The organism is Herbaspirillum camelliae (assembly GCF_001929405.1).
In the GTDB taxonomy this organism is placed as follows: domain Bacteria; phylum Pseudomonadota; class Gammaproteobacteria; order Burkholderiales; family Burkholderiaceae_D; genus Herbaspirillum; species Herbaspirillum seropedicae.
In genome coordinates this window covers 4,169,404-4,400,089 of record NZ_KV880769.1, presented here as the reverse complement: position 1 = coordinate 4,400,089, position 230,686 = coordinate 4,169,404, and the positions used below count along the sequence as shown (strand labels likewise).

General features: G+C 64.0%; 179 protein-coding genes and 6 pseudogenes (1 of these 185 cut by a window edge). 82 read left to right on the top strand and 103 right to left on the bottom strand.

The annotated features are described in order from the left end of the window. Positions 1-63 precede the first annotated feature (63 nt). A complete protein-coding gene (locus tag BGK68_RS19690) occupies positions 64-648 on the bottom strand; it encodes a hypothetical protein (RefSeq protein WP_075258474.1) in 585 nt (194 codons plus the stop codon). A 134-nt stretch (positions 649-782) separates the two neighbouring features. On the opposite strand from BGK68_RS19690, the gene BGK68_RS19685 reads away from it, so the two are divergent. The 21 genes from BGK68_RS19685 (at position 783) to BGK68_RS19585 (ending at position 28,702) form a co-directional block, all read left to right on the top strand. Continuing rightward, the gene (locus BGK68_RS19685) at positions 783-1,343 is read left to right on the top strand and encodes an RNA polymerase sigma factor (RefSeq protein WP_075258473.1); all 561 of its coding nucleotides are present in this window, start codon (positions 783-785) and stop codon (positions 1,341-1,343) included. A 9-nt stretch (positions 1,344-1,352) separates the two neighbouring features. Further along, positions 1,353-2,015 carry a zf-HC2 domain-containing protein gene (locus BGK68_RS19680; RefSeq protein ID WP_075258472.1) on the top strand — a complete coding sequence of 221 codons (663 nt, stop codon included), beginning with the start codon at positions 1,353-1,355 and terminating at the stop codon, positions 2,013-2,015. Positions 2,016-2,020: 5 nt separating this feature from the next. After that, positions 2,021-3,238: a S8 family peptidase gene (locus BGK68_RS19675; protein ID WP_233149361.1), complete on the top strand. Its 1,218-nt coding sequence runs from the start codon at positions 2,021-2,023 to the stop codon at positions 3,236-3,238. Between the two features lie 24 nt (positions 3,239-3,262). Beyond that, positions 3,263-3,937 carry a TorF family putative porin gene (locus BGK68_RS19670; RefSeq protein ID WP_075258471.1) on the top strand — a complete coding sequence of 225 codons (675 nt, stop codon included), beginning with the start codon at positions 3,263-3,265 and terminating at the stop codon, positions 3,935-3,937. Between the two features lie 469 nt (positions 3,938-4,406). After that, entirely contained in the window at positions 4,407-4,982 is a 576-nt protein-coding gene (locus BGK68_RS19665; protein ID WP_075258470.1) for a DUF4255 domain-containing protein, read from the top strand. Between the two features lie 43 nt (positions 4,983-5,025). Next, on the top strand, positions 5,026-5,871 hold the full coding sequence (locus tag BGK68_RS19660; protein WP_075258469.1) for a hypothetical protein: 846 nt from the start codon (positions 5,026-5,028) through the stop codon (positions 5,869-5,871). 31 nt (positions 5,872-5,902) lie between these two features. Further along, complete coding sequence (locus BGK68_RS19655) at positions 5,903-7,462, top strand: phage tail sheath family protein (RefSeq protein ID WP_075258468.1); 1,560 nt, start codon at positions 5,903-5,905, stop codon at positions 7,460-7,462. A gap of 90 nt (positions 7,463-7,552) precedes the next feature. Further along, on the top strand, positions 7,553-8,011 hold the full coding sequence (locus BGK68_RS19650) for a phage tail protein (protein ID WP_069374007.1): 459 nt from the start codon (positions 7,553-7,555) through the stop codon (positions 8,009-8,011). 17 nt (positions 8,012-8,028) lie between these two features. After that, positions 8,029-8,493, top strand: coding sequence for a phage tail protein (locus BGK68_RS19645; protein WP_069374006.1), 465 nt, complete (start codon positions 8,029-8,031; stop codon positions 8,491-8,493). A 3-nt stretch (positions 8,494-8,496) separates the two neighbouring features. Further along, entirely contained in the window at positions 8,497-8,709 is a 213-nt protein-coding gene (locus BGK68_RS19640; RefSeq protein ID WP_075258467.1) for a DUF5908 family protein, read from the top strand. Next, positions 8,710-9,396 carry a CIS tube protein gene (locus tag BGK68_RS19635; RefSeq protein WP_075258466.1) on the top strand — a complete coding sequence of 229 codons (687 nt, stop codon included), beginning with the start codon at positions 8,710-8,712 and terminating at the stop codon, positions 9,394-9,396. A 4-nt stretch (positions 9,397-9,400) separates the two neighbouring features. Further along, positions 9,401-11,191 (top strand): type VI secretion system tip protein VgrG, encoded by a 1,791-nt coding sequence (gene vgrG / locus BGK68_RS19630; protein WP_075258465.1) that lies wholly within the window; start codon positions 9,401-9,403, stop codon positions 11,189-11,191. Between the two features lie 25 nt (positions 11,192-11,216). After that, a complete protein-coding gene (locus BGK68_RS19625) occupies positions 11,217-11,519 on the top strand; it encodes a PAAR domain-containing protein (RefSeq protein ID WP_069374002.1) in 303 nt (100 codons plus the stop codon). Between the two features lie 8 nt (positions 11,520-11,527). Continuing rightward, positions 11,528-11,953: a GPW/gp25 family protein gene (locus tag BGK68_RS19620; RefSeq protein WP_075258464.1), complete on the top strand. Its 426-nt coding sequence runs from the start codon at positions 11,528-11,530 to the stop codon at positions 11,951-11,953. A 49-nt stretch (positions 11,954-12,002) separates the two neighbouring features. Continuing rightward, the gene (locus BGK68_RS19615; protein WP_075258463.1) at positions 12,003-15,866 is read left to right on the top strand and encodes a baseplate J/gp47 family protein; all 3,864 of its coding nucleotides are present in this window, start codon (positions 12,003-12,005) and stop codon (positions 15,864-15,866) included. Continuing rightward, entirely contained in the window at positions 15,838-16,641 is an 804-nt protein-coding gene (locus BGK68_RS19610; protein WP_143433122.1) for a hypothetical protein, read from the top strand. Before BGK68_RS19615 ends, BGK68_RS19610 begins: the two co-directional genes overlap by 29 nt. Beyond that, positions 16,638-16,979, top strand: coding sequence for a hypothetical protein (locus tag BGK68_RS19605; RefSeq protein WP_143433121.1), 342 nt, complete (start codon positions 16,638-16,640; stop codon positions 16,977-16,979). The genes BGK68_RS19610 and BGK68_RS19605 overlap by 4 nt, the downstream gene beginning before the upstream one ends. Further along, positions 16,976-19,597, top strand: a complete 2,622-nt coding sequence (locus BGK68_RS19600) for a hypothetical protein (RefSeq protein WP_075258460.1) — start codon at positions 16,976-16,978, stop codon at positions 19,595-19,597. Before BGK68_RS19605 ends, BGK68_RS19600 begins: the two co-directional genes overlap by 4 nt. A gap of 3 nt (positions 19,598-19,600) precedes the next feature. After that, the gene (locus BGK68_RS19595; protein ID WP_075258459.1) at positions 19,601-24,181 is read left to right on the top strand and encodes a contractile injection system tape measure protein; all 4,581 of its coding nucleotides are present in this window, start codon (positions 19,601-19,603) and stop codon (positions 24,179-24,181) included. A gap of 8 nt (positions 24,182-24,189) precedes the next feature. Further along, on the top strand, positions 24,190-25,560 hold the full coding sequence (locus BGK68_RS19590) for an ATP-binding protein (protein ID WP_233149359.1): 1,371 nt from the start codon (positions 24,190-24,192) through the stop codon (positions 25,558-25,560). A gap of 1 nt (position 25,561) precedes the next feature. Then, entirely contained in the window at positions 25,562-28,702 is a 3,141-nt protein-coding gene (locus BGK68_RS19585; RefSeq protein ID WP_143433120.1) for a hypothetical protein, read from the top strand. A gap of 140 nt (positions 28,703-28,842) precedes the next feature. Here the strand turns inward: BGK68_RS19585 and BGK68_RS28410 are convergent, their stop codons facing one another. Together BGK68_RS28410 and BGK68_RS19575 are read right to left on the bottom strand one after the other, a co-directional pair. Then, a complete protein-coding gene (locus tag BGK68_RS28410; protein ID WP_233149358.1) occupies positions 28,843-29,529 on the bottom strand; it encodes an eCIS core domain-containing protein in 687 nt (228 codons plus the stop codon). A gap of 272 nt (positions 29,530-29,801) precedes the next feature. Beyond that, positions 29,802-30,554 carry a helix-turn-helix domain-containing protein gene (locus BGK68_RS19575; RefSeq protein ID WP_075258457.1) on the bottom strand — a complete coding sequence of 251 codons (753 nt, stop codon included), beginning with the start codon at positions 30,552-30,554 and terminating at the stop codon, positions 29,802-29,804. Between the two features lie 657 nt (positions 30,555-31,211). Between BGK68_RS19575 and iaaH the strand changes: the two genes are divergently transcribed. Then, positions 31,212-32,627 carry an indoleacetamide hydrolase gene (gene iaaH, locus BGK68_RS19570; protein WP_075258456.1) on the top strand — a complete coding sequence of 472 codons (1,416 nt, stop codon included), beginning with the start codon at positions 31,212-31,214 and terminating at the stop codon, positions 32,625-32,627. Between the two features lie 84 nt (positions 32,628-32,711). Here iaaH and BGK68_RS19565 read toward each other — a convergent pair whose 3' ends face one another. Further along, complete coding sequence (locus BGK68_RS19565; RefSeq protein WP_075258455.1) at positions 32,712-33,515, bottom strand: methyltransferase domain-containing protein; 804 nt, start codon at positions 33,513-33,515, stop codon at positions 32,712-32,714. A gap of 138 nt (positions 33,516-33,653) precedes the next feature. Between BGK68_RS19565 and BGK68_RS19560 the strand changes: the two genes are divergently transcribed. Continuing rightward, the gene (locus BGK68_RS19560) at positions 33,654-34,547 is read left to right on the top strand and encodes a LysR family transcriptional regulator (protein ID WP_075258454.1); all 894 of its coding nucleotides are present in this window, start codon (positions 33,654-33,656) and stop codon (positions 34,545-34,547) included. 30 nt (positions 34,548-34,577) lie between these two features. Then, positions 34,578-34,835: a hypothetical protein gene (locus BGK68_RS27635; protein WP_143433119.1), complete on the top strand. Its 258-nt coding sequence runs from the start codon at positions 34,578-34,580 to the stop codon at positions 34,833-34,835. Positions 34,836-34,925: 90 nt separating this feature from the next. Here the strand turns inward: BGK68_RS27635 and BGK68_RS19555 are convergent, their stop codons facing one another. Genes BGK68_RS19555 through BGK68_RS19540 form a run of 4 tightly spaced genes read right to left on the bottom strand, consistent with a single transcriptional unit; the run spans position 34,926 to position 39,306 of the window. Continuing rightward, on the bottom strand, positions 34,926-36,380 hold the full coding sequence (locus BGK68_RS19555) for a bifunctional enoyl-CoA hydratase/phosphate acetyltransferase (RefSeq protein ID WP_075258453.1): 1,455 nt from the start codon (positions 36,378-36,380) through the stop codon (positions 34,926-34,928). A gap of 55 nt (positions 36,381-36,435) precedes the next feature. Beyond that, positions 36,436-37,203 carry an enoyl-ACP reductase FabI gene (fabI, locus tag BGK68_RS19550; RefSeq protein ID WP_075258452.1) on the bottom strand — a complete coding sequence of 256 codons (768 nt, stop codon included), beginning with the start codon at positions 37,201-37,203 and terminating at the stop codon, positions 36,436-36,438. A gap of 1 nt (position 37,204) precedes the next feature. Further along, on the bottom strand, positions 37,205-38,977 hold the full coding sequence (locus tag BGK68_RS19545; protein ID WP_233149357.1) for a PHA/PHB synthase family protein: 1,773 nt from the start codon (positions 38,975-38,977) through the stop codon (positions 37,205-37,207). Beyond that, on the bottom strand, positions 38,974-39,306 hold the full coding sequence (locus tag BGK68_RS19540; RefSeq protein WP_075258451.1) for a TraR/DksA family transcriptional regulator: 333 nt from the start codon (positions 39,304-39,306) through the stop codon (positions 38,974-38,976). The genes BGK68_RS19545 and BGK68_RS19540 overlap by 4 nt, the downstream gene beginning before the upstream one ends. 227 nt (positions 39,307-39,533) lie before the next feature. On the opposite strand from BGK68_RS19540, the gene BGK68_RS19535 reads away from it, so the two are divergent. Then, positions 39,534-39,941: a bacteriohemerythrin gene (locus BGK68_RS19535; RefSeq protein ID WP_075258450.1), complete on the top strand. Its 408-nt coding sequence runs from the start codon at positions 39,534-39,536 to the stop codon at positions 39,939-39,941. Between the two features lie 73 nt (positions 39,942-40,014). Further along, on the top strand, positions 40,015-40,614 hold the full coding sequence (locus BGK68_RS19530; protein WP_075258449.1) for a hypothetical protein: 600 nt from the start codon (positions 40,015-40,017) through the stop codon (positions 40,612-40,614). A gap of 35 nt (positions 40,615-40,649) precedes the next feature. Here the strand turns inward: BGK68_RS19530 and BGK68_RS19525 are convergent, their stop codons facing one another. Further along, entirely contained in the window at positions 40,650-41,444 is a 795-nt protein-coding gene (locus BGK68_RS19525; RefSeq protein WP_075258448.1) for a L,D-transpeptidase, read from the bottom strand. 222 nt (positions 41,445-41,666) lie between these two features. Between BGK68_RS19525 and BGK68_RS19520 the strand changes: the two genes are divergently transcribed. Both BGK68_RS19520 and BGK68_RS19515 read left to right on the top strand, forming a co-directional pair. Further along, a complete protein-coding gene (locus BGK68_RS19520) occupies positions 41,667-42,107 on the top strand; it encodes a universal stress protein (RefSeq protein ID WP_233149356.1) in 441 nt (146 codons plus the stop codon). A 59-nt stretch (positions 42,108-42,166) separates the two neighbouring features. Continuing rightward, on the top strand, positions 42,167-42,817 hold the full coding sequence (locus BGK68_RS19515; protein WP_075258447.1) for a BON domain-containing protein: 651 nt from the start codon (positions 42,167-42,169) through the stop codon (positions 42,815-42,817). 147 nt (positions 42,818-42,964) lie between these two features. On the opposite strand, the gene BGK68_RS19510 is transcribed toward BGK68_RS19515, so the two are convergent. The 4 genes from BGK68_RS19510 to BGK68_RS27630 form a co-directional block, all read right to left on the bottom strand. After that, a complete protein-coding gene (locus tag BGK68_RS19510; RefSeq protein ID WP_075258446.1) occupies positions 42,965-43,525 on the bottom strand; it encodes a general stress protein in 561 nt (186 codons plus the stop codon). Positions 43,526-43,538: 13 nt separating this feature from the next. Then, the gene (locus BGK68_RS19505) at positions 43,539-43,898 is read right to left on the bottom strand and encodes an SPW repeat domain-containing protein (protein WP_075258445.1); all 360 of its coding nucleotides are present in this window, start codon (positions 43,896-43,898) and stop codon (positions 43,539-43,541) included. Positions 43,899-44,030: 132 nt separating this feature from the next. After that, complete coding sequence (locus tag BGK68_RS19500; protein WP_075258444.1) at positions 44,031-44,378, bottom strand: hemerythrin domain-containing protein; 348 nt, start codon at positions 44,376-44,378, stop codon at positions 44,031-44,033. 54 nt (positions 44,379-44,432) lie between these two features. Then, the gene (locus BGK68_RS27630; RefSeq protein WP_143433118.1) at positions 44,433-45,011 is read right to left on the bottom strand and encodes a BCAM0308 family protein; all 579 of its coding nucleotides are present in this window, start codon (positions 45,009-45,011) and stop codon (positions 44,433-44,435) included. A gap of 285 nt (positions 45,012-45,296) precedes the next feature. Here BGK68_RS27630 and BGK68_RS19490 point away from each other — a divergent pair, with 285 nt between their 5' ends. The 7 genes from BGK68_RS19490 (at position 45,297) to BGK68_RS19465 (ending at position 50,200) form a co-directional block, all read left to right on the top strand. Then, positions 45,297-45,500, top strand: coding sequence for a dodecin family protein (locus BGK68_RS19490; protein WP_075258442.1), 204 nt, complete (start codon positions 45,297-45,299; stop codon positions 45,498-45,500). A gap of 51 nt (positions 45,501-45,551) precedes the next feature. Next, on the top strand, positions 45,552-46,199 hold the full coding sequence (locus BGK68_RS19485) for a BON domain-containing protein (RefSeq protein ID WP_075258441.1): 648 nt from the start codon (positions 45,552-45,554) through the stop codon (positions 46,197-46,199). Positions 46,200-46,301: 102 nt separating this feature from the next. Next, the gene (locus tag BGK68_RS19480) at positions 46,302-46,751 is read left to right on the top strand and encodes an Hsp20/alpha crystallin family protein (protein ID WP_075258440.1); all 450 of its coding nucleotides are present in this window, start codon (positions 46,302-46,304) and stop codon (positions 46,749-46,751) included. Positions 46,752-46,810: 59 nt separating this feature from the next. Further along, positions 46,811-46,972: a hypothetical protein gene (locus tag BGK68_RS27875; RefSeq protein ID WP_158035484.1), complete on the top strand. Its 162-nt coding sequence runs from the start codon at positions 46,811-46,813 to the stop codon at positions 46,970-46,972. A gap of 93 nt (positions 46,973-47,065) precedes the next feature. Then, positions 47,066-47,275 (top strand): dodecin family protein, encoded by a 210-nt coding sequence (locus tag BGK68_RS19475; RefSeq protein ID WP_075258439.1) that lies wholly within the window; start codon positions 47,066-47,068, stop codon positions 47,273-47,275. Positions 47,276-47,297: 22 nt separating this feature from the next. Continuing rightward, positions 47,298-47,777 (top strand): flavodoxin family protein, encoded by a 480-nt coding sequence (locus tag BGK68_RS19470; RefSeq protein WP_233149355.1) that lies wholly within the window; start codon positions 47,298-47,300, stop codon positions 47,775-47,777. A gap of 137 nt (positions 47,778-47,914) precedes the next feature. Then, complete coding sequence (locus tag BGK68_RS19465) at positions 47,915-50,200, top strand: heavy metal translocating P-type ATPase (RefSeq protein ID WP_233149354.1); 2,286 nt, start codon at positions 47,915-47,917, stop codon at positions 50,198-50,200. A gap of 45 nt (positions 50,201-50,245) precedes the next feature. Here BGK68_RS19465 and BGK68_RS19460 read toward each other — a convergent pair whose 3' ends face one another. The 6 genes from BGK68_RS19460 to BGK68_RS19435 form a co-directional block, all read right to left on the bottom strand. Continuing rightward, positions 50,246-51,064: a helix-turn-helix domain-containing protein gene (locus BGK68_RS19460; RefSeq protein WP_075258437.1), complete on the bottom strand. Its 819-nt coding sequence runs from the start codon at positions 51,062-51,064 to the stop codon at positions 50,246-50,248. A 404-nt stretch (positions 51,065-51,468) separates the two neighbouring features. Beyond that, positions 51,469-52,485, bottom strand: coding sequence for a GlxA family transcriptional regulator (locus BGK68_RS19455; protein ID WP_233149353.1), 1,017 nt, complete (start codon positions 52,483-52,485; stop codon positions 51,469-51,471). A 339-nt stretch (positions 52,486-52,824) separates the two neighbouring features. Next, complete coding sequence (locus BGK68_RS28405) at positions 52,825-53,238, bottom strand: hypothetical protein (RefSeq protein ID WP_233149352.1); 414 nt, start codon at positions 53,236-53,238, stop codon at positions 52,825-52,827. A gap of 342 nt (positions 53,239-53,580) precedes the next feature. Then, positions 53,581-54,156 carry a hypothetical protein gene (locus BGK68_RS19445; RefSeq protein WP_075258435.1) on the bottom strand — a complete coding sequence of 192 codons (576 nt, stop codon included), beginning with the start codon at positions 54,154-54,156 and terminating at the stop codon, positions 53,581-53,583. A 400-nt stretch (positions 54,157-54,556) separates the two neighbouring features. Continuing rightward, entirely contained in the window at positions 54,557-57,118 is a 2,562-nt protein-coding gene (locus tag BGK68_RS19440; protein ID WP_075258434.1) for a cation-translocating P-type ATPase, read from the bottom strand. Positions 57,119-57,213: 95 nt separating this feature from the next. Further along, complete coding sequence (locus tag BGK68_RS19435; RefSeq protein WP_075258433.1) at positions 57,214-57,564, bottom strand: hypothetical protein; 351 nt, start codon at positions 57,562-57,564, stop codon at positions 57,214-57,216. Here BGK68_RS19435 and BGK68_RS27625 point away from each other — a divergent pair. Further along, complete coding sequence (locus BGK68_RS27625) at positions 57,563-57,835, top strand: hypothetical protein (RefSeq protein WP_143433117.1); 273 nt, start codon at positions 57,563-57,565, stop codon at positions 57,833-57,835. The genes BGK68_RS19435 and BGK68_RS27625 overlap by 2 nt on opposite strands. On the opposite strand, the gene BGK68_RS19430 is transcribed toward BGK68_RS27625, so the two are convergent. The 5 genes from BGK68_RS19430 to BGK68_RS19410 form a co-directional block, all read right to left on the bottom strand. Then, the gene (locus BGK68_RS19430; protein WP_075258432.1) at positions 57,810-58,169 is read right to left on the bottom strand and encodes a nuclear transport factor 2 family protein; all 360 of its coding nucleotides are present in this window, start codon (positions 58,167-58,169) and stop codon (positions 57,810-57,812) included. The genes BGK68_RS27625 and BGK68_RS19430 overlap by 26 nt on opposite strands. A gap of 280 nt (positions 58,170-58,449) precedes the next feature. After that, the gene (gene pntB / locus BGK68_RS19425; protein ID WP_075258431.1) at positions 58,450-59,868 is read right to left on the bottom strand and encodes a Re/Si-specific NAD(P)(+) transhydrogenase subunit beta; all 1,419 of its coding nucleotides are present in this window, start codon (positions 59,866-59,868) and stop codon (positions 58,450-58,452) included. An 11-nt stretch (positions 59,869-59,879) separates the two neighbouring features. Further along, the gene (locus BGK68_RS19420; protein ID WP_075258430.1) at positions 59,880-61,466 is read right to left on the bottom strand and encodes a Re/Si-specific NAD(P)(+) transhydrogenase subunit alpha; all 1,587 of its coding nucleotides are present in this window, start codon (positions 61,464-61,466) and stop codon (positions 59,880-59,882) included. 80 nt (positions 61,467-61,546) lie between these two features. Next, positions 61,547-63,028 carry an aldehyde dehydrogenase family protein gene (locus BGK68_RS19415; protein ID WP_075258429.1) on the bottom strand — a complete coding sequence of 494 codons (1,482 nt, stop codon included), beginning with the start codon at positions 63,026-63,028 and terminating at the stop codon, positions 61,547-61,549. A 29-nt stretch (positions 63,029-63,057) separates the two neighbouring features. After that, positions 63,058-64,221: an iron-containing alcohol dehydrogenase gene (locus BGK68_RS19410; RefSeq protein WP_198937297.1), complete on the bottom strand. Its 1,164-nt coding sequence runs from the start codon at positions 64,219-64,221 to the stop codon at positions 63,058-63,060. Positions 64,222-64,778: 557 nt separating this feature from the next. Between BGK68_RS19410 and BGK68_RS19405 the strand changes: the two genes are divergently transcribed. Further along, complete coding sequence (locus BGK68_RS19405) at positions 64,779-65,573, top strand: alpha/beta hydrolase (RefSeq protein ID WP_075258427.1); 795 nt, start codon at positions 64,779-64,781, stop codon at positions 65,571-65,573. 223 nt (positions 65,574-65,796) lie between these two features. Here the strand turns inward: BGK68_RS19405 and BGK68_RS19400 are convergent, their stop codons facing one another. The 4 genes from BGK68_RS19400 to BGK68_RS19385 form a co-directional block, all read right to left on the bottom strand. After that, positions 65,797-66,591, bottom strand: coding sequence for a sulfite exporter TauE/SafE family protein (locus BGK68_RS19400; protein WP_075258426.1), 795 nt, complete (start codon positions 66,589-66,591; stop codon positions 65,797-65,799). 10 nt (positions 66,592-66,601) lie between these two features. Next, the gene (locus BGK68_RS19395; RefSeq protein ID WP_075258425.1) at positions 66,602-68,269 is read right to left on the bottom strand and encodes a bifunctional protein tyrosine phosphatase family protein/NAD(P)/FAD-dependent oxidoreductase; all 1,668 of its coding nucleotides are present in this window, start codon (positions 68,267-68,269) and stop codon (positions 66,602-66,604) included. A gap of 67 nt (positions 68,270-68,336) precedes the next feature. Next, complete coding sequence (locus BGK68_RS19390; RefSeq protein ID WP_075258424.1) at positions 68,337-68,531, bottom strand: YgaP family membrane protein; 195 nt, start codon at positions 68,529-68,531, stop codon at positions 68,337-68,339. A 22-nt stretch (positions 68,532-68,553) separates the two neighbouring features. Beyond that, positions 68,554-69,429 (bottom strand): MBL fold metallo-hydrolase, encoded by an 876-nt coding sequence (locus BGK68_RS19385; RefSeq protein WP_075258423.1) that lies wholly within the window; start codon positions 69,427-69,429, stop codon positions 68,554-68,556. 372 nt (positions 69,430-69,801) lie between these two features. Here BGK68_RS19385 and BGK68_RS19380 point away from each other — a divergent pair, with 372 nt between their 5' ends. Further along, the gene (locus tag BGK68_RS19380) at positions 69,802-71,040 is read left to right on the top strand and encodes a sigma-54 interaction domain-containing protein (protein ID WP_233149465.1); all 1,239 of its coding nucleotides are present in this window, start codon (positions 69,802-69,804) and stop codon (positions 71,038-71,040) included. Between the two features lie 636 nt (positions 71,041-71,676). Here BGK68_RS19380 and BGK68_RS19370 read toward each other — a convergent pair. From BGK68_RS19370 to BGK68_RS19355, 4 genes are all read right to left on the bottom strand, one after another. After that, entirely contained in the window at positions 71,677-72,660 is a 984-nt protein-coding gene (locus BGK68_RS19370) for an ATP-binding protein (RefSeq protein ID WP_075258421.1), read from the bottom strand. Positions 72,661-72,894: 234 nt separating this feature from the next. After that, positions 72,895-74,571 (bottom strand): UvrD-helicase domain-containing protein, encoded by a 1,677-nt coding sequence (locus BGK68_RS19365; protein ID WP_075258420.1) that lies wholly within the window; start codon positions 74,569-74,571, stop codon positions 72,895-72,897. Further along, complete coding sequence (locus BGK68_RS19360) at positions 74,568-76,493, bottom strand: AAA family ATPase (protein WP_075258419.1); 1,926 nt, start codon at positions 76,491-76,493, stop codon at positions 74,568-74,570. Before BGK68_RS19360 ends, BGK68_RS19365 begins: the two co-directional genes overlap by 4 nt. A gap of 827 nt (positions 76,494-77,320) precedes the next feature. Continuing rightward, entirely contained in the window at positions 77,321-78,139 is an 819-nt protein-coding gene (locus BGK68_RS19355; RefSeq protein ID WP_083657853.1) for an IclR family transcriptional regulator, read from the bottom strand. Positions 78,140-78,492: 353 nt separating this feature from the next. Between BGK68_RS19355 and BGK68_RS19350 the strand changes: the two genes are divergently transcribed. From BGK68_RS19350 to BGK68_RS28615, 5 genes are all read left to right on the top strand, one after another. Beyond that, positions 78,493-79,827 carry an MFS transporter gene (locus BGK68_RS19350; RefSeq protein WP_075258418.1) on the top strand — a complete coding sequence of 445 codons (1,335 nt, stop codon included), beginning with the start codon at positions 78,493-78,495 and terminating at the stop codon, positions 79,825-79,827. Next, positions 79,827-80,675: an SDR family NAD(P)-dependent oxidoreductase gene (locus BGK68_RS19345; RefSeq protein ID WP_075258417.1), complete on the top strand. Its 849-nt coding sequence runs from the start codon at positions 79,827-79,829 to the stop codon at positions 80,673-80,675. The genes BGK68_RS19350 and BGK68_RS19345 overlap by 1 nt, the downstream gene beginning before the upstream one ends. A 76-nt stretch (positions 80,676-80,751) precedes the next feature. Further along, positions 80,752-82,323 carry a class I adenylate-forming enzyme family protein gene (locus tag BGK68_RS19340; RefSeq protein WP_075258416.1) on the top strand — a complete coding sequence of 524 codons (1,572 nt, stop codon included), beginning with the start codon at positions 80,752-80,754 and terminating at the stop codon, positions 82,321-82,323. 10 nt (positions 82,324-82,333) lie between these two features. After that, positions 82,334-83,104, top strand: a complete 771-nt coding sequence (locus BGK68_RS19335) for a citryl-CoA lyase (RefSeq protein ID WP_075258415.1) — start codon at positions 82,334-82,336, stop codon at positions 83,102-83,104. A gap of 140 nt (positions 83,105-83,244) precedes the next feature. Next, positions 83,245-84,813 carry a methyl-accepting chemotaxis protein gene (locus BGK68_RS28615; RefSeq protein WP_324617639.1) on the top strand — a complete coding sequence of 523 codons (1,569 nt, stop codon included), beginning with the start codon at positions 83,245-83,247 and terminating at the stop codon, positions 84,811-84,813. A gap of 179 nt (positions 84,814-84,992) precedes the next feature. Here BGK68_RS28615 and BGK68_RS19325 read toward each other — a convergent pair whose 3' ends face one another. Then, a complete protein-coding gene (locus BGK68_RS19325) occupies positions 84,993-86,675 on the bottom strand; it encodes a cyclic peptide export ABC transporter (RefSeq protein WP_075258413.1) in 1,683 nt (560 codons plus the stop codon). Between the two features lie 132 nt (positions 86,676-86,807). Between BGK68_RS19325 and fhuF the strand changes: the two genes are divergently transcribed. The 5 genes from fhuF to BGK68_RS19300 all read left to right on the top strand — a co-directional run bounded on the left by fhuF (position 86,808) and on the right by BGK68_RS19300 (position 93,287). Further along, positions 86,808-87,587, top strand: coding sequence for a siderophore-iron reductase FhuF (fhuF, locus tag BGK68_RS19320; RefSeq protein WP_075258412.1), 780 nt, complete (start codon positions 86,808-86,810; stop codon positions 87,585-87,587). A gap of 105 nt (positions 87,588-87,692) precedes the next feature. Continuing rightward, a complete protein-coding gene (locus tag BGK68_RS19315) occupies positions 87,693-88,697 on the top strand; it encodes a GNAT family N-acetyltransferase (protein WP_075258411.1) in 1,005 nt (334 codons plus the stop codon). Between the two features lie 21 nt (positions 88,698-88,718). Then, entirely contained in the window at positions 88,719-90,050 is a 1,332-nt protein-coding gene (locus BGK68_RS19310) for a lysine N(6)-hydroxylase/L-ornithine N(5)-oxygenase family protein (RefSeq protein WP_075258410.1), read from the top strand. A 57-nt stretch (positions 90,051-90,107) separates the two neighbouring features. Beyond that, positions 90,108-92,246 carry a TonB-dependent siderophore receptor gene (locus tag BGK68_RS19305; protein ID WP_233149351.1) on the top strand — a complete coding sequence of 713 codons (2,139 nt, stop codon included), beginning with the start codon at positions 90,108-90,110 and terminating at the stop codon, positions 92,244-92,246. Between the two features lie 87 nt (positions 92,247-92,333). Then, complete coding sequence (locus tag BGK68_RS19300) at positions 92,334-93,287, top strand: alpha/beta hydrolase (protein ID WP_075258408.1); 954 nt, start codon at positions 92,334-92,336, stop codon at positions 93,285-93,287. Between the two features lie 193 nt (positions 93,288-93,480). Here BGK68_RS19300 and BGK68_RS19295 read toward each other — a convergent pair whose 3' ends face one another. From BGK68_RS19295 to BGK68_RS19255, 9 genes are all read right to left on the bottom strand, one after another. Beyond that, positions 93,481-105,399 (bottom strand): amino acid adenylation domain-containing protein, encoded by an 11,919-nt coding sequence (locus tag BGK68_RS19295; protein WP_158035481.1) that lies wholly within the window; start codon positions 105,397-105,399, stop codon positions 93,481-93,483. Between the two features lie 35 nt (positions 105,400-105,434). Next, on the bottom strand, positions 105,435-108,581 hold the full coding sequence (locus tag BGK68_RS19290) for a non-ribosomal peptide synthetase (RefSeq protein ID WP_075258406.1): 3,147 nt from the start codon (positions 108,579-108,581) through the stop codon (positions 105,435-105,437). A 93-nt stretch (positions 108,582-108,674) separates the two neighbouring features. Further along, positions 108,675-120,914, bottom strand: a complete 12,240-nt coding sequence (locus BGK68_RS19285) for a non-ribosomal peptide synthetase (protein WP_075258405.1) — start codon at positions 120,912-120,914, stop codon at positions 108,675-108,677. A 90-nt stretch (positions 120,915-121,004) separates the two neighbouring features. Further along, a complete protein-coding gene (locus BGK68_RS19280; protein ID WP_075258404.1) occupies positions 121,005-122,033 on the bottom strand; it encodes a TauD/TfdA family dioxygenase in 1,029 nt (342 codons plus the stop codon). Between the two features lie 5 nt (positions 122,034-122,038). Further along, positions 122,039-122,731: a 4'-phosphopantetheinyl transferase family protein gene (locus tag BGK68_RS19275; protein ID WP_143433115.1), complete on the bottom strand. Its 693-nt coding sequence runs from the start codon at positions 122,729-122,731 to the stop codon at positions 122,039-122,041. Beyond that, a complete protein-coding gene (locus tag BGK68_RS19270) occupies positions 122,721-123,485 on the bottom strand; it encodes a thioesterase II family protein (RefSeq protein WP_075258403.1) in 765 nt (254 codons plus the stop codon). The genes BGK68_RS19275 and BGK68_RS19270 overlap by 11 nt, the downstream gene beginning before the upstream one ends. A gap of 3 nt (positions 123,486-123,488) precedes the next feature. Then, the gene (locus tag BGK68_RS19265; RefSeq protein WP_075259898.1) at positions 123,489-123,710 is read right to left on the bottom strand and encodes an MbtH family protein; all 222 of its coding nucleotides are present in this window, start codon (positions 123,708-123,710) and stop codon (positions 123,489-123,491) included. Between the two features lie 163 nt (positions 123,711-123,873). Further along, positions 123,874-124,410: an RNA polymerase factor sigma-70 gene (locus BGK68_RS19260; protein WP_075258402.1), complete on the bottom strand. Its 537-nt coding sequence runs from the start codon at positions 124,408-124,410 to the stop codon at positions 123,874-123,876. 80 nt (positions 124,411-124,490) lie between these two features. Further along, positions 124,491-126,968 carry a TonB-dependent siderophore receptor gene (locus tag BGK68_RS19255; protein WP_233149350.1) on the bottom strand — a complete coding sequence of 826 codons (2,478 nt, stop codon included), beginning with the start codon at positions 126,966-126,968 and terminating at the stop codon, positions 124,491-124,493. Positions 126,969-127,465: 497 nt separating this feature from the next. Between BGK68_RS19255 and BGK68_RS27610 the strand changes: the two are divergent. Next, positions 127,466-127,738: pseudogene (locus BGK68_RS27610) on the top strand (rhodanese-like domain-containing protein); the annotation flags it as partial. Positions 127,739-127,812: 74 nt separating this feature from the next. Next, positions 127,813-128,022, top strand: a pseudogene (locus BGK68_RS28715) (hypothetical protein); the annotation flags it as partial. A 353-nt stretch (positions 128,023-128,375) separates the two neighbouring features. Here the strand turns inward: BGK68_RS28715 and BGK68_RS27605 are convergent. Genes BGK68_RS27605 through BGK68_RS19240 form a run of 3 tightly spaced genes read right to left on the bottom strand, consistent with a single transcriptional unit; the run spans position 128,376 to position 129,800 of the window. Further along, positions 128,376-128,861 carry a hypothetical protein gene (locus tag BGK68_RS27605; protein ID WP_143433114.1) on the bottom strand — a complete coding sequence of 162 codons (486 nt, stop codon included), beginning with the start codon at positions 128,859-128,861 and terminating at the stop codon, positions 128,376-128,378. Beyond that, complete coding sequence (locus BGK68_RS19245) at positions 128,849-129,442, bottom strand: DUF5625 family protein (RefSeq protein ID WP_075258400.1); 594 nt, start codon at positions 129,440-129,442, stop codon at positions 128,849-128,851. Before BGK68_RS19245 ends, BGK68_RS27605 begins: the two co-directional genes overlap by 13 nt. Next, positions 129,435-129,800, bottom strand: a complete 366-nt coding sequence (locus BGK68_RS19240; RefSeq protein ID WP_083657942.1) for a hypothetical protein — start codon at positions 129,798-129,800, stop codon at positions 129,435-129,437. Before BGK68_RS19240 ends, BGK68_RS19245 begins: the two co-directional genes overlap by 8 nt. A 256-nt stretch (positions 129,801-130,056) precedes the next feature. Here BGK68_RS19240 and BGK68_RS27600 point away from each other — a divergent pair, with 256 nt between their 5' ends. Next, entirely contained in the window at positions 130,057-130,224 is a 168-nt protein-coding gene (locus tag BGK68_RS27600; RefSeq protein WP_233149349.1) for a hypothetical protein, read from the top strand. Positions 130,225-130,320: 96 nt separating this feature from the next. Here BGK68_RS27600 and BGK68_RS19230 read toward each other — a convergent pair whose 3' ends face one another. The 8 genes from BGK68_RS19230 to BGK68_RS19195 form a co-directional block, all read right to left on the bottom strand. Then, the gene (locus BGK68_RS19230; protein WP_075258397.1) at positions 130,321-130,935 is read right to left on the bottom strand and encodes a pyridoxamine 5'-phosphate oxidase family protein; all 615 of its coding nucleotides are present in this window, start codon (positions 130,933-130,935) and stop codon (positions 130,321-130,323) included. A gap of 104 nt (positions 130,936-131,039) precedes the next feature. Continuing rightward, a complete protein-coding gene (locus BGK68_RS19225; RefSeq protein ID WP_075258396.1) occupies positions 131,040-131,513 on the bottom strand; it encodes a hemerythrin domain-containing protein in 474 nt (157 codons plus the stop codon). Between the two features lie 104 nt (positions 131,514-131,617). Further along, the gene (gene glgB / locus BGK68_RS19220; RefSeq protein WP_075258395.1) at positions 131,618-134,026 is read right to left on the bottom strand and encodes a 1,4-alpha-glucan branching protein GlgB; all 2,409 of its coding nucleotides are present in this window, start codon (positions 134,024-134,026) and stop codon (positions 131,618-131,620) included. A 34-nt stretch (positions 134,027-134,060) separates the two neighbouring features. Next, positions 134,061-137,576, bottom strand: a complete 3,516-nt coding sequence (gene treS, locus BGK68_RS19215) for a maltose alpha-D-glucosyltransferase (RefSeq protein WP_143433112.1) — start codon at positions 137,574-137,576, stop codon at positions 134,061-134,063. 1 nt (position 137,577) lies between these two features. Continuing rightward, a complete protein-coding gene (locus BGK68_RS19210) occupies positions 137,578-140,976 on the bottom strand; it encodes an alpha-1,4-glucan--maltose-1-phosphate maltosyltransferase (protein ID WP_075258394.1) in 3,399 nt (1,132 codons plus the stop codon). A 294-nt stretch (positions 140,977-141,270) separates the two neighbouring features. Then, positions 141,271-141,933 (bottom strand): methionine ABC transporter permease, encoded by a 663-nt coding sequence (locus tag BGK68_RS19205; protein ID WP_075258393.1) that lies wholly within the window; start codon positions 141,931-141,933, stop codon positions 141,271-141,273. Next, the gene (locus BGK68_RS19200; protein WP_075258392.1) at positions 141,905-143,074 is read right to left on the bottom strand and encodes a methionine ABC transporter ATP-binding protein; all 1,170 of its coding nucleotides are present in this window, start codon (positions 143,072-143,074) and stop codon (positions 141,905-141,907) included. The genes BGK68_RS19205 and BGK68_RS19200 overlap by 29 nt, the downstream gene beginning before the upstream one ends. A gap of 31 nt (positions 143,075-143,105) precedes the next feature. After that, positions 143,106-143,912, bottom strand: coding sequence for a MetQ/NlpA family ABC transporter substrate-binding protein (locus BGK68_RS19195; protein ID WP_069373955.1), 807 nt, complete (start codon positions 143,910-143,912; stop codon positions 143,106-143,108). A gap of 329 nt (positions 143,913-144,241) precedes the next feature. Between BGK68_RS19195 and BGK68_RS19190 the strand changes: the two genes are divergently transcribed. Next, entirely contained in the window at positions 144,242-144,862 is a 621-nt protein-coding gene (locus BGK68_RS19190; RefSeq protein WP_069373954.1) for a carboxymuconolactone decarboxylase family protein, read from the top strand. An 88-nt stretch (positions 144,863-144,950) separates the two neighbouring features. Here the strand turns inward: BGK68_RS19190 and BGK68_RS19185 are convergent, their stop codons facing one another. Both BGK68_RS19185 and BGK68_RS19180 read right to left on the bottom strand, forming a co-directional pair. Continuing rightward, a complete protein-coding gene (locus BGK68_RS19185) occupies positions 144,951-147,461 on the bottom strand; it encodes a YbcC family protein (RefSeq protein ID WP_075258391.1) in 2,511 nt (836 codons plus the stop codon). Between the two features lie 21 nt (positions 147,462-147,482). Continuing rightward, positions 147,483-149,051, bottom strand: a complete 1,569-nt coding sequence (locus BGK68_RS19180; RefSeq protein WP_075258390.1) for an NADH-quinone oxidoreductase subunit L — start codon at positions 149,049-149,051, stop codon at positions 147,483-147,485. A gap of 108 nt (positions 149,052-149,159) precedes the next feature. Here BGK68_RS19180 and BGK68_RS19175 point away from each other — a divergent pair, with 108 nt between their 5' ends. From BGK68_RS19175 to BGK68_RS19145, 7 genes are all read left to right on the top strand, one after another. Next, positions 149,160-150,080 (top strand): LysR family transcriptional regulator, encoded by a 921-nt coding sequence (locus BGK68_RS19175; RefSeq protein WP_069373952.1) that lies wholly within the window; start codon positions 149,160-149,162, stop codon positions 150,078-150,080. 141 nt (positions 150,081-150,221) lie between these two features. Continuing rightward, positions 150,222-150,428 carry a hypothetical protein gene (locus BGK68_RS19170; RefSeq protein ID WP_041310707.1) on the top strand — a complete coding sequence of 69 codons (207 nt, stop codon included), beginning with the start codon at positions 150,222-150,224 and terminating at the stop codon, positions 150,426-150,428. A 106-nt stretch (positions 150,429-150,534) separates the two neighbouring features. Next, the gene (locus BGK68_RS19165) at positions 150,535-150,861 is read left to right on the top strand and encodes an ArsR/SmtB family transcription factor (protein WP_075258389.1); all 327 of its coding nucleotides are present in this window, start codon (positions 150,535-150,537) and stop codon (positions 150,859-150,861) included. Between the two features lie 2 nt (positions 150,862-150,863). After that, on the top strand, positions 150,864-151,298 hold the full coding sequence (locus BGK68_RS19160) for a YeeE/YedE family protein (RefSeq protein ID WP_013234293.1): 435 nt from the start codon (positions 150,864-150,866) through the stop codon (positions 151,296-151,298). 15 nt (positions 151,299-151,313) lie between these two features. Further along, complete coding sequence (locus tag BGK68_RS19155; protein ID WP_075258388.1) at positions 151,314-151,733, top strand: YeeE/YedE family protein; 420 nt, start codon at positions 151,314-151,316, stop codon at positions 151,731-151,733. A gap of 41 nt (positions 151,734-151,774) precedes the next feature. Next, positions 151,775-152,650, top strand: coding sequence for an MBL fold metallo-hydrolase (locus BGK68_RS19150; RefSeq protein WP_075259896.1), 876 nt, complete (start codon positions 151,775-151,777; stop codon positions 152,648-152,650). 165 nt (positions 152,651-152,815) lie between these two features. After that, positions 152,816-153,511 carry a VIT1/CCC1 transporter family protein gene (locus BGK68_RS19145; protein WP_075258387.1) on the top strand — a complete coding sequence of 232 codons (696 nt, stop codon included), beginning with the start codon at positions 152,816-152,818 and terminating at the stop codon, positions 153,509-153,511. Between the two features lie 7 nt (positions 153,512-153,518). On the opposite strand, the gene BGK68_RS19140 is transcribed toward BGK68_RS19145, so the two are convergent. The 13 genes and pseudogenes from BGK68_RS19140 to BGK68_RS19080 all read right to left on the bottom strand — a co-directional run bounded on the left by BGK68_RS19140 (position 153,519) and on the right by BGK68_RS19080 (position 168,439). After that, positions 153,519-153,932 (bottom strand): DUF2306 domain-containing protein, encoded by a 414-nt coding sequence (locus tag BGK68_RS19140; RefSeq protein WP_075258386.1) that lies wholly within the window; start codon positions 153,930-153,932, stop codon positions 153,519-153,521. 143 nt (positions 153,933-154,075) lie between these two features. After that, entirely contained in the window at positions 154,076-156,142 is a 2,067-nt protein-coding gene (locus BGK68_RS19135) for a hybrid sensor histidine kinase/response regulator (protein WP_075258385.1), read from the bottom strand. 289 nt (positions 156,143-156,431) lie between these two features. Continuing rightward, positions 156,432-157,492, bottom strand: a pseudogene (locus BGK68_RS19130) (esterase). 41 nt (positions 157,493-157,533) lie between these two features. Beyond that, positions 157,534-159,489: an AsmA family protein gene (locus BGK68_RS19125; RefSeq protein WP_075258384.1), complete on the bottom strand. Its 1,956-nt coding sequence runs from the start codon at positions 159,487-159,489 to the stop codon at positions 157,534-157,536. Between the two features lie 120 nt (positions 159,490-159,609). Next, entirely contained in the window at positions 159,610-161,346 is a 1,737-nt protein-coding gene (locus tag BGK68_RS19120; RefSeq protein ID WP_075258383.1) for a methyl-accepting chemotaxis protein, read from the bottom strand. A gap of 230 nt (positions 161,347-161,576) precedes the next feature. Continuing rightward, complete coding sequence (gene rbsD, locus BGK68_RS19115) at positions 161,577-161,969, bottom strand: D-ribose pyranase (protein ID WP_075258382.1); 393 nt, start codon at positions 161,967-161,969, stop codon at positions 161,577-161,579. A gap of 21 nt (positions 161,970-161,990) precedes the next feature. Continuing rightward, positions 161,991-162,890, bottom strand: coding sequence for a ribokinase (gene rbsK, locus BGK68_RS19110; protein WP_075258381.1), 900 nt, complete (start codon positions 162,888-162,890; stop codon positions 161,991-161,993). A 16-nt stretch (positions 162,891-162,906) separates the two neighbouring features. Beyond that, positions 162,907-163,920 carry a LacI family DNA-binding transcriptional regulator gene (locus tag BGK68_RS19105; RefSeq protein ID WP_075258380.1) on the bottom strand — a complete coding sequence of 338 codons (1,014 nt, stop codon included), beginning with the start codon at positions 163,918-163,920 and terminating at the stop codon, positions 162,907-162,909. An 11-nt stretch (positions 163,921-163,931) separates the two neighbouring features. Next, positions 163,932-164,918, bottom strand: coding sequence for an ABC transporter permease (locus BGK68_RS19100; RefSeq protein ID WP_075258379.1), 987 nt, complete (start codon positions 164,916-164,918; stop codon positions 163,932-163,934). Between the two features lie 50 nt (positions 164,919-164,968). Next, positions 164,969-166,537, bottom strand: a complete 1,569-nt coding sequence (locus BGK68_RS19095) for a sugar ABC transporter ATP-binding protein (RefSeq protein ID WP_075258378.1) — start codon at positions 166,535-166,537, stop codon at positions 164,969-164,971. Between the two features lie 91 nt (positions 166,538-166,628). Further along, entirely contained in the window at positions 166,629-167,573 is a 945-nt protein-coding gene (locus BGK68_RS19090; protein WP_013234271.1) for a sugar ABC transporter substrate-binding protein, read from the bottom strand. Between the two features lie 307 nt (positions 167,574-167,880). Further along, entirely contained in the window at positions 167,881-168,060 is a 180-nt protein-coding gene (locus BGK68_RS19085) for a hypothetical protein (protein WP_041310695.1), read from the bottom strand. Positions 168,061-168,145: 85 nt separating this feature from the next. Further along, positions 168,146-168,439: a hypothetical protein gene (locus BGK68_RS19080; RefSeq protein ID WP_075258377.1), complete on the bottom strand. Its 294-nt coding sequence runs from the start codon at positions 168,437-168,439 to the stop codon at positions 168,146-168,148. Between the two features lie 56 nt (positions 168,440-168,495). Between BGK68_RS19080 and BGK68_RS27595 the strand changes: the two genes are divergently transcribed. After that, complete coding sequence (locus BGK68_RS27595) at positions 168,496-168,699, top strand: hypothetical protein (protein ID WP_143433110.1); 204 nt, start codon at positions 168,496-168,498, stop codon at positions 168,697-168,699. Positions 168,700-168,747: 48 nt separating this feature from the next. Here the strand turns inward: BGK68_RS27595 and nhaA are convergent, their stop codons facing one another. The 7 genes from nhaA to BGK68_RS19045 all read right to left on the bottom strand — a co-directional run bounded on the left by nhaA (position 168,748) and on the right by BGK68_RS19045 (position 175,593). After that, a complete protein-coding gene (gene nhaA, locus BGK68_RS19075; RefSeq protein WP_075258376.1) occupies positions 168,748-169,941 on the bottom strand; it encodes a Na+/H+ antiporter NhaA in 1,194 nt (397 codons plus the stop codon). 242 nt (positions 169,942-170,183) lie between these two features. Continuing rightward, positions 170,184-170,621, bottom strand: a complete 438-nt coding sequence (locus BGK68_RS19070) for a universal stress protein (RefSeq protein WP_075258375.1) — start codon at positions 170,619-170,621, stop codon at positions 170,184-170,186. Between the two features lie 287 nt (positions 170,622-170,908). Then, positions 170,909-172,345, bottom strand: a complete 1,437-nt coding sequence (locus tag BGK68_RS19065; protein WP_075258374.1) for a formimidoylglutamate deiminase — start codon at positions 172,343-172,345, stop codon at positions 170,909-170,911. A gap of 73 nt (positions 172,346-172,418) precedes the next feature. After that, on the bottom strand, positions 172,419-173,192 hold the full coding sequence (locus BGK68_RS19060; RefSeq protein WP_075258373.1) for an amino acid ABC transporter ATP-binding protein: 774 nt from the start codon (positions 173,190-173,192) through the stop codon (positions 172,419-172,421). After that, positions 173,192-173,857: an amino acid ABC transporter permease gene (locus BGK68_RS19055; RefSeq protein ID WP_075258372.1), complete on the bottom strand. Its 666-nt coding sequence runs from the start codon at positions 173,855-173,857 to the stop codon at positions 173,192-173,194. The genes BGK68_RS19060 and BGK68_RS19055 overlap by 1 nt, the downstream gene beginning before the upstream one ends. 97 nt (positions 173,858-173,954) lie before the next feature. Beyond that, entirely contained in the window at positions 173,955-174,710 is a 756-nt protein-coding gene (locus BGK68_RS19050) for a glutamine ABC transporter substrate-binding protein (protein ID WP_075258371.1), read from the bottom strand. A 145-nt stretch (positions 174,711-174,855) separates the two neighbouring features. Then, the gene (locus BGK68_RS19045) at positions 174,856-175,593 is read right to left on the bottom strand and encodes an IclR family transcriptional regulator (RefSeq protein WP_075258370.1); all 738 of its coding nucleotides are present in this window, start codon (positions 175,591-175,593) and stop codon (positions 174,856-174,858) included. A 251-nt stretch (positions 175,594-175,844) separates the two neighbouring features. Here BGK68_RS19045 and BGK68_RS19040 point away from each other — a divergent pair, with 251 nt between their 5' ends. From BGK68_RS19040 to prpF, 3 genes are all read left to right on the top strand, one after another. Then, positions 175,845-176,576, top strand: a complete 732-nt coding sequence (locus tag BGK68_RS19040; protein WP_075258369.1) for a GntR family transcriptional regulator — start codon at positions 175,845-175,847, stop codon at positions 176,574-176,576. A gap of 62 nt (positions 176,577-176,638) precedes the next feature. After that, entirely contained in the window at positions 176,639-179,260 is a 2,622-nt protein-coding gene (acnD, locus tag BGK68_RS19035) for a Fe/S-dependent 2-methylisocitrate dehydratase AcnD (RefSeq protein WP_075258368.1), read from the top strand. Further along, positions 179,257-180,447, top strand: coding sequence for a 2-methylaconitate cis-trans isomerase PrpF (gene prpF / locus BGK68_RS19030; RefSeq protein ID WP_075258367.1), 1,191 nt, complete (start codon positions 179,257-179,259; stop codon positions 180,445-180,447). The genes acnD and prpF overlap by 4 nt, the downstream gene beginning before the upstream one ends. Positions 180,448-180,543: 96 nt before the next feature. On the opposite strand, the gene BGK68_RS19025 is transcribed toward prpF, so the two are convergent. From BGK68_RS19025 to BGK68_RS18990, 9 genes are all read right to left on the bottom strand, one after another. Then, the gene (locus tag BGK68_RS19025; protein WP_075258366.1) at positions 180,544-181,572 is read right to left on the bottom strand and encodes an ABC transporter permease; all 1,029 of its coding nucleotides are present in this window, start codon (positions 181,570-181,572) and stop codon (positions 180,544-180,546) included. Between the two features lie 28 nt (positions 181,573-181,600). After that, positions 181,601-181,831, bottom strand: a complete 231-nt coding sequence (locus BGK68_RS28395; RefSeq protein WP_233149348.1) for a hypothetical protein — start codon at positions 181,829-181,831, stop codon at positions 181,601-181,603. Further along, positions 181,828-183,105, bottom strand: coding sequence for an ATP-binding cassette domain-containing protein (locus BGK68_RS19020; RefSeq protein WP_233149347.1), 1,278 nt, complete (start codon positions 183,103-183,105; stop codon positions 181,828-181,830). Before BGK68_RS19020 ends, BGK68_RS28395 begins: the two co-directional genes overlap by 4 nt. Before the next feature lie 61 nt (positions 183,106-183,166). Continuing rightward, entirely contained in the window at positions 183,167-184,255 is a 1,089-nt protein-coding gene (locus tag BGK68_RS19015) for a sugar ABC transporter substrate-binding protein (protein WP_075258365.1), read from the bottom strand. Between the two features lie 166 nt (positions 184,256-184,421). Continuing rightward, positions 184,422-185,135 carry a ribose-5-phosphate isomerase RpiA gene (rpiA, locus tag BGK68_RS19010; protein ID WP_075258364.1) on the bottom strand — a complete coding sequence of 238 codons (714 nt, stop codon included), beginning with the start codon at positions 185,133-185,135 and terminating at the stop codon, positions 184,422-184,424. A 63-nt stretch (positions 185,136-185,198) separates the two neighbouring features. Further along, positions 185,199-186,038, bottom strand: coding sequence for a MurR/RpiR family transcriptional regulator (locus tag BGK68_RS19005; protein ID WP_075258363.1), 840 nt, complete (start codon positions 186,036-186,038; stop codon positions 185,199-185,201). Between the two features lie 9 nt (positions 186,039-186,047). Continuing rightward, on the bottom strand, positions 186,048-186,749 hold the full coding sequence (locus BGK68_RS19000; RefSeq protein WP_075258362.1) for an HAD hydrolase-like protein: 702 nt from the start codon (positions 186,747-186,749) through the stop codon (positions 186,048-186,050). Continuing rightward, positions 186,746-188,269 carry a xylulokinase gene (xylB, locus tag BGK68_RS18995; RefSeq protein WP_075258361.1) on the bottom strand — a complete coding sequence of 508 codons (1,524 nt, stop codon included), beginning with the start codon at positions 188,267-188,269 and terminating at the stop codon, positions 186,746-186,748. The genes BGK68_RS19000 and xylB overlap by 4 nt, the downstream gene beginning before the upstream one ends. 2 nt (positions 188,270-188,271) lie before the next feature. Beyond that, complete coding sequence (locus BGK68_RS18990; RefSeq protein ID WP_075258360.1) at positions 188,272-189,747, bottom strand: aldehyde dehydrogenase family protein; 1,476 nt, start codon at positions 189,745-189,747, stop codon at positions 188,272-188,274. Between the two features lie 185 nt (positions 189,748-189,932). Here BGK68_RS18990 and BGK68_RS18985 point away from each other — a divergent pair, with 185 nt between their 5' ends. Beyond that, entirely contained in the window at positions 189,933-190,685 is a 753-nt protein-coding gene (locus BGK68_RS18985) for an SDR family NAD(P)-dependent oxidoreductase (protein ID WP_075258359.1), read from the top strand. Positions 190,686-190,789: 104 nt separating this feature from the next. Here the strand turns inward: BGK68_RS18985 and BGK68_RS18980 are convergent, their stop codons facing one another. The 3 genes from BGK68_RS18980 to BGK68_RS18970 form a co-directional block, all read right to left on the bottom strand. Beyond that, a complete protein-coding gene (locus BGK68_RS18980) occupies positions 190,790-190,996 on the bottom strand; it encodes a hypothetical protein (RefSeq protein ID WP_034334193.1) in 207 nt (68 codons plus the stop codon). Positions 190,997-191,113: 117 nt separating this feature from the next. Continuing rightward, positions 191,114-191,854: a transporter gene (locus tag BGK68_RS18975; protein WP_075258358.1), complete on the bottom strand. Its 741-nt coding sequence runs from the start codon at positions 191,852-191,854 to the stop codon at positions 191,114-191,116. 533 nt (positions 191,855-192,387) lie between these two features. Next, positions 192,388-193,320 carry an HDOD domain-containing protein gene (locus tag BGK68_RS18970; protein WP_075259895.1) on the bottom strand — a complete coding sequence of 311 codons (933 nt, stop codon included), beginning with the start codon at positions 193,318-193,320 and terminating at the stop codon, positions 192,388-192,390. Positions 193,321-193,611: 291 nt separating this feature from the next. On the opposite strand from BGK68_RS18970, the gene BGK68_RS18965 reads away from it, so the two are divergent. The 6 genes and pseudogenes from BGK68_RS18965 to BGK68_RS18940 all read left to right on the top strand — a co-directional run bounded on the left by BGK68_RS18965 (position 193,612) and on the right by BGK68_RS18940 (position 201,426). After that, positions 193,612-194,661, top strand: coding sequence for a ligase-associated DNA damage response exonuclease (locus BGK68_RS18965; RefSeq protein WP_075258357.1), 1,050 nt, complete (start codon positions 193,612-193,614; stop codon positions 194,659-194,661). Then, positions 194,654-196,321 carry an ATP-dependent DNA ligase gene (locus BGK68_RS18960; RefSeq protein WP_075258356.1) on the top strand — a complete coding sequence of 556 codons (1,668 nt, stop codon included), beginning with the start codon at positions 194,654-194,656 and terminating at the stop codon, positions 196,319-196,321. Before BGK68_RS18965 ends, BGK68_RS18960 begins: the two co-directional genes overlap by 8 nt. 1 nt (position 196,322) lies before the next feature. Continuing rightward, the gene (locus tag BGK68_RS18955) at positions 196,323-198,884 is read left to right on the top strand and encodes a ligase-associated DNA damage response DEXH box helicase (protein ID WP_075258355.1); all 2,562 of its coding nucleotides are present in this window, start codon (positions 196,323-196,325) and stop codon (positions 198,882-198,884) included. Next, positions 198,881-199,537, top strand: coding sequence for a ligase-associated DNA damage response endonuclease PdeM (gene pdeM / locus BGK68_RS18950; RefSeq protein WP_075258354.1), 657 nt, complete (start codon positions 198,881-198,883; stop codon positions 199,535-199,537). The genes BGK68_RS18955 and pdeM overlap by 4 nt, the downstream gene beginning before the upstream one ends. A 79-nt stretch (positions 199,538-199,616) precedes the next feature. Then, positions 199,617-200,395, top strand: a pseudogene (locus tag BGK68_RS18945) (transporter substrate-binding domain-containing protein). A 41-nt stretch (positions 200,396-200,436) separates the two neighbouring features. Beyond that, the gene (locus BGK68_RS18940; protein ID WP_075258353.1) at positions 200,437-201,426 is read left to right on the top strand and encodes an alpha/beta hydrolase family protein; all 990 of its coding nucleotides are present in this window, start codon (positions 200,437-200,439) and stop codon (positions 201,424-201,426) included. 50 nt (positions 201,427-201,476) lie between these two features. On the opposite strand, the gene BGK68_RS18935 is transcribed toward BGK68_RS18940, so the two are convergent. The 4 genes from BGK68_RS18935 to ku form a co-directional block, all read right to left on the bottom strand. After that, positions 201,477-202,838 carry a hypothetical protein gene (locus BGK68_RS18935; protein WP_233149346.1) on the bottom strand — a complete coding sequence of 454 codons (1,362 nt, stop codon included), beginning with the start codon at positions 202,836-202,838 and terminating at the stop codon, positions 201,477-201,479. Between the two features lie 35 nt (positions 202,839-202,873). Continuing rightward, entirely contained in the window at positions 202,874-203,995 is a 1,122-nt protein-coding gene (locus BGK68_RS18930) for a nucleotide excision repair endonuclease (protein WP_083657848.1), read from the bottom strand. Between the two features lie 168 nt (positions 203,996-204,163). Further along, positions 204,164-206,728 (bottom strand): DNA ligase D, encoded by a 2,565-nt coding sequence (gene ligD, locus BGK68_RS18925; RefSeq protein WP_075258351.1) that lies wholly within the window; start codon positions 206,726-206,728, stop codon positions 204,164-204,166. After that, positions 206,725-207,747 (bottom strand): non-homologous end joining protein Ku, encoded by a 1,023-nt coding sequence (ku, locus tag BGK68_RS18920; RefSeq protein WP_075258350.1) that lies wholly within the window; start codon positions 207,745-207,747, stop codon positions 206,725-206,727. Before ku ends, ligD begins: the two co-directional genes overlap by 4 nt. Before the next feature lie 212 nt (positions 207,748-207,959). Here ku and BGK68_RS18915 point away from each other — a divergent pair, with 212 nt between their 5' ends. The 4 genes and pseudogenes from BGK68_RS18915 to BGK68_RS18900 form a co-directional block, all read left to right on the top strand. After that, the gene (locus tag BGK68_RS18915) at positions 207,960-209,654 is read left to right on the top strand and encodes a thiamine pyrophosphate-binding protein (protein ID WP_075258349.1); all 1,695 of its coding nucleotides are present in this window, start codon (positions 207,960-207,962) and stop codon (positions 209,652-209,654) included. 3 nt (positions 209,655-209,657) lie between these two features. Then, positions 209,658-209,924 carry a hypothetical protein gene (locus BGK68_RS18910; protein WP_233149345.1) on the top strand — a complete coding sequence of 89 codons (267 nt, stop codon included), beginning with the start codon at positions 209,658-209,660 and terminating at the stop codon, positions 209,922-209,924. A gap of 158 nt (positions 209,925-210,082) precedes the next feature. Further along, on the top strand, positions 210,083-210,307 hold the full coding sequence (locus BGK68_RS18905; protein WP_075258348.1) for a hypothetical protein: 225 nt from the start codon (positions 210,083-210,085) through the stop codon (positions 210,305-210,307). Positions 210,308-210,376: 69 nt separating this feature from the next. Further along, positions 210,377-210,919: pseudogene (locus tag BGK68_RS18900) on the top strand (type 1 glutamine amidotransferase domain-containing protein); the annotation flags it as partial. A 400-nt stretch (positions 210,920-211,319) separates the two neighbouring features. Here the strand turns inward: BGK68_RS18900 and BGK68_RS18895 are convergent. The 3 genes from BGK68_RS18895 to BGK68_RS18885 all read right to left on the bottom strand — a co-directional run bounded on the left by BGK68_RS18895 (position 211,320) and on the right by BGK68_RS18885 (position 212,684). Beyond that, positions 211,320-211,562 (bottom strand): hypothetical protein, encoded by a 243-nt coding sequence (locus BGK68_RS18895; protein ID WP_075258347.1) that lies wholly within the window; start codon positions 211,560-211,562, stop codon positions 211,320-211,322. A gap of 118 nt (positions 211,563-211,680) precedes the next feature. Next, positions 211,681-212,253, bottom strand: a complete 573-nt coding sequence (locus BGK68_RS18890; protein ID WP_075258346.1) for a DUF4142 domain-containing protein — start codon at positions 212,251-212,253, stop codon at positions 211,681-211,683. 158 nt (positions 212,254-212,411) lie between these two features. After that, entirely contained in the window at positions 212,412-212,684 is a 273-nt protein-coding gene (locus BGK68_RS18885; RefSeq protein WP_075258345.1) for a SemiSWEET family transporter, read from the bottom strand. Positions 212,685-212,925: 241 nt separating this feature from the next. Here BGK68_RS18885 and BGK68_RS18880 point away from each other — a divergent pair, with 241 nt between their 5' ends. Continuing rightward, a complete protein-coding gene (locus BGK68_RS18880; RefSeq protein WP_075258344.1) occupies positions 212,926-213,438 on the top strand; it encodes a CBS domain-containing protein in 513 nt (170 codons plus the stop codon). A gap of 299 nt (positions 213,439-213,737) precedes the next feature. Here BGK68_RS18880 and BGK68_RS18875 read toward each other — a convergent pair whose 3' ends face one another. Then, positions 213,738-213,974, bottom strand: coding sequence for a hypothetical protein (locus BGK68_RS18875; protein WP_041310677.1), 237 nt, complete (start codon positions 213,972-213,974; stop codon positions 213,738-213,740). A 222-nt stretch (positions 213,975-214,196) separates the two neighbouring features. Between BGK68_RS18875 and BGK68_RS18870 the strand changes: the two genes are divergently transcribed. Next, positions 214,197-214,949, top strand: a complete 753-nt coding sequence (locus BGK68_RS18870) for a YoaK family protein (protein WP_075258343.1) — start codon at positions 214,197-214,199, stop codon at positions 214,947-214,949. Between the two features lie 248 nt (positions 214,950-215,197). Here BGK68_RS18870 and BGK68_RS18865 read toward each other — a convergent pair whose 3' ends face one another. Continuing rightward, the gene (locus tag BGK68_RS18865; protein WP_075258342.1) at positions 215,198-215,536 is read right to left on the bottom strand and encodes a KGG domain-containing protein; all 339 of its coding nucleotides are present in this window, start codon (positions 215,534-215,536) and stop codon (positions 215,198-215,200) included. 333 nt (positions 215,537-215,869) lie between these two features. Here BGK68_RS18865 and imuA point away from each other — a divergent pair, with 333 nt between their 5' ends. From imuA to BGK68_RS18850, 3 genes and pseudogenes are all read left to right on the top strand, one after another. Next, positions 215,870-216,616 carry a translesion DNA synthesis-associated protein ImuA gene (gene imuA / locus BGK68_RS18860; RefSeq protein WP_075259891.1) on the top strand — a complete coding sequence of 249 codons (747 nt, stop codon included), beginning with the start codon at positions 215,870-215,872 and terminating at the stop codon, positions 216,614-216,616. Beyond that, on the top strand, positions 216,543-218,027 hold the full coding sequence (locus BGK68_RS18855; RefSeq protein WP_075258341.1) for a Y-family DNA polymerase: 1,485 nt from the start codon (positions 216,543-216,545) through the stop codon (positions 218,025-218,027). Before imuA ends, BGK68_RS18855 begins: the two co-directional genes overlap by 74 nt. A gap of 9 nt (positions 218,028-218,036) precedes the next feature. Then, positions 218,037-221,246, top strand: a pseudogene (locus tag BGK68_RS18850) (error-prone DNA polymerase). 18 nt (positions 221,247-221,264) lie between these two features. On the opposite strand, the gene BGK68_RS18845 reads toward BGK68_RS18850, so the two are convergent. The 3 genes from BGK68_RS18845 to BGK68_RS18835 form a co-directional block, all read right to left on the bottom strand. Continuing rightward, entirely contained in the window at positions 221,265-222,446 is a 1,182-nt protein-coding gene (locus tag BGK68_RS18845) for a GGDEF domain-containing protein (protein ID WP_075258340.1), read from the bottom strand. 228 nt (positions 222,447-222,674) lie between these two features. Then, the gene (locus tag BGK68_RS18840) at positions 222,675-223,616 is read right to left on the bottom strand and encodes a LysR substrate-binding domain-containing protein (protein ID WP_075258339.1); all 942 of its coding nucleotides are present in this window, start codon (positions 223,614-223,616) and stop codon (positions 222,675-222,677) included. A gap of 81 nt (positions 223,617-223,697) precedes the next feature. Next, positions 223,698-224,474 (bottom strand): FadR/GntR family transcriptional regulator, encoded by a 777-nt coding sequence (locus tag BGK68_RS18835; protein WP_075258338.1) that lies wholly within the window; start codon positions 224,472-224,474, stop codon positions 223,698-223,700. Positions 224,475-224,767: 293 nt separating this feature from the next. Between BGK68_RS18835 and BGK68_RS18830 the strand changes: the two genes are divergently transcribed. From BGK68_RS18830 to BGK68_RS18820, 3 genes are all read left to right on the top strand, one after another. Next, positions 224,768-226,201 (top strand): aldehyde dehydrogenase family protein, encoded by a 1,434-nt coding sequence (locus tag BGK68_RS18830; RefSeq protein WP_075258337.1) that lies wholly within the window; start codon positions 224,768-224,770, stop codon positions 226,199-226,201. A gap of 139 nt (positions 226,202-226,340) precedes the next feature. After that, positions 226,341-227,099 (top strand): SDR family oxidoreductase, encoded by a 759-nt coding sequence (locus BGK68_RS18825; RefSeq protein WP_075258336.1) that lies wholly within the window; start codon positions 226,341-226,343, stop codon positions 227,097-227,099. 158 nt (positions 227,100-227,257) lie between these two features. Then, positions 227,258-228,565, top strand: coding sequence for an MFS transporter (locus BGK68_RS18820; RefSeq protein ID WP_075258335.1), 1,308 nt, complete (start codon positions 227,258-227,260; stop codon positions 228,563-228,565). A gap of 54 nt (positions 228,566-228,619) precedes the next feature. Here BGK68_RS18820 and BGK68_RS18815 read toward each other — a convergent pair whose 3' ends face one another. The 4 genes from BGK68_RS18815 to BGK68_RS18800 all read right to left on the bottom strand — a co-directional run. After that, positions 228,620-228,904 (bottom strand): hypothetical protein, encoded by a 285-nt coding sequence (locus BGK68_RS18815; RefSeq protein WP_075258334.1) that lies wholly within the window; start codon positions 228,902-228,904, stop codon positions 228,620-228,622. A 91-nt stretch (positions 228,905-228,995) separates the two neighbouring features. Continuing rightward, positions 228,996-229,712, bottom strand: a complete 717-nt coding sequence (locus BGK68_RS18810) for an ABC transporter ATP-binding protein (protein WP_075258333.1) — start codon at positions 229,710-229,712, stop codon at positions 228,996-228,998. Further along, a complete protein-coding gene (locus BGK68_RS18805) occupies positions 229,705-230,463 on the bottom strand; it encodes an ABC transporter ATP-binding protein (RefSeq protein ID WP_075258332.1) in 759 nt (252 codons plus the stop codon). Before BGK68_RS18805 ends, BGK68_RS18810 begins: the two co-directional genes overlap by 8 nt. After that, positions 230,460-230,686, bottom strand: the end of a protein-coding gene (locus BGK68_RS18800; RefSeq protein ID WP_075258331.1) for a branched-chain amino acid ABC transporter permease. The gene runs 982 nt beyond the window's last position; the window shows 227 of its 1,209 coding nt (coding positions 983-1,209); the start codon falls outside the window, past its right edge; the stop codon is at positions 230,460-230,462. The genes BGK68_RS18805 and BGK68_RS18800 overlap by 4 nt, the downstream gene beginning before the upstream one ends.

Here is a 230,686-nt window from a genome sequence, read left to right as displayed (position 1 = left end):
TTTTGGAAACTATATTCCTTTTCGTTTTTAAATGGAATATTTATTTCGAATTGATCAGCGTCATCACAATACGGCTGCCTGCGCCTGCTCCAGCCCGCGCGGCCTGAGCAGGCGCGGACGCACGATCAGCACCGCGACCATCCAGGCCAAGGCGATGGCCAGCGCATACAGCGCAATGAATCCGCTGAAGCCGAGGTGGGGAGACAGCGCCTTGGCAATGCCCAGAAACGCCGCATAGCCCCAGCTGACGACACTGACCACGCCAATCGACAAGGTCAGGAGGCCCAGCAGCGAAGTCCTCTGGTCGCCATCGGCCAGCCTCGGCAATACATAGAAATGCACGCCGACGCCATTGATGCTCAGGATCGTCACCACCAGCAGCTTGGCCAGCAACTTGCCGTTCTGGGCGATGACATGCGGGTCGAATCCGGTATCGATGCCAATGACTGTCAGGCCCGTGGCCCATAATGCCAGCAGGGACAGCAGGACAATCGTTGCCAGCCTGTTAATCATTCTCGCCAGGGCAGGACTGCCTTGCCGGTTGAAGGCCAGAAAATCCACCATGACAATGGAGACTGCGGCTGCGATCATGGCAATGATGTGCAGATAGATCATGGTGATGCGGGTGACGTCCAGGAAGAGTTTCATGTTGGGCTCAAAAGAAAAGTTCTTGGCGCGTAAATACCGGGCGGGGCTGGAATGGTTCGAATGGCCCGAAAAAAATAAGATGAACCTTTTGCCGCGAAGTCGGCATCAACGGCATATCCAGAAGAAATACAGAAATGCGCGGCCCTTCAGCAAATTCCATCGAGCAAGAAGACATCGACCTGATCGAACGTATCGCCCAAGGGGACCGGGGGGCGTTCGAGCGTCTCTACCGGAACTATTTTCCGCGGCTGGCGCAGTTCCTCAGGCGGCTGGTCTGGGATGGCCCCCTCAGCGAGGAGATCATCAATGACACCATGTTCGTCGTCTGGACCAAGGCCCAGACCTATAACGGGCAATCCAAGGTCTCGACCTGGATCTTTGCCATCGCCTACAGGCAGGGGCTGAAGGCCTTGTCGAGGGTGGATACGCCGGTGGAGATGGATATGGAGAGCATGGTGTCCGACGAACTGGTGGAGCCGGAGCACCAGTTGAGCGAAACGCAGCTTCGCCGTCATATCGGCGGCGCGCTGGAGCGCTTGTCGTTTGAACACAGGACCGTGATGACCTTGACCTATTTTCACGGCATGAGCTACGAGGAGATCGCCGACACCATGGGCTGTTCGATCAATACCGTAAAAACCAGAATGTTCTATGCGCGGCAGAAGCTCAAGGTCTTCCTGTCGGCGTACGCATAGGGAGATGTCATGACAGAGATTGAAATCCATTCCCACGACGAGATCCAGCGGCTGTTGCCGTGGTTCGTCAATGGCACGCTGGACGAAGCAATGCAGCAGGCCGTGCGCGCGCACCTGCAGTCCTGCCCCTCCTGCCACGCAGCCTACGAGTGGGCCAGCCGGGAGCGGGCCGCGATCTACCTGGAGCAGGTGCCCGTGCCCGATGTCGAGGCCAGCCTGGCCAGGATGCGCGAGCGCATCGCCCCCAGCAAGGCCACCCAGGCCAGCCCGGTTGGCAATCAGCACGCGCCCAAGAAGGGCGCTTCGGCCTTCAGCAGGATTCTGGCCCTGTATGTCGGCAAGCCCTGGGCGCCGGTGGCCTTCGCCATCCAGGCGGCCTTGATCGTGGCGCTGGGCATGGGCGTATTCATGCAGTCGGACGTCAAGCAATACGTGGCGCTGGGCGATGCCGACATCGGCAAGCTCAAGATCGCCCTGGTGTTCAAGCCCGACACCACGGTGCAGAGGATGCAGGAGATCCTGCGCGCCACCAACGCCAACATCGTGGCCGGACCGACAGTGACCTTCGCCTACGTGGTCGAAGTGCCTTCCAGCGAGGAGGCCGGCGCGCTGCGGCATTTCAAGCTGGCGCCAGAGGTGTCGCTGGTGCAGAGCCTGGGGCAGGGGAAGTGAGATTGATGCTGCGATGGCGATGGATACTGGTGCTGTGGATCGGCATGCTCTTCACAGTCGCCGCCCAGGCGCAAGGCGCGCAGGAAGAGGGCGACGAGGCCCGGCAGATCCTGGTGATGCTGCATCTGCCGGCTCCGCATTTCCGGCCGGACGCCAGCTATGGCAGCGGCTACCGCAACGATAGCGCTGGTCACTCGCGGCTCACGATTGCGCAGGAGCTTGCCGACCAGTACCAGCTGAGGCTGGTATCGCGATGGCCCATGTCCACGCTGGGGGTGGATTGCTTTGTGATGACCGTCCCGCCCGGCCTGAACCTGGCCGACACGGTCAAGCTCGTGTCGGCCGACAGCCGCGTCGAATGGGCGCAGGAAATCCAGTCCTTTGTCACCCTGGGCGAGGCAGACCCGCTCTATCCGATACAGCCAAGCGCCAAGTTCTGGCATCTGGACCGCCTCCACACTGTCGCTACCGGCAAGGGCGTGCGCATTGCCGTCATCGATAGCGGCGTCGAGGAGGATCATCCCGATCTGTTGGGCCAGGTCACGGCGCGGGAGAACTTCGTGACCCAACGGGCTTACGCGGCCGAGTTGCACGGCACTGCGGTGGCAGGCATCATCGTCGCCATCCGGGACAACAAGCTGGGCATCACGGGCATCGCGCCCGATGCCAAGATCATGGCGCTGCGCGCCTGCTGGCAAGAGGGCGGCAAGAGCCTGTGCAACAGCTTTACCATCGGACAGGCGCTCAACTTCGCCATCCTCAACGGCGCCAAGATCGTCAACATGAGCTTTGCCGGCCCCCGCGACCAGTTGATCAAGCGCCTCATCGAAGTGGCCCAGCAGCGCGGCATGCTGATCGTGGCGGCGACCACCGCTGATGATCCCGATGGTGGTTTTCCGGCCTCCATGCCGGGCGTGCTGGCCGTGGCCGACAAGATCCAGGTTACTCGTCCCGCTTCCACGCTCTACGCCCCTGGCCAGGGCATCCCCACGACCACCCCGCATCACGCCTGGAGCCTGGTGTCCGGCAGCTCCTTCTCGGCGGCCCATGTGTCAGGGCTGGCGGCCCTGCTGGTCCAGCTCCGCCCCAGGGACAATGCGGAACAGATCAGGAAAATGGTGGTGACCAGAAGCGCTTATATCTCGGGAGAGGGAAGCGGTAATATCGAGGCCTGTGCCACATTCCGGAAGCTGGTGGAGAAATGTATCTGCGAATGCCAATAGGGCCGGGGCGGCGGTCGGGGGCTTATGTCATTGCTTAGGCTCAGCGGCGTCGCTCTTGTTCTGGTAATGGCCAGCCTGGACGCCTCTGCGCAAATGAGCAAGAGCGTGGGCTGGTCATCGGACTATTGGTATCGCGGGATTTCGCTCTCCGCAGGGGTTCCTGTCTTTCAGGGAACGTTGAACTACGATTTTCGCGACGGCTGGTATGCCGGCGCATCGGGCTCCAGCGCCCGCAATGCCAACGGCGCGGGCGTTGCCCAGGCGGTGCTCTTCGGCGGCGTGACCAAGCGCCTGGATGCGACCACCAGCCTCGATCTCGGTGCGCATGCCACGAGCCTGGTCGATTCTCCTTCGCTGGCGTTCACCGAAATCTACGTCGGCGTCATCAAGGAAAAATACTCCTTGCGTCTGTATTACTCCCCGCGCTATCTGGGGGAGAAGAAACAGACCACCTATGTCGATTTCAATACCGCGTATTCCCTCTCTTCGTCGTGGTACCTGATGCTGCACCTTGGCTGGCTGGAAGCCATGTCGGTGGAGCGCACACACTTTTCCAACCGCTATGACGCCCGCCTGGCGATTGGCACCTATGTCGGGTTCTGGAATTACCAGTTGTCCTTCAACAAGGTCCGGTCCTCGGAGCCCTTGACGGTGGATGCGGCCAATCGCTTGACGCTCAATGTCAGCTATTCGTTTTGATGGCTGTCAATGATGGCGGCACCGGCGGCGGGTATTAGAAAATCCGTGCAATCTTGTCATCCCAAAAATGCAAAAATGGCAATTTCTGAAATGTCCGGCCACGGCAAGCCCGTGATTGGCAAAGTGAAAACTTAGTTTTCCCAAGGTGTCGGAAAGCTGATCTGCGCTGCGCGCGCGTCACCTGGATCCAGGAAATCAAGCTGCTGATGAGGGGATGGCCCGCCTCTCGCAAGCCTTTGCGAGCCGTCGAATTTTTTCTTCCGGACTGCGGAAGCTAAAAAAAATCCATATTTACGTTTGATAACTGGTTAAACCATCTGAGGCTTGTGTTAGAGTCTGAACCACTAATCAAAGATCAGAAAAAAATGGATCAGCCGTGGGGTCGGTTGGTCAGGATATGCGTGGGGCATATCTCATCTAATAAATCGCTATAAAAAAGTGTCGTTCCAACGCAGAAGGATTCGGCCGAATGATCAATGCAGCCGTGAGTCATCTTGCGGGACAACTCAATCAGTTCCTCAAGCAGTCTTACGCGCGGACCGAAGATATCGTCGTGATGTCGGGACTGGTTGATGCTGAGGGGCATCCCGCGTCCCAGGTAAAAAACAAGCTGGTGATGTTTCTGGTCAATCTGGAAAAGGACACGATGCCTTACCGCCCGCACGGGCGAGGCGACGTGGGGATGGCGCGCGCGGTGGTCAATCCGGCGCCGCTCTATCTGAACCTGTACGTGATGCTCGCCGCCAACTTCTCGGGCGCCAATTATGGCGAGGCCTTGAAGCTGCTCTCTGGAGCGATCTCGTATTTCCAGCGACACCCGGTGTTTGACCACCAGTCCACGCCAGGGCTGGACGGGCGCATAGAAAAGCTGATCCTGGACATAGAAAACCTGAAGATTCACGAGTTGAGCAATATCTGGACGCTGCTGGGCGGAAAGTACCTGCCCTCGGTGCTGTACAAGGTCAGGATGGTGGCGCTGGAGTCGGACAACGTCGTGGAGATGACGCCGACGGTGCGCGAAGCGAAGCCAGCTGCCCGTAGCTAGGCCGCTAGCCAGGCGCATCCGGTCATGCTCTGGGGAAGAGGGGATGGGGTATTCGCTGCTGTGCAAGATCGTGGCCGAGCATGCCTACCAGGCCGCCGGCGAGGGCTGGCTGGTCTGCGTGCCCAGCGCCCAGAGCGTGGACTGGATGCGGCGGCGCGATGTGCTGGTGCGCGCACTTCCTGATGGTATTGCCTTGTGGTGTGAGACGGATCGCCGAACAATGATCCTGGAAGAGGGCCAAGTCGGTGAAGTCTTGCTGGGTTTTCGCTGGTATGCCCGCGATCCCTGGTTTTCGCTCTATACGCATCCGGTCGAGCCCAGCGCCGACAGTGTGCTGTTCTTGCACGGCCAGGCACAGGAGAGCGACGAGGAAGCGGCAGGCTGGCGGCGCTGGCCGGCGCGCGCTGAGGCCTTCGTCGGGCTCGGGGATGTCGGTCTGGCGCGCCATCTGGACCGCCAGGATCAGTTGCGCAAGCCAGTCATGGTCACCGAGATCGATCTGGCCATGCTCGCTACTGAGGAAGGCGCTGAGCCGGGCTTGCAACTGAAGGTGTCCTTCGCCGCGCGCGCGAGCCGCTGGAAATATTGTTTCTTTTCAACGATGCAGACCGACCCGGGCGATCTGGCCGTGGTCGATCTGGATGGCGAGATGGAGTTCGTCTGTACCGGAACCGAATCGTTTCCGGGCGGGCAGCGGGCGGTGGTGTTCCTGAGCCAGCGCGAGATCGTGATGCAGGCGCAGTACCCGCAGCGCTTTCAGCTGCGCGAACGGAGCAAGACCGGGGAGCGCGTGCTCATGGCGCGCCTGCCCAATGCAGATATCCGCAAGGTGACGCGGAACGCCATCGACGGGGAAACGGCGCTGGTGTCCGAGATCTATATCAATTGATCGTTATTGATCGTTCAGTGAGGATGACTTTATGGCGCAATACAAAACACCGGGTGTTTATGTCGTTGAGAAGAACGCCTTCCCCAATTCCGTGGTCGAGGTCGCGACCGCCGTACCGGCCTTCATCGGCTACACCGAGTACGCCAGCAACAAGGGAACGCCGCTGGCCAACAAGGCCTGGCGCATCTCGTCGATGGCCGAATTCCACGCCTACTTCGGCGGTGCGCCCAGGAGCAGCTTTACGCTCAAGGCCCAGGACGCTCCTACCGACGCCGCCGATTTCTCCGTCACTGCCAAGGACACCAACAAGCGTGTCGATTACCTCATCGAGCGTGACGACAAGGCCTACCTGCTCTACTACAGCATGCTGTTCTTCTTCCAGAATGGCGGCGGGCCCTGCTACATCGTCTCCGTCGGTACCTATGCCGACGGCGATATCGATGCCGGCAAGATCAAGGGCGGTATCGAGGTGCTGCTCAAGGAACAGGAACCGACCATGGTCGTGACACCGGATGCGGTGAGCCTGTCCAGCGCGGATTGCCAGGATGTGCAGCAAGCTGCGCTGATGCATTGCGGCGTGAAGATGCGCAATCGCATTGCGCTGCTGGATGTCTACAACGGCTTCCGCGATCGCCAGGATCCGGCCGGTGACTGCATCACCGATTTCCGCGAAGCCGTTGGCACCAACAGTCTCGATTTCGCGGTGGCCTACTATCCCTGGGTCAACACCTCCATCGTCAAGGAAAAGGACATCAGCTTCACCGCGATCAGCAACCTCGACGTGCTCAAGGGCCTGATCACTGACGAACTGGCGCCGGTGCTCGACGCCAAGGCGGCCAACGCCGCCGCCCAGGCCAAGATCGACCAGCTCAAGAAGTCGCTGGACCAGATCTCGCTGGACTATATCAAGTCCGAGAAAGACCCGGACGTGGCCACGCTCACGGTCAACAAGACCTTGCTGTCGATCAGCGTCCTGTATCCGCGCATCATCACGGCGATCCAGAAGAAGCTCAACCTGCTGCCGCCCAGCGCAGGCATGGCCGGTCTCTACACCATGGTCGACAATACCCGCGGTGTCTGGAAAGCGCCTGCCAACGTCAGCCTCAGCGGCGTGATCTCGCCCACGGTGTCCATCTCCAACGAGGAACAGGAAGACCTCAACGTCACCACGGTGGGCAAGTCCATCAACGCCATCCGCTCCTTCATCGGCGAGGGCGTGCTGGTCTGGGGTGCGCGCACCCTCGACGGCAACAGCCTGGACTGGCGTTACGTGAGCGTACGCCGCACCATGATCATGATCGAGGAATCGATCAAGCAGGCCTGCAAGGCCTATGTCTTCGAACCCAATACGGCCAACACCTGGGTCACCATCAAGAGCATGATCCGCAACTTCCTGACCAGCGTCTGGAAGCGTGGAGGTCTGGCAGGGGCCAGTCCGGATGACGCCTTCAGCGTCTTCGTCGGGCTGGGCGAGACGATGACCGCCGACGACATCCTGGAAGGCCTGATGAAGGTCTCGGTGCTGGTGGCGGTGAGCCGTCCGGCCGAGTTCATCGAGATCACCTTCCAGCAGCAGATGCAGAAGTCCTGATAGCGCCCAAGTCCCGGCGCAGGCGGCATGCGCGCTGTACGCCGCATGCCGGCGTCCCCTTAACAATTCAATGTTCTGACGAGGTTCGTGATGGCAGATGATGGATCGAAGCAATCAACCACCCTGTGGCCGCTCCCCAAGTTCTATTTCCAGGTGAAATGGGATTCCCAGGTCATGTCCTTCCAGGAAGTCAGCGGCCTGGACGTGCAGTCCGAGGAAATCAAGTACCGCCATGGCGACAGCCCCGAATTCTCGGTCATCAAGATGCCGGGCATGAAGAAGGTCGGCAACGTCACCATGAAGAAAGGCATCTTCAAGGGCGATAACAAGTTCTGGGACTGGTTCAGCCAGATCAAGATGAACACCATCAAGCGTGTGCCGGTGACCATCAGCCTGCTCGACGAGGCCGGCAAGCCGACCATGGTGTGGACGCTGGCCAATGCCTGGCCGACCAAGATCACTGGCACCGATCTGAAGGCCGAAGGCAACGAAGTCGCGATCGAAACCATCGAGATCGTCCACGAAGGCCTGACCATCGCCAACAGCTGATCCTGGCGGGCGAACGCATGCCTATCCTGTTTTCGGAGCGGTATCCTCCACCGGCGTTCTATTTCAAGGTGGCGTTCGACCAGCGCAGCGGCATTTCCGATACCTCCTTCCAGGAGGTGTCGGGCATGAACGCGACGGTGAGCACCGAGACCCTGGTCGAGGGCGGCGAAAACAATTTCGTCCATACGCTGCCCACCGGCATCACGCATTCCAACCTGCAGCTCAAGCGCGGCATCGCCTCGACCGATTCACCGCTGGTGGAGTGGTGCCGCGATGTCTTCGAGATGGGCTTCATCAAGCCGGTGATGCCGCAATCGCTGACGGTGCAGTTGCTCGACGAGCAGGGAGCGCCGCTGCGCGGCTGGTTCTTCGGCAATGCCTGGCCGGTCAAGTGGGAGATCGCCAAGCTCGACTCGACCAAGAGCGAGGTCCTCATCGAGACCATCGAGCTCAGTTACACCTATTCGTTCAGGGTGATGTGAATCATGGCTATCGAGATCAAGCAGCTTTCCATCCGTTCCAACGTGGTTCAGCGCGCCGCCTACGCCGACGAGCCGGGCAATCCGGGCAGCCAGGCAGAGGAGGAGGCATTGCCTGGCGCACCCAGCGCCACCCTGGATCGCAGCACCCGCGCCGCCTTGCTGGAGGAGTGTCGCGCCATGGTCATCGAACTGCTGCGCCGCAGGGAGGAACGCTAGATGCCCGTCGATACCGGATTGAGCAAGAAGCTCAGCATCGCAGCCTGCAAGGTGCGCAAGGGCGGCACCATCATCGTGGACAACAGCCAGACGCCATTCGAGGTGATGATCAATCCGTCCAACTTCAAGCGTCAGCTGACCATCGAGTACAGCAAGGAACAGACGCTGGGTCAGTCCGCTGGCGCCCCCAAGTTTGCCGCCATCTGCCCGGAGGGACTGAGCATGAGCAATCTGGTGCTCGATGGCACTGGCGTTGTCGGTCCGGTCACGCGCAGCGTCACCGACATGGTCAATGCCTTGCTGGCGGTGATCTACCAGTACAACGGCGAGCAGCACGAACCCAATTACGTGCGGGTGTTGTGGGGCAGCTTCATCTTCTTCGGGCGGGTGCAGAACATCGGCATCGACTACACCATGTTCAAGCCCAGCGGCGAACCCTTGCGGGCCAAGCTCAGCATCGGCTTCACCGGCTGGATGAGCAATCAGGAACGCGCCCTGCGCGCCAACATGAGCTCACCCGACCTGAGCCATCTGGTGGAGATAAAGGAGGGCGATACCCTGCCGCTGCTGTGCAATCGCATCTACAAGGATCCGTCGTACTACCGCGAAATCGCCCGCATCAACAACCTGAGCAACTTCCGCAAGCTCGAGCCGGGCTCGGTGCTGCGTTTTCCACCTCTGGTCTGAGCCCATGGCAGATTCTCCCAACCTCGACAGCAGTGATGTCCTCAAGGTGACCATCACCAGCAACGGCACGGCCTTGCCGTCGACGGCCGAATTGATTTCGGTGGAAGTGTTCAAGGCCGCCAACCGCATCCCCACCGCCTGGATCACGCTGCTGGATGGCGACATGCCCGATGATGATTTCCCGGTCAGCGACACCGATCTCTTTGCCCCGGGCCAGACCATCGTCATCAGCGCCGGTTATGGCGCGCAGGTCAGCCAGATCTTTTCGGGCGTGGTGGTGCGCCATGGGATTTCGATCCGCACCGGCAACCGGGCCTTCCTCAAGGTCGAATGCCGCAGCCCGGCAGTCAAGCTGACCATCGGGCGCAACAACGCCAACTACGTTGACATGAAGGACAGCGACATCATCAGCCAGCTGATCTCGCCCTGCGGCCTGAGTGCGGACGTGACGGCCACCTCGACCCAGCACAAGGAAATCGTGCAGTTCTACAGCAGCGATTGGGACTTCATCGTGGCGCGCGCCGAGGCCAATGGCATGCTGGTCATCGCCGAGGACGACAGCATCGCCGTGAAAGCCCCGCAGACCAGTGCGGCGGCCGTGCTGACGGTGACCTATGGCACCGACCTGATGGACTTCGAGGCCGATATCGATGCCCGCACCCAGCTTTCCAGCGTCGTCGGCGCCGCCTGGGATCCGGCCACGCAAGCGGTGGTGGAGCAGACGGCCAGCCAGGCCACGCTCTACGCGCAAGGCAACCTCAGCGCCTCGGCACTGGCCAAGGTGGCCAGCCCGGCCAGCTATCGCTTGCAGAGCACGGTAGCGCTGCCCTCGGCCGATATCAAGAGCTGGGCCGATGCGCGCCAGATGAAGGCGGCGCTGGCCAGGATACGGGGACGCATGAAGTTCCAGGGCAGCGCCAGTGCCAAGCCGGGCACGATGATCGAGCTGGTGGGGGTGGGCAAGCGTTTCAGCGGCAGTGTCTATGTCAGCGCCGTGACACACCGGCTGGGCGAGGGCAACTGGATCACCGAAGCCGAGTTCGGCATGGCTCCGCAATGGTTCATGGAAGATCGCGGCGGCGCTGAAGAACTGGCGGCATCGGGTCTGCTGCCCGCTGTGGGTGGCCTGCAGATCGGTGTGGTCAAGAAGCTCGACGCCGATCCCGAGGGCCAGTACAAGATCCAGATTGCCATCCCGGTCCTGCAAGCCAGCACCGAAGGCGTGTGGGCGCGACTGGCCAGCTTCTATGGCTCTTCCGGCGTGGGCGCGTTCTTCATCCCCGAGATCGGCGACGAGGTGATCGTCGGCTATTTCAACAACGATCCTTCCCACCCGGTGGTGCTGGGTAGCCTCTACAGCAGCCAGCACAAGATGCCTTACGAGCTCACGGCGGAAAACTACACCAAGGCGCTCTGGACCAAGGGCTTGCTCAAGGTGGTCTTCGATGACGAGAAAAAGGTCATTACCATCGTCACGCCGGCCAACAATACCATCGTGCTCAGCGACGACGCCAAGTCGATCTGCCTGACCGACCAGAACAGCAACAAGATCGAGATGAATACCAGCGGCATCCTGCTCGACAGCCCCAAGGACATCGTCCTCAACGCCAAGGGCAAGGTCACCATCACGGCAGTGCAGAACATCGAAAGCACCACCCAGGCCACCCTGCAGAACCAGGCGCTGAACATCAAGAACAACGCCAATGCCTCCTTCGTGGCCAACGGCGCGGCCAGCGCCGAGCTGTCGGCCAGCGGCCAGACCACGGTCAAGGGCGCCATGGTGATGATCAATTGATGTTGCTGCCGACAAGGACTCTTCCATGCCTCTAGCCGCCCGCCTGACCGACATGCACACCTGCCCGATGCAGACGCCGGCCTTTCCCGCGCCGATCCCGCACGTCGGCGGTCCCATCATCGGACCCTGCGTGCCCACGGTGCTCATCGGCAAGCTGCCTGCAGCCGTGGTGGGGGACAATTGCGTCTGCGTGGGCCCGCCCGACAGCATCGTGATGGGCTCGACCACCGTGATGATCGGCGGCAAGCCGGCCGCGCGCATGGGTGATACCTGCGCCCATGGCGGCAGCATCGTCATCGGTTGTCCCACCGTGTTGATCGGCGGTTAGGAGCGCACATGGCAGGCAAGAAAAGCTTTCTCGGCGCTGGCTGGGCCTTTCCGCCGTATTTCGGCAGCAGTCCGGGACAGGGCAGGGTGGCCATGGTCGAGGACGACCAGGATATCCACGAGAGCCTGTTGATCATTCTCTCCACCGTGCCGGGCGAACGCATCATGCAGCCGGAGTTCGGCTGCGATCTCAAGATGCATGTCTTCGATGAACTCAACGAGAGCGTCGTGACCGAGCTGCGCGACGCCATCGAGCGCGCCATCCTGTTCTACGAACCACGCGTGAGCGTCAACCAGGTCAGCATGGCGATCTCCGGCGAGCAGGACGGTCGCCTGGACATTCGCATCGATTACACCATCCGTGGAACCAATACGCGCAGCAACATGGTGTATCCGTTCTATTTCCTGGAGGGAACCAATGTGTCGGGCAAGTGAGCGCGCCATCGCGACCGGCTCCAGGCACTGAGGTTCGCGCAGCGCGCCGATGAACAATCTCGTCATCCGGGATGGAACCAGCCAGACGATGCGGGCCTTGCCTGCATTGGCGCAGGGCTATTTCGCCCTCAATGAGATGTCCTTTGCCGAACTGCTGGTCATGGTGGCCGAATTTGGTGCACTGGTGCGCTTCGCTACTTCCGCCAAGGCGGACAATACCCTGGAAGAAGACTGGACGCCTTTCTTCCAGGCCGACGAGACGGTCGTCATGAGCCGCATTCTGGCGCTGGACCTGGAGGACGTTGCCGCGCGCCTGGATGACTGGTGGCAGGACACCCCGGAACAGGTCGGCATCGAGCGCGCGCAGGGCAGCCGCCGCCAGGACCGGATGCAGCTGACGCTGCCGGTGGTCGCGCTGGCCAGCCACATCGACCAGTGGTATGTGGCCCTGGGCCAGGCGCGCAACGACAGCGCCCTGTCGTTGCGCACCCTGATCGAGAACGTCATCGTCGAACTGGGCGCGGACAAGAACGGTGTGCTGGCCTGGCTGTTGCAACATCCGGACATCCTGCCGCTGGCGCCGGTGTGGGGCCAGGCGCTGGCCCGCCATGCGAGCGCATCGCAGCGACCCGAACCAGCAGGTGAGGGGGAAGCTGCTGCCGCCCCGCAGGGAACACCCACGCCCACCAAATCCGCTGTGCGTTCGGCCTTCCACGGTTTTCTCAAGGGCGTGGAGATGATCCGCAAGGAAGCGCAGGCCCGGGTGCCGGCGTCCTTGATCAGCCAGCAGCATGACCCCGCCATGGCCATGCTGATCGCCTTCGTGCAGCAGTTCCAGAAGCTGCAGGGCAAGCTCAACCGCTTCACCCAGCACTATCTCGATTTCTACTATGACCAGATGCTGGGCGCCAGGCCGCTGCCAGCCTTGGCCGACAAGACCTGGCTGGTGCTGACCAAGAATCCGTCCGCGCCACCGGTGCTGGTGCCGGCCGATACCCCCTTCCTGGCCGGGCTGGATGCCGACAGCCGCGACATCGTCTATCGCTCGCGCACTGAATTGCTGGTCACCGATGCCCGCGTGGCTGCCTTGCAGACCCTGTATTTCGATCGCGATCCCTACAGCGCGCCCGAGCAGTTCCTGGGCGAAGACCACACGCCCTTGCGCGCCCCCGGTCCGGGGCAGCGCAGTTGGCCGACCGGCGCCTGGTGGCGCGAAGTGCCCGTGGCCGCAGGCGGCAGTGCGCCTGCCGCCTCGCCCCTGCTCGGCGCACCCAAGGACAGCCGCCAGCGTACGGCGCATGTGGATGCGCGCATCGGTTTTGCCGTCGCCAGCAAGGTACTGCTGCTCAAGGAGGGCCAGCGCCGCATCACGCTGCAGCTGTTGTTGGAGGATGATCTGCTCACGCAGCGCCTGGACCGGCTCTGTGTGGCCATGGGCGGCGATGACGGAACGCCCGATGCCGACCGCGGGCGGACCCAGGCCGATGCCGCCAGGCTGGAAGAGATCCGACGCGCCGACATCTTCCTGAAGGTATTCCGACGCTTGTTCCGCATGAGCATTACGGGCGAACACGGCTGGCTGGCCATCGATGATTACCTGCCGGCCTATGACGAACAGAGCCTGAGCCTGTCGCTGAGCATGGAACTGCCGCCCGAAGCGCCTTGCGTGGTGGCCTATTCGGCGCTGCTGCATGAGGGCGGCTATCGCTGCAGCACGCCCATACTGCGCCTGGAGATCAATCCCGGCGCCTACCTGTATCCCTATGGCCTGCTGCGCGAGCTGTGCATTGCCGCCGCCCGCATCGAGGTGGATGTGCGGGGCTACCGTGACCTGGTGCTGCACAACAACCTGGGACAGTTGAGCGCCTCAGCCCCGTTTGCGCCCTTCGGGCCCTTGCCCAAGATCGGCAGTTTTCTGGTGGTGGGCAGCACCGAAATGGCAGGCAAGTCGATCACCTCCTTCGAGGTGGACGTGCAATGGGCCGACCTGCCGCGCATGCCCGGCGGCTTTGCCACGCTGTACCGCGACTATGGCCTGCGCATCGCCAACCGTGATTTCCAGGTCAGCACCGCCGTGCTGGCCAAGGGCGCCTGGACGCCCGCGCTGGAGGGCGATCGCCCTACGGTGCCGCTGTTTCGCAGCGAGGTCTTGCCGGGACAGGGCGAGCAGCTCGATACGCACATCCGCTGGCGTTGCCAGCCCATCGTCCATCTGTTCGAGCCGGATGCCGGAGTATCGGTCGATCGGCCCTTGAGCTACGGGCCGGGCGCCAAGAACGGCTTCTTCAAGTTTACGCTGGCCGCCCCCGGATCGGCCTTCGGTCACGAGCGCTATGCGCATGCGCTTTCGGAGGCGCTGGTCAACAATGCCCGCAGCGGCCGCTGGCGAACTCAACGTCCGATCCCGGCGCCGCCCTATACGCCGATGATCGAGGCCATCTCCATCAACTACCGCGCCAGCAGCACGCTGCGCATCGATCGCTTGTCCGTAGGCGAAAGTGGTAGCGGCAAGCGTGCCGACGAAGAACAGTTCCTGCACCTCTACCCGAGCGGCTGGGAGGCGCTGGGGCCGGGCAGCTATCCCGCAGCTGCCTTGCTGCCGCGCTTCGAGCGCGCCGGCAACCTGTACATCGGGTTGGAGGCAGCCACGCCGGGATCGACGCTGACGCTGCTGTTCCACCTGCGCGAGGATTCCTTGCCCCTGCCGGCCGACGCAGCCAGCCGGGCCGGCGCGCTGGGCTGGAGCTATCTGAGCCGCAACGAATGGAAGGCCTTGCCGGCCTCACGCCTGCTGGCCGATGGCACCCAGCATTTCATGACCTCGGGCGTGATCAGGCTGGCGCTGCCGCAGGACATCAGCGAAGACAACACCGTCATGCCGGCCGGGCGCTACTGGTTGCGCGTGTGCGCCGACAATGATCTGGAAAAGTATTGCAGCCTCTACCAGATCGACGCCCAGGTCGTCGAAGTCGAGCGCAGCGCGGAGGTCTCGCCGCAGGTTCCGGTGGTGCTGCCGGCAGGCAGTATCACGCGCAGCGGCCAGCCCATGCCGGGTATCCAGGCTCTGCGCCAGCCCTTGCCATCGGTGGGCGGACGCGCCGGCGAGACGCGTGCGCAATTGCGCATCCGCATGGCCGAGCGGCTGCGCCACAAGAACCGCGCCGTATCGGCGGCCGATTACGAGGCGCTGATCCTGCAATATTTTCCCGAGGTGTTCAAGGTCAAGTGTTTCGCCAACATGGCCGTCGAGGGAGGGGCCGGGGACTGCATCCGTCCGGGCCACGTGCTGGTGGTGCCCTTGCCCTACTGGCCGCAAGTGCGCCAGCGCGACCAGATGCCCATGCTCAATGGCAACCTGATGACGCAGATCCGCAGCTTTCTGGAAGCGCTGGCGTCGCCCTGGAGCACCATCGCCGTCGAAAACCCGGTCTATGAGCTCATCCAGGTACGTTGCTCCGTGCGCTTCAACGGCCCCATGGGCAATGGCCATTACATCAACCAGCTCAACGATGCGATTTCCGACTTCCTCACCCCCTGGCAGCACGCCCAGGGCTACCGCACCCATTTCGGCTGGCGTATCCGCCAGCACGACATCGAGGCCTTCATCGGCGAATTGCCCTACGTGCAAGGGGTGTCGGGCTTTTCGATGTTGCGCATCGCCTCGCCGCGCGCCCTCAAGTTCGCCCTGTTCGACACCGCCGCCGCCGAGGCTGCGCCGCAAGAGGACCAGAACGACATCACGCCGCTGTGCCCCTGGAGCATTGCCATTCCGGCGACACGCCACGCCATCGCGGCCATCGACGATCCCCAGCCCCAACCGGTGGTCCGCACGGCCCTGAGCCGCCTGGCGATCGGTTCGAACTTCATTATTTCGAGTGACGACAATGACCAGCAAAATGATGGCGCGGCGTAACCGCGATACGCTCAAGCGCAAGTTCTCCGATGGCGAGATGCCGGCGGCCTCGGCCTTTTCCGAGCTGATCGATTCCATGCTCAACATCGTTGACGAGGGCTTCGACAAGACCGCCGCCGACGGCTTGAAGGTGTCGCAGCTGAACCAGGGCAAGCTGCTCAGTTTCTACCAGAACATCGATATCAAGAGCCCGATCTGGTCGGTGCAGCTCAATACCGCCGATGGCGGCCTGGCGTTCGGCAATGACGCCAATCCGGCCGCGCTGACCCTGCGCCAGCGCACCATCCCGGATGGCGAGGAAGTACCGCCGGACGCCTTCGAGCTGGACCTCAAGGGACGCATGGTGGCCGATGGCCGGCAGGGGCGGCCCGGACTGCTGGAGGTGAAGGCCGACGGCAAATGGCACGATATCACCGGCCCGCTGGAGGGTTGCAATGCCTTCGAGATCGTCGCCGGGGTGGGCAAGCCTGGCAGTGGCAAGTACGCACTCATGCACGCGTTTGCCTTGATGACCTTCAATGGCCGCGGCCAGATCGATGATCGGCAGTCGCATTTCGGCAGCAAGTGCAACCGCCTGCAATTGCAATGGGTCGCCGACACCAGCCGCGCGCGCCATGCCTACATCCTGCAGATGCGGGTGGGCTGCCCTTACGACAACCGCGACGCCACCACGCAGACCTGGGTCAGCTACCACATCAGCATGCTCTGGTCCGACCCGCTGATGCAGGCCAGCGCGATCGATCCGGGCAAGCCAAACCGTCAGGGGGCCGCATGAGCACTCCTGATCAAGCCGGCGTGGCGTCGTCTTTGCCGCTCTCTTTCACCGTGGCCCAGGGGCGTCTGTTGATGAGCGCGCTGGCCGAGTTGCCCTTCAAGCGGGTCTTCGAGCTGATCGGCAAGCTCAACGCCAGCGCCCAGGCTCCGGCGGGCGCCGCCACCGGCCTGCGTGCGAGCTTCACGACAGCCGAACTGGCGCTGGCGCTGGAGGCCCTGGGGCAGTTGCCCTATGTCCAGGTACATGCATTGATCGACGATCTGCAAGCGCAGGTGCGCCAGGCCGGCGCTCCAGCGCAGGCAGGCAAGGGCCGCCGCATCCGGAGCCATACGCCGTGAACGCCCCCGAACACATCGAAAGGAACCAGCCGGACCCGGACGGGCTGGATTTCGATGCCCTGCGCAAGTCGGGGCTGGCGATGCTGCAGGCGCTGGCCGGTGAGAACTGGACCGATTACAACCTGCACGACCCCGGTGTGACGATCCTGGAGCAGTTGAGCTACGGTCTCACCGACCTGGCCTACCGCTCCGAATTCCCTGCCGAGGACTACCTGGCCGGGCCGTTCGGCCAGATCGACTATGCCCGGCATGCGCTGCATCCCGCTGACGAGATCCTGCCCAGCCAGGTGCTGACGGCAGAGGACTATCGCAAGCTGCTCTACGACTGCATTCCCGAGATCGAAGATGTCTGGGTCACGCGCGAAGAACAGGGGGAAAAACCGGGCGAAGGCGAGCCCCCCATCCCAGGCCTCTACCACCTCAGACTGAAGCTGCGCGACAGTGTGCAGGACGATCTGTCCGGCCAGCAGCAGGACGCCCTGGAACAAAGGGTGATCGCGCAAGTCAGCGCCACCTATCACGCCCACCGCAACCTGGGCGAGGACCTTGGCCGGGTCAGCACCATCGCCACGCGTCCGGTCTACCTGCAAGGTGACATCCAGATTCACAGTCTGCGTGATTCGGCACTGATCTTTGCCGACATCTTCTTCCGCTGCGCGCTGCAACTGATGTCGGGACTGCGCATTGAACACTATCGCGAGGCCAGCGAGGCGAGCGCATCCCTGGCCGAGGTCTTCGAGGGACCGCTGACCTTGCACGGCCGCGTCATCGATGTGGATGGCCGAGCTGGTCCGGGCGCGCCGATTTCGCTGGCCAAGCTGATTGCGCTGGTGCAGGGTGTCGATGGGGTGACCCACGTGCAGCGTCTGTCCCTGTGCGACGAAGCGGGCAGGTCGGTGAGCCTGGACGACGGCGACGCTACGGTGCTGCGGCTGCGATTTCCCGAGCAGGCGCAAAGCCATCTGTTGCGCCTGCATTTCGCCAGCGCGGCAGTGGGGCATGATGCGGCCGCGATGGCCGGGCCCACCGGCCAGCAACGCCTGTTGCAGCAGGAAAAGGACCAGGCCATGCTGGCCGAAGCGCGCGAGGCCCTGCGCAAGGTACGCTTCGAGTTCGACACGCTGCGCAACACGCAACAGTCACGCGAGGCCATCGTGCCGGCGCCCGCTGGGGTGCCGCGCGCTCTGGACGACTACTATTCGATCCAGCACCAGTTCCCGGCGATCTACGGGATCAACCGCTTCGGCGTGCCGGCTTCGGCGCCCTTGCAACGCAAGGTCAGCGCCCGCCAGCTCAAGGCCTACCTGTTCCTGGCCGAACAGCTCATGGCCAACTACCTGGCCGACCTGCAAGCAATACCGGCGCTGTTTTCACTGGATGACCTGGAGCGAACCTATTCTTCCCAGGTGCTGGACGAGCAGGCCTTGCCAGGTATCGAGGCGCTCTACGTGGCCGCGCCGGCGCAGATCGGCGACATGCTGGCGCAGATCGTGGCGCGGGCTGACCATCCCGACCATAGGCGCAACCGTTTGCTGGATGTGCTCTTGGCCATGTACGGGGAAGAGTTCTCGCAGAAGTCCTTGCGCCGCTTCAATTTCTACCAGGACCGTCACACGGCCAAGTGGGTGCTGGACAACAAGCTGGCCTTCATGCGCCGCATCGTTGGCTTGAGCCGCGACCGCGCCACTGCCGTGGATGTGACGCGCGCGCACCGGCGTGCCGATGGCAGCCTCAACATCGCCGGCGTGCAGGCCAAGATCTGCATCCTGCTGGACCTGCCGCTGCACGGGCCGGGCGCGGCGCTCAGCGATGCCTTGCTGGCTTACCGGCTGCGCCTGGCGACTGACCAGAAGATCTCGGCCGATCATTACGCCGGTATTGCGCGCCACCTGTTGCACCTGGCCCGGCGCGAGCACGGGCCGTGGCAGCCAGATCCCTCGCCAGGACCAGACGAGCCCGCCTGGCACGCCATGCCGGGCGGCGCGCCATTGCCGCAGTCGTTGCTGACCCAGGGGGTGAGGCTGGACAACTACATCCTCGAGCAGCATGGGCAACAGATCCACGTCCATTTCCAGACGCGCGACGCGCGCCTGGGCATTGTGCGTCTGGCCAGCTATGCGGCTCTGGAGGAAGCGGACGAGCATGTGCAGCAACTGCGCAACTTCATCTGCCGGCTCAACATCGCCTCTGAAGGCGTGCATCTGGTCGAGCACCTGTTGTTGCGTGCGCGCCGCCCGGGTGGGATGAGCGCGCAGGGCGAACCACCAGGCCCCGGGCGGGAAGATGGGGCAGGCGATTTCCATGCCCACCGCATCAGCGTGGTCTTCCCGGCCTGGACGGCGCGCTTCGCCGATCTCGAATTCCGCCAGCTGGCGCAGGAGACGGTGTGCCGCAACCTGCCTGCACATCTTTTCCCTGAATTCCTCTGGCTGGATTTCGTGGCCATGCGCGACTTCGAACAGCGGCAGCGGCTGTGGCGCGATCGACTGCGTGCGCATGTGCCGGGACAGGACAGTGCGGCACTGGACCAGGCCTCGGCCAGCGTGGTCAACTTCCTGTTGCGTCATCGCGCCGCCGCTCGTTCTGCGGACCACGCCCCGGCGCCGTATTGGGTCTGACCAATGCCGCGCCCGCACCGCATCGATGAATTCGTCTTCGACGTGCAACTGGCCAAGCCAGGGATGCCGCTGGCCCAGGCCGAGCGCTTGCGGGAGCTGCTGGTGGACCAGGTATTGCCGATGATCGATGCACTGTTCGACCAGCTCGGCGCAGGCGAGGTCCTCTGGCGTATCGACCGACTTGATCTCGATATCGGCGAGGTGACGGCGGCGCAACTGCCCGACACGCTCATTGCCAGGCTGCGCCAGGCGCTGCTCGACACGATGCAGACCGGTCGCAGCGACGATCCACCCAGCGAGCAATCGGAACTGCTCGCCTTCCTGGCCCATGGCGTACTGCCCGAGACCGTGTCGGGGCGCCTCCCCGGGAGCGGTGACAGGGAGGCGCTGGACCATTTGCTGGAGCGCGTGCTGGCGCGTGATGTCGGCGCTTTTCTGCGCGCAGTGGCAGCCTCTCCCCAGCGGGAAGCCATGCTCACGCGCCTGGCGCACCAATTCGCCTCGACCCGCCAGCAGGCTTTGCTGGCGGCATTGCCACCCAGCGGCATGACGCCCTGGATGAGTGGCATGAACCGCCTGGAGGCTGGGCTCAGACGCGCCGGTCTGCCCAGCGCAGAAGCCGATGGCGCGCGCCGCGCCGCCTGGCGTCTGGTGTTCTCCCGCGGCTTGGCCGCGCACGCACTGGGCGCGGTGAACGAGCAGGACGAGAATGCGGTCCTGCAGGCCTTGCTGGTCGCTGCCATCGAGTGGCTTGCCCAACAACAGCGGCGTACCGTTCCGACGGTAGCGCGCAGCTTGTTGTCCGAGTGGCAGGGTGGCGCATCCCATCCCCGATCGGTGACCAGTGCGCAGGACGCCGCCGATCGCCCCAGCAGCGGCGATGAGGTGCTGGTTGCGCTGGTAGAGCTGCTCTCTGGGGGGAAGGCCTCCTCTGCAGTACAGGCGAATGCATCAAGTACGACGCATGCCCCCGCCGGCGCTGCACCTGAACGCACCGACGCCATAGCCAGCACGACCATCGACGCGGCCCGGGGCGTCACGCTGGACGACGCCGAGCCGGCTCCCTCCGAGGCCGCGCGCAGCGGTGTGCAGGCGCGCATCCGTGCGGCCCTGATGCAGGAGGGCGCAGCCGATGTCTATGCCCACTGGCCGCAGTGGCGTACGCAGCATCCCGATCTGTTGCGCTCGGCCTTGCTGCACTACGGTGCTTATCCGGCGGTGGCCGACAGGTTGGCCGCGACCTATCCTCTGTCACTGTTGCTGGACATGCTCGAGTTGGTCAATCCCGACGCCGCCCGGCTGGCCGCAGCGGCCTGGGACGATGCAAGCCTGGCCACCCTGGTAGCGCCAGAGAGCGGACACCGCGCCTGGCGTCGGCAATGGTGGCGCGCCGCGCTGGCCCGGTGCCTGACGCAGAAGGGTGATGCCGCGCAGCTTGACCGGGAGGCCCAGCATGGCGCGTCCGCGGCAGACGACTGGCCAGGTATCGCCAGCGATCTGCAGTGGCCCGAGTCGGTCCATCGCTATCTGCGCCGGGTCGCCTGGACATCGAAGAGCGCGGCCAGCACAGTTGGCGACCAGGAGCGCTCTTTCACAGGGATGACCACGCTGGCGGCCTCCAGTGTGACACCGACCGCAGCAGGCGTGGCGCTCCTGCCGGCTGCAAGGACTGATTCAACCGACCGCTCGCACGGACAAGCTGATGCCGAAGCGCCGCCTCTGAGCACGGTGTTGGCCGATATCCGCGCCGGCCACAGTCTGGCGCGCAACAGCGGCATCCCCCTGACCTGGCTCGTGAACTGGGTGCAGCAGCTGGCGCCGGAGCTCAGGTTCCGGGACGCGATCGCGCATCATGCGCAACAGCTGACATCGCCCTCCGATCGCGCCGTGTATTACGCCCGGGTATTGGAGGCGCTGGCGCGGCAGCACCCGGTCGATCTCGAAGAATGCGCCACCATCGCCCGGGGTGGGGCGGACCAGGAGGCGAGCGCGACATCCTTACAGGCAGGGGAGCAGAGGGAGCGGCCACCCGGGAGGTCGGCTAGTGCTGCCAGTCCCGCTGATGCCACGACGATGACCGCCGACCACGCCTTGCCCGTCCCCCAGGGCGACGCCGACGGCATCCCAGAGGACGCCGGCCCGGCTGAGCCGTCCAGCAACGGCCACCATGAGGATGCACTGCAGGCGTCGCGCTGGACAGGGCGCTTGGCAGCGGCCTTCATGCGCGCCGATCCCTCGCTGCTCTATGCCGACTGGGATGAACTGGTACGTACCCAGGCAGCACTGGTGCTCGGTGCACTGCGCCACTACGGTGGTCATGAAGCCCTGCTGGAAGCGCTCAGCAAGGCCTTCCCGGAGAGCATGCTGCGCGACATGGCCGTGCTGTTGCTGCCGGCGCTGGCCACGCAATGGGAATGGCTGCATGAAGCTGATGTCGGCGCAGCGCCCGCAGGCCAGGAGACCGCTGCGCCGGATCCGGCGGCGCTGGCTGCCTGGCGCCGTCGGCTTTGGCTTGCGATCTTGCAGCTTGGCCTGTCCTCGGCAACCCTGGACGAACAGGCCGATAGAGACCAGGCCGGTGCGGCGTGGGCCGCGTTCGAACAGGTTCTGCAAGCACAGCAAGGCCTGGTCGGCCTGCCGTGGCAGCGCTTCCGGCTGGCGCAGTGGGCCGCCATGGCCGAGCGCACCGGTGGCGCATCGCCGGTCGGGTCCGGCAAGGCGGTGGCAAGTCATGTTCCCGGTCCCATCACGACAGCCGTCCCGGCCTTGCATGCCGTCGCGCTGGAGACGCTGGCCGAACTGAATGCAATGCGTAGCCCGGCGGCAGGCTCGGCCATTGAACCCAGCGCGCCGGCCACGGGGCATGCGGCGACGCCATCAGCATCGATCCAGGTTGCGGCAGTATCGGCAGCGCTGGCCATCCCGGAAAGTCTGCGCGCCGCCTGGCGAGCGCGTTTTGCGTTGTTGTCGGCAGATATGCGCTGGCTCGACGGAGCCTGGGAGGCAGACGCATTGCAGGCGTTGACGCAAGCGCGCTTGCTGGCGGGCGAGGTCGAGGTAGAGAGCATAGAGGGGGAAGCCAGCGTCCAGCAGGCCGCCACGCCAGCCGATGTACAGAGACGCCACGATTTCTTCGCACTTCTGTTGCGCCAGGCGCCGGGCTCACTTGCCGAGCCAGCCGTGGCGCAGGCCTGGCCGTCGCATGCCGATGTGGCGGCGGCGCCGTTCACGCCAGAGGCCGCCCCACCGGTCTTGCCTACGCAGGAATCGCCACGCGCATCGGCCGGTACACAGGCGGCTCCAGATCCTGCGCGCCAACGGTATTGGCGCGAGGTACTGCACGCCCTGCTGACCGGGCAAGTGCTGGACCTGGAAGACATCCTCGCACGCAGTCATGCATCGACCATCGCCCCAGGCGGTGTCGCCACCATGGTCGAGGGCGCCCCCTTGCGCGAACCGGCCTCCCATACTCCCCCCGCATCTTCTCCCGACAGCGAAGCCGCCATGTCCGATAACATTGCCGCCCATCTTGCCTACCTGCGCCGCGCCGACTTCTCGCCCGCGACCCGACCACCCGCGCGCTGGCTGGCCTGGCTGCAGCGCGCCATCACAGCCCCCGCATCGACGCTGGCTGCCGAACTGACGCCAGCGCTGAGCAGCATGTCGCACCACGGTCCGGCTGTACAGGCCTTGCTGGCGTGGCTGCCCGCCGAGCTGTGGCGGGCGTTGACTGCACTGTCGCCACGGCCTGCGGCGCAGGTGCGGCAACTGCTGGCCGTGGCCACCGATGTCGCCGATCTCTATGCACAGGCAGCCGGCGTGGGGGAAGCAGCCATGAGTGCGAGCGTGCGGCGCTTCCTGCTGCCCTGGCTGTTTCAGGACGAGCGACTGTTCACGCTGGCGGCCTTCTGCGGCGAGCTGGTGGCGGTCCTGGAACAAGACCTCGGCAGCATGCCGCCGACGCTGCCTGAGCGCTTGCAACGCCAGATGGGGGTGTCGCTGGCGGCAACAGCACCTGTGCCGACAGGCGGCGCAAACGCCGCAGGGATGAGCGCAGGGGCCGCAACGGTCGATTTCCCCGCCGAAGGGATGAGCATCGCCAATGCGGGCCTGGTCCTGCTGTGGCCATTCATCGCGCGTGCCTGGGAGCATCTGCAACTGGCCAGGGAAGGGCGCTTCCAGGATGAGCAGGCCATGCAGCGGGCGGCCTGGCTGCTGCAGTACGCCGTGTTCGGCCACGTCGATTTCCCCGAATACCATCTGTCGCTGAACAAGCTGCTCTGCGGGATGCCGCTGGGCGCCACCATCGCCACCACCATCGACGTCACAGCGGCCGAGGACGAACTGATCAACCAGTTGCTGGGGGTGGTGATCAAGCACTGGTCGGCACTGGGCAATACCTCCGTGCCGGGCCTGCGCGAAACCTTCCTGCAACGGCAGGGACGGCTTTTCCGCAAGGAAGACGGCTGGCATCTGCATATCCCCGTCAAGACCTTTGACATGCTGCTGGACCGGCTGCCCTGGAGCATCGGCACGATCCGCCTGCCCTGGATGCAGGACATTGTCTGGGTGAACTGGCGATGAGCGAGGACATGATGGACACCAATCCCGACAGCAGGGCAGCGCTGGCCGCCAATGCACGCTCCCTGGAGCGCGAGATCGCCTGGTTCGGCAAGGTCATGGAGACGCGTTTCCACGCTTATTTCATGCACGAGGGCGGGCCCCACGACATCCATGCCCATGCCCCTCCCGACATTGCCGATGATCCCTCCCTGTTTGCCGCTGCGTTGCGCGAACACGCCCTGGGTTTTGATGCACGCCTGGTACTGATACTGGCCTTGCTGCCGCATGTGCGCCCACAGGCGCTGGACTTGCTGTTCACCCAGAACAAGAACATCGAGCGCTCCTATACCGAATTCGGCGGCTACAAAGGCAAGCAGCATGGCGGCATCCTGCCGACCTGCGAGACGGCCCTGTTCCTGCTGGCCGGGGACGATCTGGCGCGGCGCTTCGAGATCATGCAACTGTTCGACCCCGAGCACCTCTTCACGCGCCAGGCCATCCTCAGCCTGGCCACCGTGGAAGCGGGGGAGCCGGCGGCGTCGGCGCTGCTCCAGGTCGAGAGCGATTTCCTGGATGCCTGCACCTCGGGCCGGATGCACAAGCCGAACTACAGCAGCGGTTTTCCTGCGCGGCGCATCACCACCAGGCTGCAATGGCATGACCTGGTGCTGGCCCCCGAGGTACACGAGGAAATCGACGCCATCAAGCTATGGCTGGCCGAAGGCATTGGAGTCATGCGGCGCTGGGGACTGGAACGCAACGTCAAGCCAGGTTACCGCAGCCTCTTCTACGGACCGCCCGGCACCGGCAAGACGCTCACGGCGACGCTGCTGGGCAAGGAGGCGCAGGTGGATGTCTATCGCATCGATCTGTCCAAGATCGTTTCCAAGTACATCGGCGAAACGGAAAAGAACATGGCCAATGTGTTCGACCAGGCCCAGCACAAGAACTGGATCCTGTTCTTCGACGAAGCCGATGCGCTGTTCGGCAAACGCACTGAAGGCAGCAGCTCCAACGACCGCCATGCCAATCAGGAAGTGGCCTACCTGTTGCAGCGCATCGAGGATTTTCCCGGCGTGGTGATCCTGGCCAGCAACCTGAAGGACAACATCGACGACGCCTTTTCACGGCGCTTCCAGAGCGCCATCTACTTTCCGCTCCCGGACGGACTGCAACGCCGCCGGCTGTGGGAGAACCTCTTCCCGGGCCGGCGTCACCTGGCCGAGGACGTCGATCTAGATCGCCTGGCCGAGGACAACATCCTGGCCGGCGGGGCCTTGCTCAATGTGGCCAGCCACGCGGCCATGCGCGCCGAGCGGGAAGGGCGCAAGACCATTTGCCAGGACGACCTGTTACGCGGCATCCGGAAGGAATTCATCAAGGAAGGACGAGCGATCTGACATGAACACGTCTTCGAGACCCCAGCACAGCAGGAGGGCAGGCTGGCGCATCGCGCTGATGACGCTGTGCCTGGCGGCGAGCGCCACCGCGCCAAGCCTCGCTGCGTCCGCTTCCGGCAGCGCGCCGACAGTGCCCGCTCCGGCGACCACGGTTGCTCCGCCAGAGGCCAATGCCTCTGCGCCGCCATCCCCTCAATCTGCTGTAAAGCCCACTGCCAAGGCATCGGCCACGGCCAGCGCCGTCGCCATGCCCACGCCAGTTGCCCCTGCCAGTAGCGGCGCCAGTGCACCGGTAGCTCAGGCCAAACCGCCAGCCCCCTCCCAGGTGCAAGCCCGGAAGTCCCCGCATTCCTGGGAGGGCGGGGATGCCCCGATGTCGCCCCAGGCGGCCCAGCGCATCGTCAGTGACGTGGTGGTGCAGTCCCCGGATGCCGATCCTGCTGCACGCGTACTGTTGTCGCAGCAGGCGCTCAACAGGTTCAACCCGGCCTTGCGCCGGCGCATCCAGCAGGCGCTGCTGGAAATCTACGCCGATGACCCGGCCTACATGGAAGCCTATCGGGAAGTGACCATGCCCTTGTCGGATAACATCGTCGGGCCGATCACCTTGTCCTGGCTGAACCGGTTCTGGTTCGAATTCAAGATGGCGCCGGTGAGCAACCTGAGCGATGCCTCAGTCGCGGCGCTGCTGCGCTTTGCCGCCATCGTCAAGGCCCATCCGGAGTGGAAGGCCGACCTCATCAGCGCCGAACTGGGGCGCTGGATCGATGGCTTCGAGGCGCAGGACAAGGCGCGTTACTATCAGATCCGCCTGGGTGGCACCGACGAGCAAATCCTGGCGATGCTGCGGCTGTACCATTACGACAGCGACAACAACCGCTACGCGTCGCCCGATCCGGACAGCGCGCTGCTCAACATCTTCAGCTACAGCCTGAGCGCGGACGACTTCAAGCTGCTGGCGGCCAAATCCACGGTGCTGGCCAAGCTCTCGGCCCTGCAGGATGTGGTCTACCTGAACGAACCGTTGTTCGATGCCGCCGTGCTCGACGCGCTCAAGGAGCTCGGCTCGGACGCCCACAACTATCTGCCGATAGCGCGCGTGGCGGCGCTCCAGCAGAGCTACCACCTGACGCTGGACAACCTGCAGCAACTGCGGGAAGGCGGCGTGCCCGAAGACATCCTGGCGGCGCTGGAAGCCTTGACGGCGACCACTTACCCGAACCAGGCGGCGTTTTCGGAAGCGGTGCTCGACGCCACCCCTTCCGTGAAGAGCTCCATCGACCCGCACATGGGCGCCATCATCGATGCCGCCGACACCAGCAATATCTATATCCTCAACGCCCGGGCGCTGGCCGAACTGGGCGCCAACCGCCGCAACGAGGCGGTGCCGCAGGTGATCCTGGACATGCTCAAGGGCCTGCAGGGCCTGGAATACGCCAATCAATGGCTGTTCGACAAGGCGGTCATGGCGCGACTGCGCCAGGGTATCGGCGCCTGCCCGGGCGGCATGGCGGGCAACGCCGCCCTTGGTCGCAAGATTTCCAGCCAACAGATGGAACAGCTTGCGCGCGCCATCGCCGACCCGGCCTTGTTTGCGCAACTGGACAAACTATGGAAAGCCACTTCCTGCAGCAAGATCGATGAGTTGAGCATGCCGCAGCAGATCGAGGCGCTGTACATCCCATTTCGCGCCTCCATCCGCGCCACCGCGCGCAAGCATCCGGCCTACGATCCAGCCAAGCAGGTGCGCTGGAACGGCAATGGTTGCGGTTGCGTGCTCGACGAACTCAATGGCGATGTCTACGGCATCTATCCGTTCTGGCACGCCGGCAAGCCGCAGCAAGTGGATTTCAGCATCTTGTCGCGCATCGGCTATTACGGCGCCACCTTCGATGACAGCGGCACGCTGCGCCAGGCCAACGACAACCGCGACTTCGTACGCGCCATCCAGAACGGCAACGAATTCGTCAAGGTCGCGCGGCGGCACCAGACCGCCATCGACTGGATCATCCAACGCAACGACTGGCGCAGCTGGAGCAGGATGAACAAGGGCGCCAAGGAGACGGTGTTGCGTGAGCTCTCGACGAACATCGTGGAACTGATGTCGACCAAGCTCAATGGCTGGGACACCCGCCTGTCCAGTCAACTGCCGCAGTGGGCAAGCTTCAGGCCGGCCAACGGCGATGGTGTGACGCTGTTCTTCGACGGCTATCCCAGCGACGACGTGTCAGTGGCCGCCTTCTACGGCTTTATCCGGGAGTTGCGCCAACGCCTGCTCGACGCCGACCTGGGGGACAGCATCAACGTGATGATGCGCAACAGCGCCATCGGTCATGGCGTCTACAGCTATGACAAGCTGTCGGAGATGATCCAGTTGGCCGCCAAGGACTACGGCAATTCGTTGTGGGACCGGCTGGAGCGCGGCCATCGACAGGCATTGCCGCGTCTGCTGGTGCTGCTGGAGGAAGAGACTACCGAGAGCAAGAAGCAGTTGCGCCTGCGCGCCGAGAATGCCTTGCACGGGGAAGATCGGGCCCAACTGCTGCGTCGTGTGGTCCCGGTGATCACGTTCGACAACGACAACTGGCAGCAACTGGAAGACGACATCATCTACTTCAAGGACAACTTCGGCGGCATCGGTTTCTGGACCATGCCGATCATCGCGGCGGGCCCACCGCCGCCGGAAGCCTCGGCCAAGAACGAGACGGTTGCCGTGCTGCGCGCCCAGCTGGCGCCGGGCCGGGTGCCGGATTGCGTCCAGACCCAGGACATCAGCACCTGCATCGGCGACTACTACCAGGTCAATCCGGGCGCGTCGACCTCGCCGGTCTGCAAGACGGTGTGCGAGAACCTGTTCGCTTTCCGTGTCGCCACGAGGCTGTCCTTCCTGTTCTTGCTGGGATGCGCGCTGGCCTATTACGGCTCATGCCGTTGGCGGGAGATCATGAAGCGCTACCGCCATATTCCCGCCCTGGTGCTGTTCGGGCTGTGGTTCTTGCTGTCGCTGGCGATGCTGTTCTGCGATCCCTTCCTGCACTGGCTGGCCAGCGGCTACATGATTCCTATCTTCCTGGTGCTGTTGATCGTGGCCTTGATCGTCTGGTATCAGTATCAGTTGAAGCAGAAGGATGAGCAGCCTTGAGCGCTGAGGCTGGCGCGGAGGGCGCGGGTAGCGCGGCTCCTCCCGGGCGCTTGATGTGGATGTACTTGCTGGCGCCCGTTTGGTCTTAGCGTGAACTTCAGATCGGCGACGGGCGCACAGGCATGTCGGTTTGTCTCAGCTCAGGTGAGATCCTGGCCATCGTCGCTGTGCCGCTGCACGGCCTGCCCGGCCGCCTGGGCGCGCGCGCCCATCACATCGGCCTCCTGCTCCAGCGCCCGGTCATCGTTGACCGGCACACCGGTCATCATCTGCATGGTCGGCTGCACGCGGCCCTGGGCTTGCTGCACGACGTGCCAGGCTTCGTGCGGCAGATGGCGCTCCTGGCCTGCAGCGAGGTGGATATCGCTGCCCTGGGCGAAGGCATGGGCATTGAGTTGCGCCGGTTGCGACGAGTTGTAGTGAACGTTCACATGCGCCATGCTCATGCCAGACAGCGATTCGATACCCGCCTGCAACGGCGCGGGCAGGGCATTGCTGCGTGTCGGCTTGGTCGTTTCATGGGCGAAGCGCTGCGTTGGCGCCATCTCTTCTTCCTCCACCCGCTGCACCGTATGGCCGGCGGCGGCGTCCAGGGCCATGCGCTGGCCGACGCTGGCTGGGTGGGCAGGATGCGGGGTGTCGAGCAGTTGTTCCTCGTCCTTGAAGGCGCGCTGGATCGGGTCCTTCTGCGCCAGTTGCATCAGTCGTTGCAGGCGCCCGTGCTCGGGACGGTTGTCTTGCATGGCCTGGACGGTGGGCGAGGCAGAAGTGGCTGGCCGACGGGCTTCCTGGGTGCTGGTCTTCTTGTGGTGGAGCGATGTTTTCATCGTGGGCGACCTCAAGGTGTTGGCAACAGACGGCGTGTGAGTGGGTGGAGATGTGCCGGGTGTGACGGACTTCTTCACGGGAATGGCGCAGAACAGCAATCACCACCGAAATGATAGAGCAAATACGGCCCCAATGAATAACAAAAAATCCCGACGGAATGATGACCGCTGCCTCGCAGGTACATGCAGGGAAGATCAGCAAGACGCAGGGCAGGTGCGGAAGATAAGGATGAGGGCAGAAGCCCGCTTCGGCCTATCGCGTCCTTGCTGGACTAGCGACCATCGATCAGCCGCTTCACCAGCTGGGTGCGGTTGCCGACATTGAGCTTCTTGAAGATCCTGGTGATGTGGGTGCGCACGGTCGAGAATTCGATATGCAGTTCGCGCGCGATTTCCTTGTCGGACAAGCCCCGGCAGATGCACTGCGCCAGATGGCTTTCACGTTCGGAGAGGGACGTGGGCGTCAGCAACGCGCCCGCGTCAGGGCTGGCCGCCGCAGCCGAGCAGCGAGCACGCGCACGCTGCAGCGCCAGCGTGAAGGCGGGCCGGATCAGGGCCAGCAGCCGCAGCGCGTCCTGGTCGAAGTTTTCCCTGCGGGCGCTGCGCCAGATGCGGATGTCACCGATATTGCGGTCGCCATCGTAGGCGAACATGTTCACGCCAAAGCACAAGCCATCGCGCGCCAGGAAATCATTGAAGAACTCGGTGCGCCGCAGTTGCTCCATGGGCATCACCTGGGTGACCAGCGTGGGCACGCTCAGGCGTTGCAGCTCGAAGGTGATGGGATCGCAATACTGGTAGTAACGTTCGTAGTTGGCCAGGTTGGCCGGGTCCATGTTGACCGAGACGGTGTTGCCGAAACGATGGTTGTCGTCATCCCAGGTATAGGAGGCGAAATAATCGGCATCCAGCAATTTCAGCAGCCGCATGGAAACGAAATCACGCACCTCGACGCTGGAGTTGCAGGTATTGAGCCCCCACATGATCTGCTCCAGCAGCTTCAACTTTTCGTCTGAAATGTACATGGGCGGCATCCTCCTCAAAACTCACCGTCCACGCCGGTCCTGCCCCGGCCTGGACTGCTCCGGGCTGCACCGGGAACATCCAGGTAAATACGCTGATGAAACGCTAGGAAGCTGCTGTGTGGCAACAGATGGCGCATAGGCAAGCAAGCTGGTGCAAAAAGGCGTCTGGCGAACGGTTGGTTGTCATGAGAGCAAGATAGATTCCACGTGTTTTCGCTATGCGTGATCGAGAGGGGTGTGCGGCGCGCCACCTTCTGTCCATGTCATCGGCGAGCGGGCTGGGTTTCCTGCGGTGCGGCCTCTCCGGCCTGCAAATTATTTATATCGTTTGAATGGTTCTTCTGCATCGACCTGTCAGCCGTAGCCAACACTGCTGACTGCGACGCCCCCATCGTTTTTGCATGCTACTCATTTTGTTTTTGCCATGCAACATTGATGGACATGGCCGCTCTTATGTCAGCATTTTGTCAGCCTTGTTTGCGACAAATGCGTGGTTTTGGGGAAAAACTTGTCCGCCTTATACGATGCTCGATATTCCACGCCGGTGGATCACGCACCATCCTCATTCTTGTGGATACTCGCATCTTTCAGACTGGCTTATTCTCCATGGCAAACGCGGGCTTGCGGCGCAGCTGCGTCAACTTTCAATGGATGAATATGGATCTGGTAGACATGACCCTGATCGAGGTCCGGCAAGGCCTGTCGGACCGGCGCTTCTCCTGCCTTGAGTATGTCGATGCACTGATCGCCGAGACCGAGGCCCAGTGGGACCTCAATTGTTATCTGCAGCGCGATCCCGACCAGCTGCGCAGCCAGGCCCGGGCGCTGGACGAGCAGGGCGGCGATGGCCCCTTGAGCGGCATTCCCATTGCCATCAAGGACAACATCGATGTCGCCGGCATTGCCTCCACTGCGGGCACGGCGGCGTTGCGCAACAATGTGCCGCAGCGCCATGCCACCGTGGTCGAATATCTCTTCGGCGCCGGCGCCCTGCATGCCGGCAAGGCCAATATGCATGAACTGGCCTTTGGCATCACCAACAACAATGGCGTGTTCGGTCCCTGCCGCAATCCCTACGATGCCGAACTCATCGCCGGCGGCAGCAGTGGCGGCTGCGGCGCGCTGCTGGCGGCCCGGCTGGCCCCGGCTGCGGTGGGCACAGACACGGGAGGTTCGGTGCGCATCCCGGCGGCGCTATGCGGTGTGGTGGGATTGCGTCCGACCAGCCGGCGCTATTCCCGGCACGGTGTCGTGCCGATTTCCCATACCCGCGACACGCCAGGGCCGATGGCGCGCAGCGTGGCCGATGTGGCCCTGCTGGACCAGATCATGGCCGGCAGTCGCGCCAGCGCACCCTTGCTGGCGCTACCGCCCAGCCAGTTGCGGCTGGGCGTATTGCGCAATCCGTCCTGGCAAGGGCTGGAAGAAGAGGTCGAGGCCAATGCCAATGCAGCGCTGATGCAGCTGCGCGAGGCCGGTGTCGAACTGATCGACGTGGACTTGCCGACCTTGGCGCCGCTGAGCAATGCCGCCGGATTTGCCATCGTGCTGCATGAATTCCTGATCGATCTGCCGGCCTACCTGCAGGCCAGCGACGCCCGGGACGTCATCAAGCGCGTGCTGGCCGAGGTCGGTAGCCCCGATGTGGCGCGGATCATCCAGGCCACGCTGGACCAACCGGTACCGGAGCACGCTTATCGCCTGGCGCTGGAACAGCGCCGGACGATGCAGGCCCTGTATCGCGACTGCTTCCGCAGCCAGGGCATTGATGCGCTGATCTTCCCGACTACCGCGCTGACTGCGCGCCCGCTCGGGGAGGACGACACCGTGGCGCTGCGTGGCGAACGCGTGCCGACTTTCCCTGCCTTCGCCCGCAATGCCGATGGCGCCAGCATCGCCGGGCTGCCCAGCATCAGCATTCCGGTGGGCTTGTCGGAATATGGCTTGCCGGTCGGGCTGGAGCTGGATGGCCCGGAGGGCAGCGACCGCCGCCTGCTGCAGGTGGCGGCCAGTCTGGAGACCGTGCTGGGCCGTGGTCCGCGTCCGCCGCGCCTGCCGCGCGCGCACTGCTGAGACAAGCAGCGCTGCAACGGGCGTCATCGGCAGCCTCGGCTCAGGGATCGGCCCTGTTGACCAATCCCTGCCGCCACCAGGACATCAACCCGGCAAGCTCGCCACGATGAACATGCGCTGAAACGGCAGCAGCGTGCTGCCATCGGCGCTGGGCGGGTAAGCCAATTGCATCCGGCGCGCATAATCGGCGCGGAAGGCCTGCAGTGGCTCTCCCTCCAGTTTCTCAAGATAGGGGCGCAGGCTGCTGCCGCTGGCCCATTCCAGTACCGGGTCCGCACCCGTGAGGATGTGCAGGTAGGTGGTCTGCCAGATGTCCAGGGTAGCTACCCGCGGTCGCAGCAGGTCGTAATAGCCGCCCATCTCCAGGACATTGCGCCGTTCCGACACCTCGCCCAGCACGTCAGCATAGGCGGGCGATCGCGCCAGTTCCACCTGCGCCCGTCGCAAGGGCGCGTCATGCATGACCGGCATCTGCACCGCCAGGCAACCGCCAGGATTCAAAAAGGACAGCAGCCGTGGGAACAGTTGCGCGTGATCGGGCAGCCACTGCAAGGTCGCATTGGTATAGATCAGATCCAGCTTGTGCGCGGGCGTCCACTGATTCAGGTCGGCGGCGATGAAGCGGCCCTGCGGCACGTTCATGCGCGCCTTGGCCAGCATGTCTTCGGAGCCATCGACACCGAGCACCTCGGCCGTTGGCCAGCGCTGCTGCAGGATGGCGCTGAGGTTGCCGGCGCCGCAACCCAGGTCGAGGATGCGCGCGGGAGTCTGCGTGGGCAGATGCAACATCAGGTCCAGGGCCGGGCGCAGGCGCTCGCCGCCGAAACGCAGATACTGGGTGACGTCCCACTGGACCTGGGGTTGCATGATGTCTTGAGAGTCTTGCATGGCTTACTCCTGGGTCGTTGTCTGATTCAGGCCGACGTCTGCATGCGCCGGGTCGTTTTCTCTTGGCTGCTTGGTATCTTGAGCGCTTCAGAAGAAACGGTAAAATGAAATTATTTCGAAGATTAATAAGTTTTCCTTATGAAAATCGACATCCTCGGTGTGCAGGCATTTGTCGCGATTGCCGATCACGGCAGCTTCCAGGGGGCTGCGGGCACATTGCATGTGACACAGACGGCAGTGACGCTGCGTTTGCGCAAGCTCGAGGATTTTCTGGGCGTCACGCTGATAGAGCGCACCACACGTTCCATCGCGCTCACGGAGATCGGACAGGACTTCCTTCCCCAGGCGCGACGGCTCCTGGCCGAACTGGCCGGGGCGCTCGTCGAGATCCGGGAGACGGGTATTGCCCGACGCGGTGATGTCTCGATTGCCTGCGTACCCACCGTCGGCGTGCAGTACCTGCCGCGCATCCTGCAGGCTTACTCTGCGCGCTATCCGCACAACCGCATCAAGATCCTCGATCACGCCTCATCGGCCGTGGCGGAGGCAGTGCTGCGCCGAGAGGTGGAATTCGGCATCCATATTGCGGGAGAGCATCATCCCGAGCTCATCAGCGTTGCGCTCACCGAAGACAGGTATGTGCTCATTTGCCCCAAAGACCATCCCCTGGCCAGGCGGCGCCGCATCGCCTGGCGTCAACTGCAGTCCTATCCACTGATCTTTGCCGGCGAGGTGAGCGGCAATCGGGCCTTGCTTGATCCGGCGCTCAAAGCCAATGGCTTCGCCTTGCGCTCCTTCTACGAAGTGCAGCGCAGTTCGACGGCGGTGGGACTGGTGGCCCAAGGTGTGGGCGTGGCTGTCGTGCCCAAGCTGGCCATACAGGAAGGCGCTTATCCCACGGTGCGGGTGATAGAACTGGTGGACCCGGTGGTTTCTCGCAGTCTTGTTCTGATCACGCGCAAGGCAGCGCATCTGTCGCCGGCGGCTCAGGCGCTCTACGACATGATCCGGGAACATGAAGGCGATGACTAAGGCAGGGGTGTTTTCCTTATTCGCGTTGTCTTGTCGAAGAAGAGCTCGATCGAATATCGTCCCGCCACTTTATTGATCTTCGTCAGAAATATATTTTCCGGCAGGCTCAGGATGAGCAGACATACGCGGGCCGACCTGGCGTCAAACGCCACCGGCCTTGCGCTCTCCATCTCTCTATCTCAGGACAGGGAAATGCGCATTCCTCTCATTGCGGGCTTGACTGCCATGGCGCTACTGATCGTCTATGTCGTTTTCTACTTCGTTGTTCAGTACGTCGTCCAGGACTGATGATTGCCGTTCTGGATCAACTGGATCAACTGGATCAACTGCAGCAACTGGCGCAATCGTCGCAGCGCTTTCCGGTCGATTGACCAGCGGTCAAGGCGGCGCACTACGATAATGTTGCGCGAGCATGCGCGCCACGGCGCAGGAGGCCAGCCGGGTCTCTCGCGAATCGGCGCGGCTGGTCAGGATCAGCGGAATCCTTGCGCCGAGCACCAGCCCGGCGCTGATGGCGCCTCCCATGTACTCAAGCTGCTTGGCCAGCAGATTGCCGCTTTCCAGGTCTGGCACGACCAGGATGTCTGCCTGGCCGGCCACTTCCGAGCTGATGCCCTTGACCCTTGCTGAAACGGGCGAGACCGCGTTGTCGAAGGCCAGCGGTCCGTCCAGTATCGCGCCGGTGATCTGACCGCGATCGGCCATCTTGCACAATGCCGCAGCATCCAGCGTGGCCGGCATCCGTGGATTGACGGTTTCCACGGCGGCGAGGATGGCGACTTTCGGTGTCTTCACGCCGATGACATGCGCCAGCTCAATGGCATTGCGGATGATGTCCGCCTTCTCCGCCAGGCTCGGCTCGATGTTGACCGCTGCATCAGTGATGATGAAGGGGCGCGGATAGGAGGGCGTCTGCATCAGATAGCAATGGCTCATCCGCCGCTTGGTATGCAGCCCCGGACAGGCGACCACGGCGCCCATGAATTCCTCCGTGTGCAGGCTTCCCTTCATCAGCATCTCGACCTTGCCATGCATCACCAGTTCGATGGCCCGCGCTGCCGCAGCGTGACTATGTGGCACGTCTTCCAGAGGAAAGGCGGAAATGTCGAGCTTGTGAGACTCGGCCAGCGCCAGCAATCTGCCTCGCGGTGCTACCAGGATGGGTGCGATGAGACCGGCGGCATGGGCGTCGAGCACTGCGGCCAGACTGAGCTCATCGCAGGGATGCACGACCGCCACCGGGGCCGGCCCCGTCTTCCTGGCGTGCTCCAGCAAGAGCTGGAGGTCCGCATCGCCCATCTTCATGCTCACCTCCGGCAGGCTGGTGCGTCTGCGAAGGATAGGTTCAGTGGGCGCGAGGACCTTGGCTTCTCCCTCGATCACCGTTACGCCGTCCTGGTTGATGCAGGCGCATGCCAGCGTCAGCAATTTCCTGGCTTCGTCGCGTTCCTTCACGGTGACCGTGGTGCGTAAGGTGTCGCCGATACGAACGGGCGCGACAAAGCGCAAGGTCTGCCCAAGATAGATCGTGCCGGGTCCGGGCAGGCGGGTGCCCAGCACTGCCGAGATCAGCGCGCCACCGAACATGCCGTGCGCAATCAGCCCGTGGAAGCGCGTTTCCTTGGCGAAGGCCAGGTCGAGGTGCTGCGGGTTGGCGTCGCCCGAGATGACCGCGAAGAGCTGGATGTCAGCCAGGGTGAGGGTGCGGGTGATCGTAGCCGAATCGCCGACGGCAATTTCAGAGAAGATGCGGTTGCGGATCAAGCCGAGCACGTCGTCGGAGGCGTGGGCATCCTTGTCAGCGACAACAGGGGCGGGAAGAGAATCGGCCATCTTGAGCTCCTTGCGTGGGTCTCAGCAAAAAAACGGTCGTCAGCGCAGCCTCCGCCTAAGCGATGATATGGTAGCCAGCGTCCACGTAGAGGGTGTTGCCGGTAATGACGCTGGCCGCATCGCTGACCAGAAAGCTGCACATGTCGCCGACATCGTCGATGTTGGCCAGGCGACGTAATGGGGCGCGTCGCGCGGCATCGGTGAGGAACTGCTCGAAGCAATTCAGGCCGGAGGCGGCGCGGGTCGCCAGTGGGCCGGGCGAGACGGCATTGACCCGGATGCCCGCCGGTCCCAGCTCCATGGCCAGGTAGCGTACGGCGGATTCGAGCGCGGCCTTGACCGGCCCCATCACGCCGTAGTTGACGACGACTTCTTCGGCGCCGATATAACTCATGGTGAGCAGGCTGCCGCCATTTTTCATCAGGGGCTCGGCGAGGCGGGCCATCCTGATGAAGGAATGGCATGAGACGTCCATGGCGAGGGAAAAACCTTGCGAGGAGCAGTTCGTGACGCGGCCATGCAGGTCGGGCGCCGGCGCAAAGGCAATCGAATGAAGCACGAAGTCGAGGCTGCCCCAGTGCGTCCGGATGAGATCGAAGACCTGTTCCATCTCGCCCGGATGAGTGACATCCAATCCACACATGATGCTGGCCTGCAGCTGATCGGCCAGCGGTTCGACATACCGCCGCGCCGACTCGTTGAGCCAGGTCACGGCCAGATCGGCGCCGGCCGCCCGCAAAGCGCGCGCACAGCCCCATGCAATGCTGTGCTTGTCCGCAATGCCCACGATCAAGCCACGTTTTCCCTCCAGCGAACAGATCATCTCATTGCTCCATGATGTAATTGCCCGGCGCGTCGGCCAGGGAGTGCGCCTTGTCATAGCCCATGCCTGCCGCAGGCACGGGCGTTCCCGAACGTTGCGCCAGCCAGTCCACCCAGGCCGGCCACCACGATCCGGTGGTCACGGAAGTGCTCGCCATCCACTCATCGGCGGACCTGTACGATGCGCCGGCGGCGCGCGTACTGATCTGGAATTGACTGCGCGGATGACCGGGAGGACTGACGATGCCCGCATTGTGACCGCCGCTGGCGAGCACGAAGGTGATTTCCGCCGGGCACAGGGAGTGCAGCTTGTAGACCGAATGCCAGGGCGCAACATGGTCCCGGACGGTGCCCACGAGGAAGACCGGCAGGTTGACATCGGCAAGCAGCACCGGCTTGCCATCGACCTCATAGCGGCCTTCACTGAGATCGTCGTCGAGAAACAGGCGGCGCAGGTATTGCGAATGCATGAGGGCCGGCATGCGCGTCGCGTCTGCGTTCCACTCCATGAGGTCGCTGTTGTGCGCCGGAACGCCCATCAGGTACTGCCGTATCACACGCGACCACAGCAGGTCGTACGAGCGCAGCATCTGGAAGGCTGCCGCCATCTGGCTCTGGCTCAGGGTGCCGGCCTGTTGCATCTGGGCTTCGAGCAGGCTGATCTGGCTTTCATCGATGAACAGCCCCAGTTCGCCCGGTTCGGTAAAGTCGGTCTGGGCGGCCAGCAAGGTCAGCGACGCCAGCCGCTGGTCACCGTCGCGCGCCATGGCGGCAGCGGCAATGGCGAGCAGGGTACCGCCCAGGCAATAGCCCACCCCATGCACCTTGCGGTCGGGACAGGCGCTGTTCACCGCATCCAGTGCGGCGTGAAAGCCGCTGTCGAGATAGTCGTCCATGCTGAGGTCGCGGTCGGCAGGGGCGGGATTTTTCCACGACACGCAGAATACCGTATGGCCTCTCTCGACCAGATAGCGGATCAGCGAGTTGGCGGGGGAGAGGTCCAGGATGTAGTACTTCATGATCCAGGCGGGGATGAGCAGCAGGGGTTCCGGATAGACCGTCTCGGTAGCGGGCGCATAGCGGATCAGTTCCATGATGCGGTTTCTCAGCACCACCTTGCCGGGCGAGACCGCCACGTCCCTGCCAGGCATGAAGGTGCGGGCCGCGCTGGCGGGCTTCTCCAGCAAGAGACCGATCATGTCGTTCATGCAATTCTGCATGCCCATCAGCAGGTTGGCGCCGCGTTGTTCCATGGTGATTCGCAGCACCTCTGGATTGGTCAACAGCTGGTTGCTTGGTGAAAAGATATCCAGATACTGGCGCGCAGCGAAAGCAACCAGATCGGCATGGTGCTTTTCCACGCCCCACACATCACGGGTCGCTGCCGCCCACCATTGCTCGGCCAGCAGGAAGCTCTGGTGCCACAGGTTGAAAGGCCATCGCTGCCAGTCCGGGTCGCTGAAACGGCGATCCGCGACAGGCAGCATCGAAGAGCTGCCCTCGTCAGAGGAGCTTGAGCGGCTGATGTAATGCAGCAGGTGGTTGGCCTGCTGCAACGCCAGGCAGAGCAACTCCAGACGTTTGCCCGGAGATACCGCCAGGTGTGCGGCCCAGTCAGTGGCCGCCAGCAGTCCTGAGACCAGCGAAAGGGAACCGCTGGCGCGCGCCAGCGCAGCGTGGATCTGCCTATCCAGCCGCACGGTCGGCGCGACCGGGATGGCGGCTTCCTGCAATCCGGCCACCGCCACCGGCTCCCGGTTCTCTGGCCCGTTCATGAGAACAGATGCGCATGCCGCTGCTCGCGCAGCCGCTGGCAGTCCAGGCAACGCTTGGCGGTCGGATAGGCCAGCAGGCGCTCGACGTCGATGTCGATGCCGCAGTCCACGCAGATACCATAGCTGTTGTCCTGCATGCGCGAACGGGCATTGGTGATATCCAGCAATTCGTGCAGATCCTGATCGGACATGAGATGCCGGACGCCTACCGTATCCTCGCCATCATCGCCGGCGAAGTCCTGGGTCTGGATGCGCTGGCGCAGTGCGGACTCTGCCGTATCCAGCAGAGAGCGCAGCCGTACCAGCTGTTGTGTCGAAAGGTGTCGCATGAAAGCTCCTTGTCTGGCCATGCGCGCCGGGGAGTCGCGTCATGGCATGGACACTTTGCGCCATGCACGGTATCGCGCCACTGATTTAGGTCAAAGTGCGCAGAGCTCACCCTCTCCATCGACGGCCCTGAATTTGACCTGCATCAGTTTTGCCAGCGAGGCCCTTCGTAGAATCCTTTATATACGGTGCAGAAGTGGTCAGCACCTGAGTATCCAGGAGGGCTTCCATGAGTACGTCGACCCAGGAACGGATCTTTGCCGAGATTGAAGAGATGGTGCGAGAGCATCAGCTCATCCTGGAAGAGTTCGCGCGCCTGGCCGTTGTCCCGCCAGCCGAATTTGCGCCGGTCTATGCAGGCCTGCTGGGCCGGATCGAAGCCGATTTCCGCGCCGAGGAGAGCATCATGGAGCAGATCGATTACCCGGACCTGCAGAATCACCTGCGGGACCATGCAGGCCTGCTGGGCATCCTCCACAAGGCCAGGCCCTACATTGACGAAGGCGACATGTCCTTTGCAGAGATGATCCGTTCGAGCATGCCGTTGATGCTGGTGCATCACATGAACAGCATGGACATGCTCCTGGCCGACGCCATCGCGCGCTTCATCACCAGGGACAGCGAGCACGGGCAATGAAAGCCGTTATTGGAGCTCAGCAACAGCCGATCCGACCTGGTCAATTGATGATGCATTTTTGAAAGGAGCAGTCATGTCTCAACCTACTATGGATAAATACGCTGATCTCTGGGTGCTCTGCGCCAGTCAGCAAATCGAATTGGGCGTCGAATTCGGCGCGGCGGCAATGGAATGCATGAGCAAGGTCTACGACCTGGACAGCAACTTCGCGCGGCGCGAAATGGGGAATGCGATTCTGCTGGTCAAGCAATGCGTGGATGCAAGAACACCCATCGAGGCCGCTTCGCTGGTCGCCGAACGTTGGCGGACAGACATGCAGGAAGGCGCGAAATTTACCCAACAGCTTGGAGAATTGCTGGGCAACGCCACGATCAAGCTGAACCATTCCGTGCAACGGCACACCATCGAGGTCAACAAGCAATGTACCAGCTGTTTGCAGGGTGTAGCCTCGCACCGTGCCGCCAGCAATGGCGATCTCACGCATCTGTTAGACAAAAGTATGCACGAACTGCCGGGCATGCTCGGGAAGATGTTCGAAAGTGGAAAGCAGATCAGCGACGCCTGGAGCAATGGCATCCAGCAGGTGGTGCCGCAGATGCTCGCCGCCACGACGCTGCCCAGCGAAAGCACGAGTCGCAAGACGACAGCTAAAGGAAGCAAGGCTGAGTCGTGAATGAACTGACGCCATTGCCTTGTCGCTGACCGGATTCAACGGAGAGGGGACGCCCAGTCGGGACGATCAACCGTCTCCGAGTCCACCACGACGATGTAACGCCCGGGCGTGTCGACATCGCCGACTGGAATGCTCCCCATGATCCGCTCCCCGGCGGCCCGGGCCGCTTGGTAGTCGGCGTCCAGTACGCCATGGATGTCCAGGAGCCGGTTCAGCGACGCCGGAATGCGGATGCAGCCCTTGGATTGGGCCGAGCCCAGCAGCGGCTCCAGCAGGTCTGGATCGGTGGCATGCATCTGCAGGCGCATCGTGCCCGATGCGCCTTTCCCCCATCCACGCTGGGCCGTCTGCCAGCCAAGATCGAAGACCCGCATGCCGCGCACCCCATAGCCCCTGACGCCTTTGGAATTCCGGGTTCCCAGCGCTCGATAGTCTGGGTTGTCCACGGAATGCCGGAATACGCCCGTCGGGGTGAGGAAGTGATCGAATTGTCCAATACGCCCCGTCGAGACGGGCGCCGCGCCAATGAGGCGGAAGTCCGTGCCACCGTCGGTCCAGTACAGTAGCGATACCTGTACCGCAGGCGCACGATCCACGACCAGCACGTATTGGGCCTCGGCCAGCGTAATCTGCGCCTGCAGCAGCATTTGCCGGGTCAGGTCGATGTAGCGCTGCTGCACGTCCGCCGGCGGCTGCCAGCGAGGCTGAACTTCGGCCGCATAGAGGGCGGCCAGCTCGAGGGCGCTCACCTCTGCGCGCGCTGGTGCTGTCGCACTGGCGACCACCACCGAAGCCGCCATGGTGAGGATGAAATCAAGATAAAACGACATGCTTGTCCTTCTGGCCCGTTAGCGCTCGGTCATTTCGTCAGCGGATACATTGCCGAACGGCAGCTACCCGGTACTACCAGCACCGGTGAGCTGCCATTGCCTTTTCCGGATGGTTTTTTTCTAGTGTTGGTGCTGGGCCCCGATCCTGTTTTGATCCACATCAGTTCTCCCATGCAACCGAAGCATAGGATGAAGACATTGTTTCCCTTAGGAGATCAGGCCATGAGCATTTTCAAGAAAATCCTTGTCCCGACGGATGGGTCGGATGCATCGGAGCGGGCGGTCCAGGCGGCAGTCCAGTTTGCAAAAGAGAGCGGGAGCAGTCTTGTCGGCTTGTCGGTGGCCGAAGATATCGTCCAGTGGGCCGTCATTGACGGAACCGCCATCAACTATCTGCAGGTGGAAAACGAGATCCTGGAAAACGCCAAGTCCAACGTGGCGCGATTGGCGGCGCAGGCCAAGTCCGCCAATGTGCCCTGCGAGACCTTCACCGTGAAGGCGGTCCACCCCTACGAAGAGATCCTGGCCCATGCCTCGCACCAGCACTGCGACGCCATTTTCATGGCCTCGCATGGAAGGAAGGGCCTCGAGCGATTCATTCTCGGGAGCCAGACGCAAAAGGTGCTGGCCAACGCCACGATACCAGTCCTGGTATTTCGCTAGAGATCTGCGCGCGGCTTCGGCGCAGGCATTTTTTCGGGCTTACCCTGAGGAGCATCATCATGAAGAGCGACCACCAACTGCGGCAAGAAGTGATGGACGAGCTGGCCTGGGATCCCGCCGTGGACGATAACCGCATCGGCGTGGAAGTGTCGGACGGCATCGTGACCTTGGCCGGGCACCTGTCCAGCTATGCCGAGAAGTATGCCGCGCAGCGGGCGGTGGAACGGATAGGCGGCGTGCGCGGCGTCGCGGTCGAACTGGACGTGCGCCTGCCCGGTTCCAGCGAAAGGCTGGACAGCGAGATCGCAGCCTCGGCCAGGAATGCGCTGGAATGGAATACGGTCCTGCCCAAAGAGGGCATCCAGATCAAGGTGGAGGATGGCTGGATCACCTTGTCCGGTGAAGTCGAATTCGCCTACCAGCGCCTGGCGGCCGAACAATCCCTGAGAAACCTCTTCGGCCTGATCGGCATCAGCAATCAGCTGAAGGTGGAGGCCAAGGCGGCGCCGAAGGATATCAAGACAGGTATCGAGGCGGCGTTGCAGCGGCGCGCACATCTCCAGACCAAGTCCCTGCGCGTGCAAGTGGATAACAAGACCGTGACCCTGAGCGGAAAGGTCGGCTCGCTCGCCGAGCGCCACGAGGCCTGCAAGGCAGCGCTGCACACGCCGGGAGTGGAACAGGTCATCGATGAAATCATCGTCGGGTAGGCACCAAGGACAGTGAGGTAGGTGAGGCAAGTGAGAACACTGAGGAGTCCTGAAGGAAGGAGACAGTGATAGTAGAAGCAAGCAAGAAAGAAGAAGAGCCGCGGCATAGAATCCGCGGCTCTTTCTTGCAAGCTCAACACCAACTGCCTAGCTGTACTGTGTAGTCACTGCGATCTTGCTGGCCCCAGGCACGATATGGTGTTCGAACGAGAGATGGCCGGATGCAGCCAGCAGCGTCTTGGCGCGTACCACCTCCTTCTCATCACCGTGGACCACCAGCAGGAATTCCCCCGCCTGAAGGCAGTTCTGATAGCGCAACACCGAGTCCTTGGGAATCCCGATGGCGGTCAGCGCGCCCGCCAAGGCGCTCACGCCGCCCACCACCACAGCGCCTTCCAGGCCGCTGAAGATCAGCGCAGCAATGGGTCCGAGCGCAACCACTGGCCCCAGCGCCGGAAAGGAGAACAGTGCTGAACCGAACAAGACGCCTAGCAGCCCACCCCAGAATGCACCGAGCTTGCCGTAGATCTTGGCGCGGGTGCCGGCGTTGAGGAAGCCCACCACGTGTTCCTCCAGACGATAATCGCGGCCGACAATGGAGATCTTCTTCATATCGAAGCCCAGCCTTTGCAACTCCTTGATGGCCGTTTCAGCCTGGACATGCGTACTGTAGGTGGCCACCGCCAGCTGGCTATCTGCAACGTTCATCGTGATTCTCCCGTCAGGATGCAAAGCGGTTTTCTTCCTGAATGACCCAGGAAGCGCAGATCAGGGTGATGACCGCAACGCCGATGGTCAGGCTGGTGATGTTGTGCATCATCGAGAAATCGAGCACCCAAGGCGAAGCCAGCAGCCACAGGCCCAGCAACAGAACGATGACTTCTTCCCAGATCGCCGGCATGAACAGGGCCGCCAGTGCAGCGGCTACCAGCGCACCGCCTACCAGGTAGCAGTTCAGGGAAACGGCAGCGCTCTCCATCTCCAGGACGAAGGTGGCGGCGACCAGGATGACGCCTGCCAGCAGGGTGATCCAGTCCTGCCAATGCGGCGATTTTTCGGCTTGCGGTAGCAATACAGTCATTTTCAACTCCTTGAAAGGGAAGGGGAGTTGTCAGTATCAGTTGCTGGGGAAGCGTTCTCCTGATGCAAGTCAAGAAAATCACGGCCGTCATCTTCGTCAGGCCAGTGCATGTCAGAAAGCCCTTCCAGACAATCAAAGCGAACTGGAGTAAGCCATCGTCTGCTGCAAGGGAAGATCTATTTTCACCATATGTTCCAGCAGGCATTGAGGCAGCAGATCCGCCATCTCGCGGGCCGCTTCAATTTCGTGATAGTGGAGGCGGGCGGAGATGCGCCATAGCAGCTGCAGCAGCTTCTGGTGTTCCGCCATATGGATATCGCGCTGATCATAGCGAAGTTGGACCATGTCCTCTTCTTCTTGGCGAAAAACGAGGATGAGTGCGTCCTGGAAATGATGGAAAGCCGATTGGAAAGCGGCGTCGGAGCTGGCCAGGAGGTCTTCCAGACGGCGCACCACAAACTTCTGTTCGATCAATTGCATGGGAATGTCTCGGAGGGGAATGAATCGATTTGCGGGCAGGCGTCGGTCAGTCGGTCAATCGATATGGCTATTGCTCAGGCTTGCACGCCGCCGCAACAGTCCGCAGCAGTCGCGCCATTTCGTCCAATGCATGTTCAGGCAGTCCGCCTGCGCATCGTAGTAAATCTGCAGGGTCCCCTTGTAGGTCGTCGCAACGGCCACGTAGAGTCCACGCGCCAGCATGGCGCTGGTGGTAGTGACGACGATCCTGCCGGGTTGATCTCTGACTTCCATGATCCGTTCCATCGGGTGAATCTGTAGTTCCCGGTCAGCGCGGCGCTGCAGCAGTGCGTCGATGGTGTGCTGCTGTCCGGATGTCATCGGTCCTTCCAGGATCAGACGGCCGGCAGGCCGTTTTTCCGTCAAGCGACGGCACGCCGGGCAAGTGTTCTGAATCGCATAGGAAGTGGGCAGGGACCATGTCCATGCAAGCCCGTCAAAGAACGCGCCGCATGTCGGGCAGACGGTATGTTGATCGTGCCATCCATCAACAACCGCACCCTGACACAGTAAGGGAAGCCCTCTGGCTTCATGAATAATGACTGCAGGCGCGGGCGCCGCGCTGTTGGGCAATAACTGTTGTGAAGCCTTCATCTCCCATCCTTACCTGTCAGGTCTATTGGCCGCTTGACTGAAGCTGTCTTGAGCGCTAGCGGAGTTGCCGATCTCTGAGCGCTCACTGTGCCCGGTGACGACGCGGCGATCCTGCTCCAGATCAAAAAAACCGGCATGTTCTGCGTCCTCCGACAACGATGTGGCGCGGATGTGTTGCCTGGCGCAACAGAATGCAATCGGCAGACGGGGCGAAATTCTTGACTTATATCAGCGAGACACGAGCGCCCGGGCGTAAGGTCTCCATGACGTTTTCAGGAGAGCCCTATGGACACAATCGAGGTGATCGAAGTATTGGCCGAATCGGACAGCAGCTGGCGCCAGGCGGCGCAGAATGCCGTGCACGGTGCTACGGGGAAGATCCACAATCTCCGGTCGCTGTACGTCAGCGACATGGAGGCCGTGGTGGCGGACAACAAGATAACGCGCTATCGCATCAACGCCAAGATCACCTTCCTGGTAGATAACTGAGCAGCCTGAAGATGTCGTAACCATTTTCGTTTTTCATTCATGGAGAAAGAAATGTCCATCGCTAGTGAACTGCAGCAGAAGATTATTGATGAACTGGAATGGGAGCCCTCGGTGGACGCGCGTCACATCCATGTGGCCGTCAAGGATGGCATTGCGACCCTGTCGGGGTATGTGTCCCGCTTCGCGGACAAGAAGAATGCCGAGCAGGCGACCAAGCGGGTGGCCAATGTGAGGGCGGTGGTCGACGAGCTCCTGGTCAACCTGGACGGCGCCAGCAAGCGAAGCGATCTTGAGATCGCCGAGGTCGCCCTGACCGCATTGCGGTCCAACGCCAATCTGCCGCGCGACAAGGTCACCGTCACAGTGGCAGATGGGTGGGTCACGCTCGATGGCGAAGTGGAATGGCACTACCAGCATGACTCGGCCGAAAACTCGGTGCGGCATCTGCTGGGCGTCAAGGGTGTGCTCAACAAGATTCAGGTCAAATCGAACCTGCGGGTCACGGATGTGAAGTCCAAGATCCACGACGCCCTGGTGCGCAATGCGCAGATTGACGCCAGCAAGATCGATGTGGCCATCGATCATGGCGTGGCGACGCTCAGCGGAAAGGTGAAATCGTGGGCAGAAAAGGAGCAGGCCGGTTTTGCCGCATGGTCCGCCCCCGGCGTGACTATCGTCAAGAACAACATTTCTGTCTAGCGTAGCTAGTCTGGTGCATGGAAAGCGGACGCTCTTCGCGCTGTTGATCAGCGTCCTGTCACACCAATCCTATTGAACTATCGGAATCCAGAAGGAGCAATCATGAATCGCGATCTTCCCAGCCTCGCGCCGCTGAGCGACGTGGCCCGCTTCGACCCCATCGGCAGCTTCGAGGACTTGTTGAGAGAAATCCGCCAGGCGCCCCTGGGCAGATGGATGGAGGCACGGCAGATGATGAAGATGGACGTCTCGGAAAACGAATCCAGCTATACCGTCAAGGCCGAATTGCCGGGGATGAAGAAGGAGAACATCAAGGTCGATGTCGATGGCAACAAGGTTTCCATCGCTGCCGAAGCCAGCGAAAACCAGGAGGAAAAGAACGGCGATACCTGGATCCGTTGCGAGCGCTCGTCGGAACGGCTGCACCGGGTGTTTTCCCTGGCCCACGAAGTCGATGGCGAAAAATCGGTCGCCAGGTACGAGGATGGTGTGCTGACCCTGGTCTTGCCCAAGAAGAATGGCAAGCAATCCCGTCAGATCAACGTCCAATAGCCAGCCGGATCGCCTGCCGTCAGCGGCGCGATGAATCAAAGCCTAATAAGGAGCATGACATGCAGTTCGTCAAATGGGTGGTCGTGATAACCGGTTTCTTTCTGTTTTCTGGATGCGATCGTATTGACTCTATGGTGCCGAAAACAGGAGATCAGGCGGCTGCGCAAGGTTCGCGCGAGCCAGCATCGCCGGATGATGCGGGCGCGTCTGCACGGAAATAGGGCGCATTGCCGCCAGGGACGGCGCCCTGCCCAGAACGGGGCAGCCGTATCGTCAAGCAGGTCTCAACATCATCAGTGCAAGGGAGTGTAGCCATGGATATCTTGAAGGTCATTGAAGTGCTGGCGGAATCGGACACCAGCTGGGAGGATGCCGCACAGAATGCAGTAAAGAAGGTGGCCAAATCGGTCACACATATCAAGTCGATCTACGTCAACGAGATGTCAGCCTGTGTCGATGGCGACAAGATCGTGAAGTACCGGATCAACGCCAAGATTTCCTTCGTCGTCAATCGCGGTTCGTGATGAATCCTGAAGGAGGTGGATGATGCACAATTGCCTTGTCGTCTGTTACTCGCGCTCTGGTCACACGGCCAAGGTCGGCCGGGAATTCGCCGACCTGTGCGGCGCCGATTTCGAAGCCATCGACGATCTCGACAGCCGCTCCGGCCCGCTGGGCTACCTGCGCTCTCTCTATGAGAGTCTGTTTCACAAGGAGCCCAGAATCAGCACCTCGGGCAAGGATCCGGGCGAGTATGCGCTGGTGGTGTTGGGAACGCCGGTCTGGGCGGGCAACATGGCCGCGCCGATGCGCAGCTATCTGGCGCGCCACCGCCTGCGGTTTCATCGTGTGGCGCTGTTCTGCACCATGGGCGGCAGAGGTGGGGAACACACCCTCGCCGAGATGGCCGACCTGTGTGGCAAGATCCCTATGGCGCGCGTGGCCATCACTGAGGCAGAGATCCGGCGCGGCAGCTATCGTGGCAAGCTGGAGCGTCTTCAGAACAATGCACTCGAATCCAGCTGAAGCGATAGACAGTCCGTCTGACATCTTCAATTTGCCTTTGACCTGGATCAGAGGGAAGGGCCCGCAGGACATCTAATCTGGAAAGATGTCGCTCTTCGTTGCGTTCCCTATCCATTTCCCTCGCGAGAGGCTTGCCTATGAGTGTCAGCAATCGACTTTATCAGGCCATCCTCGTCTTCTGCGCAGTGACCTTGGCGGTGGGCGTCCTGGGACAATGGATGGGCCTGCAAGCGCTGGCGCAATGGGCCTGGCTGGCGGGGCCGCTTGTCGTGCTGCTGGCGGTGCTGGCCGATACCGCGATGGCGATGCGGCGCGGAAACATGAAGCTCGACCTCATCGCGCTGGTCTCGATCGCGGGCGCCGTCCTGTTGCGCGAAGACTTGGTGGCGGCGGTCATCGCATTGATGTTTGCCGGTGGCCGCGCGTTGGAAGGTTTTGCGCAGAGGCGCGCGCAGGAGGAAATGTCCGCCTTGCTCGGCAAGGCGCCCCGTGTCGCCAATCGCTACGAGGGGGAGAGCATTGTAACGATTGCGCTCAGCCTGGTCCGGCCGGGGGATCGCCTGCTGGTCCGCCCCGGCGAGCCCGTCCCCGTGGATGGCAGGCTGCTTGGCCCCGCCGTGGTGGACGAATCTATGCTCACTGGCGAGTCCCTGCCGGTCTCCCATCCACAGGGAGCGACGCTGGCCAGTGGCTGCGTCAACGCGGGCAACGCCTTTGATCTGCTAGCCACCAGCACCGACCAGTCCAGCACATTTTCCCAGGTACTGCGGCTGGTCCAGGCCGCCCAGGCCTCCCAGGCGCCGGCGGCGAGGATGGCGGACCGCTATGCCTTGCTGTTCATCCCGCTGGTGCTGGCAATGGCCGCTCTCTCGTGGCTGCTGACTGGCGATCCCCGGCGTGCATTGGCGGTGGTGGTGGTCGCTACGCCTTGCCCGCTCATTCTGGCGGTGCCGGTGGCGATCGTCTGCGCCATGTCGCGTTGCGCCCAGCGCGGTGTGCTGATCAAGCACGGCGGCGCCCTGGAAAAGCTGGCGCAGGTCCACACCCTGTTCTTCGACAAGACAGGCACCCTGACCGCGGGAAAGGCGCGCCTGATGAACATGGTGACCACCCCGTCGATACACGCCGACGAGCTGCTCAGGCTGGCGGCCTCGCTGGAGCAGATGTCCAATCACGTCATTGCCCAGGCAGTGGTCAGCGCGGCGATAGAGCGCGCATTGGTCTTGTCGATTCCGGATCAAGTACAGGAGCAGCCGGGGGCGGGATTGTCGGGCCGCGTAGAGGGAAAGCTGATCCGTGTTGGCGCCATGCAATATGTCATCGGCCCCAACACTGCGCCGCCCTGGACGAGTGGACTAAGGGACCGTCTCAAATACGAAGGGGGCGCTGGCGTCTGCGTCGCGGTGGATGGGCAGCTCTGCGGCGTGCTCTATCTGGCTGACGACATCCGCCTCGACACGCCGCGCGCCCTGCGCCAGTTACGCGCATTGGGGGCCAAACGGATCGTCATGCTGACCGGGGATCGCCGGGACGTCGCCATGACGATCGGCAGCTCACTCGGTTTTGATGACGTCATGCCGGAGCAGAGCCCGGCGTCGAAACTGGCGGCCATCAAGCAGGCCAGCCGCGAGGGCGTGACGATGATGGTGGGTGACGGCATCAACGACGCACCAGCACTGGCTGCTGCCGATATCGGTGTGGCCATGGGCGCCCGAGGGGCGGCCGCAGCGGCCGAATCCGCACAGGTGGTGCTGCTGGTGGATCGCCTGGACCGCCTGGCATTTGGGGTGCGAATGGCGCAACAGGCCCGGAAGATCGCGCTGCAAAGCGTGGTGGCGGGCATGGGGTTGTCCGGATGCGCCATGCTGGCCGCTGCCTTCGGCTATCTGCCTCCGGTCGCCGGGGCGATCCTGCAGGAGTTCATCGACGTTGCGGTCATCCTGAACGCCCTGCGCGTGCTCTACGTGGAAAGGGGAAACCTCAGCGACCGCCTCTCGGCGGAAGATTGCCAGGCGCTTCGCGATGAACACCTTCGCCTGCAGCCCATCATCGATCGTCTCGTATGGCTGGCTGACCGTGTGGAAGATCTCTCCAGCGCGGCGATGCGGGAGGAACTGGTTCTTCTCAGCGCCCAGCTTCAAGGCAGTCTCCTGCAGCACGAGGCCCAGGACGATGGCGTCTTGTATCCCCGCCTCGCGCAGCTCATAGGTGGGGATGACCCGATGGGTTCCATGAGCAGCATGCACCGCGAAATCTATCGCCTAAGTCGTACTGTGGACAGACTGGCCACCCAGGCGCCAGACGCTGGGCAGCAGGATGATGCTTTCATGCTGGAAGTGCGGCGCACGCTCTATGCGCTTCATGCCGTTCTGCGTCTGCATTTTGCGCAAGAGGAAGAAATCTTTCACGGCCTTTCGGCCTGACGGGGCTTGTCTGGTTGATTGCGCGCTTGGCGAAGGACGGGGGCATCAGCCGCAGTTGAATATGCATTTATCCAGATCCACGTTTCTCGGGCGCGGCAAGTTCATTTGCTCCTGTTCCAATTGTTCCCATGAAATTGCGCCGCTTGCCAACTCTTCGAGCGTGCAGGGGGAGAGCACCCGCACCTTGCGCACGCTCACGTCGATCAGCCGCGCCTTCCTGAACTTGCTGATGAGGCGACTCATGCTTTCATTGGTCAGACCCAGGAACAGGCCGATGTCGGTCCGGCTCATCCGCAGCGAGAATTCAGTCGAGGCATTGCCGCAGCGTGATGAGATGCGCGACAGGTCCAGCAAGAAGGACGCAAATCGCTGTTCCGACCTGGCCTTCAGCAGGAGGCTTTGCTGTTGCATCAGCGTGACTTCATTGCTCAGTCGCCGCCATACCTGCTGATGCAGCCTCGGTATCTTTCTCGACAATTCCTCCAGGCCCACGAATGACAACTCACATATCTGGCTATCTTCCAGGGCGATGGTGTCCACTTCGTAGGCAGAATGCGAGGCGCCTTCAATCCCCAGCAGGTCCCCGGTATGGTGGAAGGCGATCACGTCCATTCCACCATACCGGGACACCCGCACGGTTTTGAAGCTGCCGAGACGAACGATGAAGATCTTGGAGCATTCGTCATGCGCCCGGTAAGCGAACTCGCCACGCAGCACGCGCCGCCGCCTGACCACCAGCTGCTCGAACTGTGCCGTTTCCTCGGGGCTGAGGTCATGAGGAAAGCAGTGTTTCTTGACGATGCAGTTTCGGCACGTCAAGACGGGAAACAAACGCTTACTCAGGTCATTGTCGGACTTGCTCATAGCGGCTCCAGGCCCCCGAGGTGTTAGCACAGCGCGAAGTTCGTGTCATTGCCTGCCGGCAAGGGCAGGGCTTCAAGAAAGCATCGGGCACGTTTTTTTGTGCGAACCGCAGGGCCTTCTTTAAAGATAGTGAAAGCATGCAGGCCCTGGGAAACCGGGCAGGCAACCGAACTGATCTAGGTCAATTGTGGAACATGGCAGTGAATGCACACTTGCTCTCACCGCCTGGATGAGCTTGCGTAAAGGACCGTGGCGGGACAGCGTCGGACTGAAAAGCGGACTGCTTTTCCTAACAATTCAGTAATAGCTGCTGAGGATCTTGTTCCATGCCAGGCGCGCGGACAGGCGCATGGAATTGCCACTGCGCCGGTAGAAATGATAGAAGCGGAAGAACGGTGCTATTTTCATGATCTTTGGACCTGAAGATGAGAGCCAACCGAAGCGATCGGAGCGGGACGGGGAGGGTTCTCCTTCTTGCGATATTCCCCCGGGGAGATGCCATGATGCTTGCGAAACAGTCGCGCCAGATGTTCACCGCTGACGAGACCACATCTGCGGGCGATCTTTTCAATCGGCAGATCGGATTCCTTTAGATAGAGGCACGCCGCTTCAAGACGGATCTTGGTAAGGAAGCAGTGAGGCGTCTCGCCCGTCTCTCGCTTGAATTCCCTCTGGAAGTTACGTTCGCTCATGGAGACATGATCGGCCGCATCGGTCATATTGATGGAGGCGGACATATGCTCGTCCAGCCAGATCAGCGCTTTTTGAATGCGCTCACTTCGATGCCGTTTTTCCCCAGGCCTGATCTCGCTACCTCTGGAGAGGGAGTGCTTGAATTGATGGTGTTGCCGGACGGTGAGGGACTGCTCGATGCGATGTGCGAAATTGCTGCCGAGATCATCCTCAATGAGCGCCAGTGCTACTTCGGCGCCAGTGCCGGAGTCAGCGGAGGTAAAGACGTTCTGGTCCTGAACGAGGGTATCGCCTGGCTCGACATTGATATCAGGAAATTCCCGCAGGAGCCTGTCACGCAATGCCCAATGCGCGGCCACCTTCTTTCCGTCGAGCAAGCCCGCTTCGGCGAGGACGAGTACTCCGGTGCACAGCGCTGCAATCCGTGGAGCATGCAAGGCCGCCGTTGCCAGCCAGTTGAGCAGTTGCGGGTCGTTGCAGTCCGAGAAGTTGCCTCGACCGTCTGCAATGATGATGCTGTCGAATGTACGGATATCGTGGTGTTGCAAGGACAATGTCCCGATCTGTACTGAACTGGAGGTGGTGATCATTCCTCCCCTGAGCGAGAGCAATGAAAAGTGATAACCGTTGCCTTGCAAAAACATGGAAGAGAGCATCTTGTCGGCCACGAAAAATACTTCCGCGATTTCCGCCAGGTCGGCCAGGATGACTCCCTCTGATACGATCACGCCTATATGCTTAACTGAACTGCAATCTTCGTTTAATTCTTTTGATTGACAAGAATGCATTTGCAAGTACCTCCATTGCTTGCAGCAAGAGCTGGGTTTCCCCAGCGCCATAGCCCCCAGGCCTGCTCTGGTCCGGGTTCGTGGCGCTCCGGCTCCATCTTGCTTTGTTCATCATAGCGATACCTTGTGCGGCGCAAAATGATGATTTTTGATGGGTATCAAAAATCTCCGAGCAATGTCCGGGTGCGTCGTCGATATCCGAAGCCGTAACACTGCCGAACAAGACCTGGTCTCACGAAATGAGTTTTCCATCCATCGCGCGTCCACACTAGAACAGGATCATTTGCTCAGGGTCGATGCCGACGCGTTGACTGGCAGCTTCGCACTGTCATTGGAGATAGGCGCCAAGCCCAAACGTCGTCGCACGATCGGATCGGAGTATTCTTCGGCAGCCGGAGCGGCGCCAGGCGAGCTGGGGAGGGCGGTCACCCTGCCAGGGCAGCTACGACCGGTGGCCTCGACAGCCTTCTGATTGGCGGCGCTCTGGCATAACAATGCCAGCGCGACATCTTCCATCCCCATGGCGCGGAATTCCCGCGAATCGAGACGTCGCACGCAAGCGTCATCGACCATCGTCGTGCCACCGGTGGCGCCGAAGCCGACGATACTCAGACCGAACGAGGACGATCCCATGCAAGTGTCGGAGAAGGTCGAGGTCAGAGAGGGCGCGGCAATGGCCGGGTTGGTGCGCACCGTATAGCTGCCGCCATAGTTGATGGTAGTGGGAGTGCCCCCACTGGCCGGGTCTGTTGCGCTCGCGGCGGCGCCCAAAGCGCCACCGGCGCCACTGCCGACCACCACCGAGACGTTGGAAGTATTGCCGCTTGCCGATCCGCCGGCGGCGTTCCCGCCCGTGGCAACACCACCCGCCCCCCCCCGAGCCACCGTTTGCCGTTGCCGTTGTATCGGCCCAGGCCGATGGTGCCATCAGTGCTGTCCATATCAGCACCGCAAGAATCCTGTTCACGCTAGCCCCCTTTCTAGTGAGTGGGGGAGCATGGCTCCCCCGCCTACCGCTAAAGTTGTGCTGCTCAGTCAGTGGACGATTGCCGTTGCTGTCGCGCCGCCACCATTGCCGCCATTGCCAGCAACGGCCTGGCCACCTTGGGCGCTTCCACCGATCGTGGTGGACACGCCAGCGCCGCCGGCATTGTAGTTACCGCCGGCAGAGGCGTTGGCCGAACCGGTGGAGGAGGTCGTGGCGCCGCCGACTGCCACCGCATTGCCATTGGCGGTCTGGGCGTTGCTCGGGGTGGAATGGTACGGCACCCGGTTCCAGGTGCTGGCCAGGGCGCCGGAGGTCGTCACGCCACCGATTGCCGTGGTCCCGCCAGTGGAAGTCAGATTGCCACCGGTATTGGCGACACCGCCGGTGTTGGATTGGCTGGCACCACCACCAGTGGCATTGCCGCCGGTAGTGGCGCCAGCGCTGGCGCCGCCGGCCAGAGCGCTGCCACCGGCACCGCCGTTACCGCCGTTGGCGACCACGACAGGGTTGGTGATGCGCGTGGTGGACGCAGCCGGAGGAGTGGGGCGGCCCGGCAGCTGGAATGCCATGGCCGATGCGGTAAAGGTAGAGACGATCATTGCAGCCAGATAAATCTTCTTCATTGCGTGCTCCTATTCAGACGATTGAGTTTCGACGCCAACTGCGGCCACCAGCCACTGCGAGGCATGCATGGCAGCGCAGTCAATATCGGCCGTGATCTGAAAGGGGGCATGCGATAAATGCTGTCAGGACGGACTCCCCCAGCGCGCTGCTCCGATCTGTGTGATCTCCGGCAAGACAAATAGTAGAGAGACTGATGGCGTCGATTACGCCAAAATCATGGTTGCCATTGCCGCCATCAATGGCGCTTTTTGCAAGAAATTGGCGGAGATGTCGTCGCGGAGATTAAGGAAGAGGGCGCACGACATGGCCGCGCGTGGAGTCCTAGTTTTCCGCACCAAGTTGGGGCTGAGACGCTTGGCAAGACCAGAGGGTCACGACCGGTGGAGGATGGCAATCCTGTCACACCTTCGTGGCAGCAGATGGAGTCTGCGTCCGGTTGATCAGCAATTTGGCGCATTCGTAGGCAAGCAATGCAAGCGCGCCCCAGGCAAGCGCCATTGCAAGGTCGAGGGCGGGCGGAGGAGAAAAATGGAAGATATTGGCCAGTGTCGGCAGGTACACCGTGGCCAGCAACATGATCACGGCGATAATCGAGATGATGAGCGCTGCATAATTACCGGGGCAGAATGCCCGGACGAAATAGCGATCAGGAACAAGGGCAGAAAACATCATCCCGAGATTGACCAAGACCAGCACGATGAACTCTGCTGCGCGGGCCTGGCTGTGAGTGAGCCGTTCGAGAAACCAGAGATATGCCGAAACGGCGAAGAGCAGGGCGACGCTGCCCTGAACCAGAACCAGGATGATGATTCGCGCGTCGAGCAGCGGGGCGGCGCCGTGGCGGCGTGGTGCCTCACGCTCCCGGTAGTCCGATTCTGTATTTTCAAAAGCCAGCGTACAGGCAGGATCGACGATCAGTTCCAGGAACGCGATCTGCATCGGATAGAGGATCAAAGGCCAGCCGAAAACCACGGGCAATAAAGCCATGCCAGCAATAGGCACGTGCATCGCCAGGACATAGGTCATTGCGCCGCGCATTCTGGAAAAAATGCGCTGCCCCATCAGGATGCCTTCCACAATGGAAGCAAAGTTGTCATCCAGCAGGATGAGCGAACCGGCTTCCCGTGCGACATCGGTACCGCGCGCACCCATGGCAATCCCAACATGTGCGGCCTTGAGCGCGGGCGCGTCGTTGACGCCGTCGCCGGTCATGGCGACGATCTCGCCGTCGTCCTTCAGCGCGGCCACGATGCGCAGCTTCTGCAAGGGAGTAATGCGCGCGCAGACGTTGGTCGTGCGCAGCCGTCGAGCCAGCTCGTGTTCGGCCATGGCTTGCACTTCATCGCCCAGTAATACCTGATCTGCGCTTATCCCTGCCTGTCTTGCAATGTTCTGCGCAGTGCTGGGATGGTCGCCAGTGATCATGATGACTCTGATATCGGCCTGATGACATCTCTGGATGGCGGCCGGCACACCCGGACGCAGCGGATCAGCCAGTGCCAGCAGCCCGAGGTAGCGCAGTCCGAATTGCGCCTGCGAAGCCGGCAGCGCGCCGCTCCAGTTGCAGGTGGCGACCGCGATCACACGCAAACCATGGCTGCCCAGGTGCATGACATCGTTCTGCATCTGCTGTACCTCGGCCGGTGTCAGTCCGCACAAGGACGCAATGGCCTCCGGGGCGCCCTTGGTCGCTACCAGCAAGGGAGCATCGTCGTCACCTTTCCAGACCAACGTCATGGCCCGCAAGGCGGGAGTGAAAGGATACTCTTGTAAGAACTGGGTAAGAGCTGGCGGCGCAAAGCGCTTGGCGTTTTCCCCGGCTAGCTGGTGAAAGGCTTTCTCCATGGGATCGGTCGGACGCGGACTACTCGCCAGGGCGGCTGTTTCCAATAGCGTGCGCCATTCCGGAGCGGTGATTCCGATGTCGCTTTCATCGAAATATATGTGGCGGCCGGCGATCATCCCTTGCACGACCCGCATCCGGTTCTCCGTCAGCGTGCCGGTCTTGTCGGTGCATAGCACCGAAATCGAGCCGAGCGTCTCGATGGCTGACAGGCGCCGCGTGAGCACATTGGCGCGCGCCATGCGCCATGCTCCGATCGCCGGAAAGACTGTCAGGATAATGGGAAGCTCTTCCGGCAGCAGCGACATTGACAAGGCGATTCCCATCAACAGTGCCTCGGTCCAGCGACCATGCGAATAGCCTTCGAGAACGACGAGAAGGGCGCTCAGCATCAGACCGGTGACCGCCAAGACCGTGACTATACGAGCGATGTGCCGTTGCATCGGGCTCGGTTCCTCGACCAGTTCATGCAAAAGACTGCTGATCTTTCCTAGTTCGGTCCTGGCTCCGGTAGCGGTCACCTTGGCGATGCCGCTACCACGTACGACCAGCGTGCCTGATCGTACCAGCGTCCTGCTGTCCGTCTGCCCAGAGGGCAACGCATGCGGTTCAGGCTTCGTAGACGGGGCGCACTTTTCAACGGCACAGGCCTCTCCAGTCAGCAATGATTCATCGAGCTGCAAATTGCTGGCTTCGAGCACGCCCGCATCCGCAGGCACCCGCGCGCCTTCTTCCAGCAGGATCAGGTCGCCGCGAACCAGTTCCGCGGCAGCTATGCGCATCGTCCGGCCGTCGCGGATCACCCGAGCGGTGGGGCTGTTCAGTACACGCAGTGCCGCCAGCGCGCGCTCTGTCTTTCCGCCCTGATAGAGCGTCAGCCCAACCGTAAGCGCAACCATGAACAACAATAACAAGCCTTCGCGCAGTTCTCCCAAGGTGAGATAAATTGCGGCAGCCGACAGCAGGAGCATGAACATCGGTTCCCTGATCACCTTCATCAGGACCCGCCCCATTCGACGTTGGTCTGAATGGAGCACATTGGGACCGTCCTCGGCAAGCAGGCGCGTCACCTCGGAATGAGAAAGGCCGTGGTGATCATCGTTTGAATCCTGCATCATGCCCCTCTCAGGTGGTGCCTTGTTCCTGCCAGACCAAGCGTGCGCGAGCGCGAAACACTTCAAAGCTGCTCATTAGCCTTTTAGTCAGAGGGCGGCTACTTGTTGAACTGACCGGACGCCTTCATCTGATCGCAGACATCGGACGGGGCTGCGGGAAGAGATTTTCCTTGTTCTGCCGCACGTTCTTGCATTTGCTGATGATGCTCAGCCATATATGCCTTGCAGTCGATATAACTGGTGATGGCCATCAGCTTTTTCCGGTGCTCGATGCGCTCCCTTTGGCTCATCATGGCCCAGCCGAACGTATTGTCGCGGTCAAAGCGGAATCCGTGGGGCCTGCCGCGCCAGGAATTCGGATCATCGCCGAATCCCACGCCAGGCTGCGCGGCGGCCGATAATGCGCTGAGCGAGAAAGCCAACGTTAATAGCCTAAGAGCAAGTTTCATGACGCATCATCCCTATAAAGTCGATAACGTAGAGAAGGAAGAACTCGGCAGTACAAGCTACGGTAATGCTCTCGGGATGAAGCCGTCTGATTTATATCAAGTTCACCAGGACAAGAATGAACTTGTCACCGCAATGAAGTTGGTGTCAGCACAGGGGAGGGAACACCATGCGTATTGCGGGCAGGCATGGCAGCTGCCGGAAATAAGCCCGCTGAAGCGAGCTTATTATTCTGCGGGAGAGGATTTCAGTTTGATCTTTCGCTGTCCTTGATAACGAAAGCTCTTAGCTGAGCCAAACGGCCATTTTTTACGCTCCAAACGTCACAGTAGGAATTTGCGATCTTCGCGCCGTTTTCTTCAGTGGCAATCGTTCCGATTGCCACTACGAAATCCCCGTCTTCGATCATCTCCTGGACGTCGAATTCAGGCGGCTTGGTATATTCCCGAGCCATCCAGGAGCGCACGGCTTCTTTCCCGCGTAGGGTCTCGCCACCAACGGTGGACCACACGATATCGTCTGCGCAAAAAGAAAGGAATCCTTCGTGGTCGCCTGCGCTGATGGCTGCATTCGCCTTGCGCAAAATCTCTTTGTTCAGTCCAGCCATGCTGCCTCCGTGGTTGAGTGATAAAAGGGCAATGTGAGCAACAGGCTAATTGGACTGGGGCCAAGGCGGCCGGTTCAAGCTGTTCGATGACATTCCCCTTCTCCATCTACACGATCAGATCGGCATTGCGGATGGTGGACAGACAATGGGCGATGACGAGGCTCGTGCGGCCGGCGCGCAGGCGTGCGGTTGCATTCTGCAAGATCAACCGAACTGCTCGCCGACGCCATCAGTGCGCCAAGACGCATCACCTCGCCCTGATTGCCAGCAAGGATGGGTTCTATTTCTTCAGCGCAAGCAATACCTCATCAAGCATCTTCTTGGCATCGCCAAACAGCATCCTGGTGTTATCCCGGTAGAACAGCGGATTGTCCACGCCAGCATAGCCGGACGCCATGGAGCGCTTCATGACGATGGCGCACCTGGCTTTCCATACCTGCAGCACCGGCATCCCAGCGATGGGGCTGGTGGGATCGTCTTCGGCAGCCGGATTGACGATATCGTTGGCGCCGATCACGATGGCCACATCGGTGTCCGGAAAGTCATGGTTGATCTCATCCATCTCCATCACGATGTCGTAAGGCACCTTTGCCTCGGCCAGCAGCACGTTCATGTGGCCGGGCATGCGGCCTGCGACCGGGTGGATGCCGAAGCGCACCTTGACGCCACGCTCGCGCAGCATGGCCGTGATTTCCCACACGGTATGCTGGGCCTGAGCCACCGCCATGCCGTAGCCCGGCACGATGATGACGCTCTTGGCCTCCTTGAGCAAACCGGCCGTGTCCTCAGCGCTGATGGCTGTGACTTCGCCCGCGATGGCTGCATGCTCTCCCTGGACTGCAACGCCGCCTGTACCGAAGCCGCCGGCAATGACGCTCAGGAAGTTGCGGTTCATGGCCTTGCACATGATGGAGGACAGGATGGCGCCTGACGATCCCACCAACGCGCCGGTGACGATGAGCAAGTCATTGGAGAGGGTGAAGCCGGTGGCCGTCGCGGCCCAGCCGGAATAGGAGTTGAGCATCGACACCACCACCGGCATGTCGGCGCCGCCGATGGCCATCACCATGTGGACGCCTAAGAGCAGGGCCAGAGCGGTCATGATGAGCAGGGGAATCAGGCCTTGTGCGGCGCCATCGGCTTGCACGAAATCGACAGCCAGCCAGATCACCAGCAGCAGGCAGGCCAGGTTGATCCAGTGGCGGGCGGGCAACAGCAAAGGTTTTCCGCCGATCTTGCCGGCCAGTTTGCCAAAGGCGATCAAGGAGCCGGAGAAGGTGACGGCGCCGATCAGCACGCCGATGTAGATTTCCACCTTCAGGATGGTGCTGCCGGCGCCCACGGCGGTGGACGCAGACTCGGCATGGCTGAAATAGGACACGAAACCGATCAGGCAGGCTGCCAGCCCCACTAGGCTATGCATCAAGGCCACCAGCTCGGGCATCTGGGTCATCTTGATGCGCCGGGCGGCGACCAAGCCGATACTGCCACCGACCAGGACAGCGCAGATCAGGTAGGGCAGGCCGCGCATCGTCACCTGCGGCCCCAAGACCGTCGCCGCGATGGCCACGGCCATGCCGATGATTCCGTAGACGTTGCCGCGCCGTGCCGTTTCCGGGCTGGACAGACCGCCCAGGCTCAAGATGAACAGGACGATGGCGCCGAGATAACTGGTGGTCACAAGAGAAGCAGGGTTCATGATTATCCTCGTTATCCTTGTTTGCGGAACATCGCCAACATGCGACCCGTCACGGCAAAGCCACCGAACATGTTCACCGCGGTCAGTACGATGGCCGCAACCGCCAGGGCGAACATCAGGGAGGACGCGGGCGCCGCTGACGAGCCCAGGGCCGGGCTTATCTGGGTCATGGCGCCGATGGCAATGATGCTGGAGATGGCATTGGTCACGCTCATCAATGGGGTATGCAGGGAAGCCGTCACGTTCCACACCACCATGTAACCGACGAAGCAGGCGAGAATGAAAACGGTAAAGTGCTCAAGGAGCTCGGTCGGTGCAAAGCTCCCCACCAGCCACAGCAGCAAGGCGGCGACGCCACCGAAGATGACGGGCCCCCTGCGCGAGGCGGGCTTCTTCGCCGCAGCAGCCTTGGCCTGCGGGGCGGTGGCGGCAGCGTCGGGCGTGGGCTTGGCGGGAACTGGTGCGGGCTTGATGGCTGGCGGTGGCCAGGTTACCGTACCCTCCTTGAGCACGGTGGCGCCACGGATCATCTCGTCGTCCATGTTAACCAGCAGGGCGCCGTCCTTGGCCTTGCAAAGTTCTTCGGTCAGGCGCAGCAGGTTGGTCGCGTACAGCGTACTGGACTGCCTGGCCAGGCGCGAGGGCAGATCGGTATAGCCGATGATGGTGACGTCGTGACGCACCACGACTTCGCCTGGCACCGTCAGTTCGCAATTGCCGCCCTGTTCGGCGGCCAGGTCCACGATCACGCTACCGGGGCGCATACTCTGCACCATCTCGGTGGTAATCAGCCTGGGGGCGGGCTTTCCCGGAATCAGCGCAGTGGTGATGATGATGTCCACATCGGCGGCCTGCTCGGCAAAGACCTGGCGCTGGGCTTGTTGGTAGCCCTCGCTCATCACCTTGGCATAACCGCCGCCACCGGAACCTTCTTCCTCGTAATTAACGCCGACGAACTCGGCGCCCATGGACTTGATCTGGTCGGCCACCTCCTGGCGAGTATCGCTGGCGCGCACAACCGCGCCCAGCGATACCGCCGTCCCCAGCGCAGCCAGACCCGCCACGCCGGCGCCGATGACGAACACCTTGGTGGGCGGCACCTTGCCGGCCGCTGTGATCTGGCCGGTAAAGAAGCGACCGAACTGATTGGCGGCCTCGATGACGGCGCGATAGCCGGCGATGTTGGCCATGGAGGAGAGGGCGTCGCACTTTTGCGCGCGCGAAATGCGGGGGATGCAATCCATGGCCAGCACCGTAGCCCGCTTGGCGGACAGGGCGGCCATCAGGTCGGCATTTTGCGCCGGCCAGATGAAACTGATGAGGGTCGCCCCCTCCTTCATCAAGGCGACTTCCGCCTGGGAAGGGGCGCGCACTTTGAAAATGAGGTCGGCTTCTTGCCAGACCTGTTGCGGGGAAGCGGCGATGCGCGCGCCTGCTGCGCGGAAGACTTCATCGGGCATATTGGCCAGGGCGCCGGCCTGGGTTTCCATCAGCACCGGGAAACCCAGTGCGATCAATTTGGCGACCATCTCGGGCGACGCCGCCACTCTTTTTTCGTCAGGAAAGATCTCTTTGGGTATTCCAACCGTGAGGGCCATATTCATTTCCTTAGTGAGACTTGCGCAAGAGCACCTGCGTGCAGGCGGCTCTTGCGAGGGTGATGCTTGCTACGTGCTAGTTAGTAAAGCCCCAGCTTGGCCTCATCCATGCTGATGAAGATGTTCTTGCACTGGGAATAGTGCTCCAGCATCATCTTGTGGTTCTCGCGACCGATGCCGGACTTCTTGTAGCCGCCAAACGGTGCGTGGGCCGGCAACTGGTTGTAGGTATTGACCCACATGCGCCCAGTCTCCACGCCTGAGGCCACCCGCAGGGCGGTATTGAGGGTCTTGGTCCACACCGCGCCACCCAGGCCGAAATCGCTGTCATTGGCCATGGCGATGACTTCCTCTTCATCCTCGAAGGCAATGACGGCGCCGACCGGGCCAAAGATTTCTTCTCGCGCCACGCGTGAGTTGTTGGTGGTCGCAATCAGCGTAGGTTCCATGAAATTGCCGTCCTGCAGTTCAGCTCGATCCATGCGATGGCCGCCCACCAGAACTTCGCCTTCCTTGCGGCCGATATCGACATAACCCAGCACCGTCTTCAACTGGTGCGCATTGACCAGCGGTCCCATCTGGGTATTGGCCAGCCAGGGCAGGTTGACGTTGACCTGTGAGAAGGCCTTGCCGGCTTCCTCGACGAAGCGGTTGTAGATGCTCTTGTGCACGAAGATACGCGAGCCAGCGCAGCAGACTTGCCCCTGATTGAAGAGGATGCCCAACTGCACGCCTTCGATCATCTTTTCCCAAGGCGCATCGGCGAAGATGATGTTGGCCGACTTGCCGCCCAGCTCCAGGGTGGAGGGGATGAGTTTCTTGGCGGCGGCTTCGGCGACCGTATAGCCGATGTCGGTCGAGCCGGTGAAGGCCAGCTTGCGGAAACCTTCGTGCTCCAGCATGTAGTTGCCGGTGGTGGAACCCTTGCCGGTGACGATGTTGACCACGCCCTTGGGCAGGATGTCCTTGAGCACCTTGCCCAGTTCCAGCAGGCTCAACGAGGTATCCGAAGATGGCTTGATCACCACGCAGTTGCCGGCGGCCAGTGCGGGAGCCAGTTTCCAGGCTGCCATCAGGAAGGGGAAGTTCCAGGGGATGATCTGCCCGACCACGCCGATCGGTTCGCGCAGGATCAGGCTCAAGGTGTTCTTGTCCAGGCGCGTGGCGCTGCCTTCATCGGTACGAATGGCCGCGGCGAAGTAACGGAAGTGATCGATGCCCGAAGGGATGTCCACGGCCAGGGTTTCGCGGATGGGCTTGCCGTTGTCCAGCGTTTCGACCATCGCGAAATGCTGCGCCCTGGCCTCGATGGCGTCGGCGATACGATTGAGGAAGCCGGCGCGTTCGGCCGGGCTGGTGTTCTTCCAGGTCTTGAAAGCCGACCAGGCGGCCTGCACGGCAGCATCCACGTCTTCGCGATCGGCATTGGCGCAGTGCGCCAGCAGCTCGCCGGACGCCGGGTTGCTGGAAGTGAATTGATTGCCGGAGCGAGAGGGGACCCACTCGCCATTGATAAGCAACTTGTACTGCGTGTCGATATGCTCGGTATGCAATTGGTTCATGATGACGACCTTTCGAAAAACAAACGGGTTCAGCCCTGATAGGCCTGACGGAAGATGCCGACCACCTGCTCCAGCGTCGCCGTGCGCGGGTTGGTGAGCTGGCAGGCGTCTTTCTTGGCATTGGCGGCCATCAGTTCGAAGTCACTTTCCTTGACGCCGAGCACGGCCAGATTGGGTGGAATGGCGACATCGCGGGCCAGTTGCCGGATGGCCTTGATGGCCTTGTCAGCCGCATCCATCACCGACAGATGGGTGATCTTTTCACCCATGGCTTCGGCGATATCGGCGTAGCGTTGCGGACAGGCGATGAGATTGAAGCTGCAGACTTCGGGCAGCAGCACTGCGTTGCACACGCCATGCGGCAGGTTGTAGAAACCACCCAACTGGTGTGCCATCGCGTGGACGTAGCCGAGCGAGGCGTTGTTGAATGCCATGCCGGCCAGATATTCGGCATAGGCCATCTTGTCGCGCGCTTCCATCTGCTGGCCGTTGGCCACCGCCGGACGCAGCCATTGCGAGATCAGGCGGATCGCCTGCAGGGCGCAGGCATCGGTAATAGGCGTGGCTGCCGTGGAGACATAGGCTTCGATGGCGTGGGTGAGGGCATCCATACCGGTGGCGGCGGTGAGGGAGGCCGGCATGTCCTTCATGAGCAAGGGATCATTGATGGCCACGTCCGGCGTGCAACGCCAGTCCACCAGGGCCATCTTTACGTGGGTTTCGGTATTGGTGATGATGCAGAAGCGCGTCATCTCGCTAGCCGTACCGGCCGTGGTATTGATGGCCAGGAAGGGCGGCATGGGCTTGCTGGTCTTGTTCAGGCCCTCGTAGTCACGGATATTGCCGCCGTTGCTGACGACCATACCGATGCCCTTGGCACAGTCATGGGCGCTGCCGCCGCCGAGGGAAACGATCGCATCGCAATCGGACGCGCGGTACAGCTGCACGCCCCGTTCTACGTTCTTGTCGGTCGGATTCGGGTCGGAACCATCGTAGACGGTGACCGCCAGGGCGGCGCTCTCCAGAATGTTCTTGATCTTCCCGGCCGTGCCAAGCTTGACCATGCCCACGTCGGTACACAGGAACACGCGTCCCGCTCCCAATGCCTTGGCTTGCAGGCCGACTTCCTCGGCGCAACCCACACCCATCAACGATACGTTTGGCATGTAGAAGCCAAAGGTCTGATTTGCCATTGCCATAGTGTTCTCCAGATTGCAAAACAACGGCTACGGCCCGATACGGGTCGTGTCTGTTCGCGTGAGGAAATACTAGGCTCTCCCATGGTTGCCACATTGACCGATCGCAAAAGAAAATCGTAAATCCTCGTAATCTTCTTGTGAGGGGCTTGCAACTTGTTGTGCTCAACATTGCGTCGGCAAGGGTGGCTCTATGGTCGTCAAGAGCAGCGTCATCGGCGAACAGATCGGGCCGTCCTCAGTAACTGGGCACGCTGGTAATGCTTTTGCACTAAGCAATTCCAAATGATTCAAGGAACCCGGCACAAATGTAACAATTTGTAATTACTCGTCACTTTGGCCGTTTAGTTGCACATGCATAGTAGAGCGTCGCTTGTCGCGACTGTGTTGCAAGGAGGAGCACTTACTATGCCAATGCCCTGTTTCTTTCATTTTTCGAGTGCATGTCAAATGCGGCTATTTACTAGCGCTCTTGCTCCTATTACCCCGCAATTTGACTCTTACGCGCTCTTACACGAGTCGCCAAGTGCTTGCGGCTTCAACAATTCAAAGCCATGACTAGTCCTTCTGAAATTGTTCTGTTGATACACGGCCTGGGTGGGACGGGACAGGACTTTGGATTGATGAGATCCAAATTGGAAGAGAGCGGCTTCCAATGTATAGACATCCTGCTGCCGGGCCACGGTGGCCAGCCTGCAGATTTGCTCAGCACCTCAGCCGATCAGTGGGTTGAGGCGGTGAGGAAGAAAATCGAGGCTCTCCGACAGGAATATGGGACTGTGCATGTCATCGGCATGTGCATGGGGGCGTTACTCGCCGCACAGGCCGCGAAAATGACGGATCTGGGAAAAAACGGTCGCGATAGGCTTATCCTGTTGGCGCCGCCATTGTTCCTTGATGGATGGTCAGTACCTTGGTACAGAGCATTGAGGTATGTGCTGTATCAATTTCCGCTCATTACCAGGCTACTGCGCTATCGAGAACGTGCCCCTTATGGCGTGAAGAATCCGCGACTACGCGCAGTCCTGCAAAGGAAATTTGGTCGAGGCGATCGATTTCACTATGGATGGGTCCCTTTCCGCACTATCCAGGAATTGGATTCCTTGAGAAAGCAGGTACGCGAGGGGCTAGAGCAAATTTGCTGTTCTACTCTCCTTGTCCATGCTGTCGACGATGAGCTGACGAGTCTGAAATCTGCCCAATTCATCCGGGACAGAATCAACAGCGAGCCCAGTAAAAAACATGCCCGCTTGATGGTATTGAGCGACAGCTATCACATGATTTGCATAGACAATGAGCGAGAGGAGGTATTCTTGAACGTATCAAAATTCCTGGGTACCCCGGCGTGAATTAACTGATCGAATAAAGTCATGTCCGTGATGGGAGGGCGCAGGGGTGATAAATCACCGCTGAGGCATGCTGGCCAGCCGGCCGACAGGGCTATGCGCGCATCATCAACCAAGCTACCCACGGCGACACCAGCGCTTCGATGCCGGCGGTCGCGTTGTGGTCCAAATTATATGTGGGTGTGTAGAAAAGCCAATTTGAACTGAAAGCATGGATGCCAAATGATCAGTGAATGGATTTCATGATCAGGCCAGCAGACACTACCATGCACACTATCGAAAACGACAGTTTCAGATGGGCAGGGTGCCAACGTACTGCGAGCCTACCGCCAAGCAACATACCTGCCATTGCTCCCGCAGAAAAGGGTAATCCGATTCCCAGATCGAAGTGACCACTGACCACGCTGGTGCCGACACTGACCAGCGAAATCAACGCGATGACCGCCAGCGAAGTCGAGACGACAGACTGCATGGCCAGGTCGGTTACGCGCTGCAAGGCCGGCACGATGACGAACCCGCCCCCCACGCCGAGCAGACCTGAGAGCACGCCCGCCACGCCCCCCATGACGGCCAGGCGACTGGCACACCGGGGTGTCCAGACGAACCGCCCGCTCTTGTCACGCAGGCAGGGGCAGTCATCCGATACGGTAGGCGCGGTCGTCTTGCTGCGCCGCGCATCCCGCATGCCCTTGATGGCCACCCACACCATGACAATGGCAAACAGCAGCGTCAGGTAGCGGGTATCGAGCTGATGGGCCAGCCACGTTCCCAGCGGGGTAAGGACAATGCCGACGGCGGCGATCAACGCCGCGGCCCGATAGCGCACGATGCCGGCCCGCAAACCGATCATCGCCCCCATCGCCGAAGCCATGCCTACGGCGAGCAAACCGATGGGGCCGGCCTGCGGTACGCTCAGATGCAGGCCGAACACCAGCAACGGAATGGCCAGGATACCGCCACCGGCGCCGGTGAGCCCCATGATGCAGCCCACCAAGGCGCCCAGTAACAGGCTCATGCTCATCGCTGCCTCCTCAACCAACCATTTCGGGTTGCGCCAGCCATTCGTGCCCCTTGAGCATGCCTTCCCAGTACAGCGGCGGCAGAATGCGCTCCTTGAGCAGCCAGGCCAGGCGCGATGGACGCGTGCCATCCAGCATCCATTCCGGGAAACTGGGCGCCAGCTTGCCGCCATAGTTGAATTCGGCCAGAACGATCTTGCCGCGCTCCACGGTCAAGGGGCAGGAGCCATAGCCGTTGTAGCGGGCCTGAACGGATTGCCGGCCCAGATTGTGGAGCACATTGTGGGCAACCACCGGCGCCTGTTTGCGGGCCGCGGCGGCAGTCTTGGCGTTGGGCGAGTTGGCCGCATCGCCCAGCCCGAAGATGTTGGCAAAGCGCTTGTGCTGCAAGGTCGACTGATCAACATCGATCCACCCAGCCGGATCGGCCAGAGGGCTGCTGCGGATGAAGTCCGGCGCCGTCTGCGGCGGCACCACGTGGATCATGTCAAAGGGGACTTCCACTTTCTGCGCGCTGCCGTCGGGGGAGTTGACTGCAAAGGTGGCGATCTTGCGTCCACCATCGATGGCGGTAAGGGTATGTCCGAAGTTGAGATCGATGCCGTAGGCCTGCACATACTCCATCAAGGCTGGCACATACTCGGCCACGCCGAAGAGCACGGCGCCTGCGGAGCGGAACTGCACATTCGACTTCTTGAGCACACCGGCGTGCCGCCACGCATCACAAGAGAGATACATGGCCTTTTGCGGGGCGCCGGCGCATTTGATGGGCATAGGCGGCTGGGTGAAAACGGCATCGCCCCCTTTGAAGCGCTCCACCAGCTCCCAGGTGTAGGGCGCTAGATCATAACGATAATTGGAAGTCACGCCGTTGCGGCCCAGGGTATCGGTGAGGCCTTCGATGCCGTCCCAGTTCAGTTTCAGGCCGGGACAGACTACCAGCTGTTCGTACTTCACCACACGGCATCCTTCCAGCAGCACCGCATTGCGCTCGGGCTCGAAACCTGCCACGGCCGATTTGATCCAGCGTACCCCGCGCGGGATGAGCGATCCCATCACCCGGGCCGTCTGCGCGGGCTTGAATACACCGCCGCCAACCAGGGTCCAGCCGGGTTGGTAATAGTGGACATCGGCCGGGTCGATGATGGCGATATCCAGTCCAGGCTGGCGCGCCAGCAGGCTCGACGCCACCGAGATCCCTGCCGCGCCACCACCGACGATGACCACCTTGTGCGTCGAGTCGGCTACATCGAATGGGGTGGCATTGCTCTGGTTGATTCTGCGCACCAGCGCGCTCAGGTCGTAACCCGCCTGTTCGGCGCGGGTCAATATCTCTTCCGTGGGCATACGGCCGGCACGCGAGAGCCCCCACAGCGTGGTGCTGCGCATGCCGCTGCGGCAATAGGCCAGCACAGGCTTGGGCAAATCTTCGAGAAGACGGTCGAATTCGTCAGCTTGGGCATCGGCCACCTGGCCAGGAATCACCGGCAGATGGCGAGCCACGATGCCCGCAGCCTGTGCTTGTTGTTCGACCTCTCTGAAACTGGGTTGGTCGCCGGCTTCCCCGTCCGGACGATTGCAGATGATGGATTTGAAGCCGGCCGCGGCAATCTCTGCCATATCGGCAGGCATGACTTGGGCCGAGACGGACAAGTTGGCCGTCAGTTGCTTGATGTTCATGGAATGTCTCCTTGATTGATGCCCCCTGGCGGCGACGCCCCGGCGTCGGCCAGCAAGGGGAGGGGGATCAGCGCTCCCGGGTAGCGCAGCTGCTGATACCCAGCAGCGGATACAGCGGACAGAAGCGGATCAAGCCGGTTCCTATCGGGATCAGGCCCAGCCAGCCCCACCATCCCACGGTGCCGGTAGCCGCAAGGATGACCAGGACGACGCCAATGACGATTCTCAAGATGCGGTCGATACCGCCTACATTGCATTTCATGATGACTCCTCAGGGTTGGGGATCAGACTGCGTCCAGCGGGATCTTCAGATAGCGCATGCCGTTGGCCTCGGCCGGTGGCAACTGACCCGCGCGCATGTTCACTTGCACCGACGGCAGCAGCAGTACCGGCATGGCCAGGGTGGCGTCACGGGCACTGCGCATGGCCACGAACTCCTCCTCGCTGATGCCATCGCGGACGTGGATGTTATTGCTACGCTCTTCAGCCACGGTGGTGATGAACTGAAGCAGCCGGCCGTTGGGCTGGTAGTCGTGACACAAGTAGATACGGGTATGCGGCGGCAGGCTCAGGACCTTGTTGATGGAATGGAAGAGCGTGCGGGCGTTCCCGCCGGGAAAATCGCAGCGCGCCGTCCCGTAGTCGGGCATGAACAGGGTATCGCCGACGAAGGCGGCGATCTGGTCCCCTTCCTCCACGACATAGGTGATACAGGCAGGGGTGTGGCCGGGCGTGTGCATGACACGCGCCTGCAGGGCGCCGATCTGGAAACGCTCGCCATCGGCGAAGAGATGATCGAACTGGCTGCCATCGTGGACAAATTCACTGCCGGCATTGAAAAGCACCCCAAATACGTCTTGCACCTGGCGGATGTGCTCACCGATGGCGATACGTCCGCCCAGCTTGCGCTTGAGATAGGGAGCCGCAGACAGATGGTCGGCATGGGCATGGGTTTCCAGGATCCATTGCACCGAGGCATCAAGCTCCTGCACACGCCTGATCAGGTGATCGGCGCTACTGGTGGAGGTGCGACCGGATTTGGGATCGTAGTCCAGTACGCTGTCTAGCAGCGCGCATTGGCGGGTTGCGCGATCCAGTATGAGATAGCTCACAGTACTGGTGGCAGGGTCGAAGTGACCTTCGATATGCAGGTTGTCCATGGTGTTCTCCTCTGATTGTCAGATATTTTGTTCATATCAAAACTTGTGCCAGATCGAGAAACAACTCAACCAATTGATTTATAAGGAATATTTCCTAAAGATAGTTCATGTGCAGACCGAAGGACTGCCAGTGACACTGCCAAGTGGCAGTGTCATACTGCCACTTGGCAGCGCTTGTGCGCAGACCCAAATGGGAGGATGGTTCCCGCCTGGACTGGTCGCCGAGGTCCATTTGCCAGAACCATCCAGAGGCAGCAATTGCCTGAATTTGTCTTGAAGAAAGCGAGAGATTTCGTGGAATCGCTACCCGATGTTTTGCAGTCGTTCCAGGTACAGGCGCTGATTTCCTATCTGGACCATGAGCCCGCGCCGATGATCGTGATGAATACGGAGTACGAGATTCTGGCTGCCAATACCGCCTACAAGCGCCAGTTCGCCACAGCTGGCAGGGCGCCCATTGGCCACAAGTGCTATGCCATGTCGCACCATTACCAGGTTCCTTGCGATCAGGCCGGAGAACATTGTCCTTTGCAACGTGCGCTGACCACCAAGGGGCCGGATCGAGTGCTGCACATCCATCACACGCCGCGCGGACCAGAACATGTGGATGTTGAGCTGCGGCCCATCATCGATCACCAGCATCGTGTGGTGGGGTTCGTCGAGCGTCTGCAGACTGTGCGCCATGCCTCGGTGCAGGCCAGTCGTCAGGGGCTGGTCGGCAAGTCACCCACCTTCAATCGTGCCCTGGGCGAATTGCAGCGGGTGGCGATGTCGGATCTACCGGTTTTGCTGCTTGGAGAGTCAGGCAGTGGCAAGGAACTGTTTGCGCGCGCAGTGCATGAGGCCAGTCCTCGGGTGCATGGGCCGTTCGTGGTGGTGGACTGCTCGGGATTGACCGAGAGCCTGTTCGAGAGCGAGTTATTTGGATACGAAAAGGGCGCCTTTACCGGCGCCCATGTTCGCAAGGCGGGCCTGGTTGAAACAGCCAAGGGTGGCACCTTGTTCCTGGACGAAATCGGCGACGTGCCATTGGCGATGCAAGTGAAGCTGTTAAGGTTGATTGAATCTGGCACTTTTAGGCGCGTTGGTGCAGTGGATACGCAGCAGGCCGAATTTCGCCTCGTGGCAGCAACCCATAAGCCGCTGCAGGAAATGGTAGCCAGAGGCGATTTCCGTCAGGATCTTTACTACCGCATCAGTGCCTTCCCGCTCCATTTGCCGCCGTTACGCGAGAGGCGCGATGACATCCCTTTGCTGGTCGAGTCATTACTTCAGCGGGGGGCAGGGGGCGGAGGTAAGTCGCTGCAAATCTCTACGGAAGCGATGGCGCAACTGATGCAACACGACTGGCCTGGAAATATCCGTGAACTTCGCAACGTGATCGAGCGAGCGCGCCTGTTTGCGGACGATGGAGTGATCAAGAAAGAGCATCTGGCGTTGGATCGTTGCTATCCGCCTCGAACGCCTGGGTTGGATAAGCTTGCACCTGAAGTGCATGATCTTGTACAGATAGCACGCGAATTCAACGGCAGCCGCAAAGAGCTGGCGGCAAGCTTGGGTATGAGCGAACGTACGTTATATAGACGAATGAAGGAGGCTGGATCTGATTAGTGCTGGGCAAGGTGATTCTCAGACCGTGCACGGAACGGATCGGTTTTTTACCGAACATGCCGACGAACGAGTTGCTTGGAAGCCAGTTAGGGGCGACAAACCGCAAACTTTATTTTACATAATACAAATTATGCGAAGGACAGATAGTTTACGGGGGTGTTGCGCTTCTGAGGTGGTTTGCCTTTAAATACCGCAACGTGACTCACTGCCTGACTGGCTACAAATTACCGACACAGGTCAATCCGTCGATTAACGGAGCTGCTTTTTTATCCAAATAATGTTAGCGGCCGAGAGCATCTCGGCCCATGAAGAAAATGATGATTCGGAGGAAATATATTTATCCCACGCATCATCTGGGATACTTTTAAAATCCTCAACCGAATCAATTTTGAAGCCACTCGAATTGAACATTTCCTCGACCGAAGAAAAACGGGTGTGCTCAGAGATAAAGTCAGGCGTGAGTAATTCAGGAAGAGGAACATTTTTTTTCCATCTAGTTTCTGCAATTTCTTCTTTAAATCCTCTATCGCTTTGAATGTCATAACTTCCCCCACTAACAAAGAAATGAAGTAAATGAGATCAATAGCATTTCAACGCTTCGCCAAAATCTACTGAAATCTGTGTTACTTTATTTTTCTAACTAATTCGAGATTGACCAGAGGCCCGTACCTTGATGCCTTCCACCTTAGCCGAGTCTTCTCCGCTTTCAATAATGTCGTTTAGAACTGAGGAAAAATCTCTCGGAGTATGGTTGAATCGCATTCCAAAAAATGTTCCCTTAAACGAGCAGGCATGATCAAACCTGTCTCGCTGAGCGCCGACCAACATAGCTCTGCCACTTCCTAACGCAAACCAGCCGAAGCTTGCCGCAAGCTCGCTTAAGACGTAAAGCCCGAACCCGGAATTTCCATATATGTTCCGATCCTCGTCCAATCCTGATGTACGCGATATTCCAGGACGAATAGCCATTCTTAATGCCTCTTCATCTAATTGAAATTTATGAGCTTGAGAAAGCGATGAGCTAATGCCCACCCCCTCATCGACAATCGCTATTTCTACTGCTCCATCATGCCATCTTTGACCCACGACGTAACATTCGTGCGCTTGCGAATGCTCAAAGACATTGCGTATCACTTCGCGAATTGAATAGCTATAGGTACGCAGAGCCTGCGAGTCATCATATGATCCCGCCAAAACACCAGCTAATCTTCGCGCCTGCTCATTTATGGCAGCATACCAATTCTCAACACCGTCCTGACCAATATCTACATCTGGCCTCGAGATGCGGCAGATTGGGAGATATGTTGTCGATCCAGCGGCTTGCCCAACCCGCTTCCCATGGTTCATACCTATGAAATCAAAAAATCCAAGATGCATCAAGTAAGAATGCACTTGGTTACCTGAATTGATACCTTTTTGGAAGGTATCAAGTGCTGCAGAAGATCGGAATTCAACCCACTCCCTCATCTTCGAACCAGCGACAAGCATTGCTAACGGGAACGAAAATCTGAGCTGAGAAAAATCAACTGTGACTTCATCAATATTACGGGAGTTATCGAGATCCGCAAACAATGCACCTAATGTCTCGCGGCTGAACATCCTTGGAATTGAAATTTCCATAATCGATATGCCCCTCCCCTTCCCCTCGTGGCGAATAACATTCCCGTGTTAATGAATGGACCAATTGTAAGCAGCCGTTATTTGGGATTTGATGGACTGCATTTATTTTTTTGCCGAAAATAACGTTTCGTCAACTTAGTGACCTATGTTACACGAAGCATGAGTCGGATTTATGAATTCTAAGGGTGCCGACTCACCAGCTAGCCGGCACGAATTAACTCAATGTCTTGTTTCTCATGATTCTCGCCTGACGAACGGCGCTGCATAGCCGAAGTATTCATTTTGAGCTGTGCGTTGCACATCCCAGCGCTTTGCATATCCAGCCGGGCGCTCCCGTTGATCGGCGTGCGTAAGGACCAAGCGTTTTTTGGCACGAGAAACCCCAACAAAATAGGCGCAGCGGTTTTCATCCTGATCGCCAAAGAAGGCCTCTTTTTCAATGGCCATCATAACAACCGAATCAAACTCAAGCCCCTTGCTCTTATGAATAGTCAGTATCCGTACCGCTTGGTCGTCTGAGAATCGCTCAAGAGCTTTGGGCAAGTCAGGCTCCAGCTTCAGCAATTCTTCGATCTTGGCCTTGGTATCGCGGACCACTTCTTTCAACCGATCGTGCGACTCGTAGTCTGGCGAAAGTGATACCAGTGTTTCGATACTGACTTGTTTCAGGAATGCTCGAACAAACTCCCACCAGCCGGAGAAGGATGCGTCGACCAGCTCGACACTGGATATCTCTTTTCGTTGTTGCCTGACAAGTCGGTCGAGGTCTTTACGCGCGTTTGACTGAATTTCTTCATCGGCAAACGGGATCAGCTGGTTCATTAGTCGAATCCATGCTTTGGGCTCGCGCTGACCGTAGAGACAGGAAAGATAGTCCACGATCAAACGTGCAGCCGGCTCGACCGTGATGTCCTGCAGTTGCTGCTCGTTACGGAAGGAGATGCTACGAGCCTCCAATGCTGCCATGAGATGATCGGCGTACAGATCAAGCTGATTACGAATCAAAACTGCAATTTCCGCAGGAGGAATCTGCTCGGTCTTTATCCAGCCTGCAATCAAATCGGCTAGGTATTCAGCTTCCTTACGGCTGTCTTCGAAGCGCCAGGAAAATATCTCGCCCTCGTCGCCGACAAGCTGCTCATCCTGCATGACGGAAGATGGGTCAAGCTTGCGAATAATCTCGTTCTGCAGGCGCAGCAGTCGCGGCTTTGAGCGAAAGTTGCGATACATATTGAGTGGGACGGCAGCAAAGTCGATAACGAACGCCTGAAAAATGCCGTCCATGGCCCCCGCCCAGCCCATGATCTTCTGTTTGGTGTCGCCCACGGCGGTCATGCGAATGCTCGTACCTTGGAAAGCGAGCTTAAGGAGCTGGTACTGCAGGTTGGTACAGTCCTGGAATTCGTCGAGAAAGACGTCACTATAGGTTTGACGGATGGCATTTCGTGCGACCGCAGATTGCCGCAGAATCTGGATCGCAAACGGCACCAGGTCGGAAAACTCTATCAAGGCCCTTGATGGACCAGGCTTCCGCTCCACAATTCTGTACCCGACATCAAGCGCGTACACACCTGTTAGAACCGGGCGGAAACGATCAATGATACGCTTAGCAAAAGCGTGAAACGTATAGCTGTCGAATCGCGTTGCAAGCTCGACCCCACAGCGCCTCCTGACCCGCTCCTTCAGGTTGCTACTGGCGTCAACCTTGAACGAAATGGCCAGAATTCGTTTTGGATAACGGCAAGTCCCTGTACGTAGCAGAAAGTCTGCCCGCTGTGCGAGCATTTCGGTCTTACCAGCTCCTGGGCCTGCTGTCAGTGCAAGGCTGCGCTCACGCTCCCTGGCTGCCAGCAATGCATTCGGTTCAAGAGTCAACCCATCTGCAGGTTGCCATACCTTGACCGCGATCACTCTGGCAACTCCGCGAGTTTGGTGATGACAGCATCAGCTAATCTGCCTAGGGATGATGGCATATCAGCCAGCAACTCTGCATCAGTCAGCTGAGCCAGCGCATCAATATGGGCCGCGGGTTTACTACCAAGTTTGAATCGCTGATGATAAGTGCTGAATAGCTTCTGTTCGTCTTTGCTGTACTGGCTTGCATCGTGGTGGCTTTTCCCGAGAACGGCCTTGATCGTCGCTTCATCTGGCTCATCCATTTCAACACGGTAGGCTTTTGGAAAAGCGCGTAACATTGCGAAGTCCAGATCCAGAGGCTCAGAGAAGTAAACTCCGCGACTTTCCAATTCGTGGAAGACACTCTGCTTCTCGTTCCCAAAACAATAATGAGTTCGAACAGAGGCTTCGTCGGAGTTCCATTTGGGCAAGCTCCAGCCCGCAGGAAGAACTTTTGTCGGCTCAAACTTGGCCAACTGTTCATTGACGACTTTTATTCGTCCCCATCCTGCAGCATAGCGAGCAACATCAAGATCAAGCACCGTTAAATACGGAATCTGCAAGTCCGACAATAGCCGCCAGAAGTGATTAACGTGCCGCCCACCCAAAGGTGCAATCGAAACTGCAGACTCATCAACTGGCGCACCTTTGGCTTGAAGCAGGCGTGGCAACACAATTTCTTCACTATCGCCTTCCCCAAGCACGACAAGTCGCGAAAAATAGACCTCCGGAAAGGCTTGTACTGCCTCGCGCACAAACTTGTGGGCTTCATCAGTGGCGTCCGGCAGCCGAATATGCGTGATGCGTGAGGTTCGCTCCTTGGTCAGCCGTAGATAGCGGATACGTTCCGGAGCAACGCGCCGAAGCATCGACGGCGCATGGGTTGCAATCAGTGCTTGCGCGTCACCATCACCGGTCATCTCGTTGAGCGCATTGACAATCCGTCCTAGGTAGTGCGGCGAAAGGCTGTTTTCTGGTTCTTCGACTGCCACCACGGTAAACACGGGCGGGCGCAGCTTGTCTAGACCGAAAGAATCGTCATCTCCAGCCAAGACCGTGCGACCAATGGCCTGCGAGGACAGCACAAGCGAGAGATACAGCATCGACTTCTGTCCATCGCTCAGTCGTGAGAAATCAACCAACTGCTCATCATGGCCCGGAGTGAATGACACCGACATGTGCCGCAGCAAGGCTTCAATCTCAGATGCAACAAATGTGAGCTTGGGGTCGGCAAAGAAGCTGCCCTTGTGCAAAGCACTCCATGCTAATTTCAGGCTCGTGCTGAACGCATTGATTGATGGATTGGCCGCCAAGCTGTCGCTGATTTGGTCCGTGAGGCCCTTGATGATAGTTCGCTCTGCATCCCAGTTCACTGCACGTAGCATGCGTCCCAGCAATGCATTAGCGCCATAGGCAATGTGATCTGCGGGATCACGGCGTGCGGGCAGGTAGTGAACGTGGATGTGGTTGCGTTCAGATCGGGGAACTTGAGAAGTGGTCAGTGGCGAACCATCTGCATTAATGTCCAGCACATAGACCAAGCTTTCTTCTATGTCCCCATCCAAGCCCATGGTGGCGGTGAGGCGGAAACGCACTCGCGGCGTGCCTTCGGCGTCATCAAGGCGCATGTGGCCGAAATGAGGGGCTACCGTGCTGTTGTATCCGTCGTCGCCAAGCTCCGGAAACAGGAAGTCGGCCTCGATCCATAGCTGGCGCTCAGTAGGTGGTGCTGTCTCATTGAATGGGACATGAAAGTCCGAGCGCAAGATTCGGCGCAGTGATGGATCAAAGGCAAACAGACGACATAGGGCTTGGAGTGCTGCTGTCTTGCCTGAACCGTTAGGGCCGATGAGATAAGTGATCTCCTCCAGCCGAAGCTCGGTGGGCGCCGGTCCGAATGATTGAAAGTTCGAGAATCGGATTGTTTGAAGTTTCATTGGATATCCTCAGCCTTGAAAAGGCCATCGAGCGTTTCCACCAATGTGGTTATCTGTAGGCAAAATGCACGCGCTTCGGTTTTCCGTTTGTCCCAAGCAAAGCGCAGTCATACAACTTCGCCATCTCCGGCATTATTGACGGCTGATGCGATGCCCGCTTGCAGAATACCCATTATTGCTACGACGATCGCCCCACGATCAAGAAAAGCATTGATAGTTATTTGTGAACTTATTGATTATTAGTAACGTTGAATTACTTTACCATTTTTTATAATAATCAACTCATCAATAAGTCAAGTGTCACCGCTTTTTCTGGCATTTGATTCGTTTGCTAGCTTTGACCTGCTCCCTAAAGTTTGACGGTTGATTGTCGATGAAGGCATTGAGGGCTGAGCTCTGTACACAGGCGGCTATCTCCCGTAAAAGACGGATTCAATGTAAAAATGCCTCCCATTCAGGGAGGCATTTATTTTTTGCGAAAAAGAAAACGCAACACCAATCGTAAATAACTACGTAAATGGAATGCGCGGTGTTGCATTGACTGTAGAAAACTGCGCAACAGAACTCGTCTTTTCTCAGGCAACACTATCAACATGTGAAAAATTGGCGTAATGCTCGATGTAGTCCGGGATACAACAGAAAATAGGCGCGCAACAGCTCTAAAAACTACCAAGATACGAAATTTGGCACGAACAACGGCAGCACGAAACCTGACAGCGCGAGGAAGTAAAAATACCGTCTCTTAACTAAAAATAGGCTGTTTTAAACCAACCCCCAAAAGTAAAGTTAGCGCTCTCTCAACAGCACAGAGCCTACGGACCCGCCTCTTACAGTTGCGCGAACAGCAACGACAATTCGCGCTCCATCAAGGCCGCCTCCACTTTCAGGCGCGCGGCCACCTGCTGGCGCCGGGGTAACTCCAGGCGCTTGCTGATGGCCGCCACGCTCAGCGACGCCACGGCGATGCCGTGGCTATTGCGGATCGGCACGCCGACACCGGTCATGCCCTCGATGAAATAACCCTCGGTCAATGAAAAACCCTCTTCGCGCGCGCGCCTGACATCGTCCCTGATCAGTGCGTCGGCACGCTGGAATCTGGCACGCGCCGCGCTGTATTCGCGGATCAGCCGCTCTACCTCGGCGTCATCCTGATAGGCCGCAATGGCCAGGCTGCCGCTGCCGATTCCCAGCGGGCGGCGGTCGCCGACATTGAGCGTCAGCGTCTTGATCGGAAAACTGCCCTCGGCGCGGCCATAGCAGACCGATTCATCGCCGCGCCGGATGGCGAAATAAATCGTGTCTTCCAGTTCTTCGGCCAGTTTGAGCAGATAGGGCTTGGCCCGCTCCGCCAGTTCAAAGCGCTCGCCGGCCCGGCCGACCCAGGCAAACAGGCGGTCGCCCAGAAAAAACCGCGCGCTCTCGTTTTCATACGTGGCCATGCCATGCGCCACCAGACCAGCCAAGCCGCGATGCGCCACGGTCTTGTTAAGACCGGTGATGCGGCTCACGTCGGTCAACCGCAAGCCTTGCCGGGCGCAACCGGCGAGCGCCTCCAGGATCAGGGCGGCACGCGCAATGTTTTGATGCTGGGCGCCGGATTCGCCGCTCATTTCGGCGGCTTCGTTGCTGGAAATCGATTCGTTCATAGATATTTTCTGTCCGCTCGCACTGACTCATCCGGTTGCGCCCACTGCGGGCGCAACCGGATCTGGCGGGAATTGTAACCCAGCTAATGGCTGGCCTCTCTCAGACTTGCCCGGACTCGCCCGCTATCCCCAGTGGCATCAACAAGCCTCTCGCATTCCTTGACATTCCATGATCAGGATGATTTAATTCCGTTAAAAGAAATATTGGTTTCGATTAACGGAACAAAATCGAGGCCTAATAACAAAGCAAAGCACGCGCAGAAATCTGCTGTTGCGGACCGGACGCTACAGGACCGGTAGCAGATCAACACGTGCGCATCCGAGAATAAAAAACAACTTTTTGGAGACAGGCAATGAGTTCAGTACTGACGGCTGTCGTCGCTCGCACCGAGCTGGATCGCGAAATGACGATGAAAAAAGTGGCCTTGCGCATCATGCCATTTGTGTTTTTATGCTATCTGGTCAACTTCCTCGACCGCACCAACATTGGTTACGCCGCGTTAACCATGAACCAGGACCTGAATATCGGTCCGGTCATGTTCGGCTGGATCGTCGGCATTTTCTTCGTCGGCTATTGCGGCTCGGAAGTACCGAGCAATCTGGCTTACCATCGTTTCGGCGCGCGCATCTGGATCGCCCGCATCATGGTGACCTGGGGCCTGATCACGATCTTCTGCGCCTTTGTGCAGTCGCCCACCCAACTGCTGGTGGCGCGCTTTCTGCTTGGGGTGGCCGAAGGTGGTTTCTCGCCGGGCATGTTCATGTACCTGAGCGGCTGGTTTCCGGCCCGCTGGCGCGCCAAGGCCATGGCGATCTTCCTGATCGGCTCGCCGATTTCATCGGTGATCGGCGGCCCGCTCTCCAGCGCCATCCTGAGTCTGCATCAGGTCGGCGGCCTCAAGCAATGGCAATGGCTGTTCCTGCTGGAAGGCATTCCGGCCATTGTGCTCGGCATCTACTGCTTCTTCACCCTGATCGACAAGCCGGCCAAGGCGGCCTGGCTGAACGAGGACGAGCGCATCTGGCTCACCGCCGAGTTGCAGCAGGAACAGGCCAAGATCGAGCAGCACTATCGCATGACGCTGTTCCAGACCTTGACCAACAGCCGCGTGCTGATGCTGGCGCTGACCTATCTGGCCGGACTGATCGGTCTCAACGGCGTGGTCTACTGGATGCCGCAGATCGTCAAGTCCTACGGTCTCACCAATGTCGAAGTGGGCCTGGTCACCGCCATTCCGAATCTCTGCGGCGCCATCGCCATGCTGATCTGGGCACGACGCTCCGACCGCACCGGCAAGCGCATCTGGCATGTCATCACGGCCAGCCTGTTCGGCGCCGCCGGCATGATCGTGGCCAGCCTGATGCAGGAGACCACCTACATTATCATGGGCCTGAGCTTTGCCCTGATCGGCGCGTTTGCCTTCCTGGCCACCTTCTGGGCGCTGCCGCCGGCCTTCCTGACCGGGCGCTCGGCGGCAGCCGGCTTTGCCCTGATCCTCACGGTTGGCAACATGTCCGGCTTTGTCGGTCCGTTGCTGGTTGGCTGGATCAAGGAAGCCACCCACAGCTATAGCGGCTCGTTCCTGATGCTGTCCACCTTCCTGCTCGGCGCGGCGCTGCTGACGGCATTGTTCGGTCGCCGCACCCGCCTGCTGGAAGACATGGACAAACAGACCGGGAAACCATAATGACCAGCGCGCGCACACCCGGCGACAACTGCCTGCAAGGCAAGACCTGCGTGGTGCTGGGCGGCGGTTCCAGCGCACCCGGCTGGTCTATCGGCAAGGCCATCTGCATGGCCTATGCACGGGCCGGCGCCAAGGTGGCGGTGATCGATATCGCCGCTGACGCCGCCACCGCCACGGTGGAGTTGATCCGCGCCGAAGGCGGCAGCGCCATCGCGCTCAGCGGCGACGTCACCAGCATGACCGAGATGCAGGCCATGCTCGACAGCGCGGTGGCCGCCTTCGGCAGTCTCGATGTTTTGCACAACAACATCGGCATCGGCAAGTCCGGTGCATCGGCATTGACCAGCAGCGACGACTGGCGCCGTATCGTCGATGCCAACCTGCTGTCCCTGCATGTAGCAACGCAATGCGCGCTGCCCGCCATGCAGGCCGCCCACGGCGGCGTCATCCTGAGCACTTCCTCGGTGGCATCGCAACGCTACGTCGGCGTGCCGCACCTGGCCTATGCCGCGAGCAAGGCCGCGGGCAATCATTTTTGCCGGATGGCGGCAGTGGAATATGCCCGCTTCAACATCCGTTTCAATGCCATTGTGGTCGGCCTGATGGATACCCCGCGCATCCGTCACACCATGCAGCATGCCTATGGCAGCGATGAGACACAGATGATCGCCCAACGCAATGCCCAGGTGCCGCTGGGCTTCATGGGCGATGCCTGGGACGTGGCCAATGCCGCCGTGTTCCTGGCCTCGGACCGGGCCCGTTACATCACCGGCATCGAACTGCCGGTCGATGGCGGCTTTTGCGCCACCAGCAGCGCCTATCTGGCTGCCGACACGCATCCAGGGTAAGCCATTACCGTTTCATCGCAGCAATCGTCAACCCCTTGCCTGTGCCCGTTGCAGGTGCTTTTTTGTAGAGTCGACCATGTATCCAATTGATTTCTTTTGGCGCGCCGCCCAGCGCTGGCCGCAGCGTATCGCCATCGACGCGCCCGCCGGCAGCGTCACTTATGCCGTGCTGGCCAAGCAAGTGGCGGCATTCGCGGCTGCCTTGCAGACGCTCGATCCGGCACCGCAAAGCCGGGTTGCCATCTGCGCCGGCAACGGCGTCGAGCACATTACCGCGCTGCTGGCGGTGCTGGCCAGCGGCAAGATCTGGGTGCCGCTCAATCCACGCAGCACGCAGCCGGAAATCAAACGTATCGTGGATGCCACCGAACCGTCGATTCTGGTGGTGGAAGATCACTACAGCCACATGGCCGAGTTTGCCCCTGCGCATCGCATCGGTTTCAGCAACCACGCCGATCAGATGGACCATGCGGATCATGCAAGCGCATCCGAACCGCCGCAGATCGCTGCCCAATTCCGCATGTACGATCTGATTGCCGCGCGCATGGGTGCCGCACCGGCGCCATTCGACCTCCCCCCCGATGCCACCCAGGCCATCAAGTTCACCGGCGGCACCACCGGCATGCCCAAGGGCGTGATGCAAACCTATCGCGCCTGGATGACCACCATCATCAACCAGATTCAAGCCTGGGAATTCGATGAAAACGACCGTTACGTGGTGGCCGCACCGATTACCCACGGTACCGGCACCTACCTGCTGCCGATCCTGGCACAGGGCGGCTGCCATCTGATTCTCGACGGCAGCGGCGCGGCCGCAGTGCGCACTGCGTTTCGCGAGCGTGGTGGCACCGTCTGCTTCGCGCCGCCGACGCTGATCTATATGATGATGGCCCTGCCACAGGCGACGCCGGCAGATTTCCCCAAACTGCGCCGCTTGATCTACGGTGGCGCCCCCATGCCTTTGCACAAGATCGATGAAGTGCGCAACTTCTTCGGGCCGGTGCTGGGCACCACTTACGGTCAGACCGAGGCGCCGCAGATTCTGACCGTGATGCGTCCGGAAGATTTCGACATCCCCGAACAGCGCGCCTCGGTCGGCCGCACCACCTGGCTCAGCGATGTCGCCATCATGGCGCCGGATGGCACGTTGCTGGCGCCGGGCGAAGTCGGCGAAGTGGTGGCGCGCGGCGATCTGCTGATGACCGGTTATTGGCGGCTGCCCGAGAAGACGGCTGAAACCATGATCGACGGCTGGCTGCATACCGGTGATCGCGGCTATATCGATGCCGCCGGCTTTCTGTATCTGAAGGACCGTCTGCGCGATCTGGTCATCACCGGCGGCTTCAATGTCTATCCGGGCGATGTCGAAAACGCTATCCAGCAGCATCCGGCAGTGCACGAATCCTCGGTCTTCGGCGTCAGCGATGACAAATGGGGCGAAGCCGTACACGCCGCAGTGCAATTGCGCGCCAACGCCACGGTCACCGAAGCGGAACTGGCCAGCTTTGTGCGCGACCTGCTGGGACCGGTGCATACGCCCAAACGGATTCACTTCCTGGCCGACCTGCCGCGTTCATCGGTTGGCAAGGTACTCAAGACGGCCGTGCGCGAACTCGCGCTCAAGAATACCTCCACCACTCAACTCTGAAGACATCGCCATGACCAGCTCCAACAAATCCTCCGCTGCGCCCGTGCCCAGCAGCAAGCTGTGCTCGCACAACCTGACCAGCCTGCACTATCGCGACGCCAATCTGGTCGATGACCTGATTGGCCAGAAAAGCTTCACCGAAGTCATGCTGATGCAAATTCTCGGCCGCCCTATCCGCCCGGTCGATATCCGCATTACCGATGCGGTCCTGATCGTGCTGATGGAACACGGGCTGACACCTAGTTCGATTTCCAGCCGACTGGTCTACATGAGCGCGCCGGAAAATCTGCAAGGCGCGGTAGCGGCCGGCCTGCTGGCGGTCGGCAGCCAATTCGTCGGCACCACCGAAAACTGCTCACGCCTGCTGGACCGGATTGAAGCCGCTGCCGATGCCCGTAGCGAAGCGCTGGCGATCGCCCGTGAATATCGCCAGCGCGGCGGCGCCATTCCGGGTTTCGGCCACCACCTGCACAAGCCGGTCGACCCGCGTGCCTACAAACTGCTGGATCTGGCCAAGGCCGAAGCCGATCTGGCCGGCCACAAGATCGCCGCGCTGGAGCTGCTCTCCGAAGCCATCGATGAAGTGTATGGACGCCAGATCACGCTCAATGCCACCGGCGCCATCGCCGCCCTGCTCGGTGAAATCGGCGTCGCCACCAATGGCATGCGCGGCTTTGCGGTGATCTCGCGTGCTGCCGGACTGGTCTCGCACATCGTCGAAGAACAGCAATGCCCGACCGGCCGCTTCATCTGGGAAACCGTGGAAAACGCCATCAAGTGAACGACCTGCCTAGATCATCCCGACAAACTATCCGCTGAAATTCCACTCGCTGCACCGCCGGCTCCGCCGATAGTGCAGCGACAATGCGATATTCTGAACCTGCGGAGCGAATCTCACCCTGCCCCTGGAAAGGAATTGCAGTGCTCGATGCCTTGAGTTTTCGTAACAAGATGCGCCTGCTGGTGGCGCTGGCCCTGCTGACCATCATTGCGCTGGCGCTGGTCTCTACACTACAGAAGCGGCATGCCATGATCGCCGCGCGCATCGACAATCTCTCCACTGCGGTCAAATCCGCGCGCCTGATTGCGCTCGGCTATCAAGCCAGGGCCGCCGCCGGCGCCTTGTCTGTCGAAGACGCTCAGCGCCAGGCACTGGCCGCGATCGGCATGATCCGCTTCGGTGACGAAGGCAGTGATTATCTGGCGGTGTTCAAGCTGGACGGCACCGCCATCATGCATCCGATCAAACCGGATTACAACGGCAAGAATCTGCTCGGAAAAATCCGCGACAGCAATGGCCGCGACATCATCGCAGCCCAGCTTGAAGCACTGGCCGCCAGCCAGGACGGGGCGGCCTACACATCGATTCAATTGCCTCATCCCGGCCAGAAAAATGCCGTGGAAAAACGCATGCATATGGTGCGCATCAATGGCTGGGACTGGATGCTGACATCCGGCCTCTATATGGATGAAATCGACCAGGCGATACGCCGCCAGTTCCTGCATGATGGCCTCGCCTTCCTGCTGGTGCTGGTACTGCTGGGCGGCTGCGGCATGCTGATTTCCCGCAGCGTGCTGCGCCAGATCGGCGGCGATCCGCGCCTGGCCTGCGACATGGCGGCGCTGGTGGCGCGCGGCAATCTGGCGCTGACATTGCCGACGGCACCGGCCGGCAGCGTGCTCGATGGCCTGGCAGGCATGGTGGAGGCCTTGCGCGCCACGGCGGCCCAGGTCAGCCGCTCGGCAGCGGCGATCCGCAGTGCCGCTGCCGGCGTCGTGAGCGGCAATCTGGATTTTTCCTCGCGCACGGAAGCGCAGGCCAGTTCGCTGGAACAAACCGCTTCGGCGCTGGAGCAACTGACCTCGGCGGTGCGCCAGAATGCCGACAACTCGCGCCTGGCGACCAGCATGGCGGTCACCGCCTCGGACGTGGCCAACCGTGGCAATCAGGTGGTGGGCAAAGTCATCGATACCATGGCGCTGATCAATCTATCCTCCGGCAAGATCGCCGACATCACCAGCGTCATCGACGGCATTGCCTTTCAAACCAATATCCTGGCGCTCAACGCCGCCGTCGAAGCCGCCCGTGCCGGCGAACAGGGACGCGGTTTTGCCGTGGTGGCCAGCGAAGTGCGCAGCCTGGCGCAACGCAGCGCGGCGGCCGCCAAGGAGATCAAGATATTGATTGACGATTCGGTCAGCCAGGCCGATGCCGGCAGCGCGCTGGTGCGGCAGGCCGGAAAAACCATGGAAGAAGTGGTCGGCCAGGTCAACCGGGTCACGCAAATCGTGCGCGATATTGCCAATGCCACCGATGAGCAAGGCAAAGGCATCGAAGAAATCAATATCGCCATCAACCAGATGGACAAGAACACCCAGCAAAATACCGGCATGGTAGAAGCCGCTACCGCTGCCGCGCAATCCTTGCAGGATCAGGCGGCACTGCTGCTCGATACGGTGCGGGTAAATCTGCAGTCTGATATTACATGAATGCTGACGGTGTTTGCCTTCAAGTTGCGCGGATGCCCGCACACACCATTGCGATATAGGTGTCGAGGCGTGGATCGCGGTTCCAGTTATTCTCGAATTGTTTTTTTTGGAACCGCAGTGAATTGCAATTCAAAGCCCGCTTCGGTTTGCACAAAGAATCAGCAAGGACCGAGCAAGGACTAGCCTTCCCACCGCCCATCAAACACCACCCGCCCGTTATCCATCCGCACCATCCGGTCAGCCAGATGGAAATACTGGTCATCATGCGAAATCACCAGCACCGTCTTGCCCGCCGCGCGCAGCTGCCCCAGCACCTCGTGATAGAAGACCTTCTTGAACACCGGGTCCTGGTCCGCTGCCCATTCATCGAAGATGAAGAAGGGCCTATCCTCCAGCACCGCCACCACCAGCGCCAGCCGCTTGCGCTGGCCCATCGACAGTGCGCGCGTGGTGAATGCGCCGTCGCGGATCTGCACCTTGTGATGCAGGTAGAGCTTTGCCAGGAGCTCGTTGCCGCGCGCGTCCAGTTCCGCTCCACCCGTCTCCAGCAGGCTCTCGAACAGATGGAAGTCCGAAAACACCGTGGCAAACAGCTGCCGGTATTGTTCATCCGGCACCCTCGCCTCCCCCTCGCCCTCGACGTCCTGCTGCCATGACACGGGTCGGCCATTGAGCAGGATATTGCCTTCGCCGGGGCGATACAGCCCCGCCAGCAGCTTGGCCAGCGTGGTCTTGCCGCTGCCGTTGCCGCCCACCAGGAAGACCACCTCGCCCGGCGCGAAGGCCAGGTCGATCGGGCCCATGGTAAAGAATTCGTCGTGCTGTTCGTGGTAGTAGCGATGCAGCACGCCGGAAAGCTGCAGGCGCTGCAGCTCGGGGGCTGGCTGATGTGGCTGATGCTGCTGCGGCAGTGCTGCCGCGGACGCGCGCGGGCGGCCATTGTCCAGGGCCTGGACCACTTCGTCGATACGGCGGGCCGAGACCTTGGCCAGGTTGGCGCGCGGGGCGTTCATCAGCAGGATTTCCAGCGGGGTGATCATGTAGATGAACAGCACGGCGTAACCGGTCAGGATGCGGTTGCGGTCGGGTACGTCGCCCACCAGCACGAACAACACCAGCCCGATAAAGGCATAGATCAGGAAATTGCCCCAGCTGGTGGCAGCCACGAAGATGGCCATCCCCAGCGATCGTTCATGGCGCACCCGGTCGATCGACTGGCCCAGCACCTCGCGTCCGAACAGACGGCGCTTTTTGCCGTTCAGGCGCAGTTCCTTGGCGCCGTCCAGCATGGAGCGGAAATGGCTGAACAGGCGGTCCTGTTCGCCGGACGCCTGGCGCAGGTGCCTGATGGCGCGCAGGTGGGCCAGATGGTAGCCGGCCGCGCCCAGGCCGATCACCAGCACCGCGCAGGCAAACACCTGCGCCGACAGGGTGGCCATGTAGATCATGCAGCCGCTCACCACGATGGCATTGGTCAGGATCGCGGGGAAACTGACGAAGAAGGTCGATACATTGGTGCTGTGCTCGGTCAGCGCGGCCTGGATGGCCGGTGCGCCGACCTGCTCCAGACGCGCATAGTCGGCGTGCAGCACGCGTTCGCAGATGAAACTGCGCGACTGCGCATGCACGCCGTGGGCGAGCCGCTCGAAGAGGATGTTGCACGTCATGTGCGCCAGCCACAGGGCCAGCACGGTCAGCGCAAAATGCAGGGCCGCCGTGGATTGCCAACCCGGCGCCTGCGTGGCCGCCAGCGTAGCCGTGATCTGCGTCACCATCAAGATGCTGCATACGCCGCGCGCCACGCTGGCCGCGGTTGCGGCTGCCAGCAAGCCGCGGGATTGCCTGATCAGTTCTTTGAACACCGTCACTCCAGGGAACGGCCGCCAAGGGCCGGTATCAATGTGACGAACCGCGTCGGCAAATATTTAGCGTGCCCGCTGCCCTGCCCTGGCTTGAACACGCTGAACAAATTCCCGCGCCATTCGTCACCATCAATGACAGCGCCGGCGCTTGAGCCGGCGCAACTTGCGCCCTCTGCCGTGCTGCCCATCCTTGCTCCCCTGTTCGACCAGCGCACCGCCGCCTACGCCGCCCGGCTGGTCTGCGATGCATCTTTTTACACGCAGGCCTTGCCGCTGCCGACGCTGCTGGAGGGGCCAGCGCTGGACGACGCCGTGCACCGCCATGCGGCCCATTGGCGCAGCGATGACCTGCGCGCGGTGGCGTCGGCCTGGTGCCTGGATTACTTCGCGGCGATGCTGGTGCCGGCCATGGCGGCCACGGCTGTGCTGCGGCATCACCTGCCACTGGGGGCCGCCCAGGTGCGGGTCGTGCTGGCTCCCCACGGCGGCATGGCGCAGGTCTGCCTGCCACATGCCGGGCAACCCTGGTCGCAGTCCAGCCCGCAAGATCGCTATGAAGAACTGGTCTGGCAACATCTGGCGCCGGTGATCGCGGCGCTCAACAAGCGCTTCCGGCTGCCCTCGGCCGTTCTCTGGGGCAATGCGGTGCGCTATATCCATGCGGTCCTGCAGCGCGGCGTGCTGCTGGCCCTGCCCTCGCAGGATGGGCTGGCCGAGGATCGCCGGCTGTTGCTGGACAGCCCTCTCTGGCCCGATGGCCGCACCAATCCGCTCTATCACCGCCGCGCGGTGCCGCCAGCGGGCGTGGACTACCTGCATCGCAATTGCTGCATGTATTACCGCCTGCCGGGCGAGGACTATTGCGCGGCCTGCCCGCTGCGTTCCAGGCACGACAAACGAGCTTGTGATTAGCTGGGTAACAATCTCAATCTAAACAAAAGCGATTTCCATTCGTCTTTCTGTTGACGGCCTGCGCATCCTGTTGCGACAGCGCGGCCGACCAGGAGCTGATGACAGATGGAACAAGCAGGCCTTACTACCGCCCTACCCGCTGCGCCCTATCTCGCCCATGTCGATGGCCATCCTTATGCGGTGGAAATCGACGGCGATGTGGTGCGCGTGCGTCTGCCCTCCGGGGAGCACCACGCCTGGCGGCTGCAGCCCCTGGCCACATTGAACTCCGCGTCGCCGGCCCCGACGCCTCGCTACGATGCGCATCCGGCTGAGCTGGCCGCGCTGGAGGCGCTGTGGTCGCAACAGCACGGCTTGGCGCAGCAGCTGATCCTGCCAGATGGCGGCACGCCGGCCTGGGCTTGTCCCGGCATGTTCTGGCAACAGCACCGCAACTGGCTGGTGCAGCCGCAAGCGCCGTTGCCGCTGCGCCACTGCATCAGCGCGGGCAAGCGTCATCCGCAGCGTCCGGCCAAGCCGGCGGGCACGGTGTATCGCCGTCATATCCCCTGGCTGGGCCAGACGCTGTCGCTGCGCGCCTTCGAGGGGCAAGACGACCTGGTGCGGCTGAACCGCTGGATGAATGATCCGGACGTGGCGTATTTCTGGGAAGAACAGGGCGACCTCGACCATCACCGCCACTATCTCGCCAGGCTGGCCGACGACCCGCACGCCTACCCGCTCATCGCCTGCCTGGATGAGCTTCCCTTTGCCTACTTCGAGATCTACTGGGCGCGCGAAGACCGCATCGCGCCCTTCGCCGATCCGGGTGAGCACGACCGTGGCTGGCATGTGCTGGTAGGCGAGCCGGCCTATCGCGGGCGCGAATTTGTCAGCGCCTGGATGCCCTCGGTGTCGCATTACCTGCTGCTGGAGGACGTACGTACCGAACGCCTCTGGATCGAGCCGCGCGCGGACAACCGCAAGATGCTGCGCAGCCTGCAGCGCAGCGGTTATGCGCTGCTCAAAGAATTCGATTTCCCCCACAAGCGAGCCATGCTCGGCATGCTTTCGCGCGAGCGTTTCTTCGGCGAACGACTCTGGATGCCGGGCGCCGCCAGCGCCAACTGACCAGGACCACAGGACCACGACATGCAAACCTATGAGCTGATCGGGATCGGCTTCGGCCCCTCCAACATCGCCCTCGCCATCGCCCTGCAAGAGCAACAGCACCATGCCGGCGCTGCCGACATGTTCTTCATCGAGAAACAGGACAGCTTCGCCTGGCACGGCGACATGCTGCTGGACAACTCGCACATGCAGATTTCCTTCCTCAAGGACCTGGCCACGCTGCGCAATCCTGCCAGCCGGTTCACCTTCCTCAACTATCTGCACCAGAAAGAGCGGCTGAGCGACTTCATCAACCTCAAGACCTTCTACCCCAGCCGTCACGAGTTCAGCGACTACCTGCGCTGGGCCGCCGACCAGTTCAGCGCCTGCTGCAGCTATGGCGAAGAGGTCATCGAGGTACAGCCCGAGCTGCAGGATGGCAAGGTGCGGCTGCTGCGCGTCCGTTCGCGCCACCGCGATGGTCGCATCACCGAGCGCCTGGCGCGCAACCTGGTGATCGGCGTGGGTGGCTCGGCCAATATCCCCGAGACCTTCCGGGGGCTGCGCGAGGATGCCCGGGTGTTCCATTCCAGCAGCTACCTGCGCCATATCGCCGCGTTCGACAAGCCCGCCCGCATCGCCGTCATCGGCGCCGGCCAGAGCGCCACCGAGATCTTCCTCGACCTGCATGGGCGCAACGCCGGTCACGAGGTCGACTTCATCATGCGCAGCCGCAACATCAAGCCGTCCGACGACAGTCCCTTCGTCAATGAAGTCTTCAACCCCGAATACACCGACTACGTCTACCGCCAGGACGAGCAGACCCGCGACGCGCTGATGCAGGAGTTCATGCAGACCAACTACTCGGCGCCGGACCTGGCGCTGATCGAGCAGGTCTATCAGGTCTTCTACAAGCAGAAGGTGACTGGCCAGCAGCGCCACCGCCTGCTGCGCTGCCATAACGTCGAGCGCGCCCGCGCCGAGGCTGACGGCGTCTGGCTGGACCTGCACGACCTCGACGGCGGCAGCGCCCAGACGCGCCGCTACGACGCCGTCGTGCTGGGCACCGGCTATACCCGCGAGCTGCACAAGGACCTGCTGGCGCCGCTGGCGTCCTACCTGCCGCAGTTCGCGGTGGGCCGCGACTACCGCCTGCAGAGCACGCCCGAGTTCGAGCCGGCGGTGTTCCTGCAGGGCAGCTGCGAGCCCTCCCACGGCATCAGCGACACCCTGCTCTCGGTGATCGCCATCCGCACCGCCGAGATCGGCCAGGCCCTGCGCGAGCGCGACGAGAACGCCCCCTTCGCGGCGCGGCGCGCCATGGTCGCCAGCATCGCCGCGGCCAGCCGCAGCAGTCCACAGTTTTCGCTTTAAGCGATATACCCTTGCCGGCGCTGCCGGCGCTCTTCAATCGACCACCACCTCCACATCATGAAACAACAATATAAGGGGATGCCTGCCAACAGGCCAACGCTGACTTTCCTGGCCGTGCAATGCGCGCTGCTGACCCTGGCCGCACCGGCCTGGGCGCAACAGCAATCGCTGCCACAAGTCGAAATCAAGGCCGACGCCGAGACCGCCAACGGTCCCGTCAACGGCTACGTCGCCAAGCGGACCGCCAGCGCCACCAAGACCGACACGCCCGTGCTGGAAGTGCCGCAATCGGTGTCGGTAGTCACCCGCGACGAGATGGATGCGCGCGGCGTGACTTCGCTGCTGGACGTGCTGCGCTACATGCCCGGCGCCAACTCGGAAACCCACGGCGTGGATCCGCGCGGCTATGAATACTTCAACCTGCGCGGCTTCATCAATGCCCAGGTCACCAGCAACTTCCTCAACGGCCTGCGCCAGATTCCCGGCGGCTTCGGCCAGTTCCGCACCGAAACCTATGGCATGGAACGCATCGAAGTGCTGCGCGGCCCCGGCTCGGTGACCTTCGGCCAGGCCGATCCGGGCGGCGTGATCAACCGGGTCAGCAAGCTGCCGGGCATGGATATCCCCAACGAGCTGGGCGTGGACATCGGTTCCTTCAACCGCAAGCAGGTCGTGGCCGATCTCAATGGCCATAGCCAGGACGGCGAGTATCTGTGGCGCGTGGTCGGGCTGGGCCTGGACAGCAACAACCAGTACAAATTCAACAATGGCCAGTCGGGCGACAACAACCGCTTCTATCTCGCGCCCTCGCTGACCTGGCGTCCCTCGGCCAGCACCTCGCTGACGCTGATGGCTGACTACATGAACGACCGCTCCGGCAGCAGCCGCTGGACTGCCGTGCGGCCCGGCAATGTGCTCACCCACACCCTGATCGGCGACCCCAACTTCGACCGCCAGAGCAACGACCAGTGGTCCTTCGGCTACCAGTTCGAGCACAAATTCGACAATGCCTGGACCTTCCGCCAGAACTTCCGCCAGGCCAACCTGAAGTCGGTCTATGCGGCGCTCAACCCTGGCACGCTGACCGGCTCCGTGCTCACTCGCGGCACCACGGTCTACAACAGCCAGGTCGACAATACCCTGGTCGACAACCAGCTGGAAGGCCGCCTCAAGTGGGGCTCGACGGAGCACACGGTGCTGTTCGGCCTGGATTGGTCGCGCATGTATGACCGTGAGGTGCGCTATCGCGGCGCCGCGCCCAGCCTGAACATCGACAATCCGGTCTATGGCGTCACCATCCCGGCGGCCACCACCTTGTTCGGCAACCTCGAAGAGAATATGAACCAGACTGGCCTGTATGCGCAGGACCAGATCAAGTTCGATCAGCGCCTGACCCTGACCCTGGGCGGACGCTGGGACAAGGTCAAGGATGAGACCCGCAACTATCTGACCAGGACCACCGCCCGCAGCGACGACAGCGCCCTGAGCGGTCGCATCGGCCTGTCCTATCTGGTCACCCGCGACATCGCCCCCTACGTCAGCTACGCCACGTCCTTCCTGCCGCAGACCGGCTCGGACTTCAACGGCAAGCCCTTCGACCCGACCAAGGCGCGCCAGGCCGAAGTGGGTGTCAAGTATCAGCCGGCTGATGGCAAGACATTGTTCACCGCGGCCCTGTTCGAGCTGACCAAGACCAATGTGCAGACGCCGGATCCGGCCCATACCAACTTCAACGTGCTCAGCGGCGAGATCAAGTCGCGCGGCCTGGAGCTGGAAGCCAAGGGTGAAATCGTCAAGGGCCTGAACCTGTTGGCCTCCTACACCTACACCGACGTCAAGAACACCCAGAACAACACGGCTTCCCTGCTGGGCAAGCAGCCCATCCTGGTGCCGCGCCAGGCGGCCTCGGTCTGGGCTGACTACACGGTGCAAGGCGGCCCGCTGGCCGGCGCTGGCATCGGCGGCGGTGCGCGCTACACCGGCAGCAACTATGCCGACGCCGCCAACACCGTGAAGAATGGTGGCGTGACCGTCTTCGACGCGGTGTTCCACTACAACCTGAACCGCTGGCGCTACGCCCTCAACATCAGCAACATCACCAACAAGGAATACACCTCCTGCCTGGCCGAACCGACCACGACCTGCTTCTGGGCCGCCGAGCGCACGGCCATCCTAAGCGCGCGCTATCGCTGGTAAGACCCGAGGCATGACAGGCAAGCCGAACAGCTTTCCCTCTCCCACCTGACAGCCGGCCTCGCGCCGGCTTTTTTCCCTGAGGACCCCATGCAACTGCACCCTGATCTGGACGCCTTCCTGGCCCTGGTAGAAGCCGGCATCCAAAGCGGCCGCCAGCAGCCCATGCACCGCAAGAGCGTGCACCAGGCGCGCGCCGACTATGAAGCCGCCGCGCCCATGCTGGACCTGCCACCGGACGACCTGGCCGAACGCCGCGCTCTGGAGATACCCACCCGCGACGGCGCGCGCATCGGCGCACGTCTGTATGCCCCGGCCCCGCTGGACGCCGCCGCGCCGCAGCCGGTGCTGCTGTATTTCCATGGCGGCGGCTACTGCGTCGGCAGCCTCGATTCGCACGACACCCTGTGCAGCGCACTGGCGGCGCGCACGCCCTGCTGCGTGCTGGCGGTGGACTACCGGCTGGCCCCGGAACACCGCTTCCCGACCGCCTTCGAGGATGCCGCCGATGCCTACGACTGGTTGCTGCAACACGGCTCCGCGCTGGGCCTGGCGACCAACCGCCTGGCCGTAGGCGGCGACAGCGCCGGCGGCACCCTGGCCGCAGCCTTGGCGCTGCGCGCCCGCGAGGCCGCCCGCTCGCCCTGCCTGCAATTGCTGCTCTATCCCTGCACCAGCGCCCATCAGGACGGCGACTCCCATCGCCGCTTCGCCACCGGCTACCTGCTGGAAGGGGAAACCCTGCAATGGATGTTCGGCCACACCCTCAACGGCGACCATGAGCGCCAGGACTGGCGCTTTGCCCCCCTGCAGGCTGCCGACGTGTCCGGTGCGGCGCCGGCGCTGGTGGTCATCGGCGACCACGATCCGCTGCTCGATGAAGGCATGGCCTATGCCGAGAAGCTGCGCCAGGCGGGCGTGCCGGTCCAGCTCGACATTCACCCCGGCATGGTGCATGACTTCCTGCGCCTGGGGATGGTCGTTGCCGAAGCCGACCAGGCGCGCACCGCCATTGCCGCCCGGCTGGCTGCGGCGATGCGCTGAACAAGGGCCTTGCGGCCCGCCCCTGCCCCGTTCACCGAATCGCTGAAGGAAGAATCGCCGCCCTGGATGGCCCAGGAGCGGCGATTATTTTTGTTCCTCTACCAATGACAAACCGTTCGGACTGAGTAGGCCCGCCAGGGCCGTATCGAAGGCGCGCCTGAGCCGCACCTTCGATACGCGCCTACGCCGCTGTTCAGGAAGAACGGCCCATCGCCGCACCAGCAACACCGGCGCAATCCGCCGCCAGCACCTCAAGCGCCTGCACCACCTCGTCCAGCAAGCGCGCTTGCCTCATGATGCTGAAGTGGTCCGTCTCCAGCTGCACCTCGGCGCAACCCGTCTGCCCCAGTTGGCGCTTGAGCTCGGCCCGGTGCGCCGGTTTGCGGCGCGCAATCCACCAGTAGTGCGGTCTGGCCGCGACCGCCTGCAGCGCCGGCGCCTGCGCCGATATCTCCCTGAGATGCCGCGCCACCACGAAGATGCGCGCCAGCTCCCCGGCCGCAGGCAGCGATGCCGGCAGTTCACCGGCCTGTTCCAGCATCGCCGACAGCATCGCCAGCGCCGCTGCTTCCGAAGGCAAGGCCCCGGATTGACGCGCCTGCAGCGCCTGCAAGGCCAGCCAGCGCTTGCTGCCGGCGGCGCCGTCCCAGCTTGCGGGCAGCATCACGCTCACGAAGTCCTGCAGGTCATCCAGCCAGTCACGGGCATCGGCCGCTTCGCTCTGCGGAACATAGCCATCGACCAGGCCCAGGAAAGCCACCTGCGCTCCCTGTGCCTCCAGCCGTTGCGCCACCTGCGCCGCCAGCGTCGCGCCCAGCGACCAGCCCAGCAGGTGATACGGCCCCTGCGGCTGCACCGAGCGCAGCTGCGCCGTGTAATGGTCGGCCAGTTGCGCCAGGGTTGGCGCAGCTTGCGCAGGGTCCTGCAGCATCGCGCACGGCAGTCCATAGACGCGGCGGCGGCCCTGCAGCGCCTGCGCCAGCGGGCGGTAGTCGAATACCGTTCCCATGCCCGCATGCAGGCAGAACAGCGGCGCGACTTCTTCCGGACCGGCGTTCATGGCCACCAGCGCGGGGCCGTCCGCCGGCCTGCTCTCCAGGCCCAGCAAGGCGGCGATGGTGGGACGTTGCATCAGGTCGGCCAGCTTGAAGTTGAAGTTCCACTGGCGCTGGCCGCGCGCACGGGCGATCACCTGCAGGCACAGCAGCGAGTCGCCGCCCAGTTCGAAGAAGTTGTCTTCCTGGCCGACGCGCTCGCGCTTGAGCACGGTCTGCCAGATCTCGGCCAGCGCTTGCGCAGCGGGCGTCGCCGGCGCCACGTAGCTGCGCGCGGGCGCAGCCTGCGGGGCTGGCAGGGCCTTGCGGTCCAGCTTGCCGTTATGGGTCACCGGCAGCGCCGCCAGCAGCACGAAGTGCGCGGGCACCATGTACTCCGGCAAGCCCGCCCGAAGCGCGGCGCGCAGGCTGTCGCCGAAGGCGCGCTGCGCGGTCTCGGGCGCAGCGACTGCCTGCGGCGCTCCCACGTAGGCCACCAGCTGGCGCACCACCTCCTCGCCCTGGCCGTCGCTGCGCACCACCACTGCTGCCTCGGCCACGCCGGGCTGGCGGCGCAGCAGCGCCTCGATCTCGCCCAGTTCGATGCGGAAGCCGCGGATCTTCACCTGGTGGTCGAGACGTCCCAGGTATTCCACATTGCCGTCCGGCAGCCAGCGCGCCAGGTCGCCCGTGCGGTACATGCGCGCACCCGGCTGCCCGAACGGATCGGCCACGAAACGCTCGGCCGATTGCGCCGGCCGCTCCAGGTAGCCGCGCGCCAGACCTTCACCGCCGATGTAGAGCTCGCCCGCCTCACCCGGAGCGACCGGCTGCAGGGAAGCGTCGAGGATATAGGCGTTGCGCCGCCCCACCGGCTTGCCGATCGGCACGAACGGCCCGTCGAAATCGACGCCAGCCGCGCTCGCGCCCTTCCAGATCAGCGGCGTCACCACCGTCTCGGTCGGACCATAGCCGTTGATCAGCAGGCGCGGCGCCAGATGGCGGCGCACCCGCTCGAACGAGGCGCGCGGCATGGCCTCGCCGCCGAAGACATACAGTTCCAGCGGCGGTGCATCGCCATGCTGCTCGCCCCACTGGGCCAACTGGCCCAGATAGGCGGGCGGGAACACCGCATTGCTCACGCGCTGCTGGTGCAGGGCCTGCCAGCTCTGCTCGATGCTCCACATCTCCGGGCCGCGCAGCACCAGCGCGGCGCCGCTGATGAGCGTGGTGATCCAGCGTTCGTGGGCGCCATCGAAGGAGAAGGACATGAACTGCAGCTCGCGCCAGTCCGGCGTCATCTCGTAGAGCGCGGCGGTGGCCTGGCAATGCATGACCAGCGGCCCATGGCTGACCGCCACGCCCTTGGGCTGGCCGGTCGAACCCGAGGTGTAGATCACATAGGCCATCTGTTGCGGGGCCACGGCCACCACCGGATCGTGCGCCGGCAAGCCGGCCAGTTGCGCAGCCAGGCCGGCGTCGTCCAGCGCCAGGCAGCGCAGACCTGCTTGCGCCTCTGCGGCCAGCAGCCGGCGTCCGCGCGCATGCGTCAACAGTACCCGGATACGGCTGTCGGCCACCATGTAGGCCAGTCGCTCGGGCGGATAGTCCAGGTCCAGCGGCACGTAGGCGGCACCGGCCTTCATCACCGCCAGCAGGCCGACGACCATGTCGAAGGAACGCTCTACCGCCACCCCCACGCGCTGCTCCGCGCCCACGCCCAGGGACATCAGGTGATGCGCCAGGCGGTTGGCGCGACCATTGAGTTCGCCATAGGACAGGTTCTGGTCGTCCAGCACCAGGGCGATGGCGTCGGGTGTCTGCGCGGCGCGGCGTGCGATCAGCAGGTGCGCCGGCAGGTCGGCGGGATAGTCGTGCGTACCGCGTCCCAGTTCCAGCACTGCCGCCAGCGCCTGCGGCGACAGCCGCGCCAGCTCGCCCAGGGCGCGCTCGCCACCGGCGCTCAGTTCTTCGAGGTTGAGCATGACCTGCTCGCGCAGGGCTTCCACCTCGGCATCGCCGAACAGGCTGCGGTCGTAGCAGAACTCGATGTCCAGCGTCTCGCGGGCCACCACCTGCAGATCCATGGCAAAGCCGGTCAAGCCCTCGCCCTCGGCCTGGCCAAAGCGCAGGCCGGCCTGCTCGCGCGCTTCCAGCGAACGGCTGATGGGGAAGTTCTCGAACACGATGATGCTGTCGAACAGCGCCCGGCCAGCCATGCCGCTCCAGCGCTGGATGTCGTAGAGCGGCGTGTGTTCGTGTTCGCGGCTGTCGATGTTGGTCTGCTGCAGCGTGCGCAGCCAGTCACCCACGCGGCGCTGGCCATCCACCTCGACCACGATGGGGATGGTATTGATGAACAGGCCCAGGCTCTTCTCCACGCCGGGCAAGGCGGCTGGCCGGCCCGAGACGGTCGCGCCGAAGGCCACCGCCGTGCTGCGCTTGTGGCGCGCCAAGGTCAGCGACCATGCGCCCTGCACCAGCGTGTTGAGGGTCACGCGCTGGCTGCGCGCAAACTGTTCCAGGCGGCGCGTGGCGGCGGCGTCGCAATGGCCATAGAGCTTGCCGAAACCGCGCCGCGCCGGATCCGGGCGCACCCCTTCGGCCAGCAGGCTGGGGCCGTCCAGCGCCTGCAACGCGCCCATCCAGTAACGTTGCGCCGCTTGCGGATCAAGCGTGGCCAGCCAGCCGATGTACTGGGCATAGTCCGGTCCCGGTGCGGGCAGCGGCTGGCCGCCATAGGCCAGCATCAGCTCTTGCATCAGCGCCGAGGTGCTCCAGCCGTCCAGCAGGATGTGGTGCATGGTCCAGACCAACTGGTGCTGTCCTGGCCGCAGCCGCAGCAGGGTCGCGCGCACCAGCGGCGGTTGCAGCAGGTCGAAGCCGCGCGCAAGATCGGCCGCCGCAAAGGCGGCAATCGCCTGCGGCAACTCGGCGTCGCCCGCCTGGGCGCTCCAGTCCTGCACCTCGATGCCGAACGCCAGCGTGCGCCACACCGCCTGCAGCGGCTGGGCATAGCCCGCCTGCCAGAGGAAGCCCGTGCGCATCACCGGGTGACGCGCCAGCACGCTCTGCCAGGCCTGCGCGAAACGCGCCTCGTCCAGGCCCTCCACGCGCACGCTGAGCTGGTTCACGTACAGGCCGGAGCCCGGGCTTTCCATGGTATGGAACAGCATGCCCTGCTGCATCGGCGAGAGTGGATAGACGTCCTCCAGCTCGCCCTGCAGCGCCAGCTGTGCGGTCTGCGCGGCGCTGAGGTAATCCTCCAGCCGTCCGCGCGCAGCCGCCACGACCTGCGCTGGTGCGGGCGGCTGCGCCTGGTCGCATTGCTGCGCCAGCTCGGCCACGGTCTGGCTCTGGAACAGCTGGCGCGGCGTCAGCGGCCATCCCTGCTCATGGGCGCGCGCCACGATCTGCAGGCTGAGGATGGAATCCCCCCCCAGCTCGAAAAAATTGTCGTGGCGGCCGACCCGTTGCAAGCGCAATACCTCGGCCCAGATGGCCGCCAGCCCGATTTCGGTCTGGCCCTGTGGCGCTTCATAGCCGCCTTGCTCGTTGAAGTCGGGACGCGGCAGCGCCTTGCGGTCTACCTTGCCATTGGCGTTCAGCGGCAGCGCCGGCAGCAGGATCAGGCGCTGCGGCACCATGTAGTCCGGCAGGCTTTGCAGCAGCGCAGCGCGCAAGGCCTCTGCCTCGAGCGTAGCGCCCGGGTCGGCCGCATAGCCCACCAGGCGGGCCGGACGCCCTGGCTCCACCAGAGCGACCACGACCGCCGCCGCCACCCCGGGCTGGGCCAGCAGTTGCGCCTCGATCTCGCCCAGTTCGATGCGCAGGCCACGGATCTTCACCTGGTGGTCGGTACGGCCCAGGTACTCGATCTCGCCATCGGCGCGGCGTCGCACCAGGTCGCCGGTGCGGTACATGCGGCTGCCGTCGGCGGCGAAGGGGTCGGCCACGAAGCGCTCCGCCGACAGGCCGGGACGCCCCAGGTAACCGCGCGCCAGGCCGATCCCGCCCAGATAGAGCTCGCCGGCGATGCCGTGTGGCAGCGGGTTGAGGCCGCCGTCCAGCACATAGGCGGCGGTGTGCGAGATCGGCCGCCCGATCGGCACGCTGCGCTCGCCTGGGCGGCAGGTCCAGTGGGTGACATCGATGGCGGCCTCGGTCGGGCCGTACAGGTTATGCAGCGCGATCTGTGGCAGGCGCGCAAAGGCCTGTTCCTGCAGCTCGGCCGGCAAGGCTTCGCCGCTGCAGATCACCTGGCGCAGGCTGTGGCATTGCGCGCTGTCTGGATGGGCGACGAAGGCCTGTAGCATCGACGGTACGAAGTGCAGCGTATCCACGGCGTGGCGACGGATGCGCGCCGCCAGCAGCGCCGGATCGCGATGTTCGTCAGGCGCGGCCAGCGCCAGGCGGGCCCCGGTCATCAGCGGCCAGAAGAACTCCCACACCGACACGTCGAAGCCGAACGGGGTCTTTTGCAGCACCGTGTTGCCGGGGCCGATGGGATAGGCTTCCTGCATCCAGGCCAGCCGGTTGTGCAGCGATACGTGGCGATTGCCCGCGCCCTTGGGCTTGCCGGTGGAACCGGAGGTGTAGATCACATAGGCCAGGCCATCGGGCGCGACCTCGATACCGGGATCATGGTCTGGCATGCCCTCGGCCCAGGGCTGTCCGGGCGCGTCCAGTTCCAGCACCCGCACGGCGGCGGGCGCCGTCAGCTCGGCGCGCAGCGCCGTCTGCGTCAGCAGCAGCGACAGGCCGCTGTCGGCCATCATGTCGGCCAGCCGCGCCGGCGGCAGGTCCGGGTCCAGCGGCAGGTAGGCCGCGCCGGCCTTGAGCACGGCCAGCAGCGCCACGACCATCTCGGGTGCACGCCGCGCCGCCACGCCGACGATACGCTCCGGACCCGCACCCTCGGCCAGCAGGCGGTGCGCCAGGCGGTTGGCTTGCTGGTTGAGGCTGCGGTAGTCCAGCACCAGATCCTCATACAGCAGGGCCGCAGCCGACGGTGTCGCCGCAGCCTGGCGTTCGATCAGGCGATGCACCGGGGCATCAAAGGCGTGCAGCTCGCGGTTCACGCCGCTCTCGCGCCATGCCGCCAGTTCATCGCCGGGCAGCAGCCCCAGGCTGCCGATGGCTTGCTGGGGATGCTCCGCCAGCACCTGCAAGAGATGGCGCAGGTGTGCGCCGATGCGCTCCACCATCTCGTGGGCAAACTGGGCGCGGGCGTAGCGCAGCTGCAATTGCAGGGTGTCGCCGGCATTGACCACCACGGTCATCGGATAGTTGGTCTCTTCGCGGTGCCGCACTGACGAGAACGCCAGTCCCGCCGGCGCGCCCTGGCTCAGGGTGGCGTCGACCGGATAGTTCTCGAACACCAGGATGCTGTCGAAGAGCGCTTGCGCGCCCTGCCCCGACCAGCGCTGGATATCCACCAGCGGGGTATGCTCGTACTCGCGCGCCTGCAGGTTCTGCGCCTGCAGGGCGCGCATCCAGTCGCCCGCCGGCTGGTGCGGGGGCGTGGCCACGATCACCGGCAAGGTGTTGATGAACAGGCCCAGCAACTGCTCCACCCCGGTCAGCTCAGCCGGTCGGCCCGCTACGGTCGCACCGAAGACCACGCCTTGGTCGTGCGCAGCATAGGTATAGCGTTGTAGCAGCAGTGCCCAGGCCGCCTGCACCAGGGTGTTCAAGGTGATCCGCTGGGCGCGGGCGGCTTCATTGAGGCGCGCGGTGAGCGCGGCATCGAGCAGTTCCCGGTGTTCACCATGGCCGCTCTGGGGCGTGCTCGGGCGCGGCATGGCGTCGGCCAGGCGGGTGGGCTGTTGCAGCCGGGCCAGCTGGATTTCCCAGAAGCGGCGCGTGGCTTCCTGGTCACGTCCTTGCAGCCAACCGATGTAATCGCGGTAACGCAGGGCCAGCTTCGTCGGTTTGGCTTGCCCGGCAGTCGCAGCTTGCGCGTAGCGGCGCAGCACTTCCCCCAGCAGCATCGAGGTGCTCCAGCCATCGAGCAGCAGATGGTGGACGGTCCAGATCAGGTGATGGCGCTGGGCGCCGGTGCGCACCAGCACCAGCCGCATCAGCGGTGGCGCAGCGAGGTCGAAGCCTTGCGCCAACTGGCGCTGGGCCAGGGCGTCAAGTTCGCCGCCCAGCGAGTGGCCGGCGGCGGCGTCGCGCCAGTCCAGTTGCGACAGCGGCGAGGCCACGCGACGCGCCACCCATTGCAACGGCCGCGGCTGGTGCAGGAAACCGGTGCGCAGGATGTCGTGGGCGGCCACCGTGTCTTGCCAGGCTTGCTCGAAGCGCGCCGCGTCCAGGCCGTCGATATCCACCCGCAACTGGTTGATGTAGGCGCTGCCGCCCGGTTCAAAGACGCTGTGGAACAGCATGCCGGCCTGCATCGGCGAGAGGGGATAGATATCGTCGACATTGCGTGCCGCCAGCGGCAAGGCGTCCAGCTGGGCCTGGTCCAGGCCCGCCAATGGCAGGTCGGACGGCGTCAGGCCACCGGCATGCTGGCTGCACAGTGCGGCCAGCTCTTCCAGCTGCGTCTGCAGATGCGCCGCCAGGGTCTCCACCATGGCGCGTCCATAGCGTTTGCTGCAGTAGTTCAGGCGCAATTGCAGCACGCCTTCGTGGACCTGGCCGTTGATGGTCAGCGCGTGGCGCATGGCCGCCTGCGGGTCCATCGGTGTGCCGGCCGGTTCGCTGGCCAGCCGCCAGCCGCCCTCCTCGCCCGACTGGAACTGCCCCAGGTAATTGAACGCCACCTGCGCGCGCGGCAGCGCCTGCAAGGCGGCCCGTTGTTCTGCTGTGCCAAAGCGGCGCAGCACGCCGAAATCCAGTCCCTTGTTGGGCAGCGCGCGCAGGCTTTCCTTGGTGCGCAGCAGGGTCGCCAGCGGCGTACCGGAAGCGTCCAGCGCCAGCGGGAACACCGAGGTGAACCAGCCCACCGTGCGCGAGAGGTCCGGCGTGGCTGCGTCGCCGAGCGCCTCGCGGCCATGGCCTTCGAGGTCCACCAGCAGCTGCTGCGGTGCGCCCCACGCTGCCAGCGCCCGTGCCAGCGCGGCCAGCAACAGGTCATTGACCTGAGTGCGCCAGGCGCTGTGGGCCTCGCCGATGAGGGTCTGGGTCAGTGCTGGCGCCAGGCGCAGCAGCACGCTTTGCTGGTCGGCCAGGCGCGCGCCCGCGCCATCTTCACCTGATCTGGCGGGGTCGCTGGGCAACTGTACCGGGCAGGCGGCCAGCGCCAGCCAGTGGTCGATGCGCTGCGCCGCCACTGGCGCGTAGGCAGCCAAGGCCTCGCCCCACTCGGCCAGGCCAGCTTCTTCGGCGGGCAGTTGGAGCGGCTGTTGCGGCGTGGCGCAGGCATGCGCATAGGCATGCTGCAGGTCTTCCAGCAGCACGCGCCAGGACACGCCGTCGATCACCAGATGGTGCGCCACCAGCAGCAAGCGCCAACCGGCCTGGCCCATGTCCACCAGCATGGCCCGCAGCACCAGGCCGCGCTCCAGGTCCAGGCCGCGCTGCGCGCTCTCGCACAGCGCCAGCAGTTGATCAGCGTCGGCGGCGCGTGCGCTCACGATGCGCTCGGCGATGGCCTGCAGATCGGGCAACTCGCCGTGCAGCTGGCGCCAGCCGTCGCTGTGCTGTTCATAGCGCAGCGTCAGCGCCGGATGGGCTTGCATCAGCACATGCAGCGCTGCGGCCAGTGCCGCCGGGTCGATGGGCGTGTCACTGTGCAGCAGCACCGACTGGTTCCAGTGGGCGCGACGGGGGATATCGGCCTCGAAGAAGTCCTGCTGGATCGGCAGCAGGCGGCACGCCTGCCCCGCCTGCGCCGTCTGCGTGATCTCGCGCGGGGTGGCGGCCGCCACGGCCTCGCTGGCCACGGCGGCCAGCTCGGCCACGGTCTGGCGCTCGAACATCTGGCGCGCCGTGATGGCGATGCCGGCGCGGCGCGCCCGCGAGACGATCTGCAGGCTCAGGATGGAGTCGCCGCCCAGTTCGAAGAAGTTGTCATCGCGTCCCACTGCGCCGCCCTTGAGCACCTCGCGCCAGATCGCCGCCAGTTGCTCTTCCAGCGCGCCCTGGGGCGCGGCGTAGGCGGTCCGGGCCGCCAGCTCGGGCGCCGGCAGCGCCTTGCGATCGACCTTGCCGTTGATATTGAGCGGCAGCGCCGGCAGCACCACCAGCGCCGCCGGCACCATGTAGTCCGGCAAGACCTCGCCCAGCGCGGTGCGCAGCGCGCCCGTATCGAGCGCTTCAGGCGCCATCCCCGCCTGCGGCGACAGGTAGCCGACCAGGCGCGGCGTGGCCGCGTCCTGGCGCACCATGACGGTGGCCGCGCCTACGCCGGGCTGGGCCAGCAACTGGGCTTCGATCTCGCCCAGCTCGATGCGGAAGCCCCGTATCTTGACCTGCTGGTCGATGCGCCCCAGGTAATCCATCTGGCCATCATGACGCCAGCGCACCAGGTCGCCGGTGCGGTACAGGCGACTGCCCTCTTCCCCGGCGCGGGCAAACGGGTTGGCGACAAAACGTTCGGCCGACAGCGCGGCCCGGTTCAGGTAGCCCCGCGCCAGCCCAGCGCCGCTGACATAGAGTTCACCAGGCACGCCTGCCGGAGCCAGGTTCAGCCGCTGGTCCAGCACATACAGGCCGAGGTCGGGAATGGCCGCGCCGATCGGGCTGCGGCTGGCGTCCAGGTCGGCGCGCAGGAGGCGCCGGTAGGTCACGTGCACGGTGGTCTCGGTGATGCCGTACATGTTGATCAGGGCCGGACGCTGGTCACCGAACCGGGTGATCCAGGGGCGCAGCATTTCCGGCTCCAGCGCTTCGCCGCCGAAGATGACGGTGCGCAACGCCAGCGCATCGCTTGGCAATTGGCGCAGCGCAGGCAGTTGCAGCAACTGGCGGAATGCCGAGGGCGTCTGGTTGAGCACCGTGACGCGCTGCTCCACCAGCAGCGCCAGGAAGTCTTCCGGCGAGCGGCTGACCGCAAACGGCACCACCACCAGCCGGCCGCCGTAGCACAGCGCGCCGAAGATTTCCCAGACCGAGAAGTCGAAGGCGTAGGAATGGAACAGGGTCCACACATCCGCGCGCCCGAAGTCGAACCAGGCCGCCGTCCGGCCCAGCAGGCGCAGTACGTTGGCGTGGGTGAGCTGCGCACCCTTGGGACGGCCGGTGGAGCCGGAGGTGTAGATGATGTAGGCCAGGTTGTCGGGGCGCAGCACGACGCCGGGATTGTGCGCCGGTGCGCCCTCATCGGCCAGGGCCGGGGCGATCTCCAGCGTGCGCAGGCCTTGCGCGGGCAAGGCAGAGACACCATCGTCCGCCGTCAGCGCCAGCGTGACGCCGGCATCCTGCACCATGTAGGCCAGGCGGTCGGCCGGATAGTCCGGGTCCAGTGGCACATAGGCTGCGCCAGCCTTGAGGATGGCCAGCAGGCCGACGATCATTTCGAGGGAGCGCGGCGCGGCCAGGCCGATGCGGTCCTCGGGGCGTACGCCCTGTTGCAGCAAGCGGTGCGCCAGGCGATTGGCGGCGCGGTTGAGCTGGGTATAGCTCATCTGCTGCGGCCCGCAGACCACGGCCACGGCGTCGGGAATCGCGGCGGCCTGCGCTTCGATCAGTCCGGCCAGACTCGCGCCCGGGGTGGCCGGGAGTGCCTCACATGGCTGGGGATCGCCCCAACTGCGCAGTCTGGCCTGTTCGTCCTGGTCCAGCAGCGCGAGCTGCGCCACCGGACGCTCCGGTGCTTCTGCGAAACCGCGCAACAGGTTGAGGTAATGGCCGGCCATGGCGGCGATGGTGGCGGCATCGAACAGGTCGCTGGCGTATTCCAGTCGGCAATGCACCTCGCCCTTGATCACCTTCACATCCAGCGACAGGTCGAACTTGGCGCTGTCCTGCGCCAGCGCCACCGGTGTGGTCACGATGTCATCGAAGGCCAGTGCGCTGGCGCCCTCGCCCACCATCTGCAGGCCGAACATCACCTGGAACAGCGGATTGCGGCCTGGGTCGCGCTCGACCTTGCGGTGTTCCAGCAAGGCCTCGAAGGGCAAGTCGCCGTGTTCCAGCGCGGCCAGCATGTCGCCGCGCACCTGGCGCACCAGCTCGCGCACCGTGAGCGCCGGCGTCAACCGCGCCCGGTACAGCTGGGTGGTCACGAAGAAGCCCACCAGGTCCTGCAGCTCGGCATGGTTGCGACCCGCATTGGGCGCGCCCACCAGGAAATCGGCCTGGCCGCTGTAGCGGCTCAGCAGCACCTGCCAGGCCGCCATCAAGGCCACGAAGGGAGTGCAATGCTGGGCCCGGCAGAAGGCCTGCATCTGCTGCGCCAGCGCGCTATCGAGCGTAAAGGCGTGGACCGCGCCGCGGAAGCTCTGGCGCGGCGGGCGCGGACGATCGGTGGGCAGGTCCAGGCTGCTATTGGAGGGGCCGAGGTAGTCGTCCCAATAGCGCAACTCGTCGGCCAGCCAGGCGCCCTGCACGCGCTGGCGCTGCCAGTGTGCGTAGTCGGCATACTGCATCGGCAAGGCCGGCAACTGCGCCTGGCCATCACGGCGCGCCTGCCGATAGGCTTCGGCCAGGTCGCGGATGACCAGCGGATTGGACCAGGCGTCGGAAACGATGTGATGCATGCCGATGACCAGCACATGCTCCAGCGGCCCCAGCGCGATCAGCCGCACATCGAGCTGGCCAGCCTGGCCCAGGTCGAACACGTGCGCGGCGGCGGCCTGCAGCTCTTCTTGCAGGCGTTGTTCGCGCTGCTGCGGCGGCAGTTGGCGCAGGTCCAGCCAGGCCAGTTGCACCGGGAACGGCGGCACGGCCTGCTGATACGGCAGACCGTCGGTCTCGGCAAAACGCGTGCGCAGGATGGCGTGACGGGCCTGCAGCGCATCCAGGGCAGCCGACAGCGCCGCGCGGTCGAGTGTGCCGGTGAGGCGGAAGGCGCGGGTGAGGTTATAGGCCGTCAGGCCGGGCTCGTATTGCTGCAGGAACCACAGCTGCTGCTGCGAATAGGACAGCGGCGCGGGGTCATGCGGGGGGCGGGACATATCGTTCATGATCGGTAAGGTATCCGGGGGTGGCGCGCAGGGAATCATGCTGTCAGGGCAGTCATGGAATCGGCCTGCGCGGGGGCGACGCTCTCAAGGCGCGCTTGCGCCAGGCGCTCCAGCGCGTCCGGGTCAGGGGCAGCGGCTTGCAGCGCCGCTGCCAGCGCGATGGCGTTGGGATGGTCGAAGACCAGCGCCGGGGCGGCTTCCAGCGCCAGGCTCTGGCGGATGCGGGCGATCAGCTTGATCACCAGCAGCGAATGGGCGCCCAGTTCGAAGAAGTCTTCGTTGGCGCCAATGGCCGGGCGTTCCAGCAATTGCGCCATCTGTTGGGCCAAGAGCGTCGCCAGCGCACCCTGCGCTTGCGCGGCGACGGCCGGCGTGCCGCTGTCCTGACGGCCAAGCTGCTCCAGCAAGGCCTTGCGATCGACCTTGCCATTGCCCAGCCGTGGCAGCTCAGGCAAGACCAGCCAGCGTGAAGGCTGCATCTGCGCGGGCAAGACTTCAGCCAATGTGGCGCGCCAGGCCGGCAAGGCCTGGCCATTGTCGGCGGCCAGGCACGCGGCCAGTGCGCCGTCGGGGGCGGCCAGGACCAGCGCCTGACGCACGCCCGGCAGGATGCGCAGCGCTGCCTCGATCTCGCCCGGTTCGATGCGGAAGCCGCGCACCTTCACCTGATGGTCGGCGCGCCCGGCCAGCCTGAGCCCACCCTGCGGCAGCAATACCGCCAGATCGCCGCTGCGATAGAGGCGACGGCCCGGCAGCCAGGGGTCATCGATGAAGGCCTCGCTGTCCTGTTGGGCATCGAGGTAGCCGCGCGCCAGTTGCGCTCCGCCCAGCCAGAGCTGGCCGATGGCGCCGGCCGGGGTCGGTCGCAGTTGTGCGTCCAGGACGCGCACGTAGGCATGCGGCAAGGCCTCGGTCAGCGGCAGGCTCGCGCCAACATCAGCATCAGCATCAGCATCAGCCTCGGCTGCGGCACGGTGCACCAGCACCCCCACCGTACACTCGGTCGGGCCGTAGTGATTGAATACCCGGCATTGCGGCGCCAGCGCGCGGATGCGCGCCAGCAGCGCGGGCGCCGTGGCTTCGCCGCCCAGCACCAGGGTCGCGGGCAGGTATGGGGCTGGTGTCTCCAGCAAGGCGTCCAGATGCGAAGGGACGATCTTGAGCGCGTCGATCCCGTGCTGGCGCAGGAAACTCGCGAAGCGTTCTGCGTCGCGCATGTCCTCACTGCTGGCCACGTGCAGGCAGGCGCCGTTGGCCAGCGCGCCGAACAGCGCAGTGTTGCCCAGGTCGGCCGCCACCGTGCCGGTCAGCGCCCAGTGACGGCAGGCGTCCAGGCGCAGCGCCTGGGTGACGCCTTGCACGTAGGCGGCCAGTTGGGCGTGGCCGATCAGCACACCCTTGGGGACGCCGGTGGAGCCGGAGGTGAACAGCACGTAGGCCGTCGCGTCCATGCGGCTGCCCGGCAAAGGCGAGGTCACCTGGACGGGGCTGTTCGCCAGTTCATCCCAGGCCACCGCCATGCAATCGGCGGGCAGGCCCTCGGTGGACTGGCCGGCTTCCATCACCAGCAGATGCACCTTGCCCGCCTGCAGGATCTGCTGGCGGCGTGCGACCGGGCTGTCGGTGTCCAGCGGCAGGTAGGCCGCACCGCAGCGCCAGGTCGCCAACAAGGCCAGCACCAGCTCGGCGCAGCGCGGCAATTGCAGCGCCACGATGTCGCCTGGCGCGACGCCCAGGCTGCGCAAGGCATGCGCCAGGCGCTCCACGCGCTGTTCCAGTCCGGCGTAGTCCAGCACCGCGCCGCCGGCGGCCAGCGCCGGCGACTGCGGCTGGGCCGCCGCCCGGTGGGCGATCATCTGGGCGACGGTCAAGGTCGGCAGGCAGGATTCGGTCTGGCCCAGCGTGGCCGCGGCCAGCGCTTCGCCATGCAGCGGCAGCGCCAACAGCGGCTGCTCCGGCACCGCCAGCGCCCGCGCCAGCAACTGGCGGTATTGGCCCGCCAGCACGGCGATCTCCTGCCGCCCGTAATGTTGCGTATCGAAATGCCAGGCCAGCCGCCATCCCTCGGGGCGATGCAGCGCCAGCAAGCTCAGTTCGGCCCCGGACGGCGGGCCGGGCAGCTCCAGCGTGGCCCAGCCTGCCGGCTGGGCGACTTCGTCACGCCAGCCGAAGAGCACCGGCAAGGCCGCGCCTTCTGGCAGATATTCCTGTTGTTCGCGGTGCTGTTGCAGCGCCTGCGCCAGTTGCGCCTGCCATTGACGCAGGCCTGTCTGGGGCTCCAGGCGCAGGCGCAACGGCAATACCCGCTCGAACCGCCCGACCGCGCCCTCCAGCATGTCCTGCAAGTGCTCATCGGCGCGGCAATCGTGCAGCCAGCCGCTGGCCAGCTCGCGCGGGCCATCCTCACCGAAAGCGCTCGACAGCCGGGCCAGCAGCGCCAGCCAGACCGCGTGCAAGCGCTCGGCCGCAGCGGCGGGCTGGGTGGGCAAGGCCTGCGCCAGCGGGGCATCCAGCGCGCATTCGAACAGTTCGATGCGCGGCGCTGCCGTCGCCAGCCCGTTGCGGCGGCTGGCTGGCAAGGGGGCAGCCTGCCCCGCCGGCTGTGCTTGCGCTTGCCAGTAGGCCAGGCCCGCTGCGGCGGCTTCGCGGTTGTCGGCGCCGTTGACCAGATCGTCGAGCCAGTCGCTGAAGGCGCCGAACTGCAGCACCTCCTCGGCCACGATATGCTCAGGCTGCATCAGCTCGCCGGCCAGCGTGACCAGGCTGCGGTAATCGGCCACCAGCGGCGAGCAGGCCAACCAGAGTTCCCGGCCCTGCCCGCTCGCATCGTTCTGGAGAAGAGCGGCGCGCCACAAGGCGGTCTGCGCCTGGCCGAACGCTTGCGCGCGCCAAGCGGCGATGGCGCTCTCGTCGTCATGGGCGATGCGTTCCAGCCGAATCGTCGGCGGCCCGTCTACCAGCCGCAGTTCGCGGTAACCCGGCACCTGGCGCAGCTGGCAGCGCAGGATCTGGTGGCGGCGCGCCAGTCGCTCCAGCAGGGTCGTCAGGCGGGCGGCATCGATAGCAGCGGGCAGCCGCAGGCGCAGATGCAGCGCCGGGGCCGCCTGCTGCAACAAGCTGCGCTGGGCAGCGGTCAGGGGGAAGCCGACGTCGTCGGAGTGAATTTGTTCTTGTGGATGCATGGGGTTCTCCGGTAGCAGGCGCGGCGCTGGCTCGCCGCGCCCTTCAGTCAGGGTGATGCTTGATGCCTGGCGAGGCGACTCAATACTCAATACTCAATAGGCCGGCGTCAGCAGGTCCTTGCGTTCGAACATGGCGCCCATGGCTACCACGATCTTGCGCGGCCCTTCATAGGGATCGCGGGCGTGGGCGGCAATCATGTTGTCCAGCATCACCACGTCGCCCTGCTGCCAGGCGAAGCGCACGGCGCACTGCTCATAGAGCTGGCCGACCAGCGCCATGGTCTGCTCGTCGATCTCGCTGCCATCGCCGTAGGTGACGTGGCGCGGCATGCGCTCCATGCCGACCATGGCCAGCAGGTCGCGGCGCACCGAGGGGTCCAGGCAAGCGATGTGGTGCAGTTGCACCTGGTTGAAGAACACCTTCTCGCCCGTCTGCGGATGAGTGATCACGGCCGGACAGAGCGTGCGCGTCTGCAGCTCGTCGCCGGCCAGCCAGCGGTACTGCGTGCCGGCCGCCTGCAGTCGCGCCTCCACGGCGTGGCGGTCGTCGGTCTTGAAGAAGTCGCGCCAGCTCACGTCAAGGCGCTCGGTGAAGGTGCGGATGTAGAGCAGCTGCTTCTGCTCGAAACGCTGCGCCAGCTCGGCCGGCAGGCGGCGGTACACTTCGCGGCAATCGACGATGGGCGTGGCCCCGCCCACCGGCGAAGGCAACTCACAGAAGAACCATTGCTTGCGCGGCCAGCGCTCCATGTGGGCGCTCTCGTTGTGGAACAGGATCATTTCCTTTTCCGGATAGGGCGTGGAGCGGTAGGTGTTCTTGCCGCCTTCGTTCTTGGGCAGGTCGCCATAGCCGCCGTAGAGCTCGGGTTCGATGGCTTCGGCGAAGGTCTCGAAGTCGGCCGGCGAGCGCAGCCCGAAGTTGCGGAACAGCACCCCGCCGTGCTTGCACAGCATGTCGGCGATATAGCCGCGCTCGCGCCTGGCCCACTCGGCCATGTCCAGGCCGGCCGCAGCCGGCTCGATCACCAGCGGGAATTCCCGTCCGGCCTGCAGGAAGGAGGTTTTCACCTGCGCACGCGGCGTCTCGGCGGCGACCGCCGGGCGGCCCTTGAGATTGCGCAGCTTGTCGAGCTTGGAGGCTGCCGCTGCATTGCCGGCAGGCGTAGCAGGTGCAGCAGGTGCGGAGGAAGATGTGAGCGTCATGTCGGTTATCTCATGAAGTAAGACCTGGGACTGCGCCTCGGCCTTGGTATCGGAGGGGGATGAAGGGAGCGCAGCGTCCAGCGGCGTCCAGGGCGATGCCAGCACCTGTTCCAGCAATTGCTGCCAGTCGCGCCCCAGCGCGGCCACGGTGGCGGCGTCGAACAGCGCATCGGCATAGACCCAGTCGGCGCGCCAGCCCGGACGGCCTTCGGCATCGCTGGCCTCAGCGTGGTCCTCGACGAACAGGGCCAGGTCGAACTTGGACCAGTTCTCCAGGGGCTCCAGCAGTTCGGCGCGCACGCCCGGCAGCGCCAGCGCAGCGCGTGGCGTGTTCTGCAACACGAACAGCACTTGCACCAGCGGATTCCAGCGCCGCTCGCGCGGCACGCCGGCGGCCTCGACGATGCGGTCAAAGCCCGGTTCCTGGTGGTCGAAGGCGTTGACCGCGACGTCGGCGCAATGGCGCAGCCAGGCCGCAAAACTGGCCCGGGGCGCGAGCGCCTGCGGGCGCAGGCGCAGCGGCAGAACATTGACGAAGAAGCCGACCAGGCGCTCCAGGTCCGGATGGCTGCGACCGGCCACATCGGTGCCGACCACGAAATCGCCCGCGCCACTGCGCTGGTGCAGCAGCCAGGCGAACGAGGCCAGCAACACCGCATAGGCTGTCACGCCCTCGCGCCGCGCCAGCGCCTGCACGCCGCTGCGCAAGTGCGCTGGCAGGTGCATGCGCAAACGCTGTCCGGCGTGCGCAGCGCGGGCCGGACGTGGCCGCGTGGACGGCAGGTAAGGCACTGCCGGCACGCCGGCCAGGGTGTCGCGCCACCATGCGATGCTGTCTTCCAGCACCCGGCTGCCGGCGCCGGCGACCTGCCAGGCGGCGTAGTCGGCGTATTGCAGCGGCAACGGCGGCGGCGCATAGGGGCGGCCCTGTTGCAAGGCGGCATAGGCTGCGGCGATCTCGTCCATCATCAGCGCCACCGACCAGCCGTCGGCGACGATATGGTGGATCGCCAGCAGCAGCACCTGCTGTTGCGGCGCCAGCCTCACCAGCGCGGCGCGCAGCAGCGGCGGCTGGCGCAGTGCGAAGCGGGCGGCGGCATGGCTGCGGCGCAATCGGTCCAGTTGCAGATCGCGCTGCGGCGGCGGCAGCGCGGCGAGATCGTGCTGTTCCAGGCTGAAATCGAACGGGTGCAGCGTGGCGACGGGGTTGCCGTCGCCGTCCTCACCAAAGCCGGTGCGCAGGATGTCGTGACGCGCCACCAGCAGGCGCAGCGCCTGTTCCAGCAGCGCCGCGTCCACCACACCCTCCAGCATCAGCGCCGCGCTCATGTTGTAGGCGGCCGCATCGGCCTCTCCTGACAGGAGGTCGACCAGCCACAGCCGATGCTGGGCCGGCGACAGCAGCGCCTGGGCGCCCCGCTGGCCCGACTGCAGCAGCGGCGCAGGCGCAGCCGCCAACTGCTGGGCGGCAATGGCGGCCTGGCCTTCGATGCAGGCCGCCATCTCGTGCAGGCGCGGATACGCGAAGACCAGGCGCAAGGGCAAGGCCACGCCTACCCCTGCCTCTCCTTGGTAACGCAGCCGCGCCACCAGGCTGGCGGCCAGGAGCGAATGCCCACCCAGCTCGAAGAAGTGGTCGAAGCGCCCGACCCGCTCCAGCCCCAGCAGCGCCTGCCAGATCTGCGCCAGACGTTGCTCGGCCTGACCTTGCGGTGCGGCGTAGGCAAAGTCTTCGGTGTGCAGGCGCGGCGCGGGCAGCGCCTTGCGGTCGATCTTGCCGTTGGCGTTCAGCGGCAGCGCTGGCAGCAGGGTCAGCACCGTCGGCACCATGTAGTCCGGCAGACGGGCTGCCAGCGCCTGCTTGAGCGTAGCGGCGTCCTGGCGCTGCCAGCGGCGCGAGGCCACGTAGCCGGCCAGCACGGGGCCAGCGCCGTGATCGTGGGCGACCACGACGGCTTCCTCCACTTCGTCCAGCGCCAGCAGTTGCGCCTCGATCTCGCCCAACTCGATGCGCAGGCCACGGATCTTGACCTGATGGTCGAGACGGCCCAGGTAGTCGATCTGGCCATCCTCGCGCCAGCGCACCAGGTCGCCGGTGCGGTACAGCCGTTCGCCCTGGCCGAAGGGACTGGCCACGAAGCGCTCGGCGGTCAGGCCGGGCCGCCCGAGGTAGCCACGGGCCAGGCCGATACCGCCCAGATAGAGTTCGCCGGCCACGCCGCAGGGCAAGACATTGAGATCGGCGTCCAGCACCACGGCGCGCAGGCCGCTGATGGGCTGGCCGATCGGCACCGGCCCGCGGTCGCCGTGCTGGCAGGTCCAGTGGGTGACGTCGATGGCCGCCTCGGTAGGACCATACAGGTTGTGCAAGGCTGCCTGCGGCAGCAGTGCGAAGAACTGGTCGCGCGCCTCCGCCGGCAGCGCCTCGCCGCTGCAGATCACCTGGCGCAGGCTGGTGCAGGCAGCGGCCTGGCCCGAGGCCAGGAAGGCTTGCAGCATCGAGGGCACGAAATGCAGCGTGCTCACGCCCTGCTCGCGGATGAGCGCGGCCAGTTCAGCCGGATCGCGATGCGCGCCCGGCGGCGCCATCACCAGCCGCGCGCCGGTCATCAGCGGCCACAGGAATTCCCATACCGAGACGTCGAAGCCGAACGGAGTCTTTTGCAGCACCGCGTCGCCCTCCTGCAAGGCATAGGCCTGCTGCATCCAGCGCAAGCGGTTGTACAGGGCGCGGTGGCTGTTGCCGGCGCCCTTGGGACGGCCGGTCGAGCCGGAGGTGTAGATCACGTAGGCCAGGTGCTCGCCGTGCAGCGGCGGCTGCGGGTTGTGCTGAGGCTCGTCGCCGCCCTGGCTGCCTGGCAGTTGGTCTTCCAGTTCCAGCAGCAGCGTGTCCGGCAGCGCCAGTCGGCGATGCAGTCCGCGATGCGACAGCAGGCAGGCGGGACGGGCGTCTTCCAGCATCCAGGCCAGTCGTTCGGCCGGATAGTCGGGGTCCAGCGGCAGGTAGGCCCCGCCCGCCTTGAGCACCGCCAGCAAGGCCGTCACCATCGCCGCCGAGCGCTCGGCCAGCAGCGCCACCACGGTGTCGGGACCGACGCCAGCGGCTTGCAGCCGGCGCGCCAGTGCATTGGCGGCGGCGTTGAGCTGGCCGTAGGTCCAGTGCGCACCATCGGCCTGCAGCGCGATGGCCTCGGGCTGGCGCGACGCCTGTTGTTCGAAGAGGCGATGCACCGGTTGTTGGCCGTCGAAGCGCTGGCCATTGAGGCTCCAGTCCAGCGCCTGTTGCCGCTGCGTGGCCGAGCCCAGCGCGCAATCGCCCAGGCGCGCGCCGCCAGTGGTCAGCGTCACCAGCGCCTGCGCCAGCCAGTCAGCCAGTTGCGCCACCTGCTCCGCGCCGAAGCGGCTGCGGTCATAGCCAAGCCGCAGCGACAGGCCGTCCTGCACCGTCGCCACCACGGTCAGCGGATAGCTGGTCTGCTCGTGCAGCCGCAGCCCGGACAGGTGCAGGCCATAGTCGGCGGCGCGGCCGATGGCCTCATCCATCGGATAGTTTTCCAGCACCAGGATGCTGTCGAACAGCGCCTGGCCGGCGCGCCCGCTCCAGCGCTGGATCTCGTACAGCGGCGCGTGGGCGAATTCGCGCATGGCCAGGTTCTGGTGCAGCAAGGCGCGCAGCCAGTCGCTGCAGTCCTGCGTCGCGTGCAGGCGCACCGCCAGCGGCAGCGTGTTGATGAACAGCCCCAGCGTGGACTCGATGCCCTCCAGTTCGGCTGGCCGGTCGGCCACGGTGACGCCGAAGGTCACCGAGGACTGCCCGCAGCAGCGCTGCAGCACCAGCGCCCAGGCTCCCTGCAACAGGGTGCTGGGGGTGATGCGCATGGCCTTGGCAGCCTGGCAGAGCGCCTGCCATTGCGCCGGGCTGATCGCGGCCAGATGCTCGGCATGGCCGCTGGCGTCCTCCCGCGGTCGCGGCAAGACGCCGGCCAGCAGGGTCGGTTCTTCCAGGTGCTGCAACTGGGCGCGCCAGAAGTCGCGGGCGGCTGCGCCGTCGCGGCCCTGCAGCCAGTCGATGTAGTGGCGGTAGTCGAGGGTGGGTGCGGCGATGTCTTCGCCGGCATAGGCGCGCACGATCTCGGCAAACAGCTGGGCGCTGCTCCAGCCGTCCAGCAGGAGGTGGTGACGGGTCCAGATCAGTTGATGACGGCCCTCCCCCATCTTGACCAGCACCAGCCGCATCAGGCCCGGTTGCGCCAGGTCGAAGCCGCGTGCCAGCTCCGCTGCTGCTATCTGCTCCAGCTGCGCCTGTTGCTGTGACGGCTGGCCGCTCAGGTCCAGCGCGCGCCAGTGCAGCACCGGCTGCGCCACCCATTGCTCGGGCGCGTCGCCCTGCTGGCGGAAGCCCGTGCGCAGGATGGGATGGCGGCGCACCGCCTCACGCCAGACGGCTTCAAGACGGGCCTCGTCCACGCCCTCCAGGTCCAGCCGCAACTGGTTGATGTAGGCCCCGTCGCCGGCGTTCATGCTGCTGTGGAAGAACATGCCGGCCTGCATCGGCGAGAGCGCATAGGCGGCATCGCTAGCGGCGCGCCGCTCCAGCGCCTCTATCCAGCGCATCAGCTCCGTGCGCAGCCGTTCCTGCAGGGCGCGCATCTCCGCTGCCGCATGCAGGTCCTTGCAATACGTCCATTGCCATTGCAGACGTCCCTGCTGCACCCGGGCGATGGCCTCGAAGAGGCTGCGACGGCGGCTGTCGGCGGCACGCTGGGCGCCGGCATACTCGTCGGCCAGGGTCCAGCCGGCGGGTTCGATGCGATGGTCGAAATGGCCGAGGTAGTTGAACGTGATCTGCGGCTGCGCGCCCTGCGCCAATACCTGCCCTTGCGCGCTCAGGTAGCGCAGCAGGCCGTAGCCCAGGCCATTGGCCGGCACCGTGCGCAGTTGCACGCGCACCGCCTCCAGCGCCGCCGGGATGGACGTCGGCGTCGCACCAGGACTCAGCCGCACCGGATAGAGCGAGGTGAACCAGCCGGTGGCGCGGCTCACGTCCAGCCCGCCAGGGATGTCTTCACGGCCATGGCCTTCCAGTTCGAACAGCAGGCTGTCACGTCCGCTCCAGTCGCACAGCACTCGCGCCAGCACCGCCAACAGCAGGTCCTGGGGCGCCACGCGCAAGGCCGGATCGGGGTGCGCTCCCAGCGCCAGCAGCCGGGACGTAGCCTCGGCATCGAGCACGAAACCTGCATCGGCGGCGCGTCCGGCCAGGTTGGCGGTAGCGTCGGCCAGCGGCAGCTCGGGCGTGTCCACCACGCTGCGCCAATAGGCCAGTTGCTCCGTCACAGCAGGACTTTGCGCATGGGTGCGCAGCGCCTGCGACCAGGTGTGCAGGTCGGTCGCCGGGGGCAGTTCGGCCGGGGTTCCGCCCTGTTGCAGGGTGTGGTAGAGCCCCGCCAGGTCGTCCAGCAACACGCGCCAGGACACCCCATCGACCACCAGATGGTGGCCAGCCAGCAGCAGCCGGCCCTGTTTGCCCTCGGCATCCAGGCGAATCCAGGCGGCCGCCATCAGCGGCCCGTGTGCCAGGTCCAGGCTACGTTGCACCAGTTCACCCGCCGCAGCGATGGCACCGGGTTCGTCGCCATCGATGATCTCCAGCGGCAGCAGTGCCTGTCCGCGTCGCTGACGCCATTGCCCGCCCTCCTGCACGAAACGCAGGCACAGGCTTTCATGGCGTTGCGCCAGCAGCGCCAGCGCGCGGCGCAACACCTCAGCATCCAGGCCCGGCGCGTTGAGCAGCACCGACTGGTTCCAGTGCTGCGGGTTGGCGAAGCCTTGCTCGAAGAACCAGTGTTGCACCGGCGTGAGCGGGATGTCGGCAGGGGCGGCGGCCACTACTGGTGCTGGCGTGGCCGCCAGCATGCCCTGCACTGCGCCGGCGGCGACGATGGCGGCCACGGTCTGCTTTTCCATCATGGCCTTGGGAGCGATGCGCAGGCCTTCCTTGCGGGCGCGCGCCACGATCTTCAGGGTCAGGATGGAATCGCCGCCGAGTTCGAAGAAATTGTCGTCGCGGCCCACCTGCGGCAGCTTGAGCACCTCGGCCCAGATGGCGGCCAGCTTCTGCTCCAGCTCGCCTTGCGGTGCGCCGGCTTGCCGTTCTTGCGGCACCTGCGGCACCTGCTGCTGGGGCGCAGCCATCGCGCCAGCCATCAGGCCGGCCAGCGCCTGGCGGTCCAGCTTGCCATTGGCCGTCAGCGGCAAGGCCGGCACGGGCGTCAGGGTCGGCAGCATGTAATCGGGCAGGTCCGCCGCCAGGGTGGCGCGCCATCCCGCCGGGTCGGCCACCGCGCCGGCGGCGCAGACGATGAATCCATGCAACTGCAGGCGCTGTGCGTCATCGGCTGCGGGCAGCGCCAGCACGGCGGCGTCCGCCACCCCAGCCAGGCGCAGGAGCTGCTGGCGCACTTCACCGGGTTCGACGCGATGGCCACGGATCTTGACCTGGTCGTCGATGCGGCCCAGGAACTCGATGCTGCCATCGCCCAGGTAGCGGGCCAGATCACCGCTGCGATACAGGCGCTGCCCGCTGGCGAAGGGATGGGCCACGAAGCGTTCGGCGGTGAGCGCAGCGCGCCCATGATAGCCGCGCGCCAGCCCGGCGCCGCCCAGATACAGTTCACCCACGGCCCCCACCGGCGCCCGCCGCAACTGGCTGTCCAGCACCCAGGCCTGCACGCCCGCCAGTGGACTGCCCACCGGCAGCACCGCAGCGCGGCGGGACGCGGCGGCGGCCTCCTGCGCCAGCACGCCCACAGTGGTCTCGCTGGGGCCGTAGTGGTTCAGGACCCGGCAGGCGGGCTGCAGGGCGGTGATGCGCTCGAGCAGCGGCCAGCCGGTCGCCTCGCCGCCCAGCACCAGGGTATGGCGCGGCAATACCTGCTCTGGCCGGGCGGCGTGCAGCAAGGCCTGCAGATGGCTGGGAACGATCTTGAGCACATCGACCGCGTGCTCGTGCATATAGGCGGCAAAGCCGTCCGGGTCAAAGGCCAGGTCGTGGGTGATCAGATGCAGTTGCCGTCCGGAGCACAGTGCGCCATACAGCGTGGTGTGGCCGAGGTCGGCCGCCACCGTGGAAATCATCGCCATGCTGCGCGCAGCCGCGGGCAGCGCCAGCTTCTCCAGCACCGCCGCCACGTAGTTGGCCAGGCCGCCACGGGTGACCAACACGCCCTTGGGACGCCCCGTGGAGCCCGAGGTGTAGATCAGGTAGGCCGCCTGCGCGGGATGGGCCGGGGATGGCGCCCAGGCGCTGGCTGGCGCTGTGCCGTTGGCCTCCAGCGACAGCAGCGGGACGCCCGCCTGCGCCAGCCAGGCCGGCGCGCCCTGCCCTTCATGCAGCACCCAGCGCGCCCCGCTGTCCTGCAATTGCCAGCCCAGCCGCTCGGCCGGCAACTGCGGGTCCAGCGGCACATAGGCCGCCCCGGTGTCGAGCACGGCCAGCATGCCGCAGACGAAGTCGATACCGCGTCCGGCGTAGAGCGCAACCCGGCTCTCGGGACCCGCGCCGGCCGCCTGCAGGCGATGCGCCAGCGCATCGACCCGCTGCAGCAACTGGGCGTTGCTGATGACCTGAGCGCCGCAACGCAGGGCCACTGCATCGGGCTGGGCCTGAGCCTGCCGACGCCAGCAGTCAGCCACGTCGTCGGCGGGCTGAACCGCCTGATCTGCCGTCAATGCGTACGGTAGCGCCTGCAGATCGGCCAGCGTTCGCGACGGTGCAGCCACCACCTGTTGCGCCAGCGCCTGCAGCAGCCCGGCGAAGCCTGCCACCGTCTCGGCGTCGAACAGCGCCGGTGCATACGCCAGCAGGATATCGATGCCCTCGTCAGCGTCGGTGAAGTCCAGGCTGAGGTCGAAGTGCGATTCGGCATTGGCCTGCAGCTCTACCCGCATGTCCAGCCCACCCATGCGGCGCACTGTGGCAATGGCCTGCTGCTGGGTGCACTTGACCTGGAACAGCGGATTGGCCCCGGCCACGCGCTCGGGTTGCAGCGCGCTCACGAGCGCGTCCAGCGGCAAGTCCTGGTGCGCCTGGGCGTCCTGCACGGCTTGCTGTACCTGGCGCATGAGGGCGACGAAATCGCTACGCTCATCGATGCGGGTACGCACTACCTGGACGTTGATCAGATAGGCCACCAGGGCCTGGGTCTGGCGACGCCGCCGGTCGGCCAGCGGCGCGCCCACGCACAGGTCGGACTGGCCGGACAGGCGCTGCAGCGCCAGCGTGAACAGCGCCAGCATCGCGCCATAGAGGGTCACGCCCTGGCTGGCGGCGAGCTTGCGCAAGGCATTGGAGAGCGCAACGGACAAGCGCCAGCGGTGCTGGCCCTCGCCGCCGTGCGCACCGGCCTGGCGGGGACGGTCGGTGGGCAGTGGCAGCAGCGCGGGCGCGCCGTCCAGCCGGGCGCGCCAGTAGTCCAGCTGGCGCTGGAACTCAGGCGAACCGGGCTGGCTGCGCTGGCGCTGCCACACGGCGTAGTCGCCCGGCTGCAATTCCAGCGCCGGCCAGGATGGCGCCGCGCCGACGCAGCGCGCCTCATAGGCGGCCGTCAATTCATCGAGGATGATGCCCAGCGACCAGCCGTCGGCGGCGATGTGGTGGATGCAGAGCCCGAGGCGGAAATGATGCGGTTCCAGCTGCACCAGCATGGCGCGCAGCGGCGTCTCGCTGTCGAGCCGGAAGGCTTGGGCGTGGAAGCGTTGCAAGGCGCTGGCGGCGGCCTGCGCGCGCTTGTCGGCGGGCTGGCGGCGCAGGTCGCTGCGCAAGAGCATGGGACGGGCTTCGTCGATGTCCAGCACCTGCTGCACCGGCACCCCATCGCGCAGCGGGAAGATGGTGCGCAGCGCAGCGTGGCGTGCGGCCAAGTCGCACAAGGCGTCTTCCAGCGCCTCGACGTGCAGCTCGCCGCGCAGGTCCAGCACGCCGGCCAGGTTGTAGGCGGCGCTGTCGGGCTGCAGTTGCCAGGTCAGCCACAGGCCTTGCTGGGCCTGGGTCAATGGAAACTCGCTCTGCCCGCCCACGCAGGCTGGCAAGGGCGCGGCATGCGCGCCCGCTGCCACCAGCGCAGCGATCTGCGCCGCGCTGGCGGCCAGCGTCGGGGCGGCGAACATCATGGCCGGCGTGAACTCCACCTGCCAGCGATCCACCACCGCCGCCACCACCTGCATGGCCGCCAGCGAACTGCCGCCGCTGCGGAAGAAGTCGGCCTGCCGGCCTGGCAAAGCGCGCTTGAGCGCGCTCTGCCAGATCGCGGCCAGTGCGGTTTCGACCTCGCCCTGCGGCGGCTCGGCGACGACCTCCCCGCCCAGCGCATCGGCTGGTCCAGCCTTGAGCACGCCATCCTCGACGATGGCCCAGGCATCCAGTTCGCCATTGTGCCAGCCGCTGCGGCAGGCGCTGCGCTGCAGCTTGCCGCTGGAAGTCTTGGGCAGGCCGCCCGGGTTGAGCAGGATGACCACTTGCGGCGCTTCCAGGCTGGCTTGCGCCACGGCCTCGGCAATGGCGCTGGCGATCACGCTTGGCGCGGCGAGCTTCTGCATGCCGCGTGAGATTTCGGCGGCTACGCCGATGCCTTCACCCTCCCCTGTGCTCACGGCGAACGCCGCCACCCTGCCCTTGCGCACAGCCTCGACCTGGTCTTCGACGGCGCGCTCGATGTCTTGCGGATAGACATTCTGGCCGCGCACGATGATCAGATCCTTGCGCCGGCCGGCAATGTAGAGCTGGCCATCCTGCAGGAAACCCAGATCGCCGGTGCGCAGCCAGCGCCGGCCATCGCGCTCGACGAAGGCGGCGGCGCTCTCTTGCCCGCGCTGCCAGTAACCCTGGGTCACGCTGGGCCCGCAGACCTCGATCTCGCCGACCGCGCCGTCCTGCTGCACGCGTCCGTCGTCGATGATGCGCACTTCATGGTGCGGGGCGATTTCGCCGCAGGCCACCAGGCGGGTATCGTCGGGACCGCCCGCCACGGCGCGGCCGACGGCCAGTTCAGCGGTATTGAACGCGGCAGTGTGCGCGCCATGTGCGGGGCCGCCGCTGACGATGAGTGTGGCCTCGGCCAGGCCGTAGCAAGGATAGGCGGCATCTGAAGAGAAACCAGCGGCGGAGAAGCGTTCGATGAACGCCGGGAAGGTGTCGGCGCGCAGCGGTTCCGCGCCGCAGAAGGCCACCCGCCAGCTCGACAGGTCCACGCCTTGCAACTGGGCCGGCTTGATGCGCTCCACGCACAGGCGATAGGCAAAATCGGGACCGCCACTGACCGTGCCGCGATGCCGGGCCACCAGCTCCAGCCAGCGCAACGGCCGCTCCAGGAAGTAACGGGGGCTGCACAAGACCGTCTTCAGGCCCCGCACCAGGCCCTGCAAGAGGCCGCCGATCAAGCCCATGTCGTGGTACAGCGGCAGCCAGGTGACGAAGATGTCGTCCTCGCGCACCCGCATGCAGGCGCTGATGGCGGCTTCGTTGGCCATCAGGTTGCCATGGCTGACCATCACCCCCTTGGGGGCTGAGGTGGAGCCGGAGGTGTATTGCAGGAAGGCGATGTCCTGCGGCTGCGGCGTATGTTCGCGCCAGTGGACGGCGTCGGCATCCGCCACCTGCTCTGCCGCCAACAGTTCGGCGGCGCCGAACAGGGCTGCTTGTGCGCAGGTCTGGCGCAACGGCTCAGGCAGCACCACGCAGGCGGCCTGGGCGTCGGCGGCAATGCCGGCCAGGCGCTTGAGATGTTGCGGGCGCACCGATTCCGGCGGGAACACCGGCACCGCCACCATGCCGGCATAGAGGCAGCCGAGGAAGGCCTGCACATAGTGTTCATCATTTTCCAGCACCAGCAGCACCCGGGCGCCCTGCGGGCAACGCCGCTGGAACGCGGCGGCATAGGCACGGGCACGCAGGTCGAGCTGGGCGAAGCTGAAGCAGCGTTCGCCGCTGGCGTCGGCCACCACCAGGGTGCGAGCTTCTGCGCCGGTCTCTGTAGCGTCTGCGGCGATGACGCGGAACTGGCTGACGAAGTTGTCGGCAAAGAAGTGCCGGGCGGGGTCAAAGGGCAAGGTCGGCGAGGCTGCCTGGTTCATGACGGGTCCTGAGGGTGAAGAAGGCGCGCCTTCATAATTCAAGGGCGCGCTGGTTACGCTGGTGACGAAGAGATGGCGCTGCTGTGCGGATCAGCCCTGGTGCAGGTTGCCGTGCGGCTCGGCCATGGCCACCACCACCTTGCGCGGTCCTTCGAAGGGTGTGCGCGCATGGGCGGCCAGCATGTTGTCGAGCATGAGCACGTCGCCGGCTTCCCAGGGGAAGATGACGGTTTCCTGGTCCAGCACGGCGCGCACCTCCTCGAGCATGCTGTCGGGGATGGGCGAGCCATCGGCGAAGAGCACATTGCGCGGCAGGTTGTCTACGCCGAGCATGTCTTCCAGGCTCTCACGCACATCGGCCTGCAGATTGGAGGGATGGAACAGGTGCGCCTGGTTGAACCAGACCATCTCGCCGCTGCGCGGATGGCGCTCCACGCCCTGGCAGCGCTGGATGGTGCGCATGCTGCCATCGGCCTTCCATTCCCATTGCACCCCGGCGCGGCGGCAGAAGGCCTCGACCTGGGCGCGGTCGTCGGTGTTGAAGACCTGCTGCCACGGCACGTCGAAGTCGCTGTCGTAGTTGCGCACATACACCAGCCCGGCGGCAAAGCGCTCGCGGATGGCCGCCGGCATACGGCGATAGATCGCGCGGCTGTCGGCAATGGGCGTCTCGCCGCCAGCCTGTGCGGCGGTCACGCAGTGGAACCAGATCTTCATCGGCCACTCGCGGGTGTAGGCCTGCTCGTTGTGCAGCGGAATGTGCTGGTGCGCCGGATATTCGGTGGAGGTATAGACCCCCGAGGACACGTTCGAGCGCGGCGTGGAGGCAAATTCATAACTCAGCAGCGCATGGCCGAAGGCGGCGGCGAAAGCGCGGAAAACCGCCACTTCCGGCACCGCATAGCCGCGCAGCAGCACGCCGCCGACCTGCTGCACGGTGGCGTCGATCCAGTCGCGCTGGCGTTCGAAGGCCTGCTGCAGCGGCTGGCCGGGGCTCTCCGCTTGCAGCAGCGCCGGCAGCGCGCTGGCGGGCGGCGCCTTGCTGCGCCAGGGGGTCGCCAGGTCGGCGGGAAAGGCGGTGGCCTGCGGAGGCAGGGCCGATGCGATGTCTGTATGCATGATCCTCAGTGCGTGGAGAGCCAGGCCACTGCGGCGGCGTAACCAGGCGGGGAAACGAGTTGGCAGGCCTGGACCTCGGCCCAGCCGGCTTGGTCGTGCGCGATGGCGTAACTGCCGTCGGCACGGGGATGGATGCTGAGCGCCTGCAGGTGCTCGCCGATGCCCACGCCCAGCGCCTTGAGCACGGCTTCCTTGCCGGTCCAGCGGGCGAAGAAGTCGCAGGGCTGGATCTGGCCATCGCGGCGTTCGCGCTCGGACCAGGCCAGTTCGGCCAGGTTGCCCACGTCCAGTCCGGGATCGCGGTATTCGATGTCGATACCGACTTCGCCCTGCTCCGACAAGGCCAGCAACACGTAGTCGCCGGCATGGGAGAGGTTGAAATGCAGGCCATCGTAATGCGCCAGGCGCGGCTTGCCGAACGGGCCGACACTGAAGTCCAGCCGGGATGGCGGGCAATCCAGCCGGCGCGCCAGCAGCAAGCGCAAGATCGCATGCGCCAATGCATAGCGGCGACGGTCGGCGGGACGGACCAAGGCGTCCATGCGCGAACGCTCGGCGCTGCTCAGCTGGGCGCGCGCGGCGGCGAGCAGGCCGGCGTCCATCTCGACGTCACTCTCGGCCAGGCAGTACTGCCAGACCTCGATCCCGGGCGGCAAGCCGGCGCAGGCGGCAAGGTCGGCGGGCATGTCACGCTGCATGGCTGGCCTCCTGACAAGACAGCGCCGAAAGCGCATCCAGACGCGCATCCAGACGCGCCGCCAGATGCGCCAGCAGCGCGTCCTGCTGGGCGTGGAGATAGAAGTGGCCGCCGTCGAACCATTGCAGGTCGAAGGCGGCACGGGTCTCCTCGCGCCAGGCGTTCAGGCAGGCGGCATCGATCTCGTCGCTGCGCCCTGCATAGACTTGCAGCGGCATCGTCAGGGGCGGGCCGGGATGGCGGATGAAACTGGCGCAGACGGCGTAGTCTGCCGCCAGCACGTCCAGCGTCATGGACAGCAATTCACGGTCTTCAAAGACTTCCGGATCAGTGCCGCCCAGACGGCGCAGGTCGTGCAACAGCGAAGCGGTGTCGCTGGCCGCGAACCGATGGGTGTCGCGCCGGGATGGTGCAGCGCTGGCCGACAGCAACAGTGCATCCGGCTGCCGCAGCGCAGGTTGCAGCGCCAGGCAGCGCGCCATCCCGTAGGCCAGCAGCGCGCCCATGCTGTGACCAAAGAGGGCATAGCGCGCCTGCGGCCAACGGGCCAGTTCGGCAGCCACCCGGCTCGTCAATTGCATGCTGAGGGTGTCGAAGTCGCGCAGCGCCGCTTCGGCCATGCGGCTGCCGCGTCCGGGCAACTCCAGCGGCAGCACCTGGAGATGGGCCGGCAGCAGGCGCCGCCAGCGCAGGTAGCTGCTGGCGCTGCCGCCGGCGCACGGCAGGCAGAACAGGAGCCAGGTCGGAGCCATCATGGCTCAGCCCGCGGCGTTCTGTTCCTGTTCCATGAAGCGCCGCAGGCTCAGCGGGCGCATGTCGGTCCAGACCTTCTCGACATGCGCCAGGCAGGTCTGTTTGTCGCCGCTGACACCCACATCGGTCCAGCCCGGCGGAATGGCCTTGTAGTCGGGCCAGATGGAATATTGCTCTTCGTGATTGACCAGTACGCGGAACACCGCATCGTCGGCATCAAAACTCATGGCCTGCTCCTTGTCATGCGCAATTGCTTGCATCGTAAATAAAAACGTGTCTCATTAACGATGACGAGGCAGCACTCGAAAAATTTAGTCACGCCAGTAAAAGTTCATGCACAGGTCATGATGGATCATGCAGATGTCACGCCCTCGCCTGCTTGCTTCGGGCTCAGGAACCGGCCAGTTCCGGTTCGTTCTGCAGCAGGTTGCGGCAGCAAGCCAGGGCGTCGCGGATCATGAAATTGACCAGCGTGGTGGAGATGTTGAGCTCGGCCGCAATCTCGCGCTGGGTCAGTCCGGACAGCCGGTACAGCTCGAAGGCGCGGCGGGTGCGGGCCGGCAGCGCTTCCAGCGCGCGGCCGATCATGGAGAGGTATTGCCGACTGATGGCGATGGCTTCGGGCGAATCGCCTTCCTGGTGCACGTCCAGGCCATCCTCCTCTTCGGTGAAGACGTCGCATTCGAAGGCGCTGCGCCGATGACGGTCGATGGCCAGGTTGCGCACGATGCGGTAGAGGTAGGCCACCGGCTGCTTGATATCGAAGTCGTCGGGGACTTCTGCGATCTTGATGAAGGTATCCTGGACCACGTCGTCGGCCCGATGCGGGCAACCCAGGATGCGCGTGGCCACGTCGCGCAGACGTGCGCGATGTTCGATGAATTGCTCCCGTAGACGGGCGGCTTGCGTTGACGTTGTGTGGTTCACCTAGTCCTGCCTTCCTTGAATTGCGCCGGCATCGATACAGCATCAATGCCGGCCATGAGCGGCCATGGCGACGGCTGGGCCTACCAACGATAACGGGCGCTGAGGACCGCAGTGCGTTCCGGCGCCCAGAAACAGGTCAGCGTGGGCTCGGCCAGGCATGAGGTGTACTGCCTGTTGGCGAGGTTGCTGACATTGAATGCATAACGCCAGGGTCCACGGTCGATGCGGACCATGGCGTCGAGGATGACCTGGGCGGCGTTTTCCACGGTATTGGCGGCGGTGGCGTAGTTGCGCCCGGTATAGCGCGCCCCGGCGCCAACGCCCATGCCGGCCAGGTCGCCGCGCTGCACGGTGTAGTCCAGCCAGAGCGAGGCGGCCTGGCGCGGCACCAGGATGGGCGTCTTGCCGATCAGTTCGGGGGCGGCGTTCTGCGTGTTGACCACTTGCGCATAGGTATAGGCAGCTGTCACGTTCAGGCCAGGCAGGAGCTCGCCCTTGGCTTCCAGTTCCACGCCGCGTGAACGGATCTGGCCGTTGGAGACGGAGAAGTTGGCATGCAGCGGGTCCGAGCCCAGGGCGTTGTCCTTGACCAACTGGTAGAGGGCGGCGGTATAGACGGCGCGTCCATGATCGGGCTGGTACTTGACGCCGGCCTCGATCTGCCTGGCCGTAGCGGCCTTGAAGGGCTTGCCATCGACGTCCTGCCCAGCCTGTGGCAGGAAGGAGCTGCCGTAGCTGACATAGGGGGCCAGCTCCGGGCTGACCAGGTAGGACAGCCCGACACGGCCGCTGAAGGCGTTCTCGTCGGCAGCCTGGAGGCTGTTGTTGGCGGCATTGCGGGTGCTGTCGCGCGAGCGGTCGTAGCGCGCCCCCAGGGTCAGCACGATGCGCTGGTAGCGGATCTGGTCCTGGGCGTAGAGGCCGGTCTGCACCAGGGTCTGGTCGAGGTCGCCGAAGCGGGTGGTGGCGGCCGGGATGGGCTGCGTGTAGACCGGGTTGTCGATGTCCAGACTGGGGGCGACGCCACGGTAGCGCTGCTCGCGCGCGCTCATGTGCGACCAGTCCAGGCCCAGCAGCACCTGGTGCTCGGCCTGGCCCCATTGGAAGCGGGCCAGGGCCTGGTTGTCCAGCAAGGTGTTCTCGACCTGGGTATCGTAGACGGCGGTGCTGCGGCTGAGGAGGCTGCCATTGAAGCTGCCCGGATTGACGGCGGCGTACTGCGAACGCAACGCCGCCTGGCGGAAGTGCTGGCGCAGCGTCCAGGTGGCGTCGAGCCGGTGTTCCAGCATCCAGCCCAGCGACCATTGTTCGCCGCGCTGCTGGTCAAAGTCAGGGTCGCCCAGCAAGGTGTGGGTCTGGCTGCCATCGGCGCGCACGGCGGTCCAGCGTCCGCTGCCGCTGCGGTCCTTCAGGTATTCGGCCAGCAGGATGAGGGAGGTGTCGGCCGAGGGCCGGATCTTCAGCGAGGGCGCCAGGTAGAGGCGATCATTGTCGCCGGCGCGGCCATTGGCGTAGCGGAACTGGGTGTCGCCATCGAGCAGCAGGCCGACTATGCGCGCCTGTACCCTGCCCTCCGGGTCGAGCTCGCCGCTCAGGTCGGCGGCGACCTGGCGGCGCTGGAAGGAACCGACATCCACCGTCAACTCGTTGCGCGCGCCGCTGCCGGCCAGCTTGCTGACGCGATTGATGACGCCGCCCGGGTCGGCCTGGCCGAAGCTTGCCGAGTTGGCGCCGCGCAGCACCTCCACTCGCTCCAGGCCATAGGTCTCGGTGCGGAACATGCCGAAACCGGACGGTATCTGACGCAGCCCGTTGAGGTAATTGCTGGTGGTCTGGGCGTTGATGAAGCCGCGCAGGTTGAAATAGTCATAACCACGCGGGTCCACCCCGTGGGTCTCGGTATTGGCGCCGGGCATGTAGCGCAGCACATCCAGAATGCTGTTGGCGCCACGCGCCTCCATCTCCGCGCGCGTCACCACCGAGACCGATTGCGCAAGCTCCAGCAGCGGGGTATCGGTCTTGGTGGCCGTGGCGCTGCGCAGCGCCACATAACCCTCCACCGGATCGAAGGCGCCGGGCTCGTCGCGCCGGCCCGATACGGTGATATTGCCCAGGCGGTGCAGCGTATCGACCTGCTCGGGCGCGCCTTGCACCAGCGGCTGCAAGGCGTAGGCGCCCTTGTCCGAGCGCACGGCGCGCAGGCCGCTACCGGCCAGCAGCACCTCCAGGCCTTGCCGGACCGAGTATTCACCTTGCAAGGCCGTGACCTGCCGCCCCTGCACCAGGGCCGAGGCATAGGACATGGTGATGCCGGCCTGGCGTGCAAACCGGTTCAGCGCTTCCTCCAGTGGCCCGGCCGCCACGTTGAAGTGGCGACGCGCCTCGGGCGTGCCCTGCGCTTGCGTGGCCGCCGGCCACAGCAAGAGCATCGCCACGACCAGCAGCAGGCGCCGCGCCAACGGCGCAGCCGCCCACCCCGGCAGCGCGGACAGCACGCCGCCGCAGCCCGGCGGGCAACGCGCGGGATGGGCCAGGTGGAGGAAAAGGCTTGCGTTCATCGGAGCATCGGGGTCAATCATCGGGGGCTTCTCTTTGTATGCCGAACGAGCTGCCCGAAACCCGTAATGCGGTTGGCGATTTCTTTTAGCGGCTGGATGGGCTGCGCTCGCGCGCCGTGCCAGCGCGGCGCATGAAAGCGCCTGACGCCGGTGTCGTAGCGAGCCGACATATCCTCATCTGACTTTGTAAATAGTAATTATTCGCATTTTAATGAGTCATCCACGGGTTGACAACGATCAGGGACATCCACCGTGGCCAGCGACATCGTCCGCTGATCGCGCCATCCCGCTTATGCGTTTTTCTTCTTTCAAGCTTCTGTTTTATTCGTGCCCCAGATCCCGGGGCGGTTTTACAGTGAGCTCATCGATTGCAGTCTATAGCCGTCAAATGGCAGCGCGGTGCACATCAATTCCCAGTCATGGAGAAACCCCGATGTCTTCCTTGACCTCCGTAGCCACCCTGAGCGCCCCCGCCCCCCCAAGCCAGCCAGCGCGAGCTGCCGCCGGAACTGGCGCAGATCTGCGCACAGGCCATCGCCGATGGTCTCCCGTATGCCGGCGGCATCACGCCCAAGCAGGCCTGGGCGCTGGTGCAGGCTGGCAAGGTGCTGCTGGTGGATGTACGTACGGCAGAAGAACGCAAGTTCGTTGGCCATGTCCCCGATAGCCTGCATGTGGCCTGGGCGACCGGCACCTCGCTGTCGCGCAATCCACGCTTCGTGCGCGAACTGGAAAGCAAGCTGGGCGGCAAGGACGTGTCGGCGCTGCTGTGACCTGCGCCAGGGGCAGACGATGGCGTGCTGGCCGGTAGCGTGGTGGCAGGACTGTTGAGTAGCGCTCGGCCGGCGCACAAAACTGGAACGCGGCGAAACTGCCCACCGACAGCGGTAGCGACGGAGTCGTCACCGGCGACGATGACCAGAGCTACAGCCCTTATCTGCACAAGGATCTGGCCTTGCGCAATGCCGGTTTCGAGGAATATCGGGAGTGGGAACTTGGACTGGTGGCCCAGCTGGAGCGCGAGGGCCATACCGGTATTGTACTGATCCACTAAAGCCTAAGGCCGCGGCCGAGGGGCATCAGGAGGCCGGTTCGGCGGTTGCTTGCTTGGGTTCCCACCACTTTTTGGTGGGAACTGCTTTCGCTGATTTATCTAGAACCCATTTCATAAATAGGCGTGAGTGCGAGCGAGTCCCGTTTGGGATGAAGTGCAAGGCGCGAGTGGGTCAAGACTGGGCGTCTTGACCCAAATTCGTAACGCAGCAATTCGCCCAAACGGGCCGCTCCCTCCGGGTTCTGCCCAGAAAGGGCGCTGACCGCGTTGCGCTCCTTGCCAGCGCCCTTTCTGGGCAGAATGCATCTCACGCCTATTTATGAAATGGGTTCTAGGCAACATGTCAAGGCGGTTCAGAAGCGCTGTCTACGGACAGAAGGTTTACCGAGACTCCCTGTGACTGGGTCAATCTTTTTGATTCGATCGATATTATCCAAGGGAAGCAGTTCTCCCTGAAATCCCGAGGTGTTCAAACCTCCCTTCTCTAACGCCTTCCAAGTGAAGTCAATGCAGCTATTGCTAAGACCGTTGTAATAGGTATCAAATCCGCCCGCTGACGGATTTCTACCGAAACTTTGCATGGCATCGTACTGCGCTTGCGTGATATCGAAGGTTCTCGAATATTTTTTTACCGTGTAATAAGTGTCATCAGAGCCATGAGCATTGACGGCTCCCGGCGCAAAAGGATTCCCAGGGTATTCCCGTGCCGGAGAGAAGCCATAACTTTCAGTTTTTCCCTTGCCATCAGAGAGCGAATACCACATGTGTCCCGCTAGGGATGCCTCTCCATTGGAGGTGGGAGCACCCGGGCCTGCAATATTTACTGTTACGGTCGGCATGGTTCACCCCGTGAAGTCGTATTGCCGGGAGTGAAAACCACATTGGCTGGCATCGCTATTTCGAACGTGGTGCGTATCGACGATAACTCGTGTGCAGCGCGCTTATTGACAAGACGAGCCCTGTAAATGCCGGGAGTCAGAATATGGTGTCCAATATTCTTCCCGAAATAACCCGCGCCCCACGATGCCAAAATCGGGTCGATATGTTGAGAATAGACCTCAACTTCTTTTCCCCCTGCGCATTCAGCAAAAATCTGGAGATCAACTGGGGTCGATATGCCGGGCTCAGCTGGTTTTCCGTTCTTATCAATCGCGTGGCTACCCAACAGCTTCTGAATACGCGCGCGCTCCGCCTGATCGCTCTCAGCAAACCAGAATCTCATCGAAAACCAATGGGAGAAGTGTTTTTTCACTTTGAACCTGAAGTCGGCAACAGGTCCCGCCCTTGTGAGATCAATTTCGATAGTGCTGGGCTGTGGCCCCTGGTCGAAAATGTGAGCGTGGCTTGACTTTCCCAAGCTTGCCAAATAGACGCTCAAAAAGCAGATCAAGATGGTCCGCAAGCTGATCAGGTCAAGCATTCGCTTCCTCCGACACTTCAATCTTTGCCGCGTGTCCACGCTCAAAATAGACTCGGAAAGTGACGTCTTTGCCACCGGCAAACTGGGAGGAATTCTTGAACGTCATCCATATTTCACTATCATCAGCTTGTATGGATTGCGCCCACATGACTTCAAGCGGGTCACTTTGTTCGGGCCACTTCGCCTTATCGGCAACTACCCTGTACGCGAATGCGCCACCTGCCAACCTTGCTTCAAATGGCGTCATCCCGATCAGCACCACACCATCCAATATCGACTGCCGCCGATGCTCCGGAAAAAGCTCCGGGTGTTTTGCAAACATGGTTTGCGCGTAGCTGCTACGTTCTTCGAGTGTCATCTGGATTGCTCCTCCAAAAATCGCAATTATTCGGTCTTGCTGCTGACCTGTGGTAGCAGATTGATCCTGCCTTGGGATGACCCTCACGGTATCAAAGATTGTGAGCCAGGTATCTCATTACTTGACGGCAATTCCGTCCATCAAGCCATCCTTTTACGGAAACAGAACCTTCTTGATGTGGTGTCTCGATAATCACGGATGCCAGATCGGCGACGCCATCTGGCGTACGAAACAGCCTCACTCCCGGCTGGTCAGCATGAAGGAGTCCGAAGGGTTGACGTTGACCCATGGCGCAGCATTAGGGCTATCCCCTTACCTGCGCCTGTCCCGGGCCACGGCCGACGCCGTGCTGGAATACGCGATGCGGCGCATCAGGCGCGCAAGCAGCGCCTTGTGTTCGCCGCAGCAGCAGGCCGCAGCCTGAGCCAGGTCGGGTTCAGCACGCATCGCAAAACATGGATTGGGACTGTCGAATTCCGGCAGGCCGGTCTGCCGGAGGTAGGATCGCGTCGCTACAGGCTCAGTAGAGACCCGCTTCGGTACGCTGGGGCAGCTCGCGGTCGTAGGCCTGTCCATCGATCCCGCCACCGCTGAGGCGCTGGTGCATGGCGCCAGGCGAAGGCAGGCTGCTGCGCGCCACCTGGGCCGAGGCCGACCACAGTTCGGAACGCACGATGGCCTTGGAACAATGGAAATAGGCCCGGTCCACCTGCACGACGATGACGCTGCGCGGCAGCTTGCCCCGCATCTCGAAACGCGCCAGCAGGGCAGGATCCGTCGAGATCGTGGCGCGGCCATTGACGCGCAAGGTCTCGCCTACGCCCGGAATGATGAACAGCAGCGAGATGCGCGGATCGCCGAGGAGGTTGCGCAGGTTGTCGAGCCGGTTGTTGCCCGGCCGGTCGGGGACGACCAATGTACGCCCATCGATGATCTGCACGAAGCCCGGCGGGTCGCCCTTGGGGGAACAGTCCAGGCCCTCCGTCCCGGCGGTGGCCAGCACCACGAAGGGCGAGGCCCGCACGAAGGCCTGGTAGTCCTCGTTGAGGTGATCGATTTCCTTGACCAGGGCGCGCTCGCCGGGCTGGCCATAGAGTGCCTCCAACTGTTCGATGGTGGTAATGCAGTCCTTCACTACGGCCCCCTGATCGTGCTAGCAAGGCGCCAGTATAGCTGACGACGCCTTGGCACGAATGCGCTCAAGCAAGGCGGCGCAACGCCTTACGCACCAGACAGAAATCAAGACTCCTCAGGCGACAAGCCCTGCTCTTCCTGCATCTGGGTCTTGCCCTTGAGCAGTTCTGCGCCCAGCACCTGCAGGTCGAGATTGGCCTTGCGAACCTGGGGAAACATCTCGGACTCCTCTTCCTCGACGTGATGCTGGATCTGTTCGCTCAAGACCTTCATTTTCGCGTCAAACATGGGATCGTCTGCCTTGAGCTGGCCCAATTGCTTGATCAGATCCTTGGCTCCTGCATGCTCGACCACGGATTCATTCATCAGGTCATCGTCACCGATGCGCTGGCGCACCTGCGGGTAAAAGATCTTTTCTTCGATTTCCATATGGATGAGTAGCGCGCCGCAGACCTTTTGCGCGAGCTCGAATTTTTCTTGCGCGCTGGCCTTGTCCTTGATGTCTTCAAATTTTTCAAAGAGCTCTTCGGCTTCGCGATGGTCTCCCTGCAAGAGGGTAATTGCGTCCTGGCTATCCATGAGTGTCTCCAAAGTACGTCGTTAGTAGGAAAGCAGATGATGCGCTCAAGCCTGTCTCGGCAACATCGGCGGCACGGACGATGTGCTGTGGGATACCGCTGACGTCAGCCCCGGCGCAGCACCAGCGTCGACAAGGGCGGCAAGGTCAGCACCAGCGAACTGGCGTGGCCATGACAGGCTTGCGCCTGCGCCCTCAACTCACCGCCATTGCCCAAGTGGCTGCCGCCGTAGCAATCTGCATCGGTATTGAGGATTTCCTCCCATCGATCCTGCTGGGTCTGGCCAGGGGGCACGCCTATCCGGTAGTGGTGGCGCGGCACCGGGGTCATGTTGATCACTACCAGGACCGGCGCTTCATTGTCCGTCTGGCGGAAATAGGCGAAGACGCTATTGATCTCGTCATTGCCGACCACCCAGGAAAAGCCCTTGGCCTCCGTGTCGTGGCGATACAGGGCCGGCGTGCCTGCGTACAGCCGGTTCAGGTCACGCACCAGCCGCTGGACGCCACGGTGGCGGGCATCGTCGAGCAGGTCCCATTGCGGTGACCGGTCGGGGTCGAATTCCTTGGTTTCGGCGAACTCGCAGCCCATGAAGAGCAGCTTCTTGCCGGGATGCGTCCACATGAAGCCGAGATAGGCGCGCAGATTGGCGAAACGCTGCCAGGCGTCACCGGCCATCTTTTGCAGCAGCGTGCCCTTCCCATGCACCACTTCATCGTGGGAAATCGGCAGCACGAAGGATTCCGAAAACGCATAGATCATGCCAAAGGTGATGTCGTGATGATGGTAGCGGCGGTAGATGCTGTCTAGTTCCACATAGCGCAGCGTGTCATGCATCCAGCCCATGTTCCATTTGTAGGTGAATCCCAGGCCGCCCTCAGACACGGGAGCCGTCACGCCGGGCCAGGCGGTGGATTCCTCGGCGATCATCAGCGCCCCGGGGCAGCGTTCGGCGACGGTCTGGTTGAGCTCGCGCAGGAAATCCACGGCTTCCAGGTTTTCCCTACCGCCATGGATGTTGGGCACCCATTGGCCGCTGCTACGGCTGTAGTCGCGATAGAGCATGGAAGCGACCGCATCCACACGCAGGCCATCGACATGGAAATGCTCCAGCCACTCCAGGGCGCTGGCGATGAGAAAGCCGCGTACCTCGTGTCGTCCGAGGTTGTAGATATGGGTGTCCCAGTCCTGATGAATGCCCTCGCGAGGATCGCCATGCTCATACAAGGGCGTGCCATCAAAATAGGCCAGACCATGCGGGTCGGATGGAAAGTGCGCCGGCACCCAGTCAAGCAGCACGCCTATCCCTGCGCGATGGCAGGCATCCACAAACGCGGCAAACTCGGCCGGCGGGCCGAAGCGGGCGCTGGGCGCGAACTGCGACAAGGGCTGGTAACCCCATGAGCCGCCAAACGGGTGCTCCATCACCGGCAGCAGTTCCACATGCGTGAAGCCCATGCCTTTGACGTAGGGAATCAGACGATCTGCGAGTTCGTTCCAGTCGAGGTTGCGGTTGCCCTCCCCCGGCAGCCGCAGCCAAGAGGCTGCATGGACTTCGTAGATCGACATCGGCTCCTCGCGGGTCTGCCCTTGCGCACGTCGCTGCAGCCAGTCTTCATCCTGCCAGCGGCGACCGCTGACCAGCTTTCTGTCATCGATGACGCGGGAGGCGGTGGCCGGCGGGACTTCCGTCGCCCGCGCCATCGGGTCGGCCTTGCCGGGCAACAGCTCGCCGTGGGGGCCGATGATTTCATACTTGTAGAGCGCACCATCGCCCAGGCGCGGGACAAACAATTCCCAGACGCCGGCGCTTTGACGCAGCCGCATGGGATTGCGTCGGCCATCCCACTGGTTGAAGTCGCCGATCACGGAGACACGCTGCGCATTGGGGGCCCAGACCGCAAAACGCACACCCGCTACGCCGTCGATCTCCATGACTTGCGATCCGAAGCAGCGCGCCAGTTGCCGGTGCCGGCCTTCGCGGAAGAGATGCAGATCGAAGTCGCTCAGCAACAGGCCGAAGGCGTAGGCGTCTTCCGTGATCTGAAGCGTTTCTCTACCGTCGGCGCCGGGCCAGGTGACGTGAAAGACATAGGGAATTGGGGGCTGTACTGCACGCCTGGGCAGCTTCACTTCGCCGCAGAAGATGCCGCTGCGCTGGTGCGGAGCTTCCTGTGCATGATCCGCCTCGCCCTGGCCGGTAGCGCACGACCACTCATGCAAGCTGCCCAACAGCGAACCCGTCGAGTCCGGCGCGTCGGGCGCGGCGGAAGTACGGGCATAGACCTGCACGGCGCTGGCGCCGGGGAAATAACAGCAAAGACGCAAACGCTTGCCCTTGGCCTTCTGGTTCGCCGCCTCTGCCAAGTCGGCAATCTCGCGCGGTCCCAGCAAGGCGAAGGGGTCGCCCAGCCGTCCTTGCATCAGGCGAGTGGCCAGGGATTCATCCAGCAATGCATCCGATGGCGGCGCGCCTGCAGCTTCGGTCGAGCTTTTTCGTCGTGACGGTAGCATTGCTGCTCCTTTGTCGATCAGTCGTGTTGGGTCGCTATGCGCCATCTGCCTCGCCCAGTATCCGGTTCGCTATGAGGTACAGTCCCCGCAGCGGCACGTGCATCCACGTGGGCCGGTTGGCCGCTTCATAACAGATTTCATAGGCTGCCTTTTCCAGCGTGAACAGATCCAGCAGTAGAGCCTGTGCGTCCAGTGGCAGGCTCTGCTCCAGCAATGGATGGCCCAGGCGATAACCTTCCAGCAGCGCGGCCTGGCAGGCCGGGGCGAAGCGTTGCAGGATCTGCTTCTTGCTGGCCAGCGCTGCCTCATCGAGATCAGTGGGTCCCATGGTGTGGCCAAAGGCGGCGGCATAGTCGAAGGAGCGCAACAGGCCGGCCACATCCCGCAGCGGACTTCCCTTGGCGCGCCGTTGTTCCAGCGGGCGCGCCGGTTCGCCTTCGAAATCGACGATATAGACATCGTTGAAGGCAATGAGCACCTGGCCCAGATGCAAGTCACCGTGCAGGCGTATGGCAAGAGAACCTTCAGCGGCTTGCGCAAGCTGATGGATGCGTTCCAGCAATCTCTCGTGCTGCGCCAGCAAGCTGGCGGCATACTGGGCATCGGCTGCATTGGGCCACTCCGCTTTCTTGAGCAGGATGTCGAGGGCGGCCTCGAGTTGCTGGGCCGCTCCTTGCGCCCAGCCCCTCCAGACGGCCTCCCCTATCGTCTCCGGATCGAAGGCGGGGTCGTCGCTGGGCTGGCCCAGCAGGCTATGCATCTCGCCCAGCCGCTGCCCCAGCAAGCGCGAAAACGTCACCAGTTCGACCAGGGCGGAATTGTCATCCATCTCCTGTGCGTCCTGCGGGCGGGTGCTAGCCTGGCGATGGGATTCATCCAGTGCTTCGCTCTGGATGGCGCGCTCCAGCGTGTCCATGCTCCACTGCCAGGCGTCGCCCTGGTTATCGACGTAGCGCTGCAGGACGATCAAGGCGTAGGGCGTGCCATCGTCGGCCACGCGCACCACCTCGCCCAAGGTGGCCGCCACATTGGCGAAACCGCGCTCGGTCAGGTAGCGGCCCATCTCGATTTCGGGATGGATGCCCGGATTGACCTGCCTGAGCACCTTCATCATCATGACGTTGTTGATGACCACCGAGCTGTTCGATTGCTCCTGGGTGATGCGGCGCAATTCCAGCGCTGTAGTGAGGATGGCGGGGTCGAACGCCGCCGTGGGAATGCAGCGCAATTGTCCGGAACGGGTCTTGATGCTGGCGCTGTCGGCCAGCAACTCCAGCACGGCGACGATGAACGAGTCGAGCGCAAAGGCATCGGTCAGGAAACCCACATTGCGCCCGCGCCGCACCCGTGACAGGGCCAGCTGGTGCGGCAATGCGGAGACCGTATCTTCTTCGCGGATGAAACCCAGGGGCAACAGATAGCGCTGCACGCTCTGGCTGCCGCCCTCTCTGCCCTCTTCCTCTGCGCCGCTGCTGTGGACGTCGATCTCGGTAAGCACGATAGGCAGCGCGCCGGGCCGGGTCCTGGACATGGGCAAGGTGGTCGCTTCCATCATCTCCACCTTGTCGATCTGCCGTTGCTTGCCCGCATACCAGCGGCGTTTGAGCAGATAGTGCGGAAGCACTTCCTGCTCCAGCAGCTTGCGCGCTGGCGGCTCCATGATTTCCTGTACGCCCTTGCTCAATACCAGTGTCACGTATTCGGGCAGCGGCTCGGGCGTGGGGGCGCGCCACGATGGCATGTTGGCCTCCGGCGCCAGCAGGAACCAGTAGAAGCCGAAGGGCGGCAAGGTCAGCAGGTAATTGAGCTGCCCGATCGGCGGGAAGGCCGCGCCGCCCATCATTTCTATCGGAATGCGCCCGGCGAAGGCCGACAGGTCCAGTTCCACTGCCTGCGCCGACTGCGACACATTGGCCACGCACAGGATGGTCTCGGTCGCGCCGCCTGGCTTGGGGTCGGTGAATTCCCTCAGATAGGCGAAGATCTTCCGGTTGCTGGGATAGACCAGCGTCAGGCTCCCCCGCCCGAAGGCCTGGTGCTGCTTGCGGACGTTGAGCAGGCGGCGCATCCAGTTGAGCATGGAGTGCCGGTCTGCGCTTTGGGCCTCGACATTGATGGTCTGGTAGCCGTATTGCGGATCCATCAGCAGCGGCAAGACCAGCCGGGCCGGGTCCACGCGCGAAAAGCCGCCGTTACGGTCCGGCGTCCATTGCATGGGCGTGCGCACGCCGTCGCGGTCACCCAGGTGGATGTTGTCGCCCATGCCGATCTCGTCGCCGTAATAGATCACGGGCGTACCAGGCATCGAGAGCAGGAAACTGTTGAGCAGCTGGATGCGGCGCCAGTCGCGCTCCACCAGCGGCGCCAGGCGGCGGCGGATGCCGAGATTGATGCGGGCGCGGCGGTCAGGGGCATAGTGGTTCCACAGGTAGTCGCGCTCGGCATCGGTCACCATTTCCAGCGTGAGCTCATCGTGGTTGCGCAGGAAGATGGCCCATTGGCAGTCTTCCGGGATATCCGGGGTCTGGCGCAGGATGTCCGTAATGGGAAAGCGATCCTGGCTGGCCAGCGCCATGTACATGCGCGGCATCAGCGGGAAATGGAAGGCCATATGGCATTCGTCACTGTCGCCAAAATACTGCTGCACGTCTTCCGGCCACATATTGGCTTCGGCCAGCAGCATCCGGTCGGGATATTTGCTGTCCATCTCGGCGCGTATCCGTTTGAGGATGGCGTGCGTCTCCGGCAGGTTTTCGTTGGAGGTGCCTTCGCGCTCGATCAGGTAGGGCACGGCGTCCAGGCGCAGGCCGTCGATGCCGAGATCGAGCCAGAACGACATCACATTGAGCACCGCCTTGAGCACGTGCGGATTATCGAAATTGAGATCGGGCTGATGCGAATAGAAGCGGTGCCAGAAATAGGCCTTGGCGACCGGGTCCCAGGTCCAGTTCGATTTTTCGGTATCGACAAAGATGATGCGGGTGTCGGCATAGCTCTTGTCGTCTTCCGACCATACGTAGAAATTGCGCGCCACCGAGCCAGGGCGCGCCCGCCGTGCGCGCTGGAACCAGGGATGCTGGTCCGAGGTATGGTTGATGACCAGTTCCGTGATCACGCGCAGGCCATGCTCATGGGCCGCCGCGATGAAGCGGCGCACATCGCTCATGTTGCCGTAGTCGGGATGGACATTCTTGTATTCCGAGATATCGTAGCCATCGTCGCGGCGCGGTGAGGGATAGAAAGGCAGCAGCCAGATGGTGTTCACGCCCAGCCCGGTGATGTAATCCAGCTTCTGGATCAGCCCTTCGAAGTCGCCGATGCCGTCATCGTTGGCGTCGAAATAGGACTTGACGTGGATCTGGTAGATGACCGCGTCCTTGTACCAGAGCGGATCGCGGGTGAACTGCATGCCGGGCCGGCTCTGCTTCATCTGTCGGGGACGCTTGCGATTGCCGGTCTTCCCGCTCCGGGCGTAGGCTTTGGTGCTGCCAGGTTGTTGCGTCAGCGGATCGCCCTGGTGCGCAGCGCCGCTCTCTTGAATATTGTCCACCTCATGTCTCCCCTGCACGAATGCGCCAGATACGGTACGGGCGTTCACGCGGATCAAGAGTGATCGACTGATGTCTGCCATACCACTTGAAACGATCTTCACCAAGCAGATCTACCACCTCGAGATGCGCTGCTTCAGCACCACCGGGCAGGCCAAAGCCACCCAGCGGCAGTTCGATCTCGCCGTGTTGCGATTGAAAAGGATCCAGGTTGATTGCCACCAGGATGGTGTTGTCGCCGAATCGCACGGCGTCCTCGGCAGCGGGTCTGCCCGATGGTGCGGCTGGCGTGGATTTGACGAAGTACAGAATCTGATCGTTGCTGACCGCCAGGAAACGCACGCCCAGATGCGTCTGCAAGGCAGGGTTTTCGGTACGTATCCGATTCAGGCGGGTGATGTCGTCAATGATGTTGCCCGGGCGTTGCCAGTCCCAGTTGCGGATTTCGTATTTCTCGGAATCGAGGTATTCCTCCTTGCCCGGCACCGCGCTGGCCTCGCACAGCTCGAAGCCGCTGTACACGCCCCACAATCCCGACAAGGTGGCCGCGAGCGCGGCGCGTATCTGGAAACCTGCGCGTCCTGATCGCTGCAGGAAATAGGGATTGATGTCGGGCGTATTGACAAAGAAATGCGGTCGGAAGAAGTCGCGCGGCTGGGCGGCGTCACCATCGTCGGTCGTCAACTCGGTCAGGTAGTCGATCAGCTCCTGCTTGCCATGACGCCAGGTGAAATAGGTGTAGGACTGCGAGAAACCGACCTTGGCAAGCCGGTACATGGGCTTGGGGCGGGTAAAGGCTTCCGACAGGAAGATCACCTGCGGATAGCGGCTGCGTACGGACGCGATCATCCATTCCCAGAACGGGAACGGTTTGGTATGGGGGTTATCGACGCGAAACACGTACACCCCCTGCTGCACCCAGAACACCACGATGTCGCGCAGGGCCAGCCACAGGTCGGGGATGGCGTCTTCGGCATAGAAATCAACATTGACGATATCCTGGTACTTCTTTGGAGGATTCTCTGCATAGCGCATCGACCCATCAGGACGCCAGGCGAACCAGCCTGGATGCGTCTTCAACCAGGGATGATCCGGTGAGCATTGAATCGCGAAATCCAGCGCCAATTCCAGACCGTGGGCGGCCGCCGCGTCACGCAGGCGCGCAAAGTCCTCGAAGGTCCCGAGCTGCGGATGGATGGCGTCATGCCCGCCTTCCTCGCTGCCGATGGCGTAAGGACTGCCGGGATCGGCTGGCCCAGCCGTGACGCTATTGTTCTTTCCCTTGCGGTGCGTCTTGCCGATCGGATGGATGGGCGGGAAATAGAGCGTATCGAAACCCATGGCGCGGATCGCCGGCAGGCGGGCGATGACGTCATCGAAGTTTCCGTGCACATCCGCGCTCCCGCTCTGGGAGCGCGGAAACAGTTCGTACCAGCTGGAAAACGAGGCGGACCTGCGCTCCGCTTCGACCGGATACTCGGCAGCAGTGCGGCAGAGAAAAGCACGTTCACCCGCCAGCTCGGTCAACTGTTCCACCAGTTGGCGGGTCTCTTCCGCGCACAGAAAGGCCAGCCGCTTATCGGTGCCCGCCTGTCTGCTGGCTGCGCTTCGTCTCGTTTTCGAGGGTGGGCCTCCCAGCGCCTTGAGCAGGGCCATGCTGGATTCCAGCACGCTGGGTTCAAGCTCCTGTTCCACAGCGCGTTGGACCAACCGGGCGACGAGCAAGCGCCCTTCTTCCATCTCCAGCGACACATCCTGCCCAGCCATCAGCTTCTTTTGCAGGCCATCGCGGAAGGTCTCAAAGATATCGCTCCACGCCTCGATACAGAAGTAATGGCGTCCCAGGCGCGTGAGGGACACCCGGGCCTGCCACCGGTCATTGACATCGGGATGCATGGGAATGCGGCGCCACTGCGCTTCATCGGCCGCCCGCACCAGCACCTCGGCGGCAAGATGATCGTGTCCATCCATGAAGATATCGGCCGCGATCACGAAATGTTCGCCGACAATGCGCTTGGCGGCGAAGGCGCCGTCATCTACGGCGGGGGAAACGCGTTCAATGGCAATGCGGCTGGAACGCAGTTCGCCTGGCGCAGGCGTCGCCTGATCAAGGTCACCAGAGACGCCTTGCAGCGGTTTCAAAGGCAGTACCTTCACAGCGCCGGGTTCCAGCACAAGTTCTTCATCCCGCCATGGCGCGACGCCGCCTTGCAGCCGCTGCTGCCAACCGTCATCGCTGATACGCACCGTTCTATCCAGCGCGGGATTGACGGCGATGAGCAAGCCGTCTTCCGCATTGACGCCGTGGCGTTCCATGAGCAGCCATGGTGAATCGGGCGCACTCACCGGCGTCAAGCTCAGCGGCGAGGATGGAGGGTGCGCTTGGCGTCGTTGCGCCATGGCGCGGTTGGCCTCTGCAACCTCGCTGGTGAAATCAAAATCCGCGTCGGCACAGGCCCGCTTGAACGCCTCCGGATCGCTCAGGCGGGTGGTGCTTCCAGCCAGATGCGCTACGCTCAGCGACTCGGTGAGGCCGAACTCGAAGCCCATTGGCATCATCCACCCGTCAGCGCTGAGGGTGGCGAAATGCAGCGCCCGGAGTGCGCCCAGGCGTCGCGTCTGCTGATCGCGGAAACCGTGTAACCGGGCCAGCCTGGGGCCGGATGGATCTTCCGGGAAAGCCAGCACCGGGGCGATTGCGGTGAGTTTGCGGTATTCGCGGAAATACCAGGGATCGCGGAAATTCCACCATGCCCCCGAAGAAAAGACGCCGTCAAAGCCGATGCCGGCAAGACCATGAAGCTGATCATGCGTACATCCAGGCGTCCATGCGAGGAAGCGGCAGTCCGTCTGCTGCTTGCGTATGCCTGCAATAAGGCGACGCCAGAAATCCGCTGGGACGCTTGCCGGCTCCTGACATCGGAATCCGGCCACGCCAGCGTCCACAAGCTCAACCAAGCGCGCATCCCACCAGTCGAGCATGGCATCGGCGACGACAGGATGGTCCAAGCGCGGTCTGCGCATAACGAGCTCGTCCTCACGCGTACCCATGACACTTGGATAGCGGGGATCAGGCAAGGGATCGGATGCCAGGTCCTGGCTCGACACGCCGGCCTCTGCGGCGGTCGGCGGTGCAAACCAGTCTGCTTGACTGTTGAGCACCGGATCATCAGCGTGCAAGCGCGTGAGCGACAAGTCCACCAGCAGAGGCAGGCGATGGCCCTTGCAGAGCTTGGCGAGCTCTGCAAGCGGCGCATCCAGCCGATCACTGCACAGGAGCACATGGTCGAACCCCATCGCCGCACAGCGGCCCAGCAGAGCGTCCCAATCGGTGGACGCCACGAGGAAGGGATCGACGCAATAGATGCGTGGAGAAAAACCGGTGAGGGGAGGATTTTCCAATGCCTGTTCTCTCTTTGATGTGAGTGCGCATACCGCGCCATCTGAAATCATGTCGGCGATCGGATGGTTCTTATTCTTTGGAATATCCGAACATCAAACCATGGTTCAAGTTAGCAATAGCCGCGTTGCGCAGACATCGGACAGCAACTCATACCCTTGTAGGATGGCGCCTCCGGACCTCCCTTCGTCATTGCCGGAGCTCAGCTGTCAAAAAGAAACCGGCCACATAGTCAGACTATGTGGCCGGCCTGGATCATCTTGCTCGACGTTGGATCTACATTTTCCGCAAGCCCATCAGCGGTTGCGCAGGCGCCGCACGTAGCCGTCGCCAGCCCTTTGCACCAGCGATACCAGGACGATCAGCATGGCGATGACGATCACCATCACCTGGGTATCAAAGCGCTGGTAACCATAACGGATGGCCAGGTCGCCCAAGCCACCCGCCCCCACTGCTCCGGCCATGGCCGATGAACTGATCAGCGCCACCAGGGTGATGGTGAAGCCGCCGACGATGCCCGGCAAGGCTTCGGGCAGGTAGACATGCCAGACGATGTCCCACTTGCGGCAACCCAGCGCCTGGGCGGCTTCCACCAGGCCGGGATCGACTTCGCGCAGGCTGACCTCGACGATGCGGGCAAAGAATGGCGTGGCACTGATGGCCAGCGGGACGATGGCGGCCCAGACGCCGATGGTGGTGCCGGCCACCAGGCGGGTCAAGGGAATGAGCGCCACCAGCAGGACGATGAAGGGCGTGGCGCGAAAACCGTTGATCACGCTGCCCAGCACCCGGTGCAAGCGCGGCCAGTCGAGAAAACCGCCCGGCGCCGAGACGATCAGCAAGACGGCCAGCGGCACCCCCGCTAGCAGCGCCAGCGCCCCGGATACGCTGACCATCTGCAGCGTATCGAGCAGCGCATTGCCATAGCGCTCAATGGGAATGGACAGGGTCAGCGACATAACCTAGCTCCTTGATGTGATGGGCGATGGCCTGCGCACCCTGGGTCAGCGCCTGCCAGTCGTGAGAGGCCGGGGCATCGGCCACCGCCAGCACGAGCTGGCCATGGGTATGCCCCTGGATGTGATCGACACCAGCCTGCAGCACCCGCACCCTGCCACCGACCACGGCGGCAATGCGCTGCAGGTCTGGCTGCAGGCCATCACCACCATGGAATTCCAGTTGCAGCACCCGTTCATGGCGCCCGGCCGGGGCCTGCGGCTGCAGCGCCTGCTGCAGTTCTTGCGGCAGGCCGTGCTGCAGGGGCGCCAGCAAGGCCCGGGTGGCGGGATGTTGCGGCTTGCCGAACACTTGCCAGATTTCACCCAGCTCGGCCACGCGTCCCTGTTCGAGCACCAGCACGCGGTCGGCGATCTCGCGGATGACGCTCATCTCATGGGTGATCAGAATGATGGTGATGCCCAGCTTGTGATTGATGTCGCGCAGCAATTGCAGGATGGACTGGGTGGTCTCCGGATCGAGCGCCGAGGTGGCTTCGTCGCAGAGCAGGATTTCGGGGCCGCTGGCCAGGGCGCGGGCAATGCCCACGCGCTGCTTCTGGCCGCCGGAGAGCCGGCGCGGATAACTGTCGGCCTTGTCCTGCAGGCCGACCAGGGCCAGGAGTTCATGCACCCGCTGCGTGATCTGCGCACGCGGCACACCGGCCACGCGCAGGGGCAAGGCGATGTTGTCGAAGACGGTCTTGGCCGCCAGCAGGTTGAAATGCTGGAAGATCATGCCGATGCGCCGGCGCAGGGCCACCAGTTGCGCCTCATCAAGAGTGGCGATATCGACGTCATCGACCTCGACGCGCCCGCTGGTGGGCCGTTCCAGGCGATTGATGGTGCGCAGCAGGCTGGACTTGCCCGCCCCGCTGCGACCGATGATGCCGAAGATGCTGCCTGGTGCGATCTCCAGGTCGATATCCTGCAGCGCCTGTACCGGGCCGGCTGCCGACACGTAGGTCTTGCCGACGCCGCGCAGCGCCACCTTGCCGCGCGGGCCGCCACTACTGGGGGCGGCCAGGGTCACAGTGGGTTCGCGCACGAGGTCGGGGCGACTGGGGGCGGTCAGCGATTGGCGGGCGGTGATCGAGAGTTCCATGCGGTCTCCAGAAGGACGGGGGCGCGAGGTCTTACTTCTTGAGCCAGGCCAGCGTATAGAGGCGGCTGTCGTGGTTGAAGGCACGACCGATATCGGCCCTGACGGCGGCCGAATTCTGGTAGATCTGGATGAACTTCTGCACCACCGGATCATTGACGCGATTGGCCCGGGTCACGAACTGGATGGCGAAGCGGGCGTCCTCGATGCCGGAATAGGCCAGTCCGGAGGAAGGATCGAAGGCCTTGGCGGCCACGATGAAGTGCGGGTAACCCTGGGCTAGGTCGACATCGGGCGTGATGCGCACCAGTTGCGGCCCTTCCACTTCCACGAAACTGAGCTTGCGCGGGTTGTCGACGATGTCATCGATGCTGCCCAGGTAGCCGACCTTGGGCTTGAGCTTGATCAGGCCGACGTTCTGCAGCAACAGAAGCGCCCGTCCCTGGTTGACCGGATCATTGGCAATGCCGACCTTGGCCCCCTGGGGCAGCGCCGTCAGGGATTTGTACTTGAGCGAATAGAGGCCGACATTGGAGAGGATGCCGGTGCCGGCGCTGGCCAGCTTGTAGCCATTCTTCTGGATGGCGTTGTCCAGGAAGGGCTGGTGCTGGAAGTAGTTCAGATCGAGGTCGCCGGCGTCGAGCGCCACGTTGGGCGTGGTCCAGTCGGTGAATTCGACCACCTGCACATCGATGCCCTGGCGCTTGGCCTCCTTGGCGGCCACCGCGACGGAATCGCCATAGGCGCCCGGCACCACGCCAATGCGCAGCTTGTCAGCGGCCTGGGCAGCCTGGAGAGACAGAACGGTCAATGACAAGAACACCAGATGAGAAAACTTCATGCAACACTCCGTGACGAGAATGGGAAAGAGGAAGCGATCCGGCAGAGACATGCTGCGTCCCTGCCGCCAAGCCCTGATTGTGGGCGAGGCCGTCACGCAGAGCCACAAAGTAAAACATGCTTCGATATCCGCTTTTCTCATGAAGCTTGGGGCGCCATGTCGCAACGCTACGCCGCGCGAACAACACGGCCAGCTCATCCTGCACTATCCTGTCTTGCCCCCGCCGCACCAGGCGGGGGGATGTGCTGGTATCCGATCATCCAGGCGGACTACCGAGCACAGGCCGACCAATAGACCAATAGACCAATAAGCCAGGAGACAAGAATCCCATGAACAAGGCGCTGACCATGACCATTGCATCCACCTTACTGGCCGGCTCGCTGGCCCAAGCCGCTGACCGCCTGCCGGTCATTCCGCCGGAGCAGTACACGCCGGAACAGAAACAGGCCGCCGATGAATTCCTGGCTGCGCGCAAGGTGCCGGTATTCGGCCCCTTCGAGCCGCTGATGCATAGTCCGCAGGTGATGACGCAGGCGCGCGCCATGGGCGACTACCTGCGCTATCACTCGGCGATCGGCAACACCTTGAGCGAACTGGTGATCCTCATCACCGCGCGCGAATGGACCCAGGATTACGAGTGGTATGTGCACTATCCCATCGCCATCAAGGCCGGGATCAAGCCGGAGATTGCGGCGGCCATCGCCGATGGCCGCCGTCCGGAGGGGATGAGTGAGGATGAAACGATCGTCTATGATTTTTCGATCGAACTGCACCGCAACAAGCGGGTCTCGGACCAGACCTTCGCCCGGGCGGAAAAGCGCTTTGGCAAGAAAGGCGTGGTGGACCTGACCGGCGTCAATTCCTATTACACGCTGCTGGCCATGCAGATGAATGCGGCGCAGTACCAGGCGCCCAAGGACGCCAAGCGGCTGGTGCGGTTCCCGGAATAAGCGCGCCGCCGTAGTTGGCGGCCCGGTCGCCCTGGCGACCGGCCGCGCTTAGGGCCTGTTCACGATGGCCTGGCGCGCCTTTTGGCCCTCACACCGCCACCCAGCCCTGCTCCCCGCGCTCCAGCAAGCCAGCCTCGCCAAAGCGCCACAGATGCAACCAGCCATTCTCCAGCAACTGCCGCACCACGGCGTGCGCGGCGATGACACGTTCGATGGCGGCCTCGGGGGCGTCGATCACCACCGTCAAGCGCAGCGGCTCGTGCAGCCAGCGCTGGCCGTCATGCAGGGACTGGCGCGCCAGGCCGATGCGCAGGTCGCCGCCGTTGCCTTCGAACACGCCGATGGCGCCGCCGACGACGTTGTGCAGCAGCTTGTTGCCGCTGCCCAGCCGTTGCGGGTCGCTGGTGGAGGCGTGGTACTGCCAGTTGATCCAGTGCGTCACCAGCATGGGCGCAGTCATCAGTTGCTCCAGCAGCGCGCCCTCGCCATCCTCGGTGGGGTCATAGTCATGCAGGAAGCAGCGCCCGCCCAGGTCGATGCCGCGGCTGCGCGCACGCGGGGCGATCAGGAAGGCGGCGTTGCCGGTGAGACCCCATTCCGGCCGCGTCTGGGCGCCGTCGTTGGCGCGACGGCGCAGGGCCTGCAGCAGCCGCGCTGCGGGTTGCTCGCCGTCCAGTCCCAGTCGTGCTGCGCGTTCACGCCGCACCTGCTCCCCGGCGCGGGCAAAGACCTCGCGCATGGCGGCCCAGCGCTGCTGCGCTGGTGCGGGCAGCAGGTCCAGGTCGAAAGCTTCCACTTCATCGGTGGTGGTGTTGTGCAGCAGGGCCAGGAAAGCGGTCTCCTCGGGCAGGTGGACGCCCTGCGCCAGCAGGCCGCGACGCACGTTGTGCTCGTTGAGCAGCTGCGCCAGGGTGCGCGCATTGACTTCGCCGGTCTGGCCGCAGCAGGCGCCGCAATCCAGGGCGGCGGCGTGGGCATTGTTGGCGGACTGGCTGCCATGTCCCACCAGCAGCACCAGCGGCGCGACGGCGCGGTCCAGTCCCATGGCGTGCAGGATGCGGGCGGCCAGCGCCACCTTGTCGGCCTCGCTCACGCCGCTCAGTTGCGGGCGGCACAGCGCCCGGTAGCGCGCGGGCAAGCCGGCCAGGTCATCGCGCGCGCGTGCGCCGCGACCCGGCCGCAGCCAGTTCCACAAGCCGCCCAGCGCGCTCACCCCGGCCACTTCCACAAAGGAGAAGGCCGAGCCCGGCCAGCGCGTATTGCCCTGCCACTGCGCCTTGCCGGCCAGTTGCCGGTGGCGCGCCCGGGCGGCGGCGCTGGCCAGCACGGTGCTGTCCGCAGCCCCTGCCCCTGCGGCGGGAATGATCTGTTCCTGCACCTGATAGGCCGGGGCCAGCAGGCCCGGCAACTGCGGCCGCGCCGCCTGCGTGCCCAGCGGCGTATAGGCCACCGGCAGGCCGAAGAAGCCGGCCACGCCCAGCGTCTGCACGCCCGGATGGAGGCGCTCCAGCGCCCGCCGCATTGGCTCGCTGCGCACGTCGATGCAGAACGCCGCCTGCACCTCGATGGCTGCGCCAGCGGCAGGGCGATCCTGCAACAAGGCTTGCGCCAGCTGGCGCTGATAGCCGACTTCCAGCGCCAGTTGCCAGACTTCATCCACCACCAGTTCGTCGCGGACCTGCTGCAGGCGTTCCCGCGCCCTGCCCCAGGCTTGCTGCACGGTGCTGAAGGCCTGGGTGGCGGCGTCGTCGTCCTTGCACTCCAGCAGCAAGGCGCCCCAGGCCATGCGGATGGCCAGCAGTTCGCGCAGGTGCGCATCCTCCTGTCCCTGCAGGCGCGCCTGCCAGCCCAGGTAGGCGCACCACGAGGCCCAGCCATTGACGGTCAGCAGCACCGCTTCCAGGTAGTCCGCCCAGACCTCGGCGGGCAGCCCCAGGCGCGGCATGACCCAGCGCTCGGCCTCGCGCGCGCAGGCCGGTAGCGCCTGGATGCCATCGGCGATGTGCGGCAGGCCCATCAACAGGCCGATGCCGTGGTCGTGCTCCAGCGTCTCGCGCCAGAAGGCGTAGAGGCCGTTGTCGCGCTCGGGTTGCCAGTCGGCCTGGTGGCGGTCGAAGTAGGCGGCGCAGGTCTGGCTGACCTGGTGCGTGATGGCCTGGCGCCAGGACAGCCGGGTATGGCGCTGGGGATCGTTGTCGAGGACATCGATGAGCAGAGGGAGCTGCGCTGGGCGGCTATCCGATGCCAGCACGGCCTGACAATGGGCAGCGTCCAGTCCTGCCGCGCGCGCCGCGGGCAAGCGGCTTAGCGCAAGGTGCAGATCGGCCGCGCTGATGCGGCCCTCGGCCCACGCCTGGCGCAATTGCGCGCGCGCTGGCAACACCTGGATGCCGCCCAGCAGCGCCATGCGCGCCGCGACCTCGCGCAAGGGCATGCCGATGCGCGACCAGTGCGGGTTGACCGCGATAGCGCGATCCAGCGGCCAGGCCGGTGCGATGGCCGCGCAGGCCTGCGCACAGGCTTGTTCCAATGCGCTCTCCCAGGCGGCGTCAGGGGTGGCGGCCAGGGCCGATTGGGTGTGTTGGGTGATGGCGTTCATGCTGCTCTCCTGAGATTGGGTTCAGCCTTGGGTATCGCTGGCCAGGGTGGACGGGGTGGCGCGGTGTGGCGCTCGGCGCGCCTGCGGCGCCCAGCGTGCCGGCCACAGTTGCAGCGCCAGCCGGGTATAGGCTTCGTCCAGGTAGAAGCCGGCATAGCTGCGCCGACGCCAGGCCGTCATGGCCTGCGGGCGCACCAGCAACAGCGCCACGCAGCCATACAGGGCCAGCATCCCGGCCAGCGTGGCCACGCCGAAGAGTGGCTGGGCAAAGTCATCCAGCCCCAGCGGCAGCAGGTGCAGGAGCATGGCCGCCACCGTCAAGCCGGCGGCGCCGGTCAGGCCCAGCAGCCAGCTGCGCAGCCGCATCGCAGTCGACACGGTGCTCGTCTGGGGCAGCCACAGCAGCGGCGCCCAGGCCAGCCCCAGCACCACGCTCCACCACCAGGGCCAGCCGGTGTGTGCATGCAGCGTCTGCAGGGCCAGCACGACGGCGCTGCTGGCCAGGGGGGCGACGATGACGCTGGCCGCCGAAGGCTGGGCCTTGTCGTGCAAGGCCTGCAAGCGGGTCTCGCGCACCACCGAGGAGGCCGAGAGGAAGGCGTGCGCCTTGTACAGCGAATGTCCGATCAGGTGCAGCGCGGCGAAGGTGTAGAGCCCGGCTGCGCATTCCAGCAGCATGAAGCCCATCTGCGCCACCGTCGACCAGGCCAGCCGCACCTTGATGCTGATGCGGGTGAGCATCACCATGCCGGCCAGGAGCACCGTGGCCACGGCCATGAGCAGCAGCACGCTGCGCGCCGGGATGGCCTGCTGCAACAGCGGCGCAAAGCGGATCAGCACGAAGCCGCCCAGGTTGACCACCCCCGCATGCAGCAGCGCCGACACCGGCGTGGGCGCTTCCATCACCTGGATCAGCCAGCCATGCACCGGCAGCAAGGCGGTGCGCAGGATCACCGCCAGCACCACGCACAGGGCGCTGACCTGCAAGCCCGCAGACATGCCATGCGCGGCCAGGTGCTGCCACAGTGCCGACAGGCTGCCGCTGCCCGTGGCCGACCAGGCCAGCAGCGCGGCGACGCCCAGCAGCAGATCGGCCAGGCGGTCGGCGATGCGCTTCTTGTAGGCCGCCAGCCGGGCGAAAGGCCGCTCCGGGTAGAAGCACAGCAGATGCTCCAGCGCCAGCCCGACCGCCGCCCAGGCGGCGATGAGCACCAGCCAGTGGTCAGCCAGCAGCAGCAGGTGGACGGCGGTGAGCACGGCCGCCAGCGCCACGGCGTACTGGCGCTGGCCGCCCTCGCCTTGCAGATAGCGCGCCGAGAACGCGCCGATGACGGCGCCCAGTCCTTGCACCAGCACGGCCAGCACCAGCCCGATCACCGAGACCTGCAAGACGCCCGGCCAGGGCCTCGCGCCACGTGCCAGGCACAGTGAGAGCACGGCCAGCGCCAGGGCCAGCATGGAGGTAGCCTGGAACAGGCGCCACAGCCCCTGGGACGTGGGACGCGCCAGCATCAGCGCCAGCGCCGTAACGAACATGGCCGCCGGTGGCGCCCAGGGAAGCAGCGAAGTGAAGTGGGAAAGCGTGAGCATGATGTAAGCGCCAGAGGACAGCGTGTGGTTGGATGGCCGCATGATGCTTGCGCGCGATCGTTCTGTAAATTACATTTATGAGAACGTATTCATTGATAAATCAGAACGATGCGCCTAGAACAGCTCAATTTCCACCATCTTCGTTATTTCTGGCGCGTGGCCAAGCTCGGCCATTTGACCCGGGCGGCGGAGGAATTGCATACCTCGCAATCGGCCGTATCCGCTCAGATTCGTCAGCTTGAGAAACATCTAGGTGAAGATCTATTCATCCGCGAAGGCCGTCGGCTCAGCCTCAGCGACACGGGGCAACTGGTGTTCACCTATGCCGACAACATCTTTGGACTCAGCCAGGAAATGCTGGGCCGCCTGGAGGGCCGCTCGGCGGGCGTGACGCGCTTGCGGGTGGGCAGCGTGGCCACGCTCTCGCGTAACTATCAGGAAAACTGGCTGCGGCCCATGCTGTCCGATCCGAGCGTGGCGCTCACGCTGGAGTCGGGCCAACTGGAGGGCTTGCTGGAGCGGCTGGTGCAGCACCAGCTGGACGTGGTGCTGGCCAACGAAACCGTCCCGGCTGATCCTGATCGTCCCCTGCACTGCCGCTTCCTGGGCAGCCAGGCGGTCTCGGTGGTGGGCCCGGCGCATCGCTGGGAAGCCGGCAGCCTGCGCATTCCGGAAGACCTGGAAGGCATCGACATGGCCCTGCCCGGCCCGCGCCATGCGCTGCGCATGCGCTTTGACGCGCTGTGCGTATCGGCCGATGTGCGCCCGCGGCTGCGCGCCGAAGTCGATGACATGGCCATGCTGCGTCTGATTGCGCGCGACAGCGGCTGGCTCAGCGTGCTGCCCGAAGTGGTGGTGCAGGATGAGCTGCGCAACGGGGTCCTGGTGACGGTGGGTCAGACCACCGAACTGGTCGAGAACTTCTATGCCATCACCACACCTCAGCACCATTACGGCGGACTGGTGGACCGCCTGCTCAACGGATCGGCCGCCACCGCCCAGGAAGCGGGCGTTACTCATCAGCAATAAATTCTACTAATCGGTACAATGCAAGAAATCAGCAAATAAAAAATGACAATCGCATGACAATCTTGCACTCTAGGCGCCCCCCCCTTCAGCCCGGCGGCAGCCCGGCAATGAGCGGCCGACCAGAACAAGACCGAGGAAACGATGAGAAAGGCGCTATTCAGGTATCGCGATGAGCTGGTCAGGATAGAACTCAAGTGTCCCAACGCCCAGGGCTGGACCTGGGATTTGTATATCAATGGCCAATTGCAGTTCTGCGGCCAGGATGCTCCCTTCGCCTTTGCCGAAGAAGCCATGGCCGCTGCGCGCCAGGCCAGCTGCCGTATGATCGATTTGCTGCACGCTTCCTGAGCTCGCCCGCACCCATCGCCCCTGCCCCTTGCGCCTCACGCCAGGCTTGCCAGCCCGACGTCTCTGCATTAATATATATTTAAATATATTATTAATTCGCATATTGATGACTGCTCCCGCTCGCTCTTCCGCCCTGCCGGCAGAACGCATGCGCCAGGCCGCAGGCGAGGCCGTCGGCGCCCTCAAGGTGCTGGCCAATGAAGACCGTCTGTTGTTGCTGTGCCAGCTGTCGCAGCAGGAAATGTGCGTGAGCGAGCTGGAAGAGCAACTGGATATCCGCCAGCCCACGCTGTCACAGCAGTTGGGCGTGCTGCGCAACGAGGGCGTGGTCAGCACGCGGCGCGATGGCAAGCGGATCTACTATCGAGTGGCGGATGCGCGGCTGCTGGAAATGCTGGACCTGATGTATCGCCTTTACTGCCCCAAGGAGTGAACATGCAAGTGGACTGGACTGCCTTTACCCCCGTCACCGCGCTGGCTGGCGGTGCGCTGATCGGCCTGGCCGCCGCCATCCTGATCCTGGCCAATGGCCGTGTGGCTGGCGTCAGCGGCATCCTGGGCGGCCTGCTGCAGCCGCGCGCGGGCGATCGCGCCTGGCGCGCGATGTTCCTGCTGGGCCTGCTGGCAGCGCCCCTGCTCATGCGCCTGGGCGCAAGCCTGCCGCCCATCCACATCGACGCCGGCCTGGGCCAGATCGTCCTGGCGGGCCTGCTGGTCGGCCTGGGTACGCGATATGGCGCGGGCTGCACCAGCGGCCATGGGGTGTGCGGGCTGTCGCGCTTTTCGCTGCGCTCGGCGGTGGCCACGGTCTGCTTTATGATGGCCGGTTTCGTGAGCGTCTATCTGCTGCGCCACGTGGCGGGCCTCTGAATGAGGGACAAACGCATGACTGCACTGACTGCCTTGCTGTCCGGACTGGTGTTCGGATTCGGCCTGCTGCTCTCCGGCATGGCCGATCCGGCCAAGGTATTGGCCTTCCTCGACCTGGCCGGGGCCTGGGACCCTTCGCTGATGCTGGTCATGGCCGCAGCGATTGCCGTGGGCGTGCCCGCCTTTGCGCGCGCCCGCAGGATGAAGGCTTCCTTGCTGGGCCAGCCCATGCAACTGCCTGCTGCGCGCCAGATCGACCGCCGCCTGGTGCTGGGCAGCCTGGTCTTTGGCGTGGGCTGGGGCATGGCCGGCATCTGTCCGGGTCCGGCCCTGGTACTGGTGGGCGCGGGCCAGTTCAAGGGCCTGGTATTCGTGCTGGCCATGCTGGCCGGCATGCTGCTCTTTGCGCTGCTGGAGCGCCGTCGATCGCGATGACATGCGGCGACGGCATGGGTTGATGAAGACGAGGATGCATGATGGACAAGCTGCACATTGAAGGTCATTTCGATACCACCACGAGCACCGTCAGCTATCTGGTGCTGGACCGCGCCAGCGGCCAATACGCGCTGATCGATACGGTGCTGGACTACGATCCCAAATCCGGCCGCACCGCCACCACCAGCGCCGACCAGCTCATTGCCCGCGTGCGCGAACTGGGCGCCCAGGTGCAATGGATACTGGAAACCCACGCCCACGCCGACCACCTGTCAGCGGCGCCTTACCTGAAGCAGCAACTGGGCGGCCGCATCGCCATCGGCGAGCACATCACCCAGGTGCAGGCGGTGTTCGGCAAGCTGTTCAACGCCGGCACCGCCTTCGCCCACGACGGCAGCCAGTTCGACCAGCTCTTCGCCGATGGCGCGCGCTTCCAGATCGGCCAGTTGCAGGCGCGCGTCATGCATACGCCGGGCCACACGCCGGCCTGCCTCACCTATGTGGTGGAAGAGGCCGGGCATATCGCCGCCTTCGTCGGCGACACGCTGTTCATGCCCGACTACGGGACGGCGCGTTGCGACTTCCCGGGCGGCGATGCGCGGACCCTGTTCCGTTCCATCCAGGCGGTGCTGTCCTTGCCCGACCATGCCCAGCTCTACATGTGCCATGACTACCGCCCCAATGGACGAGAGTTGCGCTACGTCACGACGGTGGCCGAGGAACGTCGGCACAACATCCATGTGCATGAAGGCGTGAGCGAAGACAGCTTCGTGACCATGCGCACGGCCCGCGACGCCACGCTGGACATGCCGGTCCTGCTGCTGCCCTCGGTGCAGGTCAACATGCGCGCCGGGCAATTGCCGCCGGCCGAGGACAATGGCGTGCGCTACCTCAAGATTCCGCTCAACGCGTTCTGAGCTGCGTTCCGAGCTACGAACCGGACCGGGCGGCAACGGGATCGGGAATCAAGGTAGATGAGCCCGGTTTAATGCGAATTGTCTTCATTTTTGCTAATTGTCGTGGCTTTGCCCGCGCTCACGCCCTAGAATCTGCGCCATTCAATGCTACCTGGCTCAGCGCTCATGCCCAAATTCCATCTCGAACATCACAAGGTCGACGCCATCTCCTGGCTGCGCGCAGCCGTACTGGGCGCCAACGACGGCATCGTCTCCACCGCCAGCCTGCTGGTCGGTGTAGTAGCGGCCCAGGCCAGCCATGACAATGTGCTGCTTACGGGCGTGGCCGGGCTGGTGGCGGGGGCGATGTCGATGGCCACCGGCGAATACGTCTCGGTGCATTCCCAGGCCGACAGTGAAAAAGCCGCCCTGCACCAGGAAAAGGAAGAACTGGCCACCGACCCCGAAGGCGAACACCGCGAGCTGATGGGCATCTACATGCGGCGCGGCCTGAATCAGGACACGGCGCATCTGGTGGCCACCCAACTGATGGCGCACGATGCACTGGACGCCCACGCCCGCGATGAACTGGGCATCTCCGAGACCACCGCCGCGCGCCCGGTGCAGGCGGCCGTGGTGTCGGCGCTCAGTTTCGCGATCGGTGCGGCCTTGCCGCTGGCGGTGGTGCTGCTGGCGCCGACCAATGCATTGCTGCCCTCGATCGTGATCGCCGCCCTGCTCTCGCTGGCGGTGCTGGGTGCCGTGGCGGCAAAGACCGGCGGCGCCAACCTGTGGAAGGGCGCACTGCGGGTGAGTGTATGGAGTTCGCTGGCGATGGGCTGCACGGCGGCCATCGGGTCCTTCTTCGGCGCAGCCATCTAGGGCCTGTTCACAGCCAGCCCAGCCACTGTCCCCAGAGCAGTTGTCCCAGATAACGCTGCGGTAGCAGCGTGAAGCTTCCGGCCACCAGGCAGGCACCGATGTAGACGCGCTGCATGGTGCGTCGATGCGAGTCGATGTCGCCGCGCATCACCGCAGTCAGTCCGCGATAGAGCAAGAAGCTGGTGACCGGCACCAGCAGGTGCAGCGGCGTATAGCCAGCGATATTGGGCAGGTCCCGTGAACGGATGAACAGCGCCGACAGTACCACGGCGACCATGCAGGTGAACCAGCCATAGCCCAGGGCGCGGTGCCAACGTGGGCGCACTGGTATGGCCAGCCGGGTCCACAGGGCCAAGGGGCCGACCAGCAGGGCCGCGAGCGCGGCGGTGAGATGAATGACAACGACCGGGGCAAGGGACATGGCAGCGCTTTCCGAAATGCGATGCCGGCATTGTTCGCGCTCCCCTGCTGCGCTATCAAGCGCAATGCGACGAAACGCCGGCTGGGTGGCGCCAGCGGCACGGCCTTGCTGGTCAGCCTCGGATACGCCCCCGTCTGCCGGCCCTAGTGCGCCGTCGGATCATCTTCCCCCACCAGTTCCTTCACCCTGCGCGCCAGCACATCGGCGGCAAATGGCTTGGTCAGCACCTGCATGCCGCGCTCCAGGTGGCCGTGGTTGAGCACGGCGTTCTCGGCATAGCCGGTCACGAACAGCACCGGCAGGTCCGGGCGCGGGGCGCGGATGGCGTCGGCCAACTGGCGGCCATTCATGCCGTTGGGCAGGCCCACATCGGTGAGCAGCAGATCGATCTCCTGGCAGGCCTCCACCACCCGCAGCGCCGAGGGGCCATCCTCGGCTTCCAGCACGCTGTAGCCCAGGTCCCGCAGCACCTCCACGGTGACCATGCGCACCAGCGGTTCGTCATCCACCACCAGGATGGTCTTGCTGCCGGGGGCGGCAGGCACCTGGCTTTCCTCCGGCAAGGCCAGGTCGTCCACGCCGCCTTCGCCCACATGGCGCGGCAGGTAGATGCAGACCATGGCCCCCTGCCCCAGCTCCGAATAGATGCGCACCGTGCCGCCCGACTGTCCGGCAAAGCCATACACCATGGACAGGCCCAGACCGGTTCCCTGTCCGGTCGGCTTGGTGGTGAAGAAGGGATCGAAGGCGCGCGCCACCACCTCGGGCGACATGCCTGCGCCGGTGTCGCTCACACTCAGCGATACGTACTGGCCCGGCGGCACGCCGCGCTGCAAGGCGCCGATATCATCCAGCCAGCGGTTGGCCGTCTCGATGGTCAGCCGCCCGCCATGCGGCATGGCGTCGCGGGCATTGATGCACAGGTTCAGCAAGGCGTTTTCCATCTGGCCGATGTCGACGAAGGTATGCCACAGGCCGCCGGCGGCGATGGTCTCCACGGCGATGGCCGGGCCGACGCTGCGGCCGATCAGTTCGTGCATGCCCGCGACGATGCGATTGAGGTCGGCCGGCTTGGGGTCCAGCGTCTGCCGGCGCGAAAAGGCCAGCAAGCGCTGCGTCAGCGCGGCGGCGCGCTTGACGGCCGACTGCGCGCCATTGAGATGCCGTTCGATATCGCCGATGCGGCCTTGGGCCAGCCTGACCTTCATCAGCTCCAGGCTGCCGCTGATGCCGGCCAGGATATTGTTGAAGTCGTGCGCCAGCCCACCGGTCAGTTGGCCTACTGCCTCCATCTTCTGCGCCTGGCGCAGGGCTTCCTCGGCATTGAGCAAGGCGGCGGTGCGTTCTTCCACCCGCTGTTCCAGGGTTTCGTTGAGTGTGCGCAGGGCCGCGAGAGCGCGGTCGCGTTCGGCCTCGACGGCCCGACGCCCTTCGATGTCGATGAGCACGCCCGGGAACTTGCTGGGGATGCCGTCGGGCGTCATCTCTACCCGGCCATTGGCCTCCAGCCAGTAGTAACGGCCATCGCGGCGGCGCGTGCGGTATTGGTGCGCGTAGGCGCCACCACGCGCCAGCGCTTCGCGGATGCGCGCCGACAGCAGCTCGCGGTCGTCCGGATGCACCGACAGCATGAGCTCATCGAGCTTGATACCGTCCAGTCCTCGTTCTGCGGGAATGCCAAAGGCGGCGGCAAAACCGTCGTCCACGCTGAAACGGTCGCTGGGCAGGTCCCAGATCCAGGTGCCGATGATGGCCCCGGCCTCCAAGGCCAGCTGGACGCGCTCGACGTTCTCGCGCAGGGCGGCTTCGGTGCGCCGGCGCGCGGTGACGTCGCGAAACAGCACCGACACTTGGCGCATCTCCACCGGTCCCACACGGGTGGCCGATACCTCGATGTGGCGGGCGGCCGCCTTGAACTCCTGTTCGAAGCGCACCGTCTGGCCGGTCAGCAAGACCTTGCCATAGATGTCCAGCCAGACCTGGGCATTGTCGGGTTCGACCTCGCGCAGGCGCTTGCCGACGATGCCTTCGATGCCGGTGTGACGGTGGTAGCCCGAGTTGGCCTCGATATGCACATAGTCGCTCAACGGACCATGCGGACCATCGATGAATTCGATGATGCAGAAACCGTCGTCGATGGCCTCCAGCAAGGCATGACGGTAAGCGCTGCTCAGCAATGGCGGGCTCTGTGTGGCCGGTTGGAATTCCAAGATAACGCCTTTCGTCGTCCAAAAATATACACGGTGAGCGTCATCGGCCAGCATGCAGCGTCACCAAGGTAGAGCTTGCGGGCATCTTAATGGAATCCCCTGGGGCATGTTCGCCAATGGCGCACAAAATTGCGCTCATGAGAGGCGAGATGCATTCCCCCTGCGACACCTTGCACAGCCTGTGCTCTGTTTTTTATCTATCAGGGCGGTCAGACCCAACTCAACAGCAAAACGCTCCGCGGAACCACAAAAAAATCTTCCGCTCCAGCCGCTGGCGGCCCCGCCCTGCTCAGCGGCCCGCCAGTCCTTGCGCCACCAGCCAGTCCTGCACCAGCGCTGCTATCTGGTCGGAGTTGGCGTCCATCATCATCAGGTGGCTGTTGCCGGCGATGCCGCGCGCCGGCAGGTCGATCTCGTCGGCCCGTCCGCCCTTGGCCTTGAGGGCGGCGATCATCTTCTTCATCGGCGCCTGGATGCCCTGCCAGCGCGGCGTGGCGGCGATCTTGTCGCCCCAGACGAAGAGCAGCGGCACGCGGCTCAACGGTGTCAGATCGACCTTGTCCGGATCGAGGGCGCCGGAGGGCTCGACACCGACCACCGCCTTGATCTTGTCCGGATAGCGGTTGGCCAGCGTGTAGGCGAAGGTGCTGCCCTGGCTGTGGACCATGATCACGCAAGGGCAGACGCGCTGGACCAGGGCGTCGTAGGCGGCCTCGGTGGCGGCGTCATTGGTCAGCCAGCGCGGCACGCCCTGCTTCATGAACTGGTCGAAGGCGGCCACCGGGAACTGGGTCCCCGGATAGGCGCTGCGATGCGCGGCATCCTGGTAGCTGCCGGCGGGGCCGATGCGAAACAGTTCCAGGCCTCCTTCTTGGTGCGAAACACCGGCTCGCTGCGATAGAGCTCCGGATAACGCGCCCACGAAGCCCGTCCTCGCTCCACCGCATCCGAGACGTAGACATCATGCCCAGCCCGCAGGAAGAACATCTGCCAGCCTGGCCGCCCATCCGGCGTGCTCTCCCAGGTCACGCCGCTGAGGCCGCCGCCGTGCCACATCAGCAAGGGATAAGGCGCGCGCCGCGCTGCCGGGGCCAGCCTGACGTACTGCACATACATCTGCCCCACCTCGAACTCGCCGTTGGGATCGATGCGGGTCAGCGGCGAGGTGGGCGTGAAGCGCACCTCCTTGGCCGGCAAGCCATCCAGGGTGACCTGGCGCCCGCCGATATGGAAGCTGCCAACCTCGGCCACGGCCACAGGGGCCTGCGCACGCTCGGAGGCAGGTGTCGTGCAGCCTGCCAGAAGGATGAGGCCGGCCAGGGTGAGTGCCGTAGCGCCATGCTGTTTCATATTGTCTCCTTGTTGTTGATGTTGGTCGGCTCGTCAAGCGCTTACCGCGACCATGCGGCGCAGTCATCCGGCACCGCCTGCCCCGGCGAGATCAAGGGGATCACGGCCGCCACCGGGGCCACCAGCGCCAATGCCGCCGCGGCGCCTGCGCGCGCGGCCAGAGCGCCGCTGTCGGCGCCGATCTCGGGATGGGAGAAGCTGCCGCGCACATGCAAGGGCGTACGCAGCGACAGGATGCGGACCTGCTTGGTGCGCGGATGGATGTCCAGGGCCAGCGTCTGCCGCCGCAGGTCGACCTGGCCGCCCACGTCGATGGCCGCGTCTTCGGTGTTGAGGATGCCATGCCGGATGGTGGCCTGGCCGTGCTGGATGGCCACGTCAGCGGCGCCGCACAGCAGCTTGACCTGCTGGTCGCGGTACAGCTTGGCGAACACCGCATTGGCCAGGTTCAGGCCGGCAGCCTCCAGGATGAACTGGCTGATGGTCCCCGGTCCCAGATCGGCCTTGATCTCGCCATCGGCGCTGGCCAGCACGGCGGCGGCGGAATTGCCGGTCGCCGACAGCGTGGCCTCGCCGTTGAGCTTGCTGAAGCTGGCCTTGAGGCTGGCCAGGCGCGGAAACAGGTCGCGCACCTGGGCATCCTGCAAGCGGATCTGCAGGCGGGAACGGATTTCCGGCTGGCTGCCATCCAGCCGCACTTGCCCCTGCCCCTGGCCGCCGGCCATGTTGAAGTGCAAGGGATCTGCGGTGAGCACCTGGTCCTTCAGGGTCAGCGTGGCAGCGGCCTGCTGCCATTCCAGGCCGGCACGCCATTGCACGCGCTTGGCCTGCAAGTCGATGTCTGCATCCAGCTTGGACCAGCGCTCGGGCTGGGCCGGTTTGGAGGGCTTGCCCTTGTCAGCGTCCTCACCGGGCAGATAGTCGGACAAACGCAGCAGACCGGCCTTTGCCTTGACCTTCAGATGATTCTTCGGCGGCCCGCGGAAATACTGGGCGTCCCCAGCGAAATCGCTGTCGCCGACCTTGCCGGTAAAGCCACTGTAGCGCCAGTCCCAGGCCTTGGTCTCGGGATCGAGGCGGGTGATGGTCAAGGCGCCCTCGGTGCTGAAGGCGCGCGTGGCCGGCAGCGGCACGCCGGTGGCCGGATAGAGACGGTCCAGGCTGTCGCCTGCCAGGCGAATGTGCAGGTCGGCCCGGCTCAGTTGGTGCGGATTGATCAGATTGCCGGAGAGCTGCGTCTGCACTCCGCCAATGTCGCCCTCGGCCTGCAAGGGAAAGACGCTGCCTTCGTTGAGCAGATCGGGCAAGGCCCCGCCCTTGATCTGGCCGTTGACCTGGGCCTGACCATAGCGCCCCGTCACGGCGGCCTGCAACACCAGGGCGGCGCTGTCTTTCTGGTTGGTAGTGGCGGCGTTGAGGGGACGGGCGTCGAAACGCAGGTCCAGGTCCAGCGGCAGGTCTACGTAGCGGATGAGCGCATGGCCGAAGACGATGCGATGGATGTCGAAGCTCCAGCGCGATCTGGGCTGGCTGGAGAAGCGCCAGTTCTTGCGCTGGTCGTCGGCGCGTTCCATGGCCAGGTCCAGGCCGTCGATGCGCAGGTCAGTGACGTGCCAATGCCAGTGCAGCAGCGGCAAGGGAGAAAAGCGCACATCCAGGGCGGCAGCGCGGACCAGATGGTCGCTGCTGTGCGCCCAGTCAGGGTTACCGATGAAGAGGCGCTCGGCGCGCAGGCGCAGTTGCGGCGCCAGGCGCGCCAGGACGCCAGCCTCATCGTCGGCTTGTGCAAGGCTCCAGGACAGGTCCAGATTGCCATCGACGCGGATGTCGCGTCCCAGCGCGGAAGAAAGCTGCCGACCCAGCCAGGGCTTGGCGTAGTTCCAGTCCAGCAGCGGCACGGCCAGCGCCATCACCAGCGAGAGCGCGATCAGCAGCGCTGCCAGGCTGCCGCCCAGCAGCTTCGCCCATTTCCACGCCGACCGCCCACGATATGGCATTTCGCCCCCTTCCCGTTCTCTTGTTCTTGTGGTCCAAGCGCAAGAGTATCAGGTCGGGAGCCGCCGCTGGCTATAGGAAGAGACGCCGGCCCCTTGTCAGCGGGACGGCATGGCTGTGCTTCAGAAGGTTTCCCAGGCGTCTTCATCCGCCCGCGCCGGCGCCTTCAAGGCGGGCGCAACTGCCACGGCAGGCGCCGCCGCAATGGCCGGCGACACCCGGGGCCGTGCGGCCGGCGCGCGGCTTGCCGTAGCTGCGGAGGCCAGCGCCGTTCGCACGGGCGCTGCCGGGACGCTCGCTGCGCCCTGCTCCAGCTTGAAGATGCTGATCGACTGGGTCAGGCGCACGGCCTGTTCCTGCATGGACTTGGCCGCAGCGGCAGCCTGTTCGACCAGGGCGGCGTTCTGCTGGGTGCCCTCGTCCATCTGCGTGACGGCGCGGTTGATTTCCTCGATGCCGCTGCTCTGTTCGGCACTGGCCGCGGAGATTTCGGCCACGATATCGGTCACGCCGCGCACGCTGCTGACCACTTGTTCCATGGTCGCGCCGGCTTGCGCCACCAGGGCGCTGCCGCCTTCGACCTTGCCCACCGAATCAGCGATGAGGGCCTTGATTTCCTTGGCGGCGGCGGCCGAGCGCTGGGCCAGGCTGCGCACCTCGGTGGCGACCACGGCGAAGCCACGGCCCTGCTCGCCGGCGCGGGCGGCTTCCACGGCGGCGTTGAGCGCCAGGATGTTGGTCTGGAAAGCGATGCCATCGATCACGCCGATGATGTCGACGATCTTGCGCGAAGACTGGTTGATCTCGTCCATGGTGTGGACCACGCGCCCCACGATCTGGCCACCCTGCAAGGCGATCTCGGAGGCGGACACGGCCATCTGGTTGGCCTGGCGCGCGTTGTCGGCGTTCTGGCGCACGGTCGAGGTCATTTCTTCCATGGCCGAGGCAGTCTCTTCGAGCGAACCGGCCTGCTGTTCGGTACGGGCCGACAGGTCCAGGTTGCCGCTGGCGATTTCGCCCGAGGCTGTGGTGATGGACTCGGTGCCTCGGCGCACGCCGCCGACGATCTCGACCAGGTTGTCGTTCATCTTGCGCAGCGCCTGCATCAGTTGACCGGTCTCATCGCGGGAATGCGGCTCGATGCGCGTGGTCAGGTCGCCGGCAGCGACGTTCTCGGCCACACGCACGGCTTCGGTCAGCGGCTTGACGATGGAGCGCGCCATCAGGTAGCCGAGGATGATGGCCGCCAGCACGGCTGCCAGCGAGCAGGCCAGCGTCACCTCGATGGCCATGGCGCCATCGGCCACTGCCTTGGCGCCTTCAGCCTGCAACTGCGCATCCTGCGAGTCGGCAAAGGCGCGCGCCAGCGCCAGGTAGTTGTTCTGGGTATCGGTGATCTTGCGCAGCACGTACTCATCGGCCGATGAGCCGTTGCCCGCCTTCACCAGGGCCAGGAAGTCGGCCTTGCTGGCGTCAAAGGCAATGCGTGCATCATCGAGGGCCTTGGCCTTCTTCTGGCCGACCGCCGTGACCTGGCGCGCAGTGATCTTGTCCAGCGCTTCCTTGGTCTGCTTGACGGCGACCTCGAGCTGGGCGAAGCGCTTTTCGTTGGCCGGGCGGTTCTCGATATCGATGGCGATGCCGCGCAGGTACTTGATCTGTTCGTTGACGCCGTCGCGCAGGTCGAAGGCCCAGCGCACCTTCAGGTAGCGGTCATTGACGATCTGGTCGATCGCGCGGTTGATGTTGTTGATCTTGATGAAGGCCGTGACGCTGACCACGGCCAGCAAGGCCACGATGAAGGCGAAGACCGCCGCCAGGCGCACGGCCACCTTGAGATTACTGAAATATGCAAACATGGTTCTTCCCTATGCTGTTCATGTGTTGGCTGTCTCTCCAGTTCTCTCGAAGATCCAGCTTGTTATTGTTGAACAGCGGCGGCGAAGTCCACTGAAGCGTTTTTATTCTGGTGGTCGCCATGATGGGGCATTGCATGCTCTGCAGCAACACTTGCGTGCGACTATTTGCTGAACTGTCGCAAAGTCATCACACAACTAGATGTCTAGATGTATTTTTCCCAACAACTTCGTCAGAAGACCACCCCTGATCCGAGGATGATGTTGGCATAGGGCGTGCATTCACCGGTGCGGATGACGGCGCGGGCGCGACGGGTCTGCTCCTTGAAGTTTTCATGCGATACGCTGCGCTTGCCGGCCAGTTCCAGCGCAGTGATCTGCGCGGCCAGCATAGGGCTGACCTGGGCCAGTTCATCGGCCACCACATGGAATTCCACCTGCAGCTCGCTGAGCACCGTCTCCAGCACGGTCAAAAAGCCTGGCACGCCGCGCGTGACGGCCAGGTCGATGACCGGCACTCCGGGCGGCACCGGCAGACCGACGTCACCGATGACCAGGGTATCGCCATGACCCATGGTGGCAATGACCTGGGAAATGGCGGCGTTGAGCAAGGCTGTCTTCTTCATGGCGATCCTGGGCTTGACGTGTTAGAGCACGACTTCGTCGCGGGTGGGAATGGAGGTCTGCGCACCGACACGGGTAACGCTCAGTGCGGCTGCGGCCTGGGCATAGGCGATGGCCTCGAACTGGTCGCGCCCCTGGGCGATGGCGCCGATGAAGCCGCCGATGAAGGTGTCGCCGGCCGCCGTGGTATCGACCGCCTGCACCTTGCGCGCCGGCAGATGGCGCTGCTGGCCGTCGGCGAAGGAGCCATAGACGCCCTTCTCGCCCAGCGTCACCACTACGTTACGCGCGCCCAGGTCGTGCAGTTTGCGTGCCAGCATGGGAATATCCTCGGACTGCTCTTCGGCCAGCATGGCGGCCTCGATCTCATTCAAGATCAGGTAATCGATCTTCTGCAGCAGTTCACGCGGCAGGGCCTGCGCCGGGGCGGGGTTCAGCACCACGGTCTTGCCCAGCGCGTGCGCCAGTTCGATGCTGTGGATGACGGTGGCCATCGGCACTTCCAGTTGCAGCAGCACGATGGAAGCCTGCTCGATCAGCGCGCGGGCGCGTTCGATGCGCTCCACGTCCAGGCGGCCATTGGCGCCGGCGGCGATGACGATGCTGTTCTGGGCGTTGGCGTCAACCATGATGGAGGCGATGCCGGTGGCTTCGCCAGCCACTTCGTCGATGTAGCGGTCATCGATGCCGCAGGCGGTGATCGATTGGCGCATCTGGTCGCCGAAGGCGTCGTCGCCCACGCAGGCCACCATGGCCACGCGGGTGCCGGGTGCGGCCAGGCGGGCGCAGGCCACGGCCTGGTTGGCGCCCTTGCCGCCGGGGATGGTCATGAATCTGTCGCCGGCCAGGGTTTCGCCCGGCAAGGGCATGCGCGGTACGCGCAAGACCAGGTCCATGTTGACGCTGCCGATGATGACGATCATGTGTGCTCTCTAGTTCTCAGGTCGGATTGACGCGCGGGGCGGTCGAGCCCCGCAGCTGGAGTTGCGGCGCTACCGTCTCGCGGCGCGCCGGCAGGCTGGGGTCGGCGATACGTTCCAGCAGGAACTGCGCGGTCAGGTTGCCCAGCTTGCGGGTGTTCTGCGCCACCGTGGTCAGCGGCGGATGGACGAACTGGGCCAGTTCGATATCGTCGAAGCCCACCACCGACAATGCGCCCGGCACCTCGATCTGCAATTCGCCGGCGGCGCGCAGCACGCCGATGGCCATCATGTCGTTGCAGCAGAAGATGGCGTCCGGACGCTGGTGGGCCGGGCGCCCCTGCAGCAGCTGCATGGCGGCCTGGTAACCGCCGATGCCGCTGAAGTCGGCATGCAGTAGGTCGCGGTCGGCCAGGCTCAGGCCGCCCTGTTCCAGGGTCTGACGAAAGCCCCGCACCCGTTCGTCCGACAATTCCAGCCCATCAGGACCGGCGATACAGGCCACGTGGCAGCGGCGCAAATCCAGCAGATGGCGCGCCGCCAGGCTGCCGCCGACGGCGTTGTCGGTGCTGACCAGGTCGATGTCGAGCTCCTTGGGGGCGCGGTCCAGCAGCACCGTAGGAATGTCCAGCTTGCCGGCCGGATTGAGGTCGGCCTGGTTCAAAGTGGCGATGATGAGGCCGTCGCAGTGCTTGGTCTGCAAGACTTGCAGGTAGTCGCGCTGCTTGTCGGGGTCGTCGTCGGAATTGCAAAGGATGACGCTGTAGCCGGCGCCATAGCAGTGGTCCTCGATCCCGCGCGCCAGTTCCGAGAAATACGGGTTGGTGTTGTTGGGGATGATCAGGCCGATACTGCCGGTGACCTTGCTGCGCAGCGAGCGCGCCAGGGCGCTGGGCACGTAGTCCAGTTCCTTGACGGCGGCCAGCACGCGCTCACGCGCGTCACTGCTGACCGGACGCGTCTGGTTGAGCACGTGCGAGACCGTGGTGTAGGACACCCCGGCCAGCCTGGCGACATCCTTGATGGTGGCCATGGCGTCTTCGCTTAGCGCGCGTGGCGTTGGCCGCGACGGCGATAGGTATCCAGGATCACGGCCACCACGATGACGGCGCCGGTGATGATGCGCTTCATCGGCTCGCTCACGCCGACCTGGGCCAGGCCGGCTTCCAGCACCGAGATGATCAACACGCCGATGAAGGTGCTGACGATGGAGCCCCGGCCGCCCATCAGGCTGGTGCCGCCGATGACCACTGCGGCAATGACCTGCAGTTCCATGCCCACGCCGCCATTGGGGTCGGCCGCTTCCAGGCGCGAGACCTGGAACAGCGCGGCGATGCCGGCCAGCGCACCCATCAGGGCAAAGGCCAGGATCTTGCTGGGATTGGGGTTCACGCCGGACAGGCGCACCGCTTCTTCATTGGTGCCGATGCCGATCCAGTAGCGGCCCAGCACGGTGCGGGTCAGCACCAGTTGGGCAATGATGACGATGGCGATGGCCGACAGGAAGGCCGGCGACATGCCAAAGAGGATGGGCGAGCTGATCACGTCCACGGCGCTGCCGATGTATTCGGTGCGCGAATTGGTGACCTGGTAGGCCAGGCCGCGCGCGATTTCCAGCACGCCCAGCGAGACGATGAAGGAAGGAATGCGCCAGTGCACCGAGACCATGCCGGTGAGCGTGCCGCACAGCGCCGCCACCACCACGCCCAGGGGCGCGGCGGCGTACAGCGGCCAGCCCCAGCGCACCATGGCCATGGACAGCATGGAGGCCGCCAGCGCCATCACCGAGCCCACCGACAGGTCGATGCCGCCGATGATGAGGATGAAGGTCATGCCCACCGACATCACCACCAGCGGCGGGATGTCATTGGACAGCGTAATGAAGGTGGCCGCGCTGAGGAAGTTCTCGCTCAGGAAGGCGAACATCACGCACATGGCCAGCAGCGCCGCCATCAGGCCCAGGTAGTTCTTGAAACCGGCCAGGTAGGCCGCTTGCCGGCTGACGGCGGGGGTAGAGGAAGAAGTTTGCATCTGTCTCGTTGATTCTTGGCAGTTGATAGTCGGGCCGAGGATGCGGCCACTCAGGCGGTATTGCCGGCCACGTGCGCCGCTGCGGCGGCTTCCTGGCGTCCCACGTAACCACTGAAGGCCGCGGCCAGGATGCGTTCCTGCGACCAGTCATCGCGGCTGAAGGTGTCGGCAATGCGGCCCGCGCTCATGACGGCGATGCGGTCGCAGATCTGCATCAGCTCGCGCAGGTCGCTGGAGACCACCAGCAGGCCCTTGCCTTGTGCGGCCAGTTCGGCAAAGAGGCGATAGATATCGGACTTGGCGCCGATGTCGATGCCGCGCGTGGGTTCGTCAAACAGCATGATGGGGCAATCGCGGTACAGCCAGCGCGCAATCACCACCTTCTGCTGGTTGCCGCCCGACAGTTCGCCGGCGGCCTGGGCCACGCTGCCGCTGCGGATGCGCAGCTTCTTCACGTAATCCTGCGCCACGCTGCTCTCGGCCGCATGATCGAGGATGCCGCCACGGCTCACGCTGCCCAGGTTGGCCAGGGAGGTGTTGACGCTGATGGCTTGCGGCAGCAGCAAGCCCTGCCCTTTGCGGTCTTCGGTGACCATGGCGATGCCGGCCTTGACGGCATCCTTGGGACTGCGGATGCGTGCGGGCTCTTGGCTGTCGCCGATGAAGATCTCACCCTGCTCGGCGCGGTCGGCGCCGAAGATCAGGCGCAGCAGTTCAGTGCGGCCCGAACCGATCAGGCCGGCAATGCCCAGCACTTCGCCGGCATGCAGCGCCAGGCTGGCGGGATGCACGACCGGAGCGCGGCCCAGGCCGCGGATGCGCAGCACCGGGGCGCCGATGCGGCGATGTTCGGCATCCAGATCGACCTTGGTCAGCTCACCGGCCATCAGTTGCACCAGTTGCTCGGTCGAATAGCGGCCGATGTCGTCGTTGCAGACCAGCTTGCCATCGCGCAGGACCACGATGCGGTCAGCGATGCGCTTCAATTCTTCCAGCCGGTGCGAGATGTAGATGATGGCCACGCCTTCGGCGCGCAGGCGCTCGATGCGCGAGAACAGCAGTTCCACCTCGCGGTTGGTCAGCATGGCCGTGGGTTCGTCCAGGATCAGGCAGCGGCAGCTGCCGATCAGGTTGCGCGCGATCTCGACCATCTGCTGGTGGCCCAGGCCCAGGTCGCCCACCGGCGTCCACGGGTCCAGCTCACCGAGTCCGACCACTTCCATCTGGGCGCGGGCGGCCTCGGCCAGCGTCTTGCGGTCGATCCAGCCGAAGCGGCGCGGCAGTTTTTCCAGGAACAGGTTTTCGGCAATCGACAGCGTGGGGATCAGGTTCAGTTCCTGCATCACCATGCGGATGCCCAGGCCTTCGGCCTGGGTGCGCGAGGCCGGTGCATAGGGCTGGCCGTCCAGGGTCATGCTGCCGGCGCTGGCATCGACCAGGCCGCAGATGATCTTGGAGAGCGTACTCTTGCCGGCGCCGTTTTCGCCGGTCAGGGCCAGCACCTGGCCGGGACGCAGGTCCAGGTCGATGCCATCGAGCACCGGTGCGGCGTAGCTCTTGCCAATGCCGGACAGAGTCAGCAAGGGCGAAGCTTGGGAGGGAGAGTCGTTGGGCTGCATGGTTCTGTAGCGCGCAAGGAGGGAGAGGCAAAGCCCTGCACCCGGGAACGGGCGCAGCGCTTTGCAGAGAAGACGCTAAAGGGCGTCGGTATTACTTGGTGACCAGCGAGACCTTGGTCTCGACCACGCCACCCAGGGCGCTTTGCGGCTTCTTCTCGGAGAGCGCCTTCAGGGCGGTCTCGATGCCGAAGACGGCTTGCTGCTGGGCGAACTGGTCAACAGTAGCCAGCACACGGCCATCCTTCAACATCGGCTTGATGGCGTTGATGTTGTCGTAGCCAACCAGTTGCACCTTGCCGGTCTTGCCAGCGGCGCGGATGGCAGCCACGGCGCCCAGCGCCATGTTGTCGTTGCCAGCCAGGATGGCCTTGATGTCAGGATGGGCGTTCAGGATCGACGCAGCAACCTTGTTGCCCTGGTCGATTTCCCACTGGCCGGACTGCACCGTCACCACGTTGGCGCCGACATCCTTCATGGCGTCCTGGAAGCCCAGGGTGCGTTGCTGGGCATTGAAGGTGGTGGACACGCCTTCGATAATGGCGACCTTGTCACCCTTCTGCAGTTGCTTGCCCAGATAGTCGCCGGCCAGCTTGGCGCCTTTGCGGTTGTCCGGGCCCACGAACGGCACGGTGATGCCCTTTTCCTTCAGTGCGGCGTCGTCGAGCTTGTTGTCGATGTTGACCACGATGATGCCGGCGTCGATGGCCTTCTTGACCACCGGCACCAAGGCCTTGGAGTCAGCCGGGGCGATCACCAGGGCATTGACCTTGGAGACGATCATCTGCTCGACGATCTTGATCTGGTTGGCCGTGTCTTGCTCATCCTTGATGCCGTTGGCGATCAGATCGAACTTGCTGGCGTTGGCCTTCTGGTATTCGCGGGCGCCATTCTCCATGTTCAGGAAGAACTCGTTGGCCAGCGACTTCATGACCAGCGCCACCTTGGGCTTGGCCGGGGTCTGCGCCATGGCGGCGCCGGGAAGGACTGCACAGGCCAGAGCGGCGATGGCGAAATGACGGCGGGTGAATTTGTTCATCTGGGTCTCCAGTATTGATGTTGCCGGCGTTTCCCAGCGCCTGTTCACACTTAATCTGCGCATCTCGCAGATTAAGTGTGAACAGGCCCTAGATGGACGCCGTTATCGGTGCGCAAACGTTTGCGCGAAAGGGAGAATAGCACCGCGTTTTGAGAAAATAAAGCCTGGACTACAGCTTTTTTTGCATCTCGCAGGAGAACCAACTGGCGTTTCTAGACATCGCCGCGCTGGCGGAGAACGAAAAACGGCGAGCCGCCCCGAGAGGAGCGGCTCGCCGTTGCCAGCCTGTTCAAGACGCTGCCAGGGCTCAGTCGATGCGCCTGTGCTGCGGCCCGCGCGCCCTCGCCTGCCGGGCCCTGAGCCAGTCAGGCAGCCACAGGCGATAGACCAGATAGCCGCCAAACGCCCCCGCGGCCACCACGAAGTAGACCACGTACCAACTCAAGAAGGACCCGCCCCACGACAGGACCCGTTCCAGGATATGCATACCATTTCCCCATCAACAACCACAACCACCACGCCTGCCCCCAGGCACAACCCCCATCTAGCGCACTGCCGCCCTGCCGCCTCTTCTAGTGGCCCACCCCGGTGCGCCGCCATACATAAGCGCCAAAGGCGCAGCTCCCCACGAGCACATACATCGCATACCACACCAATGCCTGGCCGCCATAGGCCATCAGCAGTTCGATGAACTTCATCGACGTCTCCTCATCTTTCTGGCTGCTGCGCTGATATTCGCGCAGCTTATCATCACCAGGGATGAAAATGCCCGCAAGCAACATCCCCGACATGCTGCAGGTGCTGCTGCCACGTATACCAAGGCTGGCGCCCATCCTGGCCGCGTCGGCATTCACCTGCAAGCCCATCTTGCTACTGCCAAAAGATGATGTAAAGAATGCCTTGTTTCGCGCAGCAGCATTTTATGCTTGACCTCAGCACTACGGCAGAGCTTCGTCGCCAGCGTGATGCCTTTTTGGCAAAGCCTTCCTGCGGGGAAAGCGCTGCTGCAAAGCTTGATTATCGGTCAACATTTTGCAGTGCAAAACAAAAACTTGTGAATTCGTCGTCAAACGGCGACTTATCGCCGTATTTGATTGGCGGCCACTGGTCGCAGCCGCTCAGCTAGCGGCCCCGCCCCGCGATGCATCGAGCAAACGCGGGCCGAAAGAGTCATTCACGCAGGTGATGTCTTGCGCCACAACACCAGCGTCCCCAGCAAGCCTGCGATCACCGAGCCACCCAGCACGCCCAGCTTGAGCTTGGCCTCGAAATCGTCCGCCAGCCCCTGGAAGGCCAGGCCGCCGATGAACAGGCTCATCGTGAAACCAATCCCGCACAGCATGCACACACCGATGAACTGCCGCGTAGTGGCCCCGGCCGGCGCAGTCGCCAGTCCGCTGCGCACCATCAGCCAGGCTGCGCCAAAGACGCCCACCGTCTTGCCCAGCACCAGGCCGGCCGCAATGCCCAGGGGAATGGGTTCTAGCAGGCTGCCCAGCGACATGCCCTGCAGGGAGACGCCGGCATTGGCGAAGGCGAACATGGGCAGCACCAGGAAGGCCACCCAGGGATGCAAGCCATGTTCCAGCGCCCCGGCCAGGGGCTGGCCGTGGGCGTCGCGCATGGGGATGGCCAGCGCCGTGACCACACCGGCCAGCGTGGCGTGGATGCCCGACTTGAGTACGCAGACCCAGATCACCAGCCCCACCAGGATATACACATCGGCGCGGCGCACCCCGCTGCGATTGAGCAGCAGCAGCACCAGGCTGCCCAGGCCGGCGCCGGCCAGCATGCCCAGCGAGAGATTGTCGGTATAGAACAGGGCGATGACCACGATGGCGCCCAGGTCATCGATGATGGCCACGGCCGTCAGGAACACCTTCAGCGAGGTCGGCACCCGCGAACCCAGCAGCATCACAATACCGATGGCAAAGGCAATGTCGGTGGCCGCAGGGATCGCCCAGCCGCGCAAGGCGACCGGGTCCCCCAGGTTGATGAGGGCATAGATGGCCGCTGGCACGACCATGCCGCCCAGCGCGGCCGCAGCCGGCAGGATGGCCTGCTTGCGCGAAGCCAGCTCGCCTTCGACGAACTCGCGCTTGATCTCCAGCCCCACCAGGAAGAAGAACACCGCCATCCACAAGTCATTGACCCACAGCAGCAGCGGCTTGGACAGCACCACCAGGCCGCCGATATCGACCGTTCCCTGAATACGCGTAAAGGCCGCGTAGGCCTCGCGCCATCCTGAATTGCTGATCACCAGCGCCAGCACGGCGGCGATGGCCAGCACGATGCCGCCAGCGGCCTCGTGCGCGAAGAAACGGGCGAAGGCGTTGCCGCCCTGGATTGGATGGGGGGATTGACTCAATGGAAGGCTCCTTGTTGCCAGGTTGATAGCAGCCCTGACTGTAACAAGGGAAGTGCGTTTCGCCAAATTTTCTCGCCTCTGCCAAGGCACGCGCACTTGAGCGGCGGACATAAAAAAAGGGCCGTCCCTCTCCACAGGAACGGCCCGACCCTCCACACCACAAACCTGCCTGGCGGCTTGCACCGCCTGCGCCCTTCTGCTGACTGCTTTGAGACTTCAGCCGACGGACGCTTCTTGATCTTTCAACGGAACACCAGCACCGGCACCTTGCTACGGGCCAGCAGCTTTTGCGTCTGGCTACCCATGAGCAGGCGTCCCAGCGTGGACCTTGCCTTGGAGGCCATGAAGATGGCATCGCAATGCTCGCGTTCGGCCACGCGCATGATCTCTTCGTAGGGGCGACCACCTTGTGCCACCTGCACCGAGCAGGGAACGCCTTCCTGGCGGGCCATCTCGGTGATCATCTCGACGCTGGCCAGCGCCCGTGCGCGGCCGGCTTCATCGGCACGCGCCACATCCACGCCCACGCTGACCTCTGGGATCGACAATGCGCGCAGATTGCCCGATACCGACAAGCCGACCAGGCTGCTGCCGCAGCTCTTGGCCAGGGCGATGGCCGCCTTGACCGACTCGTTGCACAGACGGGAACCGTCGGTTGCCAGCAGGATGTTCTTGAACATGATGACCTCTCGGGTGACAGAAATCGTATGACTGCATACTAAGCCCCCGACGCCTGAGACGACTTGACATGCATCAAGCGCCACCTGCCCGTAAAGCAGGACTGGTGCGCTCTTGCGCTGGATCAAACGAGGCGCGCCCAAGGCACGGCGGCTCGTCCGCAGGCAAGCTGGCAGGACGCGTTTTGTGATACGGCAGGTTCAGCGCGGGGATGAGGGCGCAGGAGGAATGTCTGCTGCGCGCGGCATGGACATCGACATAGGCAAGGCCAGCTGTCTCGTCGCCTTGTTCAATCTTTCAGCAGCGCGGCCAGCACGTGACGGTAGTCTTCCCGTGCACTGTCTTCCAGTGGATGACGCCCATCCTTGACCACCTGCTGGCCGCCAACGTAGACATCACCGACCATCTGCCCGTCGTGCTCGCAGAACACCAGCGCCGAGAGCAGTTGCGCGCTGCTGCGTTGAGCCAGGTTGACATGGCCGGGATCGAGCACCACCAGGTCGGCGCGCTGGCCCGGCATCAGCCCTGCCACTGCCCGTCCGCTCGCCTGTGCGCCGCCCGCCACCGCCTGGCAGAACAGCCGGTCGGCCACCGCCGGCGCCTCGACTACGGCCAGGACGTTGCGGCGGCGGTGATGCAGGCGTTGCGCATATTCCAGCAGACGCAATTCGGCGCGCAGGCTGATGGCGATATTGCTGTCCGAACCAATGCCCCAGCGCGTTGCGCCATCGATGAGGCGAGGTGCGTCGATGACGCCGTCGCCGAGATTGGCTTCGGTGGTCGGACACAACCCCACCACCGCGCCGCTGCCGGCCACGGCGCGGTATTCATCGTCGTCCATATGGGTGGCGTGGACCAGGCACCAGCGCGCATCGACCGGCTGCGAGGACAGCAGCCACTGCACCGGACGTTGGCCGCTCCAGGCCAGGCAATCCTCGACCTCGCGCAATTGTTCGGCAACATGGATATGGATGGGCGCATCACTGCCGCCGGGCTGGCCTGCGAGCCCCGACAGCAGTTCTTCCAGCCCGGTTGGCGCCACCGCTCGCAGCGAATGCGGCGCGACGCCATAACGGCGCATGCCATTTTCCGGCATGTGCTGCAGCAGGCGCTCTCGCAGTCCGAGCAGCCAGGACGGAGCAGCGACGAAACGGCGCTGCTCGGCCGACACCGGTAGGCCCCCCAGGCCGCCCTGCTGGTACAGCACCGGCAGCAGGGTCACGCCGATGCCGGCCTGGTCGGCCGCCTGCAGCAAGGGCCAGGCCATTTCTGCCGGATCGGCATAGGGGGCGCCATCCGGGCCGTGATGCAGATAGTGGAATTCGCAGACCGAGGTATAGCCAGCCTTGAGCATCTCGATGTAGGTCTGCCGCGCGATGGCTTCTAGCTGCCGGGGCTGCAGGCGCTGGGCAAAGCGGTACATCAGCTCGCGCCAGCTCCAGAAGGAGTCCGAGGGACTGCCCATGGTCTCGGCCAGCCCCGCCATGGCGCGCTGGAAGGCATGGCTATGCAGATTGGGCATGCCCGGCAGCACCGGGCCGCTGGCCAGCGCAGCGCTGCCGCGCGGACTGTCGGGCGTGACTTGCGTCAGACTGCCCGTGCGGTCCCAGCGCAGCAGCACGTCGTTACGCCATCCTTGCGGCAACAGGGCCAGCGGACAGAACAGCGCGCCGTCGGCAGGCGCGGGGTGGAGGTGGTGCAGGTCTTGGTCGCCATGCGATGCCATGTGCTCACCTTCTTTATTCTTGCAGGTAGCAGTAGTCTATCGCGGACTCATCCATGCCGCTGTCAGCCAGACGTCAGTTTCCATCGGCAACCTGGCGCGCCAGCATGGTCTGGAGGAAGCTGCGGGTGCGTGCCTGCTGCGGGGCGGTGAAGATGGCGCCAGGCGGTCCGGCTTCGACGATGCTGCCATCATCCATCACCACCACCACATCGGCCACCTCGCGGGCAAAGCCCATTTCGTGGGTGACGATGATCATGGTCATGCCTTCGGCCGCGAGCGCACGCATCACCTGCAGCACTTCGCCCACCAGTTCGGGGTCCAGCGCCGAGGTGGGTTCGTCGAACAGCATCACCTTGGGTTCCATGGCCAGCGCGCGGGCGATGGCCACGCGCTGTTTCTGCCCGCCCGAGAGCGTGCCGGGGTAGGCCTTGGCCTTGTGCGCCAGGCCGACCTTCTCCAGCAGCTGCAGTGCCTGCTGCTGGGCGGCCTTGCGCGACATCCCGCGCAGGCAGGTGGGGGCCAGCGTGATGTTGTCCAGCACCGTCAGGTGGGGAAACAGGTTGAAGGACTGAAAGACCATGCCCACTTCCGCGCGCAACGGGTCGAGCATGGCTTCCGGCATCATCCGACCGCCCTCCACCACCGGATGCCCGCAGACCTTCACCGTGCCGCCCTCGGCCTTTTCCAGCCCGTTCAGGCAACGCAGGAAAGTACTCTTGCCGCTGCCGCTGGGGCCGATGATGACTACTACCTGGCTGGGCGCGACGCTCAGGTCCAGGCCCTTGAGCACCACGTGGGTGCCGAAGGACTTTCTCAGGCCGCTGACCTCGACGATGGGCTCGGTCATCACACCCTCCCTTCAGAACGCAGCACTTTTTCGATGCGGCGCAAGACCAGCGTGGTCACGCTGGTGAGCAGCAGATAGATCAGGGCAATGGCCAGATAGGTTTCCAGCGAGCGGTAGGTGACGCTGATGATCTTCTCTCCCTCGTGCATCAGATCGGCGATGGTCAACAGCGAGACCAGCGCCGAATTCTTGATCAAGGCGATGAATTCATTGCCCAGCGGCGGGATCATTCGCACGAAGGCCTGCGGCAGGATCACGCGTCGCATGGCCATGCGGTAAGGCAGGCCCAGCGAACGCGCCGCCTCCATCTGGCCGCGCTCAATGGACTGGATGGCGCCGCGCACGATCTCCGAGACATAGGCCCCGCTGTAGATGCCCAGCCCCAGGATGCCGCAGACGTAGGCCGGCAGGATCAGGCCCACATGCGGCAAGCCAAAGAACCACAGGAACAGTTGCACCAGCAACGGCGTGCCGCGCACCAGGGTCAGGTAGATCGTACACAGGCCATAGATCACGCGACGCTGTGGCGACAGGCGTCCCAGGCCGACCAGCAGGCCCAGCACGCAGCCCACCACCAGCGAGGCTGCGGTGATCTCGACTGTCACCAGGGTGCCGTGGACGAGCGAGGGCCAACTCTCCCAGACGCCCGAAAAATCCAGTTTCATGCAATGCTCCAGAAAAAAGAAACGCCTCGGCCACGCTGGATCGTGCGCGGACGAGGCGGTGCTTCATGCAGAGGGGACCAGGACCGGAAGGCGCGGCTTATTCGCTCTTGCCGAACCACTTGTCGGTAAGCGCCGTATAGGTACCGTTCATGCGTAGCGTTTGCAAGGCCTTGTTGAGTTGTGCGGTCAGTTCCGTATCGCTCTTGCGCAGGGCAAAGCCATACAGCTCGGTGGTCAGCCCCTTGTCCAGCACACGCACCAGCGGCTGGGTGCGGGCATATTCGACCGCTGCCGGACGGCCGGTGACCACGGCATTGACGCGACCGGTGGCCAGCAGGTCGAACATGGCCTGGTTCTTCTCGACCTCCACCCGCTCCACGCCGGGGAAGTTGTCCTTGAGGTAGCCCACCGACTTGGTGCCCACCTGCACCGAAACGCGCTTGCCCTTGTTGAGGTCTTCCGGGATCTTGATGCTGCTGTCGTCACGCCGCACCAGCACGGCCAGCCCGCCCCGGTAGTAGGGATCGCTGAAGTTGACCACCTTGCGGCGTTCGTCGGTCATGTAGATGGCCGAGGCGGCGATGTCGAAGCGGTTGGAGACCAGACCTGGAATGAGGCCCTTGAAATCGATGTCGATCCACTGGACCTTCTTGCCCATGGTCTTGGCCAGGGCTTCGATCAGTTCCACGTCAAAGCCGGTGCGCTTGCCATCCTTGACGAATTCCATCGGCGGGAAGGTGGCGTCGGTGCCGACCCGGATCACCTCACCGTTGGCGTGGGCGACCGGGACAGCCGCGATCAGCAGGCTCAGGCAGGCCATGCTGGCGCAGAGCAGCTTGGAAAATGTCTTCATGATTTCCTCAGTAGAGAAGATGGGCTGGACGCCGGGCTTGCCGGCACGATGTCAACAGATTGACCTGGCGTCCTGGCTGCTGCGCCTACCCCCCCGGCGCGCAGCTTGGCCGCTCTTGCTAAATCCTACAGTAAGGCAATAAGACTTAAAAACGATTACAGATGCGTTGGGCCGATTCCAGCGTCATGCGGACCAGTTCCTGCTCGCGGTTGCCCACACGCAGGGCCGGGGCCATCAGGGTGATCGTGCCTTCCAGGCGGCCATTGGAGGTCACGATAGGTACCGACACGCCCCATACGCCCAGATCGACCTCGCTTTCGCTGATACAGTAGCCGCGCCGGCGGATTTCTTCCAGCTGGGTTTCCAGGGCCGCCAGTTCCTCGGGCTTATCGCCCAGTTGGTCGGTCAACAGCTTCTGCTGCAGCTTGCGCGGCATGAAGGCCAGCAGGCTCTTGGCGGAGGCGCCCTTGAGCAGCGGATGGGCGCGGCCCTTGGTGAAGGAACAGCGCAGCGGCTGGTCGCTTTCTTCCATGGCGATGCACACCATCTGTCCGTTGATGGCTACCAGCAGGCCGACGCTCTCGCCGCTGCGCTGGACCAGCGAGCTGATCTCTTCGCGGCTCTGGCTGACCAGGTTGGAGTTCTGGTCGAAGCCCCAGGCCAGCTGTACGCCGGTGGGGCCGGGTTCGAAGGTGCCGGAGTTCATGTGCTCCTGCAACAGCCCCCACTTTTTGAGGGAGGCCAGATGCCGGTACACGGTACTGACGGGTTGTTGCACCATGGCAGCGATCTGCTTGGCACTGACGGGCTTGCCGGCACGAGCCACGCCTGCGAGGACGTGGAGTACGCGGTCAACGATAGTAGAGGTCTGAGGAGTGTCCATGGCGGCAATGTACGGTTAATTTCTCATTTTGGGTGAATCATTCCCACATATGAGGAAGATATTTGAAAAAATTTGAAAGCTGATTTCACATTTTCCCAACGGCTGGCTGAATTTTCTCATCCCTAACGAAAATTGCCTCATGCTATTTTTTAACTACCCAGTGCCGAAAATATTTCAGTGTCGACACTTCTTCCATTTTTAGGGTGAAGTGCTATGATTAATACACTTTTTGACCACAGATTGTCGACACCATGAGTGAGCTCATTTCACTACCCGGCAATGACCGCGAGGGCGAGACCTTGTCGGAACACGTTTTCCGCAAGATCCAGAGCGCCATCGTGCAAGGCGAGATCGCCCCCGGCAGCAAGATTTCCGAACCCGAACTGGCGCGCACCTATGGCATCAGCCGGGGTCCGCTGCGCGAAGCGATCCACCGGCTGGAAGGCCAGAACCTGCTGGTGCGCGTGCCCCACGTGGGTGCGCGGGTGGTCTCGCTGACCCTGGAGGGCCTGGTCGAACTGTTCCAGATCCGCGAATCGCTGGAAGGCATGGCCTGCCGCCTGGCCGCCCAGCGCATGAGCCGGGCCGAGCTCGATGAGCTGCGCCGGGTGCTCGATACGCACGAGAAGGACGAAGCCTTCCAGGCCGGACGCGGCTACTATCAGCAGGAAGGCGACTACGACTTCCATTACAAGATCATCCAGGCCAGCGGCAACCAGATCCTCACCCGCATTCTCTGCGGCGAACTTTACCAGTTGGCCCGCATGTACCGCATCCAGTATTCCGCCACCCCGCACCGCCCGCGCCAGGCCTTCGCCGAACACCACCGCATCCTCGATGCCCTGGCCGACGGCGACGGCGAACTGGCCGACCTGCTCATGCGCCGTCACATCGGCGCCTCCCGCCGCAATATCGAACACCAGATTGCGCAGGCGCAAACCGGCGGCGCGGCAAGCCGTACCGGACAGGCCTCCAACGCATGACCCGCACCAGATAACCAGATAACCCGATAACCATTCCATCAACGAGACACGAGCCAACCGCCATGAACACCCAATACCGCAAGCAGCTGCCCGGCACCCACCTGGATTACTTCGACGCCCGCGCCGCCGTGGAGGCGATCCGTCCCGGCGCCTGGGACACCCTGCCCTACACTTCCCGCGTGCTGGCCGAAAACCTGGTGCGCCGCTGCGATCCGGCGACCCTCACCGATTCGCTGCGCCAGCTCATCGAACGCAAGCGCGAGCTGGATTTCCCCTGGTTCCCGGCGCGCGTGGTCTGCCACGACATCCTGGGCCAGACCGCGCTGGTGGACCTGGCCGGTCTGCGCGACGCCATTGCCGACATGGGCGGCGACCCGGCCAAGGTCAATCCGGTGGTGCCGGTACAGCTGATCGTGGACCATTCGCTGGCAGTGGAATGCGGCGGCGACGACCCGCAAGCCTTCGAAAAGAATCGTGCCATCGAAGACCGCCGCAATGAAGATCGCTTCCATTTTATCGACTGGACCAAGCTGGCTTTCGAGAACGTGGACGTAATTCCGCCTGGTAACGGCATCATGCACCAGATCAACCTGGAAAAGATGTCGCCGGTGATCCATGCCAAGGACGGTGTAGCCTTCCCCGACACCCTGGTCGGCACCGACAGCCACACCCCGCACGTGGACGCGCTGGGCGTGATCGCCATCGGCGTGGGCGGCCTGGAAGCCGAGAATGTCATGCTGGGCCGCGCCTCCTGGATGCGCCTGCCCGACATCATCGGCGTAGAACTGACCGGCCGCCGCCAGCCGGGCATCACCGCCACCGACATCGTGTTGTCGCTGACCGAATTCCTGCGCAAGCAGAAGGTGGTCGGCGCTTACCTGGAGTTCTACGGCGACGGCGCTGCCAGCCTGACGCTGGGCGACCGTGCCACCATCTCCAACATGGCCCCGGAATATGGCGCGACCGCCGCCATGTTCTCCATCGACCAGCAGACCATCGACTATCTGAAGCTCACCGGCCGCGAGGACGAACAGGTCAAGCTGGTGGAAACCTATGCCAAGGAGGCCGGCCTGTGGTCCGACACCCTGGCCAAGGCCGAATACGAACGCGTGCTGCGCTTTGACCTCTCCACCGTCGTGCGCACCCTGGCCGGCCCGAGCAACCCGCACAAGCGCCTGCCGGTGTCGGAACTGGCTGCGCAAGGCATCGCCGGCAAGGTCGAGAACGAACCCGGCAAGATGCCCGATGGCGCCGTCATCATCGCCGCCATCACCAGTTGCACCAATACCAGCAACCCGCGCAACGTGATCGCGGCGGCTCTGCTGGCGCGCAACGCCAATCGCCTCGGCCTGGCCCGCAAGCCCTGGGTGAAGAGCTCGCTGGCGCCCGGCTCCAAGGCGGTGGAACTGTACCTGGAAGAAGCGGGCCTGACCGCCGACCTGGAAAAACTGGGCTTTGGCATCGTCGCCTTTGCCTGCACCACCTGCAACGGCATGTCCGGTGCGCTCGACCCGAAGATCCAGCAGGAAATCATCGACCGCGACCTGTACAGCACCGCCGTGCTGTCCGGCAACCGCAACTTCGATGGCCGCATCCACCCCTACGCCAAGCAGGCGTTCCTGGCCTCGCCGCCGCTGGTGGTGGCCTATGCCATTGCCGGCACCATCCGCTTCGACATCGAACAGGACATGCTGGGCGTGACCGCCGAGGGCCGGGAAATCCGCCTCAAGGACATCTGGCCCAGCGACGAGGAAATCGACGCCGTCGTGGCCGCCGCGGTCAAGCCGCAGCAGTTCCGCAATGTCTACACCCCGATGTTCTCCGCCCGCGTGGACCGCAGCCAGTCGGTCAGCCCGCTGTATGACTGGCGTCCCCAGAGCACCTACATCCGCCGTCCGCCCTACTGGGAAGGCGCGCTGGCCGGTGAGCGCACGCTCTCGGGCATGCGTCCGCTGGCCGTGCTGGGCGACAACATCACCACCGACCACCTTTCGCCCTCCAACGCCATCCTGCTCGACAGCGCCGCCGGCGAATACCTGGCCAAGATGGGCTTGCCGGAAGAAGACTTCAACTCCTACGCCACCCACCGGGGCGACCACCTGACCGCGCAGCGCGCCACCTTCGCCAATCCCAAGCTGTTCAACGAGATGGTGAAGAAAGCCGACGGCAGCGTACAGCAAGGCTCCCTGGCGCGCCTGGAACCAGAAGGCAAAGTGATGCGCATGTGGGAAACCATCGAAACCTACATGGAGCGCAAGCAGCCGCTGATCATCATCGCCGGCGCTGACTACGGCCAGGGTTCGTCGCGCGACTGGGCCGCCAAGGGCGTGCGCCTGGCGGGTGTGGAAGCCATCGTGGCCGAAGGCTTCGAACGCATCCACCGCACCAACCTGATCGGCATGGGCGTGCTGCCGCTGGAATTCAAGCCCGGCGAGAACCGCAACACCTATGCCATCGACGGCACCGAAACCTATGACGTCATCGGCCAGCGCCGTCCGCGCGCCGACCTGACGCTGGTGATCCACCGCAACAATGGCGAGCGTGTGGAAGTACCGGTGACCTGCCGCCTCGATACCGCCGAAGAAGTCTCGATCTACGAAGCCGGTGGCGTGCTGCAACGCTTCGCCCAGGATTTCCTGGAAGCCTCCGCCAACGCCGGCCAGAACGCCAAGGAACAAGCATGAGCCAAGTCCCCCAGATCCGCATCCCCGCCACCTACCTGCGTGGCGGCACCAGCAAGGGCGTCTTCTTCAAGCTGGACGACCTGCCCGAAGCCGCCCGCGTCCCCGGCCCTGCGCGCGACAAGCTGCTGCAACGGGTGATCGGCAGTCCCGATCCCTATGGCAAGCAGATCGACGGCATGGGCGGCGCCACCTCCAGCACCAGCAAGACGGTCATCATCTCGCGCAGCGAGCGCCCCGGCCATGACGTCGACTACCTGTTCGGCCAGGTCTCCATCGACAAGGATTTCGTGGACTGGAGCGGCAATTGCGGCAATCTCTCGGCCGCCGTCGGCCCCTTCGCCATCGCCGCCGGCCTGGTCGATCCTTCCAGGCTGCCTCAGGACGGCGTGGCTGTCATCACCATCTGGCAAGCCAACATCGGCAAGACCATCGTGGCCCATGTGCCGATCCGCGGCGGCCAGGTGCAGGAAACCGGCGACTTCGAGCTCGATGGCGTGACCTTCCCCGCCGCTGAAGTGCAGCTTGAATTCATGGACCCCGCCGCCGAAGAAGAAGGCGCAGACGGCGCCATGTTCCCCACCGGGAACGTGGTCGATATGCTGGAGGTGCCTGGTGTGGGCAGCTTCCAGGCGACCATGATCAATGCCGGCATCCCCACCATCTTCCTCAAGGCCGAAGAGATCGGCTACACCGGCACCGAACTGCAGGACGCCATCAACAGCGACCCGGCCGCCCTGGCCCGCTTCGAGACCATCCGCGCCCATGGGGCGATGCGCATGGGGCTCATCAGCAAGGTTGAAGAAGCCACCACCCGGCAGCACACGCCCAAGGTGGCCTTTGTCGCGCCGCCCAAGGAATATGTGTCTTCCAGCGGCAAGACCGTCACCGTGCAGGATACCGACGTGCTGGTGCGCGCCATGTCCATGGGCAAGCTGCACCACGCGATGATGGGCACGGCTGCGGTCGCCATCGGCACCGCAGCGGCCATTCCGGGCACGCTGGTGAACCTGGCAGCGGGCGGCGGCGAGCGCAACAGCGTGCGTTTCGGCCATCCTTCCGGCACCTTGCGCGTGGGCGCCGAAGCCAGGCTGGAAGATGGCCAATGGGTCGTCACCAAGGCCATCATGAGCCGCAGCGCGCGGGTACTCATGGAAGGCTGGGTGCGAGTGCCGGGCGACGCCTTCTGATCCAGGCGCGAAGAGTCGCGGCAACCTGCGCGGCAGCTAACCGCAAGACAGGCCGGCGCCACTGTGCGCCGGCATTTTTTCGTCATGGCCGGGCGGCTATTGCACGAAGAAGCGCACACGAACGGCATCGATGGCCACGGCGATGAAGATCATCACTCCGCCGATCATGCCCACGTAGAAGGATGGCACATTGGTAATGGCCAGCCCGACCTGTATCACCGTCAGCAAGAGTACCCCGCCCAGGATGCCCGGCACGCTGCCCCGTCCTCCGAACACGCTCACCCCGCCGATGATGGGTGCGGCAATCGCGTACAGCAGGTAGCTCGCGCCCTGGTTGGAGGTGATGGCGATCTGCCACGAGGCCAGCAGATAACCCGCCACCCCGGCAATGCAGCCGGCCAGCGCATAACAGATGATCTTGATGCGATGTACGCGAATGCCGGCCGCATGCGAGGCCAACGCATTGCCGCCCACCGCATAGATGGAGCGGCCCAGCACGGTCCGCCGCAGCATGACCGACATGGCCAGCAGCGCGACCACGAAGATCACCGGCATCAGCGGCCAGCCATCCAGGCTGGCCGAACCTATCCAGATGTAGCCATCGTCCAGGTTGGTGATGGTCTTGCCTTGGGTGAGCGCCAGCAAGGCGCCTTGCAGCACGATCATCATGGCCAGGGTCTGGATCAGCGAGACCATGCGCAAGCGCGTGATGCACAGGCCATTGAACCAGCCGATCAGGGTCGCCACGGCCACACCGACCAGCATGGTGAGCCACCATGGCCCGCCCACGCTGGCATACAGCCAGGCGCCGATGGCCGAGGAAAAACCCAGGTTGGCCGGCAGCGACAGGTCGATCTCGCCCACCAGCAAGGGCAGCGCCACGGCCAGGGCCAACATGCCCAGCACGGTGGCCTGCACCAGGATGTTCTGCAGGTTCATCACGCTCAGGAAGAACGGGCTGAACAGGCCAAAGCCCAGCACCAGCGCTACCAGCCAGATCCAGACCACGTTGCGCAAGACCCAGGCCAGCAACTGGCGCGGCTGGCGCGGCCCTTGGGCGGGACTTGCCGGACTGCCGGGACTGTCGGCGCTGGGGCCGGCCCCGATCTCGGTTGCGCTTGTCATAGGGGAGTCTCCTTGTGTCATGTTGTGGTCACTGCGCCAGCTGGCGCAGCCGGTCGGTACTGATGTCGCTGCCACTGACCGTGTGTGCGATGCGTCCGCGCTGGAAGATACAGATACGGTCGGCGGCGCGGGCCAGCTCGTCCACGTCGGTGGAGACGAGGATGACGGCCACCCCGGAGCGGGTCAGTTGGTCGAGCGTGCGCAAGACCTCCTGCTTGACGCCGACGTCGATGCCACGGGTGGGTTCATCCAGGATCAACAGGCCGGCGTGGCCGCCAGCACGCGGCCCAGGCAGACCTTCTGCTGGTTGCCGCCACTCAAGGCATTGACGGCTTGCTCGGCGCTGGCGGCCTTGATCCCCATGCGTTCGAAGTAGCAGGCGCACACCTGCCGCTCCTGCGCCTCATCGACCAAGCCACCGCGCCGGCGGCGCTGCAGCGAGGACAGCGCGATGTTCTCGCGGATGGACAGATGGCCCACCACTCCGTCGCGGCGGCGGTCATCGGACAGATAGGCAATGCCCATGGCAAAGGCCTGATCGGGCGTCTGCGGCAACCGGGCAGCCGCCTCCTGAGGAAAGCGGATGCTGCCATTGCCCAGAGGTTGCAAGCCGAACAGGCCACGCGCAAGCTCCTTGGCGCCCTCACCCGGCAAGCCTGTCAGGCCAAGGATCTCACCGGGCCGGATAGTCAGTTCCTGCACGCTCAGCTTGTCGCCCGCGATGCCCTTGACACAGATGGCGTCGGTCGCAGCGGGACCACCGCGTTCCCGCTGGAACAGGTCCAGTTCCCGCCCCAGCACGAATTCCGAGAGCTGGCTCGAACTCAGGCTGCGCACTTCTTCGCAGGTTGCCACCAGCCGGCCATCGCGCAGCACCGTGACGGCGTCGCAGATGTCGAGGATTTCATCGTTGTAATGCGAGATGAATATGAAGGTGACGCCGCAAGAGCGCAGCTGGCGCATGAAGTCGAACAGTTGCAACCGGTCCGGCACCGTCAGCGCTGCAGTCGGCTCATCCAGGATGATGATGCTGCCGCCGGAAAACATGGCGCGCAGGATATTGAGCTTGCGCCGCGCCACCGCATCCAGCGTGCCGGCCATGCGCTCGGCGTCGATGCCGCTGCCGGCCAGCATGCGCGTGGCATTCTCGCGCATGCGGCGCATCGAGATGAAGCCGCGCGAGGCCGGCCAGAGACCCAGCATCAGGTTGTCCATCACCGGCATGTGCTCGATGATCATCGGCTCCTGCGGCACCAGGAAGACGCCCGCGGCCTCCATGCGCTGGACGTCGGCGCCCTGGATTTCCTCTTCACCGAGGAAGATGCGGCCTTCGCTCGGTGTGCGTTGGCCGGAGATCAAGCCCACCAGCGTGCTCTTGCCGGCTCCGTTCTCGCCCAGCAAGCCATGGATGCTGCCACGGCGGACGCCCAGCGTGATGCCGCGCAGGGCGTGGAAGGCGCCATAGCGCTTGCCCAGGTTGTCCACGCGCAGCGCCAGCGCATTGCTGCGCGCAGAGGTAGTATCGGTCGTCATGGCGCCTCCTTGTGTCCGTCTGTACCCATTCGGCAGCGTCGCACCTGCCCTGGCGATGGCCTCAGGTATAGGCGATGCCCCATACCTTCTCTGCCACATAGCCCCAGTGGCGCTGGTCGGCCGCGTTGCTGCGGTCGATCACGAAGGGCGGAATGATGAGCGTGGGGCCGGTCTTGCCCTTGACGATCTGCCCCTTCTCCCAGAAGTACTTCCTGTTTTCGTACGGACCAATGGGGACCTCCTTGCCGGGGATCGCATATTTCACCAGCATCTCCACGGCCACCTCGCCATAGGCAATCGGGTCCTGCGAGACGCAGGCATCCATGTAGCCGTCCTGGATCCAGCGCAGCGCCACCGGCTCGCCATCGATGGTGACGAAGATGACATGATCCTTCTCATCCACCTTCTTCCAGCGGTTCTTCTGCTGCAAGGCCGTGGCGATGCCACGGGCCGGCGAATCGCTGGGCGCATGGACGGCATCGAGATCAGGATGCTCGGACAGCGTCGCCAAGGTCACGGCCAGCATCTGGTCCAGCTTGCCTTCGGTCGGGCGGCTGATGTAGGTGATGCCGGGATGCTTGGCGAACTCCGCATCCATGCCCTCCTTGCGCTGGCGCCAGGCCACACTGGCCAGGGCGCCATAGCAGTTGAGCACCTTGCCCTTGGGACTGCCGTGCTTCTTGATGAGCCGGTTGATGATTTCCCTGGCAGCCATCACGCCACCCAGATAATTGTCGAAGCTGACGGTGATGGCGACGTTGCCGCTTTCAGCCGGCGTGTCGATGATGGCCACCGGGATCTTCTGCTGGTTGTAGCGGCGCAGGCCACTGACGATGGCCTGACTGTCGATGGGGTCCGACACCAGCGCGGCCGGACGCGAGAGCATCAACGACTGCCATTGCTCCAGCTGACGGGTATTGTCGAAGCTGGCGTTGGTCGCCTGGAAGCTACCCTGGTGGGCTTCCACCGCGCGCTTGACAGCGGCCTCTTCAATCACGAAGAAGTAATAGTCCAGACTCTTGTTGCTGAACGGGATCAGCAGTTTCTGCTGCGCCCCGGCCCGGCCGGGAACGCCCAGTACACTCAAGCCACCTATGGCCAGGCCGCCAAGCAGGAGCTGCCGGCGCGTCGATGCAGGATGCGATGTCATGTCTACCTCCAATTAATCCATATAGTTTTGCTATTACGCCCACCGGCTACCGGATTCAGGAAGAAAGCTTCACCCTGCTTACGGCGGGCATCCTCGGGGAAAAACAGCTTGGAAAGAAACTTCATCTTCGTACGCCTGCTGGTCAGGCAGCGCCCACGAAGTTTTACTAGATCGACGCACGCAAGCAAACATAGGCCGCGCCATCAAAGCACCCCACCACCATGCCCGCCGCTTCACGGGTGAACAGTCCGTTCTCCACCACGCCGGGAATGCGGTTGAGTTCCCTTTCCAGCAGCGGTGCGTCGGCGATGGCCTGGCAATGGCAATCGAGGATGAAATGGCCGCTGTCGGTCACTACCGGGCGCTCGTCGCGGATGCGCCGGACGATACGGGCCTCGATGCCCTGCGTGCGCAGCAGGCCGGCGATCATGCGTTCGGTCTGTTTCCAGGCGAACTGCACCACTTCCACCGGCAGCGGAAAGGCGCCCAGGCGGTCGACGATCTTGCTCTCGTCGCAGATGGTGATCATGCGGGTGGAGGCATGGGCAATGATCTTTTCCCACAGCAGGCAGGCGCCGCCGCCCTTGATCATCTGAAACTCGCGGTCGATCTCGTCGGGCCCGTCGATGGTCAGGTCGAGCTGGCCGATCTCGTTGGGGTCCATGATGGGGATGCCGACCTCGCGCGCGACATCGATGGTCGAACGCGAGGTAGCGGTACAGGTGACGTCGAGGCCGCCAGCGATGTGCTTGGCCAGCTCGCGCACGAAGAAGTGCGACGTGGTCCCCGAACCCAGACCCAGGCGCATGCCGTCGCGCACGAATTCGTCGATGGCGCGGCGACCGGCCAGTTTCTTTGCTTCGTTCTGGTTCAACTGCATGGTCTCTCCTTAAAAAAGCACTGATTCCTGGCAGGCGGGCTCGGCTGCAGACGCCTGGCCGGGCTAGATCTTGTCGGCCATCCAGGAATCGAGGGCCGGCAACTGGTCAGGGAATTCACTGTTGCTGGCCACGGCGATGGCGGTGACCAGCATGTTGACCACGAGGTGATGATTCAGCCGCGAGGCCAGCGGCGTCATCAATTCGGTCTGGTCATAGGGCAGCACGGCAATGAGCGCATCGGTGACCTGGGCCAGCGGACTGTCGGCAGCGGTCACCGACACCACCCGTGCGCCACCGGCACGCGCCACCATGGCTAGCTCCACCATGCGTTTGGTATGGCCGGATTGCGAGAAGATCAGCGCCACCTCATTGGGCCGCGATTTCTCGGCGTGCATCCACTGCTTCTTCTCTTCCATGACCGCCGCACAGCGCAGGCCCAGGCGTTGGAACTTGTGCTCGGCATCCAGCGCAGTGATTTCGGAAATGCCGCTGGCGTAGATGCCGACCCAGGTGGCCGATTGCAGCAGCGCTGCAGCCTCTTCGATCTGTTGTGGCACCAGGTCTTCCAGTGCACGCTGGATGGCCGAGAGCGAATTGCGGCAGGTCTTGCGCACGATCTGGCCGATATCGTCATCCTTGGTGATCTGCTCGTAGCCGAAGGGGGCGGCCGGCACCAGGCTCTGCGCCAGGCTCAGCTTGAAATCCTGATAGCCATTGAAGCCGAAGCGGCGGCAGAAGCGCACGATGGTCGGATCACTGACGGCACAACGCTCGGCCAGCGAGGCCATGCTCATGTGGATCACTTCGCCCGGGGCCTGGCTGACGAAGTGCGCAATGCGCAACTCGGCCGGTTTCATTTCTTCTTGCTCGCGCACGATCTGCTGTAGCAGGCTGTTGCTCATGGCTGTCCTTTATGTTCTTGTCGATGGCCCTGAGGCCAAAGCTGCGATTTTATAAGACAGCAGGTCACGCAGGCGCTGTAGGCGCTGTGCCGCAGGGACGTGCACCTCGCCGCCGCCACCCCACGGGACCACAAAGAACGGCACGCCGACGCCCGCCGCGGTGACCTGATCGACGAGCGTATCGCCGATGTAGGCCCAGGCCCCATCGGCCAGCGCCATGTGCTGCGCCACGGCGCGCAGATGGCCGGGGTCGGGCTTGCAGGCTGGTACGGCGTCCGCGCCCAGCGCCACTTCCACCAGCGGCGACAGCGCCAGCAGATCGAGGATCTGATGCGTCAGTGCGTGCGGCTTGTTGGTGCAGATGCCGAGCCGGATGCCGGCGGCGTGCAGGCTTTCCAGATCTTCCTTCACATGCGGGAAGAAGCGCGTATGGCTGGCCGGGTGCCGTCGATAGTGGCGGATATAGGCCTGCACGGCCCCATCCAGAGCCGTCTCATCAAAGGCGATGCCCTGGTCGATCAGGATGTCCTGGATCAGCCGGCGCGGGCCGTTGCCGATGAAGCGTTCGACGTAGGCCACCTCCAGCGCGGCATGGCCCTGCTCCCGCAGGTAGGTATTGACGGCGGCGGCAATGTCGGGAGCACTGTCGATCAGGGTGCCATCGAGGTCGAAGATGAAGGCGGCGTAGCCGGCGGCGGTGTGCTGGCTCATGCGCCCTCCCCTTGTGCCGCGATCACGCCCAGGCGCTGGAAGCTGTCGGCCAGCGTGGCGTAGAGCCCCTGATAGATCGCGTGCGCTTCGTGGTACAGCGCGCCGCGCGCCGGATCGCGGTGTTCCCGCGTGAGTTCGGGCAGGAGGCCAGCGGCATGGTCGATGTCGGGCCAGACCTGCAGACTGACACCCGCCAGCAGGGCCGCGCCCAGCGCCGCACCTTCAGCCGCGCCCTGGCGCGTGACCACATCGCAGCCCAGCATGTCGGCCTGCATCTGCCGCCACAATGCGGCCCGCGCCCCGCCACCAGAGCTGCTGACCCAGCCGGCGTCCACGCCCATGGCGTGCATCAGGCTGCGCATGTCGGCCAGGGAATGCACCACCCCCTCCAGCACGCTGCGCGCCAGATCGGCAAAGCCATGGCGCGCAGACAGCCCAATGAAGGCGGCACGCGCCGAGGGATCGGGATGGGGGCAGCGTTCGCCGTAGAGATAAGGCAGGAACAGCAAGCCACGTGCGCCGGGCCGGCTCTGTGCGGCGGCCGCGATGATGTCCTCGTATCCCGGGGCCGGGCCGCCGATCTGCATGGTGTTACGGAACCAGGCCAGCGCACCGCCCGCATTGAGCGATACGCCCATGGCATGCCAGCGCCCGGGATCGACGTTGCAGAACAGCTGGATGCGGCCATCCGGGGAGGGCAAGGGGCGATCCAGCGCCGCGGCCAGGATGCCGGCGGTACCGATGGTGCTCTGCAAGGCGCCGGGAGCCACCACCCCCGCCCCCAGCGACTGGATCACGCTGTCGCCCCCACCACCGATGACCGGGATACCGGGCGCGATACCAAACAATTCGGCCGCCTGCGTGTGCACCTGGCCGGTGATCACCTGCGATTCATGACACGCCGGGAAATGCGACGGATCCAGCCCGACCGCGCGGATCAATCCGGTCGCCCAGCGACGCTCGCGCACATTGAACAGCCCGGTGCCCGAGGCATCCGAGACTTCGGTGGCCAGCTCCCCGGTGAGTACGTAGCGCAGGTAATCCTTGGGATTGAGCGCCACGCGCAGGCGTGCATAGTGCTGCGGTTCATGCTGCTGCATCCACAGCAGCTTGCCGCCGGTATAACCGACCAGCATGCGATTGCCTGTCTGCGCCAGCAAGGCCGGCAAACCGCCTGCTGCCTCGGTGATCTGCGCCGCCTGGGCCTCATTGCGCTGGTCATTCCAGAGGATGGCCTCACGCAAGGGCCGACACTGCGCGTCCAGCGCCGTCAGGCCATGCATCTGCCCCGACAGGCCGATGCCCAGCAACTGCACCGGCCCCGCCGACTGCAGGGCCGACGCCACCGCCTCACGCGCCGCCGCGATCCAGGCAGCGGGATCCTGTTCGACCCAGCGTTCACGTGGCTGCGAGACGGGATAGGCGGCACTGGCGCTGGCCAGCACATGCGCTTCGGTGGACAGCAGCAAGGCCTTGCAGGCCGAGGTCCCGAGGTCGATGCCCAACAACGCGGCGCGCATGCTCAGGCCCCCACACCGTGACGCAGGCGCACATGTTTGAACTGGAAATATTCGAGCAATCCCTCGCGCCCGTGTTCGACTCCGATACCGCTCTGCTTGCGGCCGCCATACGGGGCATTCATGATGCCGGCATCGACGTGGTTGATGGCCACGTTGCCGACATCGAGTTCGGCTGCGCAGCGGTGGATCTCCTGCAGATCCTGGGTGTAGGCATAGGCTGCCAGGCCATAAGGGGTGTCATTGGCCAGGGCGATGGCTTCGCCGAGGTGATCGAAGGGAGCCACGCCGACCAGTGGACCGAAGGTTTCTTCACGCATCACCAGCATCTGCGCAGTGCAATCGGCGACGATGCTGGGTTGGAAAAACAGCCCCTTTGCAAAGGCCTCACCCTGCGGCGCAGCGCCGCCAGCGATGAGCCTGGCGCCCTTGTCCAGTGCGTCCTGCAGGTGCTGGCGGGTGTTCTGCAAAGGCGCGGCTTGCGCCATCGCGCCCAGGTCCGCCGCCGGATGCAGCAGGCCGTCGCCGATCACCAACTGGCGCGTGGCTGCCGCGAATTGGGCCAGGAAATCCGCATAGACGGTGCGCTCGACATAGATGCGATTGATGGCGATGCAGATCTGCCCCATGTTGCGGAAGGAGCGCCGCACTGCTCCCTGCACGGCCTGCGGCAGGTCGGCATGGCGCGTGACCAGCAGCGGACAGTTGCCGCCCAGCTCCAGCGACAGCCGCTTGATGGAAGGGCAGGATTGCTGGATGCGCAGACCGGTCCGGGAAGAGCCGGTGAAGGCGATCTTGGGAATGTCCGGATGATCGACCAGCGCCTGACCGACGCTGGCGCCGTCGCCGGTCAGTACGCTGACCACACCAGGCGGGATGCCCGCCTGCAGTGTCTTTTCAGCGATATGGAGTGCGGTGAAGGGGGTGAATTCGGAAGGCTTGATGATGACCGGGCAGCCTGCCGCTACCGCCGCACAGAGCTTCCACCCAACCAGTTCAGCCGGATAGTTCCAGGGAGTGATGGCCGCCACCACACCGATGGCTTCGCGCAGCACCAGACTCTGGAAGCCTGGCTGGTCGTTGGGAATGACTTCGCCATGCACGCGCACCGCTTCTTCGGCATAGAAGTGGCAGGCTTCTGCCAGTTTGCGGATTTCACCCAAGGCTTCGTTGAAAGGCTTGCCCTGCTCCAGAGTCATCAGTTCGGCCATGCCTGCGGCATCGTCCAGGATCAGGCGGCCCAGGGTGTGCAAGGCCTCGGCCCGCATCCTCGCCGGTTGGCGCGCCCAGGGACGCCAGGCGGCCACCGCGGCGGCCACCGTCGCGGCGATTTCGCCAGGGGTAGCGATGGCGATGTCGCCAATGACCTCCCCCCGCGCCGGGTTGTACACCGGCAGTCGGCCACCTTCGCCTGCGATGAAACGACCCTCAGCAAACAGCTTGCCCGACAGACGGGCCGGCACCTCCAGCTTCCCCAGCATCACGGATTCTCCTTGAGCGATGGAAAATATAGTATAACTAGCTAAAAGAACGATGCGCAAAGGGATTTACACGAAATTCTTCGGAATTAGGTGCTTTAATCTGAATCGGTCTAGCAAAAATACGAAACAACACATCATGATATATAGCATTACTACATATTTATTAGTCTTTTAGAGGAGACAAGATGCCTTTTTCCACCCCGTGCAACCTGCACGGCCGCCTGGCCCTGGTGACCGGCGCCGGCCAAGGCATAGGCGCGGCCTGTGCTCACGCGCTATCGCGGCAAGGAGCCACCGTCATCTGCACCGATGTGCGCCTGCAAAGCGCAGCCGCCACCGCCAGTGGGCTGAGCCCGACCACTCAGGCCTTCGCATTGGACGTCACCGATAGCGCGGCCCTGAATGCCCTGGCAGCGCAGTTGCCGCCCCTGGACATCCTGGTCTGCAATGCCGGCATCGTCAGCAATGCACCGGCCGAGCAGATGAGTGATGAAGAGTGGGACAAGGTGCTCGACGTCAACCTGGGCGGGGTCTTCAAGTCCTGCCGCGCCTTCGGCCGGCGTATGCTGGAACGGGGCCGCGGCGCCATCGTCAATATCGGCTCGATGTCGGGGATGATCGTCAACGTGCCGCAGCCGCAGTGCCACTACAACGCCTCCAAGGCCGCCGTCCATCACCTGACGCGCTCGCTGGCCGTGGAATGGGCGGCGCGCGGGGTGCGGGTCAATGCAGTCGCGCCCACCTATATCGCCACGCCGCTGCTGCAGGAACTGGAAAAGCAAGAGGCCCTGCTCGCGCGCTGGATGGCGATGACGCCGCAGGCGCGCATGGGCCGGCCGGAAGAAGTTGCGGAGGTGGTGGCCTTTCTGGCCTCGGACGCTGCCAGCCTCGTGACGGGCGCCATTCTCAATGCAGACGGTGGTTATACCTGCCTCTGAGGGGCATGGCGGCGGGTGACGGGTGACGGCCACAAAAAAAGCCGGCCGCCTTGCGGCGCCGGCTTGATCAGCTTGATCGTCGTATTGCGGGGTCCCGGACGGACTCAAACGCGGTAGATCTTTTCTCCGGTCTGGACGATCCTGAATTTCTCGTTGGTCAGGGGATCCAGCGCCCGGCCATCGGCCAGCTTGTAGCTGCGGCTGAATGCCTGCGCCGCTTCGTCGGCCTCGTCCTGCTGCGTCTGGTACACCTCTACGTGGTAAGGTGCGCCGGTCTTGCCCTTGGCATCGAATTTTTCCACCAGATCCATCTGTCGTCTCCTTAGTCGTGGCCCTGTGCCAGGGTCAACGATAGCAGATTTGGTCAGTCTTTCCAGTCGATTGCATGCTGCACTGCACAGACTGACCCGACCTTCGCATCGCTCACCTCAGAAGTGCAGGGTCACGCCCACGCCGAACTGACGCGTCACTTCCGCCTTGTTCAGGCCGAATTTGGCGCCTGCATCCAGGTCCACCGTCTTGTTGGGCGACCAGATCACCCCCACCAGCGCATACGAAGGCAGCTTCTTGCTAGACGCATCTGCGTTCTGCGCAAGGCCAGTATCGGCCACCAGTCGCCACTGTTCGTTGAGCCCGTACCAGACCGCTGCCGAAGCACGCCAGACGGTCTTGCGCATGGACTGCTGGTCTTCTTCCCGCTTGAAACGGTTCAGGCGCACACCGATGTTGCCATGCAGCGTCCATGGCCCGGTCTCGTAGGAGGCGATGCCGGTCAGGCCCAGGCCGTTCTTGCCGGTGCCAAGTCCCTTCTGCTCGTCGCCGCTGGGCATGAAGAACTCCGGCTTGAAGGCCAGCGCCAGGCCATCGGCTTCATGCCAGCGCCATTTGGCGCCCACCGAGACATCACCCACGCCGGTGCCGTTGGGCGACTGGAAAGTCTGCGGCAGGTTGGTGAACAGGTCCAGATGATCGGTCACGCCGTAGGTGAAGGTAAAGGCGCCGACGTGGCTGGCCGCGCCGTTCTGGCGGCTCCAGTCGGTATTGGTTTCGATCTGGATGCCGCCAGCACCCTGGACGCCGGCGTCGTCAGTGACCAGCGGATGGGCGGCGAAGGCGGATTGGCTGGCGGCCAGCAGCAGGCAGGAAATGCCGAGAATTTTCTTTGTCATGGGGGACCCCCTATTCGTGTCAGGAACAGCGCCTCCATCGTCAGCCGCCCTCACCCGGCCCCGCTCAAGGCGTGACAATGCACGCCATGGTCGACGGTGGCAGGATGTGATCGAAGCGAATCGAATGGAACACGCCGCGTTTTTTATCGGAACACATTAGCAAAGCCAAGTGCCTGGCATTCCGAACAGAAAGGGCGCAGGCAAGGCCTATTTGATGAATATGTGTCCCCGAGGCAGGCTACGGCGTATGCCGTGGCCTTCAGGAAGAAACATGGGTGGCTGGGTTCATCGGCCTTGCGCGCGGTCTGGAAGCGGATTTGCGCAGACGCGAGCAAGCCGTCGTCGCACACCGGTTCCGCATTGACTGACATCCGCTCTCAAGCGCACAGACGGTATCGCGTCAGTGCTTACTTTTGGCGATCAGAAAATGAGTTTTGCTTCCAGAGCGGGATGCATAGTAACACCCGAAACTGACAAATCAGCAACGAATAATTTCGAAATTTACTGACAAAAACTGACGTCGCCGATTTACATCAAGCTGCCTGTTCGGCAGCTGCGGCCAGTTCCGGACCGATCTCGCGCAAGACCCGGGTCGGCACCTTGAGCAATGCGCCCCAGTCGCTCCAATCCCAGGAGACGCGTCCGCACACGTATTCCAGGCTCGATACCGGCAGCTCGAAGTGTTGCCCCAGCTTCAGCAGGCGCGGCAGCAGGGCCGCCCGCTGCTCGTCGCTGGCCGTGCAGACGTCGGCCACGCAACCGGCCAGCTCCAGCAGGCGTGTCACCTTCTGCTGGCGGTCGTCTTCCTCCAGACCGCTGGCGGCCGGATCGCGATGATACAGCACGGCTTCGCAGAAGATGCGGGGGAAATGCCAGTCCTGCATCATGGCAGCGGCCAGCGCCAGATGATCGAAGCCAAAGCTCTCTCTTTCCTGGGCGCGCAGTTGTGCGTCCTTTGCCCCGGCCAGCAACAGCTCGCCATAGCGCTTGGGCCGCGCCGAGGCCAGGCCCAGCTGGCCAATGCCGGCCAGCAGGCCGATGGTGAACATCTCTGCCGGCGGCGCCACCTGCAGCAGGTCGCCCAGCGCCTGGCCGGCGCAGGCCATGGCAGTGGAACGGCTCCAGAAGGCGTCATAGTCGAACTCGGCGCAGTCGCCGCGTCGCGCCGATTCGGTCAGCGAGATCGCCAGCGCCATCTGGCGCACCGCATGCAGCCCCACCATCAGCAGCAACTCGACATTGACCGAGGCCACCATGCGGCCCTTGTTGATGTTGGGGATGTTGGCGATCTGGATCAGCCGCCCCGCCAGCACCGGATCGCCCTGGACCTGGGCCACCAGTTCGGGCAAGGCGATATCTTCCTGCTGGCACATCTGCATGATCTTCAGGCGTACGCCCGAGGGAGCGGGCAGCACTTCGGAGTCCTGCATTTCACGGAAGGTCTGGGGATCGACGTAGGTAGACATGCTCATGCGTGTGATGAAGGGGCTTGAGGTTGGCAGCGGATGGACAAACGGGGCGATAAAACTAAGACAATAAAATTTACCGATTGCCAACAATAATTGGCGATAGCATACCTAATTAAGGACAACTGTGCCGCGATGCAATGCAGAACTTAGTCAGGACGCGACAATACTGGTTCCCCTGACAGGGGCGTAGGAGAGCCACCGACTGCAAGAAAGAATCGTTGCGGTTAAGCTAGCCCGTACCCTGGCCGAGCCCACTCGGCCAGCAACCCGGAACAAGGAAACGGCGGCATGCAAGACATGGTGGTGGTGCGCAAGGAAGGTCTGTACTGCGTGCCAGGTGATTTCTACATCGACCCCTGGCGCCCGGTGGCGCGGGCGGTGATCACCCATGCCCATGCCGACCATGCCCGCGCCGGCCATGCGCACTACCTGGCCGCAGCGCCCGGCGCGGACATCCTGCGCGCCCGGCTGGGCGCTGACATAGCCCTCGACACCCTGGCCTACGGCGCGAGCGTGACCCACAATGGCGTGCGCCTGTCGCTGCATCCGGCCGGCCATGTGCTGGGCTCGGCCCAGTTGCGCATGGAGCACCAGGGCCAGGTCTGGGTGGCCTCGGGCGACTACAAGCTGGAGGCCGACGGCACCTGCGCGCCCTTCGAGCCGGTGCGCTGCCACACCTTCATCACCGAATCCACCTTCGGTATGCCGATCTACCGCTGGCAGCCGCAGGCCGAGATCTTCGAAGAGATCAACGCCTGGTGGCGCGCCAACGCCGCCCAGGGCCGCGCCAGCGTGCTGTTCTGCTATGCCTTCGGCAAGGCCCAGCGCATCCTGCACGGAATCGATCCCAGCATCGGCCCCATCGTCTGCCACGGCGCGGTCGAACCGCTCAATCGTCTCTATCGCCAGGAAGGCGTGGCGCTGCCCGACACACAAACCGTCAGCCCGGGCGAAGCCGGCAAGCGCAACCCCTCCTCAGCCTATGCCGGCAGCCTGGTCATCGCGCCGCCCTCGGCGGCGGGCTCGCCCTGGATGCGCCGCTTTGGCGACTACAGCGACGCCTTCGCCAGCGGCTGGATGCGCTTGCGCGGCACGCGCCGCCGCCGGGGCGTGGACCGCGGCTTCGTGCTCTCCGACCATGCCGACTGGCCGGCGCTGCAGCAGGCCATTGCGGCCACAGAGGCCGAGCGCATCATCGTCACCCACGGCCAGGTCGCCACCATGGTGCGCTGGCTGCGCCAGAACGGCCTGGACGCCGGCGCTTTCGATACCGAATACGGCGACGAGGCAACCGAAGAGATGCCCGCCGCGACTGCGGAGCCCGCCCCTCATGCGTGAATTCTCGCGGCTTTATGGCGAGCTCGACGCCACCACCTCCACCACCCGCAAGCTGGCGGCCCTGGAAGACTACTTCGGCCGCGCCGACCCCGCCGATGCGGCCTGGGCCGTCTACTTCCTGGCCGGCGGCAAGCCCCGCCAGGCGGTCCCGACCAGCCTGCTCAAGCAATGCGCGATGGACTATGCGCAGATCGATGAATGGCTCTTCGAAGAGTGCTACCAGAGCGTGGGCGACCTGGCCGAGACCATCGCCCACATCCTGCCGCCGGCCCAGCACAGCGATGAGCTAGGACTGGCGCGCTGGCTGGAGGAACGCATCGCGCCCCTGCGCGGAGCAGCGCCCGAGACCATCCGCACCGCGCTCTTCCAGGCCTGGGACGAACTGGACTGGCACGGCCGCTTCCTGCTCTCCAAGCTCATCGGCGGTGGCTTTCGGGTCGGCGTTTCGCGCCTGCTGGTCACGCGGGCGCTGGCCGCCGTCGCCCAGCTCGACGCCAAGCTGGTGGCGCAACGCATGGTCGGCTGGACCGATGGCCGCGCGCGCCCGGATGCCCAGCGCTTCACCCAGTTGATCGCCCCTGCCAGCAGCGCCGACCAGCAACTGCAAGGCGGCCAGCCCTATCCCTTCTTCCTGGCCCATCCCCTGCTGGATGCGCCCGCCACGCTGGGGCCGATCCAGCAGTGGCAGGTGGAATGGAAGTACGACGGCATCCGCGCCCAACTGGTGCGCCGCCACGGCCAGAACTGGCTATGGTCGCGCGGCGAGGAACTGATCACCGAGCGCTTCCCCGAGCTGGCCGCCCTGAGCCTGCCGGACGGCACCGTGATCGATGGCGAGATCGTCATCCGCCATCCCGACGCCGGTGTGGATGCCGAACGTGTGGCGCCCTTCTCCGAACTGCAGAAGCGCATTGGCCGCAAGAACCTCAGCGCCAGGCTGCTGGCCGAACTGCCCGCCGGCCTGATCGCCTACGATCTGCTGGAACAGGATGGCTGCGACCTGCGCGGCCTGCCGCAAAGCGAAAGACGCCGCCGGCTGGAAGCGCTGGTGCGCAGCCACCCCGCCGCCGCACTGATGCTGGCCCCGACCCTGGCGGCCAACGATTGGGACGCGCTGGCCCAACTGCGCGCCAGCGCCCGCGAACGCGGGGTGGAAGGCATGATGCTCAAGGACATCGATGCCCGCTACGGCATCGGCCGCACCCGCAACGACGGCGCCTGGTGGAAGTGGAAGATCGATCCCTACAGCATCGACGCCGTGCTCATCTACGCCCAGGCCGGCCATGGCCGGCGCGCTTCGCTCTATACCGACTACACCTTCGCCCTGTGGGACGGGCCGCCGGAAGCGGGCAGCCAGCGCAAGCTGGTGCCCTTCGCCAAGGCTTACTCTGGCCTCACCGATGCCGAGATCGCGGTGGTCGATCAGGTCATCCGCAAGAGCACCATCGAGAAATTCGGCCCGGTGCGCAGCGTGCAGCCCAGCATGGTCTTCGAGATCGGCTTCGAAGGCATCGCCCTCTCCAGCCGCCACAAGGCCGGCATGGCGGTGCGCTTCCCGCGCATCCTGCGCCAGCGCATCGACAAGACCGTGGAGCAGGCCGATACCCTGGCCGCCCTGCGCGCCTTGCTGCCGGACTCTGTCCATCCGGAGCAGCGCTGAGATGCCGCGCAGTCCACGTCCATCACGCGCAACGGCCTCATCCCGCAGCAGCAAGGCCGCAGAGGCAGCCCTGGCTGCCGCCGAAGCATGGTTCCAGCGGCGCGACTGGCAGGTCTTCGATTTCCAGCGCGAGGTCTGGCAAGCCGCCCAGCAAGGACGCAGCGGCCTGCTGCATGCCAGCACCGGCTCGGGCAAGACCTATGCGGTGTGGTTCGGCGCGCTGCTGCACGCCCAGCCAAGCCTGGGCCAGCCGACACAGGGCGCGACGACCAACGGGCTGCGCGTGCTATGGATCACGCCCATGCGCGCATTGGCGGCCGACACCCTGCGCGCCCTGCAAGAGCCGCTGCCGGAACTGCTGCCGCATTGGCAGGCCGGCATGCGCACCGGCGACACCGGTTCCAGCGAACGCGCGCGGCAGATGAAGGCCCTGCCCCAGGTCCTGGTGACCACGCCGGAAAGCCTGTCGCTGCTGCTGTCCCAGGCGGATGCGCGGCAGCGCTTCGGCAAGCTGGACGCGGTGATCGTCGATGAATGGCACGAACTGATGGGCAACAAGCGCGGCGTGCAAGTGCAACTGGCGCTGGCGCGTCTGCGCCGCTGGCGGCCGCAGATGGTGGTCTGGGGCCTGTCGGCCACGCTGGGCAACCTGGAGCAATCGCTGCAGGCGCTGCTGGGGCCAGCCCAGGCCGCCCAGGGCGTGCTGGTGCGCGGCCAGCAGCGCAAGCGCATCCTCATCGACACCCTGCTGCCGCCGCAAGCCACGCGCTTTGCCTGGGCCGGCCATCTGGGCCTGCAGATGCTGCCGGGCGTGGTGGCCGAAATCGATTCCAGCAACAGCACCCTGGTCTTCACCAACACCCGCTCGCAGGCCGAGCTGTGGTACCAGAACCTGCTGCAGGCCCGACCCGACTGGGCCGGCCTGATCGCCCTGCACCACGGTTCGCTGGACCGCGAGGTGCGCGAATGGGTGGAACAAGGCTTGCGCGAGGGCCGGCTCAAGGCCGTGGTCTGCACCTCCAGCCTGGACCTGGGCGTGGACTTCACCCCGGTCGAGCGGGTTCTGCAGATCGGCAGCCCGCGTGGCGTGGCGCGCCTGCTGCAGCGGGCCGGCCGTTCCGGCCACTCACCGGGCCGCGTCTCGCGCGCCACGCTGGTGCCCACCAATAGCCTGGAGCTGGTAGAGGCCGCCTCCGCGCAGGATGCCGTGGCCGCCGGTCAGGTGGAACAACGGCCGGTGCCGGAAGCGCCACTGGATGTGCTGGTCCAGCATCTGGTAACCATCGCCCTGGGGGGCGGCTTCCGCCCCGATGATCTGCTCGAGGAGGTACGCCAGGCCTGGTCCTACCGCGCCTTGCGCGAGGATCAGTGGCAATGGGCGCTGGACTTCGTGGTACGCGGCGGCCAGAGCCTCACCGCCTATCCCGAATACCATCGGGTACTGCCCGATGCCGACGGCGTCTATCGGGTGCCGCAGCCAACCATTGCTACGCGGCACCGGCTCAACATCGGCACCATCGTCGCCGACGCCAGCCTGCATGTGCAATATCTCAAGGGCGGTCGCATCGGCACCATCGAAGAGGGCTTCATTGCCCGACTGCGCCCCGGCGACCGCTTCCTCTTCGGCGGGCGCGTACTGGAATTCGTGCGGGTCCACGAAATGACTGCCTGGGTACGCCGCAGCAGTTCAGGCAGCGGCGCCGTGCCGCGCTGGCAAGGCGGGCGCATGCCCCTGTCCTCGACCCTGGCCCACGCCGTGCTGGACCGGCTGGAACAGGCCGCAGAGGCGCGCTTCGAGGGTCCCGAGATGCAGGCCGTAGAACCCCTGCTGGCCTTGCAGCACGCCTGGTCGGCCCTGCCCACCGGCCAGCGCCTGGTGGTGGAAGCCTTGAAGAGCCGCGAAGGCCATCACCTGTTCTTCTATCCCTTCGCGGGCCGGCTGGTGCACATGGGACTGGCCTCGCTGCTGGCGTGGCGGCTGGCGCGCAGCCAGGCGGCGACCTATTCCATCGCCGTCAACGACTACGGCTTCGAGCTGCTGGGCGCGCAGGAGGTGGCGCTGGAACAGTTGGCCGCCGACCAGGCGCAGACGCTGTTTTCCGACGAGACCCTGCTGGAGGACGTGCTCTCCAGCCTGAACGCCACCGAACTGTCGCAGCGGCGTTTTCGCGAGATCGCCCGCATTGCCGGGCTGGTCTCGCAGGGTTATCCCGGCCAGCACAAGAGCGCGCGCCAATTGCAGGCGTCCTCGTCGTTGTTCTTCGAAGTGTTCCGCAAGCACGACGCCAACAACCTCCTGCTCACCCAGGCCCAGCGCGAGGTGCTGGAACAGGAACTGGAGCTGGAGCGTCTGCGCAGCACCCTGGCCGAACTGCGCGCTCGCACGCTCACGCTGGTGCGACTGGAACGCCCCACGCCCTTCGCCCTGCCCTTGATGGTAGAGCGCTTCCGCGAAAAGCTCTCCACCGAAAAACTGGCCGACCGCGTGGCGCGCATGCTGCGCGAGCTGGAAAGCGCGGCCGACGCCAGCGCGGGCAAGACTGCGGCACGGCGACGCCCATGAGCGACTTCCCCAGCTTCGACGCCGACGGCGTGCAACTGAGCATGCTGCCCGAACGGGCGCTGTTATGGCGCGAGCAGGCCATGCTGATCCTGGCCGACGTCCATTTCGGCAAGGCCGCGGCCTTCCGCGCCGGCGGCATCCCCGTGCCGCATGGCACCACGCAGGCCAACCTGGAGCGCATCGATGCGCTGGTGGCGCGTCATGGCGTGACGCGAATCGTCTTCCTGGGCGACTTCCTGCATGCCCGTAGTGGACGCGCACCCAATACACTGGCCACCTTGGCGCAATGGCGCGCACGCCATGCAGCGCTGGAGCTGACCCTGGTGCGCGGCAACCACGACAGCCATGCCGGCGATCCACCACCCGAGCTGGACATGCAGGTGGTCGACGAACCCTGGCGGCTTGGACCGCTGGCCTTCTGCCACCATCCACAGACGGTAGCCGGGGCATTCGCCCTGGTCGGCCACCTGCACCCGGTGTACCGCCTGGCGGCGGCTGGCGATGCGCTGCGCCTGCCCTGCTTCGTGGTCGATGGCCGCTGGGCCATGCTGCCCGCCTTCGGCGAGTTCACCGGCGGCTACCGCGTACAACCCGCCCCGGGGCAGCGCCTCTACCTGGCGGCCGACGACTGCGTGTTGCCCTTGCCCGGCTGAAGTCCGCGCCGAACCGGCGTATCATCGGCTGCTTGAAAACCATCGATGAGGAGAAATGCAGATGAGCACCAGGAAGACGATGCTGGCCGTCATGCTTGGACTGGCTGCCATACAGGGTGGCCTGGCCCGGGCCGACGCCCTGGCCGATATCCAGAAGAGCGGCGTGGTGCGCATTGGCGTGCCGCAGGATTTTGCCCCCTTCGGCTCAGTCAACACCGACCTGCAACTGCAAGGACTGGACATCGACGTGGCCCGGCTGATCGCCCAGAAGATGGGGTGAAGCTGCAACTGGTGCCAGTGGCCAGCGCCAACCGCATCGCCTACCTGCAGACCCACAAGGCCGACCTGGTCATCTCCACCCTGGGCCGCAACGCCGAGCGTGAAAAGGTGATCGACTTCTCGCAACCCTATGCGCCCTACAACAACAGCGTCTTTGGCGTGGCCAGCGTCAAGGTCAGCGGCCCGGCCGACCTGGCCGACAAGACCGTGGGCGTGGCGCGCGGCACCTTCCAGGATCTGCAACTGACCGACACCGCGCCCAAGAGCGCCACCATCAAGCGCTACGAAGACAACAACGCCATGATCTCCGCCTATGTCTCCGGCCAGGTGCAATTGGTGGGGACGGGCGACTTCGTGGCCTATGCACTGGCCGAGAAGGCCCCCAACAACAAGCCCGTGCTGAAATACATCATCCAGGAATCGGCCTGCAACGTCGGCCTGAACAAGGGCGAACCGGCCTTGCTGGCCAAGGTCAATGAGGCGCTGACGGCGGCCAAGAAGAGTGGCGAACTCAATGGCATCGTGCAGAAGTGGCTCAACGTGCCGCTGCCGGCCAAGATGGCGGCAACACTCCAGTAAGCGCGGTGGATCGCCAACAACGGTATCGACGAGGTCTTCCCATGACGCTGCGCCTGCTGCTCTCGGTGGTTTTCATGCTGTTCTTTTCCCAGCAGGCGCTGTCGGCCGAAAAGGACTCGCCCTTTCAAGCCGGGGTCGTGCGCATAGCCGTCACGGACAAGCTCCCCTTTGAGGCAGTAGTCTGGTACCCCAGCAAGACGCCGGAAACACCATGGCAGGCCGGTCCCTACACCATAGAAGCGACGCGCAATGCGGCCGTCGCCGACGCCGTCTTCCCGGTGGTCGTGCTCTCCCACGGCCACGGCGGCATGCCTTTTGGTCATCGGGAACTGGCCAGGCGGCTGGCGCGCGAAGGCTATGTGGTGATCGCCCCGATTCATGTGGGCGATTCCGCTGGCAATCTCGAGGGCTACCGGCAGGGACGTTCATTGATCGATCGCCCGAGGCAAGCCAACGCTGCGCTACATGCTGCATTTTCCGACAGTCGCTTGAGCGCGCATATGGACCCTGCCCGCATCGGTGCGATCGGTTTTTCTGCCGGCGGCTATACGGCCCTGGTCATGGCGGGCGCCGTTCCGGACTTTGTGCTGGCGGGCAGGTACTGCGCCTCGCATCCTCAAGACAGCTCTTCCTGTGGGGATGGCCGAAACACCTCTTCCTCACCTGCCTCTGCGGCCGAACCGTTCAAGCCCGACTATCCCGTCAAGGCCGTGGTCGTGATGGATCCGCTGGCCATTCCTTTCGATGCCGCTGCCCTGGCGTCGGTCACGATGCCAGTCTTGCTTTATCGTCCCTCGGACCCGAGTTTTTTGCCCGCCGAACCGAATGCGCTGGCAGTGGTGGCCGGCCTGCCCACCCGCCCAACAGAAGTCATCGTTCCGGGACGGCATTTTGTCTTCCTTGATCCTTGCCCTGCTGCATTCGCCTCGCAGGAAGCCTTGCTGTGCAAGGATGCGCCGGACGTTGACCGCGTTGCGATTCATCGCCGGCTGGAAGATGAAATTACCGGGTTCCTGCACCAGCATCTGTAGGGCTGACCTGACTCCATGCAGGGAGCCATGACAACCATCGGCAGGCGACCTCAGAACTTCGACGACACCGCCAGTCCCCACTTGCGTTCCTGGTCGCCGCTGTCGGGCAGGAGCCCGTTGGAGTAATCCAGGCTCAGCCCGACATTCTGGTTGAGGTTGTAGGTCAGCACCGACTTCCAGTAATGGATGCTGCGATTGCCCTGCAAGGCCTTCAGGCCCGTGAAGGTGGTCGTGAAGTCAAAGGGCAAGGCCGGATTGGTGGAGGACAGCGTGAACCCGGCCTGCGCGCCCAGGCGGATGAAGTCGCTGTGCTGGTCATAGACATCCGGATCGCCGCGATTGATGTAGATACCGTTGCGGCTCTGACCCACCAGGATGGGCTTGAACGCCAGGCCGTTGCCCCAGCGCAGGAAGTCGTTGAGCACGCCCGGACGCACCGGCGTGAACGTGAAGTTGACCGTCAGCAGGCGGCTGCCATCGGTATTGTTGACCAGGTAGTCGGGACGAGCGGTCAGGTCTTCGGTGTTGGCCGAATCCGGATGGGTGAAATGGAAGGCCGACAGCAAGCCCACCTGGCTGGTGCGGCTGGTGGTGACCTCGTTGGTCGCGCCGGCATAGCTGGTGACGCGATTCTGCTTGAAGCCCACGTAGGGCACCGCCTCATAGGTGCTGCCCGCTTCCCCGATGGGTCGTTTGTCCAGCGAATACCCCGCATAGACCACCACATCGTTGGTGCGCGACTGCGCCACCTCGTCATTGGCCAGCGTCACGCGGGCGCGTTCCACGGAGGCGTAACCGGCCTTGTCGCGATGATCGATGGACAACTGGTCGGGATTGCCGCGCACCCGCAGAGGATCCATCCAGGTGGCCGGAGCAGCCGGGGCCGCAGTGGCGGCGGCAGGCACAGCAGCAGCGCCACTGGCCGCCGCCAAAGGGGCCACGCCCATGCGGACGGCCTGGAGCGCATGCGGCAGCGTCGGCGTGGCAGTCGCCACGGTACAACTGAGGGTGATACGGCTGTCCTCACGGAAAAAAGCCGCAGCATCGGTGCGCCCGCTGGGGTGGAAACCTTCATCCTTGCCATCGATGAGACGCTGCACGTCCTCGGCCATGTGATCGACGTTGCAGCTGTCGCCGCTGCATGCTCCGCCGGTATTGCGCTCGCCCGCCCGCTTCTTGAGCAGCCAGGCCACCAGCGCGCGCGGCGAGGAGATCGGCGCGGCCTCCTTGCCCACCGAGAGATAGGCCGTACTGACCGGATAGGTCTGGATCAGGTAGGCCGCCAGGCGGTCCTTGTCGAGGGTCTGGTCGGGACGGCACAGGCCGCCTGGATCGGCGGCCAGCGCCAGAGGGAGCGCACCGGGCGCGGCCATCAGCAACGCGACGGCGTAGGGATAAAGACGTGCTTGCATGCAGGACAGGAAGGATCAGGAAGAATCAGGAAGGATCAGGGATGGGCCAATGGCAAGCCCGGCAGTGGACGCAGCTCCAGCTGGCCCAGCAGGTAGGGCTGGATCACCAGCTTGTAGGTATCCAGGTCGAAGCCCTTCAGGCTGGCCGCGGGGCGGGCAGGCAGACGGCGCTGCTGGCGATCCAGCGAACCCAGGTAGCGCCACTGGTCGATCACATGGATCTGCTGCCAGCCGTCGCCCTGTTCGACGATGCCCATGGGACCGGCATACGGCCAAGGCAGGATGCGCAAGTCTTCCAGCGCCTGCAGCAGGCGGGACTGGTGCTGTTCATGCGACTCTTCGCCGGTGCAGGCGCCGCGGCAACGGCGGATCTGCCGGCCGAAGCAGGCCGTGCCCGGGCCGTCGCCCTGTTCCAGGCCGGTAGCGATGGTGCACAGGCCATGATGCTCGACCAGCTTGTGCAAGGCCTCCTGGGCGGCGCGCTCGCTGCTGTAGAGGCCGAAGAGCTTGCCGGCGCGGTTGAATGCGTGGTCGGCCACCTGCGCTACCAGCGGCTGGCCCTGTTCATTCAGGCGCAAGGTGAACAGGCCGCGCTTGGCGCGCTGCTTCTTGTTGTAGGCCGGACGCAGATCGCGGAGCAGGCTGTTTTCCAGCAGGGCTGCGCCCAGCTCGCCCGCCGTGCGCAAGCATTCGATGCGGCGAGTGCGACCGATCAGGAACTGGTCTTCGGCATGGTGCAGATGCGCCAGCACGCGGCTGCGCAGGTTCACGCTGCGGCCCACGTAGAGCGCCTGGTCGCCCTCGCCGCGCAGGATGTAGACGCCGCAGGCGCTGGGCAGGTCCTCGATGCTGGCGCGGTCGATATGCAGCGGATAGCTGAAGGTCGCCGCCCGGTGCGCAGCCGGCTGGGGTGCGTTGAAGGTGGCCAGGGGCAGGCTGCGTGGGGACACTGTAGGCAGTGTAGGCGGTGTGGACAGGCCATGCTCGCCCTCCTGTACCAGCAGGCGCTCCACCAGCGCGGCTGGCAGCTTGCGCGGCTGCGCGGTGGCGCTGGCCGGCATCAGCGCCGGCATCACGGGGCGGGTGAAAAGCTGGGTCAGCGAGGGGCGGTGGCTGATGGTGTTCATGGCGTGGGCCATTTCCTTCTTGTTGTTCATGGGCGCCCGGAGCCGCTGGGCGGGCCGGGACGGAAACCGGCGTGGGCCGGTTCTCAAACTGGGGAGGATTATGGATTTGCCCCTTGTCAGGCGCAGTCGGCAGGATGATGAAGATCGTGTAGGACATCGCCGCCCTGCTGAGCTTGCCGGCCCAGCTCTGCCGTCCGCTCAGACGCTGTCAAAGGCCGCCAGCATGGCCTTGGTGAGCCGCTGCGGGGTCTGGCCGAAGCCAGCCCAGGGATCGTGCTTCTCCAGGCTGCGGATGCGCGCCGGCATGGTGGACACCCGGAAATGATCGGCCTTGGTGCCCTTGCCCTGTTCCAGCTCTTCCCAGGTGATCGGCACCGACACCGGCGCCCCATCGCGGGCGCGCACCGAATAGGCCACCACCGTGGTCGCGCCGGGCGCATTGCGCAGATAGTCGATAAAGATCTTGCCGTTGCGAGCAGCCTTGCTCATCTTGGCGATGAAACGGTCCGGCAGGTGCCGCGCCAGGTGCGCGGCGAACCGGTGCGCCCAATCCTTGACCACCGCCCAGTCATGTTCCGGCCGGATCGGCACCATCACATGCAGACCCTTGCCGCCGGAAGTCTTGAGAAAACAGTCCAGTCCGATCTCTTTCAACAGCCCCCGCACCAGCTGGGCGCCCTCCACCACCGTGGCCCAGGGCACATCGTCAGCGGGATCGAGGTCGAACACCACGCGGTCGGGGTGGTCCAGCGCTGCGCCGGTCGCGCCCCAGGCATGCAGCTCCAGCACGCCCATCTGCACGGTGGCGACCAGTCCAGCCACATCGTTGACCATCATGTACTGGGCATGACCCTCGCCTTCCGGCACTTCGATGGTGTCGATGGCCTCGGGCATGCCTTGCCCGGTGTGCTTCTGGAAGAAGCACTTGCCGGCATGTCCGTCCGGACAACGTACCAGCGACAGCGGGCGTTGCCTGAGTTCGGGCAATATCCACGGCGCCACGCTCTGGTAATAGCGCGCCAGTTCCAGCTTGGTCAGCCCAGTATCGGGAAAGAGGATCTTGCCGGGATGGGTCAGCTTCACCCCGGCCACGGTGACGGGTGCGGAGAGGTCGGTGGCCTTGCCACGGCTGCGCACGGGTGCGGCGGCCTGCTCGTTGGCGTCGGCCTTTATCTCGGCGAGGGGCTGCGGACCTTCGCGCCGGATCTGGTGCGGGTCCTTGTCTTCGCGCAGGGCCACGAAGCTGCCATGGCGCAGGATGCCGGCGCTGGTCCATTGGGCAAAGCGCACCTCGGCCACCAGCGCCGGCCTGAGCCAGTGGACCCCGCGCCGCTGCTGGCCGGTGGGTGGATTGGCAAAGGCTGGCTGGTCCTGCTCCAGCGGGCCGAACTGCTTGAGCAGCGTCTCCAGCAGCCTGTCATCGAAACCGCTGCCCACCCGCCCGGCGTAGCGCAACTGGTCGTGCTCATCGTAGACGCCCACCAGGATGGCCCCGAAGCCGCTGCGTTGGCCGGCCGGTTCGGTATAGCCGGCGATGACGAACTCTTGCCGATGCTCGCACTTGAGCTTGAGCCAGTAGCGGTCGCGCCGCCCTGTGTACGGGGCATCGGCGCGCTTGAGCACGATCCCTTCCATGCCGTGCTGGCATGCGTGGCGGAACACTTCGGCGGCGTGGCCCTCGATGTGTTCGCTGTAGAGCAGCAGTCCCTCTGGGTCCGAACCCGGGATCAGTTCACGCAGCAACTCCTTGCGCTGATGCAGGGGAATCTCACGCAGGTCGTGGCCATTCAGGTACAGCAGATCGAAGGCATACAGCGCCAGGCGGATGCCATCGGCCTGCTGGCGATCCCCGCGCGCCAGGTTCTGCAAGGCCTCGAAGCTGATCTGTCCCTGCGCGTCCAGCGCCACGACCTCGCCATCGATCCAGGCCTCATCGACCGGCAAGCGCGCCAGCGCCTGCGCCAGGATGGGCCAGCGCTGGCTCCAGTCCAGGCCTTCCCGGGTGTAGATGGCGGCCTGGCCGTGATCGATGCGGCACAAGCCGCGATAACCGTCGAACTTCAGCTCGCACAGCCATTGCTCGCCCTCGGGAGCGCGATCGACCAGCGTAGCCAGTTGCGCCTGCATCTGCGCAGGCATCGGGCCGGTGCTGTCCGGCGCGGCCCTGGCGCTCGCTCTGGCCTTGGCGGGCGGCGCCCGGTCGCCCAGATCCTTGACGCTCTCGGGTCGCAGTTCGGTGATGGCCGCTTGCTCACCGCTGGCCGCTGCGGCGTCATCATCCTTGATCAGCAACCAGTTTTCCTTGCCATCGGCGGCGGGCTTGCCCATGCGCACCAGGGCCCAGCGGCCTTGCAGTTTTTCACCCTCCAGCTCAAAGCTCAGGTGACCTTTTTTCAGCCCGGCGTGCGCATCGCCATGGGGCCGCCACTGGCCGCGGTCCCACAGGACCACATGGCCGGCGCCATACTGGTGCGCGGGAATGTCGCCCTCGAAGCTGCCGTAGTCGAAGGGATGATCCTCGACCCGCACGGCCAGGCGCTTGTCGTGCGGGTCCAGGCTGGGGCCCTTGGGAACGGCCCAGCTCTTGAGCACACCGTCGAGCTCGAGCCGAAAGTCATAATGGAGCCGGCGCGCATGGTGGCGCTGGATGAAGAATTGCAGGCTCTGCGACTGCACCCTCGCCCGGCTGGCATGACCGGAGGGTTCGGGCGTGATCGTGAAGTCACGCTTGGCGCGGTAGCGGTCGAGCTTGCCGGTGCTCATGCCTGCGCCCTCCTGGCGGTGCTGCCGCTACGGCGGGTGGCAGCGCTGCGGCTGGCCTTGCTGGTGCTGGTGGTCTTGGTCCTGGGCTTGGCGGCGCTCTTGGCAGCACTTTTGGCGGGAGACTTGCGGGCAGGAAGCTTGTGGACCTTCGCGCTGCCCTTTTCCTTGTCTTCCTTCGGCGCTTTCTCTTCCCGGGCTTTGCTGGAGGCAGAGGACTTGCCGCGCCCTTCCAGACTGCTCTTGAGCAAGGCCATCAGGTCTACCACCTTGGCGCCGCTGCTGGCCGGTGCGGCGGCTTCGTCCGGCTCGGCCACTTCATGGGTCTGGCGGCTCTTGATCTTCTTCTGGATCAGCGCCAGCACGTCGTCGCGATAGGTGTCGTGGAACTGCTCCGGCTCCCATTCTGCCGACATGTGCTCCACCAGCGCTCGCGCCATCTCCACTTCCTGCCGGGTGACCGCCGCCTTCTTGGACTTGCGCGTGGGCACCGGCAGATCATCCGGGGCGCGCAACTCGCTGGGATAGCGCAAGGTGATCAGTTGCAGCATGTCGCCCTGCGGAATGAGCGCAGCCAAGTGCTGGCGGGTGCGGATGACGATCTGGGCAATGGCCATCTTGTCGCTGGCCAGCAGGGTTTCGCGCAACAGTGCGTAGGCCTTGTCGCCCCCCTTGGCCGGGGCCAGGAAATAAGGCTGCTCGAAATAAAGGATGGGCACCTGCTCGCGCTCGACGAAACTCTGGATGTCGATGCTCTGGGTCGCCTCCACGTTGGCGCGGCGCAGGTCTTCGTCGGACATGAGGACATACTTGCCGTCCTCGTACTGGTAGCCCTTGATGATGTTTTCCCAGGGCACCTCGCGCCCGGATGTCTTGTTGTAGCGCTTGTAGCCCACCGGCGAGAGATCGCGCTGGTCCAGCAGCGTGAAGTCCAGCTCATCGTGCTTTTCGGCGGTATAGAGCTCGACCGGGATATTGATCAGCCCGAAGCTGATCGCTCCTTTCCATAGTGCGCGTCGCATGGCGTCCTCCGCAATATCGCTGATGGGCCGATTATCGGAGCGCAGCCGCGGCCACGCAGTCGGCCTGATGATGAAGGCGGCGTAGGAATGTGCCGGGCGTCCCCCATCCTCCTACAGGGATTTACCACAGACACCGATACAGGCCACCGGCTGGCGGACTTACTCTTGAGTGCAATCCCCCCTCTTCCCTCAACGACACCCATGGAGCCGCCATGCCCGCCACCGTTGCAGACATCCTCATCGACACGCTCTACGAGATCGGCGTACGCCAGATCTTCGGCGTGGTCGGTGATGCATTGAACCCGCTCACCGACGCCATCCGCCGTGACAAGCGCATCGAATGGATAGGCGTACGCCATGAAGAAGGCGCAGCCCTGGCCGCTGCCGGCCAAGCCAAGCTGACCGGCCGGCTGGCGGTCTGCTGCGGTACCACCGGCCCGGGCGCCAACCACCTGGTGGCGGGCTTGTACGAAGCCCGCAAGGACCATGCCCCGGTGCTGGCGATCTCCGGCGGCGTGCCGGCCGCCCATCGCGGCACCGACTATCTGCAGGAGAATTCGCCCGAGCTGCTCTTTCGCGACGTGGCCGCCTACAGCCAGATCATCACCAGCCCGGACCAAGCCCCGGCGGTGTTCCACCAGGCCATCGCCCAGGCCTACGCCCAGCGCGGCGTGGCGCATCTGAACATCCCCGCCGACATCATCGGCGCCAAGACTTCCGGCAGCGTCCCCAGCCTGCATACCCTGCGCGAGCGCACGCCGCTGTCGCCGCCAGCTGCCGATATCCAGGCCGCGGCCGACCTGATCAATGCGGCAGGGTCGGTGGCCATCTTCGCCGGCAATGGCTGCCGTGGCGCCATTGACGAGGTGCTGGCGCTGGCCAGCAAGTTGCAGGCGCCGGTCATGCATACCTTCCGAGGCAAGGACCTGGTCAGCTACGACCACCCGCACTGGATAGGCGGCGTAGGCCTCATCGGTGGCGCACCCGGCACCGACGCACTGCATGCGGCCGAAGTGATGCTGATGCTGGGCTCGGACTATCCCTATTCCGAATTCCTGCCCACCAAGTCCAAGGTGATCCAGATCGACGAGCGCGGCTTCGTGCTGGGCCGTCGCGCGCCGGTCACCCTGGGCATCACCGGTTCGGTCGCGCCAGCCGTGCAGCAATTGCTGGAGCGCGTGGAAGGCAAGACCGATGGCGCTTTCCTGCAGCAGGCCAATGCCCATCGCGAACGCTGGAACACCAAGCTCGACAGCGCCGCCGAGATCAAGCGCCACCACAAGAAGATCAAGCCGCAAAGCGTGGCCCGGACCATCAGCGATCTGGCCGATGACGATGCCGCCTTCGTGGTCGATACCGGCGTGGTGACGCTGTGGTGCGGCAACTGGATACGCCAGCGTGGGGGGCAGCGCATCCTGGCCTCCTTCAACAATGCTGCGGTCGGCACCTCGCTGGGCCAGGCCAACGGCATCCAGGCGTTGGACCGTGAACGTCAGGTGGTGGTGGCCGTCGGCGACGGCGGCTTCACCATGTTATTGGGCGAATTCATGACCAGCGTCGAACACCGCTTGCCAGTGAAGGTAGTGGTCTTCAACAACCGCGAGTGGGGCCTGGTGCATCTGGAGATGGAAGAAGCGGGCATGCCCGCCTTCGAAGGCTCCGAATTCCCCAACCCCGACTTCGCCGCCTTCGCGCGCGCCTGCGGCGGCCAGGGTTTCAGCGTGCGCACGCCCGAAGAACTCGAAGGCGGCCTGCAGCAGTTGCTGGCCGCACCCGGGTCGGCGGTGCTGGACGTCTTTATCGATCCGTCCGAACTGCCGGTCATGCCGCACATCAAGATGGAACAGATCTGGCGCTTTGGCCTGGCCAAGGTGCGTGAGAGCCTGATCGCCATGAAAGGAGGCTGAACCATGGACGCCATTGACCCTGTCGCCCAGCAACGCCAGGACTACGCCCGCGAGCTGCGCGCCCGCTTCGAGCAATACAAGACCTGGGCCATCAGCCACTGGCCGGTGCGCGAACAGCCATTGGAAGAATCCGCCTTCGTGGCCGCCGAGCGCGAGCTGGAACTGATCACGGGGGCGATGCTGCATCCCGGTGGTCCCTCCGGGGCCATCCCCGCCGATGGCGATGAGGCGGGCCAATTCCAGCAGGTCACGCCAGCGCCGTGGCCGTGAGGTACCGGGCGGCATGACCTCGCGCATTCTTACGCGCGGTTGCGCCGCCCGCTTATATCGCCGCATCGGCGCGGGCAGTAATCTGGTCGTTACAGGCACACGCGTACATCGCGTCGTTTCCATTGAAGAGGCACACCCCATATCCAAAGGAGGTCAGCATGAGCGCAAACAAACCCGACAAGGACCATCGTCCCAACAAGTACGACACACCCTCGGAAGTGGCGCTGGATGAAGCCAACGAGATGAGCTTCCCCGGCAGCGATCCGGTGGCCACCTCCAATATCACGCGCATCGAAAAGGCGCCTGAGATGGACCGTGCCAGCAATGACCACCAGAACCGCAACCAGGTCCGCGAGAACACCAAACAGAACACCCCTGACTGAGCCTAGTTGGCCCCTCTGGGCGGCCGGTGCATGCCGGCCGCCCTTTTCTTTTTGCAAGGGAGAATGAAGATGAGCAATCGCTACCATCAACTCAAGGTCGCCGTGCTGGTGACCGACGGCTTCGAGCAAGCCGAACTGCTGGAACCGAAAAAGGCGCTGGAAGCCGCTGGCGCCACCGTCCATATCCTCTCCGACAAGAGCGACAGCGTGCAGGGCTTCAAGCACGTCGACAAGGGCGAGGTGGTGTCGGTCGACGGCAGCCTGGACAACGCCAGCGCCGACGATTATTCGGCCGTGCTGCTGCCGGGCGGGGTCGTCAATGGCGACGCCATGCGCCTACTGCCCCAGGCGCGCAACTTCGTGCGCGCCGCCAATGACGCTGAGAAGCCCATCGCCTCCATCTGCCACGGCGGCTGGCTGCTGATCTCCGCCGGCATCGCCAAGGGCCGTACCGTGACCAGTTGGCCCAGCCTGCAGGACGACTTCAAGAACGCCGGCAGCCAATGGGTGGACCAGGAAGTGGTGCGGGACGAGAACTTCGTCTCCTCGCGCAAACCTGCCGACATCCCCGCCTTCAACAATGAATTCATGAAATTGCTGGATGAGCAGCAACGCCGGGAACATCGGCAACCACCCAGCAGCGCTGCCGGGGAAGAGGCCGTCACCGACGCCGGCGGAGAGGCTGCCACGGCCGCCCCGCCCTTGTCGGCCAAGGGTCGCGCGCCAGCCGCTCCACCCAGTCATGAAAATGAAGCCTTCGCCGTGGCCCACGGTGAAGCGCCGCAGAGCGACGGCTGACGCGTTGCTCCTTGCCCGCCCGGGTGCCGGCCTGCCATGTAGAGCGGGCCGTTGCCCGGCGCGCACGCTCCGCATCAGCTCAGAACCCATCGGTTCGACACTCGAAAGCTCAAGACAACGCCGATGAAAAATGCCGTCCGGTTTGCACCGAACGGCATCTGCGCGGACCGGTACATGCCGGTCGCCGCTTCCCCTCCACTACTCCACTGCTCTGCTACTGTTCCTGGGGCTGCCCCTCGTACTGACGCATGGCCTCGGCCAGCAGGTCCAGCGCGGCCTTTTCGGCCAGCTTGCGCTTCTTGCAGATGCGCACCGGCTGGCCATGCAGGTCCATGGACCACAGATGGTCGATGCGGGTATCGATGTAGGCGGCGTATTTGTGCTTGTCCAGCTTGGCCACGCGCGGCATGAAATGACCGGCTTGGTGCTCTTGAACGGATCGGGCGAAGTGCTTCATGGCAATTCTCCTCTGCGGCTAGACCAGGGGTGCAAGGCTGCTTTCAGCATAGACCATCGTAGCGGGAGGAAAAGGGCCGGCCCGGCCATTCCCCTCCCTTCATACGGGTCCGTGTTGATTATTTCTTGCCAGCGTCGAGCGACTGCTTCAGCTCGCGTCCCATGGCCAGGTGCTTTTCCAGGCCCGGCAGGGTCTTGGCGGCGAAGCTCTTGACTTCGGCGTCCTGGGCCGAAGACGAGGCCTTCTGGAACAGCTTGACCGCGTCTTCATGCGCCGACACGCCAATCATGCTGGCATAGCGCTGGTCGAAGGTATTGCCCTTGAGCTTTTCCAGCACCGCGATCTTGGCGCGCTGGGCCATGCTGGGTTCCTCAGGCAGGCTGACGTTCTTGCTGGCGGCCAGCTGCTTGAGTTCTTCCCCCACGGCGGTGTGCTCGTCCACCATCTTCTGGGCGAATTCCTTGACGGCCGGATTGCTGCTTTTTTCCAGCGCGATCTTGCTGGCCTCGACTTCGGCGTGGCCAGCCTCGGCTGCATTGGTCATGAATTTCTTGTCTTTCGACGCCGTCTCGGCGGACGCAGTGAAGGACAAGGCAACACCGGCCGTCAGCAGGGCTGCGGCTGCCAGCAGGCGACGCGATGGGCGGGGCAATACGGCGCGCTCTGGCGCACGATGGAACGAAAATGTCATGGCGCTTCTCCTTGTGGATGATTGATCGGTCTCTGGCCAGCTTGCGGCCAGTGTCATGTTTGCACTGTAGCCGCCACCATCACGCCTTTGAATCAGACAGCGCCAACGACGCCTGTAAGAATCGATGACCATGGCCCGCGCCGCGCGAGCCCGTCAGCTCAGCCTTGCCGGCGGCGGTTGCGCAGGTACAGCACCTGTCCCAGCAAGGCCGTCAAGAGCAGGAACACGTTGGACACCACGAAGACCCAGTCCCCTTGCAGCAGGCTATAGGTGACAAAGCCGGCAGAGGCAACCAGTTGGCCGGCGAAGAGCCAATGCGACACCCCCTGGGTGGAACGGCTGCGCCATTGCTCATAGACCTGCGAAGAGATGGTCAGCAGCAGGATCAGGGTGGCGCCCCAGCCGATGAGGTCGGTGATGTGTTCGGACATGGTGAGGGACGGTTAGGGTTGAAGAATCGGTGCCGCCATGGTGGACCATGTGCGTCTGGGCCACAGTCGGCAGGCGTCGCAAGCGCCTGTAGGATGAACCCGCCTGGCCAGGCCGTCGGCGCTTTCGCGCAGCGCTGCGCGAATCTGCCGACCCGACAAAGGGGTGCATGTCGCATTGCCACGCGCAGCGCAGCGACTTAGCCTGAAACGGTTGTCCCTTTCCCTCTTCCAGGAGATCAGCATGCATGCCACCCGTACCATTGCCGACGTCATGACGCGCGGCGCCCATACCCTCAAACCCGACGATACCGTCATCCGCGCCGCCCAGGCCATGGAAGCGCTCGACGTGGGCGCGCTGCCGGTCTGCGATGGCGACCAGCGCCTGGTGGGCCTGGTGACCGACCGCGATATCGTGCTGCGCGGCGTGGCGCACAACCGTCTCACCGAGACCACCCCGCTGACCGAAGTGATGAGCCACGATGTGCTGTGGTGCTATGAAGATGAACCGGTGGACGATGTGCTGGACGATATGGTGCAGCGCCAGATCCGCCGCCTGCCCGTCATGGACCGCCAGAAGAACCTGGTGGGCATGGTCAGCCTGGGCGACGTGGCGGCCAAGACCCAGAACAGCGGCATCGCCGCGGCGCTGGCCGAAATCTCCCTGCCGGCCGCGCCGCTGCGCCCGGACGAAGACTTCCGCTTGCCCGAGGTGAGCCAGGGCGACCTGGCCGAAGTGAACCTGGGCCGCAGCTAGCCCACGCAAGGGGCGGGCCTCCCTGGCCGGCCTTGTAGGTTTTTTCTTACACGCTAATCGGGCACTGTCCGATCTTCTTTTTTGCAGTGCATGGCTACTATGCACTCCAACGAACTCGAAACCGAGGACACCCAATCCGGCGCGAACGTCCCCCTCCGTCGTGCTACGAATAATGTCCATCCCCCATCGGTTTATCCCCACGGGTCGTTTTCATAAGCAGAAATTCATCGAAGATTCCCCCGATCTTCGGCGTCTTATATCCCTCCCCTCAGGCCGCCTCCCCCAGGCGGCCATTTTTTTTATCCTTGCGCCGGTCCTTGCTGGGCAATATAGGCCAGGGCGTCCGCATAGGCAGCGTCGCTGGCCTCGCGGACCGGCTCGCACACGTAGGTGGACATCTCGTCCTCGTGGCTTGCGCCGATCAGGACGATGCCGCGAAAACCGCCGCCCTCGGCCTGTTGCACGCCTGGCTGCATGAGCGGGGCCGTCATTTCGTCCAGCTTGTCGCCGCCGGGAATATCGATGGGAATGCTCATGGAATGGGTCCTCCTGTGGCAAGGTGAAAACACAAGACCTGCTTGCACCGGCTGACACACATCAGGCATGTGCTGATCGGCAACCATGAGGGCGCAAGAAGAAGTATGCTTGTCAGCATAGAAAACGCTGAAGGAAAAGGCAGCAAGAAGCCGCCCTCGATGGGGGTAGGACGGCTTGAAGATGAGGCTGCACCAGCGTTCTCGCGCCTAACCGGACCTGTCATGCCCATCGATTATCTGCGCCGCCTTACCAGCCCGGCGCGCACCGACCTTTCCAACCGCCACCTGGGCCGTTCGCTGGCTTTCATCGCCGGGGCCGTCAATGCCGGCGGCTTCCTGGCGGTCGGGCAGTACACCTCGCACATGTCGGGCATCGTCTCGTCGCTGGCCGACAACCTGGTGCTGGGCGAGACCCTGCTGCTGGTGGGCGGCGCCAGCGCCCTGCTCTCGTTCCTGGCCGGCGCGGCCTGTTCGACGGTCATGATCAACTGGGCGCGCCGGCGCGGCCTGCACAGCGAATACGCCATGCCCCTGATGCTGGAAGCCATGCTGTTGCTGTGCTTTGGCATCCTGGGCAGCAACCTGGAAAATCACCGCGTGCTGTTCGTGCCGGTCACGGTGGCGCTGCTGTGCTTTGTGATGGGCTTGCAGAACGCCATGATCAGCAAGATTTCCCGCTCCGAGATCCGCACCACCCACGTCACCGGGCTGGTCACCGACATCGGCATCGAGATCGGCAAGATATGCTACTGGACCGCCGCCCCACGCCAGCCGGGCGAGCATGGGGAAGATCCGGTGCCGGCGGCGCGGCGCAAGTTCATGCTGCTGGGGTCCTTGCTGCTGATGTTCTTCCTGGGGGGCGTGGCTGGAGCGCTGGGCTTCAAGCTGGTGGGCTTCCTGGCCACCATGCCGCTGGCCGCAGGCCTGTTCCTGCTGGCGCTGGTGCCGATGATGGATGACCTGGCGCGCTCCTGAGCGGCCCCTTGTTCAGCGGGAGATTAAGAAATCTCGATAGAAAGTCCATGTTGGCCCGAGAAATTAATATTTCTCGATGGAAATTAAAAAAATCCAATCCTATGAACTGCCCGTCAAGCTGGTCCACCATATAGACAAAAATGCAAAAAAGGCGCTCTGCGCGCCTTTCGTTTTCTTGTTATCCGTCTTACACGCCGCCCGAACCCATCCTGGGAGGCGGCAGCCGCTGCCTGAGGCGGCCGGCGCCATCAGCCTTGCTGTTGTGCCGTATTGTCCGACTGCTGCGGTTGCTGGGCGCCGGATTGGGACTCCTGACGCGCCTGGTCTTGCGGTGCGGCCTGGTTCATCTGCGGCTGGGCCGGGCTGCTGGCGCCATTCTGGGCGGCAGCGGCGGCAGCATTCTTGCGGCCATGGCTGTTGAGACCACCCTTGCGACCGGCTTCACGGGCTTCGGCCGAGGTGAACTCGTGGGCAGCACCCTTGGCATGCGCGGCCTTGCCGCCCATGCTGGCGATCTGGCGTTGTTTCTCCCGATCCATGGCGGCGAAGCCGCGATTACTGTTCCCCGGATTTTGTGCATTTGCCATGTGTAAGACTCCTTAGCGTGGATAGTCGAATGGAGCGGATCAGTCTGGCCAGCCACTCTCCTGACTGCACGAGTTCCTGACACAAACCTGAATCCACGCTTGCAGTTTAGGAAGGCTCACCAAAGCTCACTATCGGAAGAGCTCCCCAGCCCTTGTCAGCATCCACTGTCAGACATGCAGGAATCCATGAAGATGAGCTTGCTTCTGCCTTCCTGAAGACGGATTCACTTTCCTGCCCCGACAAAGTCAGGTTTTGTCACACACCAAAACAAATACTGTATATTTATACAGCTATCGCCATTTTCGCCATCTCTCTTGCCGCTGCATCCGACCATGCTGTCTTCCTCTTCCCCGGCCCGTACGCCGGAAACCATCCACCCCGCGCTCTGGCTGGCCTCCCAGCTGGCGCGCGGGAATGGGCGCGGGGTTTCCAGCGGTTTCGAGGCGCTCGATGCGGAATTGCCCGGGCGCGGCTGGCCTACGGGGGTGCTGATCGAATTGCTGCTGCCCCAGGATGGCGTGGGTGAACTGCGCCTGCTGCGACCGCTGCTGGCCCAGCCACAACGCCTGCGACCAGGCGCGCCCACCGGTCGCATCGCCCTGCTGCAAGCCCCGCACGCCATCAATGCGCCGGGCTGGGCGGCCATGGGCGTGCCGGCCACGCGCCTGCTGCAGTTGCAGGCCGACACCCCGGCCGACGCCTGCTGGGCCGCCGAGCAGGTCTTGCGCGCCGACAGTTGCCAGGCCCTGCTGATGTGGCAAGCGCGCCTGCGCAAGGGCGACCACGATCTGCTGCGCCGGCTGCACGTGGCGGCCCAGGCGGGCCAGACCCTGTTTTTCATGCTGCGTCCGCTGGCCTGCGCCCGGGAGGCTTCACCGGCGCCCCTGCGGCTCACGCTCAGGCCGGCGCCGGGCGGCCTGGACATCGGCTTTCTCAAGCGGCGCGGCCCGCTGCGCGAGCAAAGCCTGTTTCTTCCCCTGACACCTTCACCGAATCTGCAACGCCATGTCTCCCCTGTGGATCGCCGTACACCTGCCACTGCTGCCGCTGGAAGTCTTCCGTCCGAACTGGCTGGATGAAGTCGCCGCCGTGGTCTTCGAACGCGAGCGCGTGGCCGCGCTGTCGGCGGCGGCGCGCGCGTGCGGCATCCACGAAGGGATGCGGCGCGGCGGGGTGCAGTTGCTGGCGCCAGAAGCGCAACTGCAGGAGCGCGACCCGGCGCGTGAACAGGCCGCGCTGGAACAGACCGCGCTGGCGCTGCTGCAATATACGCCCCAGGTGAGCCTGGCGCCGCAGGCCTGCGTGCTGCTGGAAGTCAGCGCCAGCCTGCGCCTGTTCGGCGGCATCCGGGCGCTGTGCCGCAAGGTCCGCGTGAGCATCGCCCGGCTGGGCCTGTCGGCCACGCTGTCCTGCGCCGTCACGGCCACCGGGGCCTGGATGCTGGCGCGCTACGGCGATGTGCGCACCGTGCGCGAGCGCTCGCTGCGGCGTCGCCTAGATCGTCTGCCGGTGGTCTTGCTCAGCGCCGCACAAGCCCATCTGGAATGGCTGCACGGCCTGGGCTGCCGTCAACTGGGGCAGTTGCGGGCCTTGCCGCGGGCGGGCTTGCAGCGGCGCTGCGGCAAGGCCTTGCTGGACATGCTCGAGCGCGCCTATGGCCAGGCGCCGGAAGTGCATGACTGGGTGGTGGCTCCGCCGGTCTTCCAGGCCCGCGTGGAGCTGCCGGACCGGATAGAGCAGACCGACATCCTGAGCGCCTATGCCCAGGCCCTGCTGGCCCAACTGGCCGGCTGGCTGACGGCGCGCCAGCTGGCCGTGAAGCAGTTGCGGCTGTGGCTGGAGCATGAACGCGGCCGCCAGGCCGTCGCGCCGACCGATTTGCGCATTGCCTTGTCGGCGCCGGCCTGGCAGGAAGATCACCTCTACAGCCTGGTCAAGGAAAAGCTGGCCCGCTCCACCCTGCCCGCCCCGGCCATCGCGCTGGGCCTGGCTGCCGAAGAGCTGGAACGCATGCAGCCGGCCAGCGACATGCTCTTCCCCGAGCCGGGCGGCAGCGCCGAAGACCATCAGCGCCTGCTGGAACTGCTGGTGGCCCGGCTGGGTGCAGACAAGGTGCGCCAGGCTGCGCCCCGCGCCGACCACCGGCCGGAGCTGGCCAACCGCTGGTGCAGCGTGATGCAGCCGGCTGCCAGCCTGCCCGCGCCGCTCTCCACCGATGCGGCGCGCTTGCCGCCGCGTCCGCTGTGGCTGCTGGATGAGCCTGTGCCGCTACGGGTGCTGCAGCACAAGCCCTTCTATCGCACGCCGCTGGAATTGACTTCACCGCCCGAACGCATCGAAGCCGGCTGGTGGGAAGGCCGACCCTCCACCCGCGATTACTTCACCGTGCGCGATGCGCAGCATGCCTATTACTGGATCTTCCGCCAGTGGCATGGCGGGGAATGGTCGGACGAAGAACCGCAGTGGTTCCTGCACGGGCTGTTCGGCTAGGAGCAGCGCATGTCAACGACCCTGCCAGAGTATGCCGAGCTGTATTGCCGCAGCAACTTCAGCTTCCTGCAAGGGGCCTCGCACGCCCATGAACTGGTGCAACGCGCCATCGCGCTGGACTACCGCGCCCTGGCCATCACCGATGAATGCACCCTGGCCGGCGTGGTGCGGGCCTACGCAGCCTGGAAGGAACAGTTCGACAAAGGCCGCACGCAAGACTTCAAGCTGATCATCGGCAGTTGCTTTCGCTTCACCGGGCTCGAGGATGAGCCCGCCCATCCGCTGGCGGCCCTGACCTTGGTCGCGCTGGCCAGGAACCGCGAGGGCTATGGCAACCTCGCCGAGCTGATCACCCTGGCACGCACGCGCGCCGCCAAAGGCAGTTACCTGCTCCATCCGGAAGACCTGAGCGGCCCGCCGCCGGCCTTGTCGCACCTGCGCGCCCTGCCGGACTGCCAGTTGATCCTGGTGCCGGACTATCCCGCCGATGAAGAGACCCTCGACGCCCAGTTGCGCTGGTTCGCGCCGCTGGCGCCGGGCCGCTCCTGGGTGGGCCTCACGCGCCTGTACCGCCCGCTGGACGACCTGCACCGCGCCGCGCTGGAGGCCGCCACGCGCCGCCATGGCTTGCCCCTGGCCGCCGTGGGCGACGTGCAGATGCACCAGCGCTCGCGCAAGTACCTGCAGGATGTGGTGACCGCCATCCGCCTGGGCAAGCCGGTGCAGGAATGCGGCCATGCGCTGGCGCCCAATGCCGAGCAGCATCTGCGTTCGCGGGTGCGGCTGGGCATGGTGCATACGCCGGCCACGCTGGCCCAGACCCTGGCCATCGCCGCCGATTGCCGCTTCAGCCTGGCCGAGCTGCGCTATGAATATCCGGATGAACTGGTGCCGCTGGGCATGAGCGCGGCCGACTACCTGCGCCAGCAAACCCTGGCGGGCGCTGCCAAGCGCTATCCGCAAGGACTGCCGGGGGGCGTACGCGAACAGATCGAGGCCGAACTCGCCTTGATCGCCCAAAAGGAATATGAAGCCTATTTCCTCACCGTCTATGACCTGGTCCAGTTCGCCCGCTCACGCGGCATTCTCTGCCAGGGACGGGGATCGGCGGCCAATTCGGCGGTGTGCTATTGCCTGGGCGTGACCGAGGTCGATCCCACCTCCACGCGCCTGCTGTTTGCCCGCTTCATCAGTGAAAAGCGCGAAGAACCGCCCGACATCGACGTGGACTTCGAGCACCAGCGCCGCGAAGAAGTGATCCAGCACATCTACCGCAAGTATGGCCGCCGCCGCGCCGCGCTGGCGGCGGCCGTGCACAGCTATCGCCCGCGCGGGGCCTTGCGCGAGGTCGGCAAGGCGCTGGGGGTGGATGCGGCCATCGTCGATACGGTGGCCAAGTCGCAGCACTGGTTCGACAGCCGCGAAGAATTGCTGGCGCGCTTTGCCGAAGCCGGGCTGGACCCGGGACTGCCGCAGATCGAATTGTGGGCCAGCATCACCGGCAAGCTGCTGCGCTTCCCGCGCCACCTGTCGCAGCACACCGGCGGTTTCGTGATCGCACGCGGGCAACTGTCGCGGCTGGTGCCGATCCAGAATGCGGCCATGCCGGAGCGCTGCGTCATCGAATGGGACAAGGATGATCTGGAGTCGCTCAAGCTGCTCAAGGTCGATGTGCTGGCGCTGGGCATGCTCACCGCCCTGCGCCGCACGCTGGAACTGGTCAGCCTGCGGCGCGGCCTGCCCGAGGTGATGCAGATGCACGATATCCCCCGCGAAGACACGGCCACCTTCGAGATGATCTGCAAGGCCGACACCATCGGCGTGTTCCAGATCGAGAGCCGGGCGCAGATGAGCATGCTGCCGCGCATGCAGCCGCGCACCCAGTACGACCTGGTGGTGCAGGTGGCCATCGTGCGGCCCGGCCCTATCTAGGGCGGCATGGTCCATCCCTACCTGCGGCGGCGCGAGCTGGTGCGCGAGGGCGGCAGCTTCGACTATCCGGACAACACCAGCAAGAGCGGCAAGATCAAGAAGGTGCTGGAGCGCACCCTGGGCATCCCCATCTTCCAGGAACAGGTGATGGATGTGGCCATCGAGGCCGCCGGCTATTCGCCCAGCGAGGCCGATGACCTGCGCCGTTCCATGGCGGCCTGGAAACGCAAGGGCGGCATGGGGCCGCACTATGAACGGCTGGTGCTGGGCATGACCGACAATGGCTATTCGCGCGAATTTGCCGAGAGCATCTTCAAGCAGATCGAGGGCTTTGGCGAATACGGCTTCCCCGAAAGCCATGCCGCCAGCTTCGCCCTGCTGACCTATTTCAGCAGCTGGCTCAAGTGCCATGAGCCGGAAGCCTTCCTGTGCGGCCTGCTCAACAGCCAGCCCATGGGCTTCTACTCTCCTTCGCAACTGATCCAGGATGCGCGTCGGCACGGCGTGCAGGTGTTGCCGGCCAATGTGGTGCGCAGCCGCTGGGAATCGACCCTGGAGCTGCCCTCATCCGCAGGGGCGCGGCCCGCCGTGCGGCTGGGCCTGAGCTTGCTGCGCAGCATGCCGGCCGAGGCCGCCCAGCGCATCGAACAAGCCCGCACCGAAGGACCTTTTGCCGATGTGGATGACCTGGCCCGGCGCGCCGGGCTGGACCGCCATGCCTTGCAGGCGCTGGCGGCGGGCGATGCCTTGCGCGAACTGGCCGGCCATCGGCGCCAGGCGCTCTGGCATGCGGTGGGCGCGGTGCCCGACCGCGATCTGCTGCGCAGCGCCCCCCGTGGCGATGACGCCGTGCAACTGGACGCCCCCGGCGAAGGCGACCAGATCATCGACGACTACCGCGCCATGAACCTGACGCTGCGCCGCCATCCGCTGGCGCTGCTGCGCCCGACCTTGCAGCGGCGGCGCTTCATGAGCGTGGCCGATCTCAACACCCTGCGGAACCGCCAGTTCGCCTGCTGCTGCGGCATCGTCACGGTGCGCCAGCGGCCCGGCACGGCCAAGGGCGTCATCTTCATGACCCTGGAAGACGAGACCGGTTCGGCCAATGTGATCATCTGGCCTGCAGTGCTGGAACGGCAGCGCAGCGAGGTCTTGAATGCGCGTCTGCTGGGGGTGTATGGCAGCTGGCAGTGCCATGGCGAGGTCCGTCACCTGGTGGCGGGCCGGCTGGAAGACTGGACCCATCTGCTGGGGGAACTGCAACCGCGCAGCCGGGATTTCTTTTGAATGCCGGCGTGCTGTCGCTCAGAACGACATCGCCATGCGGTAGGCGTTGCGCCCCTCGTTCTTGGCGCGATACAACGCCAGGTCGGCTTCGTGCACCAGTTCATCCCAGCTGCGCTTGTTCCCCGGCTGCAACACCGCCAGCCCGACGCTGATGGTCACAGGATGACCATGCTCGAAGGCCTCGGTGCGTACCGACTCCAGCAGGCGCTGGCCGATCTGGCAGGCCTGGTCATGGTCGACGCCGGGAAAGACGGCGCAGAATTCCTCGCCGCCATAACGGCCCAGCACGTCGCCCGGGCGGCAGCTCTGAGCCAGGATCGCGCCAATGCCAGCCAGCACGCGGTCACCCGCCAGGTGGCCATGGCGGTCGTTGATCTGCTTGAAGTGATCGACATCGATGAAGGCCAGCGCCAGCACGCTCTTGCGCTCCACCGCCCGCGCCAGCAGCAACTCGCCACAGCGCACCAGCTCGCGCCGGTTCAGCGCACCGGTGAGCTGGTCTTCGGTGGCCAGGCGCTGCCGGTCGGCCAGCAGGCGTTCGAAATAGATCATCATCAGCGACACCGAGAACAGCAAGGAACCGCTCAAGGGAATCAGGTAGATCAGCGCCACGCCGGTATTGCTCATGGCCGGCGGAATGAACAGTTCAGGATGGGAGAACGACAGGACAAAGCGCGCCACATGCGTGCTGATGAAGATGAGCAGCGAGACGATGCCGATGCAGCGCCCGAAGCTCCAGCGCGCATAGCGCTGCGCCTGCGGCCCCGACATGCCGCGCGCGAATTCGCCCAGCGCCAGCCAGAACGTCAGCTGCAGGGCGACCAAGGCCAGATAGCTGCGTTGCGTGAAACTGACCTGGTAGAGCAGCAGGAGTGAGAAAAGGAAAGCATAGAGGCCCACCAGCAGCCACGGCCACCAGCCGGTGCGGCGCTGGTAGAAGCTGCGCAAGCCCGCCCAGGCCAGCAGGCAGCAGGAAAACAGGCCGGTATTGCCCGCCAGCAGGGCCAGCGGATTCCATACGCCGCCCGCATGGTTGTAGCCCACCAGCATGAGGCAGATCCCCGCCGCCCCGCACAGGCCCGACAGCGCCCACAGGCGCGTGCAGTGTTCCTTGGGCATGTTCATGAACAGGCCCGCCATGATCAGGCCGCCGCAAAACTGTACGAGGGCCAGTGCGATACTGGCAGTAGCTGCATTCATCCGGATGTGACTGCCCCCTCAGGGCAGGTGAAAATGGCGCAAAGACTCTGGATTGCCTCCCGTCATGGGCGCGCCCCCGCGCGCCCTGACAGGCATCCGGTTACTGCAGCGCAGCATCCCGGACGAGACCGGCTAGTGTAACCGAAGCGGCGTGGTCAAAATGCGAATTCAGCCCAACATCAAAAAAACTGAATCAACCTCCACCAGGAGGCAAGCAAGCGTCTCGGCTCACTCCCGTTCGAGCAATTCGGTATGCCCCCAGCGGCCCGAGCGACACAGTTGATCGGTGACATCGAGCACCAGTTGTTCGACCGCTGCCGCCGCCGTGGTCAGTGGAATATTGCGCGAGGCGCACAGCGCCAGGGTGCGCGAGATGCGCTCGCCGACGATGCGATGAGCCACCATCTCGCCGCGTTCGATGTCGGCCAGCAAGGGCGCCACCGGCAGGATGGTGGCGCCGATGTCGGCCAGGATGGCCGATTTGAGGATGGCCACCGAGTTGATCTCGATGACGTTGTCCAGGCTCATGCCCTGCGAGCGCACCAGGCTCTCGATGCGCGGCCTGACCCCGTGGGCCAGGCCCGGCAAGATCAGCGGCGCCTGGATGGCGCGCGCCAGCGGCACGCTCTTGCGCCCGGCCACGCCGTACTGCGACTTGGCGCGGGTGATGTACATCATCTCTTCCTCGATCATGGGCGTGGCCGCAAAGGAAGACAGCTGGCCGTCGTCGAACAGCACGGCCAGGTTGATGCGGCCGGACTTGAGCTGGGTGATGAGGTTGCCGGTCAACTCCTCGGTCAGTTGCAGCGTGATTTCAGGGTAAGTCGAGCGCACCGCGTTCAACAAGGGCAAGGCCAGCGCATTGGAGACGCTCTGCGGAATGCCCAGCGCCACCGTGCCCGAGGGTTTGACGGCGGATTGGCCGACGGCCTGCTTGGCGTCCTGCACTTGCTTCAGGATCGCCAGGGCGTGCTCGTAGAACACCTTGCCGGCATCGGTGGCGATGACGCCCTGGGCCGAGCGGTGCAGCAACTGGGCGGCCAGTTCGTCTTCCAGCTGGCGGATCTGCTGGGTCAGCGCCGGCTGGGCGATGTGCAAGGCGCGCGCCGCCCGTGACAGCGAGCCGTGATCGACAATGGCGACGAAGTAGCGCAGTTGGCGTAATTCCATGCGGGCGGGTCCTGTGTGATCTCGGGTATCTAGTTAGTGTCTGGTATCGCTGCAAAGCAAGTTGTCAGTAATATTTACAATCTACAACCCCGGGCGACTATTGAACATGCGCGTGCGGGCGTTCTCGATATGGCCGCGCATGGCGCGGCGCGCCCCTTCGGCGTCTTGCACGCGGATCAGCTCGAAGATCTGGCGGTGCTCGTCCATGGCGTCCTGCGAGCGCTTCCAGGGCGCGATATGCATCAGGTGGCGCAGCATGTTGACGGCGTGGCTGACATCGTATTCCAGCGTCTTCATCACCTGCACGAAGCGCAGGTTACCGGTGGCCGTGGCGATGGCTTCATGGAAGCCGAAATCGTAATGGTGGGCGATGCCGCCTACCCGGTTGGCCGCTTCGAAACCTTCCAGGAGGCGCTCCATCTTGTCCAGGTCCTGACGGTTGCGGCGCAGCGCGGCCATGGCCGCGCATTCGGGCTCGATCACCAGGCGCAGCTCCAGGCCGTTCATGATGTGGCCGATGCGGGTCTCGGGTTCCGCCCCGGGCTGGGCCGGGGCCAGCCCGGGCTTTTCCTTCACATAGGTGCCGGAACCGCGCAGCGACTCCACCAGTTGATCTTCGCGTAGCCGGTCCAGCGCCTGCCGCACCACGGGGCGCGAGACCTCGAAGAGCGTGGCCAGGTCGTTTTCCGAAGGCAGCTTGCTACCCACCGTGATGCGGCCTTCCACGATGGCATGGAACAGGGTTTCATACACCCGTTCGGCAAAGCGCTCAGGACGTACCGGCCCGAGACCGGCCGCGGCCAGGTTCAGGATGTCGCTGGAAGCACCGGGGCGCACCGGCTTGCTGGTATTGGGCATCGATTCGGTCTTTTTCGGGGTGGCTGACTGTTGCGCATGGTAGCGGATTTGCAGGGTAAGCGGCCAGTCATGCAGGGCAGGCAGTCAGCAAAGCAGTAAATTAAATTGACAGCTTGCCTGCACTGGCTTAGATTGACTCCCCAGAAAAACCAACAAGACCCAGGAGACAAGCCCTCGCCGACCGTCTGAGGACCCCGCGTCCGTGGCCGTGGTCGGGGTGATTTTGCGCCCCTGCCTGCCGCCCTGCTGCTCTTGTTGCGCCCCACCTCAAGCCAACCAAGGAACGCACCGCCATGAAACAGCACTTCATCGCCAACCGCTGGGTCGCGCCCGCCTCGGGCGAAAGCATCCCGGTCCTCGATCCCTCCGACGGCCAGCCCTTCGAGGCCATCGCACGCGGCAACGCCGCCGACATCGAGCAGGCCGTGAGGGCCGCCCGGCTTGCCTATGAGGGCGCCTGGGGCAAGCTTTGCGCCGCCGAGCGCAGCCGTCTGCTGATGAAGCTGGCCTACAAGCTCCAGGATCACCAGGAAGAACTGGCCCAGCTGGAAGGCCGCGACTGCGGCAAGCCCATGAAGCAGGCCCGCGCCGACGCCGCCGCCATCGTGCGCTACTTCGAGTTCTACGCGGGCGCTGCCGACAAGCTGCATGGCGACACCATCCCCTACCAGGCCGGCTACACGGTCCTGACCCTGCGCGAACCGCATGGCGTGACCGGCCATATCGTGCCCTGGAACTATCCGATGCAGATCTTCGGGCGCTGCGTGGGCGGCGCCCTGGCCGCCGGCAATACCTGCGTGGTCAAGCCGGCCGAGGATGCCTGCCTGTCCCTCCTGCGGGTGGCCGAGCTGGCCGCCGAAGTCGGTTTCCCCGAGGGCGCACTCAACATCGTGACCGGCTATGGCCACGAGGCCGGCGACCTGCTGGTCAAGCATCCCGATGTGGATCACATCTCCTTCACCGGTTCGCCCAATGTCGGCAAGCTGGTGGTGCGCGCCGCCGCCGAGCATCACACGCCGGTGACGCTGGAGCTGGGCGGCAAGTCGCCGCAGATCGTCTTCGAGGATGCCGACATGGAGGCCATGCTGCCGGTGGTGGTCAATGCCATCGTGCAGAACGCCGGCCAGACCTGTTCGGCCGGCAGCCGCCTGCTGGTGCAGCGCGGGGCCTATGAGCAGGTGCTGGAGCGACTCTCGGGACTGTTCTCGCAGTTGAAGGTCGGGTCTTCGCAAATGGACCTGGATTGCGGCCCGCTGATCCGCAAGACCCAGCAGGAGCGCGTGGCCGGCTTCCTCTCGGATGCACGGCGCGATGGCATCGCGCTGGCGGCGCAGGGCGAGATCGCCGTCGGTGTTCCGACTGGCGGCTTCTACCAGGCACCGGCCCTGCTGCGCGACGTGCCGCCGCGTCATCGCCTGGCGCAGGAAGAAGTCTTCGGTCCGGTGCTGGCGGCCATGCCCTTCGAGGATGAAGCCCACGCCATTGCCCTGGCCAATGGCACCGACTATGGCCTGGTGGCCAGCGTCTGGACCCGCGATGGTGGCCGCCAGATGCGGCTGGCGCGGGCCATCCGCAGCGGCCAGGTCTTCATCAACAACTATGGCGCCGGCGGCGGCGTGGAACTGCCCTTCGGCGGCGTCAAGGCCAGCGGCCACGGGCGCGAGAAAGGCTTCGAGGCGCTCTATGGCTTTACGGTCTTGAAGACCATTGCCATCCGCCACGGCTGATCTCGGTTCAACCCAAGGCGCAATCCGTGGCGCCATCGCCCACCTGCCGTTCGTCCTGAGTAGGTCCTTTCAGGGCCGTATCGAAGGCTCGCCGTCGGGGCGCCAGGTTCTTTCATACTTTCTTTCAAGGAGACACATCATGCGTTTGCAAGACAAGGTAGCCATCGTCACCGGTGGCGGTTCGGGTTTCGGTGAGGGCATCGCCAAGGCCTATGCCCGCGAAGGCGCGGCCATCGTGGTGGCCGATATCGGTGAGGTCGGCGGTCTACGGGTAGTCGAAGAGATCAAGGCCGCCGGCGGCCGTGCGGTCTTTGCCAAGGCCGACGTCTCCAAGCGCGCCGACATGGACCAGTTGCTGGCCACCGCCCTGGAGCACTTCGGCAAGCTCGACATCGTCGTCAACAACGCCGGCACCACCCACCGCAACCGCCCCATGCTGGAAGTGGAAGAAGACGAATTCGACCGCGTCTATGCCGTCAATGTGAAGAGCATCTTCCTCTCGGCCAAGACCTTCGTGCCCTACTTCCGCCAGGTGGGCGGCGGCGCGTTCATCAACATCGCTTCTACCGCCGGCATCCGCCCGCGTCCGGGCCTGACCTGGTACAACGGCAGCAAGGGCGCCGTCATCACCACCAGCAAGTCCATGGCCGCTGAACTGGGTCCGGACAAGATCCGGGTCAACTGCGTGAACCCGGTCATCTCGGCCACCGGCCTGCTCTCGGAATTCATGGGCGTGCCCGACACCCCGGAAAACCGCAAGAAGTTCGTCGCCACCATCCCCATGGGCCGCTTCTCCACCCCCGAAGACATCGCCAATGCCTGCCTCTACCTGGGTTCGGACGAGGCCGAGTTCGTTACCGGGGTGTGCATCGAGGTCGATGGCGGGCGCTGTGTTTAATTGTGTTTAAGGCTGAGGTGTAAAAATCTTCATGCCAGCGGTGAGGATAATGATTTGACAATACCCTCACCGCCACTACAATGCTGGGCACCGTCAACCGGTCACAAAGAACCGGCAACACAGAACAACGACACGTCAAACATCATCTGGAGCGAGACATGAGCTACCAAGCAGGCGCAGCCGCCGACGGCGCACGCGCATCCTTCGAAGACGCGACCTACAGCAAGGTCACCTGGCGGCTCTTGCCGCTGCTGTTCCTGTGCTACGTGGCTTCCTACCTGGACCGGGTCAACGTCGGCTTTGCCAAGCTGCAGATGCTGCAGGACCTGAAGTTCAGCGACACCGTCTACGGCCTGGGCGCGGGCATCTTCTTCCTGGGTTACTTCGTCTTCGAAGTGCCCAGCAACATGATCCTGCACAAGGTCGGCGCGCGCCTGTGGATCGCCCGCATCATGATCACCTGGGGCATCATCTCCGGGGCCATGGCCTATGTCACCACGCCGGAGATGTTCTACATCATGCGTTTCCTGCTGGGGGTGGCCGAGGCCGGCTTCTTCCCGGGCGTGATCCTGTACCTGACCTACTGGTATCCGGCCGCCCGGCGCGGCAAGATCACGGCGCTCTTCATGACCGGCATCGCCCTCTCGGGCGTGATCGGCGGCCCGCTGTCGGGCTGGATCATGCATGCCATGCCGGGCGTGTGGGGCCATACCGGCTGGCAGTGGATGTTCATCCTGGAGGCGATTCCCTCGCTGATCCTGGGCGTGATGGTGATCCTCTACATGAAGGACCGCATCCGTGACGCCGACTGGCTCAGCGAAGAAGAAAAACGCCTGCTGGAAACCAACATCAGCCACGAAGAAAGCCAGAAGGAACACCTGTCGCTGGGCGCCATGTTCGCCAATGGCCGGGTCTGGCTGGGTGCGCTGATCTACTTCTGCTTCGTGATGGGCCTGTACGGCGTGAGCTTCTGGCTGCCGACCATCATCAAGGCTACTGGCGTGAGCGATCCCCTCAACGTGGGCCTGCTGACGGCCATCCCCTACGCCTTTGCCGCGGCCGCCATGGTCCTCATCGGCCGCAGCGCCGACGCCCGCCGCGAACGCCGCTGGCACGTGGCCATCCCGGCCTTCATCGGCTGCATCGGCCTGTTGCTCTCGACCCTGTATGGCCACAACACCACCCTGGCCATGGCCTCGCTGACGCTGGCCAGCGTCGGCATCCTGACCACCCTGCCGCTGTTCTGGAGCCTGCCGACGGCTTTCCTGTCGGGCACCGCCGCCGCAGCCGGGATCGCGCTGATCAATTCGCTGGGCAACCTGGCTGGCTTCGTCAGCCCCTTCCTGGTGGGCTGGTTGAAGGACGCCACCCAGAGCACCAATGCCGGCATGTACGTGCTGGCCGCTTCGCTGGTCATCGGCGGCCTGCTCACGCTGACGCTGCCGGCCAAGCTGGTCAATCGATGACCCAATAGGGTCATGAGGCAGGAAGGACGGCGGCGCCATGGGGCCGCCGTTTTTTCATGGGTGCGCGCCGGACTGCGGGTCCAGCAAGGCCTGCATGGCCTGCCGCACCACGTCGGCGTGGGCCGCCTGCGGCCCCATACGCTGGCGCTGCTGCGCAACCAGTGCATCCACGCGGGCGCGGTCGCCGTGGCAGAGTTCAACCATCCGCGCCATCATCTCCAGATAGCCTTCAGGGTCGTGCAGCGGCAGGTCGTCGCGCTCCACGTAGCGCCGCCAGGCGCGGTCAGCGGCGTAGCAGGCCAGGACGGCCAGACAGATCAGGATGAGCCAGGTCAGCATGGCAAGCTCGCAGGAATGAAACCTGGATTCTGGCGCGCAGCTGCGGGCGGACGCCATCGCCAGCGCGTGAGAAAAACCCTTCGATTGCCCCTCAGAGCGCCAGCCACTCCCGCTGCACCGTCTCCTGCGCGCTCAGGCCTGCTGGCGTCCCCTCAAAGACCATCTCGCCCCGTCCCATCACATAGACCCGCTGGGACAGCTCCAGCGCCAGGGACTGCTTCTGCTCGACCAGCAGCACCGCCACGCCGCGAGTGCGCAGTTCTTGCAAGGCCTGCGCCACCTGCTCGACCATCTGCGGCGCCAGGCCTTCGGTGGGCTCGTCCACCAGCAGCAAGGAAGGATTGCCCAGCAGTGCGCGGCCCAGCGCCAGCATCTGCTGCTCGCCGCCCGAGAGCGCGCCGGCGGCCACCTGGCGGCGCTTGTAGAGCGCCGGGAACAGCGCATGGATATCCTCCTCGCGCCAGCCCCGCCCCGGCTGGGGACCAGGCTTGCGGCCCAGCAACAGGTTCTGGGCCACGCTCAGGGTCGGGAAGACTTCGCGGCTTTCAGGCACGTAGCCCATGCCAAGGCGGGCGATGGCGTGGGTGGGCAGCCCGCTGATGTCGCGCCCCTCGAAGCGGCAATCGCCCCGGCTGGGCAATAGTCCCATCAAGGCCTTGAGCAGCGTCGAACGGCCCGCGCCGTTGCGACCGAGAATGCTGACGATCTCGCCGCGATGGACGGTGAGATCGACGCCATGCAGCACACGGCTGTGGCCATAACCGGCTTGCAGGCCGGTCACCGAGAGCAGGACGCTTGCCTTATCCATGGCGACGGCGATCCAGATAGAGGGCCTGCACATCTTCATTGGCGCGGATGCGCGGGGCCGTGTCGCAGGCGATCACCCGGCCATTGTCCATGACCGCGATGCGGTCGGCCAGGTCGAAGACCACTTGCATGTCGTGCTCCACCATGAGCAAGGTCTTGCCCACGGTGACCTCGCGGATCAGCGCCACCATGGCCGCGCTCTCGGCCCGGCTCATGCCCGCCGTGGGTTCATCGAGCAGGATCACGGAGGCGTCGGCGGCGATGGTGACGGCCAGTTCCAGGGCGCGCTGCTCGGCATAGCTCAGCTCACCGGCGGCCACGTCGGCGCGGGCGGCCAGCCCGACCTGCTGCAATACCGCCAGGGCGCGCGTACTGGCCTCATGCGAACGACCAATGCGACGCCAGAAGGCATAGCGATAGCCCAGCGTCCACAACAGTGCGCAGCGCACGTTCTCGAAGGCCGATAGGCGCGGGAAGAGGCTGGTGATCTGGAAGCTGCGCGCCAACCCCAGGCGATTGATCTGCTGCGGCGACTGGCGCGTGATGTCCACCCCATGCAGCGTGACCCGTCCGGCATCGGCGCGATAGCGACCCGAGACCAGATGGAAGAGACTGGACTTGCCGGCGCCGTTGGGGCCGATCAGCGCGCAGCGCTCCCCCGCCAGCAACTCCAGGTCCACACCGCGCAGGATGGGGTTGCCATCGAAGGCCTTGTGCAGGCCTTGCAACGAGAGGGCCACTGCCGCAGTCATGATCGCCCTCCCTGGCCACGCCAGCACCACAGTGCCGCCACGCCGCCAGACATCAGCAGCAAGGCGGTCATCCAGGGTAGCGGCGCATGCACATCGACAGTCCAGCCCCACCAGCGCAGGGGCGCCTCGGCCAAGCTGCCCAGACTGGCCTGGTAGGCCATTTCGGTGGCCAGCACCAGCCCGGCCAGCACCGGCAGCGCCGCCGCCAGCCAGGCGATGGCGC

Excerpts from the sequence above, each read along its gene's own strand:
- BGK68_RS19690 (WP_075258474.1), bottom strand. The coding sequence starts at position 648 with ATGAAACTCTTCCTGGACGTCACCCGCATCACCATGATCTATCTGCAC.
- BGK68_RS19685 (WP_075258473.1), top strand. The coding sequence starts at position 783 with ATGCGCGGCCCTTCAGCAAATTCCATCGAGCAAGAAGACATCGACCTG.
- BGK68_RS19680 (WP_075258472.1), top strand. The coding sequence starts at position 1,353 with ATGACAGAGATTGAAATCCATTCCCACGACGAGATCCAGCGGCTGTTG.
- BGK68_RS19675 (WP_233149361.1), top strand. The coding sequence starts at position 2,021 with ATGCTGCGATGGCGATGGATACTGGTGCTGTGGATCGGCATGCTCTTC.
- BGK68_RS19670 (WP_075258471.1), top strand. The coding sequence starts at position 3,263 with ATGTCATTGCTTAGGCTCAGCGGCGTCGCTCTTGTTCTGGTAATGGCC.
- BGK68_RS19665 (WP_075258470.1), top strand. The coding sequence starts at position 4,407 with ATGATCAATGCAGCCGTGAGTCATCTTGCGGGACAACTCAATCAGTTC.
- BGK68_RS19660 (WP_075258469.1), top strand. The coding sequence starts at position 5,026 with ATGGGGTATTCGCTGCTGTGCAAGATCGTGGCCGAGCATGCCTACCAG.
- BGK68_RS19655 (WP_075258468.1), top strand. The coding sequence starts at position 5,903 with ATGGCGCAATACAAAACACCGGGTGTTTATGTCGTTGAGAAGAACGCC.
- BGK68_RS19650 (WP_069374007.1), top strand. The coding sequence starts at position 7,553 with ATGGCAGATGATGGATCGAAGCAATCAACCACCCTGTGGCCGCTCCCC.
- BGK68_RS19645 (WP_069374006.1), top strand. The coding sequence starts at position 8,029 with ATGCCTATCCTGTTTTCGGAGCGGTATCCTCCACCGGCGTTCTATTTC.
- BGK68_RS19640 (WP_075258467.1), top strand. The coding sequence starts at position 8,497 with ATGGCTATCGAGATCAAGCAGCTTTCCATCCGTTCCAACGTGGTTCAG.
- BGK68_RS19635 (WP_075258466.1), top strand. The coding sequence starts at position 8,710 with ATGCCCGTCGATACCGGATTGAGCAAGAAGCTCAGCATCGCAGCCTGC.
- vgrG (WP_075258465.1), top strand. The coding sequence starts at position 9,401 with ATGGCAGATTCTCCCAACCTCGACAGCAGTGATGTCCTCAAGGTGACC.
- BGK68_RS19625 (WP_069374002.1), top strand. The coding sequence starts at position 11,217 with ATGCCTCTAGCCGCCCGCCTGACCGACATGCACACCTGCCCGATGCAG.
- BGK68_RS19620 (WP_075258464.1), top strand. The coding sequence starts at position 11,528 with ATGGCAGGCAAGAAAAGCTTTCTCGGCGCTGGCTGGGCCTTTCCGCCG.
- BGK68_RS19615 (WP_075258463.1), top strand. The coding sequence starts at position 12,003 with ATGAACAATCTCGTCATCCGGGATGGAACCAGCCAGACGATGCGGGCC.
- BGK68_RS19610 (WP_143433122.1), top strand. The coding sequence starts at position 15,838 with ATGACCAGCAAAATGATGGCGCGGCGTAACCGCGATACGCTCAAGCGC.
- BGK68_RS19605 (WP_143433121.1), top strand. The coding sequence starts at position 16,638 with ATGAGCACTCCTGATCAAGCCGGCGTGGCGTCGTCTTTGCCGCTCTCT.
- BGK68_RS19595 (WP_075258459.1), top strand. The coding sequence starts at position 19,601 with ATGCCGCGCCCGCACCGCATCGATGAATTCGTCTTCGACGTGCAACTG.
- BGK68_RS19590 (WP_233149359.1), top strand. The coding sequence starts at position 24,190 with ATGATGGACACCAATCCCGACAGCAGGGCAGCGCTGGCCGCCAATGCA.
- BGK68_RS19585 (WP_143433120.1), top strand. The coding sequence starts at position 25,562 with ATGAACACGTCTTCGAGACCCCAGCACAGCAGGAGGGCAGGCTGGCGC.
- BGK68_RS28410 (WP_233149358.1), bottom strand. The coding sequence starts at position 29,529 with ATGAAAACATCGCTCCACCACAAGAAGACCAGCACCCAGGAAGCCCGT.
- BGK68_RS19575 (WP_075258457.1), bottom strand. The coding sequence starts at position 30,554 with ATGTACATTTCAGACGAAAAGTTGAAGCTGCTGGAGCAGATCATGTGG.
- iaaH (WP_075258456.1), top strand. The coding sequence starts at position 31,212 with ATGGATCTGGTAGACATGACCCTGATCGAGGTCCGGCAAGGCCTGTCG.
- BGK68_RS19565 (WP_075258455.1), bottom strand. The coding sequence starts at position 33,515 with ATGCAAGACTCTCAAGACATCATGCAACCCCAGGTCCAGTGGGACGTC.
- BGK68_RS19560 (WP_075258454.1), top strand. The coding sequence starts at position 33,654 with ATGAAAATCGACATCCTCGGTGTGCAGGCATTTGTCGCGATTGCCGAT.
- BGK68_RS19555 (WP_075258453.1), bottom strand. The coding sequence starts at position 36,380 with ATGGCCGATTCTCTTCCCGCCCCTGTTGTCGCTGACAAGGATGCCCAC.
- fabI (WP_075258452.1), bottom strand. The coding sequence starts at position 37,203 with ATGATCTGTTCGCTGGAGGGAAAACGTGGCTTGATCGTGGGCATTGCG.
- BGK68_RS19545 (WP_233149357.1), bottom strand. The coding sequence starts at position 38,977 with ATGAACGGGCCAGAGAACCGGGAGCCGGTGGCGGTGGCCGGATTGCAG.
- BGK68_RS19540 (WP_075258451.1), bottom strand. The coding sequence starts at position 39,306 with ATGCGACACCTTTCGACACAACAGCTGGTACGGCTGCGCTCTCTGCTG.
- BGK68_RS19535 (WP_075258450.1), top strand. The coding sequence starts at position 39,534 with ATGAGTACGTCGACCCAGGAACGGATCTTTGCCGAGATTGAAGAGATG.
- BGK68_RS19530 (WP_075258449.1), top strand. The coding sequence starts at position 40,015 with ATGTCTCAACCTACTATGGATAAATACGCTGATCTCTGGGTGCTCTGC.
- BGK68_RS19525 (WP_075258448.1), bottom strand. The coding sequence starts at position 41,444 with ATGTCGTTTTATCTTGATTTCATCCTCACCATGGCGGCTTCGGTGGTG.
- BGK68_RS19520 (WP_233149356.1), top strand. The coding sequence starts at position 41,667 with ATGAGCATTTTCAAGAAAATCCTTGTCCCGACGGATGGGTCGGATGCA.
- BGK68_RS19515 (WP_075258447.1), top strand. The coding sequence starts at position 42,167 with ATGAAGAGCGACCACCAACTGCGGCAAGAAGTGATGGACGAGCTGGCC.
- BGK68_RS19510 (WP_075258446.1), bottom strand. The coding sequence starts at position 43,525 with ATGAACGTTGCAGATAGCCAGCTGGCGGTGGCCACCTACAGTACGCAT.
- BGK68_RS19505 (WP_075258445.1), bottom strand. The coding sequence starts at position 43,898 with ATGACTGTATTGCTACCGCAAGCCGAAAAATCGCCGCATTGGCAGGAC.
- BGK68_RS19500 (WP_075258444.1), bottom strand. The coding sequence starts at position 44,378 with ATGCAATTGATCGAACAGAAGTTTGTGGTGCGCCGTCTGGAAGACCTC.
- BGK68_RS27630 (WP_143433118.1), bottom strand. The coding sequence starts at position 45,011 with ATGAAGGCTTCACAACAGTTATTGCCCAACAGCGCGGCGCCCGCGCCT.
- BGK68_RS19490 (WP_075258442.1), top strand. The coding sequence starts at position 45,297 with ATGGACACAATCGAGGTGATCGAAGTATTGGCCGAATCGGACAGCAGC.
- BGK68_RS19485 (WP_075258441.1), top strand. The coding sequence starts at position 45,552 with ATGTCCATCGCTAGTGAACTGCAGCAGAAGATTATTGATGAACTGGAA.
- BGK68_RS19480 (WP_075258440.1), top strand. The coding sequence starts at position 46,302 with ATGAATCGCGATCTTCCCAGCCTCGCGCCGCTGAGCGACGTGGCCCGC.
- BGK68_RS27875 (WP_158035484.1), top strand. The coding sequence starts at position 46,811 with ATGCAGTTCGTCAAATGGGTGGTCGTGATAACCGGTTTCTTTCTGTTT.
- BGK68_RS19475 (WP_075258439.1), top strand. The coding sequence starts at position 47,066 with ATGGATATCTTGAAGGTCATTGAAGTGCTGGCGGAATCGGACACCAGC.
- BGK68_RS19470 (WP_233149355.1), top strand. The coding sequence starts at position 47,298 with ATGCACAATTGCCTTGTCGTCTGTTACTCGCGCTCTGGTCACACGGCC.
- BGK68_RS19465 (WP_233149354.1), top strand. The coding sequence starts at position 47,915 with ATGAGTGTCAGCAATCGACTTTATCAGGCCATCCTCGTCTTCTGCGCA.
- BGK68_RS19460 (WP_075258437.1), bottom strand. The coding sequence starts at position 51,064 with ATGAGCAAGTCCGACAATGACCTGAGTAAGCGTTTGTTTCCCGTCTTG.
- BGK68_RS19445 (WP_075258435.1), bottom strand. The coding sequence starts at position 54,156 with ATGAAGAAGATTTATCTGGCTGCAATGATCGTCTCTACCTTTACCGCA.
- BGK68_RS19440 (WP_075258434.1), bottom strand. The coding sequence starts at position 57,118 with ATGATGCAGGATTCAAACGATGATCACCACGGCCTTTCTCATTCCGAG.
- BGK68_RS27625 (WP_143433117.1), top strand. The coding sequence starts at position 57,563 with ATGACGCATCATCCCTATAAAGTCGATAACGTAGAGAAGGAAGAACTC.
- BGK68_RS19435 (WP_075258433.1), bottom strand. The coding sequence starts at position 57,564 with ATGAAACTTGCTCTTAGGCTATTAACGTTGGCTTTCTCGCTCAGCGCA.
- BGK68_RS19430 (WP_075258432.1), bottom strand. The coding sequence starts at position 58,169 with ATGGCTGGACTGAACAAAGAGATTTTGCGCAAGGCGAATGCAGCCATC.
- pntB (WP_075258431.1), bottom strand. The coding sequence starts at position 59,868 with ATGAACCCTGCTTCTCTTGTGACCACCAGTTATCTCGGCGCCATCGTC.
- BGK68_RS19420 (WP_075258430.1), bottom strand. The coding sequence starts at position 61,466 with ATGGCCCTCACGGTTGGAATACCCAAAGAGATCTTTCCTGACGAAAAA.
- BGK68_RS19415 (WP_075258429.1), bottom strand. The coding sequence starts at position 63,028 with ATGAACCAATTGCATACCGAGCATATCGACACGCAGTACAAGTTGCTT.
- BGK68_RS19410 (WP_198937297.1), bottom strand. The coding sequence starts at position 64,221 with ATGGCAAATCAGACCTTTGGCTTCTACATGCCAAACGTATCGTTGATG.
- BGK68_RS19405 (WP_075258427.1), top strand. The coding sequence starts at position 64,779 with ATGACTAGTCCTTCTGAAATTGTTCTGTTGATACACGGCCTGGGTGGG.
- BGK68_RS19400 (WP_075258426.1), bottom strand. The coding sequence starts at position 66,591 with ATGAGCATGAGCCTGTTACTGGGCGCCTTGGTGGGCTGCATCATGGGG.
- BGK68_RS19395 (WP_075258425.1), bottom strand. The coding sequence starts at position 68,269 with ATGAACATCAAGCAACTGACGGCCAACTTGTCCGTCTCGGCCCAAGTC.
- BGK68_RS19390 (WP_075258424.1), bottom strand. The coding sequence starts at position 68,531 with ATGAAATGCAATGTAGGCGGTATCGACCGCATCTTGAGAATCGTCATT.
- BGK68_RS19385 (WP_075258423.1), bottom strand. The coding sequence starts at position 69,429 with ATGGACAACCTGCATATCGAAGGTCACTTCGACCCTGCCACCAGTACT.
- BGK68_RS19380 (WP_233149465.1), top strand. The coding sequence starts at position 69,802 with ATGATCGTGATGAATACGGAGTACGAGATTCTGGCTGCCAATACCGCC.
- BGK68_RS19370 (WP_075258421.1), bottom strand. The coding sequence starts at position 72,660 with ATGGAAATTTCAATTCCAAGGATGTTCAGCCGCGAGACATTAGGTGCA.
- BGK68_RS19360 (WP_075258419.1), bottom strand. The coding sequence starts at position 76,493 with ATGAAACTTCAAACAATCCGATTCTCGAACTTTCAATCATTCGGACCG.
- BGK68_RS19355 (WP_083657853.1), bottom strand. The coding sequence starts at position 78,139 with ATGAACGAATCGATTTCCAGCAACGAAGCCGCCGAAATGAGCGGCGAA.
- BGK68_RS19350 (WP_075258418.1), top strand. The coding sequence starts at position 78,493 with ATGAGTTCAGTACTGACGGCTGTCGTCGCTCGCACCGAGCTGGATCGC.
- BGK68_RS19345 (WP_075258417.1), top strand. The coding sequence starts at position 79,827 with ATGACCAGCGCGCGCACACCCGGCGACAACTGCCTGCAAGGCAAGACC.
- BGK68_RS19340 (WP_075258416.1), top strand. The coding sequence starts at position 80,752 with ATGTATCCAATTGATTTCTTTTGGCGCGCCGCCCAGCGCTGGCCGCAG.
- BGK68_RS19335 (WP_075258415.1), top strand. The coding sequence starts at position 82,334 with ATGACCAGCTCCAACAAATCCTCCGCTGCGCCCGTGCCCAGCAGCAAG.
- fhuF (WP_075258412.1), top strand. The coding sequence starts at position 86,808 with ATGACAGCGCCGGCGCTTGAGCCGGCGCAACTTGCGCCCTCTGCCGTG.
- BGK68_RS19315 (WP_075258411.1), top strand. The coding sequence starts at position 87,693 with ATGGAACAAGCAGGCCTTACTACCGCCCTACCCGCTGCGCCCTATCTC.
- BGK68_RS19310 (WP_075258410.1), top strand. The coding sequence starts at position 88,719 with ATGCAAACCTATGAGCTGATCGGGATCGGCTTCGGCCCCTCCAACATC.
- BGK68_RS19305 (WP_233149351.1), top strand. The coding sequence starts at position 90,108 with ATGAAACAACAATATAAGGGGATGCCTGCCAACAGGCCAACGCTGACT.
- BGK68_RS19300 (WP_075258408.1), top strand. The coding sequence starts at position 92,334 with ATGCAACTGCACCCTGATCTGGACGCCTTCCTGGCCCTGGTAGAAGCC.
- BGK68_RS19295 (WP_158035481.1), bottom strand. The coding sequence starts at position 105,399 with ATGAACGATATGTCCCGCCCCCCGCATGACCCCGCGCCGCTGTCCTAT.
- BGK68_RS19290 (WP_075258406.1), bottom strand. The coding sequence starts at position 108,581 with ATGCATCCACAAGAACAAATTCACTCCGACGACGTCGGCTTCCCCCTG.
- BGK68_RS19285 (WP_075258405.1), bottom strand. The coding sequence starts at position 120,914 with ATGAACCAGGCAGCCTCGCCGACCTTGCCCTTTGACCCCGCCCGGCAC.
- BGK68_RS19280 (WP_075258404.1), bottom strand. The coding sequence starts at position 122,033 with ATGCATACAGACATCGCATCGGCCCTGCCTCCGCAGGCCACCGCCTTT.
- BGK68_RS19275 (WP_143433115.1), bottom strand. The coding sequence starts at position 122,731 with ATGCAGCGTGACATGCCCGCCGACCTTGCCGCCTGCGCCGGCTTGCCG.
- BGK68_RS19270 (WP_075258403.1), bottom strand. The coding sequence starts at position 123,485 with ATGATGGCTCCGACCTGGCTCCTGTTCTGCCTGCCGTGCGCCGGCGGC.
- BGK68_RS19265 (WP_075259898.1), bottom strand. The coding sequence starts at position 123,710 with ATGAGTTTTGATGCCGACGATGCGGTGTTCCGCGTACTGGTCAATCAC.
- BGK68_RS19255 (WP_233149350.1), bottom strand. The coding sequence starts at position 126,968 with ATGAACGCAAGCCTTTTCCTCCACCTGGCCCATCCCGCGCGTTGCCCG.
- BGK68_RS27605 (WP_143433114.1), bottom strand. The coding sequence starts at position 128,861 with ATGCCGACCGTAACAGTAAATATTGCAGGCCCGGGTGCTCCCACCTCC.
- BGK68_RS19245 (WP_075258400.1), bottom strand. The coding sequence starts at position 129,442 with ATGCTTGACCTGATCAGCTTGCGGACCATCTTGATCTGCTTTTTGAGC.
- BGK68_RS19240 (WP_083657942.1), bottom strand. The coding sequence starts at position 129,800 with ATGACACTCGAAGAACGTAGCAGCTACGCGCAAACCATGTTTGCAAAA.
- BGK68_RS27600 (WP_233149349.1), top strand. The coding sequence starts at position 130,057 with ATGAAGGAGTCCGAAGGGTTGACGTTGACCCATGGCGCAGCATTAGGG.
- BGK68_RS19225 (WP_075258396.1), bottom strand. The coding sequence starts at position 131,513 with ATGGATAGCCAGGACGCAATTACCCTCTTGCAGGGAGACCATCGCGAA.
- glgB (WP_075258395.1), bottom strand. The coding sequence starts at position 134,026 with ATGCTACCGTCACGACGAAAAAGCTCGACCGAAGCTGCAGGCGCGCCG.
- BGK68_RS19205 (WP_075258393.1), bottom strand. The coding sequence starts at position 141,933 with ATGTCGCTGACCCTGTCCATTCCCATTGAGCGCTATGGCAATGCGCTG.
- BGK68_RS19200 (WP_075258392.1), bottom strand. The coding sequence starts at position 143,074 with ATGGAACTCTCGATCACCGCCCGCCAATCGCTGACCGCCCCCAGTCGC.
- BGK68_RS19195 (WP_069373955.1), bottom strand. The coding sequence starts at position 143,912 with ATGAAGTTTTCTCATCTGGTGTTCTTGTCATTGACCGTTCTGTCTCTC.
- BGK68_RS19190 (WP_069373954.1), top strand. The coding sequence starts at position 144,242 with ATGAACAAGGCGCTGACCATGACCATTGCATCCACCTTACTGGCCGGC.
- BGK68_RS19185 (WP_075258391.1), bottom strand. The coding sequence starts at position 147,461 with ATGAACGCCATCACCCAACACACCCAATCGGCCCTGGCCGCCACCCCT.
- BGK68_RS19180 (WP_075258390.1), bottom strand. The coding sequence starts at position 149,051 with ATGCTCACGCTTTCCCACTTCACTTCGCTGCTTCCCTGGGCGCCACCG.
- BGK68_RS19175 (WP_069373952.1), top strand. The coding sequence starts at position 149,160 with ATGCGCCTAGAACAGCTCAATTTCCACCATCTTCGTTATTTCTGGCGC.
- BGK68_RS19170 (WP_041310707.1), top strand. The coding sequence starts at position 150,222 with ATGAGAAAGGCGCTATTCAGGTATCGCGATGAGCTGGTCAGGATAGAA.
- BGK68_RS19165 (WP_075258389.1), top strand. The coding sequence starts at position 150,535 with ATGACTGCTCCCGCTCGCTCTTCCGCCCTGCCGGCAGAACGCATGCGC.
- BGK68_RS19160 (WP_013234293.1), top strand. The coding sequence starts at position 150,864 with ATGCAAGTGGACTGGACTGCCTTTACCCCCGTCACCGCGCTGGCTGGC.
- BGK68_RS19155 (WP_075258388.1), top strand. The coding sequence starts at position 151,314 with ATGACTGCACTGACTGCCTTGCTGTCCGGACTGGTGTTCGGATTCGGC.
- BGK68_RS19150 (WP_075259896.1), top strand. The coding sequence starts at position 151,775 with ATGGACAAGCTGCACATTGAAGGTCATTTCGATACCACCACGAGCACC.
- BGK68_RS19145 (WP_075258387.1), top strand. The coding sequence starts at position 152,816 with ATGCCCAAATTCCATCTCGAACATCACAAGGTCGACGCCATCTCCTGG.
- BGK68_RS19140 (WP_075258386.1), bottom strand. The coding sequence starts at position 153,932 with ATGTCCCTTGCCCCGGTCGTTGTCATTCATCTCACCGCCGCGCTCGCG.
- BGK68_RS19125 (WP_075258384.1), bottom strand. The coding sequence starts at position 159,489 with ATGCCATATCGTGGGCGGTCGGCGTGGAAATGGGCGAAGCTGCTGGGC.
- BGK68_RS19120 (WP_075258383.1), bottom strand. The coding sequence starts at position 161,346 with ATGTTTGCATATTTCAGTAATCTCAAGGTGGCCGTGCGCCTGGCGGCG.
- rbsD (WP_075258382.1), bottom strand. The coding sequence starts at position 161,969 with ATGAAGAAGACAGCCTTGCTCAACGCCGCCATTTCCCAGGTCATTGCC.
- rbsK (WP_075258381.1), bottom strand. The coding sequence starts at position 162,890 with ATGATCGTCATCATCGGCAGCGTCAACATGGACCTGGTCTTGCGCGTA.
- BGK68_RS19105 (WP_075258380.1), bottom strand. The coding sequence starts at position 163,920 with ATGGCCACCATCAAGGATGTCGCCAGGCTGGCCGGGGTGTCCTACACC.
- BGK68_RS19100 (WP_075258379.1), bottom strand. The coding sequence starts at position 164,918 with ATGCAAACTTCTTCCTCTACCCCCGCCGTCAGCCGGCAAGCGGCCTAC.
- BGK68_RS19095 (WP_075258378.1), bottom strand. The coding sequence starts at position 166,537 with ATGCAGCCCAACGACTCTCCCTCCCAAGCTTCGCCCTTGCTGACTCTG.
- BGK68_RS19090 (WP_013234271.1), bottom strand. The coding sequence starts at position 167,573 with ATGAACAAATTCACCCGCCGTCATTTCGCCATCGCCGCTCTGGCCTGT.
- BGK68_RS19085 (WP_041310695.1), bottom strand. The coding sequence starts at position 168,060 with ATGCATATCCTGGAACGGGTCCTGTCGTGGGGCGGGTCCTTCTTGAGT.
- BGK68_RS19080 (WP_075258377.1), bottom strand. The coding sequence starts at position 168,439 with ATGGGCTTGCAGGTGAATGCCGACGCGGCCAGGATGGGCGCCAGCCTT.
- BGK68_RS27595 (WP_143433110.1), top strand. The coding sequence starts at position 168,496 with ATGCTTGACCTCAGCACTACGGCAGAGCTTCGTCGCCAGCGTGATGCC.
- BGK68_RS19070 (WP_075258375.1), bottom strand. The coding sequence starts at position 170,621 with ATGTTCAAGAACATCCTGCTGGCAACCGACGGTTCCCGTCTGTGCAAC.
- BGK68_RS19065 (WP_075258374.1), bottom strand. The coding sequence starts at position 172,345 with ATGGCATCGCATGGCGACCAAGACCTGCACCACCTCCACCCCGCGCCT.
- BGK68_RS19060 (WP_075258373.1), bottom strand. The coding sequence starts at position 173,192 with ATGACCGAGCCCATCGTCGAGGTCAGCGGCCTGAGAAAGTCCTTCGGC.
- BGK68_RS19055 (WP_075258372.1), bottom strand. The coding sequence starts at position 173,857 with ATGAAACTGGATTTTTCGGGCGTCTGGGAGAGTTGGCCCTCGCTCGTC.
- BGK68_RS19050 (WP_075258371.1), bottom strand. The coding sequence starts at position 174,710 with ATGAAGACATTTTCCAAGCTGCTCTGCGCCAGCATGGCCTGCCTGAGC.
- BGK68_RS19045 (WP_075258370.1), bottom strand. The coding sequence starts at position 175,593 with ATGGACACTCCTCAGACCTCTACTATCGTTGACCGCGTACTCCACGTC.
- BGK68_RS19040 (WP_075258369.1), top strand. The coding sequence starts at position 175,845 with ATGAGTGAGCTCATTTCACTACCCGGCAATGACCGCGAGGGCGAGACC.
- acnD (WP_075258368.1), top strand. The coding sequence starts at position 176,639 with ATGAACACCCAATACCGCAAGCAGCTGCCCGGCACCCACCTGGATTAC.
- prpF (WP_075258367.1), top strand. The coding sequence starts at position 179,257 with ATGAGCCAAGTCCCCCAGATCCGCATCCCCGCCACCTACCTGCGTGGC.
- BGK68_RS19025 (WP_075258366.1), bottom strand. The coding sequence starts at position 181,572 with ATGACAAGCGCAACCGAGATCGGGGCCGGCCCCAGCGCCGACAGTCCC.
- BGK68_RS19020 (WP_233149347.1), bottom strand. The coding sequence starts at position 183,105 with ATGACGACCGATACTACCTCTGCGCGCAGCAATGCGCTGGCGCTGCGC.
- BGK68_RS19015 (WP_075258365.1), bottom strand. The coding sequence starts at position 184,255 with ATGACATCGCATCCTGCATCGACGCGCCGGCAGCTCCTGCTTGGCGGC.
- rpiA (WP_075258364.1), bottom strand. The coding sequence starts at position 185,135 with ATGCAGTTGAACCAGAACGAAGCAAAGAAACTGGCCGGTCGCCGCGCC.
- BGK68_RS19005 (WP_075258363.1), bottom strand. The coding sequence starts at position 186,038 with ATGAGCAACAGCCTGCTACAGCAGATCGTGCGCGAGCAAGAAGAAATG.
- BGK68_RS19000 (WP_075258362.1), bottom strand. The coding sequence starts at position 186,749 with ATGAGCCAGCACACCGCCGCCGGCTACGCCGCCTTCATCTTCGACCTC.
- xylB (WP_075258361.1), bottom strand. The coding sequence starts at position 188,269 with ATGCGCGCCGCGTTGTTGGGCATCGACCTCGGGACCTCGGCCTGCAAG.
- BGK68_RS18990 (WP_075258360.1), bottom strand. The coding sequence starts at position 189,747 with ATGCTGGGGAAGCTGGAGGTGCCGGCCCGTCTGTCGGGCAAGCTGTTT.
- BGK68_RS18985 (WP_075258359.1), top strand. The coding sequence starts at position 189,933 with ATGCCTTTTTCCACCCCGTGCAACCTGCACGGCCGCCTGGCCCTGGTG.
- BGK68_RS18980 (WP_034334193.1), bottom strand. The coding sequence starts at position 190,996 with ATGGATCTGGTGGAAAAATTCGATGCCAAGGGCAAGACCGGCGCACCT.
- BGK68_RS18975 (WP_075258358.1), bottom strand. The coding sequence starts at position 191,854 with ATGACAAAGAAAATTCTCGGCATTTCCTGCCTGCTGCTGGCCGCCAGC.
- BGK68_RS18970 (WP_075259895.1), bottom strand. The coding sequence starts at position 193,320 with ATGTCTACCTACGTCGATCCCCAGACCTTCCGTGAAATGCAGGACTCC.
- BGK68_RS18965 (WP_075258357.1), top strand. The coding sequence starts at position 193,612 with ATGCAAGACATGGTGGTGGTGCGCAAGGAAGGTCTGTACTGCGTGCCA.
- BGK68_RS18960 (WP_075258356.1), top strand. The coding sequence starts at position 194,654 with ATGCGTGAATTCTCGCGGCTTTATGGCGAGCTCGACGCCACCACCTCC.
- BGK68_RS18955 (WP_075258355.1), top strand. The coding sequence starts at position 196,323 with ATGCCGCGCAGTCCACGTCCATCACGCGCAACGGCCTCATCCCGCAGC.
- pdeM (WP_075258354.1), top strand. The coding sequence starts at position 198,881 with ATGAGCGACTTCCCCAGCTTCGACGCCGACGGCGTGCAACTGAGCATG.
- BGK68_RS18940 (WP_075258353.1), top strand. The coding sequence starts at position 200,437 with ATGACGCTGCGCCTGCTGCTCTCGGTGGTTTTCATGCTGTTCTTTTCC.
- BGK68_RS18935 (WP_233149346.1), bottom strand. The coding sequence starts at position 202,838 with ATGCAAGCACGTCTTTATCCCTACGCCGTCGCGTTGCTGATGGCCGCG.
- BGK68_RS18930 (WP_083657848.1), bottom strand. The coding sequence starts at position 203,995 with ATGAACAACAAGAAGGAAATGGCCCACGCCATGAACACCATCAGCCAC.
- ligD (WP_075258351.1), bottom strand. The coding sequence starts at position 206,728 with ATGAGCACCGGCAAGCTCGACCGCTACCGCGCCAAGCGTGACTTCACG.
- ku (WP_075258350.1), bottom strand. The coding sequence starts at position 207,747 with ATGCGACGCGCACTATGGAAAGGAGCGATCAGCTTCGGGCTGATCAAT.
- BGK68_RS18915 (WP_075258349.1), top strand. The coding sequence starts at position 207,960 with ATGCCCGCCACCGTTGCAGACATCCTCATCGACACGCTCTACGAGATC.
- BGK68_RS18910 (WP_233149345.1), top strand. The coding sequence starts at position 209,658 with ATGGACGCCATTGACCCTGTCGCCCAGCAACGCCAGGACTACGCCCGC.
- BGK68_RS18905 (WP_075258348.1), top strand. The coding sequence starts at position 210,083 with ATGAGCGCAAACAAACCCGACAAGGACCATCGTCCCAACAAGTACGAC.
- BGK68_RS18895 (WP_075258347.1), bottom strand. The coding sequence starts at position 211,562 with ATGAAGCACTTCGCCCGATCCGTTCAAGAGCACCAAGCCGGTCATTTC.
- BGK68_RS18890 (WP_075258346.1), bottom strand. The coding sequence starts at position 212,253 with ATGACATTTTCGTTCCATCGTGCGCCAGAGCGCGCCGTATTGCCCCGC.
- BGK68_RS18885 (WP_075258345.1), bottom strand. The coding sequence starts at position 212,684 with ATGTCCGAACACATCACCGACCTCATCGGCTGGGGCGCCACCCTGATC.
- BGK68_RS18880 (WP_075258344.1), top strand. The coding sequence starts at position 212,926 with ATGCATGCCACCCGTACCATTGCCGACGTCATGACGCGCGGCGCCCAT.
- BGK68_RS18875 (WP_041310677.1), bottom strand. The coding sequence starts at position 213,974 with ATGAGCATTCCCATCGATATTCCCGGCGGCGACAAGCTGGACGAAATG.
- BGK68_RS18870 (WP_075258343.1), top strand. The coding sequence starts at position 214,197 with ATGCCCATCGATTATCTGCGCCGCCTTACCAGCCCGGCGCGCACCGAC.
- BGK68_RS18865 (WP_075258342.1), bottom strand. The coding sequence starts at position 215,536 with ATGGCAAATGCACAAAATCCGGGGAACAGTAATCGCGGCTTCGCCGCC.
- imuA (WP_075259891.1), top strand. The coding sequence starts at position 215,870 with ATGCTGTCTTCCTCTTCCCCGGCCCGTACGCCGGAAACCATCCACCCC.
- BGK68_RS18855 (WP_075258341.1), top strand. The coding sequence starts at position 216,543 with ATGTCTCCCCTGTGGATCGCCGTACACCTGCCACTGCTGCCGCTGGAA.
- BGK68_RS18845 (WP_075258340.1), bottom strand. The coding sequence starts at position 222,446 with ATGAATGCAGCTACTGCCAGTATCGCACTGGCCCTCGTACAGTTTTGC.
- BGK68_RS18840 (WP_075258339.1), bottom strand. The coding sequence starts at position 223,616 with ATGGAATTACGCCAACTGCGCTACTTCGTCGCCATTGTCGATCACGGC.
- BGK68_RS18835 (WP_075258338.1), bottom strand. The coding sequence starts at position 224,474 with ATGCCCAATACCAGCAAGCCGGTGCGCCCCGGTGCTTCCAGCGACATC.
- BGK68_RS18830 (WP_075258337.1), top strand. The coding sequence starts at position 224,768 with ATGAAACAGCACTTCATCGCCAACCGCTGGGTCGCGCCCGCCTCGGGC.
- BGK68_RS18825 (WP_075258336.1), top strand. The coding sequence starts at position 226,341 with ATGCGTTTGCAAGACAAGGTAGCCATCGTCACCGGTGGCGGTTCGGGT.
- BGK68_RS18820 (WP_075258335.1), top strand. The coding sequence starts at position 227,258 with ATGAGCTACCAAGCAGGCGCAGCCGCCGACGGCGCACGCGCATCCTTC.
- BGK68_RS18815 (WP_075258334.1), bottom strand. The coding sequence starts at position 228,904 with ATGCTGACCTGGCTCATCCTGATCTGTCTGGCCGTCCTGGCCTGCTAC.
- BGK68_RS18810 (WP_075258333.1), bottom strand. The coding sequence starts at position 229,712 with ATGGATAAGGCAAGCGTCCTGCTCTCGGTGACCGGCCTGCAAGCCGGT.
- BGK68_RS18805 (WP_075258332.1), bottom strand. The coding sequence starts at position 230,463 with ATGACTGCGGCAGTGGCCCTCTCGTTGCAAGGCCTGCACAAGGCCTTC.